At 54.7% G+C, this 178,028-nt stretch carries 160 protein-coding genes, 2 tRNA genes, 2 rRNA genes and 1 pseudogene (1 of these 165 running past the window's edge); 102 read left to right on the top strand and 63 right to left on the bottom strand.

Features of this window, described 5'->3' with window-relative positions; genetic code table 11:
• The 4 genes from HYQ67_RS06185 to dkgB all read left to right on the top strand — a co-directional run.
• Window positions 1-91 (top strand): 23S ribosomal RNA (locus HYQ67_RS06185); the annotation flags it as partial.
• Window positions 92-198: 107 nt separating this feature from the next.
• Window positions 199-314, top strand: a 5S ribosomal RNA gene (gene rrf / locus HYQ67_RS06180).
• A gap of 57 nt (window positions 315-371) precedes the next feature.
• Window positions 372-448: transfer RNA gene (locus HYQ67_RS06175), tRNA-Asp, on the top strand.
• A 160-nt stretch (window positions 449-608) separates the two neighbouring features.
• On the top strand, window positions 609-1,412 hold the full coding sequence (dkgB, locus tag HYQ67_RS06170) for a 2,5-didehydrogluconate reductase DkgB (protein WP_202302402.1): 804 nt from the start codon (window positions 609-611) through the stop codon (window positions 1,410-1,412).
• Window positions 1,413-1,418: 6 nt separating this feature from the next.
• Here dkgB and yafC read toward each other — a convergent pair whose 3' ends face one another.
• On the bottom strand, window positions 1,419-2,321 hold the full coding sequence (yafC, locus tag HYQ67_RS06165; protein ID WP_202302400.1) for a DNA-binding transcriptional regulator YafC: 903 nt from the start codon (window positions 2,319-2,321) through the stop codon (window positions 1,419-1,421).
• Between the two features lie 104 nt (window positions 2,322-2,425).
• On the opposite strand from yafC, the gene HYQ67_RS06160 reads away from it, so the two are divergent.
• From HYQ67_RS06160 to HYQ67_RS06150, 3 genes are all read left to right on the top strand, one after another.
• Entirely contained in the window at window positions 2,426-3,601 is a 1,176-nt protein-coding gene (locus tag HYQ67_RS06160) for an MFS transporter (RefSeq protein WP_202302398.1), read from the top strand.
• Window positions 3,602-3,748: 147 nt separating this feature from the next.
• On the top strand, window positions 3,749-4,552 hold the full coding sequence (locus HYQ67_RS06155) for an endonuclease/exonuclease/phosphatase family protein (protein ID WP_202302396.1): 804 nt from the start codon (window positions 3,749-3,751) through the stop codon (window positions 4,550-4,552).
• Window positions 4,553-4,623: 71 nt separating this feature from the next.
• On the top strand, window positions 4,624-5,391 hold the full coding sequence (locus HYQ67_RS06150; protein ID WP_202302394.1) for a class I SAM-dependent methyltransferase: 768 nt from the start codon (window positions 4,624-4,626) through the stop codon (window positions 5,389-5,391).
• A gap of 212 nt (window positions 5,392-5,603) precedes the next feature.
• On the opposite strand, the gene mltD is transcribed toward HYQ67_RS06150, so the two are convergent.
• Both mltD and gloB read right to left on the bottom strand, forming a co-directional pair.
• The gene (gene mltD, locus HYQ67_RS06145) at window positions 5,604-6,974 is read right to left on the bottom strand and encodes a murein transglycosylase D (protein ID WP_202302392.1); all 1,371 of its coding nucleotides are present in this window, start codon (window positions 6,972-6,974) and stop codon (window positions 5,604-5,606) included.
• Window positions 6,975-7,044: 70 nt separating this feature from the next.
• Window positions 7,045-7,800, bottom strand: a complete 756-nt coding sequence (gene gloB / locus HYQ67_RS06140) for a hydroxyacylglutathione hydrolase (protein WP_202302390.1) — start codon at window positions 7,798-7,800, stop codon at window positions 7,045-7,047.
• Between the two features lie 37 nt (window positions 7,801-7,837).
• On the opposite strand from gloB, the gene HYQ67_RS06135 reads away from it, so the two are divergent.
• On the top strand, window positions 7,838-8,602 hold the full coding sequence (locus HYQ67_RS06135; protein ID WP_202302388.1) for a class I SAM-dependent methyltransferase: 765 nt from the start codon (window positions 7,838-7,840) through the stop codon (window positions 8,600-8,602).
• On the opposite strand, the gene rnhA is transcribed toward HYQ67_RS06135, so the two are convergent.
• Window positions 8,553-9,026 (bottom strand): ribonuclease HI, encoded by a 474-nt coding sequence (gene rnhA / locus HYQ67_RS06130; protein WP_237391107.1) that lies wholly within the window; start codon window positions 9,024-9,026, stop codon window positions 8,553-8,555. The two genes, HYQ67_RS06135 and rnhA, sit on opposite strands and share 50 nt — an antisense overlap.
• A 52-nt stretch (window positions 9,027-9,078) precedes the next feature.
• Between rnhA and dnaQ the strand changes: the two genes are divergently transcribed.
• The 3 genes from dnaQ to HYQ67_RS06115 all read left to right on the top strand — a co-directional run bounded on the left by dnaQ (window position 9,079) and on the right by HYQ67_RS06115 (window position 11,727).
• A complete protein-coding gene (gene dnaQ / locus HYQ67_RS06125) occupies window positions 9,079-9,816 on the top strand; it encodes a DNA polymerase III subunit epsilon (RefSeq protein ID WP_202302384.1) in 738 nt (245 codons plus the stop codon).
• Window positions 9,817-9,941: 125 nt separating this feature from the next.
• Window positions 9,942-10,018, top strand: a tRNA-Asp gene (locus HYQ67_RS06120).
• Between the two features lie 416 nt (window positions 10,019-10,434).
• Complete coding sequence (locus HYQ67_RS06115) at window positions 10,435-11,727, top strand: methyl-accepting chemotaxis protein (protein ID WP_202302382.1); 1,293 nt, start codon at window positions 10,435-10,437, stop codon at window positions 11,725-11,727.
• A 67-nt stretch (window positions 11,728-11,794) separates the two neighbouring features.
• On the opposite strand, the gene HYQ67_RS24360 is transcribed toward HYQ67_RS06115, so the two are convergent.
• The 6 genes from HYQ67_RS24360 to HYQ67_RS06085 all read right to left on the bottom strand — a co-directional run bounded on the left by HYQ67_RS24360 (window position 11,795) and on the right by HYQ67_RS06085 (window position 22,106).
• Window positions 11,795-12,538: a hypothetical protein gene (locus HYQ67_RS24360; protein WP_431355428.1), complete on the bottom strand. Its 744-nt coding sequence runs from the start codon at window positions 12,536-12,538 to the stop codon at window positions 11,795-11,797.
• 338 nt (window positions 12,539-12,876) lie between these two features.
• The gene (locus tag HYQ67_RS06105) at window positions 12,877-14,445 is read right to left on the bottom strand and encodes a methyl-accepting chemotaxis protein (protein ID WP_202302380.1); all 1,569 of its coding nucleotides are present in this window, start codon (window positions 14,443-14,445) and stop codon (window positions 12,877-12,879) included.
• 329 nt (window positions 14,446-14,774) lie between these two features.
• Window positions 14,775-16,337, bottom strand: a complete 1,563-nt coding sequence (locus HYQ67_RS06100; protein ID WP_202302378.1) for a methyl-accepting chemotaxis protein — start codon at window positions 16,335-16,337, stop codon at window positions 14,775-14,777.
• Between the two features lie 492 nt (window positions 16,338-16,829).
• Complete coding sequence (locus tag HYQ67_RS24295; protein WP_202302376.1) at window positions 16,830-18,356, bottom strand: diguanylate cyclase domain-containing protein; 1,527 nt, start codon at window positions 18,354-18,356, stop codon at window positions 16,830-16,832.
• A 357-nt stretch (window positions 18,357-18,713) separates the two neighbouring features.
• Window positions 18,714-20,282: a methyl-accepting chemotaxis protein gene (locus tag HYQ67_RS06090; protein ID WP_202302374.1), complete on the bottom strand. Its 1,569-nt coding sequence runs from the start codon at window positions 20,280-20,282 to the stop codon at window positions 18,714-18,716.
• Window positions 20,283-20,615: 333 nt separating this feature from the next.
• Window positions 20,616-22,106: an NCS1 family nucleobase:cation symporter-1 gene (locus tag HYQ67_RS06085; RefSeq protein WP_202302372.1), complete on the bottom strand. Its 1,491-nt coding sequence runs from the start codon at window positions 22,104-22,106 to the stop codon at window positions 20,616-20,618.
• 222 nt (window positions 22,107-22,328) lie between these two features.
• Here HYQ67_RS06085 and HYQ67_RS06080 point away from each other — a divergent pair, with 222 nt between their 5' ends.
• Both HYQ67_RS06080 and puuE read left to right on the top strand, forming a co-directional pair.
• Window positions 22,329-23,066, top strand: coding sequence for an aspartate/glutamate racemase family protein (locus tag HYQ67_RS06080; protein ID WP_202302370.1), 738 nt, complete (start codon window positions 22,329-22,331; stop codon window positions 23,064-23,066).
• 32 nt (window positions 23,067-23,098) lie between these two features.
• The gene (gene puuE / locus HYQ67_RS06075; RefSeq protein WP_202302368.1) at window positions 23,099-24,058 is read left to right on the top strand and encodes an allantoinase PuuE; all 960 of its coding nucleotides are present in this window, start codon (window positions 23,099-23,101) and stop codon (window positions 24,056-24,058) included.
• A gap of 24 nt (window positions 24,059-24,082) precedes the next feature.
• On the opposite strand, the gene hpxZ is transcribed toward puuE, so the two are convergent.
• The 4 genes from hpxZ to HYQ67_RS06055 are packed head-to-tail and all read right to left on the bottom strand — an operon-like array spanning window position 24,083 to window position 27,622.
• Window positions 24,083-24,466: an oxalurate catabolism protein HpxZ gene (hpxZ, locus tag HYQ67_RS06070; RefSeq protein WP_202302366.1), complete on the bottom strand. Its 384-nt coding sequence runs from the start codon at window positions 24,464-24,466 to the stop codon at window positions 24,083-24,085.
• Window positions 24,467-25,843, bottom strand: a complete 1,377-nt coding sequence (locus HYQ67_RS06065; protein ID WP_202302364.1) for an AtzE family amidohydrolase — start codon at window positions 25,841-25,843, stop codon at window positions 24,467-24,469.
• On the bottom strand, window positions 25,840-26,025 hold the full coding sequence (hpxX, locus tag HYQ67_RS06060) for an oxalurate catabolism protein HpxX (RefSeq protein ID WP_202302362.1): 186 nt from the start codon (window positions 26,023-26,025) through the stop codon (window positions 25,840-25,842). The genes HYQ67_RS06065 and hpxX overlap by 4 nt, the downstream gene beginning before the upstream one ends.
• 10 nt (window positions 26,026-26,035) lie before the next feature.
• Entirely contained in the window at window positions 26,036-27,622 is a 1,587-nt protein-coding gene (locus HYQ67_RS06055) for a gamma-glutamyltransferase family protein (RefSeq protein ID WP_202302360.1), read from the bottom strand.
• A 116-nt stretch (window positions 27,623-27,738) separates the two neighbouring features.
• Between HYQ67_RS06055 and HYQ67_RS06050 the strand changes: the two genes are divergently transcribed.
• The 13 genes and pseudogenes from HYQ67_RS06050 to HYQ67_RS05995 all read left to right on the top strand — a co-directional run bounded on the left by HYQ67_RS06050 (window position 27,739) and on the right by HYQ67_RS05995 (window position 41,627).
• Window positions 27,739-28,578: an SIS domain-containing protein gene (locus HYQ67_RS06050; RefSeq protein WP_202302358.1), complete on the top strand. Its 840-nt coding sequence runs from the start codon at window positions 27,739-27,741 to the stop codon at window positions 28,576-28,578.
• Between the two features lie 201 nt (window positions 28,579-28,779).
• Window positions 28,780-30,021 carry a pyridoxal-phosphate-dependent aminotransferase family protein gene (locus tag HYQ67_RS06045; RefSeq protein WP_202302356.1) on the top strand — a complete coding sequence of 414 codons (1,242 nt, stop codon included), beginning with the start codon at window positions 28,780-28,782 and terminating at the stop codon, window positions 30,019-30,021.
• Window positions 30,021-31,271: pseudogene (gene hpxK / locus HYQ67_RS06040) on the top strand (allantoate amidohydrolase); the annotation flags it as partial. The gene HYQ67_RS06045 and the pseudogene hpxK, both read left to right, overlap by 1 nt.
• Window positions 31,260-31,769 carry a 2-oxo-4-hydroxy-4-carboxy-5-ureidoimidazoline decarboxylase gene (gene uraD / locus HYQ67_RS23965; protein WP_237391123.1) on the top strand — a complete coding sequence of 170 codons (510 nt, stop codon included), beginning with the start codon at window positions 31,260-31,262 and terminating at the stop codon, window positions 31,767-31,769. The pseudogene hpxK and the gene uraD, both read left to right, overlap by 12 nt.
• The gene (uraH, locus tag HYQ67_RS06035) at window positions 31,769-32,104 is read left to right on the top strand and encodes a hydroxyisourate hydrolase (RefSeq protein WP_202302354.1); all 336 of its coding nucleotides are present in this window, start codon (window positions 31,769-31,771) and stop codon (window positions 32,102-32,104) included. The genes uraD and uraH overlap by 1 nt, the downstream gene beginning before the upstream one ends.
• Window positions 32,105-32,128: 24 nt before the next feature.
• Window positions 32,129-33,469 carry a nucleobase:cation symporter-2 family protein gene (locus HYQ67_RS06030; RefSeq protein ID WP_202302352.1) on the top strand — a complete coding sequence of 447 codons (1,341 nt, stop codon included), beginning with the start codon at window positions 32,129-32,131 and terminating at the stop codon, window positions 33,467-33,469.
• Window positions 33,470-33,839: 370 nt separating this feature from the next.
• Window positions 33,840-34,559, top strand: coding sequence for a FadR/GntR family transcriptional regulator (locus tag HYQ67_RS06025; protein ID WP_202302350.1), 720 nt, complete (start codon window positions 33,840-33,842; stop codon window positions 34,557-34,559).
• Window positions 34,556-35,569 (top strand): ABC transporter ATP-binding protein, encoded by a 1,014-nt coding sequence (locus tag HYQ67_RS06020; RefSeq protein ID WP_202302348.1) that lies wholly within the window; start codon window positions 34,556-34,558, stop codon window positions 35,567-35,569. Before HYQ67_RS06025 ends, HYQ67_RS06020 begins: the two co-directional genes overlap by 4 nt.
• Window positions 35,566-36,630, top strand: a complete 1,065-nt coding sequence (locus tag HYQ67_RS06015) for an ABC transporter ATP-binding protein (protein WP_202302346.1) — start codon at window positions 35,566-35,568, stop codon at window positions 36,628-36,630. Before HYQ67_RS06020 ends, HYQ67_RS06015 begins: the two co-directional genes overlap by 4 nt.
• A 23-nt stretch (window positions 36,631-36,653) precedes the next feature.
• Window positions 36,654-38,168, top strand: coding sequence for an ABC transporter substrate-binding protein (locus tag HYQ67_RS06010; RefSeq protein ID WP_202302344.1), 1,515 nt, complete (start codon window positions 36,654-36,656; stop codon window positions 38,166-38,168).
• A gap of 22 nt (window positions 38,169-38,190) precedes the next feature.
• The gene (locus HYQ67_RS06005; protein WP_202302342.1) at window positions 38,191-39,132 is read left to right on the top strand and encodes an ABC transporter permease; all 942 of its coding nucleotides are present in this window, start codon (window positions 38,191-38,193) and stop codon (window positions 39,130-39,132) included.
• 2 nt (window positions 39,133-39,134) lie between these two features.
• Window positions 39,135-40,010 carry an ABC transporter permease gene (locus tag HYQ67_RS06000; RefSeq protein ID WP_202302340.1) on the top strand — a complete coding sequence of 292 codons (876 nt, stop codon included), beginning with the start codon at window positions 39,135-39,137 and terminating at the stop codon, window positions 40,008-40,010.
• 15 nt (window positions 40,011-40,025) lie between these two features.
• A complete protein-coding gene (locus tag HYQ67_RS05995) occupies window positions 40,026-41,627 on the top strand; it encodes a gamma-glutamyltransferase family protein (RefSeq protein WP_202302338.1) in 1,602 nt (533 codons plus the stop codon).
• A gap of 98 nt (window positions 41,628-41,725) precedes the next feature.
• On the opposite strand, the gene HYQ67_RS05990 is transcribed toward HYQ67_RS05995, so the two are convergent.
• Both HYQ67_RS05990 and fadE read right to left on the bottom strand, forming a co-directional pair.
• Window positions 41,726-42,493 (bottom strand): amidohydrolase, encoded by a 768-nt coding sequence (locus tag HYQ67_RS05990; protein ID WP_202302336.1) that lies wholly within the window; start codon window positions 42,491-42,493, stop codon window positions 41,726-41,728.
• 178 nt (window positions 42,494-42,671) lie between these two features.
• Window positions 42,672-45,116 (bottom strand): acyl-CoA dehydrogenase FadE, encoded by a 2,445-nt coding sequence (gene fadE, locus HYQ67_RS05985; RefSeq protein WP_202302334.1) that lies wholly within the window; start codon window positions 45,114-45,116, stop codon window positions 42,672-42,674.
• Between the two features lie 215 nt (window positions 45,117-45,331).
• Here fadE and lpcA point away from each other — a divergent pair, with 215 nt between their 5' ends.
• A complete protein-coding gene (gene lpcA / locus HYQ67_RS05980; RefSeq protein ID WP_202302332.1) occupies window positions 45,332-45,913 on the top strand; it encodes a D-sedoheptulose 7-phosphate isomerase in 582 nt (193 codons plus the stop codon).
• A gap of 77 nt (window positions 45,914-45,990) precedes the next feature.
• Entirely contained in the window at window positions 45,991-46,758 is a 768-nt protein-coding gene (locus HYQ67_RS05975; protein ID WP_202302330.1) for a class II glutamine amidotransferase, read from the top strand.
• On the opposite strand, the gene dpaA is transcribed toward HYQ67_RS05975, so the two are convergent.
• The gene (gene dpaA, locus HYQ67_RS05970; protein WP_202302328.1) at window positions 46,729-47,466 is read right to left on the bottom strand and encodes a peptidoglycan meso-diaminopimelic acid protein amidase; all 738 of its coding nucleotides are present in this window, start codon (window positions 47,464-47,466) and stop codon (window positions 46,729-46,731) included. The genes HYQ67_RS05975 and dpaA overlap by 30 nt on opposite strands.
• Before the next feature lie 85 nt (window positions 47,467-47,551).
• Window positions 47,552-47,767, bottom strand: coding sequence for a hypothetical protein (locus HYQ67_RS05965; protein WP_202302326.1), 216 nt, complete (start codon window positions 47,765-47,767; stop codon window positions 47,552-47,554).
• 182 nt (window positions 47,768-47,949) lie between these two features.
• Between HYQ67_RS05965 and HYQ67_RS05960 the strand changes: the two genes are divergently transcribed.
• The 8 genes from HYQ67_RS05960 to dinB all read left to right on the top strand — a co-directional run bounded on the left by HYQ67_RS05960 (window position 47,950) and on the right by dinB (window position 55,344).
• Entirely contained in the window at window positions 47,950-49,293 is a 1,344-nt protein-coding gene (locus tag HYQ67_RS05960) for a Na(+)-translocating NADH-quinone reductase subunit A (RefSeq protein WP_202302324.1), read from the top strand.
• Between the two features lie 3 nt (window positions 49,294-49,296).
• Window positions 49,297-50,535: an NADH:ubiquinone reductase (Na(+)-transporting) subunit B gene (locus HYQ67_RS05955; RefSeq protein WP_202302322.1), complete on the top strand. Its 1,239-nt coding sequence runs from the start codon at window positions 49,297-49,299 to the stop codon at window positions 50,533-50,535.
• Window positions 50,528-51,322 (top strand): Na(+)-translocating NADH-quinone reductase subunit C, encoded by a 795-nt coding sequence (locus HYQ67_RS05950; protein ID WP_202302320.1) that lies wholly within the window; start codon window positions 50,528-50,530, stop codon window positions 51,320-51,322. Before HYQ67_RS05955 ends, HYQ67_RS05950 begins: the two co-directional genes overlap by 8 nt.
• Complete coding sequence (locus HYQ67_RS05945; protein WP_202302318.1) at window positions 51,315-51,953, top strand: NADH:ubiquinone reductase (Na(+)-transporting) subunit D; 639 nt, start codon at window positions 51,315-51,317, stop codon at window positions 51,951-51,953. The genes HYQ67_RS05950 and HYQ67_RS05945 overlap by 8 nt, the downstream gene beginning before the upstream one ends.
• A 6-nt stretch (window positions 51,954-51,959) precedes the next feature.
• Complete coding sequence (gene nqrE / locus HYQ67_RS05940; protein ID WP_202302316.1) at window positions 51,960-52,556, top strand: NADH:ubiquinone reductase (Na(+)-transporting) subunit E; 597 nt, start codon at window positions 51,960-51,962, stop codon at window positions 52,554-52,556.
• A 12-nt stretch (window positions 52,557-52,568) separates the two neighbouring features.
• Window positions 52,569-53,792, top strand: coding sequence for an NADH:ubiquinone reductase (Na(+)-transporting) subunit F (gene nqrF, locus HYQ67_RS05935; protein WP_202302314.1), 1,224 nt, complete (start codon window positions 52,569-52,571; stop codon window positions 53,790-53,792).
• 11 nt (window positions 53,793-53,803) lie between these two features.
• A complete protein-coding gene (gene nqrM, locus HYQ67_RS05930) occupies window positions 53,804-54,028 on the top strand; it encodes a (Na+)-NQR maturation NqrM (protein ID WP_202302312.1) in 225 nt (74 codons plus the stop codon).
• Between the two features lie 260 nt (window positions 54,029-54,288).
• The gene (gene dinB / locus HYQ67_RS05925) at window positions 54,289-55,344 is read left to right on the top strand and encodes a DNA polymerase IV (protein WP_202302425.1); all 1,056 of its coding nucleotides are present in this window, start codon (window positions 54,289-54,291) and stop codon (window positions 55,342-55,344) included.
• Between the two features lie 95 nt (window positions 55,345-55,439).
• Here dinB and pepD read toward each other — a convergent pair whose 3' ends face one another.
• A complete protein-coding gene (gene pepD / locus HYQ67_RS05920; protein WP_202302310.1) occupies window positions 55,440-56,897 on the bottom strand; it encodes a beta-Ala-His dipeptidase in 1,458 nt (485 codons plus the stop codon).
• Window positions 56,898-57,151: 254 nt separating this feature from the next.
• Between pepD and gpt the strand changes: the two genes are divergently transcribed.
• The 3 genes from gpt to crl all read left to right on the top strand — a co-directional run bounded on the left by gpt (window position 57,152) and on the right by crl (window position 59,430).
• Window positions 57,152-57,610, top strand: a complete 459-nt coding sequence (gene gpt, locus HYQ67_RS05915) for a xanthine phosphoribosyltransferase (protein WP_202302308.1) — start codon at window positions 57,152-57,154, stop codon at window positions 57,608-57,610.
• 113 nt (window positions 57,611-57,723) lie between these two features.
• Window positions 57,724-58,971: an esterase FrsA gene (gene frsA / locus HYQ67_RS05910; RefSeq protein WP_202302307.1), complete on the top strand. Its 1,248-nt coding sequence runs from the start codon at window positions 57,724-57,726 to the stop codon at window positions 58,969-58,971.
• A gap of 57 nt (window positions 58,972-59,028) precedes the next feature.
• Window positions 59,029-59,430 (top strand): sigma factor-binding protein Crl, encoded by a 402-nt coding sequence (gene crl, locus HYQ67_RS05905; protein ID WP_202302305.1) that lies wholly within the window; start codon window positions 59,029-59,031, stop codon window positions 59,428-59,430.
• 99 nt (window positions 59,431-59,529) lie between these two features.
• On the opposite strand, the gene ompC is transcribed toward crl, so the two are convergent.
• On the bottom strand, window positions 59,530-60,627 hold the full coding sequence (ompC, locus tag HYQ67_RS05900; protein ID WP_202302303.1) for a porin OmpC: 1,098 nt from the start codon (window positions 60,625-60,627) through the stop codon (window positions 59,530-59,532).
• Window positions 60,628-60,921: 294 nt separating this feature from the next.
• Between ompC and proB the strand changes: the two genes are divergently transcribed.
• From proB to HYQ67_RS05880, 4 genes are all read left to right on the top strand, one after another.
• Window positions 60,922-62,025 (top strand): glutamate 5-kinase, encoded by a 1,104-nt coding sequence (proB, locus tag HYQ67_RS05895; RefSeq protein WP_202302301.1) that lies wholly within the window; start codon window positions 60,922-60,924, stop codon window positions 62,023-62,025.
• A gap of 10 nt (window positions 62,026-62,035) precedes the next feature.
• Window positions 62,036-63,289, top strand: a complete 1,254-nt coding sequence (gene proA / locus HYQ67_RS05890) for a glutamate-5-semialdehyde dehydrogenase (protein ID WP_202302299.1) — start codon at window positions 62,036-62,038, stop codon at window positions 63,287-63,289.
• A gap of 239 nt (window positions 63,290-63,528) precedes the next feature.
• The gene (locus HYQ67_RS05885) at window positions 63,529-64,749 is read left to right on the top strand and encodes a cytochrome P450 (RefSeq protein WP_202302297.1); all 1,221 of its coding nucleotides are present in this window, start codon (window positions 63,529-63,531) and stop codon (window positions 64,747-64,749) included.
• A gap of 421 nt (window positions 64,750-65,170) precedes the next feature.
• Window positions 65,171-66,724: a peptide MFS transporter gene (locus tag HYQ67_RS05880; protein ID WP_202302295.1), complete on the top strand. Its 1,554-nt coding sequence runs from the start codon at window positions 65,171-65,173 to the stop codon at window positions 66,722-66,724.
• An 81-nt stretch (window positions 66,725-66,805) separates the two neighbouring features.
• Here the strand turns inward: HYQ67_RS05880 and HYQ67_RS05875 are convergent, their stop codons facing one another.
• Complete coding sequence (locus HYQ67_RS05875; protein ID WP_202302293.1) at window positions 66,806-67,222, bottom strand: hypothetical protein; 417 nt, start codon at window positions 67,220-67,222, stop codon at window positions 66,806-66,808.
• Window positions 67,223-67,722: 500 nt separating this feature from the next.
• Between HYQ67_RS05875 and HYQ67_RS05870 the strand changes: the two genes are divergently transcribed.
• Window positions 67,723-68,085 (top strand): tlde1 domain-containing protein, encoded by a 363-nt coding sequence (locus tag HYQ67_RS05870; RefSeq protein ID WP_202302291.1) that lies wholly within the window; start codon window positions 67,723-67,725, stop codon window positions 68,083-68,085.
• Window positions 68,049-68,438, top strand: a complete 390-nt coding sequence (locus tag HYQ67_RS05865) for a hypothetical protein (protein ID WP_202302289.1) — start codon at window positions 68,049-68,051, stop codon at window positions 68,436-68,438. The genes HYQ67_RS05870 and HYQ67_RS05865 overlap by 37 nt, the downstream gene beginning before the upstream one ends.
• A gap of 51 nt (window positions 68,439-68,489) precedes the next feature.
• Here the strand turns inward: HYQ67_RS05865 and HYQ67_RS05860 are convergent, their stop codons facing one another.
• From HYQ67_RS05860 to HYQ67_RS05835, 6 genes are all read right to left on the bottom strand, one after another.
• Window positions 68,490-69,167 (bottom strand): SDR family NAD(P)-dependent oxidoreductase, encoded by a 678-nt coding sequence (locus HYQ67_RS05860; protein WP_202302287.1) that lies wholly within the window; start codon window positions 69,165-69,167, stop codon window positions 68,490-68,492.
• Between the two features lies 1 nt (window position 69,168).
• Entirely contained in the window at window positions 69,169-69,639 is a 471-nt protein-coding gene (locus HYQ67_RS05855) for a NanQ anomerase/TabA/YiaL family protein (RefSeq protein WP_202302285.1), read from the bottom strand.
• The gene (locus tag HYQ67_RS05850) at window positions 69,636-70,808 is read right to left on the bottom strand and encodes a sialidase family protein (protein WP_202302283.1); all 1,173 of its coding nucleotides are present in this window, start codon (window positions 70,806-70,808) and stop codon (window positions 69,636-69,638) included. The genes HYQ67_RS05855 and HYQ67_RS05850 overlap by 4 nt, the downstream gene beginning before the upstream one ends.
• 1 nt (window position 70,809) lies before the next feature.
• Complete coding sequence (locus tag HYQ67_RS05845) at window positions 70,810-72,222, bottom strand: sodium:solute symporter family protein (RefSeq protein WP_202302281.1); 1,413 nt, start codon at window positions 72,220-72,222, stop codon at window positions 70,810-70,812.
• A gap of 71 nt (window positions 72,223-72,293) precedes the next feature.
• A complete protein-coding gene (locus HYQ67_RS05840) occupies window positions 72,294-73,178 on the bottom strand; it encodes a dihydrodipicolinate synthase family protein (RefSeq protein WP_202302279.1) in 885 nt (294 codons plus the stop codon).
• 17 nt (window positions 73,179-73,195) lie between these two features.
• The gene (locus HYQ67_RS05835) at window positions 73,196-74,341 is read right to left on the bottom strand and encodes an iron-containing alcohol dehydrogenase (protein WP_202302277.1); all 1,146 of its coding nucleotides are present in this window, start codon (window positions 74,339-74,341) and stop codon (window positions 73,196-73,198) included.
• A gap of 180 nt (window positions 74,342-74,521) precedes the next feature.
• On the opposite strand from HYQ67_RS05835, the gene dtnK reads away from it, so the two are divergent.
• From dtnK to HYQ67_RS05820, 3 genes are read left to right on the top strand one after another with little or no spacing between them, the layout of a single operon-like run.
• Window positions 74,522-75,769, top strand: a complete 1,248-nt coding sequence (dtnK, locus tag HYQ67_RS05830) for a D-threonate kinase (RefSeq protein ID WP_202302275.1) — start codon at window positions 74,522-74,524, stop codon at window positions 75,767-75,769.
• Entirely contained in the window at window positions 75,762-76,748 is a 987-nt protein-coding gene (locus tag HYQ67_RS05825; RefSeq protein WP_202302274.1) for a D-threonate 4-phosphate dehydrogenase, read from the top strand. The genes dtnK and HYQ67_RS05825 overlap by 8 nt, the downstream gene beginning before the upstream one ends.
• 1 nt (window position 76,749) lies before the next feature.
• Entirely contained in the window at window positions 76,750-77,508 is a 759-nt protein-coding gene (locus HYQ67_RS05820; RefSeq protein WP_202302272.1) for a DeoR/GlpR family DNA-binding transcription regulator, read from the top strand.
• Between the two features lie 10 nt (window positions 77,509-77,518).
• Here the strand turns inward: HYQ67_RS05820 and HYQ67_RS05815 are convergent, their stop codons facing one another.
• A complete protein-coding gene (locus tag HYQ67_RS05815) occupies window positions 77,519-79,129 on the bottom strand; it encodes an FAD-NAD(P)-binding protein (RefSeq protein WP_202302270.1) in 1,611 nt (536 codons plus the stop codon).
• A gap of 122 nt (window positions 79,130-79,251) precedes the next feature.
• Here HYQ67_RS05815 and HYQ67_RS05810 point away from each other — a divergent pair, with 122 nt between their 5' ends.
• Together HYQ67_RS05810 and HYQ67_RS05805 are read left to right on the top strand one after the other, a co-directional pair.
• Window positions 79,252-79,887, top strand: coding sequence for a carbonic anhydrase (locus tag HYQ67_RS05810; protein WP_202302267.1), 636 nt, complete (start codon window positions 79,252-79,254; stop codon window positions 79,885-79,887).
• A 195-nt stretch (window positions 79,888-80,082) separates the two neighbouring features.
• Window positions 80,083-80,949 carry a hypothetical protein gene (locus HYQ67_RS05805; protein ID WP_202302265.1) on the top strand — a complete coding sequence of 289 codons (867 nt, stop codon included), beginning with the start codon at window positions 80,083-80,085 and terminating at the stop codon, window positions 80,947-80,949.
• Between the two features lie 52 nt (window positions 80,950-81,001).
• Here HYQ67_RS05805 and HYQ67_RS05800 read toward each other — a convergent pair whose 3' ends face one another.
• Window positions 81,002-81,838 carry an alpha/beta fold hydrolase gene (locus HYQ67_RS05800; protein WP_202302263.1) on the bottom strand — a complete coding sequence of 279 codons (837 nt, stop codon included), beginning with the start codon at window positions 81,836-81,838 and terminating at the stop codon, window positions 81,002-81,004.
• Window positions 81,839-82,300: 462 nt separating this feature from the next.
• Between HYQ67_RS05800 and HYQ67_RS05795 the strand changes: the two genes are divergently transcribed.
• Window positions 82,301-83,986 (top strand): GGDEF domain-containing protein, encoded by a 1,686-nt coding sequence (locus tag HYQ67_RS05795; RefSeq protein WP_348519207.1) that lies wholly within the window; start codon window positions 82,301-82,303, stop codon window positions 83,984-83,986.
• A 44-nt stretch (window positions 83,987-84,030) separates the two neighbouring features.
• Here the strand turns inward: HYQ67_RS05795 and paoC are convergent, their stop codons facing one another.
• From paoC to paoA, 3 genes are read right to left on the bottom strand one after another with little or no spacing between them, the layout of a single operon-like run.
• Window positions 84,031-86,229: an aldehyde oxidoreductase molybdenum-binding subunit PaoC gene (gene paoC / locus HYQ67_RS05790; protein WP_202302259.1), complete on the bottom strand. Its 2,199-nt coding sequence runs from the start codon at window positions 86,227-86,229 to the stop codon at window positions 84,031-84,033.
• Window positions 86,230-86,232: 3 nt separating this feature from the next.
• Window positions 86,233-87,183, bottom strand: coding sequence for an FAD binding domain-containing protein (locus HYQ67_RS05785; RefSeq protein ID WP_202302257.1), 951 nt, complete (start codon window positions 87,181-87,183; stop codon window positions 86,233-86,235).
• Window positions 87,180-87,851: an aldehyde dehydrogenase iron-sulfur subunit PaoA gene (gene paoA, locus HYQ67_RS05780; RefSeq protein ID WP_202302423.1), complete on the bottom strand. Its 672-nt coding sequence runs from the start codon at window positions 87,849-87,851 to the stop codon at window positions 87,180-87,182. The genes HYQ67_RS05785 and paoA overlap by 4 nt, the downstream gene beginning before the upstream one ends.
• Window positions 87,852-88,191: 340 nt before the next feature.
• On the opposite strand from paoA, the gene HYQ67_RS05775 reads away from it, so the two are divergent.
• Window positions 88,192-89,268, top strand: a complete 1,077-nt coding sequence (locus HYQ67_RS05775; RefSeq protein ID WP_202302255.1) for a YncE family protein — start codon at window positions 88,192-88,194, stop codon at window positions 89,266-89,268.
• Between the two features lie 82 nt (window positions 89,269-89,350).
• On the opposite strand, the gene HYQ67_RS05770 is transcribed toward HYQ67_RS05775, so the two are convergent.
• From HYQ67_RS05770 to HYQ67_RS05760, 3 genes are all read right to left on the bottom strand, one after another.
• On the bottom strand, window positions 89,351-90,622 hold the full coding sequence (locus tag HYQ67_RS05770) for a DUF445 domain-containing protein (protein WP_202302253.1): 1,272 nt from the start codon (window positions 90,620-90,622) through the stop codon (window positions 89,351-89,353).
• Window positions 90,623-90,699: 77 nt separating this feature from the next.
• Entirely contained in the window at window positions 90,700-91,857 is a 1,158-nt protein-coding gene (gene ampH, locus HYQ67_RS05765) for a D-alanyl-D-alanine-carboxypeptidase/endopeptidase AmpH (protein WP_202302250.1), read from the bottom strand.
• 173 nt (window positions 91,858-92,030) lie between these two features.
• Window positions 92,031-92,318 carry a hypothetical protein gene (locus HYQ67_RS05760; protein ID WP_202302248.1) on the bottom strand — a complete coding sequence of 96 codons (288 nt, stop codon included), beginning with the start codon at window positions 92,316-92,318 and terminating at the stop codon, window positions 92,031-92,033.
• 331 nt (window positions 92,319-92,649) lie between these two features.
• Between HYQ67_RS05760 and lpxP the strand changes: the two genes are divergently transcribed.
• The 3 genes from lpxP (at window position 92,650) to sbmA (ending at window position 95,491) form a co-directional block, all read left to right on the top strand.
• Window positions 92,650-93,576, top strand: coding sequence for a kdo(2)-lipid IV(A) palmitoleoyltransferase (gene lpxP, locus HYQ67_RS05755; protein ID WP_202302246.1), 927 nt, complete (start codon window positions 92,650-92,652; stop codon window positions 93,574-93,576).
• Between the two features lie 51 nt (window positions 93,577-93,627).
• On the top strand, window positions 93,628-94,158 hold the full coding sequence (locus HYQ67_RS05750) for an isochorismatase family protein (protein ID WP_202302244.1): 531 nt from the start codon (window positions 93,628-93,630) through the stop codon (window positions 94,156-94,158).
• A gap of 115 nt (window positions 94,159-94,273) precedes the next feature.
• Window positions 94,274-95,491: a peptide antibiotic transporter SbmA gene (gene sbmA, locus HYQ67_RS05745; RefSeq protein ID WP_202302242.1), complete on the top strand. Its 1,218-nt coding sequence runs from the start codon at window positions 94,274-94,276 to the stop codon at window positions 95,489-95,491.
• Between the two features lie 30 nt (window positions 95,492-95,521).
• On the opposite strand, the gene HYQ67_RS05740 is transcribed toward sbmA, so the two are convergent.
• The 4 genes from HYQ67_RS05740 to HYQ67_RS05725 form a co-directional block, all read right to left on the bottom strand.
• Window positions 95,522-97,057 (bottom strand): DHA2 family efflux MFS transporter permease subunit, encoded by a 1,536-nt coding sequence (locus HYQ67_RS05740; protein WP_202302240.1) that lies wholly within the window; start codon window positions 97,055-97,057, stop codon window positions 95,522-95,524.
• A gap of 10 nt (window positions 97,058-97,067) precedes the next feature.
• Window positions 97,068-98,246, bottom strand: coding sequence for an HlyD/EmrA/EmrK family protein (locus HYQ67_RS05735; RefSeq protein WP_202302238.1), 1,179 nt, complete (start codon window positions 98,244-98,246; stop codon window positions 97,068-97,070).
• A 24-nt stretch (window positions 98,247-98,270) separates the two neighbouring features.
• Window positions 98,271-98,726, bottom strand: coding sequence for a MarR family transcriptional regulator (locus HYQ67_RS05730; RefSeq protein WP_202302236.1), 456 nt, complete (start codon window positions 98,724-98,726; stop codon window positions 98,271-98,273).
• 86 nt (window positions 98,727-98,812) lie between these two features.
• Window positions 98,813-99,403, bottom strand: a complete 591-nt coding sequence (locus HYQ67_RS05725; protein ID WP_202302234.1) for a nuclear transport factor 2 family protein — start codon at window positions 99,401-99,403, stop codon at window positions 98,813-98,815.
• 196 nt (window positions 99,404-99,599) lie between these two features.
• Between HYQ67_RS05725 and HYQ67_RS05720 the strand changes: the two genes are divergently transcribed.
• Window positions 99,600-100,709 carry a DUF1615 domain-containing protein gene (locus tag HYQ67_RS05720; RefSeq protein ID WP_202302232.1) on the top strand — a complete coding sequence of 370 codons (1,110 nt, stop codon included), beginning with the start codon at window positions 99,600-99,602 and terminating at the stop codon, window positions 100,707-100,709.
• Window positions 100,710-100,762: 53 nt separating this feature from the next.
• On the opposite strand, the gene HYQ67_RS05715 is transcribed toward HYQ67_RS05720, so the two are convergent.
• The gene (locus HYQ67_RS05715; RefSeq protein ID WP_202302230.1) at window positions 100,763-101,089 is read right to left on the bottom strand and encodes a DUF2755 family protein; all 327 of its coding nucleotides are present in this window, start codon (window positions 101,087-101,089) and stop codon (window positions 100,763-100,765) included.
• Between the two features lie 266 nt (window positions 101,090-101,355).
• On the opposite strand from HYQ67_RS05715, the gene HYQ67_RS05710 reads away from it, so the two are divergent.
• Window positions 101,356-101,586, top strand: coding sequence for a DUF2754 family protein (locus HYQ67_RS05710; RefSeq protein ID WP_202302229.1), 231 nt, complete (start codon window positions 101,356-101,358; stop codon window positions 101,584-101,586).
• 3 nt (window positions 101,587-101,589) lie between these two features.
• Here the strand turns inward: HYQ67_RS05710 and ddlA are convergent, their stop codons facing one another.
• Window positions 101,590-102,690 (bottom strand): D-alanine--D-alanine ligase, encoded by a 1,101-nt coding sequence (gene ddlA, locus HYQ67_RS05705; RefSeq protein ID WP_202302227.1) that lies wholly within the window; start codon window positions 102,688-102,690, stop codon window positions 101,590-101,592.
• Between the two features lie 134 nt (window positions 102,691-102,824).
• Between ddlA and HYQ67_RS05700 the strand changes: the two genes are divergently transcribed.
• From HYQ67_RS05700 to adrA, 6 genes are all read left to right on the top strand, one after another.
• Window positions 102,825-103,523, top strand: a complete 699-nt coding sequence (locus HYQ67_RS05700) for an extensin-like domain-containing protein (RefSeq protein ID WP_202302225.1) — start codon at window positions 102,825-102,827, stop codon at window positions 103,521-103,523.
• A 68-nt stretch (window positions 103,524-103,591) separates the two neighbouring features.
• Window positions 103,592-104,815 (top strand): multidrug efflux MFS transporter, encoded by a 1,224-nt coding sequence (locus tag HYQ67_RS05695; protein ID WP_202302223.1) that lies wholly within the window; start codon window positions 103,592-103,594, stop codon window positions 104,813-104,815.
• A gap of 204 nt (window positions 104,816-105,019) precedes the next feature.
• Window positions 105,020-105,280: an anti-adapter protein IraP gene (iraP, locus tag HYQ67_RS05690; protein ID WP_202302221.1), complete on the top strand. Its 261-nt coding sequence runs from the start codon at window positions 105,020-105,022 to the stop codon at window positions 105,278-105,280.
• A 92-nt stretch (window positions 105,281-105,372) separates the two neighbouring features.
• Complete coding sequence (phoA, locus tag HYQ67_RS05685) at window positions 105,373-106,788, top strand: alkaline phosphatase (protein ID WP_202302219.1); 1,416 nt, start codon at window positions 105,373-105,375, stop codon at window positions 106,786-106,788.
• 98 nt (window positions 106,789-106,886) lie between these two features.
• Window positions 106,887-107,195 (top strand): PsiF family protein, encoded by a 309-nt coding sequence (locus HYQ67_RS05680; protein ID WP_202302217.1) that lies wholly within the window; start codon window positions 106,887-106,889, stop codon window positions 107,193-107,195.
• A 99-nt stretch (window positions 107,196-107,294) separates the two neighbouring features.
• Window positions 107,295-108,413 (top strand): diguanylate cyclase AdrA, encoded by a 1,119-nt coding sequence (gene adrA / locus HYQ67_RS05675; RefSeq protein WP_431355429.1) that lies wholly within the window; start codon window positions 107,295-107,297, stop codon window positions 108,411-108,413.
• A gap of 67 nt (window positions 108,414-108,480) precedes the next feature.
• Here adrA and proC read toward each other — a convergent pair whose 3' ends face one another.
• A complete protein-coding gene (gene proC, locus HYQ67_RS05670; RefSeq protein ID WP_202302214.1) occupies window positions 108,481-109,290 on the bottom strand; it encodes a pyrroline-5-carboxylate reductase in 810 nt (269 codons plus the stop codon).
• Between the two features lie 104 nt (window positions 109,291-109,394).
• On the opposite strand from proC, the gene HYQ67_RS05665 reads away from it, so the two are divergent.
• From HYQ67_RS05665 to ppnP, 7 genes are all read left to right on the top strand, one after another.
• The gene (locus tag HYQ67_RS05665; RefSeq protein WP_202302212.1) at window positions 109,395-109,910 is read left to right on the top strand and encodes a hypothetical protein; all 516 of its coding nucleotides are present in this window, start codon (window positions 109,395-109,397) and stop codon (window positions 109,908-109,910) included.
• A 10-nt stretch (window positions 109,911-109,920) separates the two neighbouring features.
• On the top strand, window positions 109,921-110,376 hold the full coding sequence (locus tag HYQ67_RS05660) for a DUF421 domain-containing protein (RefSeq protein ID WP_202302210.1): 456 nt from the start codon (window positions 109,921-109,923) through the stop codon (window positions 110,374-110,376).
• Complete coding sequence (locus tag HYQ67_RS05655) at window positions 110,376-110,840, top strand: YaiI/YqxD family protein (RefSeq protein WP_202302421.1); 465 nt, start codon at window positions 110,376-110,378, stop codon at window positions 110,838-110,840. The genes HYQ67_RS05660 and HYQ67_RS05655 overlap by 1 nt, the downstream gene beginning before the upstream one ends.
• 271 nt (window positions 110,841-111,111) lie before the next feature.
• Window positions 111,112-111,636 (top strand): shikimate kinase AroL, encoded by a 525-nt coding sequence (aroL, locus tag HYQ67_RS05650; RefSeq protein WP_202302208.1) that lies wholly within the window; start codon window positions 111,112-111,114, stop codon window positions 111,634-111,636.
• A 41-nt stretch (window positions 111,637-111,677) separates the two neighbouring features.
• Entirely contained in the window at window positions 111,678-111,869 is a 192-nt protein-coding gene (locus HYQ67_RS05645) for a YaiA family protein (protein ID WP_202302206.1), read from the top strand.
• Window positions 111,870-112,147: 278 nt separating this feature from the next.
• Complete coding sequence (locus tag HYQ67_RS05640) at window positions 112,148-112,825, top strand: AroM family protein (RefSeq protein WP_202302204.1); 678 nt, start codon at window positions 112,148-112,150, stop codon at window positions 112,823-112,825.
• A gap of 80 nt (window positions 112,826-112,905) precedes the next feature.
• Window positions 112,906-113,199: a pyrimidine/purine nucleoside phosphorylase gene (gene ppnP / locus HYQ67_RS05635; protein ID WP_202302202.1), complete on the top strand. Its 294-nt coding sequence runs from the start codon at window positions 112,906-112,908 to the stop codon at window positions 113,197-113,199.
• Between the two features lie 43 nt (window positions 113,200-113,242).
• On the opposite strand, the gene rdgC is transcribed toward ppnP, so the two are convergent.
• Window positions 113,243-114,154: a recombination-associated protein RdgC gene (gene rdgC, locus HYQ67_RS05630; protein WP_202302200.1), complete on the bottom strand. Its 912-nt coding sequence runs from the start codon at window positions 114,152-114,154 to the stop codon at window positions 113,243-113,245.
• Window positions 114,155-114,280: 126 nt separating this feature from the next.
• Here rdgC and mak point away from each other — a divergent pair, with 126 nt between their 5' ends.
• Window positions 114,281-115,192, top strand: coding sequence for a fructokinase (mak, locus tag HYQ67_RS05625; protein ID WP_202302198.1), 912 nt, complete (start codon window positions 114,281-114,283; stop codon window positions 115,190-115,192).
• Window positions 115,193-115,301: 109 nt separating this feature from the next.
• Here the strand turns inward: mak and sbcC are convergent, their stop codons facing one another.
• Window positions 115,302-118,457, bottom strand: a complete 3,156-nt coding sequence (gene sbcC, locus HYQ67_RS05620; protein WP_202302196.1) for an exonuclease subunit SbcC — start codon at window positions 118,455-118,457, stop codon at window positions 115,302-115,304.
• Window positions 118,454-119,671, bottom strand: a complete 1,218-nt coding sequence (gene sbcD, locus HYQ67_RS05615) for an exonuclease subunit SbcD (RefSeq protein WP_202302194.1) — start codon at window positions 119,669-119,671, stop codon at window positions 118,454-118,456. Before sbcD ends, sbcC begins: the two co-directional genes overlap by 4 nt.
• A 327-nt stretch (window positions 119,672-119,998) precedes the next feature.
• Between sbcD and phoB the strand changes: the two genes are divergently transcribed.
• The 7 genes from phoB (at window position 119,999) to HYQ67_RS05580 (ending at window position 133,083) form a co-directional block, all read left to right on the top strand.
• Window positions 119,999-120,688, top strand: a complete 690-nt coding sequence (phoB, locus tag HYQ67_RS05610; protein ID WP_202302192.1) for a phosphate response regulator transcription factor PhoB — start codon at window positions 119,999-120,001, stop codon at window positions 120,686-120,688.
• A 21-nt stretch (window positions 120,689-120,709) separates the two neighbouring features.
• Window positions 120,710-121,999 carry a phosphate regulon sensor histidine kinase PhoR gene (phoR, locus tag HYQ67_RS05605; RefSeq protein WP_202302190.1) on the top strand — a complete coding sequence of 430 codons (1,290 nt, stop codon included), beginning with the start codon at window positions 120,710-120,712 and terminating at the stop codon, window positions 121,997-121,999.
• Window positions 122,000-122,486: 487 nt separating this feature from the next.
• A complete protein-coding gene (gene brnQ / locus HYQ67_RS05600) occupies window positions 122,487-123,809 on the top strand; it encodes a branched-chain amino acid transporter carrier protein BrnQ (protein ID WP_202302188.1) in 1,323 nt (440 codons plus the stop codon).
• Window positions 123,810-123,879: 70 nt separating this feature from the next.
• A complete protein-coding gene (proY, locus tag HYQ67_RS05595) occupies window positions 123,880-125,253 on the top strand; it encodes a proline-specific permease ProY (RefSeq protein WP_202302186.1) in 1,374 nt (457 codons plus the stop codon).
• A 332-nt stretch (window positions 125,254-125,585) separates the two neighbouring features.
• Window positions 125,586-129,371 (top strand): S6 family peptidase, encoded by a 3,786-nt coding sequence (locus HYQ67_RS05590; RefSeq protein WP_202302184.1) that lies wholly within the window; start codon window positions 125,586-125,588, stop codon window positions 129,369-129,371.
• A 173-nt stretch (window positions 129,372-129,544) separates the two neighbouring features.
• Window positions 129,545-131,362, top strand: a complete 1,818-nt coding sequence (malZ, locus tag HYQ67_RS05585; protein ID WP_202302182.1) for a maltodextrin glucosidase — start codon at window positions 129,545-129,547, stop codon at window positions 131,360-131,362.
• Window positions 131,363-131,580: 218 nt separating this feature from the next.
• On the top strand, window positions 131,581-133,083 hold the full coding sequence (locus tag HYQ67_RS05580) for a TrkH family potassium uptake protein (RefSeq protein WP_202302180.1): 1,503 nt from the start codon (window positions 131,581-131,583) through the stop codon (window positions 133,081-133,083).
• A 118-nt stretch (window positions 133,084-133,201) separates the two neighbouring features.
• Here the strand turns inward: HYQ67_RS05580 and HYQ67_RS05575 are convergent, their stop codons facing one another.
• Entirely contained in the window at window positions 133,202-133,804 is a 603-nt protein-coding gene (locus HYQ67_RS05575) for a peroxiredoxin C (protein ID WP_202302178.1), read from the bottom strand.
• 201 nt (window positions 133,805-134,005) lie between these two features.
• Complete coding sequence (gene acpH / locus HYQ67_RS05570) at window positions 134,006-134,587, bottom strand: ACP phosphodiesterase (RefSeq protein WP_202302176.1); 582 nt, start codon at window positions 134,585-134,587, stop codon at window positions 134,006-134,008.
• Window positions 134,588-134,691: 104 nt separating this feature from the next.
• Between acpH and queA the strand changes: the two genes are divergently transcribed.
• The 5 genes from queA (at window position 134,692) to secF (ending at window position 140,182) form a co-directional block, all read left to right on the top strand.
• The gene (gene queA / locus HYQ67_RS05565; RefSeq protein WP_202302174.1) at window positions 134,692-135,762 is read left to right on the top strand and encodes a tRNA preQ1(34) S-adenosylmethionine ribosyltransferase-isomerase QueA; all 1,071 of its coding nucleotides are present in this window, start codon (window positions 134,692-134,694) and stop codon (window positions 135,760-135,762) included.
• Window positions 135,763-135,843: 81 nt separating this feature from the next.
• Window positions 135,844-136,971 (top strand): tRNA guanosine(34) transglycosylase Tgt, encoded by a 1,128-nt coding sequence (gene tgt / locus HYQ67_RS05560; RefSeq protein WP_202302172.1) that lies wholly within the window; start codon window positions 135,844-135,846, stop codon window positions 136,969-136,971.
• Between the two features lie 22 nt (window positions 136,972-136,993).
• Window positions 136,994-137,326, top strand: coding sequence for a preprotein translocase subunit YajC (gene yajC, locus HYQ67_RS05555; protein ID WP_202302170.1), 333 nt, complete (start codon window positions 136,994-136,996; stop codon window positions 137,324-137,326).
• A gap of 26 nt (window positions 137,327-137,352) precedes the next feature.
• The gene (gene secD / locus HYQ67_RS05550; protein WP_202302168.1) at window positions 137,353-139,200 is read left to right on the top strand and encodes a protein translocase subunit SecD; all 1,848 of its coding nucleotides are present in this window, start codon (window positions 137,353-137,355) and stop codon (window positions 139,198-139,200) included.
• Window positions 139,201-139,210: 10 nt separating this feature from the next.
• Window positions 139,211-140,182, top strand: a complete 972-nt coding sequence (gene secF, locus HYQ67_RS05545; RefSeq protein ID WP_202302166.1) for a protein translocase subunit SecF — start codon at window positions 139,211-139,213, stop codon at window positions 140,180-140,182.
• Between the two features lie 260 nt (window positions 140,183-140,442).
• On the opposite strand, the gene HYQ67_RS05540 is transcribed toward secF, so the two are convergent.
• Together HYQ67_RS05540 and HYQ67_RS05535 are read right to left on the bottom strand one after the other, a co-directional pair.
• Entirely contained in the window at window positions 140,443-141,336 is an 894-nt protein-coding gene (locus HYQ67_RS05540; RefSeq protein WP_202302164.1) for a nucleoside-specific channel-forming protein Tsx, read from the bottom strand.
• A gap of 359 nt (window positions 141,337-141,695) precedes the next feature.
• Window positions 141,696-142,259 carry a SadB/YajI family lipoprotein gene (locus tag HYQ67_RS05535; RefSeq protein WP_202302162.1) on the bottom strand — a complete coding sequence of 188 codons (564 nt, stop codon included), beginning with the start codon at window positions 142,257-142,259 and terminating at the stop codon, window positions 141,696-141,698.
• A 151-nt stretch (window positions 142,260-142,410) separates the two neighbouring features.
• Between HYQ67_RS05535 and nrdR the strand changes: the two genes are divergently transcribed.
• From nrdR to HYQ67_RS05485, 10 genes are all read left to right on the top strand, one after another.
• Window positions 142,411-142,860 carry a transcriptional regulator NrdR gene (gene nrdR / locus HYQ67_RS05530; RefSeq protein ID WP_202302160.1) on the top strand — a complete coding sequence of 150 codons (450 nt, stop codon included), beginning with the start codon at window positions 142,411-142,413 and terminating at the stop codon, window positions 142,858-142,860.
• Window positions 142,861-142,865: 5 nt separating this feature from the next.
• Window positions 142,866-143,972, top strand: coding sequence for a bifunctional diaminohydroxyphosphoribosylaminopyrimidine deaminase/5-amino-6-(5-phosphoribosylamino)uracil reductase RibD (gene ribD, locus HYQ67_RS05525; protein ID WP_202302419.1), 1,107 nt, complete (start codon window positions 142,866-142,868; stop codon window positions 143,970-143,972).
• An 86-nt stretch (window positions 143,973-144,058) separates the two neighbouring features.
• Window positions 144,059-144,529 carry a 6,7-dimethyl-8-ribityllumazine synthase gene (gene ribH / locus HYQ67_RS05520; protein WP_202302158.1) on the top strand — a complete coding sequence of 157 codons (471 nt, stop codon included), beginning with the start codon at window positions 144,059-144,061 and terminating at the stop codon, window positions 144,527-144,529.
• 20 nt (window positions 144,530-144,549) lie between these two features.
• Window positions 144,550-144,969 carry a transcription antitermination factor NusB gene (nusB, locus tag HYQ67_RS05515; RefSeq protein ID WP_121265315.1) on the top strand — a complete coding sequence of 140 codons (420 nt, stop codon included), beginning with the start codon at window positions 144,550-144,552 and terminating at the stop codon, window positions 144,967-144,969.
• A gap of 51 nt (window positions 144,970-145,020) precedes the next feature.
• Window positions 145,021-145,998 carry a thiamine-phosphate kinase gene (gene thiL / locus HYQ67_RS05510; RefSeq protein ID WP_202302156.1) on the top strand — a complete coding sequence of 326 codons (978 nt, stop codon included), beginning with the start codon at window positions 145,021-145,023 and terminating at the stop codon, window positions 145,996-145,998.
• Window positions 145,985-146,491, top strand: a complete 507-nt coding sequence (gene pgpA / locus HYQ67_RS05505) for a phosphatidylglycerophosphatase A (protein WP_202302154.1) — start codon at window positions 145,985-145,987, stop codon at window positions 146,489-146,491. Before thiL ends, pgpA begins: the two co-directional genes overlap by 14 nt.
• A 164-nt stretch (window positions 146,492-146,655) precedes the next feature.
• Window positions 146,656-148,119, top strand: coding sequence for a DUF3375 domain-containing protein (locus HYQ67_RS05500; RefSeq protein ID WP_202302152.1), 1,464 nt, complete (start codon window positions 146,656-146,658; stop codon window positions 148,117-148,119).
• Between the two features lie 3 nt (window positions 148,120-148,122).
• Window positions 148,123-148,749: a DUF4194 domain-containing protein gene (locus HYQ67_RS05495; protein WP_202302150.1), complete on the top strand. Its 627-nt coding sequence runs from the start codon at window positions 148,123-148,125 to the stop codon at window positions 148,747-148,749.
• Window positions 148,739-152,116: an ATP-binding protein gene (locus HYQ67_RS05490; protein ID WP_202302148.1), complete on the top strand. Its 3,378-nt coding sequence runs from the start codon at window positions 148,739-148,741 to the stop codon at window positions 152,114-152,116. Before HYQ67_RS05495 ends, HYQ67_RS05490 begins: the two co-directional genes overlap by 11 nt.
• Window positions 152,106-153,308, top strand: coding sequence for a Wadjet anti-phage system protein JetD domain-containing protein (locus HYQ67_RS05485; protein WP_202302146.1), 1,203 nt, complete (start codon window positions 152,106-152,108; stop codon window positions 153,306-153,308). Before HYQ67_RS05490 ends, HYQ67_RS05485 begins: the two co-directional genes overlap by 11 nt.
• Window positions 153,309-153,368: 60 nt before the next feature.
• Here HYQ67_RS05485 and HYQ67_RS05480 read toward each other — a convergent pair whose 3' ends face one another.
• Genes HYQ67_RS05480 through xseB form a run of 4 tightly spaced genes read right to left on the bottom strand, consistent with a single transcriptional unit; the run spans window position 153,369 to window position 157,425 of the window.
• Window positions 153,369-154,352 (bottom strand): aldo/keto reductase, encoded by a 984-nt coding sequence (locus HYQ67_RS05480; protein WP_202302144.1) that lies wholly within the window; start codon window positions 154,350-154,352, stop codon window positions 153,369-153,371.
• Between the two features lie 54 nt (window positions 154,353-154,406).
• On the bottom strand, window positions 154,407-156,269 hold the full coding sequence (dxs, locus tag HYQ67_RS05475; RefSeq protein WP_202302142.1) for a 1-deoxy-D-xylulose-5-phosphate synthase: 1,863 nt from the start codon (window positions 156,267-156,269) through the stop codon (window positions 154,407-154,409).
• A gap of 13 nt (window positions 156,270-156,282) precedes the next feature.
• The gene (ispA, locus tag HYQ67_RS05470; RefSeq protein WP_202302140.1) at window positions 156,283-157,182 is read right to left on the bottom strand and encodes a (2E,6E)-farnesyl diphosphate synthase; all 900 of its coding nucleotides are present in this window, start codon (window positions 157,180-157,182) and stop codon (window positions 156,283-156,285) included.
• Window positions 157,183-157,425, bottom strand: a complete 243-nt coding sequence (gene xseB / locus HYQ67_RS05465; RefSeq protein WP_202302138.1) for an exodeoxyribonuclease VII small subunit — start codon at window positions 157,423-157,425, stop codon at window positions 157,183-157,185. It lies immediately after the preceding gene.
• Window positions 157,426-157,615: 190 nt separating this feature from the next.
• Between xseB and thiI the strand changes: the two genes are divergently transcribed.
• The 3 genes from thiI to HYQ67_RS05450 all read left to right on the top strand — a co-directional run bounded on the left by thiI (window position 157,616) and on the right by HYQ67_RS05450 (window position 162,170).
• A complete protein-coding gene (gene thiI, locus HYQ67_RS05460; RefSeq protein WP_202302417.1) occupies window positions 157,616-159,064 on the top strand; it encodes a tRNA uracil 4-sulfurtransferase ThiI in 1,449 nt (482 codons plus the stop codon).
• Between the two features lie 211 nt (window positions 159,065-159,275).
• Window positions 159,276-160,958: a sulfatase-like hydrolase/transferase gene (locus HYQ67_RS05455; protein WP_202302136.1), complete on the top strand. Its 1,683-nt coding sequence runs from the start codon at window positions 159,276-159,278 to the stop codon at window positions 160,956-160,958.
• Between the two features lie 57 nt (window positions 160,959-161,015).
• The gene (locus HYQ67_RS05450; protein ID WP_202302134.1) at window positions 161,016-162,170 is read left to right on the top strand and encodes an anaerobic sulfatase maturase; all 1,155 of its coding nucleotides are present in this window, start codon (window positions 161,016-161,018) and stop codon (window positions 162,168-162,170) included.
• Window positions 162,171-162,203: 33 nt separating this feature from the next.
• On the opposite strand, the gene yajL is transcribed toward HYQ67_RS05450, so the two are convergent.
• Both yajL and panE read right to left on the bottom strand, forming a co-directional pair.
• Window positions 162,204-162,797, bottom strand: a complete 594-nt coding sequence (gene yajL / locus HYQ67_RS05445; RefSeq protein ID WP_202302132.1) for a protein deglycase YajL — start codon at window positions 162,795-162,797, stop codon at window positions 162,204-162,206.
• Window positions 162,757-163,671 carry a 2-dehydropantoate 2-reductase gene (gene panE, locus HYQ67_RS05440; RefSeq protein WP_202302130.1) on the bottom strand — a complete coding sequence of 305 codons (915 nt, stop codon included), beginning with the start codon at window positions 163,669-163,671 and terminating at the stop codon, window positions 162,757-162,759. Before panE ends, yajL begins: the two co-directional genes overlap by 41 nt.
• A 138-nt stretch (window positions 163,672-163,809) precedes the next feature.
• On the opposite strand from panE, the gene HYQ67_RS05435 reads away from it, so the two are divergent.
• The gene (locus HYQ67_RS05435; RefSeq protein WP_202302128.1) at window positions 163,810-164,301 is read left to right on the top strand and encodes a YajQ family cyclic di-GMP-binding protein; all 492 of its coding nucleotides are present in this window, start codon (window positions 163,810-163,812) and stop codon (window positions 164,299-164,301) included.
• A 16-nt stretch (window positions 164,302-164,317) separates the two neighbouring features.
• Here the strand turns inward: HYQ67_RS05435 and HYQ67_RS05430 are convergent, their stop codons facing one another.
• From HYQ67_RS05430 to HYQ67_RS05395, 8 genes are all read right to left on the bottom strand, one after another.
• Complete coding sequence (locus tag HYQ67_RS05430; protein ID WP_202302127.1) at window positions 164,318-165,682, bottom strand: MFS transporter; 1,365 nt, start codon at window positions 165,680-165,682, stop codon at window positions 164,318-164,320.
• Between the two features lie 148 nt (window positions 165,683-165,830).
• Window positions 165,831-166,718 (bottom strand): heme o synthase, encoded by an 888-nt coding sequence (gene cyoE, locus HYQ67_RS05425; RefSeq protein ID WP_202302126.1) that lies wholly within the window; start codon window positions 166,716-166,718, stop codon window positions 165,831-165,833.
• 11 nt (window positions 166,719-166,729) lie between these two features.
• Window positions 166,730-167,059 carry a cytochrome o ubiquinol oxidase subunit IV gene (locus HYQ67_RS05420; RefSeq protein ID WP_202302125.1) on the bottom strand — a complete coding sequence of 110 codons (330 nt, stop codon included), beginning with the start codon at window positions 167,057-167,059 and terminating at the stop codon, window positions 166,730-166,732.
• Complete coding sequence (locus HYQ67_RS05415; RefSeq protein ID WP_202302124.1) at window positions 167,059-167,673, bottom strand: cytochrome o ubiquinol oxidase subunit III; 615 nt, start codon at window positions 167,671-167,673, stop codon at window positions 167,059-167,061. Before HYQ67_RS05415 ends, HYQ67_RS05420 begins: the two co-directional genes overlap by 1 nt.
• Window positions 167,663-169,654, bottom strand: coding sequence for a cytochrome o ubiquinol oxidase subunit I (gene cyoB, locus HYQ67_RS05410; protein ID WP_202302123.1), 1,992 nt, complete (start codon window positions 169,652-169,654; stop codon window positions 167,663-167,665). The genes HYQ67_RS05415 and cyoB overlap by 11 nt, the downstream gene beginning before the upstream one ends.
• Window positions 169,655-169,670: 16 nt before the next feature.
• Window positions 169,671-170,618 carry a cytochrome o ubiquinol oxidase subunit II gene (gene cyoA / locus HYQ67_RS05405; protein ID WP_202302122.1) on the bottom strand — a complete coding sequence of 316 codons (948 nt, stop codon included), beginning with the start codon at window positions 170,616-170,618 and terminating at the stop codon, window positions 169,671-169,673.
• A 485-nt stretch (window positions 170,619-171,103) separates the two neighbouring features.
• Window positions 171,104-172,579 (bottom strand): muropeptide MFS transporter AmpG, encoded by a 1,476-nt coding sequence (gene ampG, locus HYQ67_RS05400; RefSeq protein ID WP_202302121.1) that lies wholly within the window; start codon window positions 172,577-172,579, stop codon window positions 171,104-171,106.
• Window positions 172,580-172,627: 48 nt separating this feature from the next.
• Complete coding sequence (locus tag HYQ67_RS05395) at window positions 172,628-173,206, bottom strand: lipoprotein (protein WP_202302120.1); 579 nt, start codon at window positions 173,204-173,206, stop codon at window positions 172,628-172,630.
• A gap of 303 nt (window positions 173,207-173,509) precedes the next feature.
• Between HYQ67_RS05395 and bolA the strand changes: the two genes are divergently transcribed.
• The 5 genes from bolA to lon all read left to right on the top strand — a co-directional run.
• Window positions 173,510-173,827, top strand: coding sequence for a transcriptional regulator BolA (bolA, locus tag HYQ67_RS05390; RefSeq protein WP_202302119.1), 318 nt, complete (start codon window positions 173,510-173,512; stop codon window positions 173,825-173,827).
• A 357-nt stretch (window positions 173,828-174,184) separates the two neighbouring features.
• Entirely contained in the window at window positions 174,185-175,483 is a 1,299-nt protein-coding gene (gene tig, locus HYQ67_RS05385; RefSeq protein WP_202302118.1) for a trigger factor, read from the top strand.
• Window positions 175,484-175,799: 316 nt separating this feature from the next.
• Window positions 175,800-176,423 (top strand): ATP-dependent Clp endopeptidase proteolytic subunit ClpP, encoded by a 624-nt coding sequence (gene clpP, locus HYQ67_RS05380; RefSeq protein WP_167612148.1) that lies wholly within the window; start codon window positions 175,800-175,802, stop codon window positions 176,421-176,423.
• Window positions 176,424-176,554: 131 nt separating this feature from the next.
• Complete coding sequence (clpX, locus tag HYQ67_RS05375) at window positions 176,555-177,829, top strand: ATP-dependent protease ATP-binding subunit ClpX (RefSeq protein WP_202302117.1); 1,275 nt, start codon at window positions 176,555-176,557, stop codon at window positions 177,827-177,829.
• A 185-nt stretch (window positions 177,830-178,014) separates the two neighbouring features.
• Window positions 178,015-178,028, top strand: the 5' end (the start) of a protein-coding gene (gene lon, locus HYQ67_RS05370) for an endopeptidase La (RefSeq protein ID WP_202302116.1). It continues 2,341 nt past the right edge of the window; the window shows 14 of its 2,355 coding nt (coding positions 1-14); it begins with the start codon at window positions 178,015-178,017; the stop codon falls past the right edge of the window.

Below are 178,028 nucleotides of genomic sequence, written 5' to 3'. Positions count from 1 at the left end.
ACGTTGAAGACTACGACGTTGATAGGCTGGGTGTGTAAGCGTAGCGATACGTTGAGCTAACCAGTACTAATGATCCGTGAGGCTTAACCTTACAACACCGAAGGTGTTTTGGTGAGAGAGATTTAATTTTCAGCTGAATGTTCCAGATTTTAAGTTAATGGTTGCGTGAAAGCGTGACGGTTAACGAAACAGAATATGCCTGGCGGCACTAGCGCGGTGGTCCCACCTGACCCCATGCCGAACTCAGAAGTGAAACGCCGTAGCGCCGATGGTAGTGTGGGGTCTCCCCATGCGAGAGTAGGGAACTGCCAGGCTCCAAATTCAAAGCAGTAAAAGCCAGAGTGACATCTGGTGGTTGTAAGAAATTCGGTGGAGCGGTAGTTCAGTCGGTTAGAATACCTGCCTGTCACGCAGGGGGTCGCGGGTTCGAGTCCCGTCCGTTCCGCCACTTATTAAGCCCTGAGTCTTAGACTCAGGGCTTTTTTCTTGTCTGAAATTCAGAGATTGTTGCTTTTTACGCAAATATCTTCTGCATTTACCTCTCTTTTTCAGCATAATTTCTGCCTGCATAATCCTCGTATTGCAAACACATATTAACGAGGTAAGTCATGACCATCCCTGCATTTGGTTTAGGTACGTTTCGCTTAAAAGACGACGTGGTAATCGCATCGGTTAAAACGGCGCTGGAACTCGGCTATCGCACGATCGATACCGCTCAGATTTATGATAACGAAGCGGCTGTTGGGCAGGCGTTAGAAGAGAGCGGGGTAGCGCGTAGCGATCTGTTTATCACAACGAAGATCTGGATCGAAAACCTTAGCAAAGACAAGCTGATAGCAAGCCTTAAGGAAAGTCTTAGCAAGCTGCGCACTGATTACGTCGACCTGACTTTGATCCATTGGCCATCGCCTCGAGATGCCGTGCCGGTGGCAGAATTCATGCAGGCTTTACTGGAAGCGAAGAAAGAAGGGCTGACCCGCCAGATTGGGATCTCTAACTTCACCATCGAGCTGATGCAGCAGGCTATTGACGCTGTAGGAGCAGAAAATATTGCGACCAACCAGATTGAGCTGTCTCCTTATCTGCAGAACGGCAAAGTAGTGCAGTGGGCGAAAGATCGCGGTATCCATATCACCTCTTATATGACGCTTGCTTACGGCAAAGCATTAAAGGACGAAGTGATAGCTGCCATTGCGCAGAAGCATAACGCGACTCCAGCTCAGGTCATTCTTTCCTGGGCGATGGCGCTGGGTTACGCGGTGATCCCGTCATCAACGAAGCGTGAAAATCTGCAAAGTAACATGAAAGCGCAGTCGTTGAAGTTGCAGCACGAGGATATGGCAGCCATTGCTAAGCTGGACTGTAATGACCGCCTGGTCAGCCCGGAAGGACTGGCACCTGAGTGGGATTAAGATAAATTACAGCCCCTTCGGGGGCTGTTTCACGTGTTCACTCAGAAAGTCGATAAATGCCCTGATGCGCGTGCTGACGGCCCGGTCGCTATAATAGACTGCGCTGAATGGCATCTCCACCGGCAGCAGTTTATCCGCCAGCAGCTCGACAAATTTCCCCTCAGCAATCTCCTGATTAATCATATAGTCAGAGAGACAGGCAATTCCGTTCCCGTTCAGACAAAGTTGTTTCAGCGTCTCCCCGCTGTTTGACGTGATGCCCGGTGTGATGTCATAAAGCTGCCCGTCACTTTGCGCAACTGGCCAGCGGTTCAGACTGGCCGTTTCTGAAAATCCCAGGCAGATATGATCCTTAAGATCCTCAGCGCGGGTCGGCATACCGTACTCTGCCAGATATTCAGGCGAGGCGATCAATTTGCGAAAACTGGCAAAAAGCGGCTTCGCTCGCAGGCTCGAATCCGTCAGCGTGCCGGCCCGAATAGCGACATCAACCTTACGTTCAATCAGATTGATGAATGTTTCTGATGAAACCAATGACAGTGTCATTTCCGGATACCGCTCGCGGAACGGTTTAATTAAGGGCATTAACAGGTGCAGCATAACGGGCGTGGCCGCATCAATACGCAGCAGTCCGCGTGGTGTCTGCCGTGTTTCCATCAGCTCATTTTCCGCCGCCGCCATCTCCTGCAAAATCTGCTGCACGCGGCGGAAATAGCGCTCACCTTCTTCCGTCAGGCTCAGCTGTCGGGTCGTGCGGTTCAGTAGGCTGACCCCTAATTTCATTTCAAGTTTTTTTACGGCACGGCTGACGGCGGAATTCGCCAGGTCCAGCTGCTCCGCTGCCCGGCTGAAGCTACCGCTTTCCACAACGGCAACGAATATCGCCAGTTCTTCTGAGGTCGCCTTCATTATTGCTCCTGGGGCAAAATTCTATTGAGATTTTGCATATTTTTGTTATTTAACCATCTCGCCATACTACGTGTCATCAAAAGACACCTGCTATGGAGTAAATTATGCCACTCGCTCTTCTGGCACTGACTATCAGTGCGTTCGCTATCGGTACAACAGAGTTCGTTATTGTTGGCCTGGTGCCAACCATCGCTGAACAACTTGCTATTTCGCTACCTTCCGCCGGGCTATTAGTTTCAATATATGCGCTCGGCGTTGCCGTTGGGGCGCCTGTCTTAACCGCACTCACAGGTAAGCTGCCTCGCAAACAACTGCTGATTGGTCTGATGGTGCTGTTCACCGCGGGAAATCTGTTAGCCTGGCTGTCACCGAACTACGAGACGTTAGTTATCGCGCGCTTGCTGACCGGTCTGGCACACGGCGTGTTCTTTTCAATCGGCTCCACTATTGCCACAAGCCTGGTCCCGAAAGAAAAAGCAGCGTCCGCTATTGCCATCATGTTTGGCGGGCTGACCGTTGCACTGGTGACGGGCGTTCCGCTGGGCACATTTATTGGTCAGCACTTCGGCTGGCGCGAAACCTTCCTGGCCGTTTCAGCCATCGGTGTCATTGCGCTGATCGCCAGCACGATCCTGATCCCGAATAACATCCCAACCCGTGCCGTAGCGAGCATTAAAGAGCAGATCAAAGTCCTGACGCACCCTCGTTTACTGATTATCTATGCTATCACCGCGTTAGGTTATGGTGGCGTATTCACCGCATTTACCTTCCTGGCACCGATGATGCAGGATCTTGCGGGTTACTCTCCCGCTGCAGTCAGCTGGATCCTGCTGGGGTATGGCATTTCCGTGGCTATCGGGAATATCTGGGGCGGTAAGCTTGCCGATCGCCACGGCGCGGTGCCAGCTCTGAAGTTTATTTTTGCTGCGCTTGCCGCTCTGCTGCTCGTCTTCCAGTTCACCGTAACTTCGCACATTGCTGCTTTGCTCACCGTTCTGGTGATGGGTGTGTTCGCCTTCGGGAACGTACCGGGTCTGCAGGTCTATGTCGTACAGAAAGCGGAAGAGTACACGCCTAACGCAGTAGATGTTGCATCTGGTCTTAACATTGCCGCCTTTAACGTCGGGATTGCATTAGGCTCAATCATTGGCGGACAGACGGTGCAAAGCTTCGGTCTGGCGCAGACCCCATGGATTGGCGCAGTGATTGTCGCTGGGGCGCTGCTGTTAATTGGGCTTAGTGGTCGTCTCGATAAACGTACAGAGGTTGCCATCGGCTAAAAGAATGAATCAGAGCGCGTGCATTTTGTTACGCTCTGATTCATCGATGGTTTGAATTGTTCATTGAAACTCTCCGTTAAAGTCCCTATAACTGAAAGACCGCCCTGCGTCTCAAGGGCTTCCGGTTACAGAGGTCATCAGTCAAACGTGCGTAAAAATACCTATGCCATGCGATATGTCGCCGGTCAGCCAGCAGAACGCATTCTGCCGCCTGGCTCGTTTGCAAGCATAGGTCAGGCCTTACCGCCCGGTGAGCCGTTACCGACGGATGGCGTGCTGCGCGTACTGGTCTGGAATATCTTCAAGCAGCAGCGGGCCGAATGGCTTTCGGTGCTGCAAAACTTTGGTAAAGATGCCCACCTTGTCCTGTTACAGGAGGCGCAGACCACGCCGGAGCTGGTGAGATTCGCAACCAGTAACTATCTGGCTGCCGATCAGGTTCCGGCCTTTGTGTTACCACAGCATCCCTCTGGCGTCATGACGCTCTCTGCCGCACACCCTGTCTATTGCTGCCCTTTGCGCGAGCGGGAACCTATTCTTCGCTTATCGAAGTCCGCGCTGGTCACGGTTTATCCTTTGCCGGATGGTCGTTTGCTGATGGTAGTAAATATTCATGCCGTGAATTTTAGCCTTGGGGTAGATGTTTACAGCAAGCAGCTCGGGCCGATTGGCGATCAGATTGGCCACCACAACGGACCGGTGATCATGGCCGGTGATTTCAACGCCTGGAGCCGCCCGCGCATGAACGCGCTGTACCGCTTTGCCAGGGAGATGTCTCTGCGCGAAGTGCGCTTCACCGACGATCATCGCCGTAAAGCTTTTGGTCGCCCGCTGGATTTTGTTTTTTATCGTGGTTTTAACGTTACGGAAGCATCTGTGCTGGTGACCCGAGCGTCCGACCACAACCCTCTACTAGTCGAATTTCGTCCCGGCAAACCTGAGCTGAAGTAAGGTTAGTCAGGTCTGCCGTTGGGCAGACCCGTGTGCTGCCCTTTTAATCACTCAAACGCAAGGACAATACGATGGCAACACAATCCCACCACGACAAAGTTGATCAGCAGTTTGGTTCTCAGGCCAGTGCCTATCTGACAAGCGCCGTGCACGCTTTTGGGCGCGATTTAGAGCGTCTGGGCGACCGTCTGACGGCATTCTCTCATGCAAAGCTGCTGGACTTAGGATGCGGGGCAGGGCATGCCAGCTTCATTGCCGCAGCGCATGTGAAAGACGTGGTTGCCTATGATCTCTCCGATCAAATGTTAGCTGTGGTGAATGAGGCTGCACAAACACGGGGTATCTCTAACCTGACAACCCAACAAGGTTACGCGGAAGTTTTACCGTTCGATGATGGCTCCTTTGACGTTGTTATCAGCCGCTATTCGGCGCACCACTGGCATGATGTGGGTAAAGCGCTGCGTGAGGTCCGTCGCATACTGAAGCCCGGTGGTACGGCAATCTTTATGGATGTGATGTCCCCAGGCCACCCGGTACTGGATATCTGGTTGCAAACGGTAGAAGCGCTGCGGGATACCTCCCATGTTCGTAACTACTCCAGCGGTGAATGGCTGAGCTTGTTTAACGAAGCGGGTCTGAGCACGCAAAACCTGCTGTGTGACCGTCTGAGCCTGGAATTTACTAGCTGGATCGCAAGAATGAGAACTCCACCGGTACTGGCAAATGCAATTCGAGCCTATCAGCAAAGTGCGTCAGATGAGGTCCAGCGTTACTTTGAGCTGGGAGAAGAGGGGTCGTTTACCAGTGATATTGTGATGCTGGAAGCGAAGAAGGTGTAATCGAACAATAAAAAAGGCACCTGTTAAGGTGCCTCAGACTGATGACAAACCTAAAGCGAACGAATTTCGCAAAGATCTCACCGAATAAATAACAAGGAAAATCAATTCATTGATTTTCGCCTGCTGACCACAAAGAAGGAAAAACCACGCTTTTTCCTTCTTTGTCAGCAATCTAAGGCACCTGTTAAGGTGCCTTTTTCTTTAGATAACAATCAGGTATCTGGTGTCGCATTATTGCTGACAAACAGCGTTAGCTGGTCGCCAGGCTTCAGGTTGTCGGTATCGTCGTTCCAGCGCAGAACATCCTTGATGTTCACGCCGTGACGTTTTGCAATACTCGACAGGGAGTCACCCTTACGCACCTTGTAGGTGATGCTATCGTTTTTAGCTAAACGCTCGCCGCCATTTTTAACGCTGAGCGTCTGGCCAACTTTGATGTGCGCGCCTCGAATGCCGTTCCAGCTTTGCAAATCTTTCGTGCTTACGCCTAAACGTGAAGCAATGCCTGACAGGGTGTCCCCTGAGCGCACTTTATAAGATTTGTTGCTACCTGCATTTCTACGGTTGTCAGCGACAAGCGTAGGCTGCACGGCTGCAATTTCACCGGAAGCCAGAGAAGCTTTAAGCTGGCGGGCATGTTTCTTTGGCACCATCACATAACGCTGATTTTTGCCCACGGTAGAGGTTTTCACCCCGGCATTGAAGGCTTTCAACGTCGAAAGTGACATACCCGTCATCTCGGCGACCTGACTTAGCTGTACCGGATTAGAAACTTCAACCTGTGCCAGCGCGCGGCTTTCGTCTGACGTTGGCAAACGAACCCCGTACTTTTGGTTATTCTTAAGAATTTCGCTCAAGGCTAACATTTTAGGTACGTAGATTTTAGTTTCACGCGGCAGTGAAAGTGACCAGAAGTCCGTTGGTTTCCCTCGGGCTTTGTTCGCTTTAATGGCGTTCATCACACGGCCTTCACCGCTGTTGTACGCCGCTACCGTGAGTAGCCAGTCACCATCAAACATCTTGTTCAGACGCTGCATCATATCCAGCGCAGCAGTGGTGGAAGCCACTACGTCACGGCGTGCATCGTACGATTTGGTCTGCTTCAGACCATAGTTCCGCCCCGTACTTGGAATAATCTGCCAAATGCCAGCGGCATTTGCGCCAGAGGTCGCGTGGGGGTCAAAAGCGCTCTCCACTATGGGTAGCAGTACCAGTTCCATCGGCATGTTACGTTTCTTAACTTGCCCGGTAATCCAGTACATATACGGCTCTGCCCGTAATGTTACATCGTGGAGATAGCTCTTATTTCTTAGGTATTTCTGTTTCTGTTCGCGGATCCGGCTGTTTTCCGGTATCCCCATCTTTTGCTCGTCGCCGATGAAGTCCCACAGGTTCTGATCTTGCGCGAGGAATGTCCCATCGTCCATCCATCGCGTCGAGTTCGCTCGACCAGTGTACTTTCCTGCTTCACCTTGACCAGCTGCAGACAGACTCTGTGCATGCTGTTGGATGTTAGCGTCATGCCTTGACGCCTGGCACCCCACAAGCAGGACAGTGGCGAGTAATATCGCTTTTGCCTTCATGTGTGTGTCAATGGTTGCTTAAAAGACGAGCAAGAATACAGTTGCCCGCCCAACAACACAACCAGAATATTCAGAAGCTATCTTTCTTTGCCCTCAACCATGCAAATACCTGCTCTGGTTGTTGCAAACTTGTTTCTTTTTGTATTATATCTTTTAAATCAGCATCTTCCGTTCTCAGAAAAAGATTAATACCCCGCTCTATTTGCAACGTTGTCGGTAAAGTAGCGTGGTTTTTTAGGCGTAACTCCTTCACTTCTCGGTAATATCGGATTAATACCTGATCCTCAGGTAAAATACTTAAGGCAAATTTGATGTTTGATTCCGTGTATTCATGAGCACAACAAACCAAAGTTTCTTGAGGTAACTTGTTAAGCTTCTGAAAAGATTCATACATCTGTTTTGGTGTGCCTTCAAATAGCCGTCCACAGCCGCCAGAAAACAGCGTGTCGCCGCAGAAAAGATAAGGGAAACTGAAATAGCACAAATGGCCCAAAGTGTGACCCGGTGTAGCAATAACACTAAATTCACACTCTAAAATATTGACCTTATCTCCTTCCCTGACTACCCGGTTCGTTCCCTTATCTTGTGTCTCCTCAGGCCCATATACCACAAGGCCTGGGAAGGTTTGCAGAAGTTCTTTCACACCGCCAACATGGTCGTGGTGATGGTGTGTCAGCAGAATGGCCTCCGGCTGCCAGTTGTTTTTTGCGATCGCGTTTAGCACCGGTGCGGCTTCCCCAGGATCGACGATAATGCATTTACCCGCCTCGTCGTTAAGAACCCAGATGTAGTTGTCCTGGAAGGCGGGAATACTGTTAAGATTCATAATTCAACCTCTCGGCGATAGAAACAGGAAGGTAGTGATGAAACCGGCAAGGATACCTGAAAATTTCACTTCACCGCATCATTGGGGGCAGTTGCCCTGGGGGGAGTACTACCGGGAAGCGCTGGAAAAGCAGCTGCAACCCTGGCTTGCTAAAATGTTTGGTTTTCATTTACTCAAGATAGGCAATCTCAGCGCGGAAATCGACACAAGCGGCTGCGCTATTTCCCATCAGGTGAATGTTGCCCAACAGGGATCGCTGCTGCAGGTTAATGCCGATCCGCTGCATTTACCCTTCGCTTCTAAATCGGTGGACGCTTGTTTGCTGGCCCATACGCTGCCCTGGTGTCAGGATCCACATGGTTTATTGCGTGAGGCCGATCGGATACTTATCGACGACGGCTGGCTTATCATCAGTAGCTTCAACCCGGTGAGCATACTGGGCCTGGGCAAAGCCATGCCGTTTCTGCGTAAGCGCAGCCCTTATAACAGCCGCATGTTTACGCCAATGCGTCAGTTTGACTGGCTTTCCCTGCTGAATTTTGAAGTGATGCACCAGCGCGGGTTTCAGGTTCTGCCGTGGCACAAGCAGGGCGGGAGAATGCTCAGTACGCATCTGCCCGCACTGGGGTGCATGCACGTCATCGTGGCGCGTAAGCGGACGCTTCCCCTTACGCTGAACCCGATGAAAAGCCGCAAAGCTAAAACGCAGATTCGCTCAGCCGTGGGAGCAACCCGGCAATACCGGGAGGTGGCTAAGCCTTCGCATCCGGCAGGTAGCCAACATCCTCAAGAGTTGGATTAGAGGCTGCCTCACGGGCCAGTTCGTCGCAGCGTTCGTTCTCTGGGTGGCCCGCGTGGCCTTTGACCCACTCCCAGCTGATGGTATGTTTGCCCAAAGCAGCGTCCAGACGCTGCCACAGGTCGACATTCTTCACCGGCTTTTTATCTGCCGTTTTCCAGCCGCGCTTTTTCCAGTTGTGTATCCACTGGGTGATCCCCTGGCGTACGTACTGGCTGTCGGTGCTGAGCACGATATCGCAAGGTTCGATTAACGCCTCCAGCGCAACGATGGCCGCCATCATTTCCATCCGGTTGTTAGTCGTCAGGCGATAGCCAACGCTAAAAATCTTTTCATGCTGTTTGTACCGTAAAATGGCACCATATCCACCTGGCCCGGGATTGCCGAGGCAAGACCCATCGGTGAAAATTTCTACCTGTTTCCGCATCTCTGGTAGACTTCCTGTGAGTAAAAATTCAAGTCTGACATAAACGAGCGCTATGAGCACAGCAATTACACGACAGATTGTCCTCGATACAGAAACCACCGGTATGAACCAGATCGGTGCTCACTACGAAGGCCATCGAATTATTGAGATTGGTGCGGTGGAGGTGATCAACCGCCGCCTGACCGGCAATAACTTCCACGTATACCTGAAGCCCGATCGGCTGGTGGACCCGGAAGCGTTTGGCGTGCATGGGATTGCCGATGAATTCCTCGCGGATAAACCGACCTTTGATCAGGTCGCGGATTCGTTTATGGATTACATCCGTGGGGCAGAGCTTGTCATCCATAACGCCTCGTTTGATATCGGCTTTATGGATTATGAGTTCAGCAAGCTTAAGCGTGATATTCCTAAAACCGATACCTTCTGTAAAGTCACCGATACCCTGGCGCTGGCGCGTAAAATGTTCCCCGGCAAGCGCAACAGCCTCGATGCTCTCTGCTCTCGCTATGAAATAGACAACAGTAAACGTACGCTGCACGGCGCATTACTCGATGCCCAGATCCTTGCTGACGTCTATCTGATGATGACCGGCGGCCAGACGTCGCTTAAGTTTTCTATGGAAGGTGATATTCAGCAGAAGCAGGGCGGGGATGGCATCCAGCGTGTTGTGCGCAGCGCTGCAGGTTTGCGCGTCATTCAGGCAAGTGATGAAGAAGTCGCTGCCCATGAATCACGTCTGGATCTGGTGATGAAAAAAGGCGGTAGCTGCCTGTGGCGCGCTGAAAGCTGAATAAATGAGTTAAAAATCAGCATTCAGTTTGTTTTTACGGCAAATGATTCAATTTATAAGAAAAACCATTGACGCCCGGCGGGGCAATCCGTAATATTCGCTTCGTTCCCGACGGGGGACAATGCGGAGCGGTAGTTCAGTCGGTTAGAATACCTGCCTGTCACGCAGGGGGTCGCGGGTTCGAGTCCCGTCCGTTCCGCCACTATTCAGGGCCACGTTATTTATAACGTGGCCCTTTTTGCGTTTCTGTACTCAGCGTTACCCGGCACTTCTGCTTTTTTTCCAAATCCGTAAAAAACCTCCCGGTACAGGCTTTATTCCGCATTATGTTAGTGGGGATTATTTTTTAATATCCCTTTTTATCAGCATAATCCTTCGCGGTATAAGATAAAACACTCAAAAAATCCTTCTGGAATAAACCTAATCAGAATGTTACGTTTTGGTTAAAGTTAATGGTTGGAGTGCCGATATTCTATCCGGGTATTTGAAAAATGACTTCATATAATTTGGGTGAACAAGTTTAAAGTACAAGTATATGAAAAGAATGAGTGCGAACTTTAAATTTACTAAATTGTAGAATTTATAATTTAGAATTTAATATACATGGAGCTGTAGCTTATGTTGTCAAAATTTAGTGGCTTATCCTGTCGGAGTAAATTTTCTGCTCTTGAACATGCTGTGCCGATGATTTTCTTCACTCCACACGGGATTATATCGGACGCGAATGAACACTTTTTGAAAGGTATAGGCTATAAACTTAATGAGATCGTCGGTAAACATCACAGTATGCTTTGCGATCCCGCTTATGTCTCCAGTATCGCCTATAAACAACATTGGCACGATCTTAATCAAGGCAAGCCTGTTAGTGGAAACATCAAGCGAATTCGCAAGGATGGCAGTGAGATTTGGCTTGAGGCGACTTATACCCCAATACTGAATCGCCAGAAGAAGGTGATTGGTATTGTCAAAATAGCTAATGATGTGACGGCTCGTATTAGTGAATCTCAGGAACATAAGGGATTCTTACATGCTATCGACCGCTCAATGGCTTTGATTACGTTCAGCCCGGATGGTGAAATTCTCACCGCAAATGAAAATTTTCTTAACGTAATGGGATATCAACTTCATGAGGTGCAGGGAAAGCAGCATTCAATGTTATGTCCACCTGAATTTCGCCAGTCCAGCGCCTATCACAATCACTGGCAGGGGCTGAAAAACGGTGAGTATGTCGCAGGGCGCTTTGAACGAGTCAATAGTCGTGGCGATGTTATCTGGCTTGAAGCGAGCTATAACCCGGTACTAGACAGCGATGGTCGGGTGATCAAGGTACTTAAAATTGGCCAGGATATCACTGAACAGATGGCACAGCAGCGCCGTGAGACTGAACTCATGGACAACGTACACAGTATGTCGTTAACCACTGATAAGCATGCCGCTGAGGGTATCAATATTGTTCATCAGGCTGTGGAAGGGCTGCAAAGAGTTGAGGCCAGGGCAAGAGAAACATCGCACATAGTGACTGAGCTTGGCGAACATTCCGAACGCATTGTGGCTATGGTGGATGATATTCGTCGCATCTCCTCTCAAACCAATCTGTTGGCCCTCAATGCCTCTATTGAGGCCGCCCATGCCGGAGAGCGTGGCCGTGGATTTGCGGTTGTCGCGGCTGAGGTTCGTTCGTTAGCTGAACAGTCAGGGAAAGCGGCAGTTGAGATTGAGGAGCTGACAAGAGATATCCGCGACGGCGTATCATCAGCTATTGATGGGATGGATGTTTGCGTCGAGGAGTCTAGCGTAGGCGTGACGCTTGCTCAGAATGCCGGGCAGCTAATTAATGAGGTGAACGTCGATATTCAAGGCGTGGTTCATATCATGACTGACTTTAACCGCCTAAAAAATCGCACAGCATAAACATGCTAATGGCTGGACGGTCTGGTCCAGCCATTTCTTATTTATCTGAAATTTGACAAAATTATAGTTATTCAGTCACGCTGCTTTTAACACTTTCTGCGCCAGTTTTGGTGCTGTCCCATGCCTGAGTTGTTGTCTCTTTAGTCGCATCCCAGGCCTTCTGGCTGCCTTCCTTAGTGCTGCTTACGGCTTTCGCCGTGCCTTCTTTGGTTTTATCCCATGCCTTCTGGCTGCCTTCTTTAGTGCTGCTTACGGCTTTCGCCGTGCCTTCTTTGGTAGCATCCCAGGCCTTCTGGCTGCCTTCCTTAGTGCTGCTTACGGCTTTCGCCGTGCCTTCTTTGGTTTTATCCCATGCCTTCTGGCTGCCTTCTTTAGTGCTGCTTACGGCTTTCGCCGTGCCTTCTTTGGTAGCATCCCATGCCTTCTGGCTGCCTTCCTTAGTGCTGCTTACGGCTTTCGCCGTGCCTTCTTTGGTTTTATCCCAGAGCTTCTGGCTGCCTTCTTTGGTGCTGTTAACGGCTTTTTCAGTGCCTTCTTTAGTCGCATCCCAGGCTTTCTGGCTGCCTTCTTTGGTGCTGTTCCAGGCTTTTTGCCCATCCAGCTTTAATTTGTCAGTGGCAGAACCGTCGCTCTGCGCTTCGGTCATCGCTTCCTGAGTGCGGTTTTCAGTCTGCTGCAGTTTTTCTTTTGCTGTATCTGCACCAGCGTGGGCTGCACTAACCGTTTCATCTGTGGCGTGCTGCATTTCACCCGCAGCCATAGCGCCAGTAGTCATAAAGATGAGTGACATTGCGATTGCTGTCTTTTTCATTTGAATTTCCTTTTTTCAGAGTCCAGTCGCAACTCTATTTTCTCTGTATGCAACCTACAATGTAAAAAGTCTTAATTTTAGTGTGGGTTAACAATCAGTGAATTAGTACACGATGTGGGCCGATAAATTATCTGTCTGGATGCGCTATTAACTTTAAGTGGTTGCCGTGTTCTTGTGATAACGTCAAACGGTTAGAAAAAATAATTTGCCAATAATTTATTTTCATTGAAGGAAAGTGTTTTCAATATCATAAATTTTACATTATTGAATTTGATATTATTAAATATATAAAGCCAGTCATGTTCATGACCGGCTTTATAACGATAACTCAGAACATTTTAGTACCCGGGACTGAGTTTAAAGGTCGAAACAGCGCGAGCCAGCAGATTGGCCTGGCCCTCTACGCCTTGCGCAGTGGCAGCCACTTCTTCCACCAACGCTGCATTTTGCTGGGTAACTTCATCCATCTGGGTAATGGCTACCCGGATCTGTTCGACGCCACGGTTCTGTTCTTCGGAAGCCTGCGCGATGTTCTCCATCATGGCGTTCGCTTTACCTACCGCCGAGCTGATATCGATAATCACCTTGCTTGTTTTGTCCGCAAGCTCTGTCCCTTCTTCGATATACTGCGTCGATTCGTTAATCAGCGTGCTGATCTCTTTGGCCGAGTCGGTACAACGTTTTGCGAGGTTACGAACTTCTCCTGCGACAACCGCAAATCCGCGGCCGGACTGTCCAGCTCGGGCGGCTTCTACCGCTGCATTCAGGGCGAGAATGTTGGTCTGGAACGCAATGCCGTCGATAACGCTGATGATATCCACCATTTTTTGTGCGCTCTGGGTGATGACGGTCATCTTCTCCATCATCCCCTGCATCTGGACTTCACCTTCAGCAGCGATGGTCGCCGTCTGCTGGAACATCGTCGACGCATGGCGGGCGTTATCAGTATTCTGTTTTACGGTTGAAGAAATCTGTTCCATGCTGGCCGCCGTTTCAACGACCGCCGCCGCCTGCTGCTCGGTGCGGCTGGACAGATCGCCATTGCCGCAGGCGATCTCCTGGGTGCCAATGTTGATGGATTCTGCGCCCTGGCGAATGCTGGTCACGGTTTCCTTCAGCCCGGCCTGCATCTGCTGCAAAGATTCGCATAGCAAACCTATTTCGTTGCGATTTTCTACGTGAATATCGCCGGTGAGGTCACCTTGACCGATCTCGTCAAAATGGCGGGCAACGGTTTGCAGAGGACGAACCAGCATTTTGCGCAGCCAGAGGAAAGTGGCGATGAACAGAACGATAGCCAGGACCAGCAGAGCAGACATGACGGCCACGGCGATGTGATAAGAGTGGTTTGCTTTGTGGACAAATTCAGCCACCCGGGCCTGTGTAGCTGTAATATAGGAAAGATATTCCTTATTCCACTCCTCGCGAGCTCTCAGCGAGTCGGCTTTGTTTCCGGTTACTATTTGTTTGAATGTCTGTGGATCGTGAGAAGTCGTCAGGCTTTCTGCATTTTTTCTTATTGCAGCAGCCTCCAGTTTATAGGCTTTATGCATCCTTTCACCAATCTCAGGAAAGGTGTGAGACAGGCCAGGGATGGAGACATAAATAGCGAATTGTTTATCGGCTGTACTCAGCTCAGTCTGAATTGCGCGCTGCGCTTTTTGAAGATCGTAACTTTCCTGATGAATTTCTGCCTGCGAGGCAGCGTTAAAGATCGTGCGCGCCCGGACAAAGGCATCGCTGGCCAGGTTCAATGCTTTCTGCTCATTAGTATTGTAATCAAGTTTTTGCAGAAAGACGTTATTGACCTGAAGGAAGTGCAATCCCAATCCGCAGGCTAAAATTAACATCAACGTAAAGGCTGCAATGATGCTGACCAGCCCCACGCTTATTTTTAAGTTTTTCAAACCCTGCTCCTGTATCGATGTTTAAAAATAAACTTTTCCCTAAAGCAGTTATCGGCAAAGCTGAGCCAGGCATCACTTAATAAAAGTAAGGTTATGTAAATCGATTATGAAACAGAACGATCTGCTGTGAATTTAATAACAAAGGGGCTCCTGCCAGTCTTATCGTACTGTTTAACTGAAACTTTAAAATGAACTGCCTGATTTTTAGCTAAAAATAGATAAGGTGTCCGCTCGAAAAATAGGGTGTCCGCTCGAAAAATAGGGTGTCAGAGATTAAAAGATCAACCGCATGAATACGGTCGATCTTATTATTAGCGACTCAGCGTATTTTAGTATCCCGGGCTGAGCTTAAAGGTTGAAACAGCGCGAGCCAGCAGATTAGCCTGGCCTTCCACACCCTGCGCCGTGACAGCTACTTCTTCTACCAGCGCCGCATTTTGTTGAGTAACTTCATCCATCTGGGTAATGGCTACCCGGATCTGTTCGACGCCACGGTTCTGTTCTTCGGAAGCCTGCGCGATGTTCTCCATCATGGCGTTCGCTTTACCTACCGCCGAGCTGATGTCGATAATCACCTTGCTTGTTTTGTCCGCAAGCTCTGTCCCTTCCTCGATGTACTGCGTCGATTCGTTAATCAGCGTGCTGATCTCCTTGGCTGAGTCGGTACAACGTTTTGCGAGGTTACGAACTTCTCCTGCGACAACCGCAAATCCGCGGCCGGACTGGCCAGCACGGGCGGCCTCCACTGCCGCATTCAGGGCGAGAATGTTGGTCTGGAACGCAATGCCGTCAATAACGCTGATGATATCAACCATTTTCTGCGCGCTCTGGCTGATGACGGTCATCTTCTCCATCATTCCCTGCATCTGGACTTCACCTTCAGCAGCGACGGATGCCGTCTCCTGGAACATATTCGACGCATGGCGGGCATTGTCGGTATTCAGTTTTACGGTCGAGGAGATTTGCTCCATGCTGGCCGCCGTTTCAACGACTGCCGCCGCCTGCTGCTCGGTGCGGCTGGACAGATCGCCATTGCCACTGGCTATCTCCTGGGTGCCAATATTGATAGATTCAGCGCCCTGGCGAATGCTGGTCACCGTCTCTCTGAGACCGGCCTGCATCTGCTGTAACGCTTCACACAGCAGACCTATCTCGTTGTGGTTTTCAACATGAATCGTGCCGGTGAGATCGCCTTTACCGATCTCGTCAAAATGCATAGCCACGGTTTGCAGAGGACGCACCAGGATTTTGCGCAGCCAGAGGTGGGTAGTGAAGAAAAGAATAATGGCAACAGCCAGCATTACAGACATCATCACCACTGCAAAATGATATGATCTGTTACTCTGTTCGACAGTCTTGTCGAGGCTAGCCTGGGTAGCGCCGATGTATTCCTGATACACCTTCTCCCAGTTTTGACTTGTTTTCTTCGTTGTCGCGACGCTATTGATGACAATCTGTCGTAAAGTTTCAGCATCCGCGGTCAGACTGCCCACATTCTTTGTCAGCGTCGCTTTTTGTTGGTCAAAAGCCTTTTGCATCCTCAACCCTAGTTCGGGATAAGTCTGATCGAGACCTGGGATTTTTAAGTAATTACCGAATTGTTCGTCAGCAATGCGCAATACAGCCTGAGTTTCAGCCTGCGCTTTAGGAATATCAACATGCTCCTGATGAATTTTCGCCTGTGCAGCGCTGTTAATGAGTGCACGAGCACGGACAAAAGCATTGCGAGTCAGGTTCAACGCTTTTTGCTCATTAGCATTATTGTTCAGTTTTTTTAGATCTTGATTATTGTTCTTAAGAAAATAGAGTCCAAGCCCGCTGGACAACATCAGCATCATTGTAAATACAGCAATGACGCTGATTAACCCCACGCTAATTTTTAAGTTTTTCAAACCGTTCTCCTTGTGAACTCTGCACGATAAATCTTTTATCCTTTATGGGTATCGGCAGGTTTAGTTTTAAAATGAGACATAACAGGGAATAAAGTGTGAATGGGGATCTTTTTGCAGTTATTAACTTTTTATTTGCAATAAGGTTTGTTTTTGTTTTTCGCAGTGCAGGTGGGGCGTAGAGTGTAGTTGATAGTACTGGGTAGATAATGTTCAATAAGACGCGAAGAGGATGAGTTTATCATCAATTTGTTTAAAACAATATTTAAGATGGTTAAATTAAAGAGAATGTTCTGAAAGGAGGGCATGTATAAACAAGTCTTTGACTAATTCGCCTGCTGTTGGCAGAGATTTTTCCTCTCTTTACTTATGCATGATGTGCTGAACCTAACGCCATGAATAAAATTTTACAAAACGTAATGGGGACTACCTCTATGTCTGAGCTTAAAAAGCCAACTCGAATGAGATGGCATTTGTAATGCGTTCGAAAATAATTCAGGGTTCGCTTAATATTTTGTTCTTTCCGGACTCTTTGGCCGTATACATTAATTTATCCGCAGCTTCGATCAGCTGCTCAGCGCTCTTCTCACCTTTCCAGCTAACCAGGCCACCGCTAAAGGTCACGTACAGCTCGCTTTCTCGCCACGTCCTGTTTCCGACATCCTCCAGCCACAGCTCCATGAGTTTTAAGCTGTATTCATGCTTCTCCCCGGGGAACAATATGACAAACTCTTCTCCACCGTAGCGGTAGATTTGGTTTTTCTGACCAAGAATATTTTCCCCCGCTTTCACAACATATTGAAGCACGATATCACCCGTTGCATGACCCCAACTGTCATTGATTTTCTTAAAGTTATCGACATCAATGATCGCCAGCTGAAACAGCTTCCCTTGCTTCATAAATTCGGTGATGTCTTCGCTAAATTTTCGGCGTGTTCCGGCAAGCGTCAGGGGATCGACGGAGGCAATTTTTTTTGCATTGGTGAGCTGCTGGTACTTCGTTGAAACGGTGTCAGAGAGCATCTCAAAGCTACTGTTCTGATGGCCATCATCAAGACCATTGGCTTTCATATAGACGAGATTGATAAAGTTTATCAGATAGCTTCGGCACAGGAAGATACCGATGATATATAAAATAAAGCACACCAAGCAGATTAAAATTAATATTTTGTAGCGCGCGGTGAATAACTCCTCGTAGGCATGAGCCGGAATAATAGTAAAACCAACCCAATCAGGGTTGTTATAGGCATGATAAAAAATCATGTCGCCGCTTTGTCTGTCGATAAAATGGCCGGTTAAATTTTGGGCTCTTTTCAACCATTCAGCTTCTACCGTACGAGAAAAGACCGCGCTTTTATTTGATGACATAATCACATGGCCACCGCTGTCGGCAACAATATATTCCCCGGAGAACGGGGTGATTTTTGATTTCAAAATATCACTGGATTCATCACCATTGATGCCAACTGTAATATTGCCGATGGTTTTTGCATTCTCATCGAGCAGGTTTTTGGTTGCTATAAGTACCGGGTTAGTGCGTTGGATAGCTTTATCAGTAACCGTTACCATAGTCGTGGAAAACAAGATGTTATCTTTCGCGACAGCTTTGGGATACCACGATTGCTCACTGGCTAAAAAAGAGTCAAAAGGAATGTCCGGGTAGGATTTAAATTTATCTTCAGTAGAGGAAATGACAATGGCGATAAAGTAAGGGCTGGACATCATTGCATTCTTTATCAATCCACTCATGAGTGGATTGTTACCAGCAATGTAGCTATCAACGCTGGCTTTGGTTCTAAATCCATTCTGCGTCAGCGAGTTCAGAGAACGCCTGATTTCCCGGATGGGGATTTCAATGCAGCCTATGGAAGTGTTGTCATCGAAGCGCTGAACGGTGGTCAGAAACGAGTCGCGAATCATCGAATGCGTATAGAAAAACGTCAGGCCCGTTAGCACGATAAAGGGAATAAGCATCATACCCATCAACATTGTGAATACATTAGCGCTACTTCTTTTTTGCACAAATATGTCCTCTATCTGAATAGTGTTGTTAACTGCTTTAATTTTATTTATGGCATGGATGGTGGACTTCCCTTTATCCATCAAGTTATCGGCAGGAGTAATTTGAATCATGATGGGTAAAAAGTAAGAGAATATTAATAGATGACAAAAACAACGTGGCTAAAACGACAGGGATGACTGAGATGAGAGGTATTATCACGTTAAGTGATCATGTGTTTTGAGTGTTTGCGGTCATTGACAATAATAACGAAAGGTTCTGAGCCGTTGCTTGTCGATTTCATTTCTTAGTGGGTTTTTCTCTTATTTCAAAAAGCCAGCCATTAAAATGACTGGCTTATATTTATTACTCCGCGAGTTTTAGTATCCCGGGCTGAGCTTAAAGGTTGAAACAGCGCGGGCCAGCAGGTTAGCCTGGCCTTCCACACCCTGCGCCGTGACGGCCACTTCTTCTACCAGCGCCGCATTTTGCTGGGTAACTTCATCCATCTGGGTAATGGCTACCCGGATCTGTTCAACGCCGCGGTTCTGTTCTTCGGAAGCCTGAGCGATGTTCTCCATCATGGCGTTCGCTTTACCTACTGCCGAGCTGATATCGACAATGACCTTGCTTGTTTTGTCCGCAAGCTCCGTCCCTTCCACAATGTACTGCGTAGACTCATTAATCAGCGTGCTGATCTCTTTAGCCGAGTCGGTACAACGTTTTGCGAGGTTGCGAACTTCTCCTGCGACAACGGCAAACCCACGTCCGGACTGTCCAGCACGGGCGGCTTCTACCGCGGCATTCAGGGCGAGAATGTTGGTCTGGAAGGCAATGCCGTCGATAACGCTGATGATATCAACCATTTTCTGCGCGCTCTGGCTGATGACGGTCATCTTCTCCATCATCCCCTGCATCTGGACTTCACCTTCAGCAGCGACGGATGCCGTCTCCTGGAACATATTCGACGCATGGCGGGCATTGTCGGTATTCAGTTTCACGGTCGAGGAGATCTGCTCCATGCTGGCCGCCGTTTCAACGACCGCCGCCGCCTGCTGCTCGGTGCGGCTGGACAGATCGCCATTGCCGCTGGCGATTTCCTGGGTGCCAATATTGATAGATTCCGCCCCCTGGCGAATGTTGGTCACCGTCTCCCTTAGCCCAGCCTGCATCTGCTGTAACGCCTCACACAGCAGACCTATCTCGTTGTGGTTTTCAACATGAATCGTGCCGGTGAGATCGCCTTTACCGATCTCGTCAAAATGCATAGCCACGGTTTGCAGAGGACGCACCAGGATTTTGCGCAGCCAGAAGTGGGCAATAATAAACAGCAGAACGGCCACGCCCAGCAGAAGCGACATGACTAACACTGCGATAGTATAGGATTTGTTACTTTGTCTGACGATATTATCCAGCGTCGCCTGGGTGGCGATGATGTAAGACTTATACTCTTTATCCCAGACTGCTCGTGTTTTCATCCGGTCCGGGGTTGTTGCGATCAGTGATTGATTGAATCCCTCAGCGTTATCATAAGCCGTCAGACTTTCTGCACTACTCCTCATCATGGCAGCCATATTGTCATGTGCCTTTTGCATCCTGTCACCAATCTCTGGATGCGTATTAGAGAGTCCGGGTATTTTTAAGAAAATACCAAATTCACGGGATGCATTGCGCTGTGCGTCCAGCATGCCCGTTTGCAATTTCTGGATATTAACGTTTTCATGATGAATGATTGCCTGTGAGGCCTTATCAAAGAAGCCGCGTCCGCGGGCGAAGGCATCACGGGTTGCGTTCAGCGCCTTTTGCTCATTCGCGTTGATGTGCAGTTTTTCCAGATCGTTATTATTCGTTTTAAGGAAATACAACCCCATTCCACTGGCCAGCACCAGCATCAACGTAAAGATAGCTAAGATAGTCACTAGCCCTACGCTTATTTTCAAATTTTTCAATCCCTTCTCCTGTGCAAATTTTTCATAATCGATATTTTAATTTTTGTAGTTATCGGCAGGCGTGCCGGAGACTGTAATTGAAGGGCGGTAACTGATGACTAAAAACGGAGGAAATGAGGTGATTGTCTTTATATTTGCACCAGGGCGGATGAATATAATGTCTTGGGGGGTGGCTGAATGAATAATATATCTGTCAGATCGCCTGGATTATACATTTAATGCAGATTATTTAAATATTGTTTTTAGAGTGGTTGTGTTTATAAGGTTGGTATTTAATGTCCAATAAAAAAGGCCTGAACCAGCGATGATTCAGACCTTAATTTAATCGGTGATTTACTCTTTCCCCACGGCTACCTCGCCGTGATAGCTCGTAACCTCGCTCACTTTCTCTGCTCGAGCCAGCCAGCGGTAGCAGCCCGCGCTCATAAACGCGCCGATAAACCAGCTGAAGTTTGCTATTTCGTGCAGGGAGGGGATGAAGCTTATCGTCAGACAGACCGCGACGGACGGCACCAGCGCAATAATCGCCTTCGGATTAAACCCGCCTTTATACCAGTAGCGCCCCTGCGGCGTGTCATTAAACAGTTCGTCCACGTACACCTTGCTGCGCTTGATGATGTAGAAATCCGTCAGCAGAATGCCGAACAGCGGCCCGATGAACGACCCGAGCACGTCCAGGGTGTAGTGAATCAGCTCCGGGGACTGGAACAGGTTCCACGGCGTAAGCAGCACGGAGCCAACGGCGGCAATCATTCCGCCGGTACGGAAGCTGATTTTTTGCGGCGAACAGTTAGAGAAATCAAAAGCCGGGGAAACAAAGTTTGCCACGATATTAATACCGATTGTCGCGGTGATCATGGTCAGCAGGCCAATCGCCATTGCCAGGCTGTTGCCTACGTGGCTGACGGTTTCAATCGGGTCGGTGATCATCCTGCCAAACAGCGACTGCGTGCCGGAGACAATGACCACGGTTACAATCGAGAACAGCAGGAAGTTAAACGGCAGCCCCCAGCGGTTGCCCCGGCGGATCTCCTTCATACTTTTGCCGTAGCGGGAGAAGTCGCCGAAGTTGAGCAGCGGGCCGGAGAAGTAGGAGACAACCAGCGCGGTCGCCGTCAGCATCTGCCAGGCCTGTTCGCCGGAGGTGAGCTGCTTGCTGGCAAGCGTGAAGGAGATGCCGTCAAAACCGGTCTGGTACAGGATCCAGCCCGCCAGCGCCATCATTACCACGTAGACCGCAGGTCCGGCGATATCGATAAAGCGCTTAATCGCGTTCATACCGTGCCAGAACACCATCGCCTGCAGCACCCACATAATGCCGAAGCAGATCCAGCCCAGATGCGACAGGCCGAGGAAATGCCCACTGGTCATCGGTGCCAGCGACGGCCAGAACTTCAGCATCACCAGCATCAGGGCGTTCGCCGCCAGATAAGTTTGAATACCGTACCAGGCAAAGGCGATAAGCCCGCGGATCACCGCCGGAATATTCGCACCGAACACGCCGAAGGCCTGGCGGCAAATCACCGCATAAGGCACGCCCGCCATCTGGCTGGGTTTGGCCACCAGGTTGGCGCACAGCTGCACGATGCAAATCCCCACCAGCAGGCAAAGCAGCACCTGCCAGCTTGCCAGCCCCAGCGTAAAGAAGCTGGCCGCGACGACGTAGCCGCCCATGCTGTGCACGTCGGACATCCAGAAAGAAAAAATATTGTACCAGGACCAGCTCTGATTGCGCGTCGGCGCCAGATCTTCATTACACAGGCGCGGGCTGTAGCCGGCGTTAGGGTTATCGACCAGTGGCGTAGCGTGTTCAACGTTTGGCATGAAATCTGCTCCTTAAAAAACAGATGCTGACGGAATGTCTGCAACTTTTGTTGCATTAACCAGGCCAGGTTTCAGATTTCATGAATTAACGGGCCGTAGAGAGGCAGGCAGCGTCAGTTAAAGGTTGTATTGATGCATTCAATGCATTATCACGGTGCAAGTGCATAAACAAATGCCCGACGCTGGTGCTCATCGGCGGGCAAAAAACGACAAGGATCCAGCATGACGCAACATTTGATTCAGGTAATTAACCCCAATACCAGCGTGGCGATGACCCACACCATCGGCGAAGCGGCGCGCGGCGTGGCTGCATCCACCAGCAGGATTGTGGCCGTCTGCCCGACGCAGGGCGTGGAGTCTATAGAAGGGCATTTCGACGAGGCCATTGCGGCGGTAGGCGTACTGGAGCAAATCAAACTTGGCAAAGCGCAGGGCGCCAGCGGCCACGTCATCGCCTGCTTTGGCGACCCGGGCCTGCTGGCAGCGCGCGAGCTGGCAACCGGCCCCGTTATCGGCATTGCGGAAGCGGCTATGCATACCGCAACTTTGCTTGCGACACGTTTTTCCATTGTCACCACGTTGCCGCGCACGGTGATCATCGCCCGCCATTTATTACGGCAGTACGGCTTCGAACATCACTGCGCCGCGCTGCACGCCATCGATTTACCGGTGCTGGCCTTAGAAGATGGCACGGGTCTTGCTCAACAGAAGGTACGCGAGCGTTGCATCCAGGCCATGCGTGAAGATAACAGCGGGGCCATCGTGCTTGGCTGTGGGGGCATGGCAAACCTGGCGCAGGAGCTAACGGCAGAGCTGGGGATCCCGGTTATCGACGGCGTCACGGCGGCGGTAAAGATGGTGGAATCCCTTATCGCCCTCGGCTTTGGCACCAGCAAACACGGCGACCTCGCGTATCCCAATAAAAAGCCGCTATCAGGCTGTTTTGACATGCTGAGCTGAATTCCGGCTCGGCCCGAGCAAGGATACGAACCATGCAGGCTGTACCGAAAACCTACAACTTTACCGAGAACTACCCGCGCGACATGAAGGGCTACGGCGGGAAACCGCCTCACGCACAGTGGCCGGGCAAAGCGCGAATCGCTCTGCAGTTTGTCCTTAATTTTGAAGAGGGCGGGGAAAACCACGTTCTGCACGGCGACAGCGGCTCGGAGCAGTTCCTGTCCGACATTATTGGTGCGGCCAGCTTCCCCGATCGCCATATGTCGATGGATTCGCTCTATGAATACGGCTCCCGCGCGGGCTTCTGGCGTATCCACAATGAGTTTCAGAAGCGCGGGCTGACGATGACCGTTTTCGGGGTGGCGATGGCGCTGGCGCGTAACCCGGAAATTGTCTCCGCCATTAAAGTGGCCGACTACGATGTGGTCAGCCACGGCTGGCGCTGGATCCACTATCAGAACCTGGACGTCGCCACCGAGCGCCAGCACATGCATCAGGCGATTGAGATACTGGAAGATCTGTTCGGCAAGAAGCCGCTCGGCTGGTATACGGGCCGCGACAGCCCGAACACCCGCAGGCTGGTGGCGGAAAACGGCGGCTTTCTGTATGACAGCGATTATTACGGCGACGATTTGCCGTTCTGGAGCAGGGTAAACTGCGAAGACGGCTCGGTGAAACCCCATCTCGTCGTGCCCTACACGCTGGATGCTAACGACATGCGCTTCGCCACCGCGCAGGGTTTTAACACCGCCGAACAGTTCTATACCTATCTGAAAGACAGCTTTGACGTGCTGTACGAAGAGGGGGAAACCGCGCCGAAAATGATGTCGGTTGGCATGCACTGCCGCCTGCTGGGCCGCCCGGGGCGCTTCCGAGCGCTACAGCGCTTTCTGGACTACGTGCAGCAGTTCGACGACGTGTGGATTTGCCGCCGTCAGGAGATCGCCGAACACTGGGTGAAAACCCACCCAGCAAGTTTACAGGGTGGATAAGCGGTAGCGCCATCCACCGCTGGATCAGGCCATCAGACTGACATGCGCCGCCACGATGCGCCAGCCGTACGGGAACTTCACCCAGGTCTGCATCTGGCGGCCAATTTTTTCGCTGCCGTCGCGGGAGAACTCGGTGCTGGCCACCGCCATATCATCGCCGTAGGTGGTGATAGTGGTGTTATCCAGCAGCCTCTCCAGCCCCTGGGACGGGCGGGCATTGCGGAAAGCCCGGATCTGCTCAATGCCGTATAAATTCTCGGATGCGCCGTAGCGCACGGTGCGGGCATCGTCCCAGAAAAGCTCGTCGAGCACGGCGATATCATTGCTGATCAACGCCTGCTCGTAGCGGTAAAACGCCGCTCGGACTTCATTGAGGATCGCCGGGCGGTCGATATTGTCACGCATCATTTAATTTACCTTCACGTCCACTATTCCCTGCATTTCGAGCAGTCGTGCGGCCTGCAAACAGACATCCTCGCGCCACGGAGCGGCGATGAGCTGTACGCCAATCGGCAGGCCGCTGGCGGTGCGTAACGGTACGCTGACCACCGGCAATCCCAGAAATGAAATTGGCTGGGCAAGCATTCCCATGCTGGCTTTCACGGGCAGATCTGCGCCGTTGATGCGCATCGTCTGCTGCCCTTTTAGCGTTGCGCAACAGGGCGTGGCGGGGGCGATAAGCACATCAAACTGGTCAAAGAGCGGCAGAGTCTGGTCGCGGAACCAGGCGCGGAAGCGCTGTGCCTGAGTGTACCACGCGGAGGGGGCCATAGCTCCGGCTAACAGACGCTCGCGGGAATTCAGCTCAAAGCGTTGCGGCTCCCGGCGTAACGCGGGCAGATAGTGGTTTCCTCCTTCGGCAGCGGTCAGCAAAAACGCCGCCGAGCGGGCAAGCTCTGCCTCGGGCAGCGTAATGCTTTCAGAGGCTTCGAGGGCACGGGCCACCGTGGCAACGGCGTTTCTGGCAGCATCGTCGCACCAGGTGTCGAAGAAGCCACCGAGCGCCGCGCACCGCAATCTTCCGACGTCATTTAGCTTCGCGGAGATTTTTTGCGCTGGCCGGCCAGACTGAAAATGGTCGCTGCTGTCCGCGCCCTGCAAAATGTCATAAACCAGCGCCAGGTCCTCCACGCTGCTCGCCAGCGGGCCGATGTGGTCGAGGCTTGCGACAAACGGCTGGCTGCCGCTGCGCGAAAGCCGCCCGAACGTCGGCTTCAGCCCGAACACGCCGCACAGGGACGCGGGAACGCGAATCGAGCCGTTGGTGTCGGTGCCGAGCGTAAAGCTGACCATGCCAGCCGCGACGGCTGCCGCCGAGCCGCCGGACGATCCTCCTGCTACCCTGCTGATATCCCGCGGATTGCTGGTCGCGTCGTAACGGCTGTTTTCGGTGGTGAAGCCGTAGGCATAGGCATCCATATTCAGCGCGCCAGCAAGCGTAGCCCCGGCTTCGTTAAGCCTGCGAACGGCAAAGGCATCTTTCGTGGCGGCGGGATCCGTGCTGAACAGCTCCGCCCCGGCAAGCGTTGTCACACCTTCGATATCGAAAAGATTTTTTACCGCGTAGGGCACGCCGGCCAGCGGCGGCAAAGCTTCTCCTTTAGCGCGCAGGCGGTCGATAATTGCAGCTTCGCGCAAAAGACGTTCCTGAGTGACGGCGGTAAAAGCATTGATCGTTGGATTAGCCTGTTCAACCGTTGCCAGCGTTTGCTGCGCCAGCTCGCCTGCGGAAAACTCACCCTTCGCCAGCCCCTGCTGGATTCCTTTAATCGACGGAAAATTCATAGCTTATAGACCCCCGCGACTTCCTGGCGCTGAGGGAGTTCGAAGGCCATCAGCGGGGCCGCCATGCCCGCCATGCGGGTCAGCTGCACCGCCAGCTCTTTGCGGCGTTCGTCATCCAGCGGCACTTCAAGCAGCTGCTCCATACAGAAGATGTACGTCGGCCAGTCAATTTCTTGTCTCATCTGCCTCTCCTCAGAATCCGGCGGCGCTGCCGTTGCTGCGTGGATCGTAGGCACCTTCGAGCATGCCGTTGGTGTGGCGCACAATGGCCCCCGCGTGGCCGACGGCCTCGCTGAAGTCGGGCAGGGATTCGACGTCGTGCCCCAGCCTGCGCAGCGTTTCGAAGGTTTCCGGGCTGAAGCGTCCCTCCAGCTTCAGGCTGTCGGTGGCCTGGCCCCAGGTTCTGCCCAGCAGCCAGCGCGGGGCGCTAACCGCCTCCTGTAGCGGCATTCCCTGAATGACGTGGCGCGTGAAGATAGCCGCCTGGGTTTGCGGCTGGCCGTCACCGCCCATCGAGCCGTAAACCATCGTGCGTCCATCTGCAAGACGAGCGGCAGCCGGGTTCAGCGTATGGAAAGGCTGTTTGCCGGGGGCTAGTGCCAGGAGATGCTCCGGGTTGAGGCTGAACGCTGCGCCCCGGTTCTGCCACAGCACGCCGCTTTTCGGCAGCACCACGCCGCTGCCAAACTCGTGATAAATGCTCTGGATAAACGACACCGCCAGCCCGCTGTTATCAATCACGCCCATCCAGACCGTGTCGCCGGGGCCTTTGCCGGTTCCCCAGGCCGCGGCCTTTTGATCATCGATTTGTGCCGCAAGCTCCGCGAGGGGTTCCGGTTCCAGCAGGCTCTGAATTGAGGTGGTGATATGGCGCGGATCGGTAATGTACCGGTCGCGCAGGGCAAAGGCTTTCTTGGTTGCCTCCACGATGCGGTGGACGGTCTGCGCCTCGTCGGCATCTTTCATCGGCAGATTGTCGGTAATACCCAGAATCGCCAGCGAAACCAGCCCCTGCGTCGGCGGCGTCATATTGAAGATTTCACCGTGCTGATGCTCGAGGCGCAGCGGAACGCGCCTTTTTGCGCGCTGGGCCGCAAGATCCTGATAATTAATCGGCATGCCCAGCTCGCGCAGCTCTTCCGCCATCAGCGCGGCGAGAGGCCCGCGATAAAAACTTTCCAGTCCTTCTACGGTCAGGCGCGTCAGCGTTTCAGCGAGCCTCGGCTGGGTAAAGCGGCTGCCCGTGCGGGGGATCTCACCGCGATGTAAAAACGTCTGGGCGAAGCCGGGGATATCAACCAGCTCGGCGTATTTACCGTGTGTGGCGCTGGCCTGCGACCGGGTAACGGGAATGCCGTCAGCGGCATAGCGAATCGCATCCGCCAGCAGACGTGAAAGCGGCATTGAGCCGCCGCCAAGCTGCGCCGAAACCTTTAACGCTTCGTCCCAGCCGCTCAGCGTGCCCGGCACGGTGATTGCCGACTTTGGCCCCCGGTGGGGAATAGCCTGCTCACCCGCAAAAAAGTCAAAGGTTGCGAGCGTGCCCGCAGCCCCGCTTGCGTCTATGGCAATCGGCTCGCCTTCCGGTGGAACGATAAGCCAGAAGCCGTCGCCCCCGATGCCGTTCATATGCGGATACACCACGGCGATAGTTGCGGCGGCAGCGACCATCGCCTCAATGGCATCGCCGCCGTGGCGTAAAACGGACAGCGCGGTTTCGCTGGCAAGATGGTGCGGTGTGACGGCCATGCCGGAGGGAGCCATATTGCTTTGCATCATCGTTATTGTCTCTTTGGACCAAAGTCGGTGGTGTTATCAAGCAAGAGCTGTTCCAGGTTGACGGGGATCGTTTCGCTGTGTCAGGCTCCGGTGAAACAAAAATTCCAGGAGCCATCGTGAAACAGCTAGATGAACGGCTGCGCGCCGCATACGACAAGCTATCCCCGCAGGAGCAGCGCGTGGCGGCGTTTATCGTCGACCATTTCGATGACCTGATTAGCTACAACAGCGCCGAGCTGGCGCGCCTTTCCGGCGTCTCGAAAGCCACGGTCAGCCGCCTGTTCAAACGGCTGGGCTACGACCGTTATAAAGATATGCGCGACGAGCTGCGGACGCTGCGCCAGAGCGGCATGCCGCTGACGGAAAACCGTGACGCGGTGCAGGGCAATACCCTGCTGGCGCGGCATTATAAACAGGAAATGGCCAATTTAACCCAGTGGGTAAACGCCCTGGACGCGCAGCAGTTTGCCGCCGTGGTGAGCGCGCTGGTGAGCGGCCGACGCATTTTTATCATCGGCCTGCGCAACTCGTGGCCGGTGGCCATCCATCTTCGCCAGCAGCTTTTACAAAGCCGCAGCGACGTCTATCTGCTGCCGCAGCCGGGCCAGACGCTGGCGGAAGAGCTGGTGGATCTCAGCGCAGAAGATTGCGTGGTAGCGGTCGCTTTCCGCCGCCGCCCGCGCATCATTAAACCGCTGCTGGCGAACCTGCACGAGCGCGGTATTCCTCTGGTGGTGATGAGCGAAACCCAGGCCTCCGGGCTGGCCCCGCTCTGCCGCTGGCACCTATCCGCCCCGCTGGAAAGCGTCTCCGCCTTTGACAGCTACAGCGGCGCCATGAGCCTGGTGAACCTGCTGGCCAACGCCGTGCTGCACGAAGCGCTAACCACGGGCCGCCAGCGCATCCACCAGATTGCCGATCTTTATAACGAACTGGACGAATTAGAACAGCGCTGACGCACCTCCGTGGTGCGTCTGCGCATCATCAGTGAACCGTAATGGTTCATTACTGCCGGATTAATCATTCACATCTGGCCGGGTGGATATGCGCCGCGCCATCCACCACCCTTTCTTTAAATCTTTTCTGCCTCATGGCACATTAGTTGCAAAACTATCCGTATAGAATCTTTTGTTTCACGCAGAATAAAAGGAACGCGCATGTTCGCCATTCAGGACTACCCACAGATTAATCCGCCGCACCGCCTGCTGATGGGGCCGGGGCCAATCAATGCCGATCCGCGCGTGCTGCGCGCCATGGCAAGCCAGCTTATCGGCCAGTACGATCCGGTGATGACGGGCTATATGAATGAGGTGATGGCGCTGTATCGCGAGCTGTTCCGCACGCAGAACCGCTGGACCATGCTGGTGGACGGCACGTCCCGGGCTGGCATCGAGGCGATTCTGCTGTCGGCTATCCGCCCCGGCGACAAAGTGCTGGTGCCGGTGTTCGGTCGTTTCGGCCATCTGCTTTGTGAAATTGCCCGCCGCTGCCGCGCCGAAGTGCACACCATTGAAGTGCCGTGGGGCGAAGTTTTCACCGCCGACCAGATTGAAGACGCGATCAAAAAGATAAAACCGCGCCTGCTGCTGACGGTGCAGGGCGACACCTCCACCACCATGTTGCAGCCGCTGGCGGAGCTGGGTGATATCTGCCGCCGCCACGACGTGCTGTTCTACACCGATGCCACGGCCTCCTTCGGCGGCAACGCGCTGGAAACGGATGCCTGGGGCCTGGATGCCGTCTCAGCGGGCTTACAAAAATGCCTCGGCGGCCCGTCCGGCAGCTCGCCGGTTACTATCAGCCCGAAAATGGAAGAGGTGATCCGCCGCCGCAAATGCGTGGAGGAAGGGATCCGCACCGCTGCGCATGAAGATGGCGACGACGAGATGATCTACTCCAACTATTTCGATCTCGGCATGGTGATGGACTACTGGGGCCCGGAGCGACTTAACCACCACACCGAAGCGACCAGCATGCTGTTTGCCGCCCGCGAGTGCGCCCGGGTGATCCTCGAAGAAGGGTTAGATCGCGGCATCGCCCGCCATGAGCTGCACGGCAGAGCGATGGTGGCGGGCATTCAGGGGATGGGGCTGGAAACCTTCGGCGACCTGAAACATAAAATGAATAACGTGCTGGGCGTGGTTATCCCCTCCGCCGTGCACGGTGAGGAAGTCCGCAAGCTGCTGCTGGAGGATTTCCATATTGAGATCGGCACCTCCTTCGGCCCGCTGCAGGGCAAGATCTGGCGCATCGGCACCATGGGCTACAACGCCCGTAAAGACTGCGTGCTGCAAACGCTGACCGCGCTGGAGGCGGTGCTTAACCGGCTCGGTTTCAAAACAACCCAGGGCGCGGCGATGCAGGCAGCGTGGGATGTCTACGCGCAGGGGAGCCGCTGATGGTAAAACTTGCCATGACGCCCGCTGCGGCAGAGGCGGCGGCGCATCGCATCCTACAGCGGGCGGATATGCTGGCCGCGCTTAGCGAAACGCCGGACGGCCTGACGCGCGTCTACCTGTCACCCGAACATCTGCGCGCCAACCACCTGGTTGCAAGCTGGATGGAGCAGGTTGGCATGACTACCTGGCAGGATGCTGTTGGCAACGTCTGCGGCCGCTATGAAGGCGCGAGCGAAGGGGCGCAGGCCGTGCTGCTTGGCTCGCATCTGGACACCGTGCGCAATGCGGGCCGCTATGACGGCATGCTGGGCGTGCTGAGCGCGCTGGAAGTCGTCGCTTATCTTTATCAGAACGCTATCCAGCTGGAGCAGGCGATAGAAATCGTGGGCTTTGGCGATGAAGAAGGCACGCGTTTTGGTATCACGCTGCTGGGCAGCCGGGGACTAACCGGGACATGGCCGGAAAGCTGGCTGGCCTGTGAAGATGCCGCTGGCATCAGCGTGGCGCAGGCGCTGCTCAACGCGGGGTTCGACCCGTCGCGTATTGCGCACGCAGCCCGCCGCCCGGATGCATTCAGCGCCTATCTGGAACTACACATCGAACAAGGCCCGGTGCTCGAGCGGCACGATCTTGCCCTTGGGGTAGTGACCGCCATTAACGGCGCGCGGCGACTGAACTGCAAATTTACCGGTGAGGCCGGTCATGCGGGCACGGTGCCAATGTCGATTCGCAAAGATGCGCTGGCCGGAGCCGCCGAGTGGATGTCCCTCATCGAACGGACCACACGTGAGCAAGGCCCGGACCTGGTTGCCACCGTCGGTTCGCTACAGTGCTCGCCAGGGGCGGTCAACGTCATCCCCGGTGAAGTGCATCTGACACTGGATATCCGCAGCCCGCAGGACGGCAGCCTTGACGATTTGCTCCACCAGTTGTTAAGCGAAGGCGAGCAGATTGCCGTTCGTCGCGGGCTGACGTTCAGCGCCGAAACTTACTATTCCATTCCGGCCACGCCCTGTGACGAAGCGCTACAGGCGCAGCTCGGGGGCGCCGTCAGCGCTGTGCAGGGCCGCAGCCTCTCGTTGCCGAGCGGGGCGGGGCATGACGCTATCGCCATTGCCGAGCGCTGGCCGGTGGGCATGCTGTTTGTGCGCTGCGACCGGGGCATCAGCCATCATCCGGCCGAATCGGTCACCCGGGCCGATGTCGCTCAGGCGGTACGGGCATACACCCATGCGGTTATGCAGCTGGCCCGGTCGCCGCTTACAGATTTCAACAACGCAGAGGAGCAGGACGCACAGCGTCTGGTTTCTCCGTGCGTTGCGCTTCCTGAATGGGTGAATGGCGTGGTGGCAGGCAGACCGTACGACTCGTTTAACGAGCTGCTGGATCGTGCTGCCAATCTGGCTGGAGGCTGGGATCGGCAGGATCTTGAGCTGGCCCTCTCCGCCCATCCTCGGATCGGTGAACAAGCCCAGGGCGGCAGCAAAGAGGCCGCGTTGTCCCGTGGTGAACAATCTGCCGTGGACTCACAAAATACCGTCCTCAGTCTGGCGCTTGCCCAGGGCAACGCCGAATACGAAGCCAAATTCGGGCGGGTATTTCTGATTCGCGCTAAGGGCCGCAGCGGGGAAGAGATCCTTGCCGAGCTCCAGCGCCGCCTGAAAAATTCCCCGCAGCAGGAAGAAGCCGAGGCGCTGGAACAGCTGCGCCAGATTACATTGCTACGACTTGAAGGGGCGTTCGCCTGATGAGCCAGCTAAGCACCCATGTTCTTGATACCGCGCTGGGCAAACCTGCCGGGGGCGTGGTTATCCGCCTTGAATTTCAGTTTGCAGACGGCTGGGAAATTATCGGTGAGGGGCAGACGGATGCCGACGGGCGGCTGAAAGATTTACTGCCCGTGCCGCTGGAGGCGGGGCACTACCGCCTGACGGCTGAAATTGGCCAGTACTTTGCGGCAACCTCGCGGGAGACGCTGTATCCCACGGCACAAATCGATTTTGTGATTCCCGAGGGCGGCGGTCATTACCACCTGCCGTTCCTCATCTCCCCCTGGTCGTGGTCTACCTATCGCGGCAGTTGAACCCACTGAAAACGGAAGGGCAGCATGAAAGAGAACAACAGCGCCTGCGCGCGCCCGGAAGACCAGCGTTACCCCGTCGTCAAAACTTTCACCTGGGGATTGCAGCACGTGCTGACGATGTACGGTGGGATTATTGCCCCGCCGTTAATTATCGGCAGCGCAGCCGGACTCGGCGCCACGGATATTGGCCTGCTGGTCACCGCCGCGCTGTTTATCAGCGGCTTATCAACATTGTTGCAGTCCCTCGGCGTGCCGTTTTTTGGTTCGAGGCTGCCGCTGGTGCAGGGCGTGTCGTTTGCCGGGGTGGCGACAATGGTCGCGATTGTCACCGGCGGCGGCGGGCTGCCGGTCGTTTTCGGGGCGGTCATCGCTTCTTCAGTCCTGGGTTTGCTGATCACGCCGTTTTTTGCGCAGATCATCCGCTTCTTTCCGCCGGTGGTGACCGGCTGCGTGATCGCGGTGATCGGCCTTTCGCTGATGCCGGTGGCGGCGCGCTGGGCGATGGGGGGCAATATGAAAGCCGCAGACTGGGGCGCTCCGTCAAATATTGGCCTCGCGGCGCTGACGCTTGGCACGATCCTTCTTCTTAACCGGATCGGACGGGGCAGCATTACGCGAATTGCGGTGCTGGCGGCCATGATGGTGGGCACGCTGGTGGCGGTAGCAACCGGCAAAGCAGATTTCAGCGGCGTGCTCGAAGGGAGCTGGGTGGCGATGCCGACGATGTTTGCCTTCGGCACGCCCGTCTTCGACGGCGCGGCGATCCTGTCGATGTTTCTGATTGTGCTGGTGCTGCTGACGGAAACCACCGCCGGACTGATGGCGGTGGGCGAGATCGTCGGCACGGACGTTAACGGACGACGTATTGCTAACGGCCTGCGTGCGGACATGCTGACCAGCGCCATCGCGCCGGTATTTAACTCCTTCCCGCAAAGCGCCTTTGCCCAGAACATCGGGCTGGTGGCGATAACCGGCATCAAAAGCCGCTTTGTGGTGAGCGCTGGTGGAGCGATCCTGGTCGTGCTGGGTCTGCTGCCGGTGCTGGGGCGGGTCATTGCCTGCATTCCGATGCCGGTACTCGGCGGCGCGGGCGTCGTGCTGTTCGGCTCGGTGGCGGCAAGCGGCATCCGCACGCTGGCGAAGGTGGACTACAAAGAGAATATGAATCTGGTGGTGGTGGCAACCGCGCTGGCCTTCGGCATGATCCCGATAGTCATGCCAACCTTCTACGATCGGTTCCCCGACTGGGTGCGCACGCTGCTGCATTCCGGCATCAGCGCGACCTGCCTGGTGGCCTTCGTCCTAAATATCCTGTTTAACACACGTCTGCTTCCTTCACGCCGCCGCCTGCCAGAAGCCTCCTGATTAAGCCCCTTCTTAATAATTCATTCCGCACGCTGCTTTGTGGTGCGTGCGGAGTTAACATTTCAAAAACATAATTGCATCATTTTGATCTAATTAATTAACAAATGCACAGCATTGGTGCAATTAATGCACCGTTTTTGTGCGTTTTAAGTACGGTTGGGAGTGAAGGTTCGAAGGATCGAACCAATGAAGGATAATTAATTTTCAAATTTATCAAATAGATATTTTTATATTTCAGAATTATTACGAACCATTCAGAAATTGGTTCGACTATTGCAAGTCATTAGCAAGGTAAGCATTACGCGACGCGCTGAGGCTGACCAGCAGAACAATAAATAAAGTTAATGACGCAACGATAGCAGGCATCTGAATGGCAAATACCTCCCGGTTTCTGGCAAATTCCAGCTCCGCGCTGGAAAGGCTGCGGGCGTTGATCCACTCCCACGAATCGACGCCGGGCATTCCTTTGCCCACCGAGCGCGAGCTTAGCGAACGGCTGGGCGTCGGGCGTCGTGAAATCCGCCGGGCGCTGGACGTGCTGGAGGAAGAGGGACGTATCTGGCGCAAGCAGGGCAAAGGGACATTTATTGGCCCAGCGGCTCCCGTCGAGCCACTGGCGCTACAGGGTCTGTTGCAGCAGACCAACCTGCATGAAGTGATGGAGGCGCGACTCCAGCTTGAACCGGGTCTGGCCCGTCTGGCGGCCCTGCGCGCCACGGGCGAACAGATAGCGCTGATGGAGCGGCTGATTGAGCGCATCGAGCAGGTCAGCCCGAGCGATCCGGATCTCAACGAGCTGTGGGACAGCGCCTTTCACCGTGCCATTGCCGAAGCAGCCGGCAACCGCCTGATGCTCGGCCTTTTTGATGCGATCGACGCCGTACGCCGTGAGCCAAGCTGGCAGCACCTGCGAGAGCTGGCTCGCACCCCGGCCCGCGTCACCCGCTATGACGATCACCACCAGAAAATCCTTACCCATATTGCCGCACGGCAGCCCGTAGAGGCCGCCGCCGCGATGCATGACCATCTCCTCGACCTGCAGCAGGCGCTTATTCAGGCCATCAACCACCAGGAAACCACGAGCTTATGACGACGATTCCTCTGAACGCGCCTGCGCCAGTCCTGCGTCTGCGCAACCTGAACGTAAGATTTAGCGGCTCGCCCGTCAGCGTGCTGGACGGTATCTCCCTGACGCTGAAGGCGGGAGAAACGCTGGCGCTGGTGGGGGAGTCAGGCTGCGGTAAAAGCATTACTTCGCTGGCGCTGATGGGCCTGCTGCCCGCCAGCGCGCAGATTGTCAGCGGTGAGATGCAGTTCAATCATTACGATCTGCGCAGCCTGTCGCCGCGAGAGTATGCCGATATCCGCGGCAACCAGCTGGCGATGATTTTCCAGGAGCCGATGACCTCCCTGAACCCGGCTTTCACCCTCGGCGACCAGCTCAGCGAAGCGATTATGCGCCACCGCAGGGTGAACCGCCGCGAGGCAATGTCGGCCGCGCTTGCCATTCTGGAGAAGGTACAAATCCCGGCGCCGGAAATGCGCCTGAAGAGTTATCCGCACCAGCTTTCCGGCGGAATGCGCCAGCGCGTGATGATCGCCATGGCGCTGATCAACCATCCGCAGCTGTTGATCGCCGATGAGCCGACGACCGCGCTGGACGTCACGATTCAGGCGCAGATCCTCTCGCTGCTCAACACCCTGAAAGAAGAGACGGGCACGGCGGTGCTGATGATCACTCACGATCTGGGCGTGGTGGCGGAAGTCGCGCAGCACGTTGCGGTGATGTACGCCGGCCAGGTCGTCGAAAGCGGCACGGTGGAGACGATTTTTGCCGATCCGCAGCACCCTTACACCATTGGCCTGATGGGATCGATTCCTTCTTTGGGGGCGCGTAAAGGCTCACTCGCGACGATACCCGGCTCGGTGCCGCTGCCGGAATCTATGCCACAGGGCTGCCGCTTTGCCACGCGCTGCCCGTTCGCGGAACCTCGCTGTCACAAACAGAAGCCTGCCCTGCAAAACATGGGGAGCCACCATCAGGTCGCGTGCTTCCGCGTGCCGCTGGAACAACACATCGCGCTGGGAGAAATCGCATGACGACGCCGATCCTCGAATGTCTGGAGTTAAGTAAGACCTTTGCCGGGCCTAAACGCCTGTTTGCCCGCAGCAGCCAGGTGACGGCGGTCGATAGCATCTCGCTGAAAGTCTGGCCGGGTGAAACGCTGGCGATTGTCGGCGAGTCCGGCTCCGGTAAATCAACGCTCGGGCGGCTCCTGCTTCGCCTGCTGGCCCCGACCCAGGGACAGGTGTACTACCAGGGGGAGGAGATCACCCAGGTTAACGCCGCACGCCTGAACCAGCTTCGTCGTGAGCTGCAAATCATCTTCCAGGATCCCTTCGCATCGCTTAACCCGCGCATGACGGTAGAGCAGATCGTCGGCGAGCCTTTATGGCTGCATCAGAACATGGGAAAGGCGGATCGCATTCATCGCGTAGCCGAACTGCTGAAAACTGTCGGCCTGCCGGCGGCCTGGGCCAGACGCTATCCGCATGAGTTTTCCGGCGGCCAGCGCCAGCGTATTGGCATCGCACGGGCGCTCGCATCCGGGCCAAAACTGCTGCTGGGCGATGAGCCGGTTTCCGCATTGGATGTTTCCGTACAGGCCCAGGTCGTTAACCTGCTGGAGAGCCTGAAAGACCAGTTCGGGCTAACGATGATCATCGTGGCGCACGGTCTGGCGGTGATTCGCCATATGAGCGATCGCGTGGCGGTGATGTACCTCGGGCAGATCGTTGAGCTTGCCCATGTCGACGACATTTTTGATGCGCCGCTGCACCCTTATACCCAGGCGCTGATCGCCTCTGCGCCGCAGATGCAGCCAGGCGTTGCGCGCCAGACGCCGCTGTTGCAGGGCGATTTACCGGATCCGTCCAGCCCGCCGACAGGCTGCCGTTTCCACACCCGCTGTCCCCACGCGAAAGACGAATGTCAGCAGCGTGAACCGATCATGCAGGTTCTGGACGGCGGTCGCCAGGTCGCCTGCCACCGCTGGCAGGAGATCAATCGTGACCGCAGCGTCATTCACATTGCGCCACCTTCTGCCGCTTTTGTTCGTCGCCGCGCGCTGTTTGAACATGCGGCATCCCAACAATCCTGACCCCTCTGGAGTGAAAAATAACAATGAAATTGCGAAATGCAGTGGTGACTACCCTGGGAAGTGTGTTGTTGCTGGGAGCCAGCGCCCAGACCTATGCCGAAAGCGTGCTGCGCATTGGCTTAGGGGCTGACCCGGACATGCTCGATCCGCATCAGGCCCGTACCTATTACGGCCGCTTTGTCTTTGCAGCCATGTGCGACCGGCTGGTGGACGTGGACGAAAATCTCAAGGTCGTGCCGGGGCTGGCGAAAGAGTGGGCGTGGAGTGACGAAGGCAAAACGCTGACCCTGAACCTGCGCGAGGGCGTGACCTTCCACGACGGCGAAAAGTTTGATGCCGAAGCGGTGAAATATAACCTCGACCGGGCTATGACGATGCCGGGTTCGCTGCGTAAAAGCGATCTGTCGTCCGTTGAATCTGTAGAGGTGAAAAGCCCGACTCAGGTTGTGCTGCACCTGAAATCGCCGGATGCAGCCCTGCTCAGCCAGCTGACCGACCGCGCCGGCGCGATGATGGCACCGAAAGCCGCGGCGAAGGCGGATTTTGCCGCCCATCCGGTCTGCTCCGGGCCGTATCAGTTCGACAGCCGTGTTTCACAGGACCGCATCGTCCTTAAACGCTTTGATAACTACTGGAACAAAGGTGCCTACCACTTCGATAAGGTGATTTTCCTGCCAATCCCGGACGCATCCGTCCGTCTGGCTAACCTACGGGCCGGGGATCTGGACGTCACCGAAGGGATTGCCGCAAGCGATGTGAAAACCGTGGAGGCCGACAGCAAGCTGAGCCTTGCGAAGGTCACCGGCCTTGGTTATCAGGGCATCACCTTTAACATTAACAACGGCAAAGTCCCGGCAAACGATCCGTTCAGGGATGCCCGCGTGCGTGAAGCTTTCTCGCTGGCTATCGATCGCGACGCCTTAAATCAGGTGGTGTTTGAAGGGCTTTACGCACCGTCAAACCAGGGCCTGTCCACGGTCAGCCCTTACCACGTCAAACTTCCCGTTGCGCCTCGCGATGTCGACAAAGCAAAAGCGCTGCTGAAAGAAGCGGGCATTACCGCGCCGCTGAACGTCTCCCTGCTGGTGCCGAACAACCCGACCTCTCAGCAGGTGGGCCAGGTGCTGCAGGCGATGACCGCCGAAGCGGGCTTTACTCTCAACCTGCAAATGACCGAGTTTGCCACGCTGCTCGACCGTCAGCAGAGCGGCGACTACCAGCTCAGCCTCTCCGGCTGGTCAGGACGCCCGGATCCTGACGGCAGCCTGTTTGCGTTCATCAACAGCAAAGGCAACCTCAACGACGGGCGCTACAGCAATCCACAGGTGGATGAGTGGCTGACCCAGGCCCGCCAGAGCAACGACCAGGCCACGCGCCAGGCGCTGTATGACAAAGTGGTAAAGCAGCTGCAAAGCGATATGCCGATTGCCTATCTCTACTTTGAGCCGCGCATCTTTGGGCTGAACAAAAAAGTGCAGGGCTTTAAACCTTACCCGGACGGCATCGTGCGTCTGGCGGGTTTAACGCTGGCACCTTAACCGACGGGCGTGAGGAGAGACCATGCTGGAACTGATTTGCAAACGCCTGCTGCTGGCTATACCGACGCTGCTTATCGTCAGCGTCATGGTGTTCGGCCTGCAAAAACTCCTGCCGGGTGATCCGCTGATCGCCATGGCGGGGGAGGAGCGCGACCCGGCGGTGATCGCCCAGCTGCGTGAAGAGCTGCACCTTAACGATCCGATCCCGGTGCAGTATTTTCACTGGCTGACCAGCGCGCTACAGGGTGACCTGGGGATCTCCTTACGTACCCATGAGCCGGTCACCACGCTGATTGCCAGCAAATTACCGGTGACCCTCGAGCTGTCGCTGCTGGCGATGATCATCGCGCTGCTGGTGGGCATCAGCATGGGGATCGTCGCGGCGGTGCATAAAAATAGCTGGATTGACCACGGCACTAACTTCGTGGCGATCTCGGGGATCTCGGTGCCGCACTTCTGGCTCGGCATCCTGCTGATCCTCGTCTTTTCAGTCAATCTTCAGTGGCTGCCGGCCTCGGGTTTTGTCCCCTTCAGCGAGGACGCGCTGATGAACCTGCGCACCCTGCTGCTGCCTGCTTTAGTGCTGGGGACGGGGCTTGCGGCCACGTTGATGCGCCATACCAGGGCGTCAATGATTGCCGTGCTGAAAGCCGATTACATTCGTACCGCTCGCGCCAAAGGGCTGCTGCCCAAACGCGTCATCCTGAAGCATGCGTTTCGTAACGCGCTGGTGCCGGTGATTACCTTAACCACGCTGCTGTTCGGCGAGCTGCTTGGCGGCGCGGTGCTGACCGAGCAGGTCTTTACCATCCCGGGCTTCGGCAAAATGATCGTCGACTCCGTCTTTAACCGCGATTACGCCGTGGTGCAGGGCGTTGTGCTGGTGGTGGCAATAGGTTTCCTGTTGCTGAACCTGGTGGCGGACGTGCTCTACGTCCTAATCAACCCGAAAATGCGGAGCTGATCATGGCTGAATTATCCACAACGGGCGTGGCGGTCGCGCTGCCCAAAGCGCCAAATCGCGTGCTGAAAAAATTCCTCGCTAACAAGAGCGCGATGATTGGTGCGGTCATTGTTGCCGTGTTTGTCCTGGTGGCGCTGCTCGCGCCCTGGATTGCCCCCTTTGACCCGGTGAAGGCTAACTTCCTGGCGGTGCGCAAGCCCCTCTCTGAACTCTACTGGTTTGGCACGGATGAGCTTGGGCGCGACATTCTATCGCGCATCGTCTGGGGTGCGCGTACGTCGCTGCTGGCGGGCTGTATTTCGGTGCTGATTGCCGTGGTTATCGGCGTGCCGCTGGGGCTGGTGGCCGGCTATTTTCAGGGAATGTGGGATGGGGTGATCTCGCGCTTCATCGAGGCGCTTTTGGCCTGCCCGTTCCTGATCATGGCCATCGCGCTGGGGGCCTTTTTAGGCCCGAGCCTGAGTAATGCGATGATCGCCATTGGCCTGTCGGCGATGCCGATCTTCGCGCGTCTGACTCGCGGACAGGTGATCGCCATCCGTAATGAAGAGTATATCGACGGCGCAAGGGCGATCGGCCTGCCCGATCGCTGGATCATCATCCGCTACGTGCTGCCCAACGTGATGTCCCCGATTCTGGTGCAGTCTACGCTTGCGATTGCCGCCGCCATTATCACCGAGGCGAGCCTCTCGTTCCTCGGCCTTGGCCAGCAGCCGCCAAACCCCTCCTGGGGCGCGATGCTCAATACCGCGAAAGGTTTTCTGGAGCAGGCCCCGTGGATGTCCATCTTCCCCGGCGTCGCCATTTTTCTGACGGTGCAAGGCTTTAACTTATTAGGTGACGGGCTGCGCGACGCGCTTGACCCGCGCAATGACTGACATGCAGGAGACGTAATGAAAGACTCACTCGATTTTCAGGCAGGCTATCCCTCTTACCGTCCGGCCATGATGGGGCGCAACGCCGTCACGACGTCTCAGCCGCTGGCGGCCCAGGCGGGCCTGCGTATGCTGTTACAGGGCGGCAACGCCGTCGATGCCGCGATTGCCAGCGCCATGGCCCTGACGGTCGTCGAGCCAACCGGCTGCGGCATCGGCAGCGATGCCTATGCGATAGTCTGGGACGGCAAACAGCTCCATGCGCTAAACGCAACGGGCCGCGCGCCAGCAGCCTGGCACCATGACCATTTCGCGCACCACCCGACTATGCCGGAAACCGGCTGGGATGCGGTAACCGTGCCGGGCGCAGTCTCCGGCTGGGTGGCGCTGGCCGAACGTTTTGGCACTTTACCGCTGACGACGCTTGCCCAACCGGCAATTGACTATGCCCGCAACGGCTTCCCCGTTTCGCCGCTGATAGGCCAGCTCTGGGAGCGCGGCTACAAAAAATTGAAAGACCAGCCGGGCTTCAGCGAATGCTTTGCACCGGAAGGAAGAGCGCCAAAAATCGGTGAAATGTTCCGTAACCCGGCGCAGGCCGACACGCTGGAAAAAATCGCGGCCACCAACGGTGAGGCCTTCTATCACGGCGAGCTGGCACAGAAAATTGCTGCTTTTGCGCAAGAGCACGGTGCGCACCTGACGAAAGAAGATTTAGCCAACCATAAAGCCGACTGGGTGGCGCTGCTGTCGAAAGACTTTGCGGGCGGCTCGGTGCAGGAGCTGCCGCCCAATGGACAGGGCATCGCCACGCTGATTGCGCTGGGCATCCTGGAGCAGTGGGATATTGGCCGCTACGGCCCGGATTCGATAGAAACGCTGCATTTGTCCATCGAAGCGATGAAGCTGGCGCTGGCCGACCTGGACCGCTACGTTGCCGATGAAGATCACATGGAGTTCGCGGCAAAACATCTGTTAAGCGACGAATATCTCAAGCTGCGGGCGGCGCTCATTGACCCGGATAAGGCGAGCGACTTCACCTATGGCTCACCGACCCAGAGCGGCACGGTATACCTCTCTACCGCCGACGCCAGCGGCATGATGGTGTCGTTTATTCAGTCGAACTTTATGGGCTTCGGCTCGGGCGTGGTCGTACCAGGCACCGGTATCAGCCTGCAAAACCGCGGCGCGGGCTTCGTGACCGACAAAAATCACCCTAACTGCGTGGCGGGCAGCAAGCGTCCTTTCCATACCATTATCCCGGCGTTCGCGCTGGATAAAGACGGGCAGCCGCTGATGTCGTTTGGGGTCATGGGCGGGCCGATGCAGGCTCAGGGGCATCTACAGATGGCCATTCGCATCATGCTGCACAAGCAGAACCCGCAGGCGGCTATTGATGCGCCGCGCTGGCGAGTGGTACAGGGCAGGGAAGTGGTGGTGGAGTCGACAATGGATCGTAATACCATCGCTGCGCTGCGTGAGCGCGGGCACACCGTTACAGTCGAGGATCCGCTGCAGGCCTATAACTTTGGCGGAGCGCAGATCATCGTTCGTGCGCCGGAAGGGCATTACATCGCCGCAACCGAGAGCCGTAAGGACGGGCAGGCGCTGGTTTATTGAGTTTGTCCCCTCACCCCGGCCCTCTCCCCCAGGAGAGGGAGAAAGCCGGGCCGTCCGTATATCCTCTGGGGGAGAGGGTTAGGGTGAGGGGAAAAAGACTATAAACTAAACGGATCCGCATCCTGCCAGGCCGGGAATTTCTCCCGGTACTCCTGCAGGGCGACCAGCGAGAGATCCGCATCCAGACGCGTGGCCTGATGAGCATCGGCGCTGGCGAGGATCTCACCCTGAGGATTGATAATTTTGCTGTCGCCGCGATAGTGGTGGCCGTTGCCATCCGTGCCTACGCGGTTGCAGCCTGCTACGTACGCCTGGTTTTCAATCGCACGCGCCACCAGCAGGCTCTGCCAGTGCAGGGAGCGTGGCGCGGGCCAGTTGGCGACGTACAGCGCCAGATCGTAATCGTTGCGGTTGCGTGACCAGACCGGGAAGCGCAGGTCGTAGCAGACCATCGGAAGAATGCGCCAGCCGCGCCACTCCACAACCACCCGCTCTTCGCCCGCCTGGTAGTGATGGTGCTCATCGGCCATGCGGAAGAGGTGGCGCTTATCGTAGAAATGTACTTTGCCATCCGGCTGGACGAGCAGAAAACGGTTTACCGGGCCGCGCTCGGTTTGCAGCGCTGCGCTACCCGCGATCATCGCCTGCGTCTGCTGGGCTTTGAACTGCATCCAGTCGATCACCTCTTCTTCCGCCAGCGACTGTTTTGCCGCCTCCATCGCGAAACCAGTGGTGAACATCTCGGGCAGAATAATCAGATCGCGGCCATGGATGCCGTCGAGCAGCACGTCGAAATGGCGCAGGTTGGCGGCGCCGTCCATCCAGACCAGCGGCTGTTGCAGTAGGGTAATTTTCAAGCCAGACACAATCGTGATCCCATCAGAGTCAGTATCTCTTCACTGTAGCATGAGAAATGCGGCTTTTTGTTAATGGCAAAGCATGGAAGTCAGGTTTTGTAGAGAGATAAGCGTCAGCGCCATCCACCCTTGACGATCTTTTAGCAATAAAAAACCCCGCGAACGGGGTTTTTAAACTTCAGGTTAATTAAGCCGCTTCAACCTTGCGGTGTTTCTCCGGCAGCTTTACCGGCTTAGTCGCCAGGTCCTCTGGTTCGAACTCATCGACGTTAATACTGCGCAGGCGGCTGGTTTCGGCGGTGGTGAGAATAGCCGCTTCTTCCGCGTTGATTTTCCCCTCTGCCAGCCACTGTTTCGCCTGTTCGTCCAGGCGGGTGAACGGCAGATTGTGGCCAATCTCTTTACACACGCGCAGATGGATTGGCTCGGCGGCCATCACGTCCAGCAGCGCCTGCTCCAGCAGACCGGCCGGATTGTGCTCGCTCGGCGTCAGATACTGGCCGCGGCCAATACGAGAGCGCGTTGCTGAAGGCACCTGCATGATTTTCGCCAGCTGGTGATCAAGTCTGTCGGACGGCGCATCGTAACGGCGGCCGAGCGGGAAGATAACCAGGCGCATTGCCCCGGCAATAAAGCCGTTCGGGAAGTTGCGCAGCAGATCGTCAATCGCCTGCTCTGCCTGGAACAGCGCATCCTGCACGCCCCAGTGAACCAGCGGCAGATCCGCCTCGTTACGGCCTTCATCGTCGTAGCGTTTCAGCACCGCAGAGGCCAGATAAAGCTGGCTCAGCACATCACCCAGACGGGCGGAGATGCGTTCGCGACGCTTCAGGCTGCCGCCCAGCACCGCCATAGAAACGTCAGACAGCAGCGCCAGGTTGGCGCTCAGGCGGTTCAGATGCTGATAATAACGTTTGGTGGCGTCACGGGTTGGCGTGGCGCTGGTTAAGCCGTTGGTCAGGCCCAGCCACAGGCTGCGCATCTTGTTGCTGCCCACGTGGCCGATGTGTTTGAACAGCAGCTTGTCGAAAGCGTTAACGTCGTTGGTCTGTGCCGCCGCCATCTCTTCGAGCACGTAAGGATGGCAGCGAATGGCCCCCTGGCCGAAGATGATCATGCTGCGGGTGAGAATGTTTGCGCCTTCTACCGTAATGGCGATAGGTGCGCCCTGGTAGGCTCGGGCCGCAAAGTTGGAGTCACCCAGCATGATGCCTTTCCCGCCGAGGATATCCATCGCGTCGAGAATGGAGCGCTGACCGCGATGGGTACAGTGATACTTCACAATGGCGGACAGCACCGCTGGTTTTTCGCCCAGCACGATGCCGTAGGTGATGAGTGATGCAGCCGCATCCATTACGTAGGCGTTACCCGCAATACGCGCCAGCGGCTCTTCAATCCCTTCCATCTTACCGATAGAGATTCTGAACTGGCGGCGAATGTGTGCATACGCCCCGGTCGCCATAGCAACAGATTTCAGGCCACCGGTCGCATTCGACGGCAGGGTGATGCCGCGCCCCACGGACAGGCACTCAACCAGCATGCGCCAGCCCTGGCCGGCCATTTTCGGGCCGCCGATGATGTAATCGATCGGCACGAAGATATCGTTGCCGCGCGTCGGGCCGTTCTGGAACGGAACGTTGAGCGGGAAGTGACGTTTGCCGATTTCAACGCCGGGGGTATGGGTCGGGATCAGCGCGCAGGTAATGCCCAGTTCTTCTTCGTCGCCCAGCAGATGGTCCGGGTCAGATAGCTTAAAGGCCAGCCCCAGAACGGTAGCGATAGGTGCCAGCGTAATATAGCGCTTGTTCCACGTCAGGCGCATGCCCAGCACCTGCTGGCCCTGCCATTCGCCCATGCAGACGACGCCGATATCAGGGATGGCACCCGCATCGGAACCTGCTTCCGGGCTGGTCAGCGCGAAGCAAGGGATCTCCTGGCCGCGTGCCAGACGGGGCAGATAGTGATCTTTTTGCTCTTCGGTACCGTAGTGCTGAAGCAGCTCGCCCGGGCCTAAAGAGTTAGGCACGCCGACGGTGATCGCGAGGATCCCCGAGACGCCGGAAAGCTTTTGCAGCACGCGAGCCTGAGCGTAAGCCGAAAACTCCAGCCCGCCGTACTCTTTCTTGATGATCATCGCAAAGAAGCGATGCTCTTTCAGGTACGCCCACAGCTCCGGCGGCAGATCGGCCAGCTCATGGGTAATCTGGAAGTCGCTTGCCATGCGGCAGGCTTCTTCAACCGGGCCGTCAATAAACGCCTGCTCTTCGGCTGTCAGCTTAGGCTGCGGGTAATTATGCAGCTTTTCCCAGTCCGGTTTGCCACGGAACAGATCGCCTTCCCACCAGGTGGTGCCCGCGTCGATCGCTTCTTTTTCAGTGCGGGACATCGGCGGCATCACCTTACGGAAGCCCTTGAACACCGGTGCTGAAATCAGCGATTTACGCAGCGGGGTAAAGACCAGCGGTAACAGAATAATGGCCAGCGGCACCAGCACCCAGAAGGACCAGATACCGGCAAAACCAAGGGCCGCCGTCCACGCGAGGAGGAGGGCGCTGCTCAGCAGCAGATTGACCTGGTGATAAAACAGCACACCGAGGAGAACAACGGTTGCAACAACACTCAAAATCAACATAACGAAAGCTCCCTTGCTTGTAGGAGGTCTGACCACTTGTGATGTATTGGTTTTAGTGTATGTGCATTTTTTTATCAATGTGTTTACAAAATAATTACAACCTGGCTCACATTGTTGCCGCGCTGACATCCAAAAGCAGGAGGATATGGCGCTTCTCGCGCTATCCGGTAAACTGCATGGGTTTACTCAATCAATAAATACTGAAGGATATCCTCATGTACCAGGATCTTATTCGTAACGAATTGAATGAAGCCGCCGAGACGCTGGCTAACTTCCTGAAAGATGACGCCAATATTCATGCTATTCAGCGTGCAGCCGTGTTGCTGGCGGACAGCTTTAAGGCCGGCGGTAAAGTGCTCTCCTGCGGCAACGGTGGCTCCCACTGCGACGCGATGCACTTTGCAGAAGAGCTGACGGGCCGCTATCGCGAAAACCGTCCGGGCTACCCGGCGATTGCGATTTCTGACGTCAGCCACATCTCCTGCGTGAGCAACGACTTCGGTTACGACTACATCTTCTCCCGCTATCTGGAAGCGGTTGGCCGTGAGGGCGACGTGCTGCTGGGTATCTCTACCTCCGGCAACTCCGCAAACGTCATCAAAGCGATTGAAGCGGCGCGTGAGAAGGGCATGAAGGTCATCACGCTGACCGGCAAAGACGGCGGCAAAATGGCGGGTACGGCGGATATCGAAATTCGTGTGCCGCACTTCGGCTATGCGGATCGCATTCAGGAAATTCACATCAAAGTGATCCACATCCTGATCCAGCTTATCGAAAAAGAGATGGTTAAGGCTTAAGGCTTTGACGCTTCGCTATCGTGGCCGTAGGGCGGATAAGCGAAGCGTCATCCGCCGGTAATTTGGGGGAGGTAAAAATGTGCGAACTGCTCGGGATGAGCGCCAATGTACCAACGGATATCTGCTTTAGCTTTACCGGTCTGGTGCAGCGTGGTGGCGGAACGGGTCCCCATAAAGATGGGTGGGGAATTACCTTCTATGAAGGTAAAGGCTGCCGCACGTTCAAAGATCCCCAGCCGAGCTTTAACTCACCGGTAGCCAGGCTAGTGCAGGAATACCCAATTAAGTCCTGCTCTGTCGTCGCGCATATTCGTCAGGCTAACCGTGGCAAAGTCGCGCTGGAAAATACCCATCCCTTTACCCGTGAGCTGTGGGGCCGTAACTGGACCTATGCCCATAACGGGCAGCTCAAGGGACACCGCACGCTGGACACCGGGCCGTTTCGTCCGATTGGCGAAACGGACAGCGAACAGGCGTTTTGCTGGCTACTGCATAAGCTGACGCAGCGTTATCCCCGCACGCCGGGCAACATGCAGGCGGTATTCCGCTACATCACCGAGCTGGCGGCGGAGCTGCGCGAAAAAGGCGTGTTTAACATGCTGCTTTCTGATGGTCGCTATGTGATGGCGTTCTGCTCCACAAACCTTCACTGGATAACCCGTCGGGCACCGTTTGGCGTGGCAAAACTGTTGGATCAGGATGTGGAGATCGACTTTCAGGAAGAGACCACGCCAAATGATGTGGTCTCTGTCATTGCGACTCAGCCGCTGACGGGTAACGAAACCTGGCACAAGATTGCGCCAGGGGAATCGGTACTATTTTGTCTCGGTGAGCGAATAGTTTGAGGCGAGCTGCGGTTGCGCCGTTGGCGTGACCGGTTTGCTGATGACATAGTTACCGCTGATCACTGACACGCCAGGCGGCTGATGATTGGCGGTAAAGTAGTCATAGCCAGGCTTCAGCTGTTTCCAGAAGTTGATGTAGTAAGAGTGCTTATAGCGTTCCATATTCGCGTCCGTCATGCGGAACGGATAGATACTGACCTGCACCCTCGGCTGGCCAAACACCAGCGCACCGGTGACAAACTGGAAAATCTCATCGATATTGCTGTCGGTCATGGCGTAGCAGCCAACGGACACGCAGGCACCGTGAATCATCAGATACTGGCCCTGATAACCGTGCGAACGGTCGTAGGCGTTCGGGAAACCAATATTAATGGCTTTATAAAAGCGGCTGTCTGGCTTGAGCTGGCTGCGATCCACGCTGTAGAACCCTTCCGGACTCTTAAAGTCGCCCTGGCGCTGTTTCGGCCCCAGACCTCCAGAATAGTTACAGATGCGGTAACTGTTGAGCAGCTGATACTGTTCGCCCATCTTTACGTAGAGCTCAAGCGTGCGCTCTTCTTTAAAGATCTGAATATAAACGGGCGAACCCATCAACTGTTGCTTGAATTCTTTGCTGCCGGGCGTCGTGGTGGTATTGCCATTAAGAAAACTGGCAAACGACATGAATGGCATCAAAAGCATCGCAATAACGAGTGCGATCTTGGGCATACTGCATGATTCCTTGATAAACCTGTAACCAAATGCCAGGACGGCACAAAAGACCCTGAATCAGACTAATCCGTATTCGGTGCGCTCACATTAGCACCATCAATAAAATTCGCAAGAGCCAGTCGCGAGTTTCCAGACAACTGAACGTAATAAATTTGCCGATAAAGTAAAAGAGTTGTTGTTTTTGCGTAATAGCTCGCATTGCGGGCCTTAACTTTGCCCATTTATCCCCCTTCTTGCCGCCAATAATGCTAAAATCCCCGCGAATGATGACCTGCGGATAAGAAAGGACGCTTTCCATAAGTCTTATACCCTGAGCGTAGCCGGGTTGGCTTAGTTCCTGTCAAGCGTTTCGAATGGATGCAATTCCCCGCTTTCTTACCTGTCTGGCGTGTTGTCGTGGTTGAGAAAAGACTCAGCCCATTCGTTGTCGGCTAGCGTTTTTGTCGGTTTTTAATAGCCTATTTTACACGTGATAACCTTATGATAAAAATCAGAAAAGGTCTTGATTTGCCCATCGCCGGCCTGCCCGAGCAGCAAATCTATGATGGACCAACGATTACACAGGTTGCCTTACTCGGCGAAGAGTACGCAGGTATGCGTCCTTCTATGCTGGTTAAAGAAGGTGACAGCGTTCTGAAGGGACAGCCCCTTTTTGAAGATAAACGCAATCCGGGTGTGATGTTCACCGCCCCTGCCAGCGGCATCGTCAGCGCGATTCATCGCGGCGAACGTCGTGTGCTGCAGGCCGTCGTGATTAATGTGCAGGGTGAGGAAGCTGTTGCTTTTGAACGTCATGCACCAGAATCACTGGCAACCCTCCCTCGGGAGGAAGTTCAGGCCCAGCTGCTCTCCTCTGGCTTATGGACGGCGATGCGTACTCGTCCATTTAGCAAAACGCCGCTGCCTGGCACTGTTCCCGCGGCTATTTTTGTCACGGCCATGGACACCAATCCGCTGGCGGCAGACCCACAGCCCATCATCCTTGCCCATCGTCAAATGTTCGATGCGGGCCTGACGCTGCTGTCGCGCCTGACGGACGGTAAAGTCCATGTGTGCCAGGCCGGTGGCGGCAAGCTGGGTGGTCATCCCGTTGGGCAGGTGACCTTTAATGAGTTTGCCGGGCCGCATCCCGCGGGGTTGGCGGGTACTCACATTCATTTCATCGAGCCGGTTAGCCTGCATAAGCAGGTGTGGCACCTGAACTACCAGGACGTCATTGCCATCGGCAAGCTGTTCATTGAAGGCGAGTTGTGGAACGAGCGCATCATTTCGCTGGCGGGTCCGCAGGTGAAGACCCCGCGTCTGATCCGTACCTGTCTGGGTGCCTCTACCGTTGAGCTGACCTGCAATGAACTGCAGGAAGGGGAAAACCGTGTTGTGTCCGGTTCGGTGCTGAGCGGCGTTAACGCCAGCGGCCCACATGCCTGGCTCGGTCGTTTCCATTTGCAGATTACCGTGCTGGTAGAAGGGCGCGAGAAAGAGCTTTTCGGCTGGGTAAAACCGGGTGCCGATAAATTCTCCATCACGCGTACTACGCTTGGCCACTTCCTGAAACGCAAACTGTTCAACTTCTCGACCGATACCAACGGCGGCGAGCGCTCAATGGTGCCCATCGGCAACTATGAACGCGTGATGCCGCTGGATATCCTGCCAACCATGCTGCTGCGTGATTTGCTGGCGGGTGACACAGACAGCGCGCAGGCGCTGGGCTGCCTGGAACTGGATGAAGAAGATCTGGCGCTTTGTACCTATGTTTGCCCCGGGAAGTACGAGTATGGCCCGGTGCTACGCGAGGTCTTAACCCGCATTGAGCAGGAAGGATAACTCATGGGCCTGAAGCAACTCTTTGAAAAAATCGAGCCGCACTTCACGAAGGGCGGCAAATTAGAAAAGTACTACCCGCTGTATGAAGCAACGGCCACGGTGTTCTACACGCCGGGTCTGGTGACGCCGGGTGCGTCCCACGTGCGCGACGCCATCGATCTGAAACGTATGATGATCCTGGTATGGTTCGCGGTCTTCCCGGCCATGTTCTGGGGCATGTACAACGTGGGGATGCAGACTATCCCGGCGCTGAACAAGCTCTACGGGCCGGAACAGCTTCAGCAGGTTATCTCGGCGGACTGGCACTATGCCCTGGCGCAGATGCTGGGGGTCAGCTTTACCCCGGATGCCGGCTGGCTGAGCATGATGACGCTCGGCGCGGTTTTCTTCCTGCCGATTTATATCACCGTCTTCCTGGTCGGTGGTTTCTGGGAAGTGCTGTTCTCCATCGTTCGCAAACATGAAATTAACGAAGGCTTCTTTGTTACCTCCATCCTGTTTGCGCTGGTGGTGCCGCCAACGCTGCCGCTCTGGCAGGCCGCACTGGGTATCAGCTTCGGTGTGGTCATTGCCAAAGAGATCTTCGGCGGCACGGGGCGTAACTTCCTGAACCCGGCGCTTGCTGGCCGTGCTTTCCTCTTCTTTGCCTATCCGGCGCAGATTTCTGGCGACCTGGTGTGGACGGCGGCAGACGGTTTCTCCGGTGCGACGCCGCTTTCACAGTGGTCTCACGGCGGCGGCGAAGCGCTGGTCAACGTGGTGACCGGGCAGCCGGTGACCTGGATGGACGCCTTCCTGGGCAATATTCCTGGCTCTATCGGTGAAGTCTCCACGCTGATGATCCTGATCGGCGGTGCCATTATTCTGTTTGGCCGAGTCGCCTCCTGGCGCATCGTAGCTGGCGTCATGATCGGCATGATTGCCACCGCAACGCTGTTTAACTTCATCGGTTCCGACACCAACCCGCTGTTCGCCATGCCGTGGTACTGGCATCTGGTGCTGGGGGGCTTTGCATTCGGCATGATGTTTATGGCCACCGACCCGGTTTCCGCCTCCTTTACCAATAAAGGGAAGTGGTGGTACGGGACGCTTATCGGCGTGATGTGCGTGCTGATTCGCGTGGTTAACCCAGCCTATCCGGAAGGGATGATGCTGGCGATTCTGTTCGCCAACCTCTTTGCACCGCTGTTCGACTATGTGGTGGTGCAGGCCAATATCAAGCGGAGGAAATCGCGTGGCTGACGTAAAAAGTAACGATAGCATCGGCAGAACGCTGTTGGTGGTGCTGGTGCTTTGCCTGGTGTGTTCCATCGTGGTGGCGGGTTCAGCCGTTGGCCTGAAGTCGCGCCAGCAGGAACAAAAGGCCCTGGACAAGCAGCGTAACATCCTCGATGTGGCAGGGCTTGCGGTACCGAAAATGACCGGTGAAGAGGTGAAAACCACCTTCGAATCCCGCATTACCCCGCGCCTGTTGGATCTGAAATCCGGTGAAATGCTGGACAAAGACCCGGCCAAATTCGATCTGGCTGCTGCCCTGCGCGACCCGCAACAAAGCGTCGAACTTACCGAAAGCGAAGACCGCGCAGGTATCAAACGCCGCAGCAACGTCGTGGAAATTTATCTGGTACGCGACGAGCAAAATAAGGTGCAGGAAGTCGTGCTGCCGGTCTACGGTAAAGGCCTGTGGTCGATGATGAACGCCTTTGTTGCGCTGAATACCGACGGCCGCACCATTAAAGGCATCACCTACTACGATCAGGGTGAAACCCCAGGTCTGGGGGGGGAAGTTGAGAACCCAAACTGGCGTGCCCAGTTCATCGGCAAAAAGCTGCTGGATGAAAACGGTAAGCCGGCGCTGCGTGTCGTGAAAGGCGGCGCGCGCCAGGGGGATGAATACGGCGTAGACGGTCTGTCCGGCGCAACGCTGACGTCAAACGGTGTACAACACACTTTCGATTTCTGGATGGGCGAGCTCGGTTTCGGCCCGTTCCTGAAACAGGTTCGTGAAGGAGCGCTTAACAATGGCTGATATCGCAGGCATGAAAGAAGTTAAGCGGGTACTGGTCAGCCCGCTGGTGGACAACAACCCAATCGCGCTGCAAATCCTTGGGGTTTGTTCGGCGCTGGCGGTCACCACCAAGCTGGAAACAGCCTTTGTGATGACGATTGCGGTGACGCTGGTGACGGCGTTCTCCAGCATGTTTATCTCGATGATCCGCAACTTCATCCCGAACAGCGTGCGCATCATTGTGCAGATGGCGATCATTGCCTCGCTGGTGATCGTGGTCGATCAGATCCTGCGTGCTTACGCTTATGAGATCTCCAAGCAGCTGTCGGTTTTCGTTGGCTTAATCATCACCAACTGTATCGTAATGGGCCGCGCAGAAGCTTACGCCATGAAGTCTCCGCCGCTGGCGAGCTTTATGGACGGCATCGGCAACGGTCTGGGCTACGGCGTGATCCTGCTGCTGGTGGGCTTCCTGCGTGAGCTGATTGGCAGCGGCAAACTGTTTGGCGTCACCGTCCTGCAAACCGTGCAGAACGGCGGCTGGTATCAGCCAAACGGCATCTTCCTGCTGGCGCCAAGCGCGTTCTTTATTATTGGCTTGTTGATTTGGGCGCTTCGCACCTGGAAGCCGGCCCAACAGGAAAAGGATTAACAGACCATGGAACATATGATCAGTCTGTTCGTGCGGGCGGTGTTTATTGAAAACATGGCGCTCGCCTTCTTCCTCGGCATGTGTACTTTCCTTGCCGTATCGAAGAAAGTCTCCACCGCGTTTGGCCTGGGCATTGCCGTTACGGTGGTGCTGGGTATCTCCGTACCGGCCAACAACCTGGTGTATAACCTGGTGCTGCGCGACGGAGCGCTGGTGGAAGGGGTGGATCTCAGCTTCCTGAACTTCATCACCTTTATCGGCGTGATTGCGGCGCTGGTGCAGATCCTTGAGATGATCCTCGATCGTTTCTTCCCGGCGCTTTACAACGCCCTGGGCATCTTTCTGCCGCTTATCACCGTGAACTGCGCCATCTTCGGCGGCGTGTCGTTCATGGTGCAGCGTGACTACAACTTCAGCGAATCCATCGTTTACGGCTTTGGCTCCGGCATCGGCTGGATGCTGGCGATTGTCGCTATGGCCGGAATCCGCGAGAAGATGAAGTACGCCAACGTGCCCGCAGGCCTGCGCGGCTTAGGGATCACCTTTATCACCACCGGATTGATGGCGCTGGGCTTCATGTCATTCTCCGGCGTGCAGCTATAAGGGCGGAAAGTTATGGAAATTATTCTTGGCGTGGTGATGTTCACGCTGATCGTGCTGGCGCTGGCGCTGCTGATTTTGTTTGCCAAATCAAAACTGGTGAACTCCGGCGACGTGCTAATTGAAGTCAACAACGATGCGGACAAACAGTTCCACGCTCCGGCGGGCGACAAGCTGCTCAACACGCTTTCAAGCCAGGGGATCTTTATCTCCTCGGCCTGCGGCGGCGGCGGCTCCTGTGGTCAGTGCCGGGTGAAAATCAAAGAGGGCGGCGGCGATATTCTGCCCACCGAACTGTCCCATATCAGCAAGCGCGAAGCCAAAGAGGGCTGCCGTCTGGCCTGTCAGGTCGCCGTGAAGCAGGATATGAAAATTGAGCTGCCGGAGGAGATCTTCGGCGTGAAGAAGTGGGAATGCGAAGTTATCTCCAACGATAACAAAGCGACGTTCATTAAAGAGCTGAAGCTGCGCATTCCTGACGGCGACGTGGTGCCGTTCCGTGCGGGGGGCTACATTCAAATTGAATCGCCGCCGCACGAAGTTAACTACGCCGACTTCGACGTGCCGGAAGAGTACCGCGGTGACTGGAACAAATTTAATCTGTTCCGCTTTAAGTCGGTGGTCAAAGAACCGTGCGTGCGTGCTTACTCCATGGCGAACTATCCGGAAGAAGAGGGCATTATCATGCTCAACGTCCGTATCGCCACGCCGCCGCCGAACGTGCCGGATGCACCGCCGGGGATCATGTCCTCGTATATCTGGTCGCTGAAAGCGGGCGATAAAGTGACGATTTCCGGGCCGTTTGGTGAATTCTTTGCCAAAGATACCGACGCGGAAATGGTGTTTATCGGCGGTGGTGCGGGTATGGCACCGATGCGCTCCCATATCTTCGACCAGCTTAAGCGTCTGAACAGCAAGCGCAAAATCAGCTTCTGGTACGGTGCGCGCTCGCTGCGCGAAATGTTCTATGAAGATGAGTTTGAGCAGCTGGCGCGTGACAACCCGAACTTCACCTTCAACGTGGCGCTTTCCGATCCGCAGCCGGAAGACAACTGGACGGGCTACACTGGCTTTATCCACAACGTGCTGCTGGAAAACTATCTGCGTAACCACCCGGCACCGGAAGACTGTGAGTTCTACATGTGCGGACCGCCGATGATGAACGCCGCGGTCATTAAAATGCTTAAAGACCTGGGCGTAGAGGATGAGAACATCATGCTCGACGACTTCGGCGGCTGACAGGAGCGCCTATGCTGACCGTTTTTATTGCCACCTTTGCGATATTCCTGCTGGTTGTGTTTGGGATGTCGCTGGGCTTTATCGTGAAGCGGAAATCCATTCAGGGCAGCTGCGGCGGTATCGCAGCGCTCGGGATGGAAAAGGTCTGCAACTGCCCGGAACCCTGCGACGCGCGTAAAAAACGCATGGCGCAGGCAGAAAGGCAGGCCAGATACAAAGACCGGCAAATTCTTTAGTCTTGTTAGATGGCGCTGCGCTTATCTAACCTACGCTTGTTTTCCGTAGGCAGGATAAGCGCAGCGTCATCCGACAATTCTCCCTAGATCCCCGAATTATCGTAGGTCGGATAAGCGCAGCGTCATCCGACGAGCCTCCGAGATCCCCGAATTATCGTAGGTCGGATAAGCGAAGCGTCATCCGACAATCCCCCAACGAATTGCCATGCTCACACTTTTAACTGTATACTTATCCAGTTAAATAACCGAGCCAGATGAGTATGCGCAAAATCATTCATGTCGATATGGACTGCTTCTTTGCCGCCGTTGAGATGCGTGATAATCCAGCCCTGCGTGATATTCCGCTGGCGATAGGCGGCAGCACCCAGCGCCGCGGCGTGATCAGCACCGCCAACTATCCGGCGCGTAAATACGGCGTCCACAGCGCAATGGCTACGGCCACGGCACTGAAGCTCTGCCCGCATCTCACGCTTTTACCCGGTCGTTTTGACGCTTACAAAGAAGCCTCGAACCACATCCGGGAAATCTTCTCCCGCTACACCACGCTGATTGAACCGCTGTCGCTCGATGAAGCTTATCTGGACGTGTCTGACAGCCCACACTGTCACGGCTCGGCCACGTTAATGGCCCGTGAAATCCGCCAGGCTATCTCTGACGAGCTGAACCTCACCGCTTCTGCGGGCATCGCGCCGGTTAAATTCCTCGCCAAAATCGCCTCCGATCTCAACAAGCCCAACGGCCAGTATGTGATCACGCCTGAAGACGTGCCTGTGTTCCTCGAGACTTTACCCCTCGCTAAAATACCCGGCGTAGGCAAAGTCACCGCGGGCAAGCTTGAAAGCCTGGGGCTGCGTACCTGTGCCGACGTGCAGAAAACCGATCTTGCCTCGCTGCTCAAGCGCTTCGGCAAATTTGGACGAGTGATCTGGGAGCGCAGCCAGGGCATCGACGAGCGGCAAATCAGCAACGACAGGCAGCGCAAATCCATAGGCGTGGAGCGAACGCTGGCGGAGGATATTCACGAGTGGGAAGACTGCGAGGCCATCATCGAACAGCTGTATCCGGAGCTGGAAAGAAGGCTGACAAAAGAGAGGCCGGACTTACTGATTGCCCGTCAGGGCATCAAACTCAAATTTAACGATTTCCAGCAAACCACTCAGGAACACGTCTGGCCGCAGCTGAACAAAGAAGACCTGATAGCCACCGCAGGAAAAACATGGGATGAGCGCCGGGGAGGGAGAGGCGTGAGGCTGGTGGGGTTACACGTGACGCTGCTGGATCCGCAGCTGGAGCGGCAGCTATTGCTGGGGCTGTGAAATGACCCTCACCCTAACCCTCTCCCTAAAAGGGAGAGGGGACTTTCATTGCTCCCTCGCCCCTTAGGGGAGAGGGCCGGGGTGAGGGGATAAGCTTACTTCGCAGGAATCGCTTTCAGCAGTTCGGTCAGCAGGATCCAGTACTGGCCCACGCTTGCGATATGCACCTGCTCATCCGGAGAGTGCGGCCCGGTAATGGTTGGCCCAATAGACACCATATCCATCTCCGGATAAGGCTTCTTGAACAGACCACATTCCAGACCCGCATGGATAACCATGATGTTCGGCGTCTTGTTGAACAGCTTCTGGTAGGTTTCACGAACCAGCGCCATCACCGGGGAAGCCGCATCCGGCTGCCAGCCCGGGTAGCTGCCTTTGGCAACGGTCTGCGCGCCAGCCAGCTGGCCTACGGATTCCAGCATGCTCACCACGTAGTCTTTACCGGTATCGATGAGGGAACGGATCAGACAGATGATTTCCGCGCTCTCTTCGCTCAGGGTAACCACGCCCACGTTCAGGGAAGTTTCAACCACGCCTTTCACCGCATCGGAGTTGCGGATCACGCCGTTTGGCGTGGCGTTCAGCAGCTTGATAAAGGTGTCGCGGCTGTTTGCCGTCAGGGCAGCTTTATCCGTGCTGGTTGCTTCGACCAGAACGGTGGTGTTTTTCTCCACCGCGCCCAGCTCGTTTTGCAGGATTGCCAGATACTGGCCGGCTAGATCTTTCAGCTGCGCCGCTTTAGCCGCAGGCACGGCCAGCACGGCTGAGCCTTCGCGTGGGATGGCATTACGCAGGGTGCCGCCGCTGAAGTCGATCAGACGTGCGTCCAGCTCCGCCGCGTGGGCAGACAGGAAGCGGGCCAGCAGCTTGTTGGCGTTGCCTAAACCCAGGTGGATTTCTGCGCCGGAGTGACCGCCCTTCAGGCCTTTAATCGTCAGCTTGAAGGTGTCGAAACCAGCCGGTACGGCTTCACGCTGCACTGGCAGGGTGGAGATAAAATCAATCCCGCCCGCGCAGCCCATGTAGATTTCACCCTCTTCTTCGGAGTCGGTGTTAATCAGGATATCGGCCTGCAACCAGCCAGTCTGAAGGCCAAAAGCCCCGTCCATTCCGGCTTCTTCGGTCATGGTCAGCAGCACTTCCAGCGGGCCGTGGGCCACGGTGTCGTCTGCCAGTACAGCCAGCGCGGACGCCATGCCGATACCGTTATCCGCACCCAGCGTGGTGCCGCGAGCTTTCACCCACTCGCCATCAACGTACGGCTGGATAGGATCTTTAGTAAAGTCGTGCACGGTATCGTTGTTTTTCTGCGGCACCATATCGAGGTGCGCCTGCAGAACAACCGGTTTACGGTTTTCCATACCGGCGGTGGCAGGTTTGCGAATCAGGATGTTACCCACCTGGTCGCGTTCAACGTGCAGGCCCTTTTCTTTTGCCCAGGACAGAATGTGTTCCGCCAGTTGCTCTTCATGATAAGAGGGGTGCGGAATGGAACAGATTTTGGCAAAAATATCCCACAGCGGCTGCGGAGATAATTGAGACAATTCAGACACGTTAAGTCTCCCAGGAATTTAATTTTTGGCACGCTGGTCACAGTCCGGACCAGGCTCATTTACACTGCAAGCGGGGCTTGCGCGATGGTCTGAGAATACCACTAACTCTCAGGTTGTGACGACCCAATCCACTTAAAAACCGCTGCTGTCGGCCCGCAACGCTGGTTTTTAGTGCGTCAGATCTCTATAATCTCGCGCAACCAAAACCCCTTTGAACATTTTTAAGCCGTTAACAATAGGCCGGGATACATCACATGAGCGAAAAATACGTCGTCACCTGGGACATGTTGCAGATTCACGCGCGCAAGCTGGCCAGCCGCCTGCTGCCTGCAGAACAGTGGAAAGGCATCATTGCCGTTAGCCGTGGCGGTCTGGTTCCAGGCGCTCTGCTGGCACGTGAACTGGGTATTCGTCATGTTGATACCGTCTGTATCTCCAGCTACGACCACGACAACCAGCGCGAGCTGACCGTCCTGAAGCGTGCTGAAGGCGACGGCGAAGGTTTTATCGTGATTGACGATCTGGTTGATACTGGCGGCACCGCCGTTGCGATTCGCGAAATGTACCCGAAAGCGCATTTCGTCACTATCTTCGCCAAGCCAGCAGGCCAACCGCTGGTTGACGACTACGTGATTGATATCCCGCAGGACACCTGGATCGAGCAGCCGTGGGATATGGGTGTTGTATTTGTGCCGCCATTAGCCGGTCGTTAATACATTCATCCTTTGCATAGATTTACGCCCGGCTAAGCCGGGCGTTTCTGTTTTTTAGCCGCCGACAGAGTACAATGCTGCATTCCTGACGTTTTCATGGAGGCAGACAAGCGATGTCACAGGTCAATCTGAGCGAAGAGCTGTTCAAACCCCGTTTTAAACACCCCGAAACCTCGACGCTAATCCGTCGCGCCCGACATCATTCTGCCCCCAATATTCAGTCCGCCCTGGACGGCAAAACCGTTCCGCACTGGTACCGTATGGTTAATCGCCTGATGTGGATCTGGCGTGGCGTAGATCCGCGTGAAATTCTTGACGTTCAGGCCCGCATCGCCTGCTGCAAAGAAGAGCGCACTAACGACGATCTGTTCGATACCGTTGTGGGCTACCGTGGCGGCAACTGGATTTACGAATGGTCGAAGCAGGCGATGATGTGGCAGCAAAAAGCCAATCAGGAAACCGATCCCGCGAAAGTAGGTAAGCACTGGCTCCAGGCTGCCAACCTCTACAGCATTGCGGCCTATCCGCATCTGAAAGGCGATCCACTGGCAGAGCAGGCGCAAGTGCTTGCTAACCGTGCGTTTGAAGAAGCCGCGCCGCGCCTGTCCGGCGATCTGCGCGAGCTGGAGTTCTCCATCAGCGGCGGGGGGGCAATCACCGGCTTCCTGCATATGCCGAAAGGGGCCACCGGGCCGCAGCCAACGGTATTGATGTGCGGTGGGCTGGACGCGCTGCAAAGCGACTACTACTCCCTGTTTGAAAAGTACTTAGCCCCGCAGGGCATCGCGATGCTGACGATTGATATGCCGTCGGTCGGCTACTCCTCAAAATGGAAGCTGACCCAGGATTCCAGCCAGCTACATCAGCATGTGCTAAAGGCGCTGCCCAATATACCGTGGGTGGACCACACCCGCGTCGCCGCATTTGGCTTCCGCTTCGGGGCAAACGTCGCCGTACGTCTTGCTTACCTTGAAGCGCCGCGCCTGAAAGCCGTCGCCTGTCTTGGCCCGGTGGTGCACAGTCTGCTAAGCGACCCTGTACGCCAGGCGCAGGTGCCGGAAATGTACATTGACGTTCTTGCCAGCCGCTTAGGCATGTACGATGCGTCGGACAGCGCATTGAGCGTTGAGCTGAACCGTTACTCTCTCAAGACACAAGGGTTGCTGGGCCGACGTTGCCCAACGCCAATGCTGTCTGGCTACTGGGCCAACGATCCGTTCAGCTCGGAGGAGGAGTCCCGTTTAATCACTTCGTCATCTGTAGATGGCAAATTGTTGTCGATCCCCTTCAACCCCGTGTATAAGAATTTTGACAATGCCTTAAAAGAAATCACGGTATGGATCAAACAGAGATTACGTTAAAAATTTGCTAAATCTTAACGGTTTGGTAAAACAGTGGCTTCACAACAGGAGATCGCAATGACGTTACCGAGTGGACACCCGAAAGGAAGATTGATCAAAAAGTTTGCCGCCCTTGGCCCGTACATCCGGGAAGAGCAGTGTGAGGGCAACCGTTTCTTCTTCGACTGCCTGGCAGTATGCGTCAACGTGAAACCTGCGCCGGAGAAACGCGAGTTCTGGGGATGGTGGATGGAGCTGGAAGCACAGGAAAAGCAGTTTACCTATACCTGGCACTTTGGTTTGTTCGATCAGGACGGAAAATGGACGCCGACCGCCTCGAAAGACAAAGAAGTGGAAGACAGGCTCGAAGTGACGCTGCGTGGTTTCCACGAACGTTTACGTGATTTGTTAAAAACATTAAATCTGGATCTGGTGCCTGCCAAAGATTTTGCTGAAAAGCCCGTTAAGCTTTCAGCGTGAGGTTTTTAAAAATAAAAAGCCCTTTTTAATAAAGGGCTTTTTTATTTGTATTTTTACGACAGATAACTGAAGCGTTCTCCGCCGTTAAGCATGATAAAGTCAGAACTGATAAACCAGACCTAAAGCTACCACGTCATCCGTATTCAGGTTGAGTGCGTTATTATCACCCAGTTGGTTGATTTTATAATCCACATACGTCGACATGTTTTTATTGAAATAATAAGTGGCGGCAACATCGATATATTTCACCAGGTCTGCATCACCTACGCCTTCAATATCTTTGCCTTTCGCCTGAACATAACCCAGTGACGGACGCAGGCCGAAATCAAACTGGTACTGAGCAATCACTTCAAACGCCTGGTTTTTATTCGCAAAGCCGCTGACTGAGGTGTCCACTCCGCCGATATTAGCCGTGCCGGACACTGGCGTCATATTGCGTGTTTCGGCATACATAGCGGCCAGGTAAACATTGTTGGCATCATATTTCAGGCCGGTGGTCCAGGCTTCGGCTTTATCACCCTGACCGTAAATATTGGTTTTCTGCGCCAGCGTGCGGTTGGAGTTACTGTACGCGCCGCCTACGCTCATGCCGCTGTCGCCCAGCTCATAAGTCAGGGAAGTCCCGAAACCGTCGCCGTTGGCTTTGCTTGCCGCGCGGCCGTCGTTCTCGTTTTTACCCTGGTACTGTAAGGCAAACTTGAGGCCATCGATCAATCCGAAGAAGTCGGTATTACGGTAAGTTGCCAGCCCGTTAGCACGGCCGGTCATAAAGTTATCGGTTTTGGTGTAAGAGTCGTCACCAAACTCCGGCATCATATCCGTCCACGAGGCGATGTTATAAAGCACGCCATAGTTACGGCCATAATCGAATGAACCGTAGTCACCGGCTTTTAAACCTGCAAAGGCTAAACGCGTTTTCGCGGTATTAGTATCGCTCTCGCTTTTATTGCCCGCCATCTGGTATTCCCACTGGCCAAAACCGGTCAGCAGATCGTTAATCTGTGTTTCACCTTTAAAGCCCAGGCGAACATAGGACTGGTCACCATCAACACTATTATTATCACTGAAATAATGCAGCCCTTTAACCTTTCCATAGAGATCGAGTTTATTTCCGTCTTTATTAAAAATCTCTGCGGCCTGAGAAGAGGAGACAGCAACAACGCTTATTACCATCAATGCCAGTGTGGTCTTTTTCATTTTCAATTCCAGATGTGTTGGACGCGCTAAAATTTAATCGAAATAAATTCCGTTAAAAAACGCAGAGAGTTTTATCGCCTGGAGATGAAAGATTTATGACAGAACAAGATAAAACTTAAATATAGGTAAAAAAGGTTTGCCGTCATAAAATTGTCAAATGTTACCGCTACGCTTGCTGATCCCTTTCAGGAAGTTGTGTGATTTCCCTCTCAGCCTGTTGGCAAGGCGCGTGAGTCCTGATACAACGTCAGTTGGTCTTTAATTTTCCCCCTTTCGTTAAAACGGCAGAGAATCATGAGTGATAGCCAGACGCTGGTCGTTAAACTTGGCACCAGCGTATTAACCGGTGGCTCACGCCGCCTGAACCGCGCCCACATCGTTGAGCTGGTGCGCCAGTGCGCGCAGCTGCACGCGAGCGGGCACCGCATTGTTATTGTTACCTCCGGGGCCATTGCCGCCGGGCGCGAGCATCTGGGCTACCCGGAACTCCCCGCCACTATCGCCTCCAAGCAACTGCTGGCGGCGGTTGGGCAGAGCCGCCTTATTCAGCTGTGGGAACAGCTCTTCTCTATTTACGGTATCCACGTCGGGCAGATGCTGCTGACGCGTGCCGATATGGAAGACCGCGAGCGCTTTCTGAACGCGCGTGACACCCTGCGTGCGCTGCTCGATAACAACATCGTGCCGATCATCAACGAAAACGATGCGGTGGCTACCGCAGAAATCAAAGTCGGCGATAACGATAATCTCTCTGCGCTGGCCGCTATTCTGGCCGGGGCGGACAAACTGCTGCTGCTGACCGACCAGCAGGGCCTCTATACCGCAGACCCGCGCAATAACCCGGAAGCGGAGCTCATTAAAGAAGTTCACGGCATCGACGACGCGCTACGCTCCATCGCGGGCGACAGCGTCTCGGGCCTGGGTACGGGCGGCATGGGCACCAAACTACAGGCCGCAGACGTTGCCTGCCGTGCGGGCATCGACGTCATTATTGCAGCAGGCAGTAAGCCTGGCGTGATTGGCGATGTGATGGCGGGTACGCCAGTAGGCACGCGCTTTCACGCGCAGCAGTCGCCGCTGGAGAACCGCAAACGCTGGATCTTCGGCGCGCCACCTGCGGGTGAAATCACCGTGGACGACGGCGCGCTCTCCGCCATCCTCGAGCGTGGCAGTTCTCTGTTGCCTAAAGGGATCAAAAGCGTGACGGGCAACTTTTCCCGTGGCGAAGTCATCCGCATTCGCAGCCTGGAAGGGCGCGACATCGCCCATGGCGTCTGCCGCTACAACAGCGATGCGCTGCGTCGCGTGGCGGGCCACCATTCACAACAGATCGGTGCGATCCTCGGCTATGAATACGGCCCGGTGGCGGTGCATCGTGACGACATGATCGTTAACTAAGGAGCGGGCAATGCTGGAACAGATGGGCAAAGCCGCCAAAGCGGCCTCTTACAAAATGGCACTGCTCTCAAGCCTTGAGAAAAACCGCGTGCTGCAACGCATTGCGGATTACCTGGAAGCGCAGGCTGAACAGATACTCACTGCCAACGAGCAGGATGTGGCGGAAGCCCGCACCAACGGCCTGAGCGAAGCGATGCTCGACCGCCTGCTGCTCACCCCGGCACGCCTGAAAGGTATCGCCGACGACGTGCGTCAGGTCTGCAACCTCGGCGACCCGGTAGGGCAGGTGATTGACGGCGGGCTGCTGGACAGCGGCCTGCGCCTCGAGCGTCGCCGCGTGCCGCTGGGCGTGATTGGCGTGATTTATGAAGCGCGGCCTAACGTCACCGTAGACGTCGCCTCCCTGTGCCTGAAAACCGGCAACGCGGCGATCCTGCGCGGCGGCAAAGAGACGTGGCGTACCAACGCAGCCACCGTGAAAGTTATCCAGCAGGCGCTGGTGGAATGCGGCCTGCCGGCGGCGGCAGTACAGGCGATTGAAAGCCCTGACCGCGCGCTGGTCAACGAGCTGCTGAAGATGGATCGCTACGTCGATATGCTGATCCCACGCGGCGGCGCGGGCCTGCATAAACTTTGCCGCGAGCAGTCCACCATTCCGGTGATCACCGGCGGAATTGGCGTCTGCCATATCGTGGTGGACGACACGGCGGAAATCGAACCGGCGCTGAAAATCATCGTTAACGCCAAGACTCAGCGGCCAAGCACCTGCAACACGGTGGAAACGCTGCTGGTGCATCAGGGCATTGCCGACACCTTCCTGCCCGCGCTCAGCAAGCAGATGGCGGAGTCCGGCGTCACGCTACACGCGGACGAAAAATCCCTGCCGGTGTTGCAAAATGGCCCGGCGGAAGCGCTGCCGGTGAAAGCGGAAGAGTACGATGATGAGTGGCTGTCTCTGCATCTGAACGTGAAGGTGGTCGCCGATCTGGACGAAGCCATCGACCACATCCGCGAGCACGGCACCCAGCATTCGGACGCCATCCTGACCCGCACGCTGCGCAACGCGAATCGCTTCGTTAATGAAGTGGATTCCTCTGCGGTATATGTGAACGCCTCAACCCGCTTCACCGACGGCGCGCAGTTCGGCCTGGGCGCGGAAGTTGCAGTCAGCACCCAGAAGCTGCACGCCCGTGGCCCGATGGGTCTGGAAGCGCTGACCACCTATAAGTGGATAGGCTTTGGGGACGATACGGTTCGGGGGTGATTGAAGAAGGGTAATACGGATAAGTTATTACCCTTTCATTTTGGGGACGTGTACTGTTTGTCAGTACACTCTTTTGAGTCCATCTCCTTCTCAGTGTCAATACTGACAAGCTAAAGGAGAGTCCATCGTTTAAGGCGTAGCGAGAAAAGTTGTCCCACTAACCGCAGTCGCAATAATGTCAGTGAAACATATCCCTGCTTAACTCAAAGGTTAGTCATCCTGTGACGAGGGTCCCACCTATGGCATATCTCGATAAAGCACTTCGGTTTAACCCTGCATCTCCTGATTTTCAGGAAAATCTTCATACCGTTTATCATCACATGCGAACTCACCAGCCGGTGATGCGAATAGGTAAAACATGGGTACTCACTCGCTATAAGGATGTTTATCAGGCTCTGAGAGAGCGCTCTTTCATCTCTTCGGGAATCCCTGAAGATTTGCATGCTGAACTGGAAAAACGGAGCCTCAGCCTCTCTCCTGCTTTGCGATCCCTTCTTTACGGCATCGTGCTGTTTGAAGATGGTGGCGTTCATCGGGAGCACCGTCAGGCGCTACAGGCATTGTTTTCGGGTGACTCATGGGTGGCCTTAACCGACATTATTTCTCGCGAAGCGAATTCGCTGGTGGCGGAGCTTAATGGCGTCAACACCTTAGACGGAATTGGCCAGATTGCCGCCCCTCTCTGGGGAAAGCTTTTTGTTGCCTGGCTCAACCTGCCGGAAGAGCAGCAGGAAGTGGTTGAGCAGGAGAGAAATGCAATTCGGTTATTACTCGATCCCAGCGCCATTGACAGACAGGGGCTTGAACGACTTTTAAAGGCGCTTTCACATCTGGATAAGAGTTTTTGTCGTCTGGCACAGGCGCACAGGAAGGGGTATGACTCGCTTTTTTATCGCAGTCTGCTCAAAGGATATGGTGGCAATGAAGAGACTCTTTCGCAGCGATTCAGCACCGATTGTGTCACGATGCTAATTGGCGGGAGTGAAACCAGTGAAGCTTTGTCCGGAAACCTGCTATTTATGCTTGCACAGCATCCTGAGCTACAGGAACGTGTCAAAAATAACTCCCTGCGCATGAAAGATATCGTCATTGAAACCATGCGCTTTGAGTCGCCGCTTCAGATGGCCAGGCGAAAGGTCGAGGCCCCGGTGACGCTGCTGGGTCGCCAGCTCAGCGTGGGCGATAACGTTCTGCTTTGTCTTGGTTCGGCTAACAGAGATGAACATGTTTTTGAGGAGGCATGGCGTTTTATGCCCGGCAGAAAGAATGCTCAACGCCAGCTGGGGTTTGGTGCGGGTGCGCACCAGTGTATCGGTCAACTACTGGCACAATACCAGGCTGAGAGCCTCGCCACTGCGTTAAGCGACAGAGGCACTATCACTCTGGAGGGCGAAGCCATCTGGTCAAAAAAAAGTCTGATACTGAGAACGCTTGAGAGCCTGGCAATAAGAATCGGCTAAAGGATTAATTTCAGCACCCCACTTTGAGATTTTTATTACACGCAAATAGTCGCGCGACCAGGGTGCTTTTATTCCCAGCTATGAATGTGAACCCAGGCAAAACGTTGGTCCGACAGCCCTCCTGTATCGCAAAAAAATCACCATCCTGTTTTAACGTTATGATTGTAAATGGAAAATGTGTGATTTATTGATACCGCACTCATGTCAATCACTATCCTCTCCCACCCGACAAAAAATCTGCAAAAGTAGACAATCATCGAATTTTCATCTTAAAGTTCTGGGATAAGGACTAGACAAAACCACCGACCAGTTATCAAATGGTCAAATAATCATAGCTTGATGTTAAAGAGCGGCCGTTATTCATAAAGCCGCCGGGCATTCTGGTGCTTACCGGCACGCCGACACACCTCATGGAGATTTTATGCAATCCTCTGTTAACAAAAACGAAAGCCGGACCTTCTTCGGCCATCCTTATCCGCTGGGCTCGCTGTTTTTCACCGAAATGTGGGAGCGCTTCTCGTTTTATGGCATTCGCCCCTTATTGATCCTGTTTATGGCCGCGACCGTTTACGACGGCGGCATGGGGCTGGCGCGTGAAAATGCCTCTGCCATCGTCGGGATCTTCGCGGGCAGCATGTACCTGGCGGCGCTGCCGGGCGGATGGCTGGCAGACAACTGGCTCGGCCAGCAGAAAGCGGTCTGGTACGGTTCGATCCTAATCGCACTCGGCCATCTGTCGATTGCGCTTTCCGCCATGATGGGCGACAGCCTGTTCTTTATCGGCCTGATGTTTATCGTGCTCGGTTCCGGCCTGTTCAAAACCTGTATCTCGGTGATGGTGGGGACGCTGTACAAAAAAGGCGATGCGCGCCGCGACGGCGGCTTCTCGCTCTTCTATATGGGTATCAACATGGGCTCCTTTATCGCGCCGCTGATCTCCGGCTGGCTGATAAAAACCCACGGCTGGCACTGGGGCTTTGGTATCGGCGGGATAGGGATGCTGGTCGCGCTGGTGATTTTCCGCGTCTTTGCCGTTCCGGCGATGAAACGTTACGACAGCGAAGTTGGCCTGGATTCAACCTGGAACAGCCCGGTGACGAAGAAAAATGGCGTGGGTGCCTGGCTACTGGCGCTGGCGGCTGGCGTAGCGGTCGTTGTGACGCTGATTGCGCAGGGTATTGTGGTTATCAATCCCGTCGCGGTCGCCAGCGTGCTGGTCTATGTGATTGCCGCTTCGGTGGCCCTCTATTTTATCTATCTGTTTATGTTTGCCGGTCTGAATCGCAAGGAGCGCGCCAGGCTGCTGGTCTGTTTTATTCTGCTGGTCTCCGCCGCTTTCTTCTGGTCCGCCTTTGAGCAGAAACCAACCTCGTTTAACCTGTTCGCGAATGACTATACCAACCGCATGGTGGGGGATTTTGAAATCCCTGCGGTGTGGTTCCAGTCAGTCAACGCGCTGTTTATCATTCTGCTGGCCCCGGTATTCAGCTGGGCATGGCCGGCAATGGCGCGGAAAAACGTGCGCCTGAGCAGCATCACCAAATTTGTTATCGGTATTTTATGTGCCGCGGCGGGCTTTGGCCTGATGATGCTGGCGGCAGAAAACGTCCTCAACAGCGGCGGAGCAGGCGTGTCGCCATTCTGGCTGGTCGGCAGCATTCTGATGCTGACGCTGGGTGAGCTGTGCCTGAGCCCGATTGGCCTTGCAACCATGACGCTGCTGGCGCCGGAAAGAATGCGCGGGCAGATGATGGGGCTGTGGTTCTGCGCCAGCGCGCTGGGCAACCTGGCGGCGGGCCTGATCGGCGGCCACGTGAAGGCCGATCAGCTGGATATGCTGCCGGATCTCTTCGCCCGCTGCTCTATTGCGCTGCTGATCTGCGCAGCGGTACTGCTGGTGCTTATCGTACCTGTACGCCGCATGCTGGAAAACGCGCAGGTGAAGAACGAGCAAAAACCGGTGACGGCTGCCTGACCTCGCGTGACGGGTAATCAACGAAGCTAAGCGACTAAAAAGAGGCCGGGTAATTATCCGGCCTCAGATTGCTGACCGGCTTTAAAATCTCGGCGCAACCAAATCCTCAATCAGTAAATTCACCAGCTCAAAGAGCAATCCATTCAGCACCTCGTTCACCTCGGCAGTTTGCCTCTGACTCATCAGCACCTGAGTCAGCGCGTAGCAATACTGACGCAGCAACTCTGAATCCTCGGCGAGATGCTGAGGCTGGGTATCTATTAACTTCTCTGCCGTCAGTCGATCAATCAGATACTGAGATAACGGCCTTTCCAGCTCATCTTTCATTACTTCAAGGCACTCAGCCAGGCGGATATATAAAGCCTGCCGATGAGCAGGACTGCTGTATTCAGTCAGCTCGTCGGAAAGCGTTTCGCAGGCGTCCAGCAGTTCGAACAGGTCCAGTGTCATAGGGACTGGGGAAGGGCTTAAATGAACTTTTGTGTTAACTGTATTCATGACGATAATCTTTGCTGAGTTTTTAAGATCGTCACTTCATGAGTTCCTACGCTCATGGGGGTGACGTTGATGGGGGTAGGAAGCCGAGGAACTCAACAGAAACCGGCCAGCCCGAAGGCTACCCACCAACGTCACCGTTACTCAGGATAAAGGTGTGTTGGTGCCGCGACAATTAAAAATACGCTGGTGCGTTCATTGTCGCTGTTGGTTCCATCGGGTTCCTACGCCCGGCACCAGATTTTGCTGGTGCCCAAACAGAATAATCAAATTGGTTTTCAGCTGACAATCGATATTTCCAGATAAGAAGATTGTTGGTTTATTACTGCGAGGGAACTCGCAAATCTTAAATTATCATTAATCTAATAATATAAAATATGCATAACCTGGCTCAGTAAATTTATTTTGCGAATTTATCTTCGCTCAGTTTAAAGAATTTGTACTCGATTATTTATGGCTTGCTGGCGTTACCATCTTAACTCTATTTATTAATAAAGGTTATTATGATGTGGGTCTATACTGTCAACGATGGGATTTTATCGCGAGGTGAAGAACGAATCTCGGGTGGTTATGCTGGCTTTGGTCCTTATATGAATAATCCAGCGTTTGAATGTGTGAAAGATTCAGGGCCGCTACCACGAGGACGTTATAAAATTGGTAAGCCTTTTTTTCACCCGCGTACCAAGGGATATACGATGCGGCTGATTCCTGACAGCTCAAATACGATGTGCGATCGTGAAGACTTTTTGATTCATGGCGACAGCATTGTTCATCCCGGTAAGGTCAGTCACGGCTGCATTATCTTTCCGTTCAATGTAAGGACGCATATATGGGAAAGCAACGACCATTTATTAACCGTCAGGTAGCCGCAGGAATCACGGTGGTTTTTCTCAGCCTGCCTTGTTGGGGGGCTTCTTCCGGCCCGGATTGTTCTGGTATCCAGCGCTGGCCCACCCAAACGACAAAGGTTCGGCTTGCGGAGTTTGGTTTTACAGCGGGTCAACTTGATGACACGAAAACCAAAACCGAGCTGATAGCGACAATGCCTGTTAAAGGCAAAGCGGGTACAGATACCGTTTACCAGCAGGTCTATCGTATCCATTTTGTGACGAATTCCGGCGAGCCTGTCAACGTCATGACGACTACGCTTGCGAATGACGAAGAGTGCTCCGCTGGCCTTGTCTCCATTGCTCTGATAGCAAAAGAACTTAGCCATTAATCTCTGCCAGGAGGTAAATGGCAGGCGACCCGGGTAGAGACGCGCGGATTGTCATGACAGCGATGCCCCCCCGCAAATCACCAGCTCCTGGCCCGTAATCGCCGCGGCTTCAGGCGATAATAAAAAGCTGACCAGCGCAGCAACTTCCTGCGGGGAGATCAGACGCCCGATGGGGGGAACGGACGGCGGGGAGCTGCTTCTGCCCGGCGCTTGCAGCATCGGGGTTTCCGTTGCGCCCGGCGCCACGATATTGACCGTGATCCCCAGCGGAGCCAGTTCTGCCGCCCAGCTCCTGGCCATGCCGACCAGCGCGGCTTTTGTGGCAACGTACTGCGACCGCCCGGCGGCCCCTTTTGACGTCCGACTGCCAATGATGATGAACCTGCCACCATGCGGTAATTTCTGCGCGTAGTAATTGACCAGCGCTTCGGCGACGCTGACATGCAGCTGCCAGAGCTGCCTGCCGATCTCCGGGTTCAGTTCACCCAGCGGTGCGGCGGCCATCATACCTGCCGCATGGATAACCGCATGGGGTTGATCAATATTGCCCAAAGCGTCTGGTAATGCCTGTGTGTCCATGAGATCGATGGCGATGCTGCGGAATTGCGCGCAGTCTTTGTTGACCACCCTGCGGCTCAGGCCGGTGACTCTCCAGCCCTGGGAGAGAAGCAGATCAACGATCGCTTCACCAATCCCTGAGCTGGCACCCGTTACGATGGCATGACGCATATCAGGCCTCCAGCAGCGAGCGTGGGATTTTAAAGACCGCCTTCCGCACTTCAGCCGGTTGCCGCAATGCGCACAGGGCCTGATGAGGTTCGCCGGGCAGAAAAACGGCAAAATTCCCGGCCCTGAGTTTTATCGTCACGCAGTCCGGTGCCCCAGGCGTGATGAAAAGATCGGGTTTACGCTCTTCATCCGAAGGGCTTGCGGCGGACAGGCATCCGGCATGGATCAGTTCTTCTCCGCTGAGGATGACCTGAATATCAGCCCAGCCGCGATGATATTCCGTATGGCGAAGGTTTTCTGGCTGCGTCAGAGAGGAGCCAATATTACAAAACCAGGCCACTCCCTCGGGTTGCCAGCGCCCGTCTGCCCGCTGTTGAAGGGCGTTGAGTGAGGTGTCCACTCTGTCCAGAATACAGCGTAGCGCAGCGGGCAGCCCTGCCTGCGGCAGGGCGTTAAGATCGCCGATGATCATTGTTGGCTCTCCTTCACCCACTCAGGGGAAAGATGGACATATTTGATGGCCTGACGGTAATAGGTGTAGGCGATGTGCAGCATTCCCTGCGAGTCCTGCTTTATGCTTGGGTAGGAAAATTCCCGGTTCAGTTTTTGCTGCGAGTTATTGGTCATGCAGTAGCCGTCACCTTCATCAAGATGGCGCTGCCATGGCCAGCTTTTGCCACCGTCAGCGGAGATGGCTACCGTCATCGGCGCGCGTGGCGCCCCCCAGAAGGCGGTGCGGCCGGACGTCACTGTCGGTTCTTTACGGCTGTCATCGCCATCATCGATTTCATCATAAAGTGAAGCCCGGCGCTCGGTCGCTCCCGCAGCATTCATGGCATTAAACACCAGCGCCAGCTCGCCGTTGTGCAACGTCGTCACCTGAATGGAGGAGTTATTGTTGGGTAAATCCGTCGCCTCGGGTTTTGACCAGCTTTCGCCGTTATCGGTGGACTGGCTGTAATAAATATTATCGGCCCAGCGGCTGCGAAACAGCGCAATCAGCGTCCCGCTGGTGAGCGGCGTAATATTCATATGGACACACCCCAGGCTCCCCGGCACCTCTATATCCCGCCAGGTTTTGCCCTGGTCGCTGGATAATTTAACGGCGCTGATATCGTCATTGCCCACCCATTTTTCACCGGCACGGGTGCGGCAGTAAAAGACCGGCAGCAGCCAGCTGCCATTTTCCAGCACGGTGATTGGCTGGCGGATAAATGTGCCCGGCTCGTCGAGTAATACGCCAGTCTCCCCCCAGCTTTGCCCGAAGTCGGTTGACTGACGATAGCGCACAATCGCCGTTTCCTGATTGCCGGAAATTTGCGCCGTCCACAGCAGCCATAGCACGTTGTCCGGGGCCAGGAAAAGGAGCGGATTTTGCTCCGAGCGCGTAGGATCATCCGACAGCCTGACGGCCTCGCTCCAGCGTTCGCTACCCGGCATGAGACAAGCGCTCCAGACCGAAATATCCGCCACCCCTTCCTGCGTGCCGCCGAACCAGACGCAAAGCACTCTGCCATCCGGCAGCGGCAATAAATTAGCCGCGTGGTTCTGCGGGCATGGCGAAGGCAGCATTGCTGTTAATAGCTGAGGATCCTGTTTCACTGGTCGGATAACACCATCACGAATTACAGCAGCAGACATGTCAGACTCCATTATTTTCAGCGGGGGTAGTATTTTTGCGATCGTTTTTATTCGGAATTAAATAGTCAATTGCCATGATGACAGCCGGAGTGAGCAAGGCGATGTACATGTTGTTGATACCGAAAGGATCGCCGAGTAAGTACCAGACAGATGTGACAACACAGGCCCCTATTAGCCCCGCGTTAGCACCACGGGCGCTTTTGAAGAACGGGGCGTAGAAAGCAATGACCGCCACCACGGAAATCGATAAGCGAATGGCTCGGGTAAAGAAGGAGAGCTTCAACACTTCAGGAACCACCAGCACGAAGATCAGCGGCACAAAGCCAATCAGCAAAGAGATCCAGCGCGTTGCTTTGAACTCCTGCTCCTGGGTAGGTTGGTAATAAGGGACGTAAAAATCTTTGACGACCAGCGAGGAGATGGCCAGAGCAACCGTACTGACGCTGACGAAAATCGACGCGACAAGCGCCGTGGTCACCAGCCCCGCCAGCCACGGGTTCATATCCTGCAGGAAGATCGGCATGGCATACAGGCTGCTGATTTCAGGGTGTAAAAACTTAGCGGCAACGCCGATGACGGCAATGGCTAAACCAATCGGCAAGCAGAAAAAGAACGCGATCATAGTTGAGCGTTTGGCCGCTTTGACATCTTTTGTTGAGGAGATGGCCTGGATAACGAACTGGGTGCAGAAGATGGAGCCGACCGTACCAATCAGCCAGGCGAAAATGGTGCTGGCACCGAGATCGCCATCCCATGTCCAGTAAAAATCAGGCATGTGCTGGATCATCGGGGTGAAGCCGCCAGTTTCGTACAGCGCGAAGCCCATGATGATCAGGATGCCGACATACTTCAGGATGCTGTGCAGCAAGGTCACCCAGGCAACCCCTTTCATGCCGCCGAAGACAAAGTAGAATGTACTGACCACCGCGGTAATCAGCGCGGCAACGGGCAGATTAATTTTCAGGATAGTGGAGATAGCCGCAGCGCCGCTGACATAGTTCCCCACGTTCACCAGCAGCAGCGCGTAGATCATAATGATCGAGATGATGTTTTTGGTGCTGGTGCCGTATTTCTCCGCGATAGCCCCGGAGATAGTAATTTTTCGGGTGTTATAGATACGTTTGACCAGCACGAAACCAAATATCGGGAAGCCAATGGCTGCGCCAATCACCGACCAGGAAGCAGCGATACCGTGTTCAAACGCCGCCTGTGCAGTACCAATGGTAGATTTAGCACCGATGTATTCCGACATCAAAAGGATGCCGACAAGAAAGGCTGGCATAGCGCGCGAGCCTTCCATGAAATCGCCAGTATTTTTACTGCGTAACCGGTAGGTTAGCCAGGATGTAAAGACGATATAGGCAATCACCAGGCCAACAATAATTAAAGTATCTTCAGCGGTAAAATTGTTCATCTCAGCCTCTCTTCAGGGCGTACGAAGCCAGGGCGCAGGAGCGCCTGGTCAGGTTTATGACGAATTTATGCCTACATCAGCGACTGGGTCACTATCTGGCGGATCTGTTGATTCATCTGCTCGCTAAACTGCACGGCGTAGCGGCTTTCCCCGACGGGGTAGCCCATCAGCAGCAGAGCCTGTTTCACGGCGGCGGGTGAGAAAGCCACGTTGTAGAGGTCAGTGCGCAGGCGGGTGACATTTTCCTGCGCCTGCTGCGAAGCGGAAATGTCCCCGGCTTTGAACGCCGTCCAGATAGCATTGATTTGCCGGGGAGCGACGTTCGCCAGCCCGGAGATGCAGGCTGAACATCCTTCCACAAAGCCCTGATGAATCAGCGAATCAGGGCCATTCAACACGTCAAACTGGTCAATATCTTTTACCGCTTCGAGGAAACCGCTCAGGCTTGCGTAGCTGCCGGCGCTGTCTTTAATGCCGATGATATTGCCGTGGCGGGCTAATGTACGGGTCGTTTGCGGCTCGAGGGTATTTCCCGTGCGCGCCGGAATGTTGTACAGAAAAACGGGTACGCTGAGCGCGTCGGCAATAGCGCTGTAATGGGCAATTAATTCATCTTGCTTGAGCGGCACGAAGTAAGGCGTGATGACCGAAACGGCGTCCACCCCCAGTTTTTCGATCTCTTTCCCCAGGCGGATCGTCTCGCGAGTGGAGATCTCACCGATATGGGCCACGACGTTTGCCCGGCCTGCGACGGTCGTGACGCAGGTTTCGGTGACGGCGATTTTCTCTTTCTCATTGAGCACGAAAAACTCGCCGTTGGTACCGCCGCAAAAAATGCCGTTGCCTGCGTCCAGCTGGCGATTGACCTGATTAGCTAACTCAGGAGTATTTAACGCACCATCCCTTTCAAAAGGGGTCACAATCGCGGTCAGGACACCTTCGATTTTCTTCTTCATTATTCTCTTCTCCGGCGCTAATTTTTAGGGAACAAAGCCTGGTAAATTTCCTGGATATCGGCGTGATTTACGGTGCAGGGAACGTTATTCATTAGCCGCTTAACGTTAAGGGCCGCATCGCTGAGGGCGGGGATAGCGCTTTGCGGAACACCAAGCGTTTCCAGGTTATCCGGCAGGTTCAGCCTTTTGACGAGATCCTGGAAATAATGCACCAGCGCGTGTGACTTTTCCTCGTTGCTCAGGGAAAGGTCGGCATTCGGAATTAAGTCCCAGACCTGGGCAAATTTGTCGATAGCGTGCGGGCGGATCGCTTTCATGCACGGCGCCAGCAGAATGGCGTTTGCCACGCCGTGAGGCAGATGGTAAGTGCCACCAAGAGGATAGGAGAGGGCATGGACCAGGTGGGTACCGGCATGCGTTATAGCGACACCGCCATAATAAGATGCCCATAACATTTCTAGCCGAGCGTTGAGGTTGTGCGGATTTTCGACGGCGACCTCAAGATTGCGAAAGAGTTTATGCAGCCCCATTAACGCGGCGTTATCGCTGAGCGGACTGGCGCAGGTTGCGGTGAAGCACTCAATCAGATGGCATAGCGCATCTATCCCCGTTGAGGAGGCAATGTGTGCGGGCATGCTGGTGGTCAGCTCAGGGAGCAGCGCAACATAGTCCGGCAGCATGACCGGTGAAATAATGCCGACTTTGGTGTTTTGTTCCGGGATCGCCAGAATGGCATTCGGTGTGGATTCAGAGCCTGTGCCTGCCGTCGCCGGGATCAGTAGAGACGCTACGCGGTGTGTGGGTTTCTCTCCCGCAAGCAGCGCGGTGAGCCCCGGCGAGCTGGGATGACAAAGTACGCTGAGCAGCTTGGCAACATCCAGCACGCTTCCGCCCCCGACGCCGATAACCATCTCTGCCTGCGTATCGTTCAGCGAGGCGAGGATAGCCGCCACCTGATGCTGGTTTGGCTCCGCCGGCACCGTATCAACGAGCTGGACCTGGCAAGCCTGCTTTTTCAGCAGCTGATGAATTTGCTGCATCGCAGGAAGCCTGCTGATGTTGGCATCCGTTAGCAGCACGATTTTCTGTTTCCCTTCAACCAGCGGGGCGAGGGCGGCCGTCGCCCCTGCGCCGCTTATCAAGGTACTGTTTATTGTTACCACAACCTTCTCCTGTCATTTTGTGTGGTGATTAATTTCAATCACTCGATCTTTGATTACCTGACGGTATGGCCTAATTTTATAATTTATTCGCGAAGTGAATAACTTGAACTTGCTCACACTTAATCAAATGTGATTGAATATAATCAATAGCAGGAACACGGAATCAATATGGGTACGGGCATGAAGGTCGCAGACGAAAAAATTCTTGTGATGGCAGATGACTTTACCGGCGCCAACGATGCCGGGGTCAGCTTCGCTGAGGCGGGGGCCGTCGTGGATGTCGTGTTTAACTCAGCCTGGGAAGGCGCGGCTCAGGTCGTAGTGCTTAATAGTGACAGCCGGGCGCAAAGTGCAGAGCAGGCTGGTGCTTCGGTAAGCGAGCTGGTGCAGAAAGTCAGCCACGCGTTCGGGGCGGGCTGGGTCATCAAGAAAATAGATTCGACCCTGCGCGGCAACATCGGCGCTGAATTAACGGCAATGATGGCGGCGACGGGGTTGAGGAGTGCGGTTATCGCTCCGGCTTTTCCTGCGGCGGGGCGGACCCTTCGTGGTGGAAGATGCTATGTCGACGAGGTGCCTCTTTTAGGGACGGAATTTGCCAGCGACCCTAAAACACCGGTGCTCAGTTCCGATCTGGCAGCCATCATCGGCATGCAGAGCGCTATTCGCTGCGTGATGACAACCCCAGCTCAATTATCAACCATGCTCAGGAGATCTGCGGAGGCTGAACCCTGCGCCTTTATTGTTGATGCGCAGACGGATGAAGACCTTGATGCTATTGCACAGGCGGCTGCGGATGTGCGTATCCGTCCTTTGCTGGTCGGGTCGGCAGGATTATGCGATGCACTGACCCGTAAGCTTTTCCCTGCTTTTCCCATTTCAAATTCGCTGCTGGCGGTTGTCGGATCGATGAGCGATACCGCGCAAAGACAAGTTGCGCTGCTGGAGGGGCATCCACGGGTTTGTACGGTGGCTATTGATCTGCAGGATGTATTCAGCGGCAACAGGCAGCCCTATCTGCAAAAACTTCAGCAGTCACTGCGCGCTGGCCGTCACTGCGTCGTCCACACGGCACCAACCCTGGCGGCACGTGAGCAAATTGATGCCCTGTGTGCGGTGCAGGGGCTTAACAGGTCGCAGTTGGGGGACCTTATCTGTTCTTTTCTGGCAGCGTTAACCCGCGACGCTATCGGCGAAGCGCCTCCCGCCGCGCTCTATCTATCCGGCGGTGATGTTGCCATGGCCGTAGCCCACGCGCTGGGTGCAAATGGTTTTCGGCTTAGCCGTCGCGTCGCGGGCTGTGTGCCTTACGGCAAATTTCTGGGCGGCTGCTGGCAACGTCCGGTCATGACAAAAGCAGGGGGATTTGGCGACGACGCGACCTTGCTGCAGGTTCTGAAGTTTATCGAGGAGAAAATGAGTGACTGATATTATTGCTGTAACCATGGGCGATCCTGCCGGCATTGGTCCGGAAATTATTATTAAATCGCTGGTTGAAGGGGAGTTGTCGGGAGCGCCTGTGATAGTGGTCGGCTGCGTGCAGACATTGCGCCGAGTGCAGAATGCCGGGATCACGCCTGATGCGGAATTGCGCGTTATAGGGGATGTCTCAGAAGCTGTTTTCTCTAAGGATGTGATCAATGTGCTGGATGAACCGTTGGCCGATCCTGATGCCCTGAAGCCGGGCGCTGTGCAGGCACAGGCGGGAGATCTGGCGTACCGCTGTGTGAAGCGAGCCACCGAGTTGGCAATGGCCGGGCAGGTAAAAGCTATCGCTACGGCCCCTTTGAATAAAGAAGCTCTGCATCTCGCCGGGCATAATTACCCAGGCCATACCGAACTGCTGGCTTATTTAACAAAGAGCCAGGATTACGCAATGGTGCTCTATACCGATAAGTTAAAGGTTATTCATATCACCACGCATATAGCGCTGCGTAAGTTCCTCGATACCCTTAATGGGGATCGGATTAAAACGGTTATCAGCGTAGCGGATACTTTTCTTAAGCGCGTGGGGTATAACAATCCGCGTATTGCCGTGGCTGGGGTGAATCCTCACGCCGGGGAAAATGGCCTGTTCGGCGATGAAGAGATACGGATTGTCTCCCCGGCCATTGAGTCCATGAAGGCGCAGGGTATTAACGTCGTCGGGCCTTGTCCGCCGGATACCGTCTTTATGCAGTGCCATGAAGGAATGTATGACATGGTGGTGGCGATGTATCACGATCAGGGACATATCCCCCTGAAATTGCTTGGTTTCTATGACGGGGTAAATATCACCGCTGGCTTACCTTTTATCCGCACTTCCGCAGACCACGGCACTGCTTTTGATATTGCGTGGACAGGTAAAGCCAAGTCTGAGAGCATGGCGGTCTCGATTCAGTTAGCTATGCAAATCGGTCAGAAATAAGATGAAGGGATATAATCGGTTAGAGCAGATTATGGATTACCTGAAAGGGCATAATCTGGTCACAGTTGAACAGCTTGTCGCGGTGACTGAGGCCTCTCCGGCCACCATCCGCCGCGATTTAATCAAGCTCGACCAGGAGGGGGTGATCAGTCGCTCCCACGGTGGCGTGACGCTCAACCGGTTTATCCCCAACCAGCCAACTACCCATGAGAAAATGCAGCGCAGCCTTGCTGAGAAGCATGCCATCGCTCGTGCGGCGGCCAGTTTTGTTAAGGCTGGTGACGCCGTGGTGCTTGATGCCGGCACGACGATGATTGAGCTGGCGCGTCATCTCACCCATCTGCCGCTGCGGGTGATCACCAGCGATCTGCATATCGCCTTGTTCCTTGCTGAGTTTAAGCAGATAGAAGTGACGATTATCGGTGGCCGCATCGATGATTCCAGCCAGTCCTGTATCGGCGATCACGGGCGAAAACTGCTGCAGAACGTCTGGCCTGACGTGGCGTTTGTCAGCTGTAACAGTTGGGATCTGCAGCGCGGTATCACTTCCCCGACCGAAGAAAAAGCGGCGCTCAAGCGTGACTTAATCGCCAATGCTAAACGACGTGTGCTGCTGGCGGACAGTTCAAAATACGGTGCCTGGTCGCTGTTTAACGTCGCCCATCTGGCGTCGTTGTCCGATATCGTCACCGACGATCGCCTGGACAAAGAGATTTGCGAGGCAATCGAGAAGATCGCCCCGCGTCTGACTATCGCCTGAAACGCCTTCCTCACAGCTCCATAAAATACAGTCGTCGGCGAGGCCGTAAATCCATCTCAAAAATGGCCTTCGCCATCGCTTCACCCATCTCCGCGCAAACCACCAGGCCCTGCACGAAAGGCTGGTCGTGCATCAGCCACGGCAGCGCGCCGAAGGCTATGCGACCGCGCACGGCCTCCGGTGCAAGCAGGGTGTAATCTTTGCTGACGTCCGGGATATCGTCCCCCGTAGAAAGCAGTTGCTTACGCAGGCTCGGGAACGGCAGGTCTTTGGTTTTCAGCGCTTTCTGGCCTCGGGCATCGATATAAACGTTGAACTCATGCTTTTCTCCCTGCGCGTAGATCACCGTCCGCTCTTCTTTAACCTCCAGCTCGTAGTCCGGCCCCAGAGCCTGAATGCTGATGACGCCTGCTTTGTGCAGCGCCAGCAGGCGGCGGATGGATTCTGAGGGGATCGCCGCATAGTTATCGATGAACACCCGCGCCAGGCTGTCGTGGAAGCGCTTGCCGTCCTCTTCGCTCAGATGAGGGACGATCTCTTGCACGACCTCGTGCAGCCGCAGGATGGTGTAGCGCCAGGCAATTGTGCGTTTGTCGCGCTTGTTGCGCTCAACTTCTTCAAGGTTGGCTTCCGCCCACTCGAACGGATCGTTTTGATGGCGCGGGGCAAAGATGGCGTCGTGAAAACTTTGCGGATTAAGCGCCCGCAGGGCTATCCGCTCGCTCCAGGCGGGATCCGCCAGCGCCAGCTCTTCAACCATCAGCCGGAACACCCGATCCAGCAGGCCGTCCGAACCTTTGGCGATCTCTTTCTCAATGATGTTTTCGGTGGCGATGCTTAGCGGCTCGTACGGGAGCGGGCAGTAGAAATCGGCTTCCGGCAGAATACCTGAGCGGGACATCAGCACGATTTTCAGCGGTTCACTCTGCTTATCAAGCTCGAAGCGCACCTGCTGCTCGTCCGCCTCGATGAATCTGCCGTGCTGAACGGCGACGGCCATGGCGGCGTCGATGCCGCTGAGCGACGTGCCCATAATACCGACGCTACAGGCACCGATTTTTGCCTCCATCAGCCCCGACCACGGGCTCGGGAAGAAGGTGCGCGTCGATTCGCTTTCGTCGGGCCAGACGTGCCCGGTAGCGATAACGGCGAGGTCGTAGACCTCCTGCAGCGGCTTCTCTTCCGCCCAGATGCGCACGCCTTCCGTTGTCGCCTCCAGGTCGGTTACCCGGCATGTTTCCCGGACGGTTATCTCAAAGCCTTTTTGCTTCGCCTGTTTTACCAGCTCAAGGAACTGGTCGCGGAAATACTCGCCCAGCAGAATACGCGGCAGGAATTTGCGGTCATGCAGGGAGGCATGTTCAACGCGGTAACGGGCAAGATGCTCAGCGCTTTGCTCTTTAAGCCAGTCCAGATAAGTCCTGAAAATAGGGGGGATCTCAATACTGGCGATGTTGGCCAGCATCAGCCTGGAGTTGTCCTCATCGCTGTACGGCATGCCTACGCCTGCCTCGTCAGACTGCTCAAAGACCGAGACGGCAAGCGGTTCGCCGTGCTTAAACAGCGAGTAAAGCGTGTAGATCCCTGTCGGTCCTGCGCCGATAATCGCAATCTTCTTCATCGATACTTCTCCTCGTGACATCCATAATCCATCAGAAACTCATCATTTTCTTTTGCCGGAGCTAGACTAACTGAGTGTGATCTTTATCATAATCTGGTGAAGACAATAAAAGAGACCGTGCTATGCAACATATCATTGAGGGCTTCCTCAACTTCCAGAAAGAAATATTCCCGCAGCGTAAAGAGCTCTTTCGTAGTTTAGCCTCCAGCCAGAATCCGAAGGCGCTTTTTATCTCCTGTTCCGACAGCCGTCTGGTGCCGGAGCTGGTCACCCAGCAGGAGCCGGGGCAGCTGTTTGTCATTCGTAACGCCGGTAACATCGTGCCTTCGTTCGGCCCGGAGCCGGGCGGCGTCTCGGCAACGATTGAGTATGCGGTCGTGGCGCTGGGCGTAACGGATATCGTGATTTGCGGCCACTCTAACTGCGGCGCGATGAAGGCCATTGCGACCTGCCAGTGCATGGATTCCATGCCTGCCGTCGATCACTGGCTACGCTATTCCGACGCGGCAAAAGCGGTGGTGGAGAAAAAGAGCTGGGATAACGAAACCGCGAAAGTGAATGCGATGGTGGAAGAGAACGTCATCGCCCAGCTGAACAATATCAAAACGCATCCTTCCGTTGCCGTTGGCCTGCGCAATAACGCCCTGCGCCTGCATGGATGGGTATATGACATTGAAAGCGGCGAGATCCGCACGCTGGATAAAAACACAAAAACCTACGTCTCACTGGCGGACAACCCGGACGTCTGCTTCGAGTAAGCAGGCTTTCGGCCGGGCAGGGAGGCCCGGGACAATAAATATCGCGCCATTCTCTCGCTATCTCCTTTTCTTCCGCCATAGTTGTAAAGCCTCGTTTAAAATTAAACAGCCTGCTGGTCGATATTTCACCGCTATATCGACTAAGGTCTCCTGCTTAATTTATTCATGCTTTTCAGACACACGGGTGGAAGAAGAATGCTCGACGGTAAAATGGCTTCTCTGCGTCAGGCGTTATGGAAAAAACGTCTCCCCATGCTTGTCGCTAAGGACGCGCGGACAGGAAATCCGTACAACTACTATTCGGTGCATCTGGTGGATGTTGACCACCAACGTTACCGGCTGGTGGACTGGCAGGATAATACCGCGCTCATAGCCCGCTGGGATTATGAGACACATGATTACACGGATGAGCGGCGCATTACCCTTGCCGAACTCGATGAAATGGATACGGAGATTATTCACCATCGCCGCTACGGGCCGGTGAGCTTCGGTGGCATTCTGGCTTTCAACTTCAGCTATTACACCCGCTTTGTGTATCTTAAAACGCTCATCAGCCGCGGCAAAGGCAGGTTCGTGTCGGCATTTTTTGCCAGCAAGGAGCTGAAAAGCCGTGACCGCATCTCGCTGCTTAACCTGCTGGTTAACGAATATGTTCATCAACGCCCGTCAAAGCTAAACGCGGGGGTCACCGTCGACGAGGTGATCGAGCTGCTGTATGGCAAGCTTTGGTATAAGCACATCCGCAATGAAGAGTTTCGCCGTAAGGTGACGCTGCTGCTGAAGTCGCTGGTTATCACCGAAGATTTGATGCAGCAAGACGAACGCTATTTTGTGCAGCCCAGGTCTGTCGCCACCATCGTCGATTACGAAAAAGACGAACGCCGCAGCGCACAACAGGTGAAGATGCAAAAAAACATCGTTCGCCTGATGCTGATTATCACCGCCTCGACGCTGATGATTACCCTCGCGCTGCTGTCGCTGGCGGGCGTGGTCGATCTGCATAAAATCTGGCACGCCATCGTTAACCTCAAACCAATCCGCGTGCTGTTTAAGCTGATTTAGCCGTCAGAGGCGGGGCGTATCACTCTTGCGATAGGCCCCGCTCTCCACGCTGTTAGCTACGAATAAACTCAAGAATATCGTTATTGATGACGTCGGCGTGCGTAGTCGGCATACCGTGTGGGTAGCCGGGGTAGATCTTCATTTTATTGTTGGGGATAAGTTTTTCCTGCAGCAGCGCCGCTGTTTTATAAGGCACGACCTGGTCGTCGTCGCCGTGCAGGATGAGCGTTGGCACGGTAATAGCCTTCAGATCTTCCGTTTGATCGGTTTGCGAAAATGCTTTGATGCCTTCGTAGTGCGCTTTGGCGCTGCCAGCCATGCCTTGCCGCCACCAGTTGTCAATGATGCCCTGTGAGGCCTCGGCACCCGGGCGGTTATAGCCGTAGAAAGGCCCGGCGGCGACATCCAGGAAAAACTGCGCCCGGTTCGCGGCAAGCGCCTGGCGGAAGCCGTCAAACACCTCAAGCGGCGTGCCGTCAGGATTGCCGTCCGTTTTCACCATCAGCGGCGGTACCGCGCTTATCAACACGGCTTTCGCCACTCGGCCCTGCGGCTGACCATACTTCGCCACATAGCGCGCAACCTGTCCGCCGCCGGTGGAGTGTCCGATATGCACCGCATTTTGCAGATCCAGATGCTCTGCCACGGCGGAGGCATCCGCCGCGTAATGATCCATGTCGTGCCCCTCGCTGACCTGGCTTGAGCGACCATGCCCACGTCGATCGGATGCGATCACCCGAAAGCCTTTCGACAGGAAGAACAGCATCTGCGTGTCCCAGTCGTCGGCGCTTAACGGCCATCCATGGTGAAAGAAAATAGGTTGCGCGTCCTTAGGGCCCCAATCTTTAAAGAAGATGCTGACATTATCTTTCGTGGTGACAAATGACATGATCTAACCCCCTGGTGGGAAGGATGGAGTAACGCTTGCTATTCCACGGCTGTGGAAGGGTGGCTGAAAGCAGTAAAGCAACGGGTAAACACAGTTTCAAAGCGTAGTGAAGAATGATTCGCTTTGCCTTCGCGCGGCGGACATTTTTGCCGTTCTGCTGTCGGGGTAGAGGGATATTGCTCTAAAAGCAGCATTTCGGCACCGAGGGCTTTGAGGACCTGGCCATGAAAAGGCGTGGTACTTTTTTCGAGCAATATATCTGCTAGATAAATCTTGTTGGCTCGGTGAAGATTAATTATCTGGCTAATTAAATTAACGCTATGCAGTTAATCAATATTGAAAATTTAACAAAATAGAATTTTAAAATAGCTCACATTTTAGGGCTTTTCTTTTGCACAATTGCATGCTGGTAAGTAATATCGGTCACTGATGAAGAATGGCTGAGAATGAAAATTGAATACCGTGCTGGTAAGAAACTCCCCGCTGATCAAAAGAATTTCAGCTATCGCATTTGTGATTGTCTGTCTGACATCTATACTTTCCTGGGAACTGATTAGCAACGCCTGGACGCAATATAATAAAGCACAGGATAATATCACTCAATTCTCTGATTTTTATCAGGTTCTTAATGTTTCAAATAAGCTAGCCGAAGAGCGTGGTTTTGCAAATCAACTTATATTTTCCTCTGGTAATAACAGGAAAGCCGCCAGAGCGGCCTTTCATAAAAGCCAGAGTCTGACCGATCAGGCGCTCAAAAAAATCCCTGATGAGATTCTTTCGAGCACAATGTTGCAAAATACACTTTCTCATTTATTGCGTGGCAGAGCAGACGTTGAGCAATATGTTGCGGGTCCGCGAGATAATGCATCTGGTGCGCAGGTCGCTGTTGATTCAATGATGGAAGCGACCGAGTATTTTCATAATATATTATTTATCAGGACTGAGTCATTCATCAAAATGGAGCCTTCCGCGCTGGGCGCTATCTTGCAGGGCCAGGCGCTGGGCGGGCTGCGTAACTCAACGGGCAAGTTGGGATCATATTTTTTATATTATCTCAATACAGGGCAGCCGTTAACCGAACAACAGCTGGAAAAAATATCGAAAGAGTGGGCGAGAATAGAAATTCAGTGGTGGTTGCTTGGTGCGCAAACCGATGAGGTTAAAGACTCAGCCGACTTTCGGGAATTAATGCTTAAAACGCGACATAAATTTCAAAATAAAGGTGCTGCACTCGTTCAGCTGCTTCAGGCCCAAAGTGAAAATAGAGAGCCGTATTCAATCAGCGTTGAAGACTTTTCGATTCGCTATCAAAACAGTCTGAGCACATTCAATGATTTGTTGCATATGTATTTGTCAGATGTGCACCGTTACTATAGTAAAGAGAAGAAAAGTGCTTTAAATCATCTGGTCATGACGCTGGTGACGCTGTTTTTAGTTTATGCTTTGGCGCTGGTGGCCGTGATTTATATTCATTCAGGCGTGGTTAAACCGCTGATGAAAATTAATTTGCGAGTGAAATCGATGGGCATTGATGAAGAGGAGTTGCCTCACAAAACGCAAATTTGCGAAATAAAAGCGCTGGAAACGACATTAAATAAACTTGAAGAGCATATTGATGAAAAAAGAATGCTCAGCGATGAATTAAAATTACTGGCAGAGAAAGATGCGCTCACCGGGGTGTTGAATCGTCGGGGCTTTGAAATGAGAGCGAAACAGCTGCTGGAGCAGAAGGACAGTGAAGCGCCGGCGTGGCTGATTTTGTTAGATATCGATCATTTTAAGCATATCAACGATACCTGGGGGCATCCTGCCGGCGACAAGGTGCTGTCGAGCTTAGGGAAAGCGCTGCAACAAGTCGCCATGGAGGACTGGATTGTTGCCAGGGTTGGCGGTGAGGAGTTCGCCATTATGTTCAGGATGGCTGATAAACAAGATGTCCTGCACTATGCCTGGCTTTTACAAATGACCTGCAAAAATCTTCGCGTTGCCGCGGAAAGCGGCATGGAGATCCGCTTCACGGCAAGTTTTGGGGTAGCAAGCGCTTACCACTGCGGATTACCGGCAATGATGTCCGAGGCGGATAAAGCTTTGTATCGTTCCAAAAAGGCCGGGCGCGACCGCATTTCCGGCTTTGATTCACAGGCGTAGCGCCGCGCTGGCAACCTTGGTTTGGCTGCCAGCCACAGGCACGCTTAAACCAGCTCTGGTAACCCCTTCAGCAGCTTATCGAGCGTCACGGGATAATTCCGCACCCGCACGCCCGTCGCGTTGTACACCGCGTTGGCGATAGCCGCGCTCACGCCGCACAGCCCCAGCTCGCCCACGCCTTTGGCCTTCATCGGCGATGACACCGGGTCGGTATCGTCGAGGAAGATGACCTCCTGTTCCGGGATATCCGCATGGACCGGCACCTCGTAGGCGGCCAGATCGTGATTCACGAAATACCCCAGCCGTTCGTCGATGGCTAACTCCTCCATCAGCGCCGCGCCAACGCCCATGGTCATCGCGCCAATCACCTGGCTGCGAGCAGTTTTCGGGTTGAGGATGCGGCCAGCGGCACAAACCGCCAGCATGCGGCGCACGCGGGTTTCCCCGGTCGCCATATCCACGCCAACCTCGACGAAATGCGCGGCGAAGGTGGACTGCTGGAATTTCTCTTCCAGCTCCGCGAACTCGATGCTGTCCTCAACGGTCAGCGTCCCGCCAGCGGCTGCGTCTTTCAGCGGCGCGCTTTTCTCCCCGTCGCGCACCTGCCCGTCGGTAAACTCCGCCTTCTGCGGATCAAGCCCCAGCTTCGCGGCGACCGTTTCACGCAGTTTGACGCATGCAGCGTAAACCCCGGCGGTGGAGCTGTTCGCCCCCCACTGGCCGCCGGAGCCTGCCGAAACAGGGAAGTCGGAGTCCCCCAGCTTAACCACCACATCTTCCAGCGGCACGCCCAGCATTTCGGCGGCGGTCTGGGCGATGATGGTGTAGCTGCCGGTGCCGATATCCGTCATGTCGGTTTCCACGGTGACGCGGCCATTGGCGTCCAGATGCACCCGCGCGCCGGATTTCATCACCAGGTTGTTACGGAACCCTGCGGCAACGCCCATACCGACCAGCCAGCGCCCGTCGCGAACCTGGGCGGGTTGCGCTTTGCGATTTTTCCAGCCGAAACGGTCGGCCCCCGTGCGCAGGCATTCAACCAGCTGGCGGCGGGAGAAGGGGCGTTTCGGGTTGGCCGGGTCAACCTGGGTGTCGTTGATAATGCGAAACTCAACCGGATCGACGCCCGCCTTCTCAGCGATTTCATCGATGGCGATTTCCAGCGCCATCAGGCCCGGCGCTTCGCCCGGCGCGCGCATGGCGTTGCCTTCCGGCAGGTCGAGTTTTGCCAGCCGCAGCCCGGTGAAACGGTTTGCCCCGGCATACAACAGCTGGCTTTGCTGCACCGCCGTCTCCGGTGGCCCGCCCGCAACGTTGCCGGACCAGCTTTCGTGGGCGATGGCAGAGATGCGCCCGTCTTTATCGGTGCCGATGCGGATGTGCTGAATAGTCGCCGGACGGTGGGTCGTATTGTTCGGGATCAGCGGGCGCTGCAGCGCGATTTTGACCGGGCGTTTTGCGGCGCGGGCGCCCAGCGCGGCCATCAGAATATCGCTGCGCAGGAAGAGTTTGCCGCCAAATCCGCCGCCAATATAGGGCGACAGCACGCGGACGTTTTCCGGCGGCAGGTTCAGCGTGGTGGCCAGGTCGCTGCGGCACCAGTCCACCATCTGGTTTGAGGTGTGGACGGTGAGCTTGTTGCCCTGCCACTGCGCCATAGAGGCGTGCGGCTCCATCGCCATATGGCTCTGGTCGGGCGTGGTGTAGGTGGCGTCCAGCTGCACTGCGGAGGCGGCAAAAGCACCTTCGAAATCGCCGGTCGATTTATCCGGTTCGCTTTCGGGTGCCTTATTGACAGAAGGTTTTTCATCGGCCAGATCGTAGCTGCCTTTTTCACGGCGATACTCGACCTTAATCAGCTCCGCCGCGGCGCGGGCCTGTTCGAACGTTTCCGCGACCACAACGGCAACCGCCTGATGGTAGTGGGTGATATCCGGCCCGCCCAGCAGCGGGGCGGGGTTCTTATCCCCCTTGCCGAGCTTCCCGGCGTTGTCGGCGGTGACGATGGTGATAACCCCCGGCGCCTGGCGGGCGGCCTCCAGCTCCATCGAGCTGATTTTGCCCTTCGCCACGGCGGAGCCGACGATATAGCCATAGGCCGCATCGGGCGTTTCATCGTGCCACTCGTAGGCGTAGCGGGCGGTGCCGGTGGTTTTTAGCGGGCCGTCAATGCGGTCATGCGGCAGGCCGACTACCTTAAGCCGATCTATTGGGTTTGCGCCCGCTGGCTTATCAAATTTCATGATTTATCCCCTCGCTTCCGTCAGCACCGAGGCGAGCGTGCGCTTCGCCAGGATCAGCTTGAATTCGTTTTCAGGCGTTGGGGTGGCACCAGCAAACAGCCGGTCGTATACCCCTTTTGCACCCTGGGGAAGCTGGGCATCCGCCTCTTCCATGCGCCAGGGCTTGTGCGCAACGCCACCCAGCGCAACGCGGCCTGTGCCATCGCTTTGTACCACTGCGGCGACGGATACCAGCGCAAAGGCGTAGGAGGAGCGGTCGCGGACCTTACGGTAGATATGCGTGCCGCCGAGCGGGGCGGGGAGCGTAACGGCAACGATCAGCTCGCCTGCCTTGAGGACGGTCTCCAGATGGGGCGTATTGCCCGGCGCGCGGTAGAACTCTGCGACAGGGATCTTTCGCTCGCTGCCGTCCGGGCTGACTGTCTCAATTGCGGCGTTCAGCAGCCGCATGGCGACCGCCATATCGCTGGGGTGCGTGGCGATGCAGGCTTTACTGGTTCCCACTACGGCATGCTGACGGCTGAACCCCTCAAGAGCCGCGCAGCCGCTGCCGGGAAGGCGCTTGTTGCAGGGCTGATTGGTGTCGTAGAAATAGGGGCAGCGGGTACGCTGGAGCAGGTTTCCGGCGGTGGTAGCCTGGTTGCGCAGCTGGCCCGAAGCACCCGCAAGCAGCGCGCGTGAAAGCACGGCGTAGTCGCGTCGTACTCGCTCGTCGGCTGCCAGATCGGTGTTGCGCACCAGCGCACCGATCCGCAGGCCGCCGTTCTCCGTCGGCTCAATTTTATCCAGCGCAAGGCCGTTAACGTCTATCAGGTGGGGCGGAGTTTCTATTTCCAGCTTCATCAGATCGAGCAGGTTGGTGCCGCCCGCAATAAATTTGGCACCGGGCTTGCCCTGGGCGCTGGCTGCCGCCTCCGCCGGGGTTTTTACGCGTTCGTAGGTGAATGCCTTCATGATTTCTGCCCCCCGGAGACGTCTTCAATCGCCGCAAGAATGTTGGAGTACGCCCCGCAGCGGCAGATGTTGCCGCTCATGCGCTCGCGAATTTCCTCCTGGGTTGGCTGGGCCGGTGAAACAAGATCGAGGGTGACGTGGCTTGGGATCCCGTCTTCGATTTCTTTTAGCACCGCCACGGACGAACAGATCTGCCCTGGCGTGCAGTAGCCACACTGGTAGCCATCGTGTTTGATGAACGCGGCCTGCATGGGATGCAGGTTATCCGGCGTGCCGAGGCCTTCGATAGTGGTCACTTCGGCGCCGTCCTGCATCACCGCCAGGGTCAGGCAGGAGTTAAGACGGCGTCCGTTGACGATAACGGTACAGGCCCCGCACTGGCCGTGGTCACAGCCTTTTTTGGTGCCGGTGAGATGCAGGTTCTCCCGCAGCGCGTCCAGCAGCGTTGTCCGGGTGTCGACTTCCAGCCGGTGTTCTTTGCCGTTGACCTTCAGCGTCACGGGGGACATTGCCGGTGGCGGCGTCGTTTTCAGTTCGCTGGCTCCCAGGCGGCCGGAGTGCGTCATGGCAGCGGCCGCCGCAGAAGCCGCGCCCGCTTTCAGCAGATCCCGCCTGGTCAGGTTGTATTCAGGCAGGTCAAAATCTCTAATGCAGAAAATTTTGCTCATATTGCCGCCAGTTTCAGGCTGCACTCTTTTATTTGCCTCATCGCCTTGGTTGCTCATACCAGGCCTCCAGTAATCTAAAAGTTGAACCAGGAAAAATGTACCGCGTAGGTTTTATAGCGAACTATTAAGCATAGACGGCGTAGCGGAAGGATTACTCCTGGTTACTGAATGCCGTCATGAGGAGGATTCATTAATCAACAGCGTTTACATTTAGCAGTGAAATGATTATGTTTCTCATTTGCATTTAAGGGTGGCGTTTTGCTCTCTGGTGTCCTGTCCGGCACCGGGGAGGCTCTCACAGGCCGCCACCCGCCTTTCTGACGGAAACAGGAACCTCATCGTGATTAAAAAAACAACGGCGCTGGCGGCGCTCATTGCGCTGGCATTAACGGGATGTACCGCTCAGCAAACCAAAACCGGGCAGCCCGCAGCCGCTGCTCAGACGGAGCAAAAAAGCGCCTTAACGCAGCGTGAGCTTTCTGAAGGCGTGTATGAAATGGCGCTCAGCCAGCAGTCGGGCGCGCTGTATGTCGCTACCGCGCAGGGGTTTAAAACCGTGCAGGGCGGAGTGATCTACAAGCTGGATCCGGTGACGCTGAAAACGCTGGGGGAATCGCATACTGACCTGAAAAACTTCGGTGCGGTAATGGATGCGGACGGCAAAACGCTGTTTGTGACCAACTCGCTGGACGGCGGCATCAGCGCGGTCAACGTTGAAGATGGCAAGGTGCTCAAACGCCTGCTGTTCACCGAGCGTAACGAGAAGGGCCTGCCGTACGGCGCGCGTGAAATCATTCTTCATGACGGGCTGCTGTACGTAGGCGGCGTAGCGGATCCGGCGGTGATCTGGGTGGTGGATGCGAAGACGCTGAAGCTGAAAAAGCGCATTAATAACGCCGGGAAGTGGGTTACCGGCCTGCTTTACTCAGAGCAGACGCAGCGTGTTTACGCGGCGAACGGCGGCGGTGAAATTCTGGTGATTAACCCGCGCACTAACCGCATCGAAAAACGCTGGAAGCCGCTCGGGGATAAACCAGCGCTGCTGCTTAACCTGGCAGAAGATCCGGCGACGGGCCGCCTGTTCGTGACCGACAACTCGAAGGCGAAAACCACGCTGGTGCTGGACAGCAAAACCGGGGAAGTGCTGAAGAACCTGGCGACGGGTGATACCCTGGCGGTGAAGTTCAACGCGAAGCGCAACGAGCTGTACCTGACCCAGCGCGAATCCGGCAGGCTGCTGATTCTGGACGCCACGACGTATGCGCAGAAAAAATCCATCAGCCTGCCGCCGCATCCAAATAGCCTGCTGCTCTCAGCCGACGGGCAAACGCTGTATGTGACGGTGAAGCAGGGCTTTAATAAGGACCACACCACCAAAGGGCCGGACAGTATTGTTCGCATTCCTTTAGCGCAGTAGCGTTGTTTTTTGTCGGATGACGCTGCGCTTATCCGACCTACGAAACCGGCGAGATGATGGTAACGTCATCCGCCGTTCGTTATCAAAAATGAATCACCGAAGGCAGCTGCGAAAGCAGGAACAGCAGCAGGCCGACGGTGCCGCCGACCAGCGTGCCGTTGATGCGGATAAACTGCAGGTCTTTACCGATGTTTAGCTCGATCTGCGCGGACATATCTTTCGCGTCCCAGCCTTTTACCGTATCGCTGATGTGCCTGGTCAGGAAGGTCGCGAACTCCGGCGCGACTTTGCCGACGGCCTGTTCCAGATGCTCGTTAAGCGACGCGCGCAGGGCGCTGTCGTTCACCAGCGTCTCCCCAAACCACTGGCCCGCCTCGGCAATGCGCTGTTTGATGCGGGAGTCCTCCGAGCGCATATCCTCCTTCAGCCATTTCCGCAGGTCGCCCCACATCTCGCTCAGGTAGCGGTTGAACGCCTCGTCCTCCTTCAGATACGTTTTGATATCCTCCGCTTTGGCGGCCATTTCCGGGTCGCTTTTCAGCCTGTCGATAAGCTTAAAGGTGGCGCGGTCAAAGGCCAGACGCAGCTGGTGGCCCTGGTCGTGGGTGATGTCGTCGAGCAGATTATTGACCGCGCTGGTCACCAGCTCGGCGCTGTGCTCGCCAAGCCACTCCGTCGGCAGGATTTTTGCTTTACGGGGATGCTCCGTTTCCAGCCAGTGCACAATCTGGTGGGCGATAAAATCGCGGGAGCTTTCGCGGTCAAGCCACGTCACCAGCTGGGCGATCATCGCGTCCAGCAGCGCCTGATGGCGGTTATTTTTCGTCATGCTCTCCAGCAGCAGGGCGCTGGAGTAGCTCAGGTCGACCTTATCAATCGCCTTGTGCACCGCCCGGCGCAGCAGGCTCTGAATGCGCGAGTCGTCGGTCATATCCAGAAAGCCGCTCATCACCTGTAACAGATGCTGGCCGACGCGCTGGGCGTTGTCCGGCTTGCTGAACCAGACGCCAATCATCTGCGCCGGTTCGTGGCGGCGGATCAGGGCTATCAGCGACTGGGTATCAAGGAATTTCTCCTGCACGAAGACGCCGAGGTTTTCGCCGATGCGGTCTTTATTACGGGGAATAATCGCGGTATGTCGGGCGATAAACGGAATCGGCACGCGGCGGAACAGCGCCACCACGGCAAACCAGTCGGCGAGCGCCCCGACCATCGCGGCTTCGGAGATCGCCTTGAGTCCGCTGACCCAGAAGCCTGGCGGGAGGAAGAGGGTTGTGACGAAAGTTGCCGCCGCAATGAGCAGCAATGAGAGCGCGATGCGCTTGGTTTTTTTCAGTTCAGCCATTTTATCCATGGCTAAAGCATAGAGCCGCGCGGACGGAAGCGGTAGAGGATTTCCGCACGCGGCTCTGAAAGCTGCCTTGTTGCTCGCTACGACGCTGGCGTGACGACCGGCGCATAGCCGCTTAATTCAGACACCAGATCGTTCACGCCGTCGCTCATATTCACGAAGCGGGTGAGCGGTGAACGGGTAATGACCACGAATACCCCAACGTTGCTTTGCGGCACCATCGCCATGTAGGTGATGAAGCCACCGCCGCCACCGGTTTTTTGCACGATACCCGGGTGGCCGTTCTTTGGTGCCATATACACCCAGCCTAAGCCAAGCGCATCCGCTTTGCCCGGTACGTCCATACCGATGACTTTATGCAGCTGCTTACGCTGGTAAATCAGCGTTTGCATGCGATCTGCCTGGCTGTTGCGCTGATGGAAGTCAGAGCTTAAGAACTGCTGCATCCAGCGCATCATGTCGTCCGGCGTGGAGTAAACCCCGCCGCTGCCAACCGCGGCAAGCGTGTTGTCACATGGGCTGGGGCCTTTTTCCGCCACCATCAGACGCTTGCACTGGTCGGGCGAAGGGGTAAACGTGGTGTCCTTCATGCCCAGCGGACGGGCAATTTGCTCGTCAAACAGCGTGGCGTAAGGTTTGCCCGCGGCACGGCTGAGGGCATCAGCCAGCAGGTCGAAGGCGAGGTTCGAATAAGAGGCGTTAGTGCCGGGGGCGTATCTCAGCTTAGCGGTGGACAACCAGTTCCAGCGCTGGCTTTGTGTAGGCCAGGTGAAAACGGTGCGATGCGCCGCACCGCCGGGCTGTTCGCGGGGCAGGGCGCTGGTATGCGTCGCAAGGTTTACCAGCGTAATGGGCTGACCGTTGAAGGTAGGGACGCGTGCACCCGGAGGCGCATATTTGCTTAGCGGATCGTTCAGCTTCACTTTGCCCTGGTCGAGCATTTTGACCAGCATCTCGCTGGTCATCAGTTTGCTCAGCGAGGCGATACGGATAACGGAGTCCAGCTGGGGCCGCACGTTGTTGCCGGGGCGGGTTTCCCCAAAACTATGGAACACTCGCTGATTACCATCGATAACCACCATCGCCATACCGGTAGCGCCGCTTCCGTAATAGATATGGTTGGCATAGCGCTCTGCAATTTCAGACGCAAAGACCGGATCGGGTGAGGTTTGCGCAAACCCCAAAATGGGCAGCGCAGCGAGGGCAAGCGCGGCGATGCGCGGGAGAAGAATTTTCAACGCAAGTAATCCATATAACGAAGGGAAGCGATATTGATCGTATTTATACTACTCATCGGCGCTGTGCAAACGCGGAAAATGAGCTTTGTGACAAGAAAAAGCGTAACGCGGCATTTCAACGCTTTTTTTGTGCGTTTTTTGCACCGTAACCAGTGGCTACGGTGCAGTGAAGGTTATTCCGTTTTGGTGGCGTCCTGCTGCATGACTTCGTCAGTGGTGCCCCCTTTCTGGATCATTTTTTCGTTAGTTTTATGCTCTTCGCGCATTTCGTGGCCGCTCAGGCAGGCTTTGGAATTTTTATTCTCCTGCGCACGGCAGTCATCGCTGATATGGCCCGGGTTTTTGAGCTGCTCTTTTTGTTCAGCCTGACTTGAGGTGCTTTGTGCCGGATTCTGTGCAAGGGCTGCACAGCTGGCGATGAGTAAAGTGCAGGTGCAGAAAAGAGAGATGATTTTTTTCATGGCGAACGTCCTGAGAGGTGAAGGGGGATCTCAGTAAGTATTAGTGCAAAAAACGAGCAGCGTAAAAACAGAATTGGATTTATCCTGACTGTTTTTTGTACCGCTAAAGGTGTATAAGAGGGATCGATGGTGCGTTATTAGTTGAAATAAGCAAAAAAACTGACATGTCCTATACATAGACTGATCGGATCGCGCGTATCATCTGCAGGGTAAGTTTTACCTTGCTGCAACTATCCTCGCCCTGTGGCCTCTAAGTAGTAGCCTGCGCTGTACCGCTAATGATTCAGTTCTTCAGGCGATACGCCTAATTCACGTATAAAGAAGCTCAACTATGTCGACAAAACCGCTGTTTTCCAAAACCTTGCTTCATCCACGTTACTGGTTGACCTGGTTTGGCCTGGCCATTTTATGGCTCTGGGTACAGCTGCCTTATCCTGTGTTACTGAAAATGGGCCGCTTTATCGGCAAATTTTCCATGCGATTTTTAAAGCGCCGCGTCTCTATTGCGCGCCAGAACCTCAAGCTTTGTTTCCCGCAGTACTCCGATGAACACGTTGATAGCATCGTCGAACAGAACTTTGCCTCTCTCGGCATGGGGCTGATTGAAACGGGCATGGCCTGGTTCTGGCCTGATGAACGTGTGCGCAAATGGTTTGACGTGCGCGGTCTGGAAAATCTCCACGACGCCTGTGCAAAAGGCCGTGGCGTCATGGTCATCGGCGTTCATTTTATGTCGCTTGAGCTCGGTGGGCGCGTCATGGGGCTATGTCAGCCGATGATGGCGATGTACCGTCCGCACAATAACAAAGCGATGGAGTTTGTGCAGACTATCGGCCGCTCCCGCTCCAACAAAGCGATGATTGACCGTCGCAATCTGAAGGGAATGGTGAAAGCGCTGAAGTCTGGCGAAGCCGTGTGGTTTGCCCCGGATCAGGACTACGGTCCGAAAGGCAGCTCCTTCGTACCGTTCTTTGCCGTTCAGGAAGCCGCCACCACCAACGGCACCTACACCATTGCGCGGCTGGCAAAACCGGCCATTCTGACCACGGTGCTTATCCGCAAGCCGGACGGCACCGGCTACCAGCTGGTGATTGAACCTGAGCTGGTCGACTATCCGGTGGATGACGAACAGGCCGCTGCCGCCTACATGAACCGTAAGATCGAACACGAAATCATGCGCGCGCCGGAGCAGTATCTCTGGCTACATCGCAGATTTAAAACGCGTCCTTTCGGCCAGGACAAGCTCTACAGCGCCTGATCCTGCGGCGGGTATGCTACGCTTCTGATGAATTTCAACAGGAGACGAACCATGCCCGCATCACGTGTTTTAATGGTTATCGATATGCAAAACGGGGTGTTTGAAACATCCCGTCTTGACCGCGAACGTTGTACCTCCCGCATCAATCAGCTCATCGATGCCGCAGACCAGGTGATTTTCATCCAGCACACCGAAGAGGGGCTGGAGCCGGAAAGCCACGCATTCGATCTTCTTCCTGAACTTACCCGGCCAGCAAACGCCCTCTACGTCACCAAAACGGCCTGTGATGCTTTCTATCGCACAACGCTTGAGGACGTTCTGCAAAGCCGCGGCATTCACGAGTTTGTGGTTTGCGGCTGCGCAACCGATTATTGCGTGGATACCACCATCAAAAACGGGGCCAGCAAGGGCTATGCAATGACGGTAGCAGGGGATGCGCACACCACGGCGAACCGTCCGGCGGCGGACGCGAAAGTGCTGATTGCTCACTACAACGACGTCTGGCGAAGCCTGACAATTCCGGGCAACCGGCTGGACGTAAAAGAGACGGCAGAGATTCTGGCTGCATGGACGAGTATCTGAAAAGTTTGCACATTACTTGATACAACATTCCCCAGGCTTTACTGTGCCCGGATCCGCTATAACTAAGCGACGTCGTAAAAATAACTAAAAGAACCTTACGTTCAGGAGTGTTGTCATGTTTAAGTCGTTTTTCCCGCGCCCGACAGCGTTTTTCCTGTCGGCTTTTCTTTGGGCGCTTTTAGCCGTTATCTTCTGGCAGGCCGGCGGCGGCCACTGGCTACAGAATCTTGCCGGCGTCACGGGTGAAGTACCGATCAGCGCGGCTCGCTTCTGGTCACGCAGCTACCTGGTTTTCTATGCCTACTATGCGGTTTGCGTCGGCGCATTTGCCGCTTTCTGGTTTATCTACTGCCCGCACCGCTGGCAGTACTGGTCCATTCTCGGCTCTTCATTGATCATCTTCGTCACCTGGTTTCTGGTGGAAGTGGGCGTGGCGGTCAACGCCTGGTACGCGCCGTTCTATGACCTGATCCAGACGGCGCTCAGCTCGCCGCACAAAGTCACCATCGGGCAGTTTTACCATGAGGTTGGCGTCTTCCTGGGGATTGCGCTGATTGCGGTGATGGTGGGCGTGATGAACAACTTCTTCGTCAGCCACTACGTGTTCCGCTGGCGGACGGCGATGAACGAATACTATATGGAAAACTGGCAGCTGCTGCGCAACATCGAAGGTGCCGCCCAGCGTGTGCAGGAAGATACCATGCGTTTCGCCTCGACGCTGGAAGATATGGGCGTGAGCTTTATCAACGCTATCATGACGCTGATTGCCTTCCTGCCGGTGCTTGTTACCCTTTCAGCCCACGTGCCGGAGCTGCCGATTATCGGCCACATTCCTTACGGCCTGGTGATTGCGGCGATTGTCTGGTCCCTGCTGGGGACCGGCCTGCTGGCGGTGGTGGGGATCAAGCTGCCGGGTCTTGAGTTTAAAAACCAGCGCGTTGAAGCCGCCTATCGTAAAGAGCTGGTATACGGGGAAGATGACCCGTCTCGCGCCTCGCCGCCCACCGTTAAAGAGCTGTTTAACGGCGTGCGTCAAAACTACTTCCGCCTCTACTTCCACTACATGTATTTCAATATTGCCCGCATTCTCTATCTGCAGGTGGATAACGTCTTTGGCCTGTTCCTGCTCTTCCCGTCGATTGTGGCCGGGACGATAACCCTGGGCCTGATGACGCAGATTACCAACGTCTTCGGCCAGGTGCGCGGCTCGTTCCAGTACCTGATTAGCTCATGGACCACGCTGGTGGAGCTGATGTCTATCTACAAACGTCTGCGCAGCTTTGAACGCACGCTGCAGGACATTCCGGTAGAAGCCGCAGGCGAATCGGTATAAAAAATGCGGCCCCATCATGGGGCCGCATTTTTAATGTCCTGCCGAAGGCGCGCCCGGCGCGCCGGAGCGGACAAACGGCGGACGCGCAAACCAGATAACCAGGATCAGCGCCATAAATCCCCAGCCCAGAATCCAGAAGTAGTCGATGGTCGACATCATGTAGGCCTGCTGCTCGATGGTCTTATCGATAAGCGCCATATGCTGCTGCGTGGCGCCTCCCATCTTTTCGACGTAATCCACCGCTGCCGGGTTGTACTGCGACACGCTCTCCGTCAGGTTCGCATGGTGGAAGATCTCCCGGCGTGACCAGATCCACGTGGTCAGCGACGAGGCGAACGAACCGCCCAGCACGCGGAAGAATGTTGCCAGACCAGAGCCTTCCGCCACTTCCGCTCCGTTGAGGTTCGACAGCACGATGGTGGTGATCGGCATAAAGAAGAACGCCACGCCAATCCCCATAAACAGCTGAACTTCGGCGATGGTGCGGAAATCCACGTCGGTATTGAACTGCGCGCGGATGAGGCATGAAGCGCCCATCGTCAGGAACGACAGCGAAGCCAGAATACGCAGGTCAAATTTCGTCGCATAGCGGCCGATTATCGGCGTCATGATCAGCGGCAGCACGCCCATAGGCGCTGCGGCAAGCCCGGCCCAGATTGCCGTATAGCCCATCTGCGTTTGCAGCCATTGCGGCAGAATAATGTTGATGGCGAAGAACGCCGCGTAGCCCAGCGTCAGCGAGATCGTGCCGATGGCAAAGTTACGATCCTTGAACAGGCGCAGGTTCACAATCGGATGGCGTTCGCCCAGCTCCCAGATGACAAACGACACCAGCGAAATCGCCGAAATCACCGTCATGATGATGATGTGCGTTGAGGCAAACCAGTCCAGATCGTTCCCTTTATCCAGCACGATTTGCAGCAGCCCTACCCCCAGCACCAGCAGGGCGATCCCAATGTAGTCGATGGGCGAGTGGGTGGTTGTCTCTTCGCGCGAGCGAAGCTGCGTCCAGACCACAATCGAAGCAAAAATACCGATCGGCACGTTGATATAGAAGATCCACGGCCAGGAGTAGTTGTCGGTGATCCAGCCGCCGGTAATCGGCCCGACGATAGGGGCGACCACGGTGACCATCGACAGCAGGGCCAGCGCCATGCTGCGCCTGCTGGAGGGGAAGATCACCAGCAGCAGCGTCTGGCACATCGGGAACATCGGCCCGGCAAAGAAGCCCTGCAGGGCGCGGAAGATAATCAGCTCCGTCATGCTGTGGGCGAAGCCGCACAGGAACGAGGTGAGGGTGAACATCACCACCGAACCGATAAACAGCTTCAGCTGGCCGAAGCGACGGGTAAACCAGCCGGTCAGCGGCAGGGCGATGGCGTTACACACCGCAAAGGAGGTAATAACCCACGTCCCCTGGTCCGCACTAACGCCGAGGTTCCCGGCGATAGTCGGCAGCGCAACGTTTGCGATGGTGGAGTCCAGCACCTGCATGAATGTCGCCAGCGACAGCGCGAGCACCGCCAGCCACATATTGGGGGGCGTAAACGAGGCCTTATCTTGCATAACGTCTCTCTTAACGGCTGCCCGCGGCTACCGTTTTGCTGTTGTCATGAAGGATTTTAGCCACCAGTTTGTCCGCCTCGGCCAGCGGGTTTTGATACACATCCGTGGTGAAACGCGGGGCGCTAACGGTTTGCTGCGGCAGCAGATGACCGCCGTCGTCGCGGATATCCACACGAACGTTCATCGACAGGCCAACGCGCAGCGGGTGTTTCTGCATGTCGTGCGGATCCAGCGTGATGCGCACCGGCAGACGCTGCACGATTTTGATCCAGTTACCGCTGGCGTTCTGGGCCGGCAGCAGAGAGAAGGCGCTGCCGGTGCCGATACCCAGACTTTCGATGGTGCCGTGGTATTCCACGTCGTCACCGTAAAGATCTGCGCTGAGGGTGACTTTCTGGCCCAGGCGCATGGTGCTCATCTGGCTCTCTTTGAAGTTGGCATCCACCCACACTTCGCTGAGCGGCACGATGGCCAGCAGCGTGGTGCCTGAATCCACGCGCATCCCAAGCTGCACGGCGCGTTTGGCCACATAGCCGCTAACCGGCGCAACGATGGTGCTGCGGGCGTTGTCCAGGAAGCGCTGGCGCAGGGTGGCAACGGCGCTTTTAATCTCCGGATGGCTGTCGATAACGGTGTCATCAACCATCGCGGTATTGGTGCGTAATGCTTCCTGCGCGGCGGCTAAATCGCTCTGCGCGCTGGTGACCGCATCACGGTAGTGGGAAAGATCTTCCGCCGCGATTGCGCCGGTAGAGAAGATTTTCTGACGGCGGGCATAGTCATTCTGCGCCGTTTGCAGGGCGACTTTTTTGGCCGCGACCTGGGCACGGTAGTTATCCGCCGTGCTGTACAGCCCGCGAACCTGACGCACAGTGTTTGCCAGGTTCGCTTCCGCCTGTTGCAGAGCGATTTCAGTGTCGCTCGGATCCAGCAGCACCAGCGGCTGGCCCTTCTGCACGAAGTCGCCTTCATCAACGGTGACCTGGGTCACCGTGCCGCCAATCTGCGGCGTCAGCGTCACCTGGTTGCCGTTAACGTAGGCATCGTCGGTGGATTCATAGAAGCGGGCGTAAAGCAGATACCACGCAAGTATTCCCCCGGCGGCCAGCACCAGGATCAGAAACAGAATAATAAAGTTACGTTTGCGCTTGCTGCCGCGCTCAACGTGTTGGGCAGGTGTGCTTTCCATCTTGTGATGACCTTTAGTAAAGACTTAGCGATGAGGTGCGACGATCTCGTCCGGCAGCATTTTTGTGATTAGCTCTACCAGTAAACGGGACTCATCGTGGGTGAGTCGGGCGGTGAGGTCGCCGATGATTGAGGCCAGCGCCTCTTTTTCAAAACGGTCGCAAAGGGCCTGGCCTTTGTCACACAGCGCCAGAATGACCTGGCGTTTATCCTGCGGGTTTGGGGTGCGGATAATCAGCTCCCGCTTCACCATGCGGTCAACCATACGGCTCATGGCACCGGCGTCCATGACCAGGTTTTTGCTGATTTCAACGGGGCTGGTGAAGCCTTTATGGATGCTGATAAGCACTTTGAACTGCGGGGCAGTGATATCCGCACCGGCAAAATAGTGGCTGATGAGTTGGTCTTTGAACTGGTTTGCGAGGTGGATAAGCAAACCGAGATGGAGTTTGTTGGTAATAATACCCGGATGGTGAGTCATGATATTTGCCTGGTCAGTAATTACAGATGAAATTACTGACCAGGCATTTAATTGTCAACGTTGTGTCAAGAAAAGCGCACATTTTGTCAGGCTGCCAGCCAGGCCGCGGTCTCTTTTTGCAGCGTTGTTTCCAGCTCTGAGCCTTTGGTGGCAAAGACGCGCTGCACCGGGAAGCCGGATTTTTCCAGCAGATAAGCGAGCGGGGCATAGGCCAGCGGGTAACGGGCCGCCGCTTCCCGATCGATTTCGACAAAGCCCAGCGGGAAATCAAAGGAGCCAAAATCGTAGACCACCTGGCGACGAAGAATTTTCCATTCGCCGTTGCGCTTTTCAATCATGTCAAAGAAGCGGTTGTGACAGGTGGCACCGAGCGCCAGCTTGCTGTTCTGGCCGATGATCATGGCGTTGGTGATAGCGAGGGCTTTGTCCTGTGCGGCATTAAAGGTTACGGTCGGCACGCCGATGAGATGTTTGGTGCCGATGTCCGATTCGCCCATGCGCATCGAGCCTTTAATAAACTCGCTCGCCAGTCCTTCAAACCAGGTCACCTCGATTGTGCCGTCCGGGTGAAACAGTTTAGCCAGCTCGTCCCACTGGGACTGGTCGCGGTAGATCCAGCCGTTTAACAGGTCACCAATGGCGAGGCGGTCTTCAAGGTATTGTGCGTTGTCAGTCATGCTCTGCTCCTGCTGGGTGGGTGTGGGGGCATTCTGGGCGCTCAGAGCTGATAGCTCAAATATATTGATATGATTGATTCATCAGTATTTATGATTGTCAGGGCCGGCAATAGCGGGCACAGTTAAACCTTAGTCCGGTGGCCCTGACGTGGCGATTATTCAAGCGGGCCAGACAAAACAAACACAACGGAACGTTATGACGATTGCAAAGCAAAATAAACAATATGGACTTTTCGCCCTGAGCCTGGGCGCAGCGCTTCTCCTCGCTGGCTGTACGACCAAAACCGCCCCTTCTGTTTCCGAAACCGCAAAGCCGGTGGATGTGGAAACGGTTGTGAAGCAAAAATTGCCGGCGGGTCAGAAGGATCGCAGCGCCTGGGCAAAAGAGTTAGCAACAACCTTCAAGAGCCAGGATATCGCACCGAGCGAGGAGAATATCTGCTCCGTGCTGGCGGTGGCGCAGCAGGAATCCAACCTTGTGGCGGACCCGGCAGTACCCAACCTGAGTGCTATTGCCTGGAAAGAGATCGACCGTCGCGCCGAAAGCCTGCATATCCCGGCGTTTTTGGTCCACACCGCGCTGAAAATTCAGTCGCCGAACGGTAAGAGCTACAGCGACAGGCTGGACAAGGTCAAAACCGAAGGCCAGCTCAGCGCCATCTTTGATGACTTTATCGGCATGGTGCCGATGGGCCAGAAACTATTTGGTAATCTGAATCCGGTGCATACCGGCGGGCCGATGCAGGTGAGCATCGCGTTTGCGGAGCAGCACACCAGCGACTATCCGTGGAAAATGGAAGGCACCGTGCGTCAGGAAGTCTTTACCCGCCGTGGCGGCATGTGGTTCGGTACCTACCATCTGCTGAACTACCCGGCGAATTACACCAGGCCGCTTTACCGTTTCGCGGACTTCAACGCGGGATGGTACGCCAGCCGCAACGCCGCCTTCCAGAATGCGGTAAGCAAGGCTACGGGAACGAAGCTGGCGCTGGACGGGGATCTTATTCTCTATAACACAGACAAAGCGGGCAGCACCGAGCTTGCGGTCAGAAAGCTGGCGGGCAGGCTGGATATGAGCGACAGCCAGATCCACCGGGCGCTGCAAAAAGGCGACAGCATCGACTTCGAGAAGACCGATCTCTACGAGCAGGTTTACGCGCTGGCGGAGAAAAAAGCGGGCAAGAAGTTACCGCGTGAGATGCTGCCGGGCATCACGCTGGAAAGCCCGAAAATCACCCGCAATTTAACGACGGCATGGTTTGCAAAACGGGTAGATGACAGACGTGCAGCTTGTATGAAGAGGTAAAAATTGGTGGATGACGCTGGCGTAGGTTGGATAAGCGCAGCGTCATCCAACGCTTAATATTCGTGCCGATGGTGGTATTTCACCATCAGGGCAATCATGCCAAGGAATGCGCAGCCCAGCAGGAAAGGCACCAGGCCAAAGACGGTGCTGACGGCCAGCCCCATCTCAATGCGTGGTCGGGTGGCGTCGTTGCCCTGCGCCAGATGTTCCAGCACGCCGGGCGCGTTAACCAGCAGGTTGAGGATCTGGCTGCCGACCCAGAAGCAGAACAGAATAAATACCGCGTAGGCGATATTGCTGAGGGTGGCACCAGTCGTTTTGGTTGAGGAGACGGTAATCGTCGTGGGGACCACGTGTTTCGACAATGATATTTCAGTCATAAGACCTCCCGTGTAACCGTCACGCCAGGCAGGTTTCCGCCCGATAATTGCAGCAAGTGTGGCAGGTCATAAGGTTTGTCAATATCAGATTGTTGGTAAATACAGGGCAAGAATCTTCCTGAAGTTGCATTATTTGCGTGAAATCACAATTTAGTAACTTAAATGAAATATCTGTAACACAATCCACGTTGACGTCTATAAACGTGCGGTTTCCCGGCACGGCCTGTGCGACAATGCCGCCACTGAATTTGTCTGCGGATGGCATCATGGTTGCGAAAACACTGAGTCTGAAAATGCGGCGTGACTGGCATTACTATGCCGTGGCGATTGGGCTGATTTTCATCTTAAACGGCGTGGTTGGCCTGCTTGGAGTCAATACTGAGGGCTGGCGGAGCTATGCGGTCGGCCTGGTGACGTGGGTTATCTGTTTCTGGCTGGCGGGCTTTATCATTCGCCGTCGCCCGGAACCTGAAGAGCCGGGAACGGCGAATGAGTAACGCTTAGGCCGTAATCGAACTTTTCAACGCGCCGTCCTGCTGGTGGCGCTCAAGGGCCAGTTCAATCAGGCGGGTAATCAGCGTCTGGTAGTCCAGGCCGCTGGCCTGCCAGAGTTTTGGATACATGCTGATGTTGGTAAAGCCCGGCAGCGTGTTGATCTCATTGATGATGACCTCGCCGTCTTCGGTCAGGAAGACATCAACACGTGCCATGCCGCTGCACTCCAGCGCCTGATAAGCCTGTACCGCAATACCACGGATTTTGTCGTTGATCTCAGCGGAAAGCGAAGCCGGAACCACCACCTGCGCGCCTTTATCATCTATGTACTTGGTGTCGTAGGAGTAGAAGTCGCTGCTGACCACGACTTCCCCGCAGGTGCTTGCCTGCGGTTCATCGTTACCCAGCACGGCGCACTCGATCTCGCGGCCTTTGATGCCGGTTTCCACCACAACCTTATGATCGAACTCGAAAGCGAGCGCCACGGCGGTTTCATACTGCTGTGCGCTGCTCACTTTGCTCACGCCAACGGAAGACCCCTGGTTTGCCGGTTTGATAAACAGCGGCAGACCCAGCTTCTTTTCCACTTCGGCAAAGCTGATTTTATTGCGATTAGCGCGGGTGAGCGTGATGAACGGCGCGACGTTCAGCCCCGCATCGCGCAGCAGACGTTTGGTGACGTCTTTGTCCATGCTTACCGCAGAGCCAAGTACGCCGGAGCCAACAAACGGCAGATTCGCCATGCGCAACATGCCTTGCAGAGAGCCGTCTTCGCCCAGCGTGCCGTGTACGATAGGGAAAATCACATCCACCTGCGCAAGGTGTTCGCCGGAGCGAGAGTCAATCAGCTGATCCTTCGTCTGGCCGGCGACCAGCGCGACATTTTTTTCGGAGCGGTTCAGAGCAATAAGTGCCGGATTCTGCGCATTGAGCAGATAGCTGGAGGCGTCATTGACGTGCCACTGTCCCTGCTTGTCGATACCCAGCAGCAGCACCTCAAACTTCGACTTATCAATGGCGTCGACGATATTTTTTGCCGACTGCAGCGACACCTCGTGCTCCGCCGACTTGCCACCAAAGACGATACCAACCCGCAGTTTTGCCATGCCCAAACCCATCCTTAACAATTACAAAGGCGAACAACATACCACGCTCATAGCGTTGATTCATGTGCTTCGTGGCTGCTTAAAATCTCGTGACTTCTATACTGATTATTCCGTAATCAATTAAGGATCGTGGCATGGCGAAAGGAGTAAAAATCGTGATGGGTTTCACCGTGACGGCGGTGGCGGCTTTCTGGATTTACCAAAACCTCCCTCCGCAGTTTAATCCCTTTGCTCCTTTATCCATTGACGATCCGCCAACGCTGGTGACTCGCTACAAGCTGCGCCAGATGGCAGACCACCCGCAGAGCTGTCTGGTTTTGCTTGAACAGGCGGCGGAACGCCAGCAGCTGCGTTTTCGTCCTGTGCCGAACGTGGCGGGGACCTGCCCGCTGACGGACGTCGTCAGTGTGCAGAGTTTTGGCGATATCGCGCTGAGCAGCAGTTTCCTGGCCAGCTGCCCGCTGGCGCTCAGCGCGACCATGTTTGTGCATCAGCGCGCGGCTCCGCTCGCACAGGCGACATTCGGCAGCAAACTGACGCGCATAAACCATCTTGGCAGCTACGCCTGCCGCAATATCTACAACCGAAAAGATGCGCGCCTGAGTGAACATGCCACGGCGGACGCGCTGGATATCAGCGGCTTTGTGTTTGCTAATAAACAGCAGGTCAGCGTGCTGAAAGGCTGGCGGGCCGACGGGAAGGGGAGTGAATACCTGCACCGGGCCTTTGATACGGGCTGTCCGTTTTTTGGCAACTCTCTGGGGCCGGAGTACAACGCCGCGCACGCCAACCATTTTCACTTAGGCATGCGCGGCTACGGTCTGTGTCGATGAGGTCAATTTGTATGATAAACTTCACAGAATTCCGCCTCTCTTTTCACTCCACTGATTAAGCGCATCGTATGGAATCCTGGAAGGTCAATATTATCTCGGTCTGGTTCGGTTGCTTCTTTACCGGGCTTGCCATCAGCCAAATTCTTCCGTTTTTACCGCTTTATGTTGAACAGCTGGGCGTGACGTCGCACCAGGCGCTGTCCATGTGGTCGGGGCTGACCTTCAGCGTGACCTTCCTGGTTTCCGCCATTGTCTCTCCGATGTGGGGCAGCCTCGCCGACCGGAAAGGGCGCAAGCTGATGCTGCTGCGCGCCTCCCTCGGTATGGCCGTCGCTATCCTTTTGCAGGCTTTTGCGACCAATGTCTGGCAGCTCTTTATTTTGCGCGCGATTATGGGGCTGACTTCTGGTTACATTCCTAATGCGATGGCGTTGGTTGCTTCGCAGGTGCCCCGTGAGCGCAGCGGCTGGGCAATCAGCACGCTTTCTACCGCGCAGATAAGCGGGGTGATTGTGGGACCGCTGCTGGGCGGGTATATGGCGGATACGCTGGGCCTGCGGATGGTGTTTTTTGTCACCGCAGCGCTGCTGATGGTCAGTTTTACCGTCACGCTGCTGCTGATTAAAGAGGGCGTGCGGCCGAAAATCAGTAAGGCCGAGCGGCTATCGGGTAAAGCTGTCTTCGCCACGCTTCCCTACCCGTGGCTCATGCTGAGCCTGTTTGTTACCACGCTGGTCATTCAGCTTTGTAACGGTTCCATTGGCCCGATTCTGGCGCTGTTTATAAAACACCTTTCGCCGGACAGTACCAACATCGCCTTTATCAGCGGATTTATCGCCGCCGTTCCGGGGATCTCCGCGCTCTTTTCGGCGCCAAAATTAGGCAAGCTGGGTGACCGCATTGGCACCGCCAGAGTATTAATGGCGACGCTAATTATCGCCGTGGTGCTGTTCTTTGCCATGTCCTTTGTGACCTCGCCCGTGCAGCTTGCGGTTTTACGCTTTTTGTTGGGCTTTGCCGATGGGGCCATGCTGCCCGCCGTGCAGACGCTGCTGGTGAAATATTCCAGTGACCAGGTAACAGGACGAATATTTGGCTACAACCAGTCGTTTATGTATCTGGGCAATGTCGTAGGACCATTAATGGGCGCGGGCGTGTCCGCGATGGCCGGGTTCCGTTGGGTATTTGCCGCCACCGCCGTAGTGGTGCTGATCAATATCATTCAGCTGGGTATTGCGTTACATCATAAACGTCGGAAGGATGAGCTACTGCGTCAGCGGCGGCAGAGTTAATTTTCTGGAATTTATATGGCTATTCCTGAAAAGAAAATCTGGAATAGCCCTTCCGCCATACTATTTTATAAATAAGTCATTCAGTAAGGTTTTTTGCGCTCTCGCACATAATTAAACTGTCATATAAAAATAATACCTCTGCCTACTAGGAAAGCGCCAGACGGAGTGTTACCGTCAGCTTTCAACCCCTTAGGGACAATGGTTATGAAAAATCTCATTGCTGAGTTGCTGGTTAAACTCGCCGAAAAAGAAGAAGAGTCGAAAGAGTTTGTGGCCCAGATCGAAGCGCTGGAAATTGTTGTTACCGCCTTGCTGCGCCGCATGGAACAAAGTGAACAGCAGGCTTTAATTACCAGTATTGAGGCTGCTATGCATGACGCTCGCCCAAAGGGGGTTGTTACCACCCATGACACACAACTCTTGCAGCAGTATTTAGAGAAGTTATTGACTCACCCACGGAGCTGAAACCTGCAAGCTGTCATTTAACTGTCATCTGTTATTTATATTGTTGCTCTGTTGTTTATTTATGCCTGTAGTTTTTACATGGAGAAAATAAAGTGAAACAGAGCACAATAATTATAACCTTATTCCCATTGCTGCTAACCGCCCCGCTTACCTTTGCGGAAAATATATCTTTAACACCAGAGACACGAGCGGCGAGCGGCGATATCACCCAGCCCGGCGGCGCACGACGCCTTAATAGCGACAGAACCGAAGCGTTACGTGCGTCATTAATTAATCAGCCTGCTAAGAATGTCATTCTGCTAATTGGTGACGGCATGGGGGATTCTGAAATCACTGCGGCCCGTAACTATGCGGAAGGGGCTGGCGGCTTCTTCAGGGGCATTGATGCGCTGCCGCTGACCGGGCAGTACACCCATTATTCGCTGGATAAGAAATCCCATAAGCCTGATTACGTGACCGATTCTGCCGCCTCGGCTACAGCATGGAGCACCGGCGTAAAAACCTATAACGGGGCGCTTGGCGTGGACGTGAACGGTAAAGACCATCCCACCATACTTGAGCTCGCGAAAGCCGCTGGCAAGGCGACCGGCAACGTCTCCACGGCGGAAATCCAGGATGCAACGCCTGCCGCGCTTATCTCCCATGTCACATCGCGTAAATGCTATGGCCCAACGGTGACCAGTGAAAAATGTGCCGCGAATGCGCTGGAAAACGGTGGCAAAGGGTCGATCACCGAACAGCTTCTCAATGCACGCCCTGATGTTACGTTAGGCGGGGGCGCGACAACATTTGCAGAGACGGCCAAAGCAGGGGAGTGGAACGGAAAAACGTTGCGGGAGCAGGCGCAGAGTAGGGGCTATCAGTGGGTGGATAACGCCAGCGGGCTTGCGGCAATCCGCGAAGCTAATCAGCAAAAACCGCTGATCGGCATGTTTGCGCCGGGCAATATGCCGGTGCTCTGGGAGGGGCCGAAGGCGAGCTATCACGGCAATATTGATAAGCCCGCCGTGACCTGCACGCCAAACCCGCAGCGCGATGCCAGCGTGCCAACGCTCGCCCAGATGACGGATAAGGCCATTACGCTGCTGAAGGGCAATGAAAAGGGCTTCTTCCTGCAGGTGGAGGGGGCGTCTATTGATAAACAGGACCATGCCGCTAACCCTTGCGGCCAGATTGGCGAAACGGTGGATTTGGACGAAGCGGTGCAAAAAGCGCTGGCGTTTGCCCGTGAGGATGGCAACACGCTGGTGGTCGTCACCGCTGACCACGCGCACTCCAGCCAGATTGTCGCCCCGGATACCAAAGCACCGGGCCTGACTCAGGCGCTGAAGACGAAAGACGGCTCGGTCATGGTCATCAGCTATGGCAACTCGGAAGGGGACGCCCAGGAGCACACCGGCACGCAGCTTCGTATTGCGGCCTACGGCCCTGGGGCGGCGAATGTCGTGGGCTTAACGGACCAGACAGATCTGTTCTACACCATGAAAGCAGCGCTGGAATTACCCTAACAGAATGTATGGCATTTTCTTAAATTCTGGTGAGTTATTCGCCTTTTCCGGCGGCGCGAGCCAGAATTAAGGCGCGATAAAACAAAAAGGAATGTCATATGAAATTTGCATTAGTGATGGTGTTACTGGCGGGTGTGGTGGGGTCGGCGTCGGCGGCAGATAAAGCCATGACGCCCCAGCAGCAGCGCATGACAAGCTGTAATCAACAGGCGACGGCGCAAACCCTGAAAGGGGACGAGCGTAAGAGCTATATGAGCGGCTGTCTGAAAAATGCTGGCACAGCTCCGGCACAGAAAAGCCTGACGCCACAGCAGCAAAAAATGAAGTCCTGTAACGCCGATGCGGGCAAGCAATCCCTGAGCGGCGATGCGAGAAAAACCTTCATGAGTCACTGCCTGAAAAAATAGGCAGCTTAGTTCCAACGGGTGAGTCGGGCCACTGCCTCACCCGAAAAATCATACTTTCCCCCCGAATACCCCCTCTATAATTACGCCAAATGTTTCAGAATATTCCTAAATATCATGAATGATGAACAAGGCTTCAGCAGATGGTTTTCCGGGGGATTTATGGACTGCCCGACCTGGCTTGATGACGATCGCCACCGCTCTGCGCGGCGATTCGCCCGACGTGTATATATACCCAGAGTGATTGGGCTTGCCACCGGCTTTTTCTGTGTGGCTTCCGTGCTGGTGCTACAGCCCGTTTCCGGCTGGTGGTGGCTATTGCTGGTGGCGAACGGTTTTATCTGGCCCCACTTTGCCTGGCAGGTTGCGGACAGGGCGGCCGATCCCGCCTGGGCTGAAAGGCGTAATCTGATGCTGGACGCCGGCATGGGGGGAATGTGGATTGCGGTGATGGGGATGAACGCGCTGCCTTCCGCGCTGATTGTTACCATGACTTGTATGAATAACATCGGCTGCGGCGGCGTGAAGCTATTCCTGGGCGGCCTGCTGACTATCGTGCTGTCGTGCCTGCTCACGCTGGGGCTGACGGCGATGCCATTGAATCTCGAAACCATGCCTTCCCAGGTCTGGATTTGTCTGCCCATGCTGATTATTTATCCTGTTTACTACGGGCTGGTCAGCTACCGGACAGCCATTAAGCTTGCGGAGCACAAGCGCCATCTGATGCACCTGAGCACCCGCGACGGGATGACCGGCGTTTTCAATCGCCGCCACTGGGAACACCTGCTGCATAACGAATATGATAACTGCCAGCGCTACCAGCGGCAGGCCACGCTCCTGCTCATCGATATCGACCATTTTAAAGGCATCAACGACACTTTCGGCCACGATGTGGGCGATGAGGCTATCGTTGCCATCACCGAGCATTTGCAGCTCACCTTGCGGATGACGGATGTGATTGGGCGTTTCGGCGGAGATGAGTTTGGCGTGATTATGTCCGGCACGCCCAAAGAGAGCGCCATTCAGTCAATGGTGAGGGTTTGTGAGCATCTGGATGGCTTTCGGCTGCCCTGCGCGCCACAGGTTGTGCTACGAATTAGCGTCGGCGTAGCGGAATTTGATAAGCGAATGTCCAACTATCGTGGCTGGCTGAAGGCGGCGGACATTGCGCTTTATAAAGCGAAAAATGCCGGGCGTGGCCGCATCGAAGCCGCCGCGTGAGCGTGAGAATTTATCGGGTAGTAGTAGGGTGGATAAGCGTCAGCGCCATCCACCGAAAATCAGAAGCTTATGACTTACCGAGCTGTTCAGACTTAGCCATACATTTCGCCATTGCCTCCATCACGGCCGACCGGAAGCCTTTCTCTTCCAGAACCTTCACCGCTTCAATGGTAGTGCCTCCCGGTGAGCAAACCATATCTTTCAGCTCGCCTGGGTGCGTGCCCGTTTCCAGCACCATCTTCGCAGCCCCCATCACTGCCTGTGCGGCAAACTGATAAGCCTGCTTGCGCGGCATCCCGCCCAGCACGGCGGCATCGGCCATCGCTTCGATGAACATAAATACATAGGCCGGGGAAGATCCGCTGACGCCGACAACCGGGTGGATCATTGCTTCGCTGACGACTTCCGCCCGGCCGAAGCTGCGGAAAATATTCACCGCGTCGGCAATATCTTCCGGGCTGACCAGCGCGTTTGGCGTAACGGAGGTCATGCCCGCGTTCACCAGCGCGGGGGTGTTCGGCATGGCGCGAATGATTTTGCGGTCATGGCCCAGTGCGATGGCGAGGGAGTCCAGCGTGATACCAGCCGCGATGGAGATAACCACCGTCTCTTTGTTCAGGCTGGAATTCACTTCCCCCAGGACTTTCAGCATCATATTTGGCTTCACGGCGCCAAAAACGATATCGGCGATCTGCGCGACTTCCTGGGCGCTTTGCGCGGCGTTAATACCAAACTCCTGGCGCAGCGCTTCAACTTTGTCCGGTGAAGGGGTGTAAACCCAGATGCTGCCCGGCTGAACCTGCCCGCTGGCGATCAGCCCGCCGAGAATTGCTTTACCCATGTTGCCGCAGCCAATAAATCCAATTTTCTTATCCAAAGCGTTGCTCCTGGGTTCAGGGTTTTAAGGGGATGTCTGATGCCTATAGCTTAACGCGCTTTCAGGCGATTCGGCTACGCTTAAGCAAACACTGAGAGGTAGCTATGGGAAAACGCGTACCCGATGAATACGCCAGCCGCACCCATCCGGTAGAAGAGGATATGCGCTGGCAGCTAAAAGAGTGGCAAATCGAGAAATGGGGCGGTCGCTGCCTGCTGCTGTTAGTGGTGCTTTCGCTACTGGGTGTCTTTTCAGATGGCTGGCTGAGCCAGACGACCGGCAGTAATCCGGCAGGCACTTTGCTGGTGGATTATCAGCGTGTGATGCGCTCACAAAGCGATGAAAATTTTACCGTTCGCGTGAAATCGGCCACCGGGCAACCCACCGTCCTGACGCTAGGGCAGGATTTTATGGACAACTTCGAGATTCAGACGCTCCAGCCGCAGCCGCTTACCACCCATACAACTCAACATGAAATGGTGCTGACCTGGCCTGCCAGTGAGGGGAAAGAACAGGCGCTCTGGCTGACGGCCCAGCCGCAGTCTGCCGGACATTACACTTCGACCTTCAGGCTGAATGGGGCCGAACCGGTGACGATTAATCAGTGGGTACTGCCATAAGGAGCAGGGCATGGATAACGTATTGCGCGCGGTCGGCATGTACATTCTGCTGATGATCGTGCTGAAAATTGCCGGACGGCGTACGCTGCTTGAGATGACGTCGTTCGATTTTATTCTGCTGCTGATTATCAGCGAGGCGACCCAGCAGGCGCTGCTGGGCAATGATTTCTCTTTCACCGGTGCGGCCATCACCATTATTACGCTTATCGCGATGGACATTCTGTTCGGCAAAATCAAAGAGTGGTTTCCCAAAGTCGAGCTGTTTATCGACGGATCGCCGCTGATCCTCGTCGAGAACGGCAGGCCATTGAGCAAGCGGATGCGCAAGGCGGGGATCTCTAACGATGACGTGCTTTCGTCGGCGAGGATAACCCAGGGCCTGGAACGGATGGAGCAGATAAAGTTTGCCATTCTGGAAAAGAACGGCAAGATCGCCATCATTCCCGCAGAAGAGAAGGATTCATGATGCAAATTTGGGTAGACGCCGACGCGTGTCCAAAAGTGATTAAGGAAGTGCTGTTTCGTGCCGCTGAGCGTACGCAGATTATGGTGACGCTGGTTGCCAATCAGGGCATGAAAACGCCTCCCTCCCGTTTTATTCGCAGCCTGCAGGTGCCTTCAGGGTTTGACGTAGCGGATAACGAAATTGTGCGCCGCTGTGAAAGCGGCGATTTGGTCATTACCGCAGATATTCCGCTGGCCGCAGACGTGATTGAAAAAGGTGCCGTGGCGCTGAATCCGCGTGGCGAGCGTTATACCCCAGCCACCATTCGCGAACGGCTGACCATGCGTGATTTTATGGATACCCTGCGCGCAAGCGGCGTGCAGACCGGTGGGCCAGACAGCCTGAACCAGCGTGACCGTCAGCTGTTCGCCAACGAACTGGAAAAATGGATCCTCGCGACGACCCGCACCCAAAACAGCAGGTAACGTAACGGCCCTAAACGAAGTCAGACAACAGCGTCTATGGGGTTGTTTTTCACCCGTGCTTTCAAGTAAGGTGGCGCAGATATTGGCTGGTAGCTTTCCTTTACGGAATTTACGCCGCTGGTCGTAGAGCCTTTGCGCATCAATGTTACATAATTGTTTTATTGTAACGATTGTTTTACACTTAACGCATGTACTAGTTTGCTGGTATGCTGAATATATCCGTCGCAACCCTACTTTCCTGATACTGGCAAACTGCTGAGGATTTTCCTTGATGACTCAACCCATTTTTCTGGTCGGCGCACGTGGCTGCGGTAAAACCACCGTCGGCACGGCGTTAGCGCAGGCGTTGGGCCGCAACTTTGTCGATACCGATAATTATTTACTCACCAGCACGCAGATGAGCGTAGCGGATATCGTCGCTCTGGAAGGGTGGGAAGGATTCCGCGCTCGTGAAAGCCAGGCGCTGCAAACTGTTACCGCGCAGGATACCGTCGTGGCAACCGGTGGTGGCATGGTGCTGGCCGAGGTTAACCGCCAGTTTATGCGCGAGCAGGGTATCGTTATCTATCTCCGCGCTCCGGCGCAGATCCTGGCCGATCGTCTGGAAGCTTTCCCGGAAGAGGGCCAGCGCCCTACGCTAACGGGTAAGCCTGTCACCGATGAGATCGTTGAGGTGCTGGCCGCGCGCGAAGCGCTTTACCGAGAGACAGCGCACCACGTCATTGACGCATCCCATAGCCCTGAAGCTGTGGTCGACGCGGTTCTGGCTGCGCTGCGAATGGCCCGAGCCAGCTGATCGTCTATACTCAAGGCTCATCCATGACCAAAGGAAGAGCAATGGCGAGCCAACCTCCCTATCCGCGTGAAGCACGAATTGTTGAAGTTGAGAAAGGGTCACAGACCGAAACGGTGACCTGGTATCAACTGCGAGCCGACCATCCTCATCCCGATACGCTAATTAGCGAGCACGAAAGCGAGCAAGAGGCCCTGGATGCTAAACGGCGCTACGAAGATCCGCAAAAGATGTAGTCAACCCGGGCAAGGAAGCCGAAATACCCGCAAGAAATATCCCAAAACTTCTCTCCCGTCTGGTTAATCACACTTTTTATCCCTTCTCTAAGTTAAATAATCATTACGATAATGTTATATGAAATAACAATGGTGTTTCGTTAAGGATTCCGGCGATGCTCGCGCGTTATGCTGCTACGCTTTGTGATTCATTGTTAAGCGACCCTGCGGCCAGCATCAAAAAGGGGATGGGTATCAGCGCAGCAAAGGGGCTGGTATAAATACAGGCGGAACGAAGCATGAAACCAGCATTGGCCATTCTTACTATCGGTGTAGTTCCCGTCAGTGAAATTCTGCCGCTATTGACCGAACATATTTCAGCCGACCAAATCAAACATGTCACCCTGCTTGGGAACATGACTCGTGAAGAGGTGCTGGCCGAATACGGCGCGGTGCCGGGTGAGCAAGAACTCCACGCGCTGTTGGCCGATCGGACCATTATCAACATCAGCAGGCAGAAGATTGAACAGGCGCTGCAAGGTATTCTCACGATCCTTGATAAACAGGATTACGATGTCATCCTGCTGATGAGCTCGCAGCGATTCACCGGGCTTACCGTCCATAACAGTATGCTGCTTGAGCCTGAACGCATTATTCCACCGCTGATCGCCTCCATCGTGGATGGTCACCAGCTCGGTATTATTCTGCCCATTCCCGAGCTGCTGAGCGACCAACATAAAAAATGGCAGCTGCTGGAGAAGCCCCCGCTGTTTGAGCTGGCGAATCCGGTGCACGGTACGGACGATGATTTGATCTTCGCTGGACATAAGCTGATTGCTGGCGGTGTCGATGTGGTGGTGCTCGACTGCCTTGGCTATCACCAGAAGCATCGCGATCTGCTGCAAAAAGCGCTTGATATTCCGGTCATATTATCAAACGTGCTGTTAGCTCGCCTGACTTCGGAACTGCTCGCCTGACGGCGGAAAACAATTTGCGTGACAGGCTCCAGGGTTGCCCTCTATATTGGTTTTTTGCACAATTTTAAAAGGGCCTGTCTATGCTACAAAGTAATGAGTACTTCTCCGGCAAAGTGAAATCCATTGGTTTTACCAGCAGCAGCACGGGTCGCGCGAGCGTTGGCGTCATGGCGGAAGGGGAATACACCTTCGGCACAGCTGAACCCGAAGAGATGACCGTCGTCAGCGGTGCGCTGCATGTGTTACTGCCAGGGGAAATTGAGTGGAAAACCTATGCGGCGGGCGAGGTGTTTAACGTGCCGGGCCACAGCGAATTTCATCTGCAGGTCGCTGAACCCACTTCTTATCTTTGCCGTTATCTGGCTGATAAGTAATTAGCTTTGGCGGGTCAGCATTGCGCTACCCGCCACCTTCGCTTTACTTCTGAGCTTCTCCGCCCAGCGCTTCCACCAGATTTTTAATCAGCGCGGCCAGTTCGCCGGTCATCAGAATAAAATCGGCGTCAAAGCGTGCGCCAAAATCTTCGCGGTCGATATCTTCATTCTGATCACGCAGCGTATCGGCGAACTTAAGACGCTTGATAGAACCATCGTCTGCGACCATCAGCTGAATACGCTCCTGCCAGTCCAGCGCCAGTTTGGTGACCACTTTCCCGGCTTCGATGTGGGTGGCGATTTCGTCGCACACCAGATCCTGCTGCTTACAGCGGATCACGCCGCCACCTTCAAGGATCGCTTTCAGCTCGGCTTCGTCCATCAGCGCGAAACCGGCAGGCAGATCGCCCGAACGAACCCATTCGGTCAGCGTCAGTTCGATAGGGGTTTCCAGCGCCAGTGGCACAACCGGCAGCGAACCCAGGCTCTTACGCAGCAGGGCCAGCGTATCTTCCGCTTTCTTGGCGCTGGCGCAGTCCACCATGATCAGCCCGTTAACGGTGTCGATCCACATCATTGTCTGGCTGAAACGGCTGAAGGCGCGCGGCAGCAGGGAGTGCAACACTTCATCCTTCAGCGAATCTTTCTCGGTTTTCTTGAGCTTGCGACCCTGATCCGCTTCCAGCTTGCTGATTTTCGCTTCCAGCGCCTGCTTAATCACCGGCGATGGCAGAATTTTTTCTTCTTTGCGGGCGCAAATCACAATCTGCCCGTTATTGGCGTGGGTTAATGCATCACTGTGCGAGCCCATCGGCGGCACCCAGCCGGTTTTTGCCATATCCTGGCTACCGCAAGGGCTGAACGTGAAGGCGGCCAACTGTTTTTCCATCTCATCCGCGCTAAGCGTGATGTCGCGGCTTAAACGGTAAACCATTAAATTTTTGAACCACAGCATGATTTTTTCCCGGTCAGGTCAGTGAAACGCAGCGGGCATGATAGCGAATCAGGCGTTCGGTTTCATTGCCTTTACGGCCCCCGACTTCTACTCTGTTGATAAAGCTCATCAAATGAGGAATTTTCTGTGCGTATAGGTATCGATTTAGGCGGCACTAAAACGGAAGTGATTGCGCTGGGTGACGAGGGCGAGCAGCTTTTTCGCCACCGTTTGCCGACGCCAAAAGATGATTATCAGCAGACCATCGCGACCATTGCCGAACTGGTGCGGCTGGCAGAAGAGGCTACGGGGCAGCGCGGCACGGTAGGGTTGGGCATTCCCGGCTCGATCTCGCCTTATACCCGAGTCGTGAAAAACGCCAACTCCACCTGGCTTAACGGCCAGCCGTTTGATAAAAACCTGTCGGAGGCTCTTAAACGGGAAGTTCGTCTGGCAAACGACGCGAACTGTCTGGCCGTTTCCGAAGCGACAGACGGTGCGGCGGCAGGGGCCGGCATTGTGTTTGCGGTGATTATCGGCACCGGCTGCGGGGCAGGTATTGCCATCAACGGGCGCAGCCTGATTGGCGGCAACGGCACGGCGGGCGAGTGGGGGCATAACCCGCTGCCGTGGATGGATGAAGATGAGTTGCGCCACCGCGAAGAGGTGCCGTGCTACTGCGGCAAACAGGGCTGCATCGAAACCTTTATTTCCGGCACCGGCTTTGCGACCGACTACCAGCGCCTGAGCGGTAAAAAGCTTAAGGGCAACGAGATTATGCACCTTGCCGAACAGCAGGATCCGGTGGCGGAGCTGGCTATCAGCCGCTATGAAATGCGCCTGGCAAAATCGCTCGCGCACATTGTGAATATCCTCGACCCGGACGTTATCGTGCTGGGCGGCGGAATGAGCAACGTGGAGCGTTTGTATAAAACGGTGCCGCAGCTGGTGAAGCCGTGGGTATTTGGCGGCGAGTTCGAAACGCCGATCCGCAAAGCGGTTCACGGTGATTCCAGCGGCGTGCGCGGCGCGGCCTGGCTGTGGCCCGCAGAGAAATAACAAGCGATGAGCGGTGGATGACGCTGCCGCTTATCCACCCTACGGTTTCCTGCCCCTATGCGAGGCGTTAGTAGGTCGGATAAGCGCAGCGTCATCCGACACTCTCAGATCATCCTACGGAAAACGCCTTCGCTAACCGGCTCACCCCTAATCCGTTGATCTTCTTCACCCGAATCTGCACCGGGATGCGCTCTTTCATCGCCTCCACGTGGCTAATAACGCCTATCGTTTTGCCGCTGGCGTTCAACGTATCCAGCGCGTCCAGCGCCGTATCTAACGTTTCTGCATCCAGCGTGCCGAAGCCTTCGTCGAGGAACAGCGAGTCAATGCGGGTTTTGTGGCTGACCAGATCTGAGAGCGCCAGCGCAAGGGCCAGGCTCACCAGGAAACTTTCGCCGCCGGAGAGGGTGCGGGTGTCGCGCACCGCGTCCGCCTGCCAGGTATCGACAACCTGTAGCTCCAGCGCCTCGCTGTCTTTGCGCTGTAAAAGATAGCGCCCGTGCAGGCGGTTGAGCTGGGTATTCGCCAGCCACACCAGGTTATCCAGCGTCAGTCCCTGGGCAAATTTGCGGAATTTATCGCCTTCTTTAGAACCTATCAGCGCGTTGAGATAGCCCCAGTCCTCGGCCTGCTCTTCACACGCCTTTATCTCGGCCATCAGCGCCTGCTGGCGAATACGGTTTTCCGCATCATGACGCAGCTGCTGCTGGATCTGCCCCTGCTGAGTCGTGTTATCACGCAGACGTTGAGTCAGCTCCGTAAGCTGCTGCTGGAGCAGCGGCAGTTCGGCATCCGCTGCCAGCTGTTGCGGGCGGGCTTGCTGATGCTGGGCCAGCGCGGTTTCCGCCTGCTGGCACAGCACGCTCTGCTGCTGCTGCTGACGTTCAAGCTGCTGCTTGAGTTGTTCCAGCTCGCTGCGCACCGTGTCGTCCAGCAGGGCGTTCTGGAAATCGGCTTCGTCGCTGAACGGGCTGGCGGCCAGCACGGCATGAAATTGTTCTCTGGCGTTGAGCCATTCGGCCTCACCCTGCTTGCTTTGCTCCTGCAATAGCCTGAGCTGGCCGTCCAGGGTACTGCACTCATTGTGCAGCGCCTGCCAGTCATTCAGCGCCCCGTCTTGCTCGCTCTCTGCCAGGGCTGGCGGCGTCGATCCATCGTCGATGAGGGTCGCCAGCAGATTTTCCAGCGTCGTAAGCTGCAGGCGAAGCTGCGGAAGCTTCTCATTGTGCTGCTGCCAAAGCAGTGATTCCTGCTGACGTGCTGCCAGCCACGCCTGCTCTTCTCCGATGGCCGGATGGGTAAGCCCGGCCTGCTCCAGAGCGGTTTGTAAGGCAACTCGCTGGTTGGTTAGTTCTGCCGCCGCAGAGTCATAGTGCTGCCTGTCTTTTTGCAGCTGCTCTTCCAGCGCCAGGCGTTCATGCAGCTGGCGAAGCTGCTGTTCGCGCTGCTCTTGTTCTTCCAGCCAGCCGCTGATGTCGTACTGCGGCGTAAGGGCGATTTGCAGCTCGGCGCAGCGCTGCTGCCAGCGGGCGGCAACGGTGGATAACTCTTCTGTGAGCGAGATCCCAGCGGCAACCAGCTTTTCACGCTGCTGCCGCTGGCTGTCCAGCTGGCCCTTCAGGGCAAAACCCTGCTCCCTGAGTTTTTCGACCTCGAGCTTTAACACCGCCAGGCGCTGCTGGTTTTCTCCCGGCTGAATGGCCTGATAGTCGGTCACGGCAGGGTGCAGGGTGGAACCGCATAATGGACACGGCGAGTCCGGCTGCAAACGCGAGCGCTCTGCTTCCAGGCTCTGGATAATTCTTTCCCGCTCGACCAGTTTTTCCAGATCGCTTTCGTGCTGGCGTTTATCTTTGTACTGTTGGCGCTTTTTAGTCAGCGCCGAGTCTTTTTCGGCAACCTGCTTATCCAGCTCGACCAGCTCCCGCTGCTGTTCCTGCTGCCGTTTATCCAGTGCGGCAAACTGGGGCTGAAGCGCGGCCAGCTGCTGGCGGCCCGGGCGCTGGCCGGTGAGCTGTTGTAAATGAGTGCTCACTTCTTCCTGACTGAGGGTCAGGCCGGACGCCGGGAAGGCGGCGAGTTTTTGTTGAACAGCCTGCATGGCCTGCTGCAGCTGCGCGATCTGCTTCTCATCTTTAGCCTGCTGGGCAAAGGCCATTCGCCAGCCCGCAATCTCCGAACCCCAGAGGCGATAGCGGTCGTGCGCGGCCAGCCACTCCTGCACCTGCTGGCTTTCCGCCTGTAACGTTTGCGCCTTTTGAGCGGCGAGCAGCCGGGTTTGCTGGCGGCGAGTGGTGCTGTGCTGTAAGCGAGCATTCACATTCGCGGCCTGTGCGGCGACGGCCTGCTGCGCCTGCTGGCGCTCCTGCAGGCGCTGCCAGTGCGGGCGCAGCTTTTCAGCGGGCAGCGAGCGCGTCAGTTTTTCAAGGCGCGGCGCTGCCTCCAGCAGGGCTTTATCCGCCGTCTCCAGCGCCTGCTTTGTTCGCAGCTGGTCGCCGGTCAGCTGCGCAAGCTGGCTCAGCCACTGCTGGCTTTGCGTGAGCTGGCGCTGTTCATCCAGCAGGTTTTTTTCGGCAAGAGTGAGCGCCTGCAAACTCTCTGAGAGCTGCTGCTGCTGTTCTTCGCTGAGCAGCGCCACGCCCGCGGCCTGGACGTGGAGATTTTCCAGGCGGCTTTTGATTTGCTTATGGTTTTCAAACACGGCGGCAGAGACCGTGCCGTAAATCTCCGTGCCGGTCAGCTCTTCGAGCAGCGAGGCGCGGTCGTTAGCGTCGGCATTTAAGAACGCCGCAAACTGCCCCTGCGAAAGCATCATCGAGCGGGTAAAACGGTCGTAATCCAGCCCGGTGAGCCTGGCTATCGCATCGAGCTTATCTTTGATTTTATCGGCAACGATTTTGCCCGTTTCGATTTCCGCCAGCTCCACGCGCGGAACCTGAAGATTGCCGTCCGCCGAGTTACGCGCCCGGTTCTGACTCCAGAAAGCGCGGTAGCCCACGCCTTTCACTTCGAACTCAACTTCTGCCAGACATTCGGCGGTGTCGCGGGTCATCAGGTCGTTCTGCGACTGGGAAACCGTGCTAAGGCGCGGAGTTTTGTGGTAAAGCGCGAGGCAGATCGCATCCAGCAGCGTGGTTTTTCCAGCGCCGGTCGGGCCGGTTATCGCAAACAGCCCGTTGCTGGCGAATGGCTCCTGGGTGAAATCGATTTTCCACTCGCCTTTCAGCGAGTTGAGGTTTTTTAAACGCAGGCTGAGGATTTTCATGCTTTTTCCTCCGCATCGTGCAGGCTGGAAACGGTCTGGGCAAAAAGCGTTCGCAGGCGCTGTCCACGCTCTTCGGTCGTCTCTTCCTGGGCCAGTCGGCGCTCAAAAACTTCTTCCACGGTCAGCTCGCTCAAGGTTTCTTTATGCTGATTAGCAATCACGCGTTCGCGCTGTTCCCGGCTGCGGCGCAGTAACACGACTTCTACCGGCAGGCTGTCGGTTAGCTGCTGGATATGGCGCTGGGAGTCGTGCAGGTATTCATCGGTGGCGATTTCGATATCCAGCCAGACCTTCGGCTCGGCCGGTGCATCCCGCCACTGCTCAAGCTGCTTTTCAATCTCACCCAGCGAGCCTTTAATAACCGCCAGCGGTTGGCTGACCGGAACAGGCAGGGCGGTGACATCATGCAGAGCACCGTCCGCAAACTCCACCAGATAAACGCTTTTCGCTTTGCCGGTTTCATCAAAACTCAGCGGGATGGGCGAGCCGCTGTAGCGGATGTGCTCCGTGCCGCCAATCAGCTGCGCGCGATGTATATGGCCAAGGGCAATATAGTCGGCGGGCGGGAAATTCTGCGCCGGGAAGGCATCCAGCGTACCAATATAGATGTCGCGCACCGCGTCGGTTTTGGTGACGCCGACGGTGGTCAGGTGTCCGGTGGCGATAATTGGCAGCTGCTGTTCGCCGCGAGCGATGACGGCTGCGGCATGGCATTGCTGGTAATGCTCCGTGATTGCTTCCATTAATGAGCGCTGTTTTTCGTGTCCGCTGAGGCCCGCCTGGCTACTCTGGATATCACGCGGGCGTAAAAATGGGATAGGACAGAGGATAGCGCCAGGCGTGCCGTCTTTCTTTTTCAGGAGCAGCGTTTGCTGGCTGGCATCGTGGCGGGCGCTGGCAATCACGCTGGTGTTCAGACAGGCCAGCAGCTCGCGGGATTCGTTGAGGGTAGCAACGGAGTCATGATTACCGGCGAGCACCACTAGCTGGCAGCCGGTGGCCTGGAGCTGAACGACAAAACGGTTGTAGAGTTCGCGGGCGTAGCTCGGCGGCGAGCCGGTATCAAAAATATCCCCGGCAACGATTATCGCATCCACGCTCTGCTCAACCGCCGTGCTCAGCAGCCAGTCAAGAAAAGCCTGATGTTCCGGCCCGCGGCTTTTGGTATAAAAATTCTGACCGAGGTGCCAGTCCGATGTGTGGATAATGCGCATAACCCGTCCCGTGGCAAAAAAAGCGTGGGGGGATTATAAAGGCAGTCGACCCGAAGGGCACTTGCGGGTGTCATAATTCAACGCAATGAGTCACGCGGCCGTCATTTTTTTCATAAATCTGTCATAAATCTGACGCATACTGGCGCACAAATTAGTGAGCAGACCGATGACAAAGCTGAAACGAGTGAGAGTCGACAATGTCTTACTCAAAAAATAACAAGGAAAATCAATTTATTGATTTTCGGCTGATAGCAACAAAGCAGGAAAAACCACGCTTTTTCCTTCTTTGTCAGGAATCTAAATGGCATTGTTTAAACAGGGCAAATCATGGCGAAGCGTATTTTAGTCGTAGAAGATGAAGCTCCAATCCGTGAGATGGTGAGCTTCGTGCTCGAACAAAACGGTTTTCAGCCAGTTGAAGCAGAAGATTATGACAGCGCGGTGAACCTGCTTATCGAGCCGTTCCCCGATCTCATTTTATTAGACTGGATGCTGCCTGGCGGCTCTGGCATTCAGTTTATCAAACACCTTAAGCGCGAGGCTTTAACACGCGAAATCCCAGTGATGATGCTGACCGCGCGCGGTGAAGAAGAAGATCGCGTGCGCGGGCTGGAGGTGGGCGCAGATGATTACATCACCAAGCCGTTCTCTCCGAAAGAGCTGGTTGCCCGGATTAAAGCGGTGATGCGCCGCATCTCGCCGATGGCGGTCGAAGAGGTGATTGAGATGCAGGGGCTGAGCCTCGACCCGTCTTCACACCGCGTAATGACCGGTGAAAATCCGCTGGATATGGGGCCTACCGAATTCAAATTACTGCACTTTTTTATGACTCACCCGGAACGCGTCTACAGCCGCGAACAGCTGCTGAACCACGTCTGGGGCACCAATGTTTACGTTGAAGATCGCACGGTTGATGTGCATATCCGCCGCCTGCGTAAAGCGCTGGAATTGACCGGACACGACCGCATGGTACAAACGGTACGCGGCACGGGCTATCGTTTTTCGACCCGTTTTTAGTTTCCTTCAGGAGTGTGACGCGTGCTGGAACGGTTGTCATGGAAAAGGCTGGTGCTGGAGCTGCTGCTCTGCTGCATACCGGCGGCGATTCTCGGGCTGATTTTCGGCCATCTCCACTGGTTTTTGCTGGCGGCGGTCACCGCGCTGCTGGCGTGGCATTTCTGGAATTTACTCCGCCTGTCGTGGTGGCTGTGGGTTGACCGCAGCATGACGCCCCCGCCGGGCCGCGGCAGCTGGGAGCCTTTGCTGTACGGGCTGCACCAGATGCAGCTGCGTAACAAAAAGCGCCGCAAAGAGCTGGGAAACCTGATCAAGCGCTTTCGCAGCGGAGCGGAATCGCTGCCTGATGCGGTGGTGCTGACCACGGAAGAGGGGACGATTTTCTGGTGTAACGGCCTGGCACAGCAGCTGCTGGGGCTGCGCTGGCCGGACGATAACGGTCAGAACATCCTTAACCTGCTGCGCTACCCGGAGTTTACCCGTTATCTCGGTAATAAAGAGTTCTCCCGCCCGCTGACGCTGGTTCTGAACAACGGACGTCATCTTGAGTTTCGCGTTATGCCCTACAGCGATGAGCAGTGGCTGATGGTGGCGCGGGACGTCACGCAAATGCACCAGCTCGAAGGTGCCCGCCGCAACTTCTTTGCCAACGTCAGCCATGAATTACGCACGCCGCTCACCGTTTTGCAGGGCTATCTTGAAATGATGCAGGACGAGGGGCTGGAAGGACCGCTGAAAGATAAGGCGCTGAGCACCATGCGTGAGCAGACGTCGCGCATGGAAGGGCTGGTCAGGCAGCTGCTGACGCTGTCGCGCATCGAAGCCGCCCCGGCGATGGTGCTCAACGAGAAGATAGACGTGCCGCTGATGCTGCGGGTGGTGGAGCGGGAAGCCCAGACGCTGAGCCAGCAGAGACAGATTTTGCAGTTTAATATCGATCCGGCGCTGCGGGTCTTCGGCAACGAGGAGCAGCTGCGCAGCGCGATTTCTAATCTGGTGTATAACGCGGTGAACCATACCCCGGAAGGTACGCATATCACCGTCAGCTGGGAGAAAACTCCGCTCGGCGCGAAGTTCAGCGTAATGGACAACGGACCGGGGATTTCGGCGGAGCATATCCCACGTCTTACCGAGCGTTTCTACCGGGTGGATAAAGCCCGCTCAAGGCAAACGGGCGGCAGCGGGTTAGGGCTTGCGATAGTGAAGCATGCGCTCAGCCACCACGACACGCGCCTGGATATCGAAAGTCAACCAGGGCGCGGCACGAGCTTTTCGTTTGTGCTGCCTGAACGGCTGATTGTGCCAGAGTAGACATTTAGAAATGTCGGATGGCGCTTGCGTACGCAGGGGGTTGTAGGGTGGATAAGCGATAGCGCCATCCACCGATGGCGCACAATTATTAACCAAATTCGTCAACTTCCCTTTCCATCTGCCGCTTACAGGCTATTTTTACGCCTTTCGTTAACTGCTTTTGCTCGTCTGGCGATTATTTGACCGCATGATGCGCCACCATCCTTTCTGTTAAATGAATTTATTCACTGCTTTTATTCTTAATATAAGAATATCAAACTACTTTTCCGATCCCTTCTTGTCTTCATACGCTATAAGCGATTTAATTACGCCCCGGTGTTAGCATTACGACTGCAATTGCGTGGTAATTCGACTAACTATTCTTCGCCACCGTAAGGGATCAGTATTTTCCGCTGTTGATACCGATTAACACCGCTTTTTTGCCATCATGGACGGCAAAAAATTTGAATACTTTCAACACCACACATCCACAGGCTGCAACTATCTTATGACCCATCAATTAAAATCTCGCGACATCATCGCACTGGGCTTTATGACCTTTGCGCTGTTCGTTGGCGCGGGCAACATTATCTTCCCTCCTATGGTTGGCTTACAGGCCGGTGAACACGTCTGGATGGCGTCGTTTGGCTTCCTGGTGACCGCCGTGGGCCTGCCGGTGCTGACCATTGTTGCTATCGCCCGTGTGGGTGGTGGTATCGATAGTTTAAGCTCACCGATTGGCCGCCGTGCTGGCGTTCTGCTGGCAACCATCTGCTATCTGGCCGTTGGCCCGCTGTTTGCCACGCCGCGTACCGCGACCGTCTCTTTCGAGGTGGGTATCGCGCCGCTGACCGGGGCCGGTGAGCTGCCGCTGTTTATCTACAGCGTTATCTATTTCGCGATGGTTATCGGCATCTCTCTGTACCCAGGCAAGCTGCTGGATACCGTCGGGCACGTGCTGGCTCCGGTGAAAATCGTTGCGCTGCTGGTGCTGGCTGCGGGAGCGCTTCTTTGGCCTGCTGGTGGTATCAGTACCGCGACCGAAGCTTACCAGAACGCCGCGTTTTCTAACGGCTTCGTCAACGGCTACTTGACGATGGATACCCTGGCCTCGCTGGTGTTCGGCATCGTGATTGTTAACGCCGCGCGTTCCCGCGGCGTGACCGAATCCCGCCTGCTGACGCGCTACACCATCTGGGCTGGTTTGATTGCCGGGGTCGGTCTGACGCTGATTTATCTGGCGCTGTTCCGCCTGGGGTCCGACAGCGCGACGCTGGTTGCCGACCAGAACGCCAACGGCGCGGCGATTTTGCACGCCTACGTGGCTCATACCTTCGGTGGCGCGGGCAGCTTCTTCCTGGCAGCGCTGATTTTCCTGGCCTGTATGGTTACCGCAGTTGGCCTGACCTGCGCCTGCGCAGAGTTCTTCAGCCAGTATCTGCCGCTCTCTTACCGTGCGCTGGTGTTTATTCTCGGCCTGTTCTCTATGGTGGTTTCTAACCTTGGCCTGAGCCACCTGATTCAGGTGTCTATTCCAGTGCTGACCGCTATTTATCCACCGTGTATCGCACTTGTTGTGCTGAGCTTCACCCGTCCGTGGTGGCATAATTCGACGCGCGTTATCGCACCGGCGATGCTCATCAGCACAATGTTTGGTATTATTGACGGCATCAAGGCTTCGGCCATCAGTGATATGCTGCCGGCGTGGACTGCACGTCTGCCGCTGTCAGAGCAGGGCCTGGCGTGGGTATTACCGACCGTGGCGATGGTGGTCATCGCCGTGGTGTGGGATCGGGCAGCAGGACGGCAAGTGACCTCCAGCGCCCACTAAGAAAATTGTTTGTTGTTTAACCACGGGGCTGCGCTCCGTGGTTTTTTATTTGTTGAGAGTGGTTGTGACGATGGAAAACAAGAACAAGCTCAAGCGCGGCTTGAGTACCCGACACATACGCTTTATGGCGTTGGGGTCGGCGATTGGTACGGGGCTGTTTTACGGCTCGGCCGACGCGATTAAAATGGCGGGGCCGAGCGTCCTGCTGGCCTATATTATCGGCGGCGTGGCGGCGTATATCATCATGCGCGCGCTGGGCGAAATGTCCGTTCATAATCCCGCTGCAAGCTCCTTTTCCCGTTACGCCCAGGACAACCTCGGGCCGCTGGCAGGCTACATCACCGGCTGGACCTACTGCTTTGAGATCCTGATTGTCGCCATCGCGGACGTCACCGCGTTCGGCATTTACATGGGCGTCTGGTTCCCCGCCGTGCCGCACTGGGTGTGGGTGCTCAGCGTGGTGCTGATCATCTGCTCCATCAACCTGATGAGCGTAAAGGTGTTCGGCGAGCTGGAGTTCTGGTTCTCGTTCTTCAAAGTCGCCACCATTATCATCATGATTGCGGCCGGTATCGGCATTATCGTGTGGGGAATAGGTAACGGCGGCCAGGCGACGGGGATCCATAACCTGTGGACCAACGGCGGCTTCTTCAGCAATGGCTGGATAGGCATGATTATGTCGCTGCAGATGGTGATGTTCGCCTACGGCGGCATCGAAATCATCGGTATTACGGCGGGCGAAGCGAAAGATCCGCAGAAGTCGATTCCGCGCGCTATCAACTCCGTCCCGCTGCGTATTCTGGTGTTCTATGTGGGCACGCTGTTTGTCATCATGTCTATCTACCCGTGGAACCAGGTCGGCACCTCCGGCAGCCCGTTCGTGCTCACTTTCCAGCATATGGGCATTACCATCGCGGCAGGCATTCTGAACTTTGTGGTGATCACCGCTTCCCTTTCGGCGATTAACAGCGACGTGTTCGGCGTGGGCCGCATGCTGCACGGCATGGCAGAGCAGGGCAGCGCACCGAAAGTGTTCGCTAAAACCTCCCGCAACGGCATTCCTTACGTCACCGTGCTGGTGATGAGCCTGGCCATGTTGCTGGCGGTCTACCTCAACTACATCATGCCGGAGAACGTTTTCCTGGTGATTGCTTCGCTTGCGACCTTCGCCACCGTGTGGGTGTGGATTATGATCCTGCTCTCGCAGATTGCCTTCCGCCGCAGGCTGTCGAAAGAAGAAGCCAAAGAGCTGAAGTTCCCGGTGCCAGGCGGCGTGGCGACCACGGTTGTCGGGCTGGTGTTCCTGGTGTTTATCATCGCGCTGATAGGCTGGCATCCGGATACCCGCATTTCGCTATACGTAGGCTGCGGCTGGATTGTGCTGCTGCTGATCGGCTGGATCTTTAAGCAGCGGCGTAGCGCGGCGATTGCTGAAAGTAATTAAATATGGATGAGGTTTATCTGGTAGCGTTTTGTTTTCAGGTAAACCTTTTATATTCTTTAATAATTTTTTCTCATATTAATTTCCCTTCCTGTACACCCTTATTTTAATAATCAGCTAAAGCATTAATTCGTTATTGATTAATATTATTTATCAATAAAGCCTGGCGCTAATCTGATTTTAAAAGTAAGAGGCCGCTTTCAAATATTTGTATGCTACATTCCCAGCGGATTCATTAGATGCAAGTGGCACGGAGTCCTTGCGCATAGAGCCTTTATGTCTCTGGTTTAGGGAAGAACAATATGCAATTCAGGAAGAGCTTAATAGCTACTTTAGTGCTACTTATTTTATCAGAAAACACGCAGGCGGCGCTGGTACGTGATGATATCGCCGTGCAAACTTATCGTGATTTTGGTGAAAATCGCGGCGCCTACAAAGCAGGTGCTACCAACGTTCCCGTATATCGTGCAGACGGTACTCTCAGCGGCGTCATTGCTAATGTCCCAGATTTTAGTGCCAGCGTAGACGGTGGCTTTTCGACATTGATTGACCCTGGAGCGACGGTAACAGCAAAGCATGTTTCTTATAACGATAATATTTCGTTTGGCAAGCGTTATCAGCAGCTAGATGCAACCTTATTTAGTGGTGCAGAAAATGCCAGCAGCTACACCTTAATGAATGAGGTGACCAAACGCGCCTATGATGTCAGTGCGAATATTGATTATAAACTTACTCGTGATAGAACACTTATAACAGACGCTGCTCCTGCAGAGTTGTTTACTGATATAAGTCAGGCCGTTCCAGGCTTATTAGTCGCCCGTGTTGGTGGTGGGTATATGTCGACTGCAAATCCTGACGGCTCGTCAAGTACTAATTATCAAAGCCTGTGGACGCTGGCGGGCGGTTTAAGCTCTCTTATAGGCTATACAGATATTGGCGTTGGTAAGAGGATATCTATTGATTTAAAAAGAAATCCGGTAACACCCCTTGACGTAGGAACCGTGCAAGGCGATAGCGGTAGCGGCATGTGGGGCTGGGACACTGTCTCTCAAAGCTGGAAGTTTCTGGCAGTCGACTCGACTGGTACAGGGAGTGGCTATGGTAAACGAAGCTATTATATTACGGCTCCAGGGTGGACGCAGGAGATTTTAGAAAGTTTCAACGATGCAGCCATTGATACCGGGCACTCCACCGATGTTATCCATGTAGGCAGCCAGGACGCCGTAAGCGGCGAAGGTGATTTCACATTAAACGGCGAGACAATTCGTTACCACGGTATCCGCACCGATATTGCAGAAAGCGAGCTGGCAAGAGCGGATTTTGAAACCAATAAAAACCTCATTTTCGGCGGTGCGGGCGGTGTAATAGAGCTTGATGGCGCGAATCTGAATATGGGGGCTGGTTCGCTGACCTTTAATGCCGATTACACCCTGACCGACGGCGGTGACGCCAGCCGTCGTTTGAACAGCGCGGGTTACATTATTAACGAGGGCGCGACGCTGCTTAGCACTATCACCGGTAGTCTCGGTGACACGTGGCGCAAACTGGGGGCGGGAACTCTGGTTGTTGCCGGACAGGGGGATAACCATGCCGGGCTGAACGTTGGCGATGGATTGACCATCCTTCAACGTGAGGGCGGACATGCCGCCGAGACAATACATATAGGCAGCGGCCGCGCCGTTGTGCGCCTGGGAGCAGATCACCAGCTCGACGGAACGCAGGTTGGATTTGGTAACCAGGGCGGTATCCTCGATCTTTACGGCCAGTCGCTCAGCTGGGCAGATATCATCCACATGGATAACGGCGCCACCATCGCGGCCAGTAAGGCTGGCAAACAATCGACGTTTACCTTTACTGGCAGCGGGCCGAAGACGTATCTGGGCAACTTTTTCGATGGTGGCTCTCTGGATAAGGGCTTGCTGCACCTCGTCTATGCGCCCGAGCTGCAAAACTCGTCCTGGACGCTGAAAGGGAATATCGATACCCGCGGCGGCATGGAGATTAACAACGGCAAGGTTGCCGTGCAGGGGGCTTCCACTCTCCATGCCGCAGGCTATGTTGATCCTACTGAATTTGAACAAGCCACGTTTGACCTTGGCGACAGCCTGGTCCAGCTTCGGGCAGGCCAGTTTGCGGTTGGCCGTAATGCTATTGCTCGTGGGCAGTTCGTGCTGGATGACAACTCATCAATCGTGCTCAGTTCCGCAGGAGCGCTGGCGAGCAGCGAACAAGGGATCCTGGAGGGCGCGTACCTTGATGGCAGCGTTGATCTTCAGGGGGCCAATTCAACCGTGCAGGCGAATGCCGACGAAGGCTTTTTGGTGAAAATTAACGCCAGCCTGCGCGGCATGGGAAGACTTATCAAAAATGGTCTGGGGTCTCTGCTGCTGAGCGGGGAAAACGATCTGCAGGGCGGCATGGACATTAACGCCGGTTCGCTTACGCTTAGCAACCGTGCGGTAGCGGCAGGCGGAGACATTCGCCTGAACGGCGGCGATCTTGCGTTCAATAATGACCTGGACGCGGACTACAACGCTGTGCTCAGCGGTAGCGCAGGCCATGTTACGAAGCTGGGAAGCGGTCGGCTGACCTTTAACCGCAACAATACCTTTAACCAGACCGTTTTGGTGGATGAAGGCACGCTGGAAATCGGTGACAGCCTGCATCAGGATGCGGGCCTGGCCGGGGACGTTGCCGTCAACGCTGGCGCGACTTTACGTGGTTACGGCTCGCTTGGCGGCAGTCTCTTTAACAGCGGAGCGGTGCGTCCGGCAGGGGCCGGCAGCAGCCTGCGCATTGCCGGCAACTACCAGCAGTCACCTGACGCGCAGTTATTGATTGATGTTGATCCGCTGGCAGGTGCTTCAGGCCTTGAAATTGCGGGGAGTGCGCAATTAGCTGGTGGTCTGCAGACAATCTTTGCCCCCGGCACCTATCGCTCCCGCTCTTACAATATTCTTACCGCGCAGCAGGGCGTAAGCGGTGAGTTTGCCAGCGTGACGAAAAACGGCGCTGACGAGCTTGCCCAGAGCATCACTTATGATGCCAACAGTGTGCTGCTGACTACCACCGGCGGCTATGTTGACCCCGTTACCCCGACTAATCCAGACGATCCCCTTCCTCCTGCGCCGGAAATAGTTGTGCGTCCTGGCAATCTTCCTGCTTACGATCCGCAGCTTCTGGCCATTGGCCTTCAGGAGCCGCATCGCCGGAGCCGGGACCAGGTTGACTGGTCAGCGACAGCGGATGCAGAGCCTAAGACGTGCAGTAACTGGGCGGATTGCGGCAACCATGACACCATGTGGGTGACGCCGTATTACAGCAACGGCAGCGGCAGCAATAGTCTGAGCGCGAAAATCAAAGGCATTTCGGTAGGCGGATATCTGGAAAGAGGTAACAGCCGGTTTGGTGCGGCGGCGGATTACGCCGACTTCGATCTTAACGCGGTCGGATCTTCAGCCTCCGCGGACCGTTACGCGGTTTCACTTTTTGCCTCGCAAAAGCTGAGCGATACGGTGCTGACGGGGTCGCTGGGGTACACCCATTCTCCGAGCGACATCACCCGCCAGGTAAGCAGCAATGGTCTGGCTTTGGGCGAAGGAAAAAGCAGGGTTAAGGCCAACGCCCTGTCGGCCGGGGTGAGTGCCAGCTGGCCGCTGTCCGTGGCTGGAATGCAGATTGTTCCGCAGGTTGGTATTGATAGTCTGAATGTTTATTACGCCAGCTTTGATGAGTCGATGTCGGCAAACAGCCAGCAGTTTGCATCAATGATAGGCAATATGAAGGTGCATGGCGCATCGAACCGCTATGACAGCCTGCAGCCCAACGTCGGCGTCAAAGCCTCTCGCCCGTTTGATATTGCAGGTACGGCGGTAACACCGAACCTGAATCTGACCTGGCGACATGAGCTGATGAACAACAATGACAGCAACGTTTACAGCAACGACGGCACGATGTTTACGGTAGAGAGCGATACGCTCGGCCGGGATATTATGGAGTACGGTGCCGGCGTTAAGGTGGACATTACCCCGTCGCTGAGTGCCAGCCTGAATGGCAAAGGTCAGTATCAGAAAGGCTATCATTCGCTGGAAGGTTTAATAGACGTGCGTTATCAGTTCTGATTGCAGTCCTTAGAGACAGAGAAAGCCACAGGGGTAACCTGCGGCTTTTTTTTTGCGCTATGGTTAACTTTCTCCGCCCCCACTTTCCTCCCCCAAATTAACTGAGAATGAGGAGTGCCCCGGCCTGCGGCTGTGGCAAGGTGGCGTCAAATTTACGACTCGGGGAAGTGATTATGTTGAATGCCTGGCACCTTCCGGTTGCCCCATTCGTTCAGACACGCAACGACAAGCTGTATGTCACCCTCTGGCTTGCCGGAGACGAGCAGCCATCGCGCGTGGTGTTGCGCTGTGAAAAAGATAATGAAGAAACCTCGGTCACCATGACGCGCCAGAAAAAAGCGCCTTACGACGGCGTGGTGGCCTGGAGCGGGGCTATCGATCTGACCAGCGGCCAGCCGCGTCGCCGCTACAGCTTTAAGCTCCTGTGGCTCGATCGCCAGCGCTGGTTCACGCCGCAGGGATTCGCTCAGATACCTCCGGCTCGCCTTGAGCAGTTTGCTTTTGACGCGCCGGATGAGGGGCCGCAGTGGGTGCAGGATCAGGTTTTTTATCAGATTTTCCCGGATCGTTTTGCCCGCAGCCAGCCGCGTAAAGATGGGCAGGATCAGATTTACTATCATCACGCCGCAAAACGAGAAATCATCCTGCGCGACTGGGATGAGCCGCTGACGGGCGAGGCGGGCGGATCGACGTTTTACGGCGGCGATCTGGACGGTATCAGCGAAAAGCTGCCGTACCTCAAAAAGCTCGGCGTCACGGCGCTGTATCTCAACCCGGTGTTCACCGCACCTAGCGTGCATAAATATGATACGCAGGATTATCGCCACGTGGACGCGCAGTTCGGGGGCGACCATGCGCTGCTCCGGCTGCGCAAAAACACGCAACAACAGGGGATGCGCCTGGTGCTGGACGGCGTGTTCAACCACAGCGGCGACACGCATCCGTGGTTCGACCGTCATCAGGCTGACGAGGCCGGGGCATGCAACAATCCGCACTCGCCGTGGCGGGATTTCTATAGCTTCTCCGAGGAGGGGCGGGCGCTGGACTGGCTGGGCTATTCAAGCCTGCCGAAGCTCGACTACCGTTCGGAGTCGCTGGTGGACGAAATCTACCAGGGTGAGGACAGCGTGGTGCGTCACTGGCTGCGTGAACCCTGGGGCATGGATGGCTGGCGGCTCGACGTGGTGCATATGTTGGGCGAAGAGGGCGGCGCGAAAAACAATCTGCTGCACGTCACCGGTATTACCAAAGCCGCGAAGGAAACCAGAGCGGACGCCTATATCCTTGGTGAGCATTTCGGTGACGCGCGCCAGTGGCTGCAGGTGGATGCTGAAGATGCCGCGATGAACTACCGGGGCTTTACGTTCCCGGTATGGGGGTTTCTCGCCAACACCGATATCTCCTGCGATCCGCAGCATATTGATGCGCAAACCTGCATGACGTGGATGAACGAATATCGCGCCAGCCTCTCGCACCAGCAGCAGCTGCGCATGTTTAACCAGCTCGACAGCCACGATACCGCGCGCTTCAAGTCGGTTCTCGGCAAAGACGTTGCGCGTTTACCGCTGGCCGTGGTCTGGCTGTACTGCTGGCCGGGCGTGCCTTGTGTTTATTACGGGGACGAGGTGGGGCTGGACGGTCATAACGATCCGTTCTGCCGCAAGCCGTTCCCGTGGCACAAACGCGATCAGGATCTGGCGTTGCTGGCCCTGTATCAGCGATTAGGCAAATTGCGTCGTCAGAGCAGGGCGCTGCGCCAGGGGGGATGCAAGGTCGTATACGCTGAAGGCGATATCGCGGTGTTCGTCCGAGTTTACCAGAACGAACGTGTGCTGGTGGCGATTAACCGGGGCGAAGCGACGAAGCTCACCTTGCCGTGGAGCCCGCTGCTGGAGGATAAAACCTGGTCGCAGCTGGAAGGGGAGGCGGTGTTTAATGAGCGGGAAATGACGCTGCCAGCGGTTTGTATGGCCGTGTGGCGCAGTATGTAAGGGGGGCCGCACTAACCGGCTCTGTTTAAACCTCTTTGGACCGGAGGCGACTAAGCCTCCGGCCGATTGTATTTATTATTAACAGTTTTAAAGCTTTATCGTACCGAATGATAAAAGACGCCGTTTCGCAGTTTTGTTAAAGTTACGCCCCATAAACATTAAGGTGAATTACACTTCACTCTACTGTTAGTATCATTTTCCCGGAAAAACCGGGGGTTATGACCGGTTGTGTCAAGGGGTTTGCATTGGATCGGCGGAAAACACTGGTTTTGCCACGGCTTACGGTCATCATCCACCTGTGTGGATTTTTGGTGTTTTTGTACAGCCTCTCTATGCTGCCGCCGATGGTGGTGGCGCTGGTCAACAAAGAGCGCAGCATGTTTGCGTTTTTAACCACCTTTGTGGTTTTCGCCTCTCTCGGCGGTGCCAGCTGGGCGATGACGCGACGCAGTAATATCCAGCTCAAAACTCGCGACGGGTTCGTTATCATCGTTCTGTTCTGGCTGCTGTTTTCCCTGATAAGCGCGCTGCCTTTCTGGCTGAATGCCGATGTCCATATGCCCTTTGCCGACGCGTTGTTTGAAGGCGTGTCGGGTATCACCACGACCGGGGCGACGGTGCTTAACGACGTCAGCGATATTCCCCGCTCGATGCTCTATTACCGGGCGCAGCTCAATTTCATTGGTGGCTTAGGCGTTATCGTTCTGGCGGTGGCCGTGCTGCCGCTGCTGGGCATTGGCGGCATGAAGCTTTATCAGTCGGAGATGCCGGGGCCGTTCAAAGAAGAGCGTTTAACGCCGCGGCTGGCCGATACCTCAAAGAGCCTCTGGTTTACCTATATGCTGCTTGGCCTGCTGTGTACCGTGAGCTTCCGCGCGGCGGGGATGCAGTGGTTTGATGCGCTTTGCCACGGGCTGTCGACGGTTTCTCTGGGCGGTTTTTCTACCCGCAACGAGAGCATCGGCTATTTCGACAGTAACGCCATTGAGATGGTGGCCGGCATATTTTCACTGCTATCGGCGGTGAATTTTACCCTCTATTTCGTCGCCCTGAGCAAATGGAGCCTGAAGCCGTTTCGTAAGAATGCCGAGCTGAAGTTCTTTTTATTGATCGTGGCGATTATCGCGCTGATCACCACGCTTGAGGTCTACCGAGCGGGAATGTACAACCTGCCGGATTCGTTTGTTCACGCGTTCTTCCTCACCAGTTCGATGATGACCGATAACGGCCTGTCGACCGGGGATTACGCCAGCTGGCCGTCGCACACCATTACTTTGCTGCTCAGCGCCAGCTTCTTTGGCGGCTGCGTGGGATCGACCTGCGGGGGGATCAAGGCGCTGCGTGTGCTGATTTTGTTTAAGCAAAGCCGCCACGAGCTGCACCAGCTGGCCCATCCAAGAGCGCTGTACAGCATTAAAGTGGGTGGGTCGCTGATCAACGACCGCGTCGTGCGCTCGGTCGGCAGCTTCTTCTTCCTGTACGCCGCCTGCACTTTTTTCTTCATCTGGGCGCTGAATCTGATGGGCTACGACCTGCTCACCTCTTATGCTTCCGTCGCGGCCTGTATCAATAACATGGGGCTGGGCTTTGGCGAGACGGCGCAGGGGTTTGGTACGCTAAGCGACGGAGCGAAATATCTGCTGTGTTCCGCGATGCTGCTGGGGCGTCTGGAGATTTATCCGGTAATAATTTTGCTGTCACGGGTGTTCTGGCGGGCGTAAAAGTTGGTGGATATTTTGGTGGATGGCGCTGGCGCTTATCCACCCTACGCCTGAGCATCCAGACGACAAAAACAAAAAAGGCCGCTTTCGCGGCCTTTCGTACAAAAACGTTTAGCGATTACAGCTTAGCAACGTTTTCGCTCAGGTATTTAGCAACGCCGTCCGGAGACGCGTTCATGCCTTCTTTCCCTTTTTCCCACTGAGCCGGGCACACTTCGCCGTGCTCTTCGTGGAACTGCAGCGCGTCAACCATGCGCAGCATTTCGTCGATATTACGGCCCAGCGGCAGGTCGTTAACAACCTGGTGGCGCACGATACCGGCTTTGTCGATCAGGAAGGAGCCGCGCAGTGCAACGCCAGCTTCCGGGTGTTCGATGCCGTAAGCTTTCTGGATTTCACGCTTAACGTCAGCAACCATTGCGTATTTCACTTCACCGATGCCGCCGTTGTCGACAGGGGTTTTACGCCATGCGTTGTGAACGAACTCGGAGTCAAAAGAAACACCAACGACTTCTACGCCACGTTTCTGGAATTCTTCGTAACGCTTGTCGAACGCGATCAGTTCAGACGGGCAGACGAAGGTGAAATCCATTGGCCAGAAGAACACGACGGTTGGTTTACCGTTGGTGTGTGCTTTGAAGTTGAAGTTGTCAACGATTTCGCCACTGCCAAGTACGGCAGCTGCGGTAAAATCTGGGGCTGGACGAGTAACCAGGACCATATGTACTCCTGTTAATTTTGTTAAAGTGAGTGTTAACGCAACGGGGGGGAGTATAGGGTTTGCGCTCCCTGCAACTCAAGCGTGCTGCGCCGATTAATCAGATAGGATTTGCCTATCAAAAAACGAAGATTTCCACAGCAGCCATCCAAAATAGCCCTTTTTTGTAAAAGGGCAAGAAGTTAATCCCCGCCTTGAGACGGTTTACAAACTTTTTTGTGCCGCCAGTTCCATCATACGCGGGTAGAAATGCCAGAAAAGGGCTTCCAGTGCTTCATAGTGGGTATCCAGGTCCTGCCAGGAGGCTCGCAAAGCATCCAGTCTTGGTCTACGCGACGCCATGCCGTTGAGAACGTTCGCGATAAACGCCATGTCGCCGTAGCGCTCCATCCAGCGCTCGTCCCAGAGATAGTTATTAAGGTTGATAAAGCGCGGCGGGGTGTCGGCCAGGTGCGGGACGATGTGCGAGCGCGCATGGGCGATAAAATCGACCAGCTCGATATCAGGATTCAGCTTCGACCAATGGCGCGAAACGAAATGGTCCCACATCACGTCTAACGTAATGGGCGAGACGCGGCGCGTTTCAGGGCGGAACCACGTTTTCGCCAGCGTCACTTCCGGCAGCCTGTCGGTCAACACATCTACCCGCCGATGCATATATATCCCCGCCACGATATCAGACGGGAAGCTGTCATCTGGATTGCCGCGGACAAAATCCGCCAGCAGGTTGCCGAGCAGCGAACTTTCCGCAAGGCTGGCGAGATGTAAATGGGCGAGGAAATTCATAAGTTTCTTTATCCGTATTGAGCTTTATGACGGCATATTGGTTGCCAGGAGCGGCCCCTGGCACTAGACTGTACCGCCACTTTTTAAGTCTGAGTTTTTAAGCCATGCGTGTTGCCGATTTCTCCTTCGAACTGCCAGAATCCCTGATTGCCCACTATCCGCAGGCAAGCCGCAGCGCCTGCCGTTTGCTGTCGCTCGACGGGCCGACAGGGGAGTTAACGCATGGCACTTTCACCGATTTGCTCGATAAGCTCAACCCCGGCGATCTGCTGGTCTTTAATAATACCCGCGTGATCCCCGCCCGTCTGTTTGGCCGTAAAGCCAGCGGCGGCAAGATTGAGGTGCTGGTCGAGCGGGTGCTGGACGACAAGCGCATTCTGGCGCATATCCGCGCTTCTAAAGCCCCGAAGCCGGGCGCTGAGCTACTGCTGGGCGATGATGAAAGCGTACACGCCACCATGGTTGCGCGCCACGATGCCCTGTTCGAAGTGGAGTTTAACGACGAGCGCAGCGTGCTGGATATTCTTAACAGCATTGGCCATATGCCGCTGCCGCCGTATATCGATCGTCCGGATGAAGACGCAGACCGAGAGCTTTATCAGACCGTTTACAGCCAGAAGCCGGGTGCGGTTGCTGCCCCGACTGCCGGTCTGCATTTCGATGAGCCGCTGCTGGAAGCGCTGCGTAATAAAGGCATCGAACAGGCGTTTGTGACGCTGCACGTTGGCGCGGGGACGTTCCAGCCGGTGCGCGTGGACAGCATTGAAGACCACATCATGCATTCCGAATATGCGGAAGTGCCGCAGGAAGTTGTCGATGCCGTGCTGGCCTGTAAAGCGCGCGGCAATCGCGTTATTGCCGTGGGCACCACGTCCGTTCGTTCGCTGGAGAGCGCCGCGCAGGCGGCAAAAAACGATCTGATTGAGCCGTTCTTCGGCGATACGCAAATCTTTATCTACCCGGGATACCAGTACAACGTCATCGATGCGCTGGTGACCAACTTCCACCTGCCTGAATCCACGCTTATCATGCTGGTGTCCGCCTTTGCAGGCTATAAACACACCATGAATGCCTATCAGGCGGCTGTAAATTCCGAATATCGCTTTTTTAGTTACGGTGATGCGATGTATATCACGTACAATCCACAGGCGATTAACGAGCGCCCAGGCGCTTAGCAAGAAATTCTGCGCCGTCCGGTCAACCGGGCGGCGTTTTTGTCTTAATCATCAGACTGTTTCTCTGATGCTGGAGGAAATGTGAAATTTGAATTAGATACTACCGACGGTCGCGCTCGCCGTGGCCGCCTGGTGTTTGACCGTGGTGTGGTAGAAACCCCTGCATTTATGCCAGTGGGCACTTACGGCACCGTGAAAGGCATGACGCCGGAAGAAGTGCAGGAGACCGGGGCGCAAATCATCCTCGGCAATACCTTCCACCTGTGGCTGCGCCCGGGTCAGGAGATCATGAAGCTGCACGGCGATCTGCACGATTTTATGCAGTGGAAAGGCCCGATTCTGACTGACTCCGGCGGCTTCCAGGTCTTCAGCCTTGGGGATATTCGTAAGATCACCGAAGCGGGCGTGCATTTCCGCAACCCGATCAACGGCGACGCGATCTTCCTCGATCCAGAAAAATCCATGGAAATTCAGTACGATCTCGGTTCCGATATCGTGATGATTTTCGATGAGTGTACGCCGTACCCGGCCGACTGGGATTATGCGAAGCGTTCTATGGAAATGTCCCTGCGCTGGGCGCAGCGCAGCCGCGATCGCTTTGATTCTCTTGGTAATAAAAATGCGCTTTTTGGCATTATCCAGGGTAGTGTTTACGAAGATTTACGAGATATCTCGGTAAAAGGTCTGGTAGAGATAGGCTTTGATGGCTACGCTGTCGGCGGCCTGGCTGTAGGTGAACCGAAGGACGACATGCATCGCATCCTGGAACATGTCTGCCCGCAGATCCCTGCTGATAAGCCACGTTACCTGATGGGCGTCGGGAAACCGGAAGACCTGGTCGAAGGCGTTCGCCGCGGTATCGATATGTTTGACTGCGTTATGCCAACGCGTAACGCACGTAATGGGCATCTGTTTGTTACTGATGGCGTGGTGAAAATCCGCAACGCGAAGCACAAGGATGATACCTCTGCGCTTGATGCAGAGTGTGATTGCTATACGTGTCGCCATTATTCACGTGCTTACTTGCATCATCTTGACCGTTGTAACGAAATACTCGGCGCGCGGCTCAATACCATTCATAATCTTCGCTACTACCAGCGCCTGATGGCTGGTTTACGTAAGGCTATTGAAGAGGGTAAATTAGAGCACTTCGTGACTGATTTTTACGAGCGGACAGGTAAACCAGTTCCAGCTTTGAACGTTGATTAATTTTAATAATGAGGGAATTTAAATGAGCTTTTTCATTTCTGATGCGGTTGCTGCAACCGGTGCTCCAGCGCAGGGTAGCCCGTACTCTTTGATTCTGATGCTGGTGGTCTTTGGCCTGATCTTCTATTTCATGATCCTGCGTCCACAGCAAAAGCGGACTAAAGAGCATAAGAAACTGATGGACTCCATCGCCAAAGGTGATGAAGTGCTGACGACCGGTGGTCTGGTGGGTCGCGTAGTGAAAGTAGCTGACACTGGCTATATCTCTATCGCCCTGAATGACACCAATGAAGTGATTATCAAGCGTGATTTCGTAGCTGCCGTTCTGCCGAAAGGCACCATGAAGGCGCTGTAATATTTGATGTCCCTAAGGGAACTACCGTGTTAAACCGCTATCCTTTGTGGAAGTACATCATGCTGGTCGTCGTCATTGCCGTCGGCCTGCTATACGCACTTCCCAACCTATATGGTGAGGATCCGGCAGTTCAGATCACTGGCGCGCGCGGCGTCGCCGCCAGTGAGCAAACGCTGATCCAGGTCCAGAACACCTTAAAAGAAGAAAAAATAACCGCTAAGTCTGTGGCACTGGAAGAGGGCGCAATCCTTGCACGCTTTGACACCACCGATATCCAGCTGCGCGCACGTGAAGCGCTGATGGCCGTATTGGGGGATAAATATGTCGTGGCGCTTAACCTTGCTCCGGCGACACCTCGCTGGCTGACGATGATCTCCGCAGAGCCGATGAAACTCGGTCTTGACCTGCGTGGTGGCGTGCACTTCCTGATGGAAGTTGACATGGACACTGCGTTAAGCAAGCTGCAGGAACAAACCACAGAAGCTCTGCGTAGCGACCTGCGTGAGAAAGGCATTGCCTACACCAACGTGCGTAAAGCGGATAACTATGGTGTCGACATTCTCTTTCGTGATAGCGCAGCCCGCGATGCGGCTGTCTCTTACTTAGGTCCACGTCACCGCGATCTGGTTATCACTAACCAGGGCAACAATTCGATGCGCGCCGTGATGTCCGACGCCCGTCTTAGCGAAGCGCGTGAATATGCCGTTCAGCAGAACATCAACATTCTGCGTAACCGTGTAAACCAACTGGGTGTTGCCGAACCGCTGGTACAACGTCAGGGTGCAGACCGCATCGTCGTTGAGCTGCCGGGTATTCAGGACACCGCGCGTGCGAAAGAGATCCTTGGCGCTACCGCGACGCTGGAATTCCGTCTGGTTAATACCAACGTCGACCAGTCTGCCGCAGCATCTGGCCGCGTGCCGGGTGATTCGGAAGTGAAGCAAACCCGTGAAGGCCAGCCGATTGTCATGTACAAGCGCGTGATCCTCACCGGTGACCATATCACCGACTCCACCTCAAGCACCGATGAGTACAACCAGCCTCAGGTTAATATCTCCCTGGACGGCGCTGGCGGTAACATCATGTCTAACTTCACCAAGGACAATATCGGCAAGCCGATGGCGACCCTGTTTGTGGAGTACAAAGACAGCGGTAAGAAAGACAAGACCGGTCGTGCGGTGCTGGTGAAGCAGGAAGAAGTCATCAACGTGGCGAACATTCAGTCGCGTCTGGGCAACAGCTTCCGTATCACCGGTATCAGCAACGCGAACGAAGCTCGTCAGCTCTCTTTGCTGCTGCGTGCGGGTGCGCTGATCGCGCCGATTCAGATTGTTGAAGAACGTACCATCGGCCCGACTCTGGGTCTGGAAAACATTCAGCAGGGTCTGGAAGCGTGTCTGGCTGGTCTGGCGGTCTCAATCATCTTCATGCTCTTCTTCTATAAGAAGTTTGGCCTGATTGCGACCTCCGCGCTGCTGGTTAACCTGGTGTTGATTGTGGGCATTATGTCCCTGCTACCGGGAGCGACGCTGACCATGCCGGGTATTGCGGGTATTGTCTTAACCCTTGCGGTAGCGGTCGATGCTAACGTACTGATAAACGAACGTATTAAGGAAGAGCTTAGTAACGGACGTTCGGTACAGCAGGCGATTAACGAAGGCTACCAGGGCGCGTTCAGCTCCATCTTCGATGCTAACGTTACGACGCTTATCAAGGTCATCATCCTGTATGCCGTTGGCACCGGGGCAATTAAAGGCTTTGCGATCACGACCGGTATTGGTGTGGCGACGTCCATGTTTACCGCTATTGTCGGTACCCGTGCCATCGTAAACCTGGTGTACGGCGGCAAACGCATCACCAAGCTGTCTATCTGAGGAGTGCGTTGTGGCACAGGAATATAGTGTTGAACAATTAAACCACGGGCGCCGGGTCTATGACTTTATGCGCTGGGATTACTGGGCGTTCGGTATCTCCGGACTTCTGCTGATCCTCTCCGTGGTGATTATCGGTGTGAAGGGCTTCAACTGGGGTCTGGACTTCACCGGTGGTACGGTTATTGAGATTTCGCTGGAAAAACCAGCGGATCTCGACCAGATGCGTGAAGCGCTGGAGAAAGCGGGCTTTGCTGAGCCGCTGGTGCAGAACTTCGGTAGCAGCCGTGACATCATGGTGCGCATGCCGCCTGCTCAAGGGGAAACCGGTGGGCAGGTGCTGGGCAGCAAGGTCGTCAACGTGATCAATGCGGCAACCAATCAGGATGCTGCGGTGAAACGTATCGAGTTCGTGGGGCCGAGCGTCGGTGCCGATCTGGCACAGAACGGTGCGATGGCGCTGCTTGTCGCGCTGATCTCCATTCTGGTGTACGTCGGGTTCCGCTTCGAGTGGCGTCTGGCAGCCGGTGTGGTTATCTCGCTGGCGCACGACGTGATCATCACCATGGGCGTGCTGTCGCTGTTCCATATCGAAGTCGACTTAACCATCGTTGCTTCTTTGATGTCGGTTATCGGCTACTCGCTAAACGACAGCATCGTGGTCTCTGACCGTATTCGTGAGAACTTCCGCAAGATCCGTCGCGGTACGCCTTACGAAATCTTTAACGTGTCGTTGACCCAGACGCTGCACCGTACGTTGATCACATCCGGGACGACCTTAGTGGTGATCCTGATGCTGTATCTCTTCGGCGGCGCGATGCTGAAAGGCTTCTCCCTGACCATGCTCATCGGTGTGGCCATCGGTACAGCTTCTTCTATCTACGTGGCGTCTGCACTGGCGCTGAAGCTGGGCATGAAGCGCGAGCACATGCTGCAGCAGAAAGTCGAGAAAGAAGGCGCGGACCAGCCGTCCATTCTGCCTTAAGAGTATTGAGTCAGATAAAAACCGCAGCCAGTGTGCTGCGGTTTTTTTTCGCCTGGCTGGGTAGGGTGGATAAGCGTAAGCGCCATCCACCGTTGAATGCAGCTGTGTCGGATGACGCTGCGCTTATCCGATCTACGACAAGGATTTTTGCAGGGAAATAAATTTTTTGTAGGGTGGATAAGCGTAAGCGCCATCCACCGTTGGCAGTCAGGCATAAAAAAAGCCAGCTCATCAGAGCTGGCTTTGTACTTTCCGGCGGATTAGAAGTTATAACCCACAACCAGGTAGCCACCCCAGCCGGTAGAGCGTACGTTGAAATCACCGTTGCCGAAGTTCAGGCTGGCGTCATCGTTCCACTGGCCACCGTTGTGCCAGTAACGAGCCACCACGGAGTAGTGCCAGTGATCGTAGTTCAGCGCAAGGATGTGGCTTGAGGCGATGGAGTTGCTGGTACGAGCATGATGACCGTTATTGTCGCGGAAGTCGTCGCTGCCCAGATCGGAACCCCAGTCAAAGTTAGTGAAGCCAATGTAGCTCAGGTTACCGCCCCACAGGGTAGTAATCGGCACAAAGTACTTCACTTTAAAGCGGTAGCCGTCCCACTGGTTTTCGTTGGACGCGCCGTAGTTCTGCCACTGGTATTTGGCATAGACGTTCATGGACAGGCTCATTGGCAGGCCAGTCTCAATGTCTGTGCCCAGACCCATGTACCAGGTATTCTGTTTGCTGGCGTCATCGCCGTGGGCGCCCATATCGTAGATATAGTTGTTGGCGATGTACCACTCTTTAAACGGCCCGAAGGCCAGGCTGGTGCCGGTCAGCTTGTCGATGGAGAAGCGCGGTTCAATCTCCATGAACATACGTGAACCGTCATCCCAGACGCCTTTATCGTTGCCATTACCCCAGCCGAAAGTTTTTGGGATATCGAGGTAGCCATAAAAGTCGAACCACTCTTTTTTGGCGAAGGCTTCATATTCCAGGTAAACGTCGTTGGTCAGCTGCGGCCCGAAACGGGTGTGATAACTCCCCACCACGTTAACGCTCTGGTGCCACCAGTCGGAGAGGTATTCGCTGTTTTTAGTCTCTTGCGCACTTGCTGAGAAGGAGCTTGAAAGCGCCAGAACGGTGCCGGCCGCCAGAATAATTTTTTTCATATTATTTGCCACTGTTTAAATATTCCCGTGAGAGGAGAGGTGAATCATTCACCCGAAGCCATCAACCATTCACCTGGTTTTTGATTGGCGCGCCTATTATAGAAATCCCTTCTCACAAAAAAATGTTTCATTTCACATTATCGTCATAGGCGTAATCGATTGCGTTCACGTTTGCGCACATCAAAAACGGCGCGATTGTACCTTCATCGGGAAATTAAGCAATTCAGTACCGAATGGTTACAATTAAATGTGATGAATATCACATTGTAGGGCGGGGGAGGTGTAACAGAATGCTCGATGCCAGCGTCTGGGCTGGTTGAAAAGCACCATCCACCGGAGTCAGTGGATGGCGTTGTTGCTTATTGACTTTGTGGCTGACCCTGGGACATATCACTCGGCTGAATATCATGAACGCGCACAAAGCCTAACTGGTCTGGCGTGATGCCCGGCAGAAGCAGCGGGATCGTCACATCGCTCGGGGCCAGCACGCTGGCAGGAGCATCGATCTGCTGCGTCTGCACGTTCACTTCCTGATAGTTGTCCGTGGTGCCCTGAATCTGCCCCCACTCAACTTTACCGGTGAACGCTGGCAGCGGATCGTTGGATTCACCTTTGATCGTCAGCGTCGCTCGCGTGCCGTTAGCCTCCGCTGCTACGTTGCTCAGCGACATCTGTAAATTGCCAAGCTGGCTATTCAGGCGTGCGGGAGTATTTGATCCCGGTAACAGGTAGACGCCGGTTGTGGATTTCGCATTCAACGCATTCTGCTGGGTGAGCTTCACGGTCTGATCGCCAAGCTTCGTCATTTGCTGGCTTAGCGAGCCGACCTCTTGCTTCATCTGGCGGACTTCGGTTTGCTGCGCGCAGGCGGTCAGGCTCATCATGCTGCCGACCAGGAAAACTCTTAAGTAAGTCTTTGTCATGGCTAATCATTCCTTGTTCATCGCTCCTGATTTAAGCGTAGTTCTTCCGGGATGAAAAGTCATATTTCGCGCCTGCCGGGGTCGTTGCCTTTGTACTCCTGCGACTTCGCGGTAAACTATTGGCCAATCGACTAATCCCTCAGGACGCGCCATGCATTGCCCATTCTGTTTCGCAGTAGACACCAAAGTGATCGACTCCCGTCTTGTTGGCGAAGGCTCCTCTGTACGCCGCCGCCGCCAGTGCCTGGTTTGCCATGAACGCTTTACTACTTTTGAAGTGGCGGAGCTGGTGATGCCACGCGTGGTGAAGAGTAACGACGTACGCGAACCGTTTAATGAAGACAAACTGCGCAGCGGTATTCTGAAAGCTCTGGAAAAGCGCCCGGTGAGCTCTGACGACGTAGAAATGGCGGTAAACCATATAAAATCTCAGCTGCGGGGGATGGGTGAACGGGAAGTGCCGAGCAAAATGATCGGCAACCTGGTGATGGAGCAGCTTAAGAAGCTCGATAAAGTGGCCTACATTCGTTTTGCATCGGTCTATCGCAGCTTTGAAGATATCAAAGAGTTCGGCGAAGAAATCGCCCGTTTACAGGATTGAGCATGATGTCGCTTGACGAAAAATTTATGGCGCGTGCGCTGCGGCTGGCAAAGCATGGCCGGTTCACCACGATGCCGAATCCTCATGTCGGCTGCGTCATTGCGAAAGACGGCGTGATTGTTGGCGAAGGTTTCCACTTTCGCGCCGGAGAGCCACATGCGGAAGTACATGCGTTACGCATGGCGGGTGAAAAAGCTCGCGGTGCCACGGCTTACGTCACGCTCGAACCTTGCAGCCATCATGGGCGCACGCCGCCCTGCTGCGATGCCTTGATTGCCGCAGGCGTAACACGCGTTGTGGCTGCGATGCAGGATCCTAATCCACAGGTTGCCGGGCGTGGCTTATACCGCCTGCAACAGGCAGGTATTGAAGTCAGTCATGGCCTGATGATGAGTGAAGCCGAAACGTTAAACCGTGGCTTCCTCAAGCGCATGCGCACGGGGTTCCCCTTTATCCAGCTCAAGCTGGGTGCCTCGCTGGATGGCCGTACGGCAATGGCGAGCGGTGAAAGCCAGTGGATTACCTCGCCTCAGTCCCGTCGCGATGTGCAGCGGCTGCGGGCGCAAAGCGCCGCGATTCTTAGCAGCAGCGCCACGGTACTGGCGGATAACCCTTCATTGACCGTCCGCTGGCATGAACTTGATGAGGCGACGCGAACGGTCTATACCGAAGAGAATCTTCGTCAGCCGACGCGAATTATCCTCGACCGCGAGAATCGCGTGACGCCAGCGCATAACATTATCGCCCAGCCCGGTGCAACCTGGCTTGCCCGTACTGAGGCGGATGACCAAGCCTGGCCGGAAGGCGTTGAACAATTTATCGTGCCGCAGCACAACGGCCATCTGGATCTGGTGGTGATGATGATGCTGCTTGGCAAGCGCCAGATAAACTCCGTGTGGGTCGAAGCGGGTGCCACGCTAGCTGGCGCACTGCTCCAGGCAGGTCTGGTGGATGAACTGATTGTCTACGTTGCCCCTAAGCTTTTGGGCAACGATGCGCGTGGCCTGTGCCAGCTGCCGGGCCTCGAAAAACTCGCCGATGCGCCTGAGTTTTCGTTCAGCCAGGTCCGCCAGGTTGGCCCGGATTTGTGCCTGCATCTCACCCCGCGTTGATTGCGGCAGAAACGTAAGCAGACGCTAAAAGATTATGATAAAATCCGCCCCCCTGCGGGGCCAAACAGAACCCGTAAAGGAAGAATATGAACATTATTGAAGCAGCCGTTGCTACTCCAGACGCTCGCGTCGCCATCACCATCGCGCGTTTTAACAACTTCATCAATGACAGCCTGCTGGATGGCGCAATCGACGCCCTGAAGCGTATCGGCCAGGTTAAAGATGACAACATCACCGTAGTCTGGGTGCCGGGTGCTTATGAACTGCCGCTGGCCGCAGACGCGCTGGCGAAAACCGGTCGTTACGACGCCGTGGTTGCGCTGGGTACTGTTATCCGTGGTGGGACTGCCCACTTTGAGTATGTTGCTGGCGGTGCCAGTAACGGCCTGGCTCACGTAGCCCAGGAGAGCGGTATTCCGGTCGCCTTTGGCGTGCTGACCACCGAAAGTATTGAACAAGCCATCGAACGCGCTGGTACCAAAGCCGGTAACAAAGGTGCAGAAGCTGCACTGACCGCGCTTGAAATGATTAATGTATTGAAAGCCATCAAGGCCTGATTTTTTGTAAGGGGAAATCTGTGAAACCTGCTGCTCGTCGCCGTGCCCGTGAGTGTGCCGTTCAGGCGCTTTACTCCTGGCAGTTATCTCGCAACGACATCTCCGATGTCGAATACCAGTTCCTGGCGGAACAGGACGTCAAAGACGTTGACGTTAACTACTTCCGCGAACTGCTGAGCGGGGTGGCTACTAACAGCGCGTATCTGGATGGGCTGATGAAGCCTTACCTGTCTCGTCAGCTCGAAGAGCTGGGTCAGGTAGAAAAAGCGGTTCTGCGTATCGCACTGTTTGAACTGTCTAAGCGTGATGACGTGCCGTACAAAGTGGCGATTAACGAAGCCATCGAACTGGCAAAAACCTTCGGTGCCGAAGACAGCCACAAGTTCGTCAACGGTGTGCTCGATAAAGCCGCTCCGCAAATCCGTCCCCACAGAAAATAATCTCCACTAAGGCCGGTTAATCCGGCCTTCATCTTTTATGAGGCATAACGCATGGCATGCGGTGAGTTTTCCCTTATTGCCCGTTATTTTGATCGCGTAAGAAGTTCCCGTCGTGATGTCGACACTGGTATTGGTGACGATTGCGCTCTGCTCAGCGTTGCGGAGAAGCAGCAGCTGGCGATCAGCACCGATACGCTTGTCTCGGGTATTCACTTCCTGCCGGATATCGATCCGCGCGATCTGGGCTACAAAGCGCTGGCGGTTAACCTGAGCGATCTGGCGGCCATGGGTGCCGATCCCGCCTGGCTGACGCTGGCCATTACCCTTCCCGAAGTTGATGAAAGCTGGCTTGAAGCCTTCAGCGACAGCCTGTTTGAACAACTTGATTACTATGATATGCAGCTTATCGGCGGCGACACTACCCGTGGACCGCTCTCGATGACGCTGGGTATCCACGGCCTTGTGCCGACCGGACGCGCACTTAAGCGCAGCGGTGCTCGCCCTGGTGACTGGATTTATGTCACCGGCACGCCTGGCGACAGCGCGGCAGGGCTGGCGATTCTGCAAAACCGCCTTGAAGTTGCAGACGAAAAACACGCGGACTATCTGGTTAAACGCCATTTACGTCCAAAACCTCGTGTTTTGCACGGCCAGGCGCTTCGCGATCTGGCAAGCAGCGCCATCGATCTTTCAGATGGCCTGATTTCTGACCTTGGGCACATCCTTAAAGCAAGCGACTGCGGTGCACGGATTACGCTGGACACGTTCCCGTATTCTGAAGCTATGCTGGCGCATGTTGATCCTGAGCAGGCGCTCGGCTGGGCGCTGTCAGGTGGGGAAGATTACGAGCTATGCTTTACCGTGCCGGAGATCAATCGCGGCGCGCTGGATGTCGCTATTGGCAACCTTGGCGTACCCTTTACCTGTATTGGCCAGATTGGCGCGGCGTCGGAAGGGTTGCAGTTCTCCGTCGACGGCAAGCCTGCGGATGTGAATTTAAAAGGATACGATCACTTTGCCTCGCTCTAAAGACGTCGCGAAAAGCCGCCTGAACCTGCGCAACCCGTGGCACCTGTTAGCCACCGGCTTTGGCAGTGGTTTGAGTCCGATCATGCCCGGTACCGCTGGGTCGCTTGCGGCGATCCCCTTCTGGTATCTGATGACGTTTTTGCCGTGGCAGCTCTACTCCATGGTGATAATGCTCGGCATCTGCATCGGCGTTTACCTGTGCCACCAGACGGCACGTGATATGGGGGTTCACGACCACGGCAGCATCGTGTGGGATGAGTTCCTCGGCATGTGGATAACGCTGATGGCGCTGCCGATCAACGACTGGCGCTGGGTTGCCGCGGGCTTTGTGATCTTCCGAATTCTCGATATCTGGAAGCCGTGGCCGATCCGCTGGTTCGATCGCAACGTCCACGGCGGGATGGGGATCATGGTCGACGATATCATCGCCGGGGTGATCGCGGCGGCGATTATTTATCTGGTTGGCCACCACTGGCCGATTGGGCTGATTTAAGCCTGCAACAATGAGATACGGAAAAGTATCTCATTGTTATTTAATATATAGCACGTTTACGTATTATTAAAATCAATGCCTTATTTGCACTGGACAAGGCCGTCCGAAATCGACCAAACTTAGCCATTCAGTTTTTTTACATGTTATATGTGAGGCTACTGGCAATGGCTTACGACCTAAGCTTCGATTTTCTGGAACAATTCAAAGAACAGAGCCTTGCGCTTAAATTATTACGTTCGCAACATTTCTCGCTCATCAGCAGCTTCCTACATCAGGTTTTCGTCTTTCCAAATCGCCGCAGCATCCCTTACCAGGAACTTATTGGTTTACTGGAACAGCATTTGCGAGATGTGAAAGAAACTTATGGTGATGACAAATTTCCGAAAAACGCCAGAAGTTATCTGGATGACTGGATTAATAACAAAGGTGGGTATTTACGAAAGTATCTTTCACAGGACAGCGACGAGCCTGAATGTGATTTGCTCCCCGAAGTCGAAAAAGCGCTGCGCTGGATTGAAGATCTTCAGGGGCGGCAATTTGTTGGTACGGAATCCAGACTGAAATTATTGCTCGATATGATTGGTGAGCTGGTTGAAGGAGCAAGCGAAGACCCGCTTCAGAAGCTACAGCAATTAAAGATGCGCAAGGCTGAAATCGAGCAGTCCATTGTCGCCGTGGAGCAGGGGCAGGACCAGAACTTATCCAACACTCAAATCAGGGAGCGGTTATATTTGCTCTCGGATATGTCGCGCCAGCTGCTGGGCGATTTCCGCCAGGTAGAAGCAAACTTTCGCCTGCTGGATAAGGAGTCCCGCAAAACAATAAGCGCGGGGGGGCTGGTGAAAGGCGAAGTGCTGGATAAAATTTTTGAACATCAGGATGTGATTGATGATTCAGACGAAGGGAAATCTTTTAGCGCCTTCTTTGAATTATTAATGACTCCGCAAATGCGTAACGGCATGCGTGAAAACTTACAGCAGCTGTTGCAGCACGAGCAGGGGCGCGAAGTTATTAAAAATGATCGTTTGCTGACGCATCTTTATAGCTGGTTACTGGACGCCGGGGCCAAGGTTAATAGCACCCGCCAGCAAATCACCGATCAGCTACGGCGATATATTCAGGAGCAATCTCAGGATAACCGACGTATCCTGGAAATTATTCGTGCGTTCGAGATAGAAGCCCATCGTTATCAGCCATATAGCGACACACTTTCGGGAATGACCCTTCCCGCGCTGCACTGTGACATTAATCCTTTATTAAGCCGCCAGCTCTGGCAGCCAAAAGAAGATGAGCAGATCGACAGTATTATGGAAACAGCAGAAGCTGAACCACAGGTCGATTTCAGCCAGCTACAGGCTCTGAGCCACATTAATGAGGCGGAACTCCAGCGTAATATTATGCAGTGCATGATGGATAACCAGGGGCAAATAACTCTCGCCGAAGTCATTGCGCATTATCCGCTAAGTTATGGGCTGGATGAGCTATTAACTTATATTAAGCTCGCTTGTGAGGATGCTGGTGTTGCTCACATTGATGAAAATTCAAAGCAGCAGATTAGCTGGGCACCTGAGGCGGGGATCACGCGTAAGGTTACTGTGCCAAAAATCACTTTTGTGCGGAGCATCTGATCAATGACCGACTTTATCACTAACACTCTCTTCTCGGACGATTCCCGCAAAGCGCAGTCCAAAATTCTTATCCGCTTATTAAAAGGTCCGTTATACCGCGCCCGGAACCGCGAACTTTGGGATATTTTGCTGCGCGACCAGCAGGGGATCCGCAATTATTTCCAGCCTCTGGGGCTTGGTTTAGTGCTGGACGATGCGGAAGGCTTCGCCTTTTTAATCCAGCATGTAATGGAAAATGAAGATGATGATTTCCCGCGCCTCATCCCAAAACGAAACCTGACTTATTCGCAAAGTCTTTTGCTGGTTTCACTGAGGAAACGGCTGGCAGAGCATGATGCAGAAGAAAGCGCGCCGAGGCTTATTGTCACCCGTCAGGAGATGCATTCCTGGCTAAAGCCTTACCTGCCAGAGGTGAATAACGAAGTTAAACAGCAAAAAGAGATTGATGCACTGATTAAAAAAGTCTGTGAAATGGGTTTTTTGACCGTACTGACTAACCATCCGGATGAGTTTGAAGTGCAGCGTATCATTAAGGCGATGGTGAGCGCCGAACAGATAAATCTCTTTATCGACTTATTCCGGGAGCGCATTAAGTCGCAGCAAGGAGAGGATGATAGCCATGAAATCTGAAACAACGGCTTTGAAAGGTTTTCGTTTAATACGTCTGGAAGCGCTCAACTGGGGGACTTTTGATAAGCAAATCTGGACCCTCACCGCTGAAGGCGGCAACAGCCTGCTGACAGGTAATATTGGCAGTGGAAAATCGACGCTGGTGGATGCATTAACCACGCTGCTGGTGCCGCCGCGTAAACTTGCGTACAACAAGGCCGCTGGCGCAGAAGAGAAGGAGCGTTCTGCAGAATCTTATTTCTACGGTCATTACACCTCGGTCCAGGACGATAACGGCAAAGCCCGGGCGAAAGGGTTACGCCAGACGGGGAATCATTGCAGCATTATTATGGCCGTTTTTTACGCCGAATCACTCCAGCAGTATGTCTCATTAGCGCAAATTTTTTGGTTAAAACCTGGCGATACAAAAGTGAAGCGGCTATACATCGTGGCCAGCCGCGAACTGGCTATCGCGGAAGATTTTTCTGGCTTCGGTTCTAAAATTAACGAGCTGCGTAAGAAACTGCGCAAAGACGATAAGCTGGATTTAGCGGATAATTTCCCGCCTTACCAGCTAGCGTTTTCAAGACTGCTGGGGCTGGGGAGTGATGGGCGTGCGCTGGAACTATTTAACCAGACAATTTCCATGAAATCAGTGGGTTCGGTGACAGATTTTGTGCGCCAGAATATGCTCGAGCAGCCGGATATTGAAAAGCAATTAGCTGAACTGGAAAGAAATTATGATGACCTGCATCGATTGCACGATGCAGTCGTGGCTGCCCGCCAGAAGATCCAGTTACTGGAGCCGGTAAGCCGTTACGGTGAAGGGGCGAAACAGGCCGCGCAGGAAAGAGACACTTTTGATAGCGCCCGCAGCGTGCTTGAACCTTATATGGCGGGCAAGGCTATTCCTCTTTACCAGTCGCGGCTGGCCCGGCAGCAACAGGATCTGACGAAGCTGGGGATTCAGCTATCCGCTATGGATAATCAAAGCGCGGTCTTACAACAGCGCATTGAGCAGATCCGCGATGATATCAACGGCAATGGCGGAAGCCGGCTTCAACAATTGAGTATTGAGATAAAGCAAAAAGAAGCGGAGCGCGACGATTTCAGCAAGAATTATCAGCGCTATCAAGGCCTGTCCCAGGCTCTGGAACTCGATTCTCGTCTGGATCCGGCAATATTTGTCAGCAATATCGCTCAGGCAAAAGTTCGGGCTGAAGAGGTCAATCAGCAGCTGGATGAACACGAACAATCTCGTGATGCGCTGAATAAACAACTTTGGCAAAAACAGGAAGAGCAAAATAACGTTGGCGATGAACTTAAGGCGCTGAATAAACGTCAGTCAAACATACCTCTACGCCAGCTTTCCGTCCGCGAGCAGATTTGTGCCGAACTGGGCGTAGGTGAAAATGAACTACCTTTTGTGGGTGAGCTGTTACAGGTCAAGGCCGACGAGCAACAATGGCAGGGGGCCATTGAAAGGGTACTGCATGGTTTTGCACTGAGTCTGGTGGTTCCGGATCAACATTATCAGCGGGTATCAGACTTTATTGAAAAAACTCACTTAGGTGCGCGGCTTGTTTATTATCGTGTTAAGCCAGTCGAAAACTTATCCACGATAACCAGCCCTCCCAACTCTCTTCCCACGAAAGTGGAAATTAAGCCAGACAGCACATTTTACGCCTGGCTGAATAAAGAAATTAAGCAACGGTTTACTTACCAGTGCTGCGATTCGCTGGTGGATTTCCGCCGCAGCGAACGGGCGTTGACGCTCAACGGGCAGGTAAAATCCGGCCCTGATCGCCATGAAAAAGACGATCGCCATAATATTCAAGATAAAAGTCGTTATGTCCTGGGCTGGAGCAATAAAGAGAAAATTCAGCTGCTGGCCACACAATATAGCCACTTGCAAAGTCTGGTCGCTACGCTGAACGCAGAGTTATCGCACTTTCGCAAACAGAAAGAGCAGCTTGATGAACTGCGCAGAAAAGCCCTCTTGCTTGCCGATTTCAATTACATTTTTGCGCAGATCAACTGGCCAAAGTGCAGCGAGGAAGTGGAGACATTGCGGGCGGATTATCAGCGGCTTGAAGCCTCCTCTGAGCAACTGAAATTACTCAATACCAGTCTGGATGAGGCCCGTGCAGAGCTCAAAGCCGTACTGGAACAGCGCGATGCGTTTCACACAGAGCGAGCAAAGCTAGAACAAAAAATTGAAACCCATCAGGAAGAGCTGAAACGGCAGCAGGAATCAGCCGTGCAGGCAACGCCAGAGCAGCAGGATGAGTACTATCCGTTGCTGGAAGAGATGTATCAGCGCTATGGGGCCGGGGACGATCTGCGCATTGAAATGCTGGTTAATCAGAGTTCGCTGCTTCGGGGCAAAATGAATGACAAGATCCAGCATCTGGAAGCCCGGCGAACCAGTAAGCAGGAAAGTATGATTGCGGCGATGGGGGACTTTGTGCATGCGTTTCCGAACGACGCGACAGATTTTGACCGTACGCTGGCCGCACTTGGGGAATATCAGCAGCTGTTACAGCAGCTGCAGCAGGAAGATTTACCCCGTCATGAGGAGCGCTTCAAAGAGATGCTCAACCGGGACACCATCCGGGCCATGGCGCTATTCCGCAGCCAGCTGGATAAACAAGAAGAGGAAATTAAAAGCCGAATTTTGTTAATCAATCAGTCATTGCAGGATCTGGATTATCAGCCCGGGACATACATAGAAGTAATGGGCGTTCTGTCGCCGGACATTGATATTCGCGAGTTCAAGCAACGCTTAAAGCAGTGCGTGGAATACAGCACTGACGATAATCTCTACTCGGAACAGAAGTTTGAGCAGGTGAAATCGCTTATTGAGCAGATGCGTAATCAGCCGAAGTGGACGCAAAAAGTGGTGGATGTTCGCTTCTGGTTCTTGTTCAACGTCATTGAACGTTATCGGGAAGATAACAGCGAAAAAGAGTGTTATTCGGATTCAGGCGGTAAATCGGGCGGGCAGAAAGAGAAGCTGGCCTACGCGATTCTGGCTGCTGCCATCATGCTCCAGTATCGGCTGGTTGATGAAAACAACGCTGCTGATACGCAGCGCCGTTTTAACCTGGTGGTGATTGATGAAGCGTTTGCGCGTGGCTCAAAAGACAGCACCCGTTTTGGCCTTGAGTTATTTAAAACGCTGGGTTTGCAACTGCTGCTGGTAACGCCTCTGCAAAAACTTGATGTTATTGAAAGCTACGTCAGCCACGTTCACTTTGTTGACCAGAAGGATAATCGTTCGATGGTGCTGAATATGACCATCGAAGATTATCGTGAGCGTCTGAATGTTAGCCAGAAACTACAGCAGTACAGCGAAATGGTTGAGGACGTTACGGATGACACATAGCGTTAAATCTCTGCGGGACAAGCTCCTGAAGAAGTGGAAACGGTATGATTTCCATCGCGAGTGGCTGGCGGGAACCCTGCTATTTCCGCAGCGTTTGACGCTGCCAAAAATTACAGGTCGGGAGCTACTGCACCGTTTTTCGGAGCTGCAAGTCGAGCTGATGCGCCTCCAGGCAGACTTAGCATCCCTGAATGGGGTGCGGCTTATCGAGCGAGAAAGTCACTTCAGCACGATGGGGCGGCAGCGTCTGCCCGACGCAGTGGAGTTTGAAACGGCAGAAGCCTTATTCCGCTTTATAGGGGCCTGGCGGCAATGGCAAAATTTTACCTCTGATGTAGCGCTGATCGGGACTGCATTTCCTGAGCTGAAGCCGTGGCTTGAGCAAATTATCGCGCTGATCGATGCTAATCACGGCATCTGGCCCCTGTTATTAAAAGTCTGCCGGTATTTCATCGCCCACCCCCGACCAATGGTTTATCTCCGTCAGCTGGATATTGTCGGGATCGACAGTAAATTTATTGAATCTCATAAAAAAATCCTGCGAATATTATTCGACCAGCTGCTGGCGCAGGAAACTATCGACATGAATTTCACCACGCTAAACAGCTACGGTTTTGAGCAGCGCTTTGGTTTGCTCTATGAAAAGCCGCTGGTGCGCTTCCGTTTACTCGATCCTCTGCTGAGCAAAGAATTCGGTGGACTAAGTGATATCACTACGCCCGTAGAAGAATTCTCAAAGCTAAACCTGATTTTAGATAACGTTGTGATTACCGAGAATAAAGTTAACTTTCTCGCCTTTCCTGTACTGAGAAACTCCCTGATTATTTTTGGCCTGGGCTACGGCGTACAAAGGCTTAAGCAGGTGCCGTGGCTTAAGGATGTCCAGATCTACTACTGGGGCGATATCGATACTAACGGCCTCGCTATTCTGTCGCAGCTTCGTGTTTATTTTCCCCATGCGCAGTCGTTGCTGATGGATGAAGCAACCCTACTGCAATGTCGCGAATGGTGGGGGGAGGAGCCTGAAAATAACGTTCATCCGGCCGGGGAACTGGCCTGGCTGCACGACCAGGAGCTTGAGTTATACAAAAATTTAAAAAGCCATGCCTGGCAACCCCGTTTGCGCCTGGAGCAGGAAAGGATCCCCTTTCATCTGCTTGAACAGGCTTTAGCTGAACGAAACCTGAAATAAACCTCATGCACTGTCCAGTTCCCTCGCCCCTCAGGGGGAGAGGGTTAGGGTGAGGGGAAATTACTTAAATCCCGCGACCTTATGCGGCTGATAAGGCGTTTCCAGCTCGGCAATCTCCTCCGGTTTTAGCGTAATATCTACCACCCCAAGTAAATCATCCAGCTGATGCTCGCGCGACACGCCAATAATCGGCGCGGCAATGCCCGGTTTGCTCAGTAGCCAGGCCAGCGCGATCTGCGCGCGGGAAGCATTTCTGTCCGCCGCCACGTTTGCCAGCCGCTCGGCAATCACCGCGTCGTTCTGCCTTGTTTCCTCGCTTTCCTCGTACAGCGTTTTGCCGACCTCATCTGAGACGGAGCGGGCCGTGGTGTCACCCCACGGGCGAGTTAATTTCCCGCGCGCCAGCGGGCTCCATGGGATAACCGCCACGCCCTGCTCGTAGCACAGCGGCAGCATATCCAGCTCTTCTTCGCGGTAGATCAGGTTGTAGTGATCCTGCATGGTGACAAATCTGGCCCAGCCGTGCTGATGCTGTAACGCCAGAGCCTGAGCAAACTGCTTGCTGTGCATCGACGAAGCGCCGATATAGCGGGCTTTGCCTGATTTCACCACGTCGTTCAGCGCCTCAAGGGTCTCTTCGATTGGCGTGTCATAGTCCCAGCGGTGGATTTGCAGCAGATCGACATAGTCGGTGCCCAGACGGCGCAGGCTATCGTCAATGGAACGCATAATCTGGCCGCGGGACAAGCCCTGCGGCAGATCGCCAACCGGGTAATAGACTTTGGTGGCCAGCACGACCTCTTCCCGGCGCGCAAAGTCCTTCAGCGCGCGCCCGACAATCTCTTCGCTGCTACCGTCTGAATAGCTGTTGGCGGTATCAAAGAAATTAATGCCGTTATCGATGGCGTGTTTGATGATCAGGCGGCTGCTCTCTTCCGGCAGCGTCCAGGCGTGATTCCCCCGGTCCGGCTCGCCAAAGGTCATGCAGCCGAGGCAAAGACGGGAAACCTTGAGATCGGTTATTCCTAAGGTGTTGTACTGCATGGTTCCGCTCCTGCTATGTATGTTCATAAAGCATAGCAGGAGCGGAGGAGGGGGTTATTGCAGCCAGCTGCGGATTTTCGCTTCGATACCTTCGGCGTCCAGGCCGATAGCCGCGCGGGCCTCTTCCTGTGTGCCCTGGGGAATGAAGAAATCAGGCAGGCCAATATTAAGAACCTGCACCGGCTTGCGGTTGGCCATCAGCACTTCATTCACGCCGCTGCCCGCACCGCCCTGAACAGCATTCTCTTCGACGGTGACGAGAAGGTCGTGGCTGGTGGCCAGTTCCAGAATCAGCGATTCATCAAGCGGCTTCACAAAGCGCATGTCCACCAGCGTAGCGCTCAGTGATTCTGCGACCTTAGCCGCATCTTCTAACAGCGTGCCGAAGTTCAGCAGGGCGACTTTCTCGCCTTCGCGCTTCTTCACGCCTTTGCCAATCGGCAGACATTCCAGCGGCTGGAGCTCAGCGCCCGTGCCGTTACCGCGCGGGTAACGTACCGCGCTTGGGCCATCGTTGTAGTGGTAGCCGGTGTGCAGCATCTGGCGGCATTCGTTCTCATCACTCGGAGTCATGATGACCATCCCCGGTATGCAGCGCATGAAGGAGAGATCGAACGCGCCCTGGTGCGTCTGGCCGTCTGCGCCGACGATACCCGCACGGTCGATGGCAAACAGCACCGGCAGTTTCTGAATAGCGACGTCGTGAATGACCTGGTCGTAGGCTCGTTGCAGGAACGTAGAGTAGATGGCGACAACTGGCTTGTAGCCGCCAATCGCAAGGCCCGCAGCAAAGGTCACCGCGTGCTGCTCGGCAATGGCAACGTCGAAATACTGGCCCGGATACTGGCGTGAAAACTCAACCATGCCGGAGCCTTCGCGCATTGCTGGCGTCACGGCCATGAGTTTGTCGTCTATGGCGGCGGTTTCGCACAGCCAGTTACCGAAGATTTTGGAGTAGCTCGGCAGGCCGCCCGCGCTTTTTGGCAGGGTGCCGCTGGTATGATCGAATTTAGGGACAGCATGGAAGCTGATCGGATCTTTTTCAGCCGGCGCGTAGCCACGCCCTTTTTTGGTCATGACGTGCAGGAACTGCGGGCCCGTCAGGCCACGCATATTCTTCAGCGTATTCACCAGACCAATCACATCGTGACCGTCTACCGGCCCGATATAGTTAAAGCCAAGCTCTTCAAACAGCGTGCCCGGCACAACCATCCCTTTGATATGCTCTTCGGTACGCTTGAGCAGCTCTTTGATTGGCGGCACGCCGGAGAAGACTTTTTTGCCGCCTTCACGCAGGCTGGAGTAGAGCTTGCCGGAGAGCAGCTGGGCCAGATGGTTGTTCAGCGCGCCCACGTTTTCGGAGATCGACATTTCGTTGTCGTTGAGCACCACTAACATGTCCGGGCGGATATCACCCGCGTGGTTCATGGCTTCAAAAGCCATACCTGCGGTGATCGCACCATCGCCAATTACGCAAACCGTGCGGCGATCCTGACCTTCTTTACCCGCAGCGACGGCAATACCGATCCCCGCGCTGATGGAGGTAGAGGAGTGGCCAACGCTCAGCACGTCGTATTCACTTTCTGCGCGCCACGGGAACGGGTGCAGGCCACCTTTCTGGCGGATAGTGCCAATTTTATCGCGACGTCCGGTGAGGATCTTATGAGGGTAGGCCTGGTGGCCCACGTCCCAGATCAGCTGGTCGAACGGCGTGTTGTAGACGTAGTGCAGCGCAACGGTCAGCTCTACCGTGCCAAGCCCGGAGGCAAAATGCCCGCTGGAGCGGCTGACGCTGTCCAGCAGGTAGCGGCGAAGTTCATCACACAGCTTCGGCAGGCTCTCTTTCGGCAGCGTGCGCAGCTCTTGTGTGGTATCAACCAGCGCAAGGTTCGGGTATTTGGCAATATCAAAACTCATCAGAAACTCATTATTATTTATCACGTTGGATGATATAGCTCGCTAACGCTTCCAGTGCGGATGTGTCTAACGACTGCGCGGCAAGACCTTCTAACGCGCGTAGCGACTCCTGGTAGAGATCCCATGCTTTGGCTTTAGCCTGTTCCAGACCCAGCAGCGCCGGATAGGTACTTTTGCCCAGCTGCTGATCGGCACCCTGACGCTTGCCAAGCGTAGCGGTGTCGCCGATGACATCCAGAATGTCGTCCTGTACCTGGAAAGCCAGGCCGATACAGTCAGCGTAGCGGTCAAGCAGCGGCAGAGCGTTGTGGCCTGCGGCCCCTGCGCTCAATGCACCAAGACGAACCGCAGAACGGATAAGCGCGCCGGTTTTATGGCGGTGAATACGTTCCAGCTCTTCGAGCGTTGAGCGTTTGCCTTCTGCCTCGAGATCCAATGCCTGCCCGCCGCACATCCCGGCCACGCCGCTGGATACGGCCAGCTCTTTAACCATCGCCAGACGGTCAACGATATCAACGCCGGGCATCGGGGCATCACTGAGTATAGAAAACGCCAGCGTTTGCAGGGCGTCTCCGGCAAGAATCGCATTCGCTTCGCCAAATTTAATATGGCAGGTCGGCTGGCCGCGGCGCAGATCGTCATCATCCATGGCGGGCAGATCGTCGTGGATCAATGAATAAGCATGAATGCATTCTACCGCTGCGGCAGGGGCATCGAGAGCTTCATCTGCTACGCCGAACATTTCGCCGGTCGCATAGACCAGGAACGGACGAAGGCGTTTACCGCCTAATAGTGCGCCATAGTGCATCGCTTCAACCAGTGGACTGCTCTGAAACGGCAGCGGAGCTAAGAAGCGCAGCAGCGCCGCATTGGCCCGTTCAGCATGGGCCTGAAGGTCGTGATTCAAATCCATTTACTCGGCGTCCGGCGTGAAAGGCTTGAGGGGCGCATCTTCGCTGTCGCTAAGCAGGATCTGTACGCGCTGCTCGGCCTGTTGCAGCTTCACCTGACCCTGACGGGCCAGCTGCACGCCGCGTTCGAATTCATTTAACGCCTCTTCCAGCGGCAGCTCGCCGCCTTCCAGACGAGTGACAATCTGCTCAAGTTCCACAAGCGCGGTTTCAAAGCTGGCAGGGACTTCGGTTTTTTTCGGCATAGTGAATGTCTGACTCTAATAATTGTGCAACCCCGCCATGGTAGCGGACTCAATTGTGTAACGCTATGGCAAGCTGTTAGTGATATACTTTCGCGCCTCGGATGCAGGGCATCGCGCCTTTGCAAGTCTTTAAGTCTTCCAGCCCGCATGATTCATCTCATGTATGGCTCACCAACAAATCATGAGCGCCATGAAGTTTATCATTAAATTGTTCCCGGAAATCACCATCAAGAGTCAATCTGTGCGCATACGCTTTATTAAGATGCTCACGGGGAACATTCGTAACGTTCTAAAACACTACGATGAAGATCTGGCGGTTGTCCGTCACTGGGACAATATCGAAGTCCGCGCCAAAGATGAAAACCAGCGTATCGCCATTCGCGAAGCACTGACCCGCATTCCCGGCATCCACCATATTCTTGAAGTCGAGGATGAGCCGTTCACCGATATGCACAATATCTTTGAACAGGCGCTGGAACTCTACCGCGACAAGTTGGAAGGCAAATCCTTCTGCGTGCGCGTAAAGCGTCGTGGTAAGCATGAGTTTAGCTCCATTGAAGTGGAACGCTATGTTGGCGGCGGTCTTAATCAACATATCGAGTCCGCGCGCGTGAAGCTGACCCACCCGGACGTGACCGTTAATCTGGAAATCGAAAACGACCGTCTGCTGCTGGTAAAAGGCCGCTATGAAGGCATCGGCGGTTTCCCGATTGGTACCCAGGAGGACGTGCTGTCGCTGATCTCCGGCGGTTTCGACTCCGGTGTGTCCAGCTATATGCTGATGCGTCGCGGCTGCCGCGTGCACTACTGCTTCTTTAATCTCGGCGGTGCCGCGCACGAAATCGGTGTTAAGCAGGTGGCTCACTATTTGTGGAACCGCTTCGGCAGCTCCCACCGCGTGCGCTTCGTGGCGATCAACTTCGAACCTGTAGTGGGCGAAATCCTCGAGAAAGTTGAAGACGGTCAGATGGGCGTGGTACTCAAGCGTATGTTTGTGCGCGCGGCCTCCCGCGTGGCAGAACGCTACGGCGTGCAGGCGCTGGTGACTGGCGAGGCGCTGGGCCAGGTTTCCAGCCAGACCCTCACCAACCTGCGCCTTATTGACAACGTTTCCGACACGCTGATCCTCCGCCCGCTTATCTCTCACGATAAAGAGCACATCATCGATCTGGCCCGTGAAATCGGCACCGCTGATTTTGCCCGCACCATGCCGGAATACTGCGGCGTGATCTCGAAAAGCCCCACCGTGAAGGCGGTGAAGGCGAAGATCGAAGCGGAAGAAGAGAACTTCGACTTCTCGATCCTCGATCGCGTGGTGGAAGAAGCCACCAACATCGACATCCGTGATATCGCCACGCAGAGCAAAGAAGTGGTGACGGAAGTTGAAACGGTTGATGCTTTTGCGCCGAATGACGTGCTGCTGGATATCCGCTCTATCGACGAGCAGGACGAGAAGCCGTTTAAACCGGAAGGGATTGAGGTTGCTTCACTGCCGTTCTACAAGCTGAGCACGAAGTTTGGCGATCTGGATCAGAGCAAAACCTATCTGCTGTGGTGCGAACGCGGCGTGATGAGCCGTCTGCAGGCGCTGTATCTGCGCGAGCAGGGTTTTAATAACGTTAAGGTTTACCGCCCGTAGCTTTCTGATTTACAAGGGGACTCTGGCCCGGCAAGCGTTAAATTTTGCGGTGTCGGAGTCCCTCTCAGGCTCTTCATTTTTGGTTCCCTCGCAAATAGCACAATAAGTCCACTCTATCCGTGTGGGTATATCCTTAATTGTGATGTTTCCCCAGGTATAAGCTTTTTTCTTGCCACAAAATAACCATCGTTTTTTAACGAGGATATCTTTTATGGCAAATCAACTACGTAAAAACTTACTGGCCTCATCTGTCTCCTTTATTCTGGCTTCCGGAATGCTAATGTCATCGGCATATGCTCAGGATGGCAATCTCAAAGCTACCAAAACCAATGTGGCATTTTCTGACTTCACGCCGACGGAATACAGTACGCAAGGTAAGCCAAACGTCATTATTCTGACGATGGATGACCTGGGCTACGGACAGCTTCCGTTCGATCAGAAATCTTTTGCACCGCAGTCGATGCAGAATCGTGAGGTGGTTGATACTTATAAAATAGGTATCGATAAAGCCATTGAGGCGGCAAAGAAATCGACGCCAACCCTGCTCTCATTGATGGACGAAGGTGTGCGCTTTACTAATGGCTATGTGGCTCATGGCGTGTCCGGGCCGTCACGTGCCGCGATCATGACGGGCAGATCGCCTGCTCGCTTTGGCGTGTATTCCAATACAGATGCTCAGGATGGCATTCCGCTGAATGAAACGTTCCTGCCGGAGTTATTCCAGAATCATGGCTACTACACGGCGGCTATCGGCAAATGGCATTTATCAAAAATCAGCAATGTGCCGGTCGACAAAGATAAACAAACTCGCGATTACCATGACAATTTCACCACTTACTCGGCGGAAGAGTGGCAGCCACAGAACCGTGGTTTTGATTATTTTATGGGCTTCCATGCGGCGGGAACCGCGTACTACCACTCACCCTCGCTGTTCCGCAACCGGGAGCACATCAAGGCAAAAGGTTATATCAGCGATCAGCTGACGGATGAAGCGATTGGCGCGGTCGATCGCGCGAAAACCCTTGACCAGCCTTTTATGCTCTACCTGGCCTATAACGCCCCCCATTTGCCTAATGACCATCCTGCCCCTGCGCAATACCAGCAGCGGTTCAATACCGGCAGTTCAACGGCGGATAACTTCTACGCGGCCATCTATTCCGTCGATCAGGGCGTGAAACGGGTGCTGGAGGAGTTGAAGAAAAATGGTCAGTACGACAACACTATTATCCTCTTCACCTCAGATAATGGCGCGGTGATCGACGGACCGCTGCCGCTCAACGGTGATCAGAAAGGGTACAAGAGCCAGACATTCCCCGGCGGGACGCACACGCCGATGTTTATGTGGTGGAAGGGAAAATTACATCCAGGCAGCGAATACAGCAAACTCATTTCGGCGATGGACTTCTACCCTACAGCGCTGGATGCGGCAGAGATCGCCGTTCCCGCCAGTCTGAAGCTGGACGGCACTTCGCTGCTGCCTTATCTGACAAACAACAAAACAGGTGAGCCGCATAAATACCTGGATTGGGTAACGTCCTACTCCCACTGGTTTGACGAGAAAAATATCCCGTTCTGGAATGGTTACCACAAATATGTTCGCCATCTGTCGGATGATTATCCAGATAACCCCAATACGGAAGATCTGAGCCAGTTCTCCTATACCGTGCGCAGCAATGATTACTCGCTGGTCTATACCTTCGAGGATAAGCAGCCTGGACTGTATAAACTCGACGATCTGCAGCAGAAAAATAATCTGGCAGCCGCTCATCCGGACGTCGTAAAAGCGATGAAAAGTGAGGTGACAGGCTTTATTGCGGGGAGTAAACCGCCGCTAAGCCAGATCAATCAGCAAAAATTTACCAACATCAAAACGTCACTTGGTGAAGAGCAGTAAGCCCACGCTAGTCTGACGGCAGGGAGATCCCTGCCGCATTATTTTGCAGAGAAAATCATGCATATCACGGCAAAACCTACGAGTTATCAGTGCAATATTCAGTGCGACTACTGTTTCTATCTGGGGAAGGCTGCTCAATTTAGCCGCCAGGGCTGGATGGATGACCAGACGCTGCGAAGCTTTATCAAAAATTACATCCGTGCCGCCAGCGACAACGTCCATTTCACCTGGCAGGGTGGAGAGCCTACGATGGCGGGGGTAGATTTTTTCAGGAAGGCTGTAGCCTTGCAGAAAAAGTATGGGGGCGGGAAGAAAATCTTTAACGCGCTGCAAACCAACGGCATTTTACTAAATGATGAGTGGTGCCAGTTTCTGAAACAGCACGACTTTTTGGTGGGGATCTCCATTGACGGTCCCGAAGCGCTGCACGACCGCTATCGCCAGACTCGAGCCGGTAATGGGACCTTCAAAAAGGTCATCTCGGCGATTGACCTGCTCAAAAAGTATGGTGTCGAATTCAATACATTAACGGTGGTGAATAATATTAACGTTGGCCACCCTCTGGAGGTCTACGAGTTTCTGAAATCCATTGGCAGTCGTCATCTGCAATTTATTGAACTGCTGGAGACCAGTAAGGCAAACATTCAGTTTGATGGGCGCACGGACGTCGGCAACATTATTGACTTCTCGGTGCCCGCTGTCAGCTATGGCAAATTCATGTCTGAGATTTTTAAACGCTGGGTGAAGTACGATGTCGGCACGGTTTTCGTTCGTCAGTTCGAAACTTTTGTGAGTCGTTTTTTAGGTAATGGGCATACAAGCTGTATTTTCCAGCAGGCCTGTCGCGACAATTTTGTGATGGAGTCCAATGGCGATCTCTATGAGTGCGATCATTTTGTCTATCCACAGTACAAAATCGGCAACATCAGCGACGCCTCGCTTTCTTCACTGCAAAGCAGTCGTCTGACCGCACAGAAGCAGGTACTGTCCAGTGATTGTCTGAACTGTATCTATAAGCCTGTTTGCAATGGAGGATGTCCAAAGCACCGTATTATCCGGGGTGGAGGTGGGCAGGTCTCGTACTTTTGCGCGGGCTATAAAACACTTTTTGCCACGATGACACCCTATATGAACGCTTTTGTGGAGCTTGCCCGCAATGGTATCCCGCTAGAGAAGATAATGGATATTGCGGAGCAAATTGAATCGGCGTGAGCGCGATCCATTTGCCCGCAAGGGAGGTGAGTTTTAATAATCCCGGTAGCTATAAATTCCGGCCGCCATTACCAGCTGCTGCGACACCTCATGGGCCTTCTCGCGCCCGACCAGCAGGTCGATAATCTTCAGGGCGAAATCAATGGCTGTACCCGGCCCCTGGCTGGTGAGCAAATTCACACGCGGGTCCCAGACCACGCGTTTGTCCTGCCACTGGCCTTCAGGAATCGTCTCCTTCAGGCCGGGGAAGCCGGTCATATTGCCAATCGGGAAGATCTCGTGGGGCACCAGCACCGTACCGGCCGCCGCACAGAGGGTGGCGACGATACGGCCGGAGAGATGAAACTGGCGCACGGTTTCCACCAGCAGCGGGCTGTCGCGGAAGCATTCCGCGCCTTTCAGGCCGCCGGGCAGAACAATGACGTCAAAATCACCGTCTGCAACTTCCACCAGTGGCGCATCAGCCACGATTTTTACGCCGCGTGAGCAGGTGACCGTGAGGTGACCATCGCTGGCAACGCTCGCCGTTGTCACTTTGATGCCCGCGCGGACCAGCAGGTCGATGGTGGTGACGGCTTCGGTTTCTTCAGTCCCAGGTGCCAGGCAGACCAGAGCTTGAGCGCTCATATTCATTCTCCTTACGCTTAATCTGCTCGTAGAGTCGGCTATTTACCGGCAGGTTCAGGCCGTGGGCCCGCGCACGCTGGAGTAAATACCCGGTGATATAGTCAATTTCAGTGTGCCGCTGCACCCGGATATCCTGCAGCATCGAAGAGATATTCGCGGCGGTGCTGTCGATAACCTGCTCAACGTAGTAGAGCAGGCTATCCGCTGAGGTATGGTGACCTTCACGCTCCATAACCTGCGCCACTTCGTCACAAATACTCACTACCTCGTCGTAATGATACTTTAACTCGCCGTTAGGGCAGTTGTACAAAGCCGTCAGCGGGTTTATCGCGCAGTTAACCGTGAGTTTTTTCCAGCTGGCGGGCAGGATGTTATCGTGCCAGGCCACGTCAGGCAGTGCGTGATGCAGCGTTTCTGCCAGGCGACTGAAGTCGCTCCCTGCGGCATTGCCTGGCCCAATGTGAGTGGTGCCGCGGGCGACGTGCACGATAACATTGCCGTCACGCCTTGCGGCATGGGTAGTCACCCCCAGCAGAACTGGCTGACGCAGCATCTTCAGTTCTTCCAGTGTTCCCATACCGTTGTGCAACAGCAGGATCGGGCTGGATTCAGGCAGCGTTGCGGCGAGCGTTTTTACTGCACCTGAAACCTGCCAGGCTTTGAGCGTAACCAGCAGCAGATCGCTGCCGGCGAGGAAATCCGGATCGTTGGCGGTCAGCGATTCATTAAAAGTACTGCCATCCACATCTACCAGATTGACCGGACAGAAAGGTTGGGGAACTCGTAACCAGCCCTGGACTTCATGTCCTTGTTTTATCAGCGCTGCCAGCCAAAGCTGACCTAGCGCACCGCATCCCAGTACGGTGATTTTCATGTCGCCTCCCCATCCACAACCTGCGCGGATGTTTTACGTATTCTATAGTATATCGGGCTCTCTCCTGTTTTAACGGGTTGTTTTGCGTGGCCCAGCGGGTATTATGCAACGCAACAAAAAAGAGAGGGAGAAGAAAACATGCCATCTTTTGACATCGTGTCTGAAATTGATATGCAAGAAGTCCGTAACGCGATTGAAAACGCAGAGCGTGAAGTCGCGACTCGTTTCGATTTTCGCAACGTGCCGGCAACCTTTGAGCTGAATGAGAAAAACCAGTCCATTAAGGTCGCCAGCGAGTCTGATTTCCAGGTCAACCAGCTGCTGGATATTCTGCGTGCCAAGCTGCTCAAGCGCGGCATCGAAGGTGCATCTATCGATGTGCCCGAGGAGTTTACCCACAGCGGTAAAACCTGGAGCGTGGAAGCGAAGCTCAAGCAGGGCATCGAAGCGCCGATCGCCAAGAAAATTGTGAAGCTGATCAAAGACAGCAAAGCAAAAGTTCAGGTGCAGATTCAGGGCGAAGAGCTGCGCGTAACGGGCAAATCTCGTGACGACCTGCAGGGCGCAATGGCGCTGGTCCGTGGTGGCGATCTGGGGCAGCCGTTCCAGTTTAAAAACTTCCGCGACTGACCCATTCAAAGGGGCTTTATGCCCCTTTCACCAGCTGTTCTATCTCAAATCGGTTCGTTATCTTGCTGTCGATCTTCACGTAGGCGCTGCGCTCCTGCGGGATGATATTCGCATCGCTTACGCCCGGCTGCGCCAGCAGTCTTGCTTTCAGCTCTACGTCATTTTCCGCATCTTCCGGCAGCTCGATTCGCAGGCTGGCAACGTATGGCGGTTCCGACATGGTGGAGCTGACAAGCAGCCAGACCATTGCCAGCAGCGCGCCTGCCAGGAATACCGTCTGGGAATCAAACATCCCGTCCAGCCAGCCGCCCAGCGAGCCGCCAATGGCCACGCCGATAAACTGGCTGGTGGAATAGATCCCCATGGCGGTGCCTTTGAAACCCGCAGGCGACTCTTTGCTGATAAGCGAGGGCAGAATAGCTTCCATCAGGTTAAAGGCGAGGAAGAAAAGCTGCACGCCAATCACCAGCTCCCAGAAATGTGGGCCGGAACCCCAGAGCACGATTTCAGCGATCAGCAACACGGCCACGCAGCCGACAAACACGCGCTTCATGCGGCGCTTCACTTCGGCATAGATAATAAACGGCACCACGGTGGCAAAGGCGATCAGCATCGTGCAGAGATAAATCTTCCAGTGTTGCGCGGCGGGGAAGCCTGCCAGCTCGAGCTGGCCGGGCAGGGCGACAAAGGTCGACATCAGCATGATGTGCAGGCACATGATGCCAAAATTGAGTTTCAGCAGCTTAGGTTCGGCGAGGACTTTGCTGAAGCAGCCTTTCACCATACCGGATTCGCGGTTCAGAACATGCGTTTGCGTGTTGGGAACGACCCAGAGGGTGATGATTATCCCTACCGTGGCGAGAATAGCGATCATCCAGAAAAGCGCGTTCAGACCGAGACTGTGGGTGATAATCGGACCCAGTACCATGGCGATGGCGAAGGTTATCCCGAAGCTGACGCCAATAAAGGCCATCGCCTTCGTGCGGTTCTGCTCACGGGTAAGGTCGGAAAGTAGCGCCATTACGGCGGCAGCTATCGCCCCGGAACCTTGTAAAGCGCGGCCAAGAATGATGCCCCAGATGGAACTGGAAAGGGCGGCAATCACGCTGCCGAGTACAAAAATCAGTAGTCCACCGACAATCAGCGGCTTACGACCAATACGATCGGAGAGCAAACCGAAGGGGATCTGGAATATTGCCTGCGCGAGGCCGTAGATACCAATCGCGAGGCCAATCAGCGCTTCACTCGCGCCCTGCAGGGACATCCCGTAAGTAGTAAGAACCGGCAGCACCATAAACATGCCGAGCATGCGCAGTGAAAACACCGTGCCTAAACCCCACGTCGCTCGTAGCTCGACGGGCGTCATTTTGTAATCGTTCATTACCACCTCTGATGAAAAACCGGTCTTAGTGTAGTGCGTGGGCAGGGGAGGGTAAACATCTGCTTATGTAACAAATGTTACAGGGTGGAACCGCTTGATGATGCTAATAAAAAAGGGCACCGAAGTGCCCTTTTATGAGGTTCACGACTTAGCGAACGTAAGTCAGCAGATTGTGCGTGTCTGCCGCCATAAAATCGACCGACATCATTACGCTCAGGGAGGTAATGGCAACGATTGAAAAGACGAACAGTTTGCGCGCCCAGACCTTATCGTCCTCCACTTTATACCCACGCAGCGCCATGCCTAACCACCACACGCTGACCGCAGCGGCAACAACCAGATATTTGTATCCGGCGTAACCACCCAGCGTCAGCATCAATGTGGCAACGGCAAACGCAATGATATAAAGGGTGATATGGTTCTTCGCCACCGAAATGCCTTTCACAACCGGCAGTACCGGAATGTTAGCGGCCTGGTAATCTTTAAAGCGGAAGATAGCAATCGCATACGAGTGCGGCATCTGCCACAGGCTAAAGATAGCCAGCAGGATCAGGGCACCGGTGTCGAACTGGCCGGTGACGGCACAGTAGCCAATAACCGGAGGTGCCGCGCCCGACAGGCTGCCAATCAGCGTGCCGTAAACAGACTTGCGTTTCATATAGAGGCTATAGACCCCGACATAAACCACGAAGCCCATCACGCCAAGCCACATGGCTAACGGATTCGCACCAAACCACAGCAGCATAAAGCCAGCAATACCCAACAAGGTGGCATACACCAGCGACATTTTCGGTGAAATCAGGCCTTTGACCAGCACCCGATTCTTGGTTCTCTCCATTTTACGGTCGATATCGCGGTCGATGTAGTTGTTATAAACACAACCAGAGGCCACCACCAGCGACACCCCTACGAGGGTGAAGAGAAACAGGGGATAATCAATACTGCCCTTTGAGGCCAGTAAAAATCCCCCAATGACAGAAATTAAATTACCGAAAATAATTCCTGGTTTCGTTACTTGCAGGTATTGCTTAATCATACACGCCGCTCTTAGTGAACCATCATGTTCTGGTTGAGGTTCCACATAATCCAGATCGAACCGATTACCAGAATGGCGATAATCAGCGCGGTAAAGACAAAGGCAACCAGGTTCCAGCGCTCGCTTGAAGAGGTATTCAAGTGCAGGAAGCAAACCAGGTGGACCAGAATCTGTACGACTGCGGTCACCAGAATCACGCCAAGCATCGTGGCGTGGGAAGCTGTACCTGTCATCACTATCCAGAACGGGATCGCCGTCAGGATGATAGACAGGATAAAGCCGGTCATATAGGTCTTCACGCTACCGTGGTGGGCGCCTGCGTGTTCAGTTGAATGACTCATTACATCGCCCCCATCAGATAAACGACTGAGAATACACAGATCCATACAACGTCAAGGAAGTGCCAGAACAGGCTCAGGCACATCAGACGAGCACGGTTAGTGCTGGTCAGGCCGCGGCGCGCGACATGAATCATCATGAACGCCATCCACACCAGACCAGAGGTGACGTGCAGACCGTGGGTACCTACCAGCGCGAAGAAGGCTGACAGGAAGCCGCTACGATCCGGGCCGTAACCTTCCTTGATCAGGTGATGGAACTCATAGATTTCCATCCCGACGAAGCCCGCACCAAACAGGAAGGTCAGCGCCAGCCAGGAGATAACCTGGCTCTTGTTGCCTTTGTTCATGGCGATAATCGCCATGCCGTAGGTGATGGAGCTGACTAACAGCAGGGCAGTCTCAACCAGTACGAACGGCAGTTCGAAGATGTCTTTCCCTGCCGGGCCACCGGCGGTGCCGTTCACCAGAACGGCATAGGTAGCAAACAAGCAACAGAACAGAATGCAGTCGCTCATCAGGTAGATCCAGAAACCAAAGACCTTATTGGTTCCTGCATCGTGATGCCCATGCTCAGTGGCGTGGGCACTTGCTTGATTGATAGTCTCAGTTGACATTTTTCAGCCCTGCTTTGGTAATTTCATCGAAATGCTGGTTTTCCAGTTTTTCGACTTCCGCAACCGGAACATAGTAATCCACGTCTTCGTCGAAGCTCTTCGCAATCCAGGTCACGATCATGCCGGCAAAGCCGATAATCGCCAGCCACCAGATGTGCCAGATCATCGCGAAACCAAACACGGCGCTGAATGCGGCAATGATGATGCCCGCTGCGCTATTACGCGGCATATGAATCTCTTCATAGCTGGTTGGCTGCTGGTACGCTTCGCCTTTCTCTTTCATTTCCCAGAATGCGTCACGTTCGTGAACGTGTGGCAGATGGGCAAAGTTGTAGAACGGAGGAGGAGAGGAGGTTGCCCACTCCAGCGTACGACCACCCCATGGGTCACCGGTCAGGTCACGATTCTGCTCGCGGTCGCGAATAGAGACGTAGAACTGAATCAGCTGGCACAGGATACCGCAGGCAATCAGCGCCGCGCCGCCCGCTGCAACAACCAGCAGGGTGTGGAACTGCGGATCGATCTGCTGGCTCAGACGACGGGTCATCCCCATGAAGCCCAGCACGTACAGCGGCATAAACGCCACGAAGAAGCCGATGATCCAGAACCAGAAGGCGCGTTTGCCCCAGCTTTCGTTCAGGGTGAAGCCAAACGCTTTCGGCCACCAGTAGGTCAGGCCCGCGAAGCAGCCGAACACCACACCACCAATGATAACGTTATGGAAGTGAGCGATCAGGAACAGGCTGTTGTGCAGCACGAAGTCCGCACCCGGCACTGCCAGCAGAACGCCGGTCATGCCACCGATGGAGAAGGTGACGACGAAGCCGATGGTCCACAGCATCGCTGAGTTAAAGACGATGCGACCCTGATACATGGTGAACAGCCAGTTGAAGATCTTCACCCCGGTCGGGATGGCGATAATCATGGTGGCGATACCGAAGAAGGCGTTTACGTTCGCGCCGCTGCCCATGGTGAAGAAGTGGTGCAGCCAGACGATGAACGAAAGTATGGTAATCGCGATGGTCGCCCACACCAGAGAGGTGTAGCCGAACAGGCGTTTTTTGGAGAACGTAGCAACCACTTCCGAGAACACGCCAAACACCGGCAGCACCAGGATATACACTTCCGGGTGGCCCCATGCCCAGATGAGGTTGATATACATCATCATGTTGCCACCCATATCATTGGTAAAGAAATGGGTGCCAAGGTAGCGGTCAAGGGTTAACAGCGCGACGGTCACGGTAAAGATTGGGAACGCAGCGATAATCAGTACGTTGGTACACAGCGAAGCCCAGGTAAAGACCGGCATCTTGAACATGGTCATGCCAGGGGTACGCATATTCAGGATAGTCACAAAGAAGTTAATACCCGTCAGCGTCGTACCAATACCGGAGAGCTGCAGACTCCATATCCAGTAGTCGACGCCGACCCCCGGACTGTACTCAATGCCGGACAGCGGTGGATAGGCCACCCAGCCGGTCTGTGCAAATTCACCCACCCCAAGAGACAGGTTAACCAGCACCACGCCGACAACCGTGAACCAGAAGCTCAGGTTGTTCAGGAACGGGAAGGCAACGTCACGGGCACCAATCTGCAACGGCACGACGATGTTCATCAGGCCGATAACAAATGGCATCGCTACGAAGAAGATCATGATAACGCCGTGGGCGGTAAAGATCTGATCGTAGTGATGAGGCGGCAGGAAGCCTGCTTCCCCGGCGGAGGCCAGCACCTGCTGGCTACGCATCATGATGGCGTCTGCAAAACCACGCAGCAGCATGACGATGGCGACAATAACGTACATGACGCCAAGACGTTTGTGGTCAACCGAGGTGAGCCACTCTTTCCATAAATATTCCCACTTACCGAAGTAAGTGATAGCCGCAACCAGCGCCAGTCCCCCGACGATAATTGCTGCAACCGTAACCATGATAATGGGTTCATGGTATGGGACTGCATCCAGTGTAAGTTTTCCGAACATTTTTATTCCTCGGCCCCTAGTGAGAGGTTTCCGCGTGACTCATGTCCATGCCTTCCATACCTTCGTGTGCCGCGTGCTCACCTTCTGGCTGGGTCATGTCCATGCTCTTCCCGTGTCCCATGAATTTATCAATAACATCTTTGAACAAATCAGGTTTAACAGCGGAGAAGTATTCGACTTTGTTGTATTCGCTAGGCGCTGCCAGCTTCTCGTAGGTCGCCATATCGTTCATGACTTCCGGAGATTGCTTAGCTTTAGCTACCCATTGGTTAAAGGTGTTCATATCTGGCGTCGCAATTGCTTTGAACTTCATGCCAGAGAAGCCTTTACCGCTGTAGTTAGACGAAATACCGTCGTAGGTGCCTGCTTCATCCGCAATCAGGTGCAGTTTGGTCTGCATGCCTGCCATTGCGTAGATCTGGCTACCGAGTCGCGGAATAAAGAAGGAGTTCATCACCGAGTTAGAGGTGATTTTGAATTCCACTGGGGTGTTGGCCGGGAAGGCGATTTCATTAACCGTGGCGATACCCTGCTCCGGATAGATGAAGAACCATTTCCAGTCCATGGCGATAACTTCGATGGTCACCGGCTTCGCTTCATGAACCAGCGGTTTGCTGGGCTCAAGGGCGTGCGTGGTTTTCCAGGTCAGTACCGCAAGGAAAATGATGATGAGGATGGGAATCGTCCAGACAACAGCTTCAACTTTGTTCGAGTGCGACCAGTTAGGGCTGTATTTGGCGTTTTTGTTTGAAGCCCGATACTTCCAGGCAAAACCGATAGCCATCGCGATAGCTGGGATAACGACGATCAACATCAGCCCGAGAGCTGTCAGTATCAAAGAACGTTGTTCCAGTCCAATCTGTCCTTTGGGGTCAAGCAGTGCAGAATCACAGCCACTGAGTAAAAATGTGCCAGCGATTAATGACAACCATCCCAAACTTTTATTGTATTTCCTGAGTCTCATTTAACGACCTCAATTCCGGGGGAGCTCTATTGTCGTTTAAAGTGTGCCGGCATTTTACGGGAAGGTTACATTACTGTAAACATGAATGGCGTAGTGTCAGTGGGGTGTTACTGGGTTCTGCCGTCGATGTCACACGAAATGCAACAAATCTATAAGAGCGCACGATCCGTGCGCGCTGGCGTGATTTATAACAAAAACCTATGCCTGCAGATATAGTACGGGATAATTGGTATAACTAATGGTTTTGTTGAACAATAAATTAACAAATCCGCATCATTTAATAAACGATATAAGCGCAAAGTAATTTCGCACCGGGCTGAATCGTTAATGTCAAAAAGCCTGAAATGCGCGTCGTGCAGGTTATTAAAAAAATCACACTGTAAAAGTGGAACACCAGAATTGTAAATTTTATTGCTGCTTATTTCGGCAAATTAATAACGGTGCTGAATAAATAACGGTGGTAATATTTATTTCGCACCGTTTTGTCACAGTAGTGCCGTTCTGCGCAAAGCGAGGTAATCCAGCAGGCCGCCAAACACCACGCCGCCGAGAGCAAACAGCGCACCCCATTCGAGGATCTGGAGATTGAACGCCCAGGCGGTCAGGCCCAGCGAGTTAGTGATCAGAATAACCAGCCAGACGCCAAGCAGTATGCAACCAAACGTCAACGCCCTGAGCGCCAGCCGATAGGCCGGAGCAAACTCGCTGCGTGGCATAAAGCTTTCCGTTTGCTGGGTGTATTCGAGGGTGGATTTACAGATCAGTAATAGCAATATCCCCGGCACCGCTGCGAATACCGAGAAAAGATAAAATGTTGGCCAGCCGTGAGCTTCGACAAACCAGCCGGCAATTGGCCCCACGTACACCCGTCCTACCGCGGAGAGAGCGGAAAGCAGGGCGAACTGGGTGGCAGAGAATGACTTATTACACAGCGTCATTAATAACGCCACGAAGGCCGCAGTGCCCATGCCTCCGCAGAGGTTTTCGAAGAACACGGCGGCAGCCATACTGAACATGTGCTTGTCCGAGATGGACAGCAGCCAGTAGCCGGCGTTGGACAGACCCTGTAACACGCCAAAGATCAGTAGCGCCCGGAACAGGCTCAGGCGCTGCATTAACACGCCGCCGTACAGCGCGCCGAGAATCGTGGCGAACAGGCCCAGCGTTTTATTCACCACGCCAACTTCACCCGCATCGAAGCCTACCCCACGGATCAGAAAAGTGGTGGTGAGGCTCATGGCAAACGCATCGCCCAGCTTATACATCACAATCAGCAGCAGGATCAGCCAGGCGTTATTGCGCCCGAAGAAATCACGCAGCGGTGCGACAACCGCCTGTTCGATGCTGCGGGGAACAGGAATGGCATCGCCAGGCTCGGGGGCCAGAATAGTGGCGACAATACACGGCAGCATTAGTGCCGCCATCAGCCAGTACATCGCCTGCCAGCCAAGGAAGCGATCGGCCAGCCAAAGCGCGAGGCCGCCGGAAACCAACATCGCCAGGCGATAGCCAAGTACGCTGATTGCTGCACCCGACCCGCGCTCTTCGGCAGACAGGACATCTGTCTTCCAGGCATCGAACACAATATCCTGAGAGGCAGAGCAGAAAGCGATGATCACCGCCAGCGCCGCCATCCAGCGTAGCTGTGACCCAGGCTCAAGAAAGCCCATTGCCGCAATGGAAATCAGCAGCAGTATTTGCGTAATCAGCAGCCAGCCGCGCCGACGGCCCAGCATCGGCGGCGTATACCTGTCCATCACCGGCGACCAGAGAAACTTAAAGACGTAGGCCTGGCCAACAAGGGAGAAAAAGCCGATGGTTTTCAGATCGATGTTTTCGACCGTCATCCAGGCCTGCAGGGTGCCGGAGGTCAATGCGAGGGGGAGCCCGGAGGCAAAGCCAAGAATCAGTAGAATGGCTGATTTCGGCTCAAGAAATTTGCGTAAATACTGACTGGACATGCGAGGCTCGGATTTTAAGCCCGCGAGATGCGGGCTTATAGGCAAAAATTAACGCGCGTTCTGTTTAATAAAGTCGTGAACGCTGGTGTCCTGGGCCATATCAGCAATGGTATCGGTCAATACGGAGTTAACCGCGTTGGCAATATTCTTGTTGGTTGCCTGGAACGCCCCTTCAACATTGTAGTTAGAACGGTAGTTCTTGGTCATCTTGTTGCCGTTCTGCGCGGTAGCAACGATAGAGATGTCCGCTTTAGTGGCAATGTTGTAACGCACGTTACCCTGGGAGACATCGGCATACAGCTGGTTGACGATGATCTGTAGGGCTACCGGTGCGCTTGGCCCAATCATATAGCCGCGAGCGGTCATTTGCTTTTCCAGCACTTCCTGCAGCAGGAAACGCAGATCGCGTGACGGGGTCAGGGTCACCAGCTGGTTATCGCGGGTCACTTTTGCAAGCGCCTGGTCGGTACGCTGATCAGCACCGTTGATGCTGACAGTCACCCCCATCAGGCTTGGATCCTGCTGCGGCAGGTTGATGATCGGTGCCACATCAATGGTGGTTGGCGGTGTTGCACAGCTGGCCAGCATAAAAACGGCGACCAGCGGGAAGAGTAATTTTTTTAACATGTTCGCTATCTCAATGTACTTAAAGGGGCGGGCAGAAAAAACAGGTCATCATAACACTGCGTCTGCCCAGTGGAAGTGCCTGACGCACGGAATTTCATCGCGTTGCGCTTTAAATGAACACTTACAAAGCAATCAGACCGATTTCGTGCCGATCTTTGCCTTAATAGCATTAAGCTACAGCAAGTTGGCAGTAAAAATCAGATGAAAGCTAAATAATTGTTGGCGTTACGTTATTAAAACGGTTAAAAGCGGCTAAGATTTAAAGGGATGAGTGGCATCTCTGCGTTGTTGAGGAGAAAGTTCATGATGGTACGCGAGCAAATAGAAACAAAATTAAGGGCAGCCTTTGAACCCGTGTTCCTGGAAGTCGTGGATGAAAGCTATCGTCACAATGTCCCGGCGGGCTCAGAGAGCCATTTCAAAGTTGTGCTGGTCAGCGATCGCTTTGTGGGGGAACGTTTCTTAAATCGCCATCGCCTGATTTACGGAACATTGAGCGAAGAGCTTTCTAACACTGTTCACGCTCTGGCCCTGCATACCTACACCATTAAAGAGTGGGAAGGGTTGCAGGATACAATTTTTGCCTCTCCGCCCTGTCGGGGGGCTGGCAGCATCGCCTGAAAAAACTTTCGGGTTTGCAACGATGGGAGCTTTCCCTTTTTGTTGCTCTCTGTTAAACGTATTTCCCAAAACGGCCTGCGGGCCGTTTTGTTTTGTCCTGGATTGCTCCTGGTTTTTGCAGGGATCTGGCAATAAATTCCCGTGAAGTGTGAAAAAGGCCGCAGTGACGTTGTGTTGCCGTTCTCGACTCACCTTGGTGATGCCGCTATAATGCTGCGTCTTATTTTTCGGAATGTCTTCGGGACGATTCTGACGACAGGGAATGTGATTCTGATACAGAGGACATCCCGGTTCTGTGAAGCACTATAAGACGGCTTCCAGAGTTGACCGAGCACTGTGATTTTTTGAGGTAACAAGATGCAAGTTTCAGTTGAAACCACTCAGGGCCTTGGCCGCCGTCTCACGATTACTATCGCTGCAGACAGCATCGAAAACGCTGTAAAAAGCGAGCTGGTCAACGTGGCAAAAAAAGTTCGTATTGACGGCTTCCGCAAGGGCAAAGTACCGATGACTGTAGTCGCTCAGCGTTACGGCGCTTCTGTTCGCCAGGACGTTCTGGGCGAGCTGATGAGCCGCAACTTCGTTGATGCAATCATCAAAGAAAAGATCAATCCAGCAGGCGCGCCTAATTACATCCCGGGCGAGTACAAAATGGGCGAAGACTTCAACTACTCCGTAGAGTTTGAAGTTTACCCGGAAGTGGAGCTGCAGGGTCTGGATGCAATCGAAGTTGAAAAACCGGTTGTAGAAGTGACTGACGAAGACGTTGACACCATGTTGGACACCCTGCGTAAGCAGCAGGCAACCTGGAAAGACTCTGACGCGGCTGCAACTGCAGAAGACCGTGTGACTATCGACTTCACCGGTTCCGTAGACGGCGAAGTCTTCGAAGGCGGCAAAGCGTCTGACTTCGTACTGGCAATGGGCCAGGGTCGTATGATCCCAGGCTTCGAAGATGGCGTTGTTGGCCACAAAGCTGGCGAAGAGTTCACTATCGAAGTGACCTTCCCGGAAGATTACCACGCTGAAAACCTGAAAGGTAAAGCGGCTAAGTTCGACATCGTTCTGAAGAAAGTTGAAGAGCGTGAGCTGCCAGAATTTACCGAAGAGTTTATCAAGCGTTTCGGCGTTGAAGATGGCTCCGTTGCTGGCCTGCGTACCGAAGTGCGTAAAAACATGGATCGTGAACTGAAAGGCGCAGTGCGTAACCGCATCAAGTCTCAGGCAATCGACGGCCTGGTTAACGCTAACAACATCGACGTGCCTGCGGCACTCATCGACGGTGAAATCGACGTGCTGCGCCGCCAGGCTGCTCAGCGTTTCGGTGGCAACGAGCAGCAGGCTCTTGAACTGCCTCGCGAACTGTTTGAAGAGCAAGCTAAGCGCCGCGTTGTGGTTGGTCTGCTGCTGGGCGAAGTGATTCGTACCCATGAACTGAAAGCTGATGAAGCTCGCGTTAACGGTCTGATCGAAGAAATGGCTTCTGCCTACGAAGATCCGAAAGAAGTTATCGAGTTCTACGGCAAAAACAAAGAGCTGATGGACAACATGCGTAATGTTGCTCTGGAAGAACAAGCTGTTGAAGCCGTTCTGGCAAAAGCGAAAGTTTCTGAAAAAGCGACTACCTTTAGCGAACTGATGAACCAGCAAGCGTAAGCATAATTTTTGGCATCATCGCCAAAATTTTGCTGCATCAAGCCCGTCACCTACAGGTGGCGGGCTTTTTTTATCTCTTGCAGAGCATTTTTGGGATGAATTAACGAAGTTTCAGGGTTAGCGTTACAAGAAAAGGTTGTTATGCTTGAAACAGGGCGAATCCATCCCCATAAACAGGGCATGGCTCCAAAAATACGACCCTGACTGATAATCCGTCCATGAAAGGTAACAGGCGCAAGGAACGTAGTCTTCTTTTCGCGTCTCAAGTAGAATCAGTGCAGTAGGTTAGAAGGCTTAATTACTCCAGGAGACGGAAATGTCATACAGTGGCGAACGAGATCAATTAGCACCCCATATGGCCCTGGTGCCGATGGTTGTTGAACAAACATCGCGTGGTGAGCGTTCATACGATATCTATTCCCGTCTGCTCAAGGAACGTGTCATCTTCATGACCGGACAGGTCGAAGATCATATGGCTAACCTGATTGTGGCGCAGATGCTGTTTCTGGAAGCAGAAAACCCGGAAAAAGACATCTATCTCTACATTAACTCACCGGGTGGCGTCATTACGGCGGGTATGTCTATCTACGACACCATGCAATTTATTAAGCCGGACGTGAGCACTATCTGTATGGGACAAGCTTGTTCCATGGGGGCTTTCCTGCTGACTGCTGGTGCGAAGGGCAAGCGTTTCTGTCTGCCGAATTCGCGCGTAATGATCCACCAACCGCTGGGCGGCTATCAGGGACAAGCAACGGACATTGAGATCCATGCCCGTGAAATTCTGAAAGTTAAAGCCCGCATGAACGAACTTATGGCGCAACACACCGGTAAATCTCTGGAAGAAATCGAGAGAGACACCGAGCGTGACCGTTTCCTCGCTGCCAGCGAAGCGGTAGAGTATGGCTTAGTTGACTCGATTCTGACTCACCGCAACTAATGCCCGAAAACAGTGGGCTCTATACTATAGTTGTAGTAACGGCCCGCTGGCGCTTACGATTGGCTGTGCCGCAATAATGGCACTTGCGTCGTTTGCAACGGCGCAAAGAAACAGATAAGAGGTTTTGCTTTATGACAGATAAGCGCAAAGACGGTTCAGGCAAACTGCTGTACTGCTCTTTTTGCGGCAAAAGCCAGCATGAAGTGCGCAAGCTGATTGCCGGGCCGTCAGTGTATATCTGCGATGAGTGTGTCGATTTGTGTAACGACATCATTCGCGAAGAGATCAAAGAAGTGGCTCCGCATCGCGAACGTAGCGCACTGCCGACGCCGCATGAAATTCGTCACCACCTCGATGACTATGTCATCGGTCAGGAACAGGCTAAGAAAGTCCTGGCGGTGGCGGTGTACAACCACTACAAACGTCTGCGCAACGGTGACAGCACCAACGGTATCGAACTGGGCAAAAGTAACATCCTGCTCATCGGGCCGACCGGTAGCGGTAAAACCCTGCTGGCAGAAACCCTGGCACGTTTGCTTGATGTTCCATTCACCATGGCAGATGCCACGACGCTGACCGAAGCGGGCTATGTGGGTGAAGATGTGGAAAACATCATTCAAAAACTGCTGCAGAAATGCGACTACGACGTGCAGAAAGCACAGCGTGGTATCGTTTATATCGATGAGATCGACAAAATCTCCCGCAAATCTGACAACCCGTCCATCACTCGTGATGTCTCCGGTGAAGGCGTGCAGCAGGCGTTGCTGAAATTGATCGAAGGTACCGTGGCCGCGGTTCCACCACAGGGCGGACGTAAACATCCGCAGCAAGAGTTCCTGCAGGTTGATACATCTAAGATCCTCTTCATCTGCGGTGGCGCATTTGCCGGTCTCGACAAAGTTATCGCTAACCGCGTTGAAACCGGTTCGGGGATTGGCTTTGGCGCAACGGTGAAAGGCAAGTCTGAAAAAGCCAGCGAAGGCCAGCTGCTGGGCCAGGTGGAACCAGAAGATCTGATCAAATTTGGTCTGATCCCTGAGTTCATCGGTCGTCTGCCGGTGGTTGCGACCCTGAGCGAGCTGAGCGAAGAAGCCCTGATCCAAATCCTGAAAGAGCCGAAAAACGCCCTGACCAAGCAGTATCAGGCGCTGTTCAATCTCGAAGGTGTGGATCTGGAGTTCCGCGACGAAGCGCTGGACGCAATCGCCAGGAAAGCGATGGCGCGTAAAACCGGTGCTCGTGGTTTGCGTTCTATCGTTGAAGGGGCGCTGCTCGATACCATGTATGACCTTCCTTCAATGGAAGATGTCGAAAAAGTGGTGATCGATGAAGCCGTTATCGACGACCAGACCAAGCCGCTGTTAATTTACGGAAAGCCAGAAGCGCAACAAGCTTCTGGCGAATAATTCGCCAAAATAACCAGTCGGTTAGTGTAAAAAGGGGGATTTTTATCCCCCTTTTATTTTTCCTGCCATTCCGGCATTGAATGCCCGGGAAACATCCCCATATACTGACTTACTTGCAGGTCGATGCCATAAGAGCGGAGGCATCGCCCCATCACCTGGCGGAAATTAAACTAAGAGAGAGCTCTATGAATCCTGAGCG

This window comes from Dryocola clanedunensis subsp. sulfonylureivorans, from assembly GCF_016756775.1.
GTDB classification, from domain to species: Bacteria; Pseudomonadota; Gammaproteobacteria; order Enterobacterales; family Enterobacteriaceae; genus Dryocola; species Dryocola clanedunensis.
Note: the sequence above shows the minus strand (reverse complement) of the source record. Positions and strands in the feature narration are given on the sequence as shown.

Coding starts and splice junctions, on each gene's coding strand:
- sbmA (WP_202302242.1), top strand. CDS start 94,274: ATGTTTAAGTCGTTTTTCCCGCGCCCGACAGCGTTTTTCCTGTCGGCT.
- dtnK (WP_202302275.1), top strand. CDS start 74,522: ATGAAGGTCGCAGACGAAAAAATTCTTGTGATGGCAGATGACTTTACC.
- HYQ67_RS05415 (WP_202302124.1), bottom strand. CDS start 167,673: ATGTCAACTGAGACTATCAATCAAGCAAGTGCCCACGCCACTGAGCAT.
- HYQ67_RS05785 (WP_202302257.1), bottom strand. CDS start 87,183: ATGAAGGCATTCACCTACGAACGCGTAAAAACCCCGGCGGAGGCGGCA.
- uraD (WP_237391123.1), top strand. CDS start 31,260: ATGCAGCTGGCCCGGTCGCCGCTTACAGATTTCAACAACGCAGAGGAG.
- HYQ67_RS05495 (WP_202302150.1), top strand. CDS start 148,123: ATGACCGACTTTATCACTAACACTCTCTTCTCGGACGATTCCCGCAAA.
- HYQ67_RS05655 (WP_202302421.1), top strand. CDS start 110,376: ATGCAAATTTGGGTAGACGCCGACGCGTGTCCAAAAGTGATTAAGGAA.
- HYQ67_RS06065 (WP_202302364.1), bottom strand. CDS start 25,843: ATGAATTTTCCGTCGATTAAAGGAATCCAGCAGGGGCTGGCGAAGGGT.
- HYQ67_RS05810 (WP_202302267.1), top strand. CDS start 79,252: ATGCAACATATCATTGAGGGCTTCCTCAACTTCCAGAAAGAAATATTC.
- HYQ67_RS06115 (WP_202302382.1), top strand. CDS start 10,435: ATGTTGTCAAAATTTAGTGGCTTATCCTGTCGGAGTAAATTTTCTGCT.
- gpt (WP_202302308.1), top strand. CDS start 57,152: ATGAGCGAAAAATACGTCGTCACCTGGGACATGTTGCAGATTCACGCG.
- HYQ67_RS05720 (WP_202302232.1), top strand. CDS start 99,600: ATGACGATTGCAAAGCAAAATAAACAATATGGACTTTTCGCCCTGAGC.
- dxs (WP_202302142.1), bottom strand. CDS start 156,269: ATGAGTTTTGATATTGCCAAATACCCGAACCTTGCGCTGGTTGATACC.
- yafC (WP_202302400.1), bottom strand. CDS start 2,321: ATGAAGGCGACCTCAGAAGAACTGGCGATATTCGTTGCCGTTGTGGAA.
- HYQ67_RS05500 (WP_202302152.1), top strand. CDS start 146,656: ATGGCTTACGACCTAAGCTTCGATTTTCTGGAACAATTCAAAGAACAG.
- HYQ67_RS05880 (WP_202302295.1), top strand. CDS start 65,171: ATGCAATCCTCTGTTAACAAAAACGAAAGCCGGACCTTCTTCGGCCAT.
- HYQ67_RS05695 (WP_202302223.1), top strand. CDS start 103,592: ATGGAATCCTGGAAGGTCAATATTATCTCGGTCTGGTTCGGTTGCTTC.
- dnaQ (WP_202302384.1), top strand. CDS start 9,079: ATGAGCACAGCAATTACACGACAGATTGTCCTCGATACAGAAACCACC.
- acpH (WP_202302176.1), bottom strand. CDS start 134,587: ATGAATTTCCTCGCCCATTTACATCTCGCCAGCCTTGCGGAAAGTTCG.
- frsA (WP_202302307.1), top strand. CDS start 57,724: ATGTCACAGGTCAATCTGAGCGAAGAGCTGTTCAAACCCCGTTTTAAA.
- HYQ67_RS05855 (WP_202302285.1), bottom strand. CDS start 69,639: ATGATCATCGGCGATCTTAACGCCCTGCCGCAGGCAGGGCTGCCCGCT.
- panE (WP_202302130.1), bottom strand. CDS start 163,671: ATGAAAATCACCGTACTGGGATGCGGTGCGCTAGGTCAGCTTTGGCTG.
- HYQ67_RS05710 (WP_202302229.1), top strand. CDS start 101,356: ATGGTTGCGAAAACACTGAGTCTGAAAATGCGGCGTGACTGGCATTAC.
- yajL (WP_202302132.1), bottom strand. CDS start 162,797: ATGAGCGCTCAAGCTCTGGTCTGCCTGGCACCTGGGACTGAAGAAACC.
- HYQ67_RS05430 (WP_202302127.1), bottom strand. CDS start 165,682: ATGAACGATTACAAAATGACGCCCGTCGAGCTACGAGCGACGTGGGGT.
- HYQ67_RS05945 (WP_202302318.1), top strand. CDS start 51,315: ATGGCTGATATCGCAGGCATGAAAGAAGTTAAGCGGGTACTGGTCAGC.
- HYQ67_RS05975 (WP_202302330.1), top strand. CDS start 45,991: ATGTGCGAACTGCTCGGGATGAGCGCCAATGTACCAACGGATATCTGC.
- HYQ67_RS05960 (WP_202302324.1), top strand. CDS start 47,950: ATGATAAAAATCAGAAAAGGTCTTGATTTGCCCATCGCCGGCCTGCCC.
- crl (WP_202302305.1), top strand. CDS start 59,029: ATGACGTTACCGAGTGGACACCCGAAAGGAAGATTGATCAAAAAGTTT.
- HYQ67_RS05820 (WP_202302272.1), top strand. CDS start 76,750: ATGAAGGGATATAATCGGTTAGAGCAGATTATGGATTACCTGAAAGGG.
- brnQ (WP_202302188.1), top strand. CDS start 122,487: ATGACCCATCAATTAAAATCTCGCGACATCATCGCACTGGGCTTTATG.
- proB (WP_202302301.1), top strand. CDS start 60,922: ATGAGTGATAGCCAGACGCTGGTCGTTAAACTTGGCACCAGCGTATTA.
- dkgB (WP_202302402.1), top strand. CDS start 609: ATGACCATCCCTGCATTTGGTTTAGGTACGTTTCGCTTAAAAGACGAC.
- HYQ67_RS05455 (WP_202302136.1), top strand. CDS start 159,276: ATGGCAAATCAACTACGTAAAAACTTACTGGCCTCATCTGTCTCCTTT.
- nqrF (WP_202302314.1), top strand. CDS start 52,569: ATGGAAATTATTCTTGGCGTGGTGATGTTCACGCTGATCGTGCTGGCG.
- phoB (WP_202302192.1), top strand. CDS start 119,999: ATGGCGAAGCGTATTTTAGTCGTAGAAGATGAAGCTCCAATCCGTGAG.
- HYQ67_RS06015 (WP_202302346.1), top strand. CDS start 35,566: ATGACGACGCCGATCCTCGAATGTCTGGAGTTAAGTAAGACCTTTGCC.
- HYQ67_RS05875 (WP_202302293.1), bottom strand. CDS start 67,222: ATGAATACAGTTAACACAAAAGTTCATTTAAGCCCTTCCCCAGTCCCT.
- HYQ67_RS05800 (WP_202302263.1), bottom strand. CDS start 81,838: ATGTCATTTGTCACCACGAAAGATAATGTCAGCATCTTCTTTAAAGAT.
- clpP (WP_167612148.1), top strand. CDS start 175,800: ATGTCATACAGTGGCGAACGAGATCAATTAGCACCCCATATGGCCCTG.
- HYQ67_RS05850 (WP_202302283.1), bottom strand. CDS start 70,808: ATGTCTGCTGCTGTAATTCGTGATGGTGTTATCCGACCAGTGAAACAG.
- hpxZ (WP_202302366.1), bottom strand. CDS start 24,466: ATGATGCGTGACAATATCGACCGCCCGGCGATCCTCAATGAAGTCCGA.
- HYQ67_RS24360 (WP_431355428.1), bottom strand. CDS start 12,538: ATGAAAAAGACAGCAATCGCAATGTCACTCATCTTTATGACTACTGGC.
- HYQ67_RS05535 (WP_202302162.1), bottom strand. CDS start 142,259: ATGACAAAGACTTACTTAAGAGTTTTCCTGGTCGGCAGCATGATGAGC.
- xseB (WP_202302138.1), bottom strand. CDS start 157,425: ATGCCGAAAAAAACCGAAGTCCCTGCCAGCTTTGAAACCGCGCTTGTG.
- HYQ67_RS05420 (WP_202302125.1), bottom strand. CDS start 167,059: ATGAGTCATTCAACTGAACACGCAGGCGCCCACCACGGTAGCGTGAAG.
- HYQ67_RS06010 (WP_202302344.1), top strand. CDS start 36,654: ATGAAATTGCGAAATGCAGTGGTGACTACCCTGGGAAGTGTGTTGTTG.
- HYQ67_RS05955 (WP_202302322.1), top strand. CDS start 49,297: ATGGGCCTGAAGCAACTCTTTGAAAAAATCGAGCCGCACTTCACGAAG.
- gloB (WP_202302390.1), bottom strand. CDS start 7,800: ATGAATCTTAACAGTATTCCCGCCTTCCAGGACAACTACATCTGGGTT.
- ispA (WP_202302140.1), bottom strand. CDS start 157,182: ATGGATTTGAATCACGACCTTCAGGCCCATGCTGAACGGGCCAATGCG.
- nrdR (WP_202302160.1), top strand. CDS start 142,411: ATGCATTGCCCATTCTGTTTCGCAGTAGACACCAAAGTGATCGACTCC.
- HYQ67_RS05395 (WP_202302120.1), bottom strand. CDS start 173,206: ATGTTAAAAAAATTACTCTTCCCGCTGGTCGCCGTTTTTATGCTGGCC.
- HYQ67_RS05885 (WP_202302297.1), top strand. CDS start 63,529: ATGGCATATCTCGATAAAGCACTTCGGTTTAACCCTGCATCTCCTGAT.
- iraP (WP_202302221.1), top strand. CDS start 105,020: ATGAAAAATCTCATTGCTGAGTTGCTGGTTAAACTCGCCGAAAAAGAA.
- mltD (WP_202302392.1), bottom strand. CDS start 6,974: ATGAAGGCAAAAGCGATATTACTCGCCACTGTCCTGCTTGTGGGGTGC.
- HYQ67_RS06020 (WP_202302348.1), top strand. CDS start 34,556: ATGACGACGATTCCTCTGAACGCGCCTGCGCCAGTCCTGCGTCTGCGC.
- dinB (WP_202302425.1), top strand. CDS start 54,289: ATGCGCAAAATCATTCATGTCGATATGGACTGCTTCTTTGCCGCCGTT.
- HYQ67_RS06150 (WP_202302394.1), top strand. CDS start 4,624: ATGGCAACACAATCCCACCACGACAAAGTTGATCAGCAGTTTGGTTCT.
- aroL (WP_202302208.1), top strand. CDS start 111,112: ATGACTCAACCCATTTTTCTGGTCGGCGCACGTGGCTGCGGTAAAACC.
- HYQ67_RS05770 (WP_202302253.1), bottom strand. CDS start 90,622: ATGGATAAAATGGCTGAACTGAAAAAAACCAAGCGCATCGCGCTCTCA.
- tig (WP_202302118.1), top strand. CDS start 174,185: ATGCAAGTTTCAGTTGAAACCACTCAGGGCCTTGGCCGCCGTCTCACG.
- proA (WP_202302299.1), top strand. CDS start 62,036: ATGCTGGAACAGATGGGCAAAGCCGCCAAAGCGGCCTCTTACAAAATG.
- HYQ67_RS06030 (WP_202302352.1), top strand. CDS start 32,129: ATGAAAGAGAACAACAGCGCCTGCGCGCGCCCGGAAGACCAGCGTTAC.
- HYQ67_RS05490 (WP_202302148.1), top strand. CDS start 148,739: ATGAAATCTGAAACAACGGCTTTGAAAGGTTTTCGTTTAATACGTCTG.
- HYQ67_RS05730 (WP_202302236.1), bottom strand. CDS start 98,726: ATGACTCACCATCCGGGTATTATTACCAACAAACTCCATCTCGGTTTG.
- paoA (WP_202302423.1), bottom strand. CDS start 87,851: ATGAGCAAAATTTTCTGCATTAGAGATTTTGACCTGCCTGAATACAAC.
- queA (WP_202302174.1), top strand. CDS start 134,692: ATGCGTGTTGCCGATTTCTCCTTCGAACTGCCAGAATCCCTGATTGCC.
- dpaA (WP_202302328.1), bottom strand. CDS start 47,466: ATGCCCAAGATCGCACTCGTTATTGCGATGCTTTTGATGCCATTCATG.
- bolA (WP_202302119.1), top strand. CDS start 173,510: ATGATGGTACGCGAGCAAATAGAAACAAAATTAAGGGCAGCCTTTGAA.
- HYQ67_RS06080 (WP_202302370.1), top strand. CDS start 22,329: ATGACGCAACATTTGATTCAGGTAATTAACCCCAATACCAGCGTGGCG.
- HYQ67_RS05735 (WP_202302238.1), bottom strand. CDS start 98,246: ATGGAAAGCACACCTGCCCAACACGTTGAGCGCGGCAGCAAGCGCAAA.
- HYQ67_RS05435 (WP_202302128.1), top strand. CDS start 163,810: ATGCCATCTTTTGACATCGTGTCTGAAATTGATATGCAAGAAGTCCGT.
- HYQ67_RS05995 (WP_202302338.1), top strand. CDS start 40,026: ATGAAAGACTCACTCGATTTTCAGGCAGGCTATCCCTCTTACCGTCCG.
- HYQ67_RS05760 (WP_202302248.1), bottom strand. CDS start 92,318: ATGAAAAAAATCATCTCTCTTTTCTGCACCTGCACTTTACTCATCGCC.
- ompC (WP_202302303.1), bottom strand. CDS start 60,627: ATGAAAAAGACCACACTGGCATTGATGGTAATAAGCGTTGTTGCTGTC.
- HYQ67_RS06085 (WP_202302372.1), bottom strand. CDS start 22,106: ATGCCAAACGTTGAACACGCTACGCCACTGGTCGATAACCCTAACGCC.
- ampG (WP_202302121.1), bottom strand. CDS start 172,579: ATGTCCAGTCAGTATTTACGCAAATTTCTTGAGCCGAAATCAGCCATT.
- clpX (WP_202302117.1), top strand. CDS start 176,555: ATGACAGATAAGCGCAAAGACGGTTCAGGCAAACTGCTGTACTGCTCT.
- HYQ67_RS05860 (WP_202302287.1), bottom strand. CDS start 69,167: ATGCGTCATGCCATCGTAACGGGTGCCAGCTCAGGGATTGGTGAAGCG.
- sbcC (WP_202302196.1), bottom strand. CDS start 118,457: ATGAAAATCCTCAGCCTGCGTTTAAAAAACCTCAACTCGCTGAAAGGC.
- HYQ67_RS05575 (WP_202302178.1), bottom strand. CDS start 133,804: ATGGTCCTGGTTACTCGTCCAGCCCCAGATTTTACCGCAGCTGCCGTA.
- HYQ67_RS05840 (WP_202302279.1), bottom strand. CDS start 73,178: ATGAAGAAGAAAATCGAAGGTGTCCTGACCGCGATTGTGACCCCTTTT.
- cyoA (WP_202302122.1), bottom strand. CDS start 170,618: ATGAGACTCAGGAAATACAATAAAAGTTTGGGATGGTTGTCATTAATC.
- HYQ67_RS05640 (WP_202302204.1), top strand. CDS start 112,148: ATGAAACCAGCATTGGCCATTCTTACTATCGGTGTAGTTCCCGTCAGT.
- ppnP (WP_202302202.1), top strand. CDS start 112,906: ATGCTACAAAGTAATGAGTACTTCTCCGGCAAAGTGAAATCCATTGGT.
- HYQ67_RS05845 (WP_202302281.1), bottom strand. CDS start 72,222: ATGAACAATTTTACCGCTGAAGATACTTTAATTATTGTTGGCCTGGTG.
- thiL (WP_202302156.1), top strand. CDS start 145,021: ATGGCATGCGGTGAGTTTTCCCTTATTGCCCGTTATTTTGATCGCGTA.
- rnhA (WP_237391107.1), bottom strand. CDS start 9,026: ATGCGGAAACAGGTAGAAATTTTCACCGATGGGTCTTGCCTCGGCAAT.
- HYQ67_RS06005 (WP_202302342.1), top strand. CDS start 38,191: ATGCTGGAACTGATTTGCAAACGCCTGCTGCTGGCTATACCGACGCTG.
- HYQ67_RS05965 (WP_202302326.1), bottom strand. CDS start 47,767: ATGGAAAGCGTCCTTTCTTATCCGCAGGTCATCATTCGCGGGGATTTT.
- HYQ67_RS05725 (WP_202302234.1), bottom strand. CDS start 99,403: ATGACTGACAACGCACAATACCTTGAAGACCGCCTCGCCATTGGTGAC.
- ddlA (WP_202302227.1), bottom strand. CDS start 102,690: ATGGCAAAACTGCGGGTTGGTATCGTCTTTGGTGGCAAGTCGGCGGAG.
- yajC (WP_202302170.1), top strand. CDS start 136,994: ATGAGCTTTTTCATTTCTGATGCGGTTGCTGCAACCGGTGCTCCAGCG.
- HYQ67_RS05805 (WP_202302265.1), top strand. CDS start 80,083: ATGCTCGACGGTAAAATGGCTTCTCTGCGTCAGGCGTTATGGAAAAAA.
- uraH (WP_202302354.1), top strand. CDS start 31,769: ATGAGCCAGCTAAGCACCCATGTTCTTGATACCGCGCTGGGCAAACCT.
- HYQ67_RS06000 (WP_202302340.1), top strand. CDS start 39,135: ATGGCTGAATTATCCACAACGGGCGTGGCGGTCGCGCTGCCCAAAGCG.
- ribH (WP_202302158.1), top strand. CDS start 144,059: ATGAACATTATTGAAGCAGCCGTTGCTACTCCAGACGCTCGCGTCGCC.
- HYQ67_RS05660 (WP_202302210.1), top strand. CDS start 109,921: ATGGATAACGTATTGCGCGCGGTCGGCATGTACATTCTGCTGATGATC.
- HYQ67_RS05815 (WP_202302270.1), bottom strand. CDS start 79,129: ATGAAGAAGATTGCGATTATCGGCGCAGGACCGACAGGGATCTACACG.
- HYQ67_RS05580 (WP_202302180.1), top strand. CDS start 131,581: ATGACCGGTTGTGTCAAGGGGTTTGCATTGGATCGGCGGAAAACACTG.
- rdgC (WP_202302200.1), bottom strand. CDS start 114,154: ATGCTGTGGTTCAAAAATTTAATGGTTTACCGTTTAAGCCGCGACATC.
- HYQ67_RS06025 (WP_202302350.1), top strand. CDS start 33,840: ATGGCAAATACCTCCCGGTTTCTGGCAAATTCCAGCTCCGCGCTGGAA.
- HYQ67_RS05485 (WP_202302146.1), top strand. CDS start 152,106: ATGACACATAGCGTTAAATCTCTGCGGGACAAGCTCCTGAAGAAGTGG.
- fadE (WP_202302334.1), bottom strand. CDS start 45,116: ATGTTGATTTTGAGTGTTGTTGCAACCGTTGTTCTCCTCGGTGTGCTG.
- HYQ67_RS05715 (WP_202302230.1), bottom strand. CDS start 101,089: ATGACTGAAATATCATTGTCGAAACACGTGGTCCCCACGACGATTACC.
- cyoB (WP_202302123.1), bottom strand. CDS start 169,654: ATGTTCGGAAAACTTACACTGGATGCAGTCCCATACCATGAACCCATT.
- paoC (WP_202302259.1), bottom strand. CDS start 86,229: ATGAAATTTGATAAGCCAGCGGGCGCAAACCCAATAGATCGGCTTAAG.
- thiI (WP_202302417.1), top strand. CDS start 157,616: ATGAAGTTTATCATTAAATTGTTCCCGGAAATCACCATCAAGAGTCAA.
- nqrE (WP_202302316.1), top strand. CDS start 51,960: ATGGAACATATGATCAGTCTGTTCGTGCGGGCGGTGTTTATTGAAAAC.
- HYQ67_RS05865 (WP_202302289.1), top strand. CDS start 68,049: ATGGGAAAGCAACGACCATTTATTAACCGTCAGGTAGCCGCAGGAATC.
- HYQ67_RS05680 (WP_202302217.1), top strand. CDS start 106,887: ATGAAATTTGCATTAGTGATGGTGTTACTGGCGGGTGTGGTGGGGTCG.
- HYQ67_RS05540 (WP_202302164.1), bottom strand. CDS start 141,336: ATGAAAAAAATTATTCTGGCGGCCGGCACCGTTCTGGCGCTTTCAAGC.
- HYQ67_RS05700 (WP_202302225.1), top strand. CDS start 102,825: ATGGCGAAAGGAGTAAAAATCGTGATGGGTTTCACCGTGACGGCGGTG.
- ribD (WP_202302419.1), top strand. CDS start 142,866: ATGTCGCTTGACGAAAAATTTATGGCGCGTGCGCTGCGGCTGGCAAAG.
- HYQ67_RS05750 (WP_202302244.1), top strand. CDS start 93,628: ATGCCCGCATCACGTGTTTTAATGGTTATCGATATGCAAAACGGGGTG.
- HYQ67_RS05480 (WP_202302144.1), bottom strand. CDS start 154,352: ATGCAGTACAACACCTTAGGAATAACCGATCTCAAGGTTTCCCGTCTT.
- hpxX (WP_202302362.1), bottom strand. CDS start 26,025: ATGAGACAAGAAATTGACTGGCCGACGTACATCTTCTGTATGGAGCAG.
- HYQ67_RS05740 (WP_202302240.1), bottom strand. CDS start 97,057: ATGCAAGATAAGGCCTCGTTTACGCCCCCCAATATGTGGCTGGCGGTG.
- puuE (WP_202302368.1), top strand. CDS start 23,099: ATGCAGGCTGTACCGAAAACCTACAACTTTACCGAGAACTACCCGCGC.
- malZ (WP_202302182.1), top strand. CDS start 129,545: ATGTTGAATGCCTGGCACCTTCCGGTTGCCCCATTCGTTCAGACACGC.
- HYQ67_RS06045 (WP_202302356.1), top strand. CDS start 28,780: ATGTTCGCCATTCAGGACTACCCACAGATTAATCCGCCGCACCGCCTG.
- HYQ67_RS05665 (WP_202302212.1), top strand. CDS start 109,395: ATGGGAAAACGCGTACCCGATGAATACGCCAGCCGCACCCATCCGGTA.
- lpxP (WP_202302246.1), top strand. CDS start 92,650: ATGTCGACAAAACCGCTGTTTTCCAAAACCTTGCTTCATCCACGTTAC.
- proY (WP_202302186.1), top strand. CDS start 123,880: ATGGAAAACAAGAACAAGCTCAAGCGCGGCTTGAGTACCCGACACATA.
- sbcD (WP_202302194.1), bottom strand. CDS start 119,671: ATGCGCATTATCCACACATCGGACTGGCACCTCGGTCAGAATTTTTAT.
- lpcA (WP_202302332.1), top strand. CDS start 45,332: ATGTACCAGGATCTTATTCGTAACGAATTGAATGAAGCCGCCGAGACG.
- HYQ67_RS05870 (WP_202302291.1), top strand. CDS start 67,723: ATGATGTGGGTCTATACTGTCAACGATGGGATTTTATCGCGAGGTGAA.
- HYQ67_RS05645 (WP_202302206.1), top strand. CDS start 111,678: ATGGCGAGCCAACCTCCCTATCCGCGTGAAGCACGAATTGTTGAAGTT.
- HYQ67_RS06160 (WP_202302398.1), top strand. CDS start 2,426: ATGCCACTCGCTCTTCTGGCACTGACTATCAGTGCGTTCGCTATCGGT.
- HYQ67_RS05450 (WP_202302134.1), top strand. CDS start 161,016: ATGCATATCACGGCAAAACCTACGAGTTATCAGTGCAATATTCAGTGC.
- nqrM (WP_202302312.1), top strand. CDS start 53,804: ATGCTGACCGTTTTTATTGCCACCTTTGCGATATTCCTGCTGGTTGTG.
- HYQ67_RS06135 (WP_202302388.1), top strand. CDS start 7,838: ATGAAACCGGCAAGGATACCTGAAAATTTCACTTCACCGCATCATTGG.
- HYQ67_RS06055 (WP_202302360.1), bottom strand. CDS start 27,622: ATGATGCAAAGCAATATGGCTCCCTCCGGCATGGCCGTCACACCGCAC.
- cyoE (WP_202302126.1), bottom strand. CDS start 166,718: ATGATTAAGCAATACCTGCAAGTAACGAAACCAGGAATTATTTTCGGT.